The following is a 229,176-nucleotide window of genomic DNA, read 5'->3' as shown; positions in this document are numbered from 1 at the left end:
ACCGCTGTACGACATGTAATTTTACTTCTAATGATACTGGACTTCTTTTAGACATTAGAAAAACTCCCATCATTGTAGCAGTAGAAGTTTTGTTTTTCCTACTGTCTACTATGATGGGAGCATATCATGATGCAGCGGCTCTTTTCGTTGTTTATTTTATTTCTTGCGTTCACGCAATTGTTTAATTGCGTTGTTCATAATGACCTGATCTGAGATGTGAAGTCGGTTCTGCGCTTCTGCCGCGAATGGCTGGCACGCAGCTACATCAGTTGGCTGGCGTGTCCCATAATCATAGCAGGTACCGTGTTCGAGCAGTCCGTCAGCAGACGGTACATAATATATATTGCCGTTTGTGAATGAGCCATTACGGAAGACGACTAAGCGATTTGCTGAGTTCAGCAGATTTTGCCCCATGAGGTGCTTATCGCTTGCATCGATTCCGAGCCAATGCAAGAGCGTCGGCTCAACATCTAGCTGACCGCTCACGGTATCATAGGTACCTGCATTTGCTCCATCAGGCAAGTGCACGATAAGTGGCACTTGGTTTTTCATTTCAAGCATATCGAAATCACTGATCTCATGTCCAAGCATGCGAGCAAGCGGTTCGCGATCTTCAATCGAATTATCATGATCCCCGTACATCATCCAAATTGTCTTATCCCATAGACCGCGCTGCTTCAAATCTTCAATCATTTCGCCCAGTGCTGCATCTACGTAATGGATAGCCTGCAAATAGTCGCCAAAGATCGTGTCCTGATATGGCTCGACATTCAGCTCCTGTTTATCTGCTGGCAGCTTGTACGGATGATGGCTGGTCAGCGTAATAAGGAAGCTATAGAATGGAGATTTGCCGTCAGCCATGTGCGCTACGGATTGGTGCAGGAATGACTTATCACCAAGTGACCACCCAAGCGGCTCGTCTATCTTATAATCGGTACGGCTCATAAAGGTGTCGTACCCCATATTGCTGTACATAATATATCGATTCCAGAACCCCGCATCATAGGCATGATACGCACCAGTGGAATATCCTGACGATTTCAGAATAGATGGCAGCGAATCATACGTTTGATCTGGATAACGGATAAAGACAGACCCGGTTGGCAATGGGTGAAGGCTTGCGTTCACTCCAAAGTCTGCATCTGATGTCCGTCCTTGTCCGGTTTGATGGGAGAAACGATTGAAGTACATGCTTTCCTTCAGCAGCTTGTTCAAATTCGGTGTAATCTCTTGTCCGTTGAAGGACTTGCCGATGACAAAATTCTCAAAAGCTTCTGCCTGCACAATAATGACATTGCTGCCCTTATATTTGCCGAAGGAGGCAGGAGGCCCTTGCAGCTTCGCACGGTGGTCGTCGAACCACATCTGAGCCTTATTCAATTCTTCTTCGCTTAGCTTATTTCCGCCGAACCATTTCAGTTCAGCATAGCGGTATATATCATAGCCGTGAAATCCGAACAGCCCGGTAATGTTGTAAATGGAGGCATTCCACCAATTGCTCGAGAAGACGCCGGATGCCCATGTAGTCGTTGCTTGATGTATCGGCACAGCCATCATTAATGCGCCTATGACAAGGCTAAGAATATAGGTGATTAAGCGACTCACCCATGCCGGTCGACGGCGTCGTTCACTGCTAAGCGAGTATCCACTCCGATGTTCCCGGCGTTCCTTGGACAGTACTCTGAAATACATGATCGTCAATGGGATAACGATGATCCAATCGATGAATAGCCAGATGTCCCCGATATGGATCAAGGATGCGATACTGTCGCCAAGTGAACTAACTTGTCCAGCTTGCAGCAGCACAGGTACTGTGATGAAGTCTTGAAAATAACGAAAGTATACCAAGTCCGAAAAGATAAGAATTGTAAGTAGTACATTGAGCACAAGCAGTACCATTGTACGCCAGCGCTTCGACAGCCAGAACGTCCATCCGGCGATAAGGATAACAGCGCCTAGTGCGACGAAAAAGTCGGGTGTGGTCATCGTCATATAGGGAATCGATAGCGTTCGATCGAACCAAAACAGCTTCCACATCATGAAGATAATGAACCATACCATATCGAATCGTCCGAATATGGACGAGAAAGAAAGACGACGGCTTGAGTTGTGATACGAGCCATACATAGACGAATTCATACTTCCATCCTTTCTGTACTTTTACTTATTCAAACAATCTTCATCATACCAGATTTTACGATAATGTAATAATTGAAAAAGAAGGTACCTGTTACAGTAGTGGACTTCGTTTATATGTTTACCAATTATTTAAAAATGGAGGTATTTCCGTCAACGTTTTCTATCCGATGGATTCGATAAAAAACCAGCTAATGTTTGTCAAGCTATCCCTTGGTTATTTAATGAATTACTGATATACTGGTTTTTAAGCATGGCAAAAAAACTCCATTGCCGTGGAGTTTTTTAGAATTGAATAAGTTTTATGTTTGGTAAGGCTGGCCTCTATTCAAGATAGCGTAAATGTGATGCAATAGCTTGTTGGCGCAAGCGATCACTGTTACCTTATAGGGCTTGCCTTCTTTCTTTTTCGCTCATAGTACGATGCTAACCGTCTGTTATTTCCTTGCCGAAGTCCACACTGCACCGCTAGATATAACGATCTACGCAGACGTTTTGACCCGCGCTTCGTTATTCGGTTACTGCTAGCTGTAAATTTTCCTGAACTATGCACACTCGGATCTAGTCCCGCATAAGCTACCAGCTGCTTAGCATGTCTAAACTGCTTTATATCTCCTATCTCCGCCACTATAGCCGCTGCAAGCTTTTCTCCAATCCCAGGAATGGATTTCAATAAATCCACTTCTGGTAGCTGAACAGATATCTCCTCCATTTGCTGTTCTAACTGCTTCAATTGGGCTTGAAGTGTTAGAAGCAGCGTAATCATCCCTTTCAGCGCTTCCGTTTGAGAAGGACTTGTCCTCTCTTCCTTCCACTTGCCTAATATCTCTTCTATTCGTATCGACTTCTCTCTTATCCAGCTTTGACTGCGAGATCTTCCAGCATATTTTATTAGGACTTTCTCTATAATCTCCGCCTTATCCATTTGTCCTTGCAGACAGCTCTGCAACACTTGTAGTGATGTAGCCGAGTACAGGTCACTAAACACTCCTTCATAAGCTGGAATTACTTGATCTAACAGTGCCCTAGTGTTGAGTTTGGCTTGCACATATAACGATGTAACAAACTCATGCTGGCGGGTAGCGTGTTGAAGTTCCATGTATGACTCATCCCAGATTCGGTGTGGCAAAGCATCTCCTCTGTAAAACATTTCGGCCAAGCTCCATGCATCTGCCTCATCGGTCTTTACCTTACGAAGCCCCATTCCTTTTGCTCGCTTGGACTGTAGCGGATTAAGAATAATATGACGAATGTCCTTCTGAATCAGGTAACAAACGACCCCTCGGTGATAATGCCCCGTAGCCTCCATAATAACTACCGGCTCCGCTCCTGTCCTTGTTTTTAATTCTGCACACAAAACGCTAAGCCACTCAAACCCTTGCTCGTTATGATAAATCTGTTTCGCTTTTCCATAGGGTTCATTTCTCCCTAAAAAGGCTTGAATGACACTGCTTCCTTTTGATACATCCATTCCTATTACCGGTTCCATAATACCCTCCTTAATGATACTCGCCGGCACTCCCACGATGGCTCCAAACCCATAGCTTCGCATGTGATACGGGATCTTCAATGTCCCAACCAGCTCAAACATGGTCATTGGGGGTGGTGGGAGAACAGTTTTTATTCCGGGGTTTTCCCCCTAAAAGCCGCACGTTCTCCCGGCTACCGCCATCTTAATACACCTACAAAAATAGGCCAACCAGAAATTCTGGCTGACCTAATAATACGAAAAGCCGCCCCATCCTAATCGAGTGATGTACAACTCGATTGGATAGAGGCGGCCTCCGATTAAAATTAAGACTGTTGCTCCGGACGCGGCTTGCGTGGTGGGAGCGGGCCCATGTATTGATAAAACTGGCATTCGATATTGCCGTTGAACAGCTTGCGGCGCTTCGTTGCTGGATCGCCGATTCGATGTTCGAACTGGCGGTTTGGACTGATGACGAACATCGACCATGTCGGAAGCGTCTTATAGACGAAGCCGAGCTGGCGGATCATGCGGTCGACTTCCTCCTGCTCACTTAATCGTTCCCCGTACGGCGGGTTCGTCAATATGACGCCGTAATCTCCGGTAGGCTTAGCCTGTGCAACTGGTGCAACACGGAACTGGATCTCACGACCGAAGCCTGCGCTCTTCGCTGCTGCTTCAGCTAGGCGAATCGCTTCTGGATCAATGTCAGAGCCCATGATCTGCAGTTCAATATCGTCCCGTACAGCATCGAATGCTTCATCTCGTGCTTCTTCCCAGTATGATTCGCCGATGACGGACCATGCTTCACTGGAGAAGGAGCGGCGAAGTCCGGGAGCTACATTCCACCCAATCATAGCTGCCTCGATGAGCAGTGTGCCGGAGCCGCAGAATGGGTCATACAGCGGCCGCTCTGGATTCCAGCGGCTAAGCTGAACAAGTGCAGCGGCCATTGTTTCTTTGAGCGGGGCTTTCCCAGTCAGCTGCTTGCGATACCCACGCTTATGGAGTCCAGCCCCTGTTGTGTCTAATGTAATGGTAGCGATATCGTTAAGCAGGGATACCTCAATCCGGTATAACGGCCCTGTTTCCTCAAACCACTCAATATGGTACTGTTGCTTTAATTTATCAACAACCGCCTTCTTCACGATGCCTTGGCAGGCAGGCACACTGGACAGCTGGGATTTGTGTGAGCGTCCATCAACCGGGAATTCGCCGTGAGCCGGAATCCAATCATGCCAGTCAATGGCCTTGGTTCCTTCAAATAGCTCATCGAAGGTGCGGGCAGGGAATTGTCCCATCTTAATTAGTATGCGATCCGCGGAGCGCAGCCATAAATTGGCGCGGCACACATCCAGCGGGCCGCCAGTGAAATTGACGCGTCCGTTCTCGGTTTGGGTTTCATATCCTAGTTGCTGCAATTCGCGTGCGACGACGGATTCAAGCCCCATCGGCGTAGTTGCGATTAACGACCAAGGTCGATTCATTGTTCTCATTCAACTCCGTTTTCTCGTCTGACTTGTACTCATATGGCATTCATCATATCATAAAAAGCAGGAGGTTGTGAAAATGTCTAATGAAGCGGTTGAAACGTATTTGGAACAGCTCTATAAGAAGGATCATGAATTAGAGAAGATTAAGGAAAATATTCGGCAACATGGCTTGCCTGATATATCCGTACACGAAGGGTACGGAAGATTGCTGACCATGCTTGTAAGTATGTCAGGGGGCAAGGATGTACTGGAGATTGGAGCCCTAGGCGGTTATAGCGGCTGCTGTCTGCTTCGCGGAATGCCGTCAGACGGCAAGCTGGTATCGCTTGAATTGCGTCAGGATTATGCGGATATTGCCAAGAACAACTTGACAGAAGCGGGATATGGAAGTCAAGTGGAATATAGAGTCGGTGAAGCGATGAACGCCTTGGCTGAGCTAGAGAAGGAGCAGGCAAGATTTGACTTCTTCTTTATTGATGCGGACAAAGGGAACTACCCGAACTACTTGGAGTATGCGATACGGCTGGCTAGACCGGGCGCCATTATTGCAGGAGATAACTTGATGCTGCGTGGACGCACCCTCGATGAATCCAAGCAAGGGCCAGCTGTACAGGCTATGCGTCTCTTCAATGAGAGAATTGCTCAGGATGAACGCCTGATCAGCACGCTGCTACCTGCCTATGACGGCTTGGCGCTCGCGATTGTTCGATAACCGTAATTTGGTGTATGAATTCCGCAGCCGAAGCCCTAAAATCATGCGTGAAGCCGTTCCTTCTTATGTTATAATATGTGACGGCAACTCGACAATGAAGGATGGATCATGATATGAAATCGGGAGAACAATGGACGTCCAAGCTTGGATTCATACTGGCTTCTGCTGGAGCCGCTATTGGTCTCGGGGCAATATGGAAGTTTCCAAATGTAGTCGCAACGAGCGGCGGCGGAGCCTTCTTTCTTGTATTTATCTTGTTTACATTCGGTATCGGTCTTCCGCTGCTCCTTGCCGAATTTTTTATCGGTCGAGGAACAGGCAAGGAAGCCGTGTCCGCTTATCGGGATCTGGCGCCGAACAGCCGTTGGCACTGGATCGGATATCTCGGGATGGCAACATGCTCGCTGCTGCTCTCCTTTTATAGTGTAGTAGGCGGGTGGATTGTACTTTATTTTCTTCGTTCAATTAGCGGGACATTGCTGGAGAACGGACGTGATTATGGGCAGTTATTCTCGCAAACCTCAGCAAATCCTTGGTTTGCGGTGCTGTCACAGGGCGCCTTTATGCTGTTGACGATAATCGTCGTGTCCAAAGGGGTTACGGCGGGCATCGAGCGTGCAAGCCGTATATTAATGCCAGGATTGTTCGTGTTGTTCCTGGTGCTGATAGTGCGTTCCTTGACGCTGCCAGGAATGTATGAAGGTATTGTATACTTTTTGAAGCCTGACTTTAGCAAGCTGTCCTCGGAAGCGCTGCTGAATGCACTGGGGCAGTCGTTCTTCTGCTTGAGCGTAGGCGGCTCTTGTATGGTGACCTACAGCTCCTATTTGAAGAAGGGGGAATCGCTTGGCAAGCCTGCACTGTCTGTCGTTGGCTTAAATGTGATGACCTCATTCATGGCGGGAATCGCCATCTTCCCTGCATTGTTCGCGTTGGGGATGAAGCCAGTGGACGGGCCTGGGTTGCTGTTCGTGACTTTGCCAAATGTATTTGAGCAGCTTCCGTACGGCAGTGTATTTATAGCGGTTTTCCTCGCTCTGTTCCTGTTCGCAACACTAACATCAGCGTTCTCGCTGCTTGAGATCGTTGTCGCTGCCTTCTCGCATCATGATGCGGTACGTAGAAAGCGAATGTGCTGGTTGTTTGGCATGATTATTTTCGTGCTCGGCGTGCCATCCGCACTGTCGTTCGGAATAGGCAGCGAGCTGACATGGTTGAACAAGAATGTATTCGAGTGGGCAGACTTTGCGGTAACGAATGTGATGCTTCCACTAGGGGTACTGCTTATTTCCTTATTTGTCGGCTTCCGATACCCTCGGGAGCGATTGAAGGAAGAATGGAGCACAATGCCATCAATGTGGCATAAGGGTCTAATGTTATATGTAGTGCTGCTGCGCTACGTTCTGCCAATTATCGTAGGTATTGTGTTTTTGCACGGAATGAATTGGCTTCCGTTCTAAGGTTCAACAATCACAGATTAGGCAACAAGCAAGTTGAGATGATGACAACGAGAAAGAACGGTTGCAGGAGGAATTCATGAAGGGTAATGAGCAATGGACTTCGAAGATTGGATTTATATTGGCCTCGGCGGGATCGGCCATTGGCCTCGGAGCGATATGGAAGTTCCCGAATGTCGTCGCCACTAGCGGTGGCGGGGCATTTTTACTTCTGTTTCTTATTTTTACATTAGGCATTGGCTTGCCGCTGCTCATTGCAGAATTTGTGATCGGTCGTGGAACAGGCAAGGAAGCAATCGGTGCATATAAAGAAATTGCGCCGGGCACGCGTTGGCATTGGACAGGATATTTAGGGATGGGAACTTGTTTCCTGCTGCTCTCCTTCTACAGTGTGGTAGGAGGCTGGATTCTACTGTATTTGGCCCGTGGTATTGTAGGGGGACTGCTCGTAGAAGGCAGAAATTATGATGAGCTGTTTGCGCAGACAGTCTCCAATCCATGGACTGCAGTCATGGCGCAGCTATCCTTCATGCTGATTACGATTGTCGTCGTCGGTCAAGGGATTAAGTCAGGCATTGAGCGAGCAAGCCGCATCTTGATGCCAGGACTGTTCATTCTATTTCTTGTCCTTATTCTTCGATCGCTGACACTTCCGGGTATGACTGAAGGGCTTGAGTACTTCCTTATGCCAGACTTCAGCAAGCTGACCGGACAAGCTATTCTGAATGCGCTCGGACAGTCCTTCTTCTGCCTCAGTGTCGGTGTATCTGTTATGGTCACATACAGCTCTTACCTGAACAAGAAGGAGTCGTTGGTGAAATCTGCGACGTCTGTCGTTAGCTTGAACGTGTTGACTTCGATTATGGCGGGAATCGCGATTTTCCCAGCGTTGTTCGCATTGGGTATGAAGCCGCAGGAAGGTCCAGGTTTGCTGTTTGGCACGCTTCCAGCACTGTTCGAGCAAATGCCTTACGGCGGAATTTTTATTACGTTATTCTTGGCGCTATTCTTATTCGCGGCATTGACTTCCGCATTTTCGATGTTGGAAATCTTGGTGTCGGGCTTCTCGCGCGGGAATAAAATCAATCGGAAACGGCTAAGTGTGCTGTTCGGTATCTTGATCTTTTTGGCTGGTGTACCTTCTGCGTTGTCCTTCGGCGTACTATCCGAAGTTCAGCTATTCGGCTTGACGATCTTCGAAGCTGCTGACTACGCAGTAACGAATATCTTGATGCCGCTCGGCGTACTGCTAATCGCATTATTCGTCGGCTATCGATTCCCTAAGGATCGGTTGAAGGAGGAGTTCCGTACAGAAGCAGCATGGTGGCAGAAGGGGCTTGCCCTATATGTGATGCTGCTGCGTTATGTCATTCCGATAGTCATTCTGCTCGTATTCTTGAACCTGCTGAACATTATATAAGAAATCATAGTAACGTAAGAACAGAACGAACAACCCTCCAGCATGCAGGCCGGAGGGTTGTTCGTTCATATATGTGCTAAATGAGACCAATTGCTTGCAGACCATTCCGAATTCCGTCTTCATTATTTGAGGATGTCACATAATTAGCATGCATCTGAATATCATCGGATGCGTTCCCCATCGCCACACCAGTGCCAACGAATTGTAGCATTTCAATATCGTTCGTGCCGTCGCCAAAAGCATAGCAATGCTCCCGAGAAAATCCGGCATGCTCGATCATCTTTTGCAGCCCAACAGCTTTTGTTGTATCGGCATGTAGAAAGTCTACTGCGTTGGTGCCCCAGCGATGCTGCTGATAATCAGGGAAGTGTGCGGCGTATTCCATTCCATCCTGCTCATTGCAGAATAGTAAGATTTGATAAACGGGCTTATTCGAATCACTGACCTGCCGAACTGGCAGTCGCTCAATTTGGAACTGCTTCAGTGCCTCGATAAATGTATTCTGCATCATGGACTTCTGCATGGCATCTGCCTGCAAGTAGACGAGAGGATGGTTGCGCTCGTCAGCCATTGTGGTTAAGCGGTCAACTTCAGCAGCTGGAATCGGATTATCATGGATAACCTGTCCTTCAAAGACGACATACTGTCCGTTCATGGACACGAAGGATTGGATATTGAGCTCCTCGCATACCCACTTGAAGGATGCAGGACAGCGGCCGGTTGCAATCGCTGTATATATGCCGGACTGCTGGAGCTGCGTGATAGCCTGCTTCGTAGAAGGATCGATCCGCTTCTGTTCATTCAATAATGTTCCGTCTATGTCAAAAAATACGATACTTCTTGTCATCATTTATCTCTCCTTCTTCATGCTGCTCGGCTGCGAGCCGTTCTGCCGTAACGCCCTCTTCCATGAGACGAAGCAATGCTGTACGTGCTTCATCACACGCATCGGTTACGCCAGCAGATAACGGCTACAGCTATAACGTAACAGATGAAATGCATTTCATAGCAAGCTTTTTTTACTTTTTTTCAGACAACGGTTACCATGCGTTATAATAAAGAGTGCGATGGATGAATGAGGGGGATTACGTATATGGCGAATATTAAGCAGATTGCGGAGCTATCGGGGGTATCCGTCACCACGGTATCCCGTGTATTGAACAATCATCCCTATGTGAGTCAGGAGAAGCGTGAGGCCGTCATGCAGGTGGTCGAGCAGCTTGATTACAGTCAAAATTTCAATGCGGTTCATCTAGTCAAAGGGAGAACACAGATGATTGGCATCCTGCTTCCGTGCATGGATATGCCTTTTTTCTCCAGTTTCATGACGGGATTGGCAGATGAAGCGCTGAAACATAAATATAACCTCGTATTTTTTCAAACGGATTATAACGAGGAAGAAGAGCTGCGCGCGCTTCATATGTTGAAGCGTAGACAAATTGACGGACTGATTATTGTATCGAAGGATTTATCATGGGATACGATTGAGGAGTACGCACACTATGGGCCGATTGTGTCGTTAGAGCATGCTGGCAATCGCCCGATCACCTCGATCAGCTTCGATTACTATGGAAGCTACAGCTATGCCATGCGCTATCTAATCGATAAAGGTCATCGACATATCGGGATATCAGTCTGTAGGGAGTATAGCTACAATAGTTCAATCCGCTTGCAGGCCTATATGGATGCCCTGCGGGATGTTGGTGTAACACCTGATGAGGATTGGATGTTCTATCGAAGCAGTAATATACAGCATGGGGCTGAGGTACTGCAGAGGTGGATTGCCATGGATAATCGTCCGACCGCTATTATTGCTTCTGGCGATGAAGTTGCGGCTGGGATTATATTGGAGGGAAGGAAGCGGGACATCTATGTACCGGAACATCTGTCCCTGATAAGCTGTGAGAACTTCCCTATGGCGGCAGTAATCGGCGTAACTTCGATTGATTATCGCAACGAAGAGGCTGGTGCTGCCATGTTCAAGGCTTGCTATACCCGCATAATGCAGCCAGAAGCGATGCCAGAGCAGCATATTATGCGTTTTGAGTTCGTAGAGCGAAGCTCGGTGGCGAGTCTAATATAGAACAAGACCCAGGGCATCCCTGGGTCTTGTTGGCGATATTCTCGTTATGTCTGAAGCCTATTGAGGTAACTGGCATGCTGCTGTGACCTATTCTTGAACTGCTTATGAACTACTACTCAAATGGAACAACGTGCTTCGCTAACACTACGGACGGACTTGTGCACGTGTACTGCTGTACAACGAGAAGCGAGTCCACACAGTATTGATAAGCAATAACGCTCCCGACATAATAAAGATTCCCTCTATCCCGATCACGCCGGAGACCAATCCTCCGACGATTGGCCCAACCATATTGCCTAGTGCTAGTGTACTGCTGTTGAAGCTGTAAGCTCGGCTTTCCATTCCGTCTGGCGTATATTTGCGAATAAGCGAGTTGACGGAAGGGAGAAGACCTCCCATAAATATGCCAAGCACGAATCGTACGGCAGCAAGCTGCCATACTTGATTGACGAATGCCTGAGGGATTAAGGAGCAGGCTGCACCAATAAGACAGACGGTCAAGATGCGATGCGACCCAATCCTATCACTAAGCTTCCCGATTATCGGCGAGCATATCATATTGGATAGCCCGGTAACCGCACTGACTATGCCCGCAAGCAGCGCAAGATCTTTCTGTGACCCATGCAGCTCTTGTACATAGAGCGGAAGCAGCGACATCGGGCTGAGCATTGCAAATTGAAGTAGGAAGGTTACAGCCAATAACGACTTCAATTGCGGGATGCGAGCCAATTCCTTGAAGCCCTCGAGTACAGACTTTTCGGCTGCGTCGGTCGCCTTCTCGCGGTCGAATGATTCCTTCACCATGAACATCGTCAGCAAGGTCGCGAGGAAGAGCAAGGTGCCTGTAATGTAGAAGATAGGGCGATATCCGACCCAATCGGCTAGAACGCCGCCAATCAGTGGACCCAAGATAGATCCGGCAACGACGCCGGATTGAAGCACACCCATCGCGAAGCCCATTCGTTCCTTCGGTGTCGTTGACGATACGAGGGCAACGGCGGCAGGGTTGAACCCGGAAATGGTTCCGTTCAGCATGCGCAGCAGCAGGAGGTGCCAAGGTGTCTGCGCTAGCCCCATTAACGCGGTTATTGCCGCCATTCCGAATCCAGAGCGGAGCAGCATTACTTTACGACCGTACTTGTCGGCAAATTTCCCCCAGATTGGCTGGAAGATGAATGAAGTGAAGAAGTTCGCAGCAAATATAAAACCCGACCAGAGTGCGATTTGATGGGTATCGGTTAGCCCGATATCATGCTGCAAATATAGAGCGAGAAACGGTGTTACCATGGTCATTCCCGCCATGGCAAGAAATGAACCGAACCATAAAATGATGAGATTTAGTTTCCATTGCTGCATATATCCTGTTCACCACTTTCTTAGGTCACGGTCCGTCCGATGTGCCAGCAACTGGTATCAGTATACCATATTGTACTATAACAATGTTGTCATATTGAAAGGTGTCGTGCCGATAAATCTTACACCTCGTTAATTTTCGTGAAACTCACTGTGCACCGTATGTTGGATTTCGCAAATCGCTCCGGCCATTCTTCCCCTTTATAAGCGGGGTACCCGATTTTATTGCGCACATGCATGCCTACTCCGAGGCAATCTGTCCGATTCTCCTGCAGAAAGTGAATGACTTGCTCATACTTGCGCTGAAGCTCTTTGGCAATGTTTGTTGAAGTGCCGACTTTATTGTTGCCGAGCTCGTTCAATGAAGAGGTGGTGGCTCCTTTGATGGTAAGCACGATTTTCACCTCTGGATGGGGATCTGTTCGAAGGACTCGAATTTCCCTTCTGACTTGAGCGTTCTCAATAATGAGCGGCTGGGTAGTGTTGAGATGCTTCTCAGCGATATACAGTGGGGCAGTCATCCGGTTATGACGCATAGTGAGCATGAAGTTGACATCCTCCTCAGGTATGGTTGCGACCCAATTTCCATTACGGAATAATGCCATTCCATGAATAGATACATTATTATTATCGAACCTCGCAATCGAACAGATAGGCTCAATTCCGTCATCCAGATCATCTCGGATAAAGTTGAAGAGCGAGGACAAGGTTAAATTTTTGTTTTTGTGAAGCTTCATCAGCAATTGATATAGTGGCAGGTTCAGCTCTTCCTTCGGTGCTTGGAGGATAGAGTTCGCCTTGCCCCGTACCATGAGCAGGTTAGAAGTGAGCGGGAACTTCGAATCATAGACGAGATGTCGAATGGCATTCCATATAGATGAGAATACCTACTCCCCAGGCTTTGCATGTTGGTGACAAGGCTGCACCTCCGATATCATCTCATGTTTACTTCCGTCACCCGCCACAACATCAGTTGCTGGGTGCGCCACAGATTGCGGCATTAGGGATCGGGTCAAGAACATATAGAAGGGCACTCCATTTAAGCAGATATACTCCCGATTGATACTGCGCAGATGGCATAGGTGCACAATGAAGACGATGAAGAACACCATCAGCCCGAAGTAGCCAAGAAAGCCGGCTAACAGAATCGCAACAAAGCGCAGCAGGCGCAGTGAGGTCTCCATGGTATAATTCGGCACGATGAAGGAGGACAACGCTCCGGCCGCAACAGAGACGATAAGTACATTCCCGACTAGTCCAGTTTGAACAACGGCTTGTCCAATAACGAGACCGCCTACGATACCGATAGTCTGTCCAATCTTCGTCGGCAGCCGAACTCCTGCCTCTCGAAGCAGCTCGATGACAAATTCCATCAGCAGTGCCTCAATCATCGGGTCAAAGGGAACAGACGAGCGTGAACTAACAATGGTCTTCAGCAACGTAGCCGGAATGAATTGATAGTGATAGGTTGTAACCGCCACATAAAAAGCACTAAACATAATAGAAAGCATGAAGGCAGCTAAACGCAGAAAGCGAATAAAAACGCTGAAATGCCATCTCTCATATGCGTCCCCTGTTGATGCGAAAAATTCCAAGAAACGTGCAGGAGCCGCCAGCACGGAAGGCTGTTATCAGTAATTAGCGCGATTTTGCCAAGCGATAGACAACTAGCAATTGCATCAGGCCGTTCTGTATCGTACCACTGCGGGAAAAATGAGTACGGCGAATTCTCCAAATGTTTAGCAACTGTATTTCCATCCATCAAGTAGGTGGTCAAAGTAATATAGCGTTACTTCTCCGTCACCATAAGAACGCACGGTTAAGTCATCGCAATCATGAAATGCGTCATTCAACTGCTGAAGCAAGTCCATAAGTGCTGTCCCTCCTATGTGTCCCTAATCCATGAGCATATGATGTGCAACATTATAAATTTTATGAAGGTAAGGTTGTCTCGAATGTGTCCATGTTCAAATTTGAATACGCAGAATGAATGCAGAGAAGTGGTGGAATATCGGCAAAGGAGGGGCATGTATGATAAAATGTCAAAGTCTGTTCATTTCCGGACGTCGATTGTCAACAGATTGTCATAGCTTCGAGAGATGGTCTGGTTGTGGTCGTTCTGGAAAACGGGCATAATGGAAGCGTCAGGTTGTAACAATTTGCACAATACCGTTCGTTCGGAGGGTATCTATGACTTATAATGATCGTTTTATCCGCGCATGCCGCAAACAATCCGTAGATCGCTTGCCAGTATGGTATATGCGCCAGGCGGGTCGCTATGATCCGGAGTATCGCAAGATTAAGGAGAAGTACAGCTTACTTGAAATATGCCGCCAGCCAGACTTGGCTGCGGAAGTGACGATGATGCCAGTGAAGAAGCTTGGTGTCGACGCCGCTATCCTCTATTCAGACATCATGAATCCAGTCGCATCGATGGGAATTGATTTCGATATTGTAGCGCAGGTTGGTCCAGTTATTCATAATCCGATCCGCACTGCTAAGGATGTTGAGCGCTTGAAGCCAGTTGATCCAGAAGGAGATCTTGGGCATATTCTGGAGACAATTCGGATACTGGACGCGGAGCTGAACGTACCGTTGATTACATTTACGGGAGCACCGTTCACGATTGCGAGCTATCTCATTGAGGGACGGCCATCGAAGTCCTATATTCGGACGAAGACGATGATGTATGAAGCGCCGGAAGTATGGTTCGCTCTTATGGACAAGCTGGGCGATATGGTTATTCGCTATATTCGTGCACAGATTGCGAATGGGGGCAAGGCATTCCAGTTATTTGACAGCTGGGTGGGTTCCTTGTCGCCACGTGATTACGTGAGATATGTCCTCCCTGTTATGGAACGGATATATTCTGAATTATCTGATTTGGGTGTGCCAAGCATCTACTTCCCAGGCGTTAGCTCAGGTGAGCTGCTGCCGTATTTGCATGAGCTGAAGGCTGATGTGATCGGATTGGATTGGCGTGTGTCGATTGCAGAAGGTCGCAAGCGCTTGGCTGGCAAATATGCGGTGCAAGGCAATCTTGATCCTTATCTGCTGACCGGTCCGATGGACATTATTCAACGTGAAGCGGCTCATATTATAGACGAAGGCGTGAAGGAGCCAGGTTATATATTCAACCTTGGACACGGACTATTCCCAGAGGCATCGTTAGACAAGCTGAAGCAATTAACGGAATTTGTTCACTCGTACTCGGCTGAAGCCATTGCTTCTCGTAAATAGAACTTGGCAGTAAATCACGATGGAGGTGGCGCATGAGTAAGAGAAGAGTAGGGGTCCTCGTCATGTCTTACGGGACACCACGCAGCATGGAAGAAATCGAACCCTATTACACGCACATCCGGAGGGGAAATCCGCCTTCTGCCGAGCAGCTAACTGAACTGCAAGAGCGCTATGAAGCAATTGTAGGCGGTGTATTTCCACTTCGTGAGCATACGGACCGCCAAGTCGCTGGCTTGCAGCTTGCCTTGGATCGACTCACGGAAGATACAAATGTACAGTATATGTGCTATCAAGGGTTGAAGCATGTTCAGCCTTATATAGAAGACGGCGTAGCGGCAATGGCGCACGACGGTATTACGGAGGCCGTAAGTATTGTTCTGGCTCCGCATTACTCCGTGATGAGTGTCGGCGGCTACAATAAACGTGCTCAGGAAGAGGCGGAAAAGCACGGTATCCGGATGAAATGTGTGAATAGCTATCATCTGCATCCGGAACTTATTGATGCACTTGTGAAGCGAGTGAATGAGCAGCTGGATGCATTCGTACAGGAAGGAGCGGATCGTGAAGCGGTTGAGGTGCTGTTCAGCGCCCATAGCTTACCGGCACGAATACTGGAGATGAACGATCCGTATCCAGATGAATTGAATGCAACAGCTGCAGCTATAGCCAAGCAGTGTGGCTTGAAGGATAGCCAATGGCGCTTTACATGGCAAAGTGCAGGCCAGACTGCAACACCATGGCTTGGCCCTGATATATTAGACACGCTGTCCACTGTTGCGGACGAGGGAACCAAGTGGGTGCTGTCTGCACCGATCGGATTCGTATCCGATCATTTGGAAGTCCTGTATGATTTGGACATTGAAGCGATTCAGAATGCACAGAACTTGCAGCTTGGCTTCAAGCGCATTCGCATGTTGAACGACGATCCACAATTCATGTCGGTATTGGCCGACACGATTATGAAATTGGATCAATAGGGAGCTAGAGAAAGAAGGGGCGTAACATGAACTGTTCGCGGGATCTGGTCATCATCGGCGGGGGAATAACGGGGTTGTCCGCTGCCTACTACGCGGCAAAGAAGGCGGAAGAGAACGGACGAACTCTGAATATAACTATCATTGAGCAAGCAACACGACTTGGAGGCAAGATCGAGACCTTGCGCAAGGATGGATGTGTTATCGAGAAGGGACCGGATTCCTTTCTCGCCCGTAAGATGCCGATGATCGATTTAGCACGCGATCTCGGACTGGAGACGGAGCTTGTAGCTACGAATCCACATGCCAAGAAGACATACATTGTAAGGCGGGGGGTTATGCATCGCATGCCGCCAGGCCTTATTCTTGGAATTCCTACTGAGCTTACTCCATTCGCGAAGACAGGCCTTATTTCTGTCATAGGCAAACTGCGAGCGTTGATGGATTTGTTCAAGAAGCCGCGTATGTCGACTGAGGATGAGTCGCTAGGCTCATTCTTGGAGCGGCGATTAGGTCATGAAGTGATGGAGCACATTGCAGAGCCGCTGCTTGCCGGTATTTATGCAGGTGATATGAGCAAGTTGAGCTTGCAGCAGACGTTCCCGCAATTTGCTGAAGTAGAACGGAAGTATGGTAGTCTTATCAAGGGAATGATGGCAAGCCGGAAGGCTGGACAGAATCTCCCTGGATTGCCGGATGTGGCAAGAGGCTCCACCTTCTTAACGTTCCGCAGCGGACTAACCTCACTTGTTGAGCGCTTGGAGGATGTGCTGCGAGAATTGAAGGTGAATGTTCAATTGGGCGTGAGTGCTGACCGATTCGAGAAGATGGAAGATGGCCGCTATCGCATCCATCTCCATGATGGGAGCCAGATAGAGACGTCCTCAATCGTGGTCACAACACCATCGTACCATGCTTCGACCTTCTTAGAGGGACATGTGGATACATCTGCACTACGGGCGATTGAACATGTATCGGTTGCCAATGTTGTCAGTGTATTCGAACGCAGTGTGGTGAACAAGCCGATGGATGGAACTGGCTTCCTCATCTCACGCAAAGAGAAGCGAGCCATAACGGCTTGCACGTGGACATCGATCAAGTGGCCCCATACTTCAAGAGGGGATAAGCTTATCGTTCGCTGCTACATTGGGCGAGCGGGAGATGAGGAGCGTGTCGACTGGCCGGATGAAGCGCTGAAGCGCACGGTTCGCAATGAATTGCGAGACCTTATGGGAATTACATCCGAGCCGGAGTTCGTAGAGGTTACGAGACTGAAGCACTCGATGCCGCAATATCCGGTAGGACATGTGCAGGCGATTCAGAAGCTGCGCGCGTCAGTTGGAACTCAATTGCCAGGTGTATTTCTTGCGGGTCAACCCTATGAAGGGGTTGGAATGCCAGACTGTATTCACAGCGGGCGAATGGCGGGCGAACAGTCCGTTGCAATCTTAGCTGAGACTGCTTCAGAGAACGGCATGCCGACAGCATGTGCGAGCAGCATGGCCTGAACGCTTGCAGAAGCTTGCAGTTCCTGACATACTGCCATGATAAAATGAGTGCGATATCGTACGTATATAAATAGATCGTGATAATTAGGAGGTCGTGTATGAACACGGCCTCTTTTTTTGTATTGTTCATGCGGTGCAAATTGGTGCAAAAAGATAGATGTCTGCCTATGAGTCTGACTAACATCTGCTGGAACTAGAACTAGAACTAGAACTAGAACTAGAACTAGAACTAGAACTAGAACTGGAACTGGAACTGGAACTGGAACTGGTTGGACTTAGAATGTAGTTCATTCGTTCCTCGTTTGGGTATAGGCAGAGTAGAGGGAGTTGAAAATGCTTCTTTGCCGAGGCTATCGTACCCTTGTTATAATAGAATTAGCATGTATTGGATCTAACCATACAAAAAAATGAACATACGAAGGAGGGCTTATGGAGCTATCAAGAACGGAACGACACAAGCAGCAGCGAGAGCAGCGTCAGAACAGGAAGCGGAAAGCTGTATGGGGATACAGTGTTCTAGGTATTATCATCATTGCAGCGGCGCTGTTTGCATGGCAGGGGAAGTTGTTCGATTTGGGTGGGACGGAAGCGCAGGATGGAATAACAGCTCCTGTCGGAGATAAGTCAGGGACAGGCGGACAAGATCAGACCGCAGAAGGTGCGGATGACTCGAAGGATTCTAAGGACGCCAATGCGGATGATGGAACAGCAGTGCCGGATGATAAGAAGGAGCCGACAGTTCGTCTAGCCTTCGTAGGTGACATGATGATGTCAGGTCGTGTTGAGGATGTTGTGAAGGAGAAGGGCTATGACTTCCCTTATTATTATGCGAAGTCACTGCTGCAGGATGCGGATCTTGCGATTGGAAATTTGGAGACGCCGCTAACGACTGGTGGTTCTCCAGCAGACAACAAACTGTTTGTATACAAATCCTCTCCGAAGATGGCACAGGCAATGGCTGAGGCGGGAATCGACATTGTCAACTTGGCCAATAATCATTCGATGGATCAAGGTGAAGAAGGGCTGCTTGATACATTTAAAGCATTGAAATCTGCTAACGTTGCTTACATAGGAGCTGGAAGCAATTCCAAAGAAGCCTATACGCCGCATATCGTAGAGCGCAATGGCATTAAATTGGCATTTTTGGGACTTAGTCGAGTCATTCCGGACGATACCTGGTATGCATGGAAGAACAAGCCTGGAGTAGCGACAACCTATGAAGGGACGAAGGAGCGGGCGGCAGAAGCAATCAAGTCCGCCAAGAAGGAAGCGGATATTGTTGTCGTGATTGCGCATTGGGGAGAAGAACGGACAGACGAGCCGAATGCGAAGCAGAAGGAGCTGGCGAAGCTGTTCGTGGATTCCGGAGCAGACCTCATCGTTGGCGGCCATCCCCATGTCGTGCAGGGCTTCGAGCAGCAAAAAAACAGCTGGATTGCATACTCAATGGGCAACTTTATTTTTACGCAAGCAGAAAACCCAAAAACCTGGGAAACGATGGCGCTTCAAGCGGAATGCAAGAAGGATGGGAAGTGCGAGCTTAAGATGACCCCGTTCTTTACAAACGTAGGGCAAGCTATTCCACTCGAAGGTGAACGAGGGCAGAAGCTAATGAAGCGGGTGCAGGAAATATCCCCGGGCGTCCAGATCGATCAGGGCGGGAACATACGAAAAAAGCAATAATTCATAATTATTCAAATTTAAATTAATACTGACAGGAAAACGCCGAACATTTATGGGGGAGAAAAGCATGAATCCGAATTTAAGTACGCAAAGCTTGGACAAAAGTAATCATTCCTACATTCGAAATGTATATTGCATAGGCCGCAATTACCGCCTTCACGCTGCCGAGCTTGGCAATGAGGTTCCTCAGGAGCCTATGGTATTTATGAAGCCCTCTCACGCGGTTACGGATATTTCAGAGATGACCGATCTGCCGCTGCCCCTACATCTTGGAGCCGTTCATCATGAAATAGAGCTTGTACTTCGAATCGGGAAGCCTGTAGAGAAGGGAATGACTGCCGACGAGGTTGTTGATGCCTACGCACTTGGAATCGATTTTACGCTGCGCGATGTTCAGGATGCGCTCAAGCGCAAGGGGCATCCATGGATGGCGGCAAAAGGAGTCTTGAACTCCGCGCCGATTACGTCTTTCCGTCCTTTTCCGGGAACAGAGGCATTGTTGCATTCCCCATTTAGCCTGCTTAACAATGGTACGGAAGTGCAATCAGGTTCGGTGGGTGATATGATCTTCTCGTTTGATGCCCTTATTACCTATATTGCCGATCATTATGGCCTTGGGGTAGGAGATCTGGTGTTTACTGGAACGCCTGCAGGTGTGGGATCAGTACAGGCTAATGACGAGCTGTCGCTCATAATGGATGGTGAAATGCTTGGCAGATGCCGCATATGCGCTATGGATCAGGCCATTTAAACGATTTGGATGATAACTCGATTTATTGAAAATAGCATGGATAAAAACCATAAATAGTTTCACTTTTTTAAAGCCCGTTTTCGGGCTTTTTATTATGTTTAGGAGAACAGAATGATATTTTTATACAATCAGAAGCAGGAATTGACAATATCTTGGATAATATGTATTTGAACTTAAGAAAAATAGGGAAAGGAGGAGATTGCATGAATGTTTTTAAGATTGAAGAGCATTGACTACATAAAGATGTAGTTACATTTACTACGTCTCGAGTAATTTTCAGCACCGACTCCGCAGAATGATATCAACAAACTTCAAATGAGCTCTCCTACAAACTAGACATCATGCGTGTTGAGTTACCGATTTCGCAGTAGAACGTTTTATTCTGTGTCCTTCATTTTGATACAAATACTGTCATGATTCATATTGTTGTGAGGGGACTAAAAATGAAATGGTATGCATTAAGTGTTGAAACGGGTTGTGAAGAGCTTGTTCGAGCAATTATATGTCGTGATTTTGATCCGTCCATATTACATGCGATTGTTCCTAAGAGAAGATTATGTGAAAAAAAACAAGGCCATATTCATTATGTTGTCAAAACGATGTTTCCCGGTTATCTTCTCATACGAACTACGATGAATACAAAAACCTACTATAAGCTTCAAGAGATACCGAAGGTCTACAGTATTCTAAATAACTTTCAAACACAACATAAGATATATAATAGTGATGATATTGTTTCCATTTCCAACATTCCTGAAGAAGAGGTCTCTATTTTATTTCAATTGCTTGATCGAAATCATATTATCAATTTATCGGGCGCAATCGTCATAAATTCACGAGTTCAAGTAAAATGTGGTCCGCTAAAGGGAATGGAAGGAATTATTCGGAAATTGGACAAACGGAAAAATCGAGCTAAAATCTCATTAAGCTTTCTTGGAAGTGAAAGGCTTATCGATGTAGGACTAGAAATACTTCATCAATAGGCAGAGTTTTAAGCTAAGGGCATGTCGCTTCTGTTCTTCTAGAAAAAAATGATATGGTTAATATCGTAAATTTATAGACATCGTCGAAATTTGCAAAATGTCATTCCTCTTTTAATTGGGGAATGACATTTTATAGTGTTGAAGAACAGTAAGGCAATGGTATATTTTACATAAGAAAAATGTTCCATTTTCAAAAAAGCTGTGATATACTGTTGTATAAGATGGTATTTTGTATATATTTGTCAATGAGTGTAAAAAATTTGCTGAAAATCAACCGTTGTTTCGGCACGTTGATAGGTAGGCAAATAATATAAGGAACCTCAAAATCTTGTTTAATGGTGGCTGATGCTATGAGCTATGCATCATTTGGACAACGGATTGATTTACGTAGAGACATGGTTAAGTTAAATGCTGCGTTAAGTGTTGTCCACATTGGAAACAGTGAGGGTGAGATTGAACTTGCAGAACGTGTTCTTCATCCAAATGAAAGCGCTTACTTATGGGGGATGCGCTTTGAACGCCGTAAGAAAAGCTACATTTTGGGGAGATATAGCGCAAAGCGGGCCGTAACAGAACTGATGCCTACCTTAAAATATCAAAGTATTTTTGTCGAATCGGGTGTATTTGGGCAGCCTTTTCTAGTGTTGGAGCAAGCATCTAATTTGCAAGTAAGCATCACGCATAGCGGATGCGTTGGAGCGGCAATTGCTTTTCCAGAGTCTCACCCAATGGGGATCGATCTAGAGATTATCAATGACGACGACAAGCTCGGAATCATGGAAAGGCATATGACGGCACTAGAGAGAGGATTCGTTGACAGGGTAAACTGCTCATATCCATTACTGGTTACTCTGCTTTGGACGTCGAAGGAAGCATTGTCCAAAGTGTTGAGGACTGGCCTGACTGTGTCTATGGAACTGTTAGAGATACAAGAGGTCATGGAATGTAACGGCATTATTCGCTGTACATATTCCCAATTTCCACAATATGCTTCAAATTCCTATGTGTTAGGGCATTATGTGTGTACGATTGTGTCGCCGAGAAATACAGAATTTGATGTAAATCTGGCTTCGTTGCAGGGAATTGACTCTATTTTATCCTGCTCCTGCCATACAAAGGGAATGAATACTTAGTGGGGAATCGATATCAGGTTTATCAGTTTAAGGTTCGCAGGTATCCGTTCATCAATTATTGCTATTTGGTGGTTGATGTGGCAACGAAGAAATGCTTGCTAATTGATCCTGCTTGGGAGCCTGCAACGATAGAACGGGCTATTGCAAATTTGGGTGTCGATTTGGTCTATGTTCTACTCACTCATTCCCATAAGGATCATGTTGATTTGGCTGAGTGGTTTGCGGTTGGCCATCAAGCGGAAGTGTGCATGCTTCATGAAGAGATTTGCTATTATCGGTTTTCTTGCACGAACTTAAAATCATTGCTAGACGAAGAGCGATTGTGGTTGGGCGAGACGGAAATTAGAACACTCCATACCCCTGGTCACACAATAGGAAGTGCATGCTATCTGCTAGAAGATTGCCTATTTACTGGTGATACGATTTTTATTGAAGGCTGCGGTACTTGTGATACGGATGGAGGAGATGCATCCGCTATGTACGACAGCATACAACGCATCAAACGCGAAGTCCCGCCACGGGCGCGCATTTATCCAGGGCATTCCTATGGGAAGGAACCCGGTTATCCTCTCAGTTATTTATTGCAGAACAATATCTATTTTCAAATTTCAAACAAAGAGCAGCTCGTGAAATTCAGGATGAGAAGAAATCAAGATCATTTGTTACATTTCAAATAAGCTCTATATATCTAAAAGTCTGAAATGTCGAAAACCGATTTGAGGGTGATATCCGGTGGCTTCAAAAAAAGTAGTGTTTATGTTTTCAGGGCAGGGGTCCCAATATTACCAGATGGGGAAGCAACTGTATCATGAATACGGGGTGTTCCGAAGATGGCTCGACCATTTTAATGAATTTGCAATCAAATTTAGCGGAATTTCAATTTTGGCTGAGTGGTTTGCAAATGACAAAAAGATAAGCGATTCATTTGACCGGACGATTTATACGCATCCGGCCATTTTTATGTTTCAGCTTGCTTTATCAAAATTGCTGCAATCTTTCACAATCCATCCAGATGAAGTTATTGGAAGCAGCCTGGGAGAGTTCGTAGCTGCAGCCGCCACGGGGACGTGCGACGAGGATATGGCATTCGAAATGGTGCTTAGACAAGCTCATTGCCTGGAATCCAAATGTGCACAAGGTGGAATGATGGCGGTGATCTCAAATGAACAGGATGCTTTTGATCCTGTTATTCGGTACAATTCCGAGCTTGTTTCCTTGAATGGAAATCATTTTGTTATCTCCGGCGATAGAAGGGGGCTAGCGGAAATTGAACGGAAGTTGAAACAGCGAAATATTTCATGTCAGATGCTTCCGGTTAGCTATGGCTTTCACTCGAAGCATATAGATGAAGCGGCATCCGATTATCTAGCCTATCTGAGGACATTGGACTTTACCTTCCCAAGAGTTGATTTTATTTCTGGTTGTGAAGGAGGAAGAAAAAAGCGATTCGAACGTGATTACTTTTGGAGGGTAGTCCGTGATCCTATTTTATTTCCAGATGCCATTCGTAACTTGGAACAAGAAGGAGAGCATCTTTATTTAGATCTAAGTCCCTCGGGAACGCTCGTTAATGTCGTGAAGCAGTGCCTATCAAGTTTATCCCGTTCGGAATGTATAGCAGTGTGGACGCCTTATCATCGAATCGAATCGTTTCCAGAACAATTGGATTCGCTCTCTTTCAAGCTGTCTCAATTTAAATGATTATTGAAAAGGTGGGGTATAATGGCGGTTTATTTATTTCCAGGTCAAGGTTCTCAACATATAGGGATGGGTAAAGATCTTTTTGACCAGTTTCCTGACATTACTTCCTGCACAGACGATATATTGGGTTATTCCATTCGAACGTTATGTTTAGAGGATCCTGACCGGCAATTAGGACAAACACAATTTACGCAGCCAGCTTTATATACAGTAAACGCATTAAGCTATCTCTGTCGGTTGCAAGAGTCGGAACAAGAACCGCGTTATTTGGCAGGACATAGTTTAGGGGAATACAACGCACTCTTTGCTTCTGGGGCCATTGATTTTGCTACAGGTCTTCGTCTAGTTAAGAAAAGAGGCGAGCTTATGAGCCAGGTTTCCGGTGGAGGCATGCTTGCCGTAATCGGGCTCAATGCTGATCAAGTCGAAGCGGTAATCAAGGAGAACCGCCTGTATTCCATTGAAATATCGAATTATAATGCTGATTCCCAAATCGTCGTAGGAGGACCGCAGGACGAGATAGAGCGTGCGCTCCCGCTATTTGAAGCGCGTGCCAAAATGTGCATTCGGTTAAAGGTTAGTGGAGCATTCCACACCAGCTATATGAATGGAGCAAAAGAGCAATTCAAGCGCTATATGGAATCTTTCGAGTTTGGTCAGATACGAATTCCCGTCATATCCAATCTGACTGCAAAACCGTATGGACAGGGTGAAATCAAAACGAATCTAGCCGAGCAAATTACGGCTTCGGTAAGATGGAATGACAGTATTCGATATCTTATGAGGCTTGGAGAAACTGAATTTACGGAAGTTGGACCGGGAAATGTGCTCACGAAGTTAATCGGAAAAATTCGTGAGGAAGAAAAGACTGCATATACAGCGGAGGAGATCGGGAAATCATTCTCAGCAGAAACTGTTACCGTTCAACCGAGCGAATGGGAGCGGGGATCCAAGCCTTCTTATGCTGCGTTGCCACAAACTCACCGAATAACGGCAGAAATGTTAGGGAGCAGCGAATTCAAGCAAGACTATAAATTGAAATATGCGTATTTGTCCGGAGCCATGTATAAAGGGATCGCTTCTCCTGAAATGGTCATAAAAATGGGCAAGTCCGGAATGATGGGTTTTCTCGGTACAGGCGGGATGACGCTAACGGAAATCGAGGCCGCAATCCGGCAAATCCAAAGCGAATTAACAGAAGGGCAATCATATGGGGTAAATTTGCTGCATAATCCGGCGAACCCGGATGCAGAAGAAGAGGTATGCAGACTATACATGAATTGCGGCGTAAAGACAATTGATGCATCAGCTTTTATGAGCATCACGCCGGCTTTGGTATTATTCAAAGCACGCGGATTTTATTATGCCCCCACGGGAGAACTGGTCAGCAGCAGCAAAATAATAGCCAAAATATCTAGGCCGGAGGTTGCCGAAGCGTTTCTTAGTCCGGCTCCTGAGCGAATCGTCAGAAAGCTGCTTCAGGAAGGTAAAATCAGTCCGGAGCAAGCAGAGAAAGTAAGCATGCTGCCGATGGCGGATGATATATGCGTGGAAGCGGATTCCGGTGGACATACCGATCAAGGAGTCGCCTATGCGCTGATGCCTGCAATTATCAAACTTAGAGATCGGATGATGGATAAGTTTCAATACCGAAAAAAAGTCAGGGTTGGTGCAGCAGGAGGAATCGGTACACCGGAAGCCGCAGCCGCAGCTTTTATCTTAGGAGCGGACTTTATCTTGACGGGTTCCATTAATCAATGCACGGTAGAAGCGAAGACTAGTTCCTCTGTTAAGGAACTGCTGAGCAGTATTAACGTTCAGGATACGGATTATGCTCCAGCCGGGGACATGTTCGAGATAGGCGCGAAGGTGCAAGTGCTGAAGCGGGGTGTGCTTTTTCCAGCCCGAGCGAATAAGTTGTACGACTTGTATCAAAAGTATTCATCTTTGGATGATATTGACGATAAAACAAGGAATCAAATTCAAGAAAAGTATTTCAAAAGGTCTTTCGATCAAGCTTATAACGATTGCAAGCAGTATTATCCTCCACAAGAGATTGAAAGGGCAGAGCGAAATCCTAAGTATAAAATGGCCATGGTTTTTAAGTGGTACTTTGCATATTCCACACGATTGGCACTGCAAGGGATAGAGGAGATGAAGGTTGATTACCAGGTACATTGCGGTCCTGCGCTAGGTTCCTTCAACCAATGGGTCAAGGGAACTTCGTTAGAGAATTGGCGGAATCGCCATGTCGATGAGATCGGCCATATGATGATGAAGGAGACAGCACAGTTGCTGCAGTCCCGATTCAATCAATTAACAAATGTTCTGTAACGATGGAATGAGGAGGGGTTATGGTTGACACGAGAGTCGATATTTCAAATTATTGTGGAGCATATCCGCGAAGTGTTACCTGAATTAGCCGGGGAACAAATTACTCTGGAAGACTCGCTGCGGGAACTAGGAGCGAATTCCGTGGACCGAATGGAAATCCTGGTGTCTGTCATGCAATCCTTGGGTGTTAAAATCCCTATGGTCAATTTCGGCAAAGCATCGAATATTGGAGATTTGGTGCGTATCTTCCAGGAAGGCAATTAAACTGAATGAAGCAGATCGTAATCACCGGGATGGGGGTTGTAAGCTCTATCGGTCATCAAGCGGACGACTTTAGAGCCGGGTTATTTGAAGGTAAATGCGGTATTGATTTTATGGATGAGATTATGGATTTTTCCAGTATCGGAGCAATGATTCGAAATTTCGATTTTCATGCTCATTTCGATAAATATGAATCTTGTTTGCCGCAAGATATGATTCAACGGGTCAAACTTGCCGTAAGAAGAACCCCGCTTGCCATGCAGACGGTCGTTCTCAGCTCTATAGAAGCATGGTATGGTGCGCAGCTTCATGCATCACAGAATGATCCTCTCCGTAGAGGACTGATTGTAGCGGGCAGTAATCTTACTCAGCAGATTCCTTATTCGTTGTATGACTTGTATCAAAGAGAACCCGATTATATATCACCGACGTATGCATTACGGTTCATGGATACGAATTATGTTGGTGTATTGAGTGAAATATTCCAAATCTACGGTGAGGGATTTTCATTAGGAGCGGCTTCCGCGAGCGGTAATGCTGCGATTATTAAAGGCTGCCAGCTCGTTAAATCGGGAGAAGTGGATGCATGCCTAATCGCGGCTCCGTTCGCGGATCTATCTCCTATGGAGATGAGAGCCTTTTTCAATATTGGAGCGTTAGGTGGAAGGACATTTCGAAGTACGCCGAATCTTGCTTGCCGGCCATTCGACTCCGAGCATGAGGGATTTATTTACGGCCAAGCTTCGGCGGCACTTATCGTGGAGAGCTTGGAGTCTGCTATATCACGCAATGCCCCTATCTATGGCTATATTCTAGGAGGGGCTTTTCATTTGGATGGCAATCGTCTGTCAAACCCTAGCGTCGAGGGGGAAGCACAGGTCATGGAACAGGCAATAAAGCGAGCAGGTGTTTCGCTGTACGACATTGATTACATTAATACGCACGGAACATCGTCTCCGCTTGGAGATGCAACGGAACTGTCGGCGATACGAACTACCTTTGGGGATCGTGTATCTGACATATGGCTTAATGCTACCAAGTCGCTAACAGGTCATTGTTTATTCAGTTCTGGTGTTGTGGAGGCAATCGCGACAGTAATTCAAATGAACGAAAACTTTGTTCATCCGACTTTGAACTTGAGCAGCCCAATCGAGTCCGGTTTTCGATTCTGCGTCGAAGCTTCTGCAACAGCGAAGCTGGATACCGTTATGAGTAATTCGTTTGGGTTTGGTGGAATTAACACGAGTATTATTTTTGGAAAGAGGCGGGAGCAATGAAAGTCGGAATCGAGGCAATCAACTTTTTTGGAGGGTCAGCCTGCATAGATGTCCGCTCTATTTTCGAAAAGAGGGGACTGGATTCGGGGCGTTACGACAATCTGATGTTAGATGTGAAGTCTGTTGCAATCCCCTGCGAAGATCCCGTTACAAATGCAGTGAATGCCGCCAAACCATTAGTGGATCGGCTGTCAGATAAAGAAAAGGAAAGCATCGATTTACTAATTACGACTACCGAATCCGGAATCGATTTTGGCAAATCCATAAGTACATATGTACACGACTATTTGTCGTTAAGCCGTAATTGTCGGGTATTCGAACTCAAGCAAGCCTGTTATGGCGGAACAGCCGCGCTGCAAATGGCGGCTAGCTATATTGTGGCTAGCTGTTTGCCAGGAAGAAAAGCGTTAGTCATTGCGACGGATATGGCGAAGATGTCGGAAGATATGGATTATTTTGAAGCATCGCAAGGTGTCGGAGCAGTAGCGATGCTCATTAGCGATCGGCCGGACATCATGGAGCTGGATTTAGGAGCTTCAGGATATTATAGCTTCGAAGTCATGGATACGTGCAGACCGCTGCCGGATATGGAAACCGGAGATTCGGATCTTTCGCTCCTGTCTTACTTGGACTGCTTTGAACAATGTTTTCGAGATTATGAAGCTAAAGTGGAGGAAGTTGATTTTCTGACTACCTTCGATAGCTTGGCGTTTCATTCGCCATTCGGAGGGATGGTTAAAGGAGCCCATCGGAAATTAATGAGAGAACTGTACCGCGCGACTTCTGAGGAAATCGAGTGTGATTTCCAAACGCGCGTTATGCCTTCCCTAACTTATTGCTCAAAGGTTGGCAATGTCTATTCAGCAAGCTTGTATTTGTCATTATGCAGCTTAATCGAATACACGGCAATCCATGAAGAGAAGCGGATAGGGTTGTTCTCTTACGGTTCGGGCTGCTCGTCCGAATTTTTCAGCGGGCTTGTAGGATCAGGTTCCAAGCAAAAGTTGATGGAGATGAATATCGAGCAGCTTTTATCGAAAAGGCATAAATTATCAATAGACGAGTATGAGCGTTTATTGCTTCTAAACAAGGAGATTCCATTTGGAACGAGAAACCATCGCGTTGCTTTTGATGATTTTAATACAATTTACAGTCATTTTTATAAGGGAAGCGGACTTTTGGTTCTTCACGAAATTAATGAGTACCACAGAGAGTATAGATGGAGCTGAGCATGGAAAAAGGAAAATCCTACACAACCATTTCTTTACGTTCATTAGCAGGTTGGCTTAAGGTAACTTTGGATCGACCCTTGCAAAACAATAGTCTGAATGCAACAGTACTCCATGAATTGCATTCAATGATGGATGATGCGGAGCAAGATCCAAGTTGTCGGATTATCCTCATCGAAGGACATGAAGGGGTTTTTTGTACCGGAATGGATTTGAAATCGATCGTGGACGAGTCGGGAGCGGGCACGGATGCGGGAAAAGAGTTCTGCGAGTTGTTCATGCATTTACTAAAACGGATTTCTGCCAGTCCCAAAATTGTGGTAGCGTTTATTGATGGTGTGGTTATGGCGGGCGGCGTCGGCGTTGCTGCGGCATGCGACTTCGTGCTGGCTACTTCTCGCGCCAAGTTTAATTTGTCGGAATTATTATGGGGACTTTTGCCATCCATGGTTATCCCTTATTTGATAAGGAGAATCGGCTACCAGCGCGCATACACAATGACTTTGTCAACGCTGCCAGTCAGTGCCGAACAAGCATACGGCTGGGGCTTGGTGGATGAAGTAACGGAACGGCCGGAGGAATACATCCATAAATTGTCCCAAAGAGTTGTAAAAATGGATGAAGGATCGATTAAGAACGCAAAAGAATACTTTAGGAAGATGTGGTTGATATCGGATTCAATGGAACGAATAGCCATTGCTGCTACTAGTGGCCTATTGCAGCAGGACAACGTTATGCAGGCACTTTACAATTATGTGCGGCATGATCGATTTCCGTGGGAAAAGCACGATCATTAATAAAAAGGGTGATGAGATGAAAACAGTATCCTCCGTTAAGCATGCGCAGCAAGCAAAACGGCAAATTGCTGTAATCGGAATGTCATGCAGGTTCCCTTCCGCTCGCAATAAGGATGAATATTGGAGCAATTTGGTTCGCGGTGTGAACAGTATACAAGAGGTTCCATCTGATCGCTGGAATATCAGCGATGTTTATTCAACTGATATCGATGTTCCCAACAAGACCGTGAGCAAATGGTGCGGTGTTGTCGACGATATATTTGACTTCGATAATTCGTTTTTTAACATCTCACCCCGTGAAGCCCGCAACATGGATCCACAGCAGAGGCTTCTGCTTGAAGAAGCATGGCGATGCATAGAAGACTCAGGGATTCCTCTTCATGAGCTTCAACAGAAGAAGACTGGCGTATATGTCGGGATAATGACGACCGATTATCGCCACGAAACCTTTCAACGATCTGAAGGGATTGAGCCATACGCTTGCTTAGGCAATTATGAAGCTATCGCGGCGAATCGATTATCGTACGCGTTTGACTTGAACGGCCCAAGCCACACGATAAATGTGGCATGTGCGTCTTCACTTGTCGCTATTCATGAAGCGAAGCGATCCTTGCTGTCGGGGGATTGCGATTATGCGATTGTCGGCGGCGTAAACGCAAATCTCCATCCAGCAAAATATATTGCTTTCTCTCAATCCAGAATGCTGAGTCCTAACGGGCAATGCAAGACATTCGACCTTGATGCCAACGGTTATGTTCCCGGGGACGGAGTGGGAGTCATCCTGCTTCAACGTTTTGATCGGGCCATACAATGCGGCAGTCATATATATGGTGTTATCAAGGGATCGAGCGTCAATCACGGAGGTACAGCTTTATCGATAACAGCGCCGCAAGTTCGGGCACAAAGAGAAGTTATAGAATCAGCTTTACGTGAAGCTAACGTAGATCCGTCAACTGTTACATACATGGAAGCGCATGGTACGGGTACGTCACTCGGCGATCCGATCGAAATGGAGGCATTGACACAGGCTTTCCGATCATGGACAGATAAGAAAGAATTTTGTGGGATAGCTTCGGTTAAAACCAATATAGGACACCTTGAAGCAGCTGCAGGAATTGCCGGTATTATCAAAATTTTAATGATGATGCAGCACCGACAAATTCCGCCCCATATCAATTTGAAAACAATAAATCCTTTAATTCGCATGAGCGGATCTCCCTTTTTCATTCCGGAGCGAACTATAGATTGGACAGCAGGCGGGGCGTCTCTACCGTTAAGAGCTGGAATTAGTTCATTTGGCTTTGGTGGAGTGAACTCTCATATTATTGTCGAAGCGTATGAAGAAAGAAAGAGAAAGTCAAATAGCAAGGAATGGTCAGGTCTGTTTACTCTTTCTGCAAAATCGAAACAAAGCTTAGAGGGCTTGATCGCAAAATGGAAGGCTTTTGTTCAGACAGATTCATTCAACCTTCTGCATGTGCGCGACATTTGCTTAACACTTCTTGGCGGGCGATCATCGCTCCCGTTCCGATGCGGAGTCCAGGTTAGATCATGCAGTGACATAGAGGCCTACTTATCTTCACCTGTCATCGTCGAAGCATCAAGCCAGCATAATCCGATTGGACTATACGCGGGTACAGTAACTATTCAGGGATACAGTGAATTTGATCTTTTTGCGGAGTTGTGTCCGTCGGCAAAAGAAAAGGTAATGACGGTATTGGCGGAGGCGGAGGAGGTATTGGGACAGTCCAGAATAAAAACGGGATTTCTCCAAAAAAAGTGGCCGGTGAAGCACCTGAAATTATACCAATTTGCCGTAGGATATGTATTGGCATCGACTCTTGACGAATTAGGCTGCACAATTAGTGTGTCTGCCGGCGAAAGAGAAGGGGTATGGGTAGCACTTGCGCTGTCGGGGATTGTGTCGTTAACCGATGTTGTAAGCATGTTGTACGGCATAAAAGCGGTCGGTGGCATTCAACTGAAACGTCCCAAACTCCCATTCTATGACCATGAAGCGAAAAAATTAAGGAAACCGTTTACGATAGATGAAGAATACATGAAGTTGCTGATGAATCTGGAATATCCTGATTCTGCAACATTGCAATATTATGCGCAGCAGGCAGCAATGCTGCTTGATAAACAGTTTACTTTTAAAAAAGTGTGGCGCGAGTGGGGCCAGGTAATCGAGGATGCTGTCGGATTAGACATTACGGCGATTCTTCATGACTATATTAGAACCGGCGCAGAGGAACGTGACACGACAAACGACAGCCTTTTATTTGTAGTTTTGCTGGATTGCTTCCGCCATCTTAACCGTAAATGGGATTTGACGGAACGGGAATCGATTCGTCAATCTTCGTATAGTGAGATTACGGAGCTGCTTGCGGATGGCATTTTTGACAAGCAACAGGTCGTTTATCTAATCTGTGCCCCGGAATCCAAAGAGAAAGAATTGCTTAACGCATTGCTGCGGGCAAAGGTTGAAACCCTAACAACAGGAAACTTCAATCTACTGAAGAACTGTGGAAATCCATTCTTGGACATTGCCAACTCTCATGAGTGGTTAACCAAGCTGACAGGGGTGCAGCAATCGTTTGATTTAGAAGGACACGATATGATCTTGCTGGGGAGCTCGGAATTTTTGCCTTCTGGCTCATTCCGTCATACATTGCAGACTGTGGACTTGCAGCAGGATTTCACTGATCTGCTGCTTACTTTATGGCTGGAGGGCAAGTCCATTGATTGGCGAATGATTGCCGAGGAAGGGCAGTACGATAAACTGCCGCTGCCAACCACTGTTTATGAGCGTACCAGATTCAGGATTGATGAAAGTGCTGCGGGAAGTCGGAGTCAAATATCCAACGGGTCGGAGTCTATGAACGCATTGAATACAGACAAGAGCTTTCGTCAGGTTCGAAATTCGAATGATGAGGAGTATAACATGGGAATGTCTGACAAGACTGTTTCGTTGCAGAAAGTTGATACCCATATTGCGCTGATTGTGATGCAGGACAAACTACATAGAAATATGTTCTCCGAAGAGCTTTTAACGGGTTTAGCCGAAGCTTTTGACGCCGTTCGGGAAGATAAAGGAATCAAGGTTGTGATTTTGACCGGTTATGAAAATGTATTTTCGATGGGGGGCACACAGGGGCAACTGACTGATATTGCTAATCGTGTGAATGAATTCACAAAATTATCAGTCGTATACAAAAGCGCGTTGTCTTGTCCAGTGCCTGTTATTTCAGCTATTCAGGGACACGCGATCGGTGGTGGACTAACGCTTGGCCTCTACGGAGATTTGATTATTATGGCTAATGAAGGAGTCTACACGGCGAACTATGTGAACTATGGTTTTACACCAGGTCTTGGTTCTACCTATATTCTTCGGGAGAAGCTTGGTACGGTGTTGGCGACCGAGATGATGCTAACTGCCGGTGAGTATCGCGGCGAAGAGTTGAAGCAGCGCGGCTGCCCCATAATTTTCAAGGATCAACGAGAAGTGCTCCCGGAAGCTGTTAGGCTGGCACGAACGATAGCTTCAAAACCTATGCAAGCAGTTCGGACCCTGAAAGAAGAATTGGCGGGACGCTCATTAACCGAGTTGTTGCCGATTATCGATCGCGAAGTGAAGATGCATGGAGTTGTATTTAGTCATCCAGAAGTCCAAGATGTTAAAGATCGCATTCAATATTATTTCAGCAAATCGGATAATCATCGTGCAGAATCTCTGCCGAATCATTCTGCTTCGTCAGACTCGAGTAAACCGATAGGCATTCCTCAAGAGTTACTGCGGGAGGAACGGGAACATGTTGCGCGCACCGTTATCAGCACGATATGCAGAACACTTCATTTACCTGCAGATGAGGTTACTCCAGAGGATACGCTTAAAGAATTGGGCGTGGATTCTATTGCAAGCGTTGAAATCATCAGGGATATCAATAAAGCGTTCAACATTCGATTAGAGGCAGTCACCATTTATGATCATCCACTGGTCGGATCGTTAATCAATTACGTAGAGCGCGAATGCCACAAGGAACTGGCATCCATCCAGCCACATAATAGGCTTGAATCCGAGAGAAGAGGGAATGCAGGGAAGGAAGAGTTGCTCGAAGAAGGAGTTCGTCCAAAGATTCAATTGCGCAGTCCGTCAAAAAACAATGCGGCTAGCTGCTCGCCGATTCTCAATTCTACTCAGAAAGGGTGCATCGGCACGGATGAAAATTCCGACGGGCTTAATGAGATAAAGAATAACCTAGTACATTTATTGAGCCGCATTTTGATGATGCCTTCTTCCAATATTCGGATGGATCAGGATTTACGTTCAATGGGGGTCGATTCGATCGGTGGCGTTGAATTTATTCGGGACATTAATATACATTATGAATTGAATCTTGAAACAGTTTCCATATATGATTTTACGACAATTAACGAATTGGCGGCATTGATAGTGTCGCAGCTTCGAATCGGCGTTAATAACGGCAAAAAGCAATTTTTACGGAAACAAGAACCTGCCCGTGTCGCTTCACCGACACAGTTCGAATCTTCGCCAGTGAAACCTGAAGAGGCTATGTATTTGCTGCGGCAATTAAGTAAAGGACATATAGATGTGGATGAAATATTGAAGCTGACGGGGGATTGAATATGGACGCTCGGCACAATAAAAAGGTTATTCTGGAGAAGATCCGGATGGGACAAATCACACCTGAGGAAGGATACCAGCTTCTGTACTCCTCTTTCGAAGCTGCTGCTGTCGAAAATGCAAAAGGAAAAAAACGTCAGCTTTCAGAAATCCGTTCGACCGATATAGCGGTAATCGGTATAAGTGGGCGATTTGCCGGGGCAGAGAATATCGTTCAATTATGGGATAACCTTGCAGCAGGCACAGACAGCATAACGGAAATTCCAAATTACCGATGGAATATGGAAAAGTATTATCATCCGTCTTCCGCTCCGAATAAGTCATATTCTAAATGGGCCGGATTATTATCAGATATCGAGCACTTTGATCCTTTATTTTTCAAGATCGCTCCGAAGGAAGCTGAATGGATGGATCCACAGCATAAATTGTTTCTCGAAGAGTCCTGGAGGGCTCTGGAAGATGCGGGTTATCCTCCTTCTACGCTATCAAGTAAGCGATTTGGCGTATTTGTGGGAGTATTGCCGAACGGATATGAACTCAATTTAAAGGCTAGCGGTAAGGAACTTGATTCTAATATGCTGACAGGCATGGGATGTGCCTATTTGCCGGGAAGAGTTTCTTATTGCTTCAATTTGACCGGTCCGTGCATGGCTATTGATACGGCCTGCTCCTCCTCGCTAGTTGCCGTGCATCAAGCTTGCCAAAGCCTTCGCAGTGGGGAGAGCGAAATGGCTTTGGCAGGAGGAGTTAACATTCTCGCATCTCCTGAAATTCATATTATGACTAGTCAAGGTGGTATGCTGGCCAAAGACGGGAAGTGCAAAACGTTCGATGATTCTGCAGATGGGTTTGTTCCAGGAGAGGCAGTATGCGCCGTCGTCCTGAAGCCAATGGAAAAGGCTGTGCATGATGGTGATTATATATACGGCGTTATTAAAGGTTCCGGCATTAATCAGGATGGCAAAACGAATGGGTTAACTGCGCCAAGCAGGCAGGCTCAATGTAATTTGGAAACGTACGTATATGATATGTACGGCATCGATCCGGCTGTCATTACCTATGTAGAGGCTCACGGCACAGGGACAAAACTGGGAGATCCAATCGAGGTATCGGCTTTAACAGAAGCATTTAGAAAATATACGGTTAAGCGTCAATATTGTGCCATAGGCTCAGTAAAAACGAATATTGGGCACACGCTGGCAGCAGCAGGAATTGCCGGATTGATTAAAGTATTGCTGTGTATGAAGTACAAGACGCTCGTACCATCATTGCATTTTAATCGAGAGAATGAACATCTGAATCTTAAAGAAAGCCCTTTCTTCGTAAATACAGAGAAAAGGCAATGGAACACTGCGGGAGAAGAACGGAGAACTGCCGCCTTGAGCTCCTTCGGTTTAAGCGGAACAAATTGTCATATGGTGATACAGGAGTGGTGCAACGAATAAACAGCAGGTAGGAGATTTTGCGAAATTATGTAGGGAGGCATCAGTCATGGCGCAGGAGAAGGAATTATATCTTATTCCTCTTTCGGCACGAACGAAAGACGCGTTAAACCGGAGACTTTCAGATTTGCTAGATTGGCTGGGCAGAAATGAAGAACAGGCGAGCATCGGGGATATCGCCTATACGTTGGCGGTTGGAAGAGAGCATTTTGCTGAGCGCTGTATATTGGCTGCAAGCGATACCGAGGATTTGAAGACCAAGCTTCAACAAATGGTCAGCACAGGACGGGCGCCGGGACACATCGTTCCATGGACGAAAGAAGGTGCAGGCGAGTTGCCCCTTATGAAGCTTGGGCGACTGTATATCGAAGGCCGTGATCTGGATTGGCCGCGCTTGTATGCGAACGCCGGATTCCGCAAAATTCCACTCCCGGTTTATTCTTTTGCCAGAGAAAAAGTTCCTGTCGCAACTCCGGTACAGGTTCCGCTTGGCCTGCATGAATCGGAGGAATCGGCTAATTCGACAGCAGCTTTATTTTATGTTCCGAATTGGGTTCCAGCGGATTTGAAATCATGTGAAGGGCAGAAGCCGACCGAAGGAAATACCGCGATTGTTTTCCATGTCGGCACTCCTTTGGCAACAGAGTTGGCGAATTTGCTGGGCACCGGGAATAGATGCATTCTTGTCAAGGCTGGCGACGGCTTTCAATGTGTAGGGGATGAAGAATATAAGCTGGTTCCCGGCAATTTCGATCATTGCAGTCAACTGCTGCTTATGCTTAATGATAAAGGCATCTTCCCTAATCAGGCGGTCTTTATGGAATCGTCGCATGATGATATGGAGGATGGTAAGCCACGAATAGCGTGGGGAGGCAGTTCCGTCTTTGCGTTCAGCAAGGCATTGATGCAGCACGGACAGAGACACGGTATTCGTTTGTTGTATGTATATATGAATAACAAAAACAACGCTCCCCTGCACGCGGCAGTGGGAGCTTTTTGTAGGACAATACATCAAGAGAACCCTCATTATCGTTATAGTTCGGTTGGAATTGATCCGACATCCACGGCAGCAGAGGCTTCTAGACTAATTCGCAATGAGTTGGTAGGGGATTACGCTGAGTTGGAGATTAAGTTCGCCTTACAGCAGAGATTGGTGAAGCGTTATCGAGAAATAGATGCGTCCAATTCTGGGCTTCCATACAGAGAACATGGGGTCTATTTGATCAGCGGTGGTCTTGGTGGCCTAGGCATTATTATATCGCGTTTTTTGGCGGAGAAGTTTCGGGCGAAGCTCATTCTTATCGGGCGCTCAGAGCTGGATGACAAGCGGATGAATATCATTCGGGCACTTGAAGAAGCGGGTTCGGAAGTTTTCTACCTCCGTGCGGATATGTCCGATTATAAACAGGTTAATGAGGGAGTAACAAATGCTAAACGCCGTTTCGGTCGAATAGACGGTGTTTTTCATGCGGCTGGAATTTACCGAAACGGATTTATTTTACACAAATCGGAAGAGGATTTCTTGGATGTGCTGTCACCTAAATTAAATGGCGCGATTCACTTGGATCGCGTGCTTATTGACGAGCCTTTGCAATTTTTTGCACTGTTTTCCTCTACCGCATCCGTATTCGGAAAGGTAGGACAATCCGATTATGCTTATGCCAACAGTTTCCTGGATCATTTTGCTGTTTGGCGGCAAGAAATGGTACAAGAAGGAAAACGCTTCGGCAATACCGTTTCGGTAAACTGGCCGTTATGGGAAGATGGCGGCATGCAGATATCTGCTCTGGAAAGGACGAGTCTTATCGAGCAAGGGGGCATTTATCCTTTGCCAAGTGATAAAGGAATTGAGGCACTGTCCGCTGGTCTGCTGCAAAATAAGGGGCAACTGATGGTGCTGTACGGTACCAAGACCCAGACGAATACTTATGTGCAAAGGAAAATAATCCCCGACGCTAGGGGTGGTGAGTATTCCAGCACAAATAGTGATGTCAATTGGGGGATACAGGAGCCACCTAAACCGGTAAAGGAAACCTGCATGGAATCTCGGGAAGATTTGCTGAATAAGGTGGAGCAATGGTTGGCTGCCATTATTGCTGAAGAGATTGGACTTGCCCCTGAAAGGGTCGAAGCTCAGATTACCTTCGAAGATTACGGCATAGATTCAATCATCATCAATCGCTTTAATGCAGTAATGGAGGAGAAATTTGTTGCGCTGCCCAAAACGCTTCTCTTCGAATATCGCAATATTCGTGAGGTAGCCAATTATTTGTTAGCCTCTTATCGTCAACGATTGCTGGAAGTATTGAATATGGCTGACATGGATCAAGCTCGGCAGCACCGGCAAGGGGAATACTCTCAAGGAATGAAAATGCCAAGCATACCTCGGGATGTCGACATCCCGCAGACTGTCTCCATGAATCCTTCCGATTCTGAAGACCAGATTGCCATTATCGGGGTTGTTGGCCGTTATCCTCAAGCCAAAAACTTGGATGAATTCTGGAGGAACCTGAAGGAAGGTAGGGACTGCATTACAGAAATACCTCCCGAGCGGTGGGATTGTTCTGGTATATACGATCCGAATCCTGAAATGGCGAGATTAGGGAAAATATATTGCAAATGGGGAGGATTTATCGATGACATTGATCGATTCGATCCTCTATTTTTTAATATTTCGCCGAAGGAAGCTGAAACCATGGATCCTCAGGAACGAATGTTTCTGGAGACCGTGTGGGCATTGTTTGAAGATGCCGGTTATACAAAAGAGCGGCTAATGGAATATATTCGTCATGAGAGTAGTCCGGATATTGGCGTTTTTGTAGGTACGACTACAAGCTCTTACAATATGCTGGGTCAAGCAGTGAATGAGGATGGAGAAGTGGTCATCCCGAATGCAATGCCATGGTCGATAGCCAATCGCGTCTCCTATGTATTCAACTTCTGCGGGCCTAGCATGCCAGTGGATACAGCTTGTTCTTCATCGCTGACGGCAGTTCATTTAGCCTGTGAAAGCTTAAAGAAAAGGGAATGCCGAATGGCTGTAGCAGGTGGAGTCAATATCTATTTGCATCCCTCTAAATATGCAACCATGTGTCAGCTTCGCATGTTGAGCACAGACGGAAAATGCCGCAGCTTTGGACTCGGAGGGAGTGGGTTTGTTCCCGGCGAAGGGGTAGGGGCGATTCTGCTGAAACCGTTAAGCCAAGCGATTAGGGACGGCGATCATATTTATGCGGTTATTAAATCCAGCTCGATAAATCATGGCGGTCGAACGAACGGGTATACAGTACCGAATCCGAACGCTCAAGCTGCTTTAGTCACAGATGCGATCAGGAAGGCCGGCATTGATCCTAGAACGCTCGGCTACATTGAGGCACACGGAACAGGGACGGCGTTAGGCGATCCGATTGAAATTTCTGGATTAACAAAGGCGTTTCGATCATTTACTGATGAAAGGCAATTCTGTTCCATTGGCTCTGTTAAATCGAACATTGGCCATTTGGAATCTGCGGCGGGCATTGCCGGAATAACAAAGGTATTGCTGCAAATGAAGCATCGGTATCTAGTTCCTTCGCTGCATGCACAGCAAGGAAATCCGAATATTGAATTTGAAGACACGCCATTTTATGTTCAAAAAGAAGCAGCAGAGTGGAAATCGAGTATTTTTGGAAATGAAGGAGAGAATTATCCCGAACCTAGAAGAGCGGCCGTCAGCTCGTTTGGAGCAGGGGGCGTCAATGTACATATCATTTTAGAGGAGTATGCAGCGAGCGTCGCTATGCCAACGGACGTTGCGAATGACAGGGAGCAGTTGGCCGTTTTTTCTGCACGAAATCAGGATCGGTTGCAGCAATATGCTGGCACATGGCTGCGTTACTTAGATTCTGTCATAGAGGAATCCAATTCGAAGACAGCAATGGACGGTTCAGAACAGTCGCAATGGTTGAGATCCGTATTCAACAAAATCAAGGACGATCCATCTGGCGCACGTGGCCTTTCTGCCACAGCAATGAAGCATTTCGTGGAAGGACGGGCTGAGCTTATCGCCGAAGTTAGGCTTCATTTACTGAGCCAACTTCAACTGAAGGGCCTGTTTACAGTGGAAGGTGAACAGGCGCACGCAGATCGAGTTTATAACGTACTGGGTGCTTTGCCCGGGTACCGCAAGTTGATTGTCGGTATGCTTGAACTTTTGACGCAAGGAGGATTCCTGCAGAAGGAAGAGCAGTTATTTACGGCTACTCATGCAGTTACAGATTGGAACGTTCATTCATTTCGGGAAAATGGACACTATTCCTACTTGCCAAGCTTTTGCAGCCGGTATCCGGAGCTTGAGTCATGGGCTCGTTTGGCACATGATTGCATAGGTGCTTTTCCTCAGGTTATTTCGGGAAAGGAGAAGTATACGGATATTCTATTTCCGAATAGCTCTATGGAGAAGGTTGAACCTGTTTATCGAGGAAACGCGATTACGGATTATTACAATAGGCTGGTAGCCATATGTGTGCTCCAATATGTGGAGGAAATGCTTCGCAAATGCCCGGATACCAAAATCCGGATATTGGAAATCGGTGCCGGCACTGGGGGAACCAGCAGGCATGTAATGGAATCGCTTGCTCGGGTTAAGGAGCATGTCCATTATTTTTACACGGATGTTTCAGCGGGTTTTACCCAATATGGAAAGAGAACCTATCATTCCTTGGGGCTCCCTTATGTAGAGTATCAAGTATTAAACATTGAGAAATCGCCTGAATATCAAGGTTTCGACTTGAACAGTATGGACATTGTTTTTGCAACCAATGCGCTTCATGCAACAAGAAATATGGGGAGGACGCTTAAGCATGCTAAGTCATTGCTGAAGCCGAGCGGCTTGTTCATTGTAAATGAAGTGACCAGAAGATTGGATTATGCCACATTATCTTTCGGCCTTTCAGACGGTTGGTGGCTGTACGAAGAAGAGGAGGGTAGAATTGATCATTCTCCTTTGCTAACTGTCGCACGGTGGAAGGATTTATTGATGGATGTTGGGTTTGGCGCGGCTTATGCCTTCGGCTTGCCAGAACCTTATTTGCACGAGTCTGATCAGCATGTGATTGTGTCTGGAGCTGTTCTTCGTACACAGAATGATGATGCTCATGCGGTTCCTTGTATACGGGATATTGCATTTACACTGCAGACTGGTCGGGAGGCAATGGAGGAACGACTAGCCGTAGTTGTTTCTGACATAAGACATTTGCGGGACAAGCTGCAGGCATTTATTGCGGGGAAGCGCGAAGAAGAAGACATTTATGCGGGAAATGCAAGGCGGTCACGAGAACTGGCAGACCCTTTTTTAAAAGGAAAAGAGGGAGAGGGATTTATTCACACTGCTATCCAAGACAAGCGGTTGGACACATTAGCGCGCCTATGGGTGATGGGAGCGGAAGTGGATTGGGCTCTATTGTGGAACGGAGAGGCAAAACGCATTTCACTGCCTACCTATCCTTTCGAACGCGGGCGATATTGGATTCCCCAATCAAATCCGGGTACGATTCCATCCGAAGTAGTGCGCGAAGACAGTTGCATTTCCCAAAAGTCGCCTATGCATTCCGCAAATCAATCGGGAAAGAACGAGACCTTGTTCTATTACTGGGATTGGATCAAAGACGGGGAATCTCCAGAGAATACAGTTGCAGGGCTGCAAGGAGATTTGCTTGTTTTTTGCAATCAACTGGAGGATGGTTTGATAGTCCGCCATATGGTTGATGCAGGATCCGGGAATGCAAGGGTGTTTATCGTGATTCGGCATAACGATTTTAATCGGATTGACGACAAACATTATGAAATGAATATCGAACGGGAGCATGATTTTACACGATTGTTCGAACAATTGAGTCTTAGCGGTTTCCGTCCTGGGAATGTGCTGCATTTATTATCTTTTGGTAGCAGCATACGTTGTAGTGATGGATACCAAGCAGACTTGGAAACCGGATTTTATTCAGTGTTTTCCCTTTGCCGACAATGGTACACATCATTTCCTGAGCATAGCTTGAACATGGCCTACGCTTATCCGGGGGATTTGATGACGTCTCACCCTGAATTTTCAGCTATTGCCGGATTTGCAAGAAGCCTAACTATGGAACAACATCGATTTTCCTGTGTGATAGCTGGGTTTACGTCTCAAAATGTTGATCTTGCTGCTCGTTGTCTATTAAGTGAACTTGGACGAAGCTTACCAGATGTGAGGGAACTTTTGTATGCGCAAGGAGTGCGCTATACAAGAAAAAGACTTGAATATGCGCTTCTAGATGTAGAGACCTCTACAACATGCTCTATAAAATCAGACGGGATATATTTAATCACCGGAGGCGCGGGTGGTTTAGGGCTTATGATGGCACGTTACTTTGCCCAGCAAGGGGTACGCCAGCTCCTATTGACGGGGCGTTCGAAGTTGCAGCAGGAGCAGCGGGAGCAGATTCAAGAGATTGCCAAGTTGGGGTGCAGAGTAGAATATTGGATGGCAGATGTTGGATGCAGGTCAGAAGTCGAACGCCTAATTACGAACATGAAGGAACGCTTCGGAGCTATCAATGGAATCATTCATGCAGCCGGTGTTGTACGGGATTGCGCGTTGATCAACAAAGACAGAAAGCAGGCGGAGCAAGTCATCCATCCAAAAGTCTATGGAACGATTTTTCTTGATGAGGTGACAAGAAACGAGACGCTGGATTTCTTCGTCATGTTTTCATCTTTAGCCTCCGTTCTCGGGAATTCCGGTCAGACAGATTACGCTTTCGCTAATTCGTTCATGGATTTTTATGCGGAATACCGTCATACAATGGAACGGAAGGGAGAACGAAGTGGCAAAACTTTAGCCATACAATGGCCGTACTGGCAGCATGGAGGCATGAGGATGAATCCCGAGGCAGAGCAATGGTTTACAAATGCGATGGGATTTCGTCCCATGCCGTCCGAGTGCGGGTGGCAGTCGTTTCTGCTCGGATTGCAGGCACCTAGCTCACAATTGGCGGTCATGCACGGGGATGCGCAAGCGATAAGACAAAGAATCGAGCTGCCCCAACAAACGGCATCGTTCATAACGGGAAGCGTCGACGTGAATGGCATGTCAGAATATGTGCATCAAACCATTACCGATATGGCAGGGAAAATTGTGAAAATTCGTTCAGATTCTCTCGATCCTGATGCGGAGTTCGGGCATTACGGCTTTGATTCCAATTCACTCATGCGGCTAATCAATTCGTTGAATGCTGAGTTCAAACTGCAATTAATGCCATCTTTCTTGTACGAGTACACAACGATTCGTCTTGTCTCCGATTACGTTGTTGCCCACTATGGGGAAAATGTTCAGCAGTCGATGAACAAATCAACGGATTATCAGCAGATTCTCATGCCATTTCCGCATATTCAGAAAGACTGCGAGTCTGAATCAGCGGAAAAAACTAGTGACCCGAACGATACGAACGATGCTAGTAAGAATGAAAAATCAAAGCCGATTGCCATCATCGGAGTAAGTGGCGTATTTCCTCATGCGGAAAATACGGAAGTTTTTTGGAACAACTTGATCAAAGGAATTGATTGCATCGAAGAAGTGCCGAACCGTAGATGGGATTGGGAAGCTTATTATGGCGATCCTTTAACGGAATCCAATAAAACGAATATCAAATGGGGCGGATTTATCGAGGATGAGGATAAATTCGATTCTTTATTTTTTCGCATTTCACCGCGCGAAGCGGCATGGATGGATCCACAGCAGCGTCTCTTTTTAGAAACGGTGTGGAAGACCATTGAGGATGCTGGTTATCGGGCTGATCGATTATCCGGCTCGCGAACCGGGCTGTTTGTTGGCGTTTCCGGAAGCGACTATCATGATTTGATCAAAAAATCGGGAATCGAGACAGTTTCCCATTCTGCTACTGGGACGGCACATTCGATTTTGGCGAATCGCATATCCTATCTCCTGGATTGGCGAGGACCCAGCGAACCGATTGATACGGCCTGCTCCAGTTCGCTGGTGGCGATAAAGCGGGCAGTCGATGCGATCCGCCACGATGAGTGCGACATGGCGATCGCTGGCGGGGTAAATTTGCTGCTTGATCCGGAATTATATGTTTCTTTGAGCAAAGCGGGGATGCTCTCTGGAACGGGGAGATGCAGAACCTTCGACGAAGGAGCAAACGGATATGCACGCAGTGAGGGTGCAGCGGCGATTCTCTTGAAACCATTGGATCGGGCGGTGGCGGACGGAGATCAGATCTATGCTGTTATTAGAGGAATTGACGTCAATCATGGGGGAAGTGCCCATTCCTTGACAGCGCCCAATCCTGCAGCGCAAGCGGAGGTCATTGAGAGAGCTTGGATACAATCGGGCATTGATCCAAGCACAGTGTCCTATATCGAAACTCATGGCACGGGAACCAAGCTCGGAGATCCTGTTGAGATTGAAGGATTGAAACTGGCGTTCAAGCATCTTTATGAACGTTGGCGGAAAGTCTACCCAGGGAACACCGCATGTGGATTGGGTTCAGTAAAAACAAGCATTGGACATTTGGAACCGGCGGCCGGAATTGCCAGTGTTGTAAAGGTAATGATGGCGATGAAGCACGGCAAGCTTCCAGGAAATATTCATTTTCAAAAATTGAACCCTTATATTGAGCTTGGTGGTTCTCCGTTCTATATCGTAGCGAAGAACAAGGATTGGATATCCGCAACAGACCAGGATGGAAACCATGTGCCACGCCGAGCAGGCATCAGTTCTTTCGGATTTGGCGGCGTTAATGCTCATTTAGTATTGGAGGAGCATGTTAAATCTTCGATCGTTCCTATGCAACCGGTTGCTCAAGAGCAGATTGTCGTGCTGTCAGCAAAAGATGAAGAGCGGCTCAAGGACTATGCAGAGCAATTGCAAATACATCTTAACGGCTTATTCAGTCCGTTATCAGACAAATGCATAGTGATGGACCGCATTCAGGAGGAACTGTTGACGATGTGCGCCACCACGCTTGACATGGACAGAGCTTACATCGGGGCAGACGAGGGAATTGATCATCTGGGAGCTGAGCCTATTCATTTGTTACGACTTATGGAAAAAATTAATGAGAAGTATCAATTGAATTTGAATCATATGCAGTTGGATGGATACCCTTCTGTTGCCCAATTGTCTAAGCGAATAGTTGAGCAGAATACATCCAATGGTTCCCTTTCTCGTGAAATCTCCCCACAGGAGCGGGAAAAAGAGAAAAATGCGATTCCATCCCTTGCTTCTCTTGCGTACACACTGCAGGTTGGCAGGGTTCCAATGGAGGAGAGGGTCGCGTTCGTTGTTTCCTCCGTAGAGGATCTGTGTCATAAATTGCAGCAATTCATAATTGGAGGAGCGGTAACGGGCATATACAGAGGGAAGCAAAGCAAGGCAGGGCATGCTTCAGCAGCTTCAGCAACCCGGAATCACTTCTCCCAACTTGAAACTGAGGATCCTCGCCTTTTGGCAGAACAATGGGCAGCGGGGGCAGAGATAGATTGGAAGAATTTTTATGGTGAGATCAGCCCAGCCAAAGTATCGTTGCCAACGTATCCTTTTATGCGCCAGTCCCATTGGATTTTACCCCGGAAATCATCTGAGAAAGCGCAGAGTTCCGATACAGAGAAGAGGGATCGGCTCTTATTAAGCAAAGTGTGGAAACGATGCCGGGTAGAGAGTATCGAAGAAAGTCCTCTGCTGTCACCAATTCTGATTATAGCCAACAAAGATACCGAAAAACTAGCAGAATGGATAGCGAAAAGGACAGAAGTTGTTCTGGTGTCGGATGGAAATATATACAGTGAGATTGGCAATGATCGGTTCTCAGCTAATCTGCAGGAAGAAAGTCATGCCTTACAAATTATGGAGAAATTAGAGTCTGCAGGACATGTCTTTTCTTCATTTGTAGATATGTCTGATCTTTACCGAACTAAGCGTCACGTTCCAGCGATTAACTGGGGAAAAATCTCCTTGTTGCAATGGTTTGTTAAACGATCAATGAGTGCAGGAGCCCAGGTTCTGCAATTTACGCAAAATTTGCAGGCATTTGCTTCGACTCGACATACGTTAGCCGGAGCTAACTTTGCTGGAATCGTTAAGATGTTAAGCTCGGAATATCGAAAATTAACAAGTAAAACGATCGACCTCGATCGTTATCCGATCAATGGGAATGCAATGCTGGAACTTATTCGGCGTGAGTTGAAAGTGGAGGACAACGTAAGTGAGATTTGCTATCGAGACGGAGAACGATATTACCCAGAAATGATGGAAGTGGGTAAAGCGGACACAGGAGAAAAGTTGGAATTCTCTTCCGATCAGGTTTATGTCATTACGGGTGGAACTAGAGGCATCGGAGCTGAGTTGGCACGACATTTTGTCAAATTAGGCGTAACTAAGCTCGTTATCATGGGAAAGAGTTATCTTCCAGATCGAAGCGAGTGGGAAATGCTAATGCAGCAATCCGATAATGTCGGAATCCGAGAACGCGAGTCCATCAGACTGATCTTAGAGTTGGAGGGTAAGGGGGCCTCGATCCGTTACTATTGCGGATCGCTTACAGACAAAACCGGATTGCGCTCGTTTTTTGATGGGATTCGGAGCAGCTTCGGGGAGATTGCCGGCGTGGTTCATTGTGCCGGAGCACGCGATGATACGAATGTAGCTTTCGTTCATAAACAGGTGGGCGACATGCAGAAGGTGTTCGAACCGAAAATTGACGGCTTGCAGCTTCTTCATGAAATTTTGAGCTCATGTCCCTTGCAATTTTTCGTATTATTCTCCTCGGTTGCCGGGACGGTTCCTACCTTAGCAGCGGCATCCAGCGATTATGCCAATGCGAATGCCTTTATGGACTATTTTGCTGAATACCAGCATAAGCGGGGAAATACCTATTATCTTTCGCTGGCATGGCCTAGTTGGAAGGAAACGGGGATGGGGGAAGTACGTACACCTGCTTATACACAGATGGGGTTCAATTCCCTTTCTACTGCAGAAGGTCTTCGCCTGTTTGAATGGGCGCTGAGAAATAGAGAAGCTTATTCCCTGCTCTTGCCGTGTACGGTACAGCGACAATTCGATCAAGCGTCCTTGTTACGGATTTCTACGTCTTTGACAAATACGACGGCTAGCAATGCTGTACATGATAGCTCAACGCAAGAGAAACGAAAAGAGCGGAGCGATTGCATTGTTAGGAGCGAGCCGGAATCGGACATAAAAGGGAAACTTAAACGACTGTTCGCAGCAGAATTGAATTTGGAAGAAGAGCAGATCGATGATGATGTTCATTTTAGCGAATATGGAGTAGATTCAATTTTGTTGTCCGAATTGGTTAAGAAAGCGGAGATGCTCGTCGGCGGAAAGCTTGAACCATCGTTAATATTGGAATATCCAACGATTGCAGCGCTAAGCGAGCAGCTTGCCGTACAGAATGCGAGGAACGGTTTTGCCAGAAGAAACGAGTTGGTACAAGAGGGAAAAGCACCACTTAAGCTGTCAATGGAAAAGAGCAATGAAAGTCAAAAGGAAGACAGCACTGGACACAAAATTGCAGTGATTGGCATGGCGTGTCAGTTTCCCCAATCACCTGACCTGGAAACATTTTGGCAGCGACTAATTGAGGGTGCCGACTGTATAACCGAGGTTCCGAAGGAACGATGGGATACGGCAAAATTGTACTCCAAGGATGTGCGTAGCGGTAAGAGTATCAGCAAATGGGGAGGATTTTTGCAGGATATTGAGAGCTTCGATCCTCGCTATTTTAAAATTCGCGAGGAGCTTGCAGCCCAAATCGATCCTGGAATCAGGAAGTTTTTAGAGGTTTGCGATCAAGCGCTCAGAGATGCAGGCTATCTGCAGCAAGAACTATCCGGCCGCAACGTCGGTGTATATGCAGGAGCCAGAATGAGTTCATATTGCGGAAGGATTAAGGAGCCGCTGGCCGATACAGTTACAGGAAGCGGTCAAAACTTCATTGCTGGTCATGTGTCTCACTTTTTTAATTTCAAGGGTCCGAACGTTGTTGTGGATTCGGCCTGTTCCTCTTCACTAGTTAGTCTACATTTGGCATGTCAAAGTCTGTTGGCCGGGGAATCGGAGATGGCTTTGGCCGGGGGAGTCGATATATTGTTGGACGAGCAACCTTATCTCATGTTGAGTCAAGGCAGGGCGCTGTCTCCGGATGGAAGATGCCGCACTTTTGATGAGGGAGCGAACGGATTTGTGCCTGGGGAGGGCTGCGGCGCAGTTTTGTTGAAGCCACTCCGGCAAGCCGTATCAGACGGCGACAGAATCTATGCCGTTATTGAAGCTACGGCAGTTAATAATGACGGACATACAATGGGAATAACGACACCTAATCCGGAAGCGCAAATGGAAGTTATCGAAAAGGCTCTTGATGTGGCTGGAGTATCACCGGAATCCATTACTTATATAGAAACACACGGCACAGGAACGATGATTGGCGATCCAATTGAGCTGCGTGCTTTAACCAATACCTTTCGTAAATATACGAATGCCTTGCAATATTGCGGTGTTGGCAGCGTCAAAACCAATATGGGTCATTTATTAAGCGCTGCGGGAATTGCCAGCTTCATCAAAACGGCTTTGGCGATCCACAACGGGCATCTTCCGCCAACGCTTCATTGTTCTACGCCGAATCCAAGGTTCCAGTTTAGTAGTTCTCCATTCTATCCCGTTACCGAAGCGAAGGAGTGGATGCCACCGCATGGTGTCCGAATGGCTGGAATTAGTTCCTTTGGATTCGGGGGTACTAATGCCCATGTCATACTAAGTTCATGGAATAACGAGGGCATTTGCGTACGCTCCCCGCTTCCGAAAGCGAGTTTCAATAAGGGACGCTACTGGATCGAGGCTGAAATACAGACAGACGGGCATTTCAGATCGGTCGAAGCGAAAGAGAATACATGCGAGCTGCCTTTATTTTTGCAAATCATCGACGAGTCTGGTGAAAACTCCGATACAGAACGGCTGGAAGAAAAAAGTGTTGTCATCTAGCCGGCAGTTAGAAAGGAGCGGCGAAATTGAACGTTTATAAATGCAGCCTGTTCGTCAGAAACGACGATTTCATAGTCAAGGATCATCGGGTTCATCAAATTCCCATCATGCCAGGCGTCACGTTTTTGGACATACTGTACCGTTTTCTCATATCCAAAGGCTATAATCCCGAGCAGTTGGAAGTTCGCAACATTTTGTTTATGGAGCCGATTGCGACGAGTGATCATTTCGATAAAAAGATAGAAATAACGTTGGAACCGCAGGGAGAGTATTGGAAAGTGGTTGCTAAGAGCAAAAAGGTGGTCGGTGACAAGGTTATTGATTCGGAGGTATCTGATAACTTGCAGTGCGAAATTCATCTGCGGACTGACCCAGTTGAAGCGCAAGGAGCGGCATCGGTTGACATAGATGCTCTGAAGCATCGAGCCGAGTCGGTGAGAGACTTGGAAAGCGTCTATGAAGTGATTCGGAATTCGGATATTCACCATGATGACTTTATGAAGCTGCGCGGACAAGTATATGAATCGAAGGCTTATATTTTGGCTGAAGTGGAATTGGGGGATACGGCTCGACCGTATCTCCATTTTTTTCATTTTCATCCTGCTTATTTGGATGGAGCTACATGTATGCTTGGCGTTCTTATGTCCTCTTACATGAATGAAACTCCAGACGGCGCAAAGCCGTTTATTCCTTTGCATATGGCATCATTTAAGACGCAAGGCCAAATGGGAGAGAAGGGATACTTTCTTGTCCGCAAGGACTCATTTACGATTTCAGCCACTGGTGATATTACATACGTTGATATCGAAGTGCTTAATAAGGAAGGCTTGCCAATAGCTTTCTATAACAGGCTGGGTACAAAAAGGGTCCGTTCCGATAACTTGCTGCAGAGCTTGCTTCGGACGACAGATGCCAAGCCGGAAGAATTGTCATGGAATTCATCAAAGGACTCTTTTCTACAGAACGCTCAAAATGAACTGGCTACTGCCGCCGGAGAAAAGCAAACTACGCCTACTGAACAGAGGCTTCGGACAATCGTGGCCCAGTTCCTGCAGCAGCCGGAATCATCACTCGACCTGAACCGAGGCTTCTATGATCAAGGACTAAACTCAAGAGATCTCTTGGATATTGTAGCTCTGCTTGAGCAGAGGTTTGATTGTTCTCTTTACCCTACGCTTTTGTTTGAATATGCGAATATAAAAGATTTGGCACAGTACATGGATCATAACCACGGCGATCTGATGGAACGGGTGGAGTGCAGCGAATTGGGAAGTGGAATGATGGAAATCGAGGATAGTGGGGAACTTTCTGAATCCGAAACAGTTTTTTATAGACCGATATGGAAGGCAGAAGAAGCCCCTGCAAACAGAGGACGAAACATTCGTCGAATATTGGTATTCGATATTGATAATGTCCATGCAGATGCGCTCATAAGGGAACATTACGATGTTGTCTTGGTTAAACAAGGAGATGTGTTCGAACAAACGTGCAGCGATAGGTTTGCGATTTCTCCTAGGAATGCTGCTGATTATTTCGCTTTGATTGAGAATTTGAAACATGCAGGCTGGTATCCCGAAGCAGTTCTTCATTTCTGGTCTCGGATAGGGATCGACAAACAAGTTAAGGGAAATCCTTCTGAAATAGAACTTTTCGCTTATTCCGTGTTGCAGCTCACTTTAGCTTTGTCATACTTGAGACTCGAACAGCCAATTTCTTTTATTTGCGGGTTGAACGCGGTGACGGATTGGACAGAGCCGCAACAGCTGGCAGTAAGCGGCATGACTCGAGTGCTGCAGAAGGAACATCCGAAGCTGCGGTTCACCATAGCGCATATTTCTGAATCAGCCAAGACTGGATCTTGGATTAGACTTCTATCTAAAGAATGGACGGCAATCAAGGAGAGGCATGAAGAAGTACTTTTTATGGATAATCGAAGGCATCTAAAAGTCTTGCAAAGAGTCGATATGTCCAAAAGGGAATCAACGGATCCGTTTGTAAAGAACGGAGTTTATTTAATTACTGGAGGAATGGGTGGTCTCGGCTATTTATTTGCTCGAAAATTAGCGGCGAAATATCAGGCGAAACTTATTTTAACGGGCAGAAGCGCTTTATCTGAGGAAAGAATGGAGCAACTGCAGCAATTAGAGGAGATGGGAGCGGAAGCTTGCTACATCCAGAGCGATGTTTCTGTGCGGAGTGCTGTGGCTCAACTGGTACGCACGGCTAAGGCGCGTTTTGGTCATATTGACGGCGTTCTTCATGCGGCCGGGGTGCTCAGGGATGGGATTTCCGCGGATAAGCGTATCGATGAATTCGAGGAGGTATGTGCTCCAAAAATCCTTGGCAGCGTGTATTTGGATGAAGAACTGCAGGAAGAGCATTTGCATTTTTTTGCTGTATTTTCTTCAGTCACATCGCTGATCGGCAATATTGGACAGGTTGATTATGCGTATGCCAATCATTTCATGGATCATTATGTCGGAATACGTGAACGCTTGCGGCTACAAAAGAAAAGGCATGGCAGAAGTTTAGCTGTTAGTTGGCCGCTATGGGAGCAGGGCAGCATGCAAACGACTTTGCGCAACAAGAAGGTGATGGCCGACAAGGGGATGGCGGCTCTTGGCATTGATGCTGGGTTTTCCGCTTTTCAGAAGGCTCTACAAATGTCGGAGACTCATATATTGGCGCTTGAGGGTGATAAGCACCGATTCGAACAGCATCTCGATTATTGGATCGCGCCCGAAGAAGAGGAAGGTATTCAATTGGATACCAGTCCAATTACGATTGGCTTTGAAGGGGAGACAGATCAGGATATAGCAATTATCGGTCTCGCGGGAAGATATCCAATGGCGGATGACATTTCGGAATTTTGGGCTCATTTGGCTAATGGACAGGATTGCATCACAGAAATTCCTGAGGAACGCTGGAACTACACGAAACATTACCACCCAGATCGAAACCAAGCGGGAACGAGTTATGGCAAATGGGGCGGATTTATAAGCGATGTTGATAAATTTGACGCTCTCTTTTTTAATATTAGCCCCAAAGAAGCCGAACTTATGGATCCCCAAGAACGAATTTTTATGGAGACGGCCTGGCATGCCCTGGAAGATGCGGGGTACACGAGAAAGCGGATCGATGGAAAGCGGGTGGGCGTATTCGTCGGAGCAATGTGGGGACAGTACCAGCATTACGAGGGGATGGATCGTGGCGCTGCTACGTATCCGACGTCGGTGTTTGCTTCGATTGCGAACCGGGTATCGTATTTTTTAAATCTTACCGGTCCTAGCATGGCAGTTGATACAATGTGTTCTTCATCGCTCACGGCAATTCACTTAGCCTGCGTTAGTTTGCTGTATGGAGAGAGCGAGCTGGCTATTGCGGGGGGAGTAAATCTCACTTTACACCCGAGAAAATACAAGGTACTTAGCCAAGGGCAGTTTTTGTCAAGCGATGGACGATGTCGGAGCTTTGGAGAAGGCGGAGATGGGTATGTTCCCGGTGAGGGAGTAGGTGCGATTCTGCTAAAGCCTTTGAACAAGGCAATTGCTGATAACGATCTTATTTACGGGATTATCAGGGGAACTTCGCTAAATCATACTGGAAAAAGCAGTGGTTATCATGTGCCCAGTCCCCAATCCCAATGCAGCGTAATTTCTGACGCAATCCGTAAGGCCCAAATTCACCCGGAAACGGTTAGCTACATTGAAGCACATGGTACGGGGACGTCACTAGGGGATCCGATTGAGCTTGCAGGGTTGGTTAAGGCATTTCGGCAATATACGGATAAGCGTCAATTTTGTGCAATAGGGTCGGTTAAGTCCAATATTGGACATTTGGAATCGGCCGCGGGAATTGCCGGAATTACGAAAATACTGCTCCAGCTAAAGCATAATAAGTTGGCTCCTTCCCTCCTTCATTCAGATAAAGAAAATGCAAAAATTAATTTTGCTGATTCTCCTTTTTATGTACAGAAGGAACTTGCTGATTGGCATTTATCCAAGGTGTCTGAGGGAACGAATGTGCGAAGAGCCGGTATCAGCTCATTTGGTGCCGGAGGAGCGAACGCACATGTCCTTATCGAACAGTTTACCGCCGGAGCTCTGCCACGGAAAAACAAAAGTCCTAGAACATTTTTGTTCGTGCTGTCAGCCAAAAATAGAGACCGGTTAATAGCCTATGCGAAAAAAGTAAGGAAATTTTTATTAGAAGAGCCGCTAACCGATGAGCAAATTTCGGATATTGCTTATACGTTCCAAACGGGCCGGGAGGAAATGCCGGAACGACTGGCTATCGTAGCATCGGACAAAGAAGGAATCCTCAAAGGACTGCTGGATTACGAACAGGGTCACAGCGAAGGAGAAAATCTCTTTAGCGGCAATATCATGAATAGTTCCGACTTGAGTGAAGATGAAGCTTTAATGATGGACGACCCTTGCCGAAAAAGCGAGCAGCTATTGGAATGGGCGAAAGTGTGGGTTCGAGGCTATGAGCTGCCTTGGGAAAAATTATACACCTACGATATCCCTCAACGTGTGTCGGTACCCGGTTATCCGTTTGCAAGAGAGCGTTATTGGGTGGAGGCAAAAGGAAATGAAGGCAATGACCCTGTGTTGGTTATTCATCCTTTTGTTCACTACAATGTGTCCACATTGAAGGAACATAAATACCGTTCAATCTTTAATGGCTCCGAATTTTATTTTGATCATCACCGGGTAGGGGGCAAAAAGATTCTACCAGGCACGGCATTTATTGAAATGGCACGCGCAGCTGGAGAAGCTGCTTCGGAGCAGACTATCATTACGATGAAAAACATCATCTGGGAAAATAAGCTCGAGATCGCAAATTGTCCAAAACGGGTCGAAACGGTTATCTATCCGAAAGCGGACGGCATCCGATTTGAAATCCGTGCCGAGCGAGACGGAAGTGATGAAGAAGATTGTATCTTTGCTTCTGGGGAAATGCATACGGAAAAGGGCTCGCGAGCGCCTGCAAGAAAATTCGACATAGGAAACATCATGGAGCGCTGTCCATTCACATTTACACGGACTGAAATTTATCCGTATTTCACGGAAATCGGCATCGACTATGGCGAGAAGTTTACCGCGATTGACAGTATGCACATTGGTGACGGTGAAGTCGTTTCGCGTTTAATCATCGAATCAGATGGTCGAGACAAATATATGCTGCATCCATCCTTGCTTGACGGAGCGATGCAGTCTGTAGCGGGACTTATCGGAATTAAGGACGGAAAAAAAGGACGACCATTGCTGCCATACGGGGTGGGATTGATAGAGATTTATAAGCCTTTACCCTCTCTTTGCTATACGTTGGTTCAGCAGCGGGGGGATTATGATCAGCAGGCGTCCGGTCTAATGAAATGCGATATCACAGTGCTTAATAAGGACGGAGAAACGCTAATCGCCCTGAAGGACGTATCCTTCAGAAATGATCTTCGGTATCTCACGCAACTTGAAGATCCATCTAGTTCTGATTTCAAGGACGAAGCGTTGCGAGAGTTGCTTATAAAACTCGAAAATAAAGAATATACGCCAGATGAAGTTGATCGATTAATGGAGGAGTTGTATGGATCGCCTAAATAGAAGAGAGATTCTCTCGTTGTTGGCATCAGGGCGCATCAATTCGGAGGAAGCGTATCAGCGGCTGCGGACGACGGAGCTTTCTGCGCCGCAAGAGATGAAATCTTTACCCGCAACTGATGAGGATCATTCAGTCTCCCTGCTACAGCATATCGAGCGTTTTCTAATTCGCATATTTGCCGAGGAAATCAAGCTTGATGACAAGCGAATCGATGTAAGGGTACCGTTTGAACAATACGGAATCGATTCTCTAATGGTGACACGGCTAAATAAAATGCTGGAAAATCAGTTTGGCGAACTTCCCAAAACTTTATTTTTTGAATATTCGAATATAAGCAGGTTAGCGGAATACCTCGTCAACAATCATGGGGCTGCCTGCGCTCAATGGTTTTATTCTTGCGAAGAATGCATACCAAACACTTCCTCGAATCTTTCTGTTTCCGATTCTGCGCAGTCTCTTGAGGATATGCAGACGGAAAGGGAAACGGACCATCATGTTTCTGCAAAATTGGTAGAACGATCGGGTGAGATTGCGATTGTCGGGGTGGACGGAAGATACCCTATGGCAGACAATCTGCTTGAATTTTGGGATAACCTTAGTAACGGGAGAAATTGCGTGGAAGAGGTTCCGCCAGAACGGTGGGAAATCGAAAGATACTTTGATCCAAATAAAGAAACCAAAGGTAAGAGCTATATTAGGCATGGCGGCTTTATTCGTGAACCTGAAAGCTTCGATTCCATATTTTTTAATATTTCTTCGAGAGAAGCAGATCTCATGGATCCTCAGGAACGGATTTTTTTGGAGACTGCTTGGAATACGCTAGAGGATGCAGGCTATACGAGGCAAAGTCTACAGAAGGACATAGTTGGAGTCTTTGTTGGAGTTATGTATGGGCAATATCAGCTGTATGGCATGGAACAGGCCGAACGCGGATTCCAGCTCCCGAATTCCGTATTTGCATCAATTGCTAATCGCGTTTCCTATTTTTTTGATTTTCACGGTCCCAGCATGGCAATAGATACGATGTGTTCTTCTTCTTTGACTGCTCTCCATTTAGCCTGTGACAGCATACGAAAAGGGGAATGCACGGTAGCCCTTGCAGGGGGCGTCAACTTGACGCTTCACCCGAATAAATACATTCTATTGAGCCAAGGCAGGTTCGCTTCCTCAGAGGGGAAATGCCGCAGTTTTGGTGAGCAGGGAGACGGATTCGTTCCAGGCGAGGGTGTTGGTGCAGTTCTTTTGAAGCCGCTGGAGCAAGCGGTAGCAGATGGAGATCAAATTTATGCTGTAATCAAGGCAACAGCGATCAACCATGGCGGTAGGACGAACGGATATTCTGTTCCAAGTCTCAACGCTCAAGCGGAATTAATCAAACACGCCATACAAAAAGCAGACATACCGGTGGATAGCATTAGTTACATCGAGGCTCACGGTACAGGAACGTCCTTGGGTGACCCTATCGAAATTGCGGCTCTGCGCAAGGCTTTTCAGGAAATCGGAGGCAGTACAGCGTGCCGCATAGGCTCGGTAAAATCAAACATCGGGCATACGGAATCGGCGGCAGGTATTGCGGGAGTTACCAAAGTGCTGCTGCAAATGAAATATAAAAAAATGATTCCCTCTCTTCATGCGGAAGTAGTGAATCCGAATATTGATTTTCATGGATCCGGCTTGCAGGTGCAGACCAAGTTTGAAAATTGGAACCGGGGCGACTATCCGCGCCGGGCTGGGATTAGTGCTTTTGGAGCGGGCGGTTCCAATGCACATGTCATCTTGGAAGAGTATTCGCCACCGCATAGCCCAGAGATGCAGCACACGAACGAAGGAGAAGCGCAGCTCATTGTGATCTCAGCCAAGAGCGAGAACGCTTTGCGTGCCTACATTAAAATATTTATTTCGTTATTGCAACGCCAAGACTGTCCGTCATTGCGTCGCCTTGCTTATGTGCAGCAAACCGGAAGGCAGGCAATGGAGCACCGTGCCGCCTTTATTGCGTCGAAGAAAGACATGTTAGTTGCACAAATGCAATCATTTTTGACTGGCGAGCAAGTTAAAGACGTATATGCAGGCAGCGTAACGACTTATGCTGCTGATTCTCGGGAAGCGGATACGAAGGCTATGATGGCTCAGCAACGAATCATGCAGGCTATCGAGCAAAGAAATTACAGCCTTATCGCTTCTGCTTGGATAGAAGGCAAGGAAATTCCGTGGGGAAAATTGTACGAGGACAGTGGGCGAATTGTAAAAGTTTCATTGCCCACCTATCCTTTTGAGAGAAAGAGACACTGGATAAAACGGGGGAAAGGAACTGAGCAGCTCATTGAAAAGGCTTCCGAAGCTGAGTCTGTGCCTGCGTTAGCGCCAATCTATTGCGTTCCCAAATGGGAGCCCTTCTATCTGAATGAAGCGTTCGGCAGAGAAGCTAGAGGGAGCACAATTCTTTGTATATTCCCTTCCGGACAGGAAAATTGGGCAGAGGCAATAGATCAGCAATACCTCCGGCACAATGAAGTTTTGCGAATTCGTCTCGGGGTGCTGGATGCTCGAGTAAGCCAAAGGGAGTGGGAAATTCCACTTGCATCTACAGACTCCTTTAAGGAAGTGCTGAAATCGATAAAGCGTCCCGATATTGTATTTCATTTCGGTGGAGTGAGCGGAGAAGACGACGCTGTGCTGGACAATGTCCGTCTTGCAGAGGCTCAACAGCTAGGGCTTTTGTCCGTTTTCCGATTCGTTCAGTCAGCCAGCGAGCTTCGATGGAGCAATGCTCCGCTTCAGTTGTGCATCGTCACGGCAGGAGCCCAGTCGCTGCGCCCAGAAGACCCGATATATCCCGTACATGCAGGGCTGTTCGGATTTTCGAGATCATTAGCTAAAGAATTCGGGCAATGGACCATAAGGGCTGTGGATCTTCCATTTCAGGCTTTGTCTGATAGCGAGCTTGTCAAAGTGAGTCATTTGGTAGAGCTAGTCGCGGGGGTGTCTAATCAAGCCGACTGCGGGGAAATCGCGGTTCGCGGAGGCAGGTGTTACGCAAAGAAATTAACACCAGCGGCTGACCAGATGAGCAATCAACAACATGCGCCGATGTTCCGACAAAACGGGGTGTACCTCATAGTTGGCGGAGCAGGGGGCATTGGATTTGAATTAAGCAAGCATTTAGCCAGAGAATATCGAGCCAATATCGCTTGGATCGGGCGGAGTCCGCTGGATGCACGGATAACGCGGCAAATTGAAGCTATCAGGGATCAGGGGGGACAAGCTCTGTATTTCCAAGCCGATATTTCCAACTATGCCGAAATGAACAGAGCCCTGCACGCAACCAAGGAGCGGTTTGGTCGTATCAATGGTGCGATTCATTCAGCAATTGTGCTGAAGGATCGGCTGATTGAGTTTATGGATGAAACCGAAATGCAGGCGGTTTTGGCGCCTAAAATGTCTGGAGCAGTTACGTTGTATCATGTGCTTCGAAACGAAGATCTGGATCTAGTGCTGTTTTTTTCGTCGGCGCAGTCATTTTCGGGGAATGCTGGCCAAAGCAACTATGCCGCTGCCTGCACGTTTAAAGACGCCTTTGCCCATTATTGGCGCCAACGCGGATCTACTCCAGTAAAAATTATCAATTGGGGTTATTGGGGAAGCGTGGGGATTGTAGCGACTCCAGATTACAATAGGAAGCTAGCAGAAGCTGGACTATATTCGCTTTCTCCTAGAGAAGGGATGGAAGCGATCACCTATATTTGCGGCATCAACAGGGCGGATCAGATGATGGTAATCAAAGCAGAGTCGAGTTTGCTGCAAGAAATGGGTATTCGCATTGATGACAAACTGCCTTCCTTAGATCTGGATTATACGCGCCATATTCGCAATGGGACTGATCGGCTTAATCAGTTGAGCGCATTCGTACTTGCTGAAGCGTTTCAAACTATGGGCATTTTTTCTGGCGGCAAAGGCCGGTATACGAAAAAGCAGCTAAAAGACAAGCTCTGTATCGTTCCCGGCTATGATCGATTGTTCGACGAACTAATCGACATTTTGTTGGAGCATGATATCATCCACGGCAATGGTTATATGTACGATTGGAATGAGTCTGCATTCGTCAGTAATGAATTAAGAAATCTGGATCGATCGATCCTTCAATTTATTGAAAATTATCCGGAGCTTGAAGATTATATCCGACTAGTGTCTGTATGCGCGAAGCACTATGCCGGCATACTCTCCGGGAAAACGCCAGCAACGGATATTTTGTTTCCAGGCGGGTCACTCGATCGAATCAAAGGCATCTATCGCGGGAATCAGGCAGCCGATTATTTCAATGATTTGGTATTGAATAGAGTGATTGCTTGGATTGAAGCCAGAAAAGACAGTTTGCCCCCTGGTAAACAGTTGAAAATCTTGGAGATCGGAGCTGGTACGGGGGGCACGAGCGCATCTATTCTCAAAGGATTGTCTTTATATAAAGAGATGATCCGATACACCTATACGGATATTTCTATTGCGTTTGTCAATCACGGAAAAAAGGAATTTGGCGCCGATTATCCATTTGTGAATTTCAAAATTCTCAATATAGAGGAAGATCCGGTGAAGCAAGGTTATCATCTGGAAGATTACGATTTGATTTTGGCGACTAACGTGCTTCACGCGACGAAAAACATGACGGTTACGTTAAGACATGTGCAGCAGCTGTTGTCCGAGCAGGGAGTGCTTATTGTCAATGAAGGAACGGAGCGGCAAAATTTCTTAACGCTTACGTTCGGGTTGCTTGATGGCTGGTGGCTTTATGAAGATGAAAACATTCGCCTGAAGAGCTCTCCTCTGCTTTCGGCTGATATGTGGTGCTCGCTGCTTAATCATTTGGGATTTGCCGATGTTGCAGTGCTGGGGACTAACAATTCGGAGCAGCGTGGTACTGGACAGCATGTCATCGTAGCCAAGTCTTTTTTACGTAAACATCAAGAGCTGACTATTGAGAGCCATGTCACTCAGAATCCCGACATGAAGCTGGAATCGCTAAAGCACGCAAAAGATGAAATAAATCTTGTATCCGCAACAGAGTGCATGGAGGCGGCCATTATGGACAGCCTGTCCGAAGTGCTTGAGGTCGAGAGGGAACGCTTTGATATCGATGCTCCATTTACTGACTTCGGGGTAGATTCGATTTTAGCGGTGGAAATCATTGAACTAATTAATGCAAGACTCCAAATGTCGCTGAGGTCGACGGACTTGTTTAATTATGCAACGATTCGCCAGCTAACCGAGTACCTTTGCAAGCAGTGTGAGGATTACCGGTTGTTCGAAGAGGCAGCCAACAGCCGACCTTCCCCGCCAGAGGCTATGTTAATTGAAGATGTTGCGCAAGCCGGAAAGAGAATGGACATTGCAGTTATAGGCATGTCCGCACAAATGCCCGGGACTCGAAATATAAGGGAATTTTGGAGGAATATTTGCAGCGGAATTTCCAGTGTGAAGGAAATCGATCGATGGTCTATGGATTCGTTTTATGACCCCGACCCGGAAGCTGTAGGCAAAAGTTACAGCAAACATGCGGGGCTTATGGAAGATGCGGATAAATTCGATCCAGCATTTTTCAATATTTCTCCAGCTGAGGCGGAATTCATGGATCCACGGCAGCGCTTATTTTTACAAGAAGCATGGAAAGCAGTAGAAGATGCCGGATACAGCATGAGGCAAATGGAGGGAACAAAATGCGGTGTTTATGTCGGTGCTGGTTCCGGTGATTACCATAAATTAATGGAGGGTTATCCCGAATGTCAGGATAGTCATGCGTTTATGGGGAATAGCGATGCTATTCTTGCTTCTAGAATTTCATATTACTTGAATTTAAGAGGACCCAGCATGGCAATTGATACAGCTTGCTCTTCCTCTTTGACGGCCGTTCATTTAGCCTGCGAAAGTATTCGAAACGGGTCGTGCGAGATGGCGATTGCTGGAGGCGTGGAAGTGTTGGCCACACCTCAATTTCATGTGCTGGCTAGCAAAACGGGCATGATTTCTGCCGATGGGGCGTGCATGACATTCGATCGGCGAGCCAATGGATTTGTACCGGGTGAAGGAGTAGGCGCAATTCTGTTAAAGCCACTTGCCACTGCGCTGAAGGATGGAGATCATGTATATGCCGTAATAGCTGGTTCAGCCATGAACCAAGACGGAAAAACCAATGGCATTACAGCGCCGAGTGCTCCTTCTCAAGCAGCATTGGTATGCGAAGTATACGATACTTACGGAATCGATCCTGAGAGCATCGGCTATGTGGAGGCGCACGGAACGGGGACGAAACTGGGGGATCCGATTGAAATCGATGCTTTATCGGATGCTTATAAACGATATACATCGAAGACATCGTTCTGCGCAATCGGCTCTGTAAAGACGAACATAGGCCACACACTGGCAGCGGCTGGTATCGCAGGGCTGATTAAAATAATACTTTGCATTGAGCAGAAGCATCTTGTGCCATCGCTTAATTATAAAGAAGCCAACGAATTTATTCATTTTGAGGACAGTGCCTTTTATGTCAATACGGAACTGCGCCCATGGAAAGTCTCAGAGGGGAGTCCAAGGAGGGCGGCAGTCAGTGCATTTGGTTTCAGCGGCACGAATGTGCATATGGTTGTGGAAGAGCCTCCTTTGATACCAAAAAGGCCGCAGAAGCCGGTAGGTCCTCAGTTGATATTCATATCGGCGAAAACGGATGCCGCATTGCGGCAAAAAGCGGCGGATTTGCAGGCGTGGATGGAGCGGGAAGGACATCATTATGATTTGGATGATATTGGCTTTACCTTAAACACAGGAAGAGACCATTTCCCGATTCGCTGCTGCATGCTGGTACAAGATGGGGCCGGTTTAATTGACAATTTAGAAAAAGTAATCCGCGGTGAGAATTCGCAACACATTTATCGCCTTAATCCGGCTGAACGGAAGGTTAAAATGGAGCCATCCACGATTCGGGAAGGGGAGCGCTTTTTGAAGGTTTTGACCCAGTCAACGGATCTGTCTAGTCGATACGAGATACTTCGTACCTTAGCGGAGATGTATATTCACGGTTGCGATTTGCGTTGGGAGGAGCTGTATCCGGGAGAGCGGCCTTTAAAAATTTCGCTTCCCGCATATCCTTTTGCCAAAGAACGCTATTGGTTTGATCCTAATGCGCATCATGCTGCGCATTCTATGAAGTCGGCGGAGAGCCTGCATCCTTTAATCGACAGCAACATTTCCTCTTTGTACGAGCATAGGTATGAGAAGATATTCACTGGCCACGAATTTTATTTAGCTGATCATGTTGTATTTGGGCATAACATACTGCCTGGTGTGGCGTACTTGGAAATGATGCGAGCCGCGGCCGAATTGGCATCTGACCAGAGGATCTTGCAGTTGAGAAGTGCGGTTTGGGCTAGTCCCATTCAAATGGGCTCCCAACCTCGCAGCGTTTATGTCGGATTGCGTGAGGGAGATGAGGGCTTATTGGATTGCGCGGTATACTCCGTTCGGAAAGACGGCAGCAAGGACATGCATTTTCAGGGAAAATTGAGCATCGGCAAGAGCGGAAGCGGTGCGCAAAGGGAGCTATCGGTTGATTTAGGGGTCATACGCCAGCGCTGTACGATGAATTATTTTACTGGTAGGGAGTTGTACTCCCTCATAAGCGCCAAGGGATTAGAACTTGGTTCCCGCTTCCACGCCATTCAACAAGTGTGGGGCAGCCCGATGGAAGCTCTTGCGAAGCTGCAATTGCCTGATGAACTGTGCCAGCAATTTGACCAATATGTCCTTCATCCGATCCTGATGGATGCTGCGCTGCTATCCATTGCCGGGATTAAGACCGAAGAGGGAAGAAATCAGCTATATATACCATTTTCACTGGGGACGCTCGAAATTATAAGGCCAATGTCTACCTCCTGTTATGTTCATGTCACGTTAGCGGATAGGAGCTCGGAAATTGATTTTCGTGCGACCAAGTTCAATATTGTCATTGCAGATGAACAGGGACGAGTAGCTATCCAGATTCGTGATTTTCTTGGCAGGATTGTGGACAAGCAGAGGATGCAGCTGCAAACCGAGGATATGCGTGATAAAGAACTGTTGAATGTATTCCGCAAAATATATAGCGGAGAACTTGATGTTCATGCAGTTGAGTCTATTACGGGAGTGAGCAAGGTATGAGCAGACAATACGAGTTAAGCGCCATTGCTGACATGCTGAAAAGCCGGAAAATTACTCCTGAACAAGGCTTGGCGCTCTATAAAAAGCTTGACTTGACTAATTCGGAAGCAAATGGGGGGATCAGGAAAGAACCTTCCATTCTTCTTTATCGGCAGCATTGGGCGGAAAGTCGACTGGATGTGGAAGTGGAGACAGCGTCTCCGCTTCTGCTGATTGGTCACGATTCGCAACGATTGCGTCGTATCAATGCCTCAATTGAACATGTAGAAGGTATGATTAATAAGGTTGTTTCCGCTTGTTTCGGAGAAAGATTCGAGGAGCTTGACGGACAAGGCTTCGTTATTGCCCGAAACAATGAAGCTGATCTTCATTCGCTGTTTTCCATTTTGGAAAACCGTTTAGAAATATTACCTTCGAGGATCGTATATATCGCGCCGCAATGGGACGGAGAATTAGCAGAAGCTGCAGCTGCTTCTTGGGCCTATGAAATGATGTCGCTTTTTTCTTTCGTGAAAACGGCTATACGACGACAGCCTTCGCGACAAATACAATTTCTATATGTATTTTCAGATACGCAACAGGGAGCAGCGTTTCATCAGGGGATGAACGGGTTCCTGAAATCAGTGAAGGCCGAGCATCATTCATTTTTAGGTCGTACGATTTCTTTTGCAGCTTCCGATGATACGATGCTGGCTAGTATTATTATGGGTGAGCTGGCGTGTTCAGATCGAAATCAAACAGAAATTCGTTATATAGAAGGCACTAGGTGGATTAAAGAGCTGCGCGAAGTCACCGGACAGCCGATGGAGGTAACAACTACGGCCTGTCCTAAGCTACGAGAGAATGGTGTATATGTTATAACTGGCGGTGCAAAAGGTATTGGTTACCTTGTTGCTCGGCATTTAGCAAAAAAGTATAGGGCCAAGCTCGTATTGGCTGGCAGATCTCGCAGCACGGAAGTAGAGGGAAGCATAGCAGAACTTCAATCCTATGGCTCGGAGGTTATTTATGTCGAGGCGGATGTAGCAACTAGGGAAGATGCTTATCGACTCATTGCCACAGCCCGAAGCAAGTTCGGGGCTTTGCATGGCATCATTCATAGCGCGGGCTCAAATAATGATTCGCTTTTGATTAATAAGAAAATAGAAGAGAGCCTAAACATTTTCGGCTCTAAAATACGGGGAACTATTTATTTGGATGAAGCGTCAAAGGACGAATCTCTCGACTTTTTTATGTTGTTTTCTTCACTTGCATCCATATTTGGCAACCGCGGGCAGAGCGATTATGCATTTGCTAACGGATTTATGGATGAATATGCGCGTTGGCGTGATAGCCTGCAGCGCGCAGGGAAGACAGTATCAGTTAATTGGCCTTTCTGGGAAAATGGCGGAATGAAGCTCGAACAGGACACAAAAGATTATTTATCGAATGTGCTTGGTTTGCATTCATTGAGCGATCAGGACGGAATGTTGATTTTTGAATGGCTGCTGACGCAATCTGATTGTCAAGCGGTTGTATTGACAGGCAATCGAGACAAAATCACAACACAAATTAAAGGCGGGAAAGGGCAGCAGCATTCAAGGGGGAATATTGCGGAAGTGCTACGCCAAAAGGATGACTTCTCACCTTCCGATAAAGAACTGCAGGGAAAAGTGAATCGAGATCTGACTAATTGTGTTCATGAACTGTTAAAAACCGACTTGAAGCGCATTGATCTTGATTCAGAACTCAGCTCCTTCGGATTCGATTCTATCACTTTGACAAGGTTCAGCAACCGTTTGAACGGACTGTACCGCTTGGATATTATGCCCTCGATATTTTTCGAGTTTCCTACTCTGCGGGCGCTTTCTGGATATTTCATATCTGAACATAAGGAACATTTGTGCAGATATTATGGTCTGTCTTCCTTCCCTCCTGAGATGGAGGCGCATGCATCTGTTGCCGAGGCGCCGCCAGTAAATCGAATCGAAGCAGAACAAGTAGAATCGTTAATCCCGGATACGGAAGAGAAGGACGTGAACACATTCGAACCGATTGCCATCATCGGAATGAGCGGCATGATGCCGCAATCGGACAATCTGGACGAGTTTTGGGAACATTTGCGCGACGGACACGATTTGATTACGGAGATCCCCCCCGACCGTTGGGATTGGCGCGAATACTATGGAGATCCAAAAGAGGAAGGCAACCAAACTTATGCAAAGCATGGTGGATTCATGAGAGAAGTCGATAAGTTTGATCCGCTTTTCTTCGGCATTTCGCCGAAAGAGGCGGAACTCATGGATCCGCAGCAAAGACTCTTTATGAACGCAGTTTGGCACGCTATCGAAGATGCGGGATATCGGGCTTCTGATCTGGCTGGATCCAGAACTTCGCTTTTCGTGGGCGCAGCTACGCAGGATTATAATGAAATATTAAAAATGAGTGTACCTAACTTGGAGCCCCAATCCCTGACCGGCATGACGCATTCAGTCCTGGCCAACCGCATTTCGTATCTACTTAATTTGCGCGGGCCGAGCCAACCTGTAGATACAGCTTGCTCCAGCTCCTTGATCGCGATCTATCAAGCGGTGGAATCGATTCAACATGGAGGCTGCGTGATGGCGATAGCGGGTGGAGTAAATGTGATGCTTACTCCAACGCTTCATATTTCTGAAAGCAAAGCGGGGATGCTGAGTCCTGATGGCAGGTGCAAAACATTTGATGACCGAGCCGATGGTTACGTGCGAGGTGAAGGGGTTGCAGTTGTATTGCTAAAACCTTTGCGTAATGCCGTGAGCGATGGCGATCATATCTATGCCGTCATTAGAGGCAGCGCGGTAAATCATGGAGGACGCGGGAATTCCTTAACAGCCCCAAATCCAAATGCACAGGCTGAATTGCTCGTAGAGGCTTACGAGAAGGCAGGCTTCGCTCCAAATACCGTCAGTTACATAGAAGCGCATGGGACTGGAACGAGTCTTGGTGATCCAGTTGAAATAAACGGGCTCAAGAAGGCATTTGCAATACTGCAGAAAAAACATGGGCGGATGCCGGCAACTAAACAGCATTGCTGGATCGGTTCTGTGAAAACGAATATCGGGCATCTGGAAACCGCGGCTGGGATTGCGGGAATAGTTAAGGTTCTGCTTGCCATGAAGCATGCAACGATTCCAGCCAGTCTTCATATGAACAAGTTGAACCCATATATTCGATTGGACGATGGTCCGTTCAAGATCGCTACCCAAACGATACCATGGGATCCGATAAAAGATGATCGTGAACGGGCTATACCAAGGAGAGCTGGTGTCAGCTCATTTGGATTTGGCGGCGCCAATGCCCATATCGTTCTGGAGGAATATGTTTCGGCCAAGAAGCGCGTGCATGATAATATCGATGGGCAAGCTCAAATTATATTACTATCGGCTAAAAATGCAAACAGACTACGCGCGTACGCCCACAGCTTGGGGGTGTACGTAGATCGGTTGCTGGAAGCCCGCTCAGCCGCATGCAATGACTTCACAGAGCCGTTGCTGGCCTTTTTGGCCGAAGCTACGGCCGAAATTTTAGGTATTCGTCAGCAAGATATTTCTTCCAATGAACAATTTACGGATTTGGGACTCGATCCCGTGCATATAAGTCGCTTGGCTGGCATGATTAGCGAGCGATTCGAATTGGAGATGCAAGCATCCATATTGGCGAATTGTGCAACATTGCATGAGTCAGCCGTTTATTTGCAGCATCATTATGGACGGAGCCTACAAAAACATTTTACAGGGGCTGGTCGGCCTACTCGATTTGATGAACCCTCTATCGGAGATATTGCATATACACTTCAAGTTGGAAGAGAAGCTATGGAAGAGCGCTTGGCATTTGTTGCATCCGATCTTTCCCAAATGAGAGAGGCGCTTTTTGCCTATGCATCAGCCGAAGCTTGTCATGATACTGTTTATGTGGGGAACTCGAAAAAAGGAAATCTCCTTTGTGATCTTCTACTGGAGGGCAGTGAAGGAGAACAATATTTACACAGGTTAATCAAGGATAAAAAATATGCGAAGCTGGCACAGCTTTGGGTGGTGGGTGTGTCTGTCGATTGGAAAATGGTTCATATGGGAAGGGAGTCCCGAAGGGTTTCACTTCCTGTGTACCCTTTTGCCGCAGAAAGATATTGGATTCCGCAAGTGAAGCACAAAGAGAAACCGACCGTGGTAACAAAATTGCACCCGATGGTTGGGGAAAATATATCGACGTTGGATGAGTTTAAGTTCTCTACCAAGTTTAGCAGTTCGGATTTCTTTATTCGAGATCATATTGTAAATGGTGCCCCAATGTTTCCTGGTGTAGCGTATTTGGAGTTGGCTAGAGCAGCAGGAGACTTGGCTTCCGGGCGTACTGTATATGGATTGCGAAATGTTGTTTGGGCCAAGCCTATCATCATGGAAGGTAGAGATTGCCCGATCCATACACGCCTAAGCATAAAATTGCCACAGTCGGGTTCAGTGGAATTTGCGATATCCACGGAGAATGAAATACATGCTCAGGGCAAACTGGTATTTGAGCCCGTTACACAAAGCGACGAGATTATAGATATCGAATCCATTAAACGTCGCTGCACGGTTTCTATTACTGGCAGAGAGTGCTATGAAGCTTTTTCCTTGATCGGATTTCGCTATGGAAATGCAATGCGGTCGATTCAGCGTATTTCAGGAAACGAAACAGAGGCAATTGCGGTTCTATCGCTGCCTAAAGAACTGCGCGGAAGCTTTCTGGATTATGTGCTGCATCCGGCATTAATGGACGGAGCGCTGCAAACCGTGGAAGGATTGATGAACGAAGGTTCTGAGTCGAACGTATCAACGTATTTGCCGTTTTCTGTGGGTGCTGTCGATATATTGCATTCCTTATCTGAGACATGCTATGTACACGTTCTGATGAAGACAGCATCTTCCGCTAGCGGCACTAAGAAGTTTACTATCGTTATCGCGAATGAATCGGGACAAGTGGCAGTAAAAATAGATGATTTCGCGGTGCGGGCTGTACGCGACGACGTGCGATCGCCCTCGGTTGTTTATTTAAAACGACAGTGGGAAAAAAGCGATAGAGACGATTCAGAAACAGCTATGACCCGACTTAACGAAGATGTTCTCGTATTGGCGCCAAATCGGGAATTTATTGAGGCATCTAAATGGACGCACAATGCGAAGAGGGTTGTCTATTTGCTGCCTGGCCAATCTTTTGGACATATTGGAAAGAGCATATATGAAGTTAATCCGGGCTCTGAAGCGGACTATGATCAATTATTTCAAGTCCTGCGGGATGATGGGATTACTCCCCGCAAAATCATACATCTGTGGATGCTGAATAGAGACGGCGATGAACGTGCAGACCTTCTGATGGAGCTGAAGAAAAGCTTCTACTCCGTATTGTATGTGTATCGATGTTTGTTCAGAAAAAGGCAGCCAATCAGCTCGGATATGATTTATGTTACAGGCAATGATCATGCCACGGGTACTACGTCTCCTGTTGCAGCAGCGACTTATGGATTATTGAAAACGCTTTCCATTGAGAGTTCAAAGCTTTCCTTTAAATCAATAGAAATAGGAGCATCTGAGTTGCAGGGCGACGAACTATCTATAGCGATGCGGGAACTTCTATACAGTGAAGATGCAGGTAAGGCTATCCGATATGCGGACAGTAGAAGGTATGTCCAAAAATTGCAGCCGGAGAAAGAACAGTCGTTAGTTCCTCGTAATGTCGTCTTTAAGCATCATGGAGTATACGTCATTACAGGAGGTGCCGGAGGCATTGGTCAACACATTTCTGAATACTTAGCCGAACAATATCAAGCGAAGCTAGTACTGGTAGGCAGATCCGATCTTAGCGCCGATCAAAGAAGGAAGATTGATCGCATAGCGCGACAATATGGCACCATAGTTGAGTACAGGAAGGCAGATCTTGCGCAATCTGCTGAAGTTCGCAAGTTGATTCACGAAATAAAATCGGGATTTGGTCAAATTAATGGCGTGATTCATGGGGCTGGAGTAATACAAGACAGCCTTGCGTTGATGAAATCGCCTGAGCAGATCGACAGCGTGCTTGCTCCAAAAGTATACGGCACGATGAATTTGGATAAGTCCTTGGCTGACGAGCCATTGGACTTTTTCGCCCTGTTCTCTTCGGTATCGGCCGTGACTGGAAACCGTGGACAATGCGATTATGCTTTTGGAAATGCATTTATGGATCATTTCATGCTGCGGCGCGAGCAGTTGAGACAGCTCGGCCAAAGGCAAGGCCGAACGGTCACTATTAATTGGCCACTATGGGAAAGCGGCGGCATGCGTGTTGAGGAACATCTGTTGCGCATTATGGAAGAAGAAGCGGGACTTGTGCCCTTACCGACTAAAGAAGGAATCGCCGTATTGGAAGAAGCGCTCGCCTCAGACAGAACGCAGACGATTGCATTGTTCGGACAGAGGAGGAAGATTGTAGCAGCATTATCTCGCAGCGTATCGCCTCGGTCTAACGAAAGTGAAAATTTCGTTGCATCACCAGCGCATTCGGAGAAAGACTTCGAACGGGATATCACTCAAATATGCGCAGAAGCCCTGAAATTAAACATTACAGATTTTCAGCCTGAAGACGATTTAAGCGAATACGGTGTGGATTCGGTGACGATGATGGCGCTTTTGAATCGGTTAGAGCATCATTATGGGGAAACGATCGATCCGAGCGTGATTGCCGAACATCGATCAATCCGTGGAATTGCCCGTTACTTAACGGAAGAATCGAAAAGTTGGAATGTAATGCGGAATCATGAAACAGTATCAAACGTTGTCATGCCTGAGTCTGTACTTGGTGTGTGGGAATCGGCTGTTACGGTTCCTCGTGGTAATGAAGAGGAAGAACGTCGGAAGGCCCAACAGGAGGACGGTCGTAAGCACGGAAGCTCTGGTGTACAGGATCGCAGGATCGCCGTTATCGGGATGGCGTGCCGCTTCCCTGGATCGGACAATCCCGAGCAGTACTGGGATAATCTTCGCCAAGGGAAAGATTTGGTGACCGAGGTTCCCGGTGAACGCTGGGATGCCGAGCTCTATTATGACAAGAACAAAGCCGAACCGGGGAAGTCGTACTCGAAGTGGGGAGGCTTTATCCGTCATGTGTTCGACTTTGATGCCGAGCATTTCGGGATTGAATCGAATGATGCTTTGATTATGGATCCACAGCATCGAATCATACTCGAGCTGGCTGAAGAGTTGTGGTCTAGAGCGGGCTACCAGAGGGATGAAGCCGCCAACACGAGTACCGGGGTGTTTTTAGGTGGCGGAGCCAGCTCATATGTGAAAATTTCAGATCCGGGGCTTGCTGACGAGTATTATAAGCGCTTAGTGGTCAATTCCATTCCTAATATGATGGCCGCTCGAATTTCCGACTATTTTAACCTGAAGGGAATATCTCAAGTTATAGATACGGCATGTTCCTCATCGTTGGTCGCTATTCACCAGGCTTGCCAATCTATTGCTAACGGAGAAATAGACATGGCTATCGCTGGAGGTATTGAACTGTTGCTTGATCCTTCTGTCTTTATTGCTTACAGCAAAGCGGGAGTGCTTTCTGACGACGGAAAATGTTACGTCTTTGATGAACAGGCAAAAGGATTCGTCTTGGGAGAAGGTGCTGGACTTATTCTGCTGAAACATTATGAAACAGCATTGGAGGATGGCGACCCCATTATTGGGGTTATCGCTGGTTCGGCTGTAAATAATGACGGGAAAACGATGGGGCTTACCGTACCTAACATGGAAGGGCAGAAGCAAGTGATTCAGATGGCGTTGGATAATAGTGGAGTCCGACCAAATGAGATCGGGTACTTGGAGGCGCACGGCACTGGTACGCTCTTGGGTGATCCTATTGAGATTCGGGCAGCCACGCAGGTTTTTCGTTCTTATACGAATGAGACCCAGTTCTGCGCGGTCGGTTCAGTTAAGTCGAATATCGGACATTTGGCAAGGGCTGCGGGAGCCGCCAGCATAATTAAGGTTTTATTGGCTCTTCAACATAAAGAACTCCCTCCAACAATCCATTGCCATAGTCCGCATCCGAGGTTCAAGTTCGAAGAATCACCGTTCTACCCGAACCGTTCCCTGCAAAAGTGGGGCGAGAATGGCTGCACTAGAACAGCAGCAATTTCTTCGTTTGGATTCGGGGGAACCAATTGCCATATTATTGTTCAGGAGGCTCCGGACAGGGAGAGACAAGCTGAGAGATCTCCGCTTGCCGTGCACTCGTTCAACCGGAGAACTTACCGATTGAAGACTTCTCCATCTCGAAACTATCATGTGGATGAAACCCCTAACAATCAATCGATTGAACCGAATACCGATCTAGACGCGATAGCTAAAGTACTGGATGAATTGGAAAAAGGGAAGCTTGATATTGAACGGGCGACACAAATTATTGAGAGCCGTCAAATGAACCGGGGGTGAGTTGGTGAGGTTGGACGTGAAAACGGTTTTGGAACGTTTCGAACATAAAGCATTCACGAAAGAGGAGGCTCAATTGCGGATTTCTTCATTGAATAAGGGAGAATTCTGGTTAACTTTTGAATACGGTGAGCCCTATCTGCAAGACCATACTGTCTTTGGCGAGCAAGTTCTTCTTGGCGTTACCCATTGCTCTTTGGCAATAGAGGCAGTTAATCATGTTCGGCACACTTTTCCGCTTCAATTCAGCCGACTATTGTTCCAAAGAACAGCGACGGTCAAATCAGGAGAATCAATTGATATCAGATCCAGATTGACGATGGGGGACGACAAGAAACAAAAATTTACAAGTTTGTACAAAAAATCGTCCGAAAATACTTGGACGGAAGCGGCTGTCGCAGAAATCGAGAGGATGGAAAAGATTGAGCCGATTCAAAAAAATATCCCAGGTGTATTGGACGAACCGGATCGGATTATGCAAGGTCGGGAAATTTACGAGAAGTTATCGAAGTCGCCTGTCTGTCATGGGGAGTCGCTCAGAACCGTTGAGCATGTTTATATCCGCGATCATGTCGTGCTCGGGAGATTATGCCTTTCGGAAGAATTCGCAAGCTCGGAAGGAAATTATATTGCACATCCCGCCCTTCTGGACGGAGCCATCGTCAGCAGCATGTGCGGTATCCGTGAAGCACGGGACGGGGCGTTTATACCGCTGTTCATCAAACGAGTTACCGTATTTGCGCCTCTGTTGCAGCGGTGCTTTTCATGGTCAGAAGTCATAAAAATGAATTCCGAATTAATTGAAACCAATATTTATGTATGTGACGAAGAAGGGAATTGCCTGTTAATGCTGGAGGGTGTAACCTGCAAGCGGGCAGAGTCCTCCGCGCTTTTGGATAGTTCGGAAAAGGAAGCTAATGTAGCTGGAATTCACCGCATGATCAATAAAACGGAGTCTACAATCGTCAGGTCGAATGCTAGTGCTGAGGGGGATTATCACGATCCGCTCAGAAGCAACATTGAGAAGTATTTGACAGAACGGGTTTCGTGCTTGATCTCGGAAGGAAAAACAATTGGCGATAAGAGCAAAAATTTTATGGATATGGGAATTGACTCTACGAGATTGATCGAATTGGCTCGTGAGCTCGAGGTCGAGTTAGGTATAGAATTATACCCAACTTTGTTTTTTGAATATCAAAATATTCTCGATTTATCGACTTATTTCGCTAAGCAATATCCTGAGGTTATGCGATCAAAATTGCATGTTCCGGAATCGGCAGCCAGTCAGATACCGGAGATGGGGCAAAAGGATCGGGCAGCAGAACTGCCGTTCTCAGAACCGATGTTGTCTACGGGTCCCCAAACTAGTAGCGACGAATTTGAAAGAACGTATGGAGCAAAGGAGCTTCGGAAGCAGAGCAGTGAACGGGATATAGCAGTAATCGGAGTGTCAGGCATGTTCGCTGGTTCTCCGGATCTACCTTCATTCTGGAACAACATTCGCGAGGGCGTAGATTTAATGCAAGAAATTCCGCACGAACATTTTGATTATCGGCCATGGTACGACCCGACACCGTATGCAACCGACAAAATGTATTGCAAGTGGGGGAGCTTCATTGATGATGTGGATAAATTCGATGCGGAATTTTTTAATATCTCCCCACGTGAGGCGCAAATGATGGATCCGCAACTTAGACTGCTCTTGCAGGTGCTTTATGGAACGATGGAGGATGCCGGATATGCGGGACGCATAAGAGGAACGCATACGGGGATGTATGTTGGAGCCTGCTTCCAGGATTATAAAGATAGGCTCCCGCAAACGGTTGATCCGCACTCTGGGACAGGGAATGCGTCCACCATGCTGGCTAATCGCCCCTCATTTTATTTTAATTTATTGGGCCCGAGTGTGTTTATCGATACTGCTTGCTCCTCTTCTTTGGTTGCCTTGCATTTAGCGTGCCGGGCATTGCGCAATCAGGAATGTGAAATGGCATTTGTCGCGGGAACCAATTTATTGTTAAGTTCGCATCATTATCGCTATTTCTGCAGCATTGGAGCATTATCCGCTACGGGAAGATGCCATACATTCGATGCCGCGGCAGACGGATATGTTCCAGGAGAGGGAGTAGGGGCAGTTTTATTGAAGCCGTTGCAGCAAGCTTTGCGGGATGGGGATCGCGTTCATGCGGTTATAAAAGGGACGGCGATTAATCATGGTGGATACACTCCATCGATTACGGCTCCAAGCATGTTGCAGGAGGCCAAGGTCATCATGGACGCATGGAAAGATGCCGAAATTAATCCGACATCGATCGGTTATATCGAAGCCCATGGGACAGGAACGAAATTGGGTGATCCTGTAGAAATAAATGCGTTAAAGGAGGCGTTCAAGCCGTACGCCGGGCAAGGCGCAGCATTTTGCGCTGTAGGTTCCGCGAAGGCGCATATCGGACATGCAGAGGGTGCTGCAGGCATAGCGGGCTTGCTTAAGGCGATTTTGTCTTTGCAGCATAAGGAAATTCCTGCAATGCCTCGGTTTCATGAGTTGAATCCGTATATTAAGCTGGAAAGCTCGCCGTTATACATTAATCGTGAAGTCATTCCATGGGAATCGGTCAATGGAGAGCCAAGAAGAGCTGGCGTGAGCTCCTTCGGATTCGGCGGCGCTTACGCGCATGTCGTCGTGGAAGAGTATGTCTCCCCCTCTGTTGACGAGAGCCAGTTGCATACGCTGGCGCCGCACGTAATTGTAATGTCTGCCCTAAATCGGGACAGATTGATAGAGCAAGCGGCACGATTTATTGCTTATGTCGAGAAGTATAATGCAAGTCTGTGCATAGACGATATTGCCTTTACTTTGCAAACCGGGCGGAAGCATATGGAAGAAAGGCTCGCTTTCGTTGCAGCTGATCTTACATCCGTAGTAAGTCGATTGCAGGCCTTTATCAATGGTGGAGGCGTTGAGCAAGGGATCCATTCCGGCAATGTGAAACAAAGTGGATCCTCGTTGGAGCTTATGTTAGGCGGTGCTTCAGGAAAAGACTTCATTCGCTCTATCCAATCTCATGACGAAACATATAAGCTTGCCCAATTGTGGGTATGGGGAGCACAGATCGACTGGTATTCCCTTTGGCCTGAGCGAATAGGCAAAGTCGTATCATTGCCTACTTACCCATTCGCCAAGAAGCGGCATTGGGCTGCAGAGGATCAGCCGCAGCCGCACTCTTCTGGAAGTCTTCTATCGATTGGGAACCTACATGTCGAACGTTCTATGAAAGAGTCCGGTCTCGTGTTCGAAACCGTCGTCGCTCCGGAAGACTCAATTATGTCAGACCATTTAGTTCACGGTTTGCCGACGATGCCAGCCGCAGTATTTTTGGATATGGCGTCTCAAGCGGCAGCGTTGATTGCTAAAGGAAAAGAGTTTCATCTGATGGATGTAGTGCTTGCACGAGCATTGACGGCAGATACCGTGCCCAAAAAAATTGAATTTGTAATGAAAACATCAAATGCTGGAACACAGTTCGAAGTGCGCAGTCCAGGCAAACATTCAGAAATACATGTTCAGGGTCTTATTGGAATGCAGCCCTCGTTAAAATTGCGGAATTCCGTAAATCTGCAGGAGCGAATGGAGATTGCCGATAGCACGATTGAAGCAGAACAATTATATGATGCGTTCCGCAATCTGGGCATTCAGTATGGCCCCTTCTTCGAATCTGTGCGGAAAATATGGATTAAGGGCGATCAAGCGCTCTGTTATCTCGAAGCACCAGAAGGCGGTGCAGGCAGTTTTCATCAAATCCATCCGTCGCTCTTGGACGGAGCATTGCAGGGCATCATTGGCATTTTCGCTGCAAAAGGCATAATAGAGCCATATCTGCCATTCAGTATCGATGAGTTGATATGGTCACACTCAATACAAGGAAGTGCATATGCGTTAGTAACGACTGCAGGGAATGACAAATTCGATATTGAGCTGACGGATGCCCAAGGAAAAGTGGGCGTTCATATAAGCGGCTTGCGCATCAGAAAAGCTAGGGATCCGCTTGCGTCCCTACTGTATGTTCCAAAATGGGAGCGGGATCCAAATGAAATCCGTGAACATGCTGCGACTTCTAGAGGGAAACGGATATTGATTGCCGCTGCTCCGGGGTGGGAAAGGTTCTCTGAGGCTCTATGCCAATATCATCTGGACGATAGGGTGGTCGGATTTCCATTAACTCATGCATCTCTATCGGAACAGCAGGCAGGTGCACATCCTTTTTTCTCGGGAGAGGATGCACCGGAAATTATTTATATCTTGGTGGGCTTCAGCGATACACAGGAACGTGTAGATGCAATCGGCCTGGAGCAAAGCCAAGAATATGGAATTATCGCGCTTTATCGCCTGTTCCGTGCATGGAGCAAACTCGGTTATTTGCATCAATCCGTTCAATTAAAGGTAGTTACAAATCGTGCCTTTGCTGTTGAGGGAGATGAAGCAAGTCCCTTTACCGGAGGCATCTTTGGGTTTGTCAAATCGATTGCTCGAGAATATTTGAACTGGAATATTCATTGCTTGGATGTTAGCCTCGATTTGCAAAATGGGAACGAGGGAGAAAGACGAAGCACTGCTGAAGCGATTGTTAGGGAAAACGAGAGATACCACGGAGAAATTGCATTTAGGAATGGGAAACGGTATAAGCGCCTGTTATATCCGATTGTACTTCCACGGGCCGAGAAGTCTGCCTTCAAACAAGAAGGGGTGTATTTTATCGCTGGCGGAGCTGGAGGAATCGGTATAGAGTTATGCCGCTTTTTATCGCGCCATTACGGGGCGAAACTCGTCTTGATTGGGCGTCGCTCTATTAAAGAATTGACTGCTAGCACACAGTCAATGATTAATGAAATTGGTGCTGATTTGCTGTATTTGACAGCGGATTTAGCGAATCAGGAGGAAATGGAAGAGGCTGCAGCCACAGCTAAACGGCGTTTCGGAAAAATAGACGGGGTCATTCATTCTGCTTTGGTGCTGAAGGACTGCTCGTTAGAAGCGCTCGAGGAGGAAACGCTGCTCGAAGTTATGCGACCGAAGGCCGCGGGCAGCATTGAGCTCTATGAAGTATTTAAAAACGAGCCGCTTGATTTCATGCTCTTTTTCTCATCAGTGCAGTCGTTTTCCGGCAATGCGGGTCAAAGTAATTATGCTGCCGCCTGTTCCTTTAAAGACGCGATTGCAAATTACATTCGTGAAAAGGTCAGTTACCCGGTTCATATCGTGAACTGGGGCTATTGGGGGAGTGTTGGTGTAGTAGCGAATGACAGCTACCAAAAGCGGCTAGCCGCACAAGGATTATATTCCATCGATCCAATGGTAGGGATGGAGGCAATCGTTCGTACTCTCGCTTGGAACATCCCGCAATTAATTGCTATAAATGCGGATGTCAACGTTATTAAGGGAATCGGTGGGAAGCTTGATGCGACCGTTGTCGTTCCCGCAGAACAGTCTGCTTCTATTCCGCATGCAAGACTAAATATCTCGGAACGCCCTAAAATGGGTACGAAGCATGTTAGAAAGTCCCTACATGCACGGGGCATTATCAACGAATTCGGGCAGCAGATGCTGATGAATGCTTTCCAACGCATGGGCGTTTTTTTACCAGATGGAGAGGCTGTCAGAGCAGATGAGTTGCAGAAAAAGCTAGGGATTATTCCGCAATACTCCAGGTTGTTGGAAGGATTGTTGCAAATTGCTGCAACAGCGGGACATTTAGAGGAGCAAGGGACGTATTTGTCTGGCACTTGCACTGCTACCTCACTGGATGAGCTTGCAGAACGCAAGAAGCAGTGGTGTGACTTGCATCCAGACATTAGGCCGCAGCTGGAACTAATATGGGAGTGCGTGCGTCACTATCCGGAAATCTTGACTGGGCAAGTGCCGGCGGAGAACATATTGTTCCCGGAAGGTTCAATGGAACTGGTTGGATCCGTCTATCAAGGAAACGCCGATTCCGATTATTACAATGGCGTAGCGGCTTGGGCATTGCAGCGCTATATCGAATTAAGACTGCCCGATTTGAAGCAAGGCAGCATCATTAAAATATTGGAAATTGGTGCTGGAACCGGTGGAACGAGTTCTCGAATCTTGCCAGCGCTTCAAAAACACAGAGACAACTTATCTTATACGTATTCAGATATTTCAAAAGCTTTTCTCAAATATGGTCAGGAAACGTTCGGAAAGGGATTTCCTTTTGTAGAATTCAAACTGCTTAATATTGAAAAAGAAGTATTGCAGCAGGGATTCGCAACTGGAGAATATGATGTCGTAATTGCGGCAAATGTACTTCATGCTACGCAAAATATTGAGCGCACATTAAGGCATGTTAAAACATTGTTGAAACCGAATGGGTGGCTCGTCATCAATGAAGTGACGTCGAGAATGGATTTCTTGACGATGACATTCGGATTGCTCGAAGGCTGGTGGCTGTTCAAGGATGACTTGCGAATTCCGCACTCGCCACTGTTGTCGCCAGCGTGTTGGAAAAAGCAATTGTCGGTGCAAGGCTTCCGCGGTGTTACGTTATTGGCGGATGCTGAGGAGAAAATGGAGCATAGTCAGCAAGTCATAATAGGTGAGAGCGATGGTCTCTATGTTGTGAATAATCCGGAAGCCATAGAAATATCGGCAACTGGCGCCGCACTAGAAAATGTAGCACCGTCTACTTCTAGGATTGAGCCCCCTTTCCATACGCCCGGTCAAATTGAGCGTTTGGAACAGCCGACGCAAGATACTGGCAGATTGTCGCAAGCGGAATTACAGCGTTATGTAGCCAATAGGCTGGTTTTATTTTTGCGGATGACGTTAAAGCTTACAGACGACGATATAAAGTCGGAAAAGCAATTTACTGATTATGGTGTTGATTCCATAATGGGGCTGGAATTTGTGAAGCACATAAATGAGGAATTCGGCATTACGATGCGGACTACCGCATTGTTTGATTATGGAAATGTTCGTGATTTATCCGCATATCTCTGCAAGGAATATGGCAAGCTCATTGCTCCGCAATCGAAGGAGGGCAGGCATGAAGGTCCTCCGAAGTCGACCAATTCGCTCGTTGAAGAAGTGGGGGAGAGAACGCAATTCGAATTGCTTCAAAATCTGGCGGATGGGAAGATGAGTGGTACCGAAGTGTTAAAGCTACTGGGAGGTATCTGATGGACAACGTTGAAAAAGTGAAGCAGATCATTTCCATGATTGAAAGCCATCAAATGACGCCTGAGGAGGGATATCGGCACATCCAACAGATCAGGCAAGGCATCGAGACCTTCATTGATAAATGCTCAGAATGGTACAAGGTATACTTGACGAAGCCGGGAGCCATTGAAGACATTGTCTTGGATGCTGTTCAACCCAGCGTTCCGTCCAATAGCGAAGTGCAAGTGCTGGTTAAAGCATTTTCGATAAATTTTGGTGATATTTTATGTATTAAGGGGCTTTATCCAACCCAACCGGATTATCCATTTACACCAGGATTTGAATTTTCCGGCATTGTGATGAATACGGGGAGCCGTGTTACACGAGTAAAAATCGGGGATGAGGTCATCGGGCTGACAGGTGCACGCATGGGGGCGCATAGCTGCGTTGTCAACACGGATGAGCATTTCCTCGTTAAGAAACCGAAGCATATTACATTTGAACAAGGCTGTAGTTTTCCCGTCGTTGCCTTGACGTTGCAATCCGTATTTGACAAAGCCAACCTTCGGCCTGGGGAGAAAATATTGATTCAAACCGCGGCGGGAGGAACAGGTCTAGTCGCTGTGCAGATGGCGCAGAAAATAGGTGCTGAAATATTTGCAACCGCCGGATCAAAGGAGAAGCTGGAATATTTAAAGCAGTTAGGCGTGCCACACCTGATTCATTATAAAGAAGAGGATTTTGCAGATAAGATCATACAGTGGACGAATAACTACGGAGTTGACGTTGTCATCAATACGCTGTCTGGAGAGGCAGTGCAAAAAGGCTTGAACTTGTTGGCCCCCAATGGCAGATACATTGAAATTGCCGTCGCTGGCTTAAAGGCCTCCGGTGCAATAAGCTTGTCCCATCTTGTTGACAATCAAAGCTTTCACAGTATAAATATCCGCAAATTACTGACGGGGAGTCCTGACAAGTTATCGCTTTATTTGGAACGAATGGCCAATATGCTGGAAACAGGTGAGGTACAACCTAGTGTGGGCCGCGTTTTTACTTTTACTGAGATTAAAGAAGCATATAAGTATTTGGAAAGCGGTAGCAATATTGGGAAAGTAGTCGTGTCTACGGAAGCTTCCTTACCGACAGCATTCTCTACCAGTTGGATGAAGCCGAAGCAGACAGACTTGTCAGAAGAGGTTCGACCGTTACGGAAGTGTTCGGATATAGCTATTATTGGCGCTGCCGGTAAGTTTCCCGGAGCCAAAAATTTGGATGAGTTCTGGGACAATTTGAAGAACGGGCGCTGCACAATCGGTGAAATCCCTAAAGAACGCTGGGATACCGAGCAATATTATGATCCGGATCCGAAGAAGCTTGACAAGACGTATTGCAAATGGGGCGGCATACTCGAAGATATCGATCAATTCGATGCGGTGTTCTTCAACATGTCAGGGAAGGAAGCTGAGGTCACCGATCCACAGCAGCGTATTTTTTTGGAAGTATGCTGGAATGCCTTGGAAGATGCTGGATATGCGATCGAGTCCATGGATAAAAAGAAGTGCGGTGTATTCGTTGGCGCCAGCGGAGGAGACTATCTCGCCAAAATGCAAGAGGACGGGGTACCGATGGAACCCCAGTCGTTCTGGGGCAATTCCGCTTCGGTTCTTGCTGCCAGAATATCGTACTTTCTGAATTTGAAGGGTCCAAGCCTCACTATCGATACGGCTTGCTCATCATCACTGGTGGCGATTCATTTGGGATGCCGCAGCATACTTGCAGGAGAAAGTGAGATGGCTATTGCGGGGGGCGTTTTTATTTCCTTGACACCCGCCTTCATTATTTTATCCAGTAATGCAGGAATGCTGTCTCCCGTCGGTCGATGCAAAGCATTCGACGATGGGGCAGACGGCTTCGTACCTGGTGAAGGGGCAGGCGCCGTTGTACTTAAGTCGCTAGATGCAGCCCTGCGAGACGGAGATCATATTTACGGCGTTATTAAAGGTTCGGCTATCAATCAGGATGGAAAAACGAATGGCATGACGGCTCCTAGCACACTATCCCAGACGGAGGTCGAGCTTACCGTTTATCGCGAGGCCAATATTCATCCTCGTACCATTCAGTTGGTGGAAGCTCACGGAACTGGAACGAAGCTGGGGGATCCGATTGAAGTGGAAGCATTGACAAATGCATTTCGCAAGTATACGCACGAAACCCAATTTTGCAAAATCGGTTCAGTCAAAACCAATATCGGGCATGCTGCTGCTGCTGCCGGAGTCGCCAGTGTCATTAAAGTGTTATTAGCCTTAAAGTATAAGCAAATTCCTCCTAATATACATTTCAGGCAGCAAAATCGGCACATTCAATTTGAAGAGACGCCGTTCCGGGTCGCTGCCGAATTAGAACAATGGACGGCTTCGGACGTTCCTAGGAGGGCAGCCGTCAGTTCTTTCGGCTTTAGCGGCACGAATGCTCACATGGTAATTGAGGAAGCGCCGCGTGCAGATGCATGTTTATCTCCGGAGCTTCCTTATTATGTAGTACCGATCTCGGCCAAAAACAAACAAGCCTATGATAGTGCATTGAAGAAAATGCTGAAGTGGCTGGAAATAGAAGCAGTTGATTGTTCAATTTCAGATATTTCCTATTCATTGCAGATTTCACGTATGCATTTCTCATACCGTTCGATGCTCCTTGTTCAAACTAAACAAGAATTAATCGAAAAGCTTAAACGATACTTGAACGGTGAACAGATTGAAAACTTCTTCCTCTGCAATCTGAAGGATCACAGAAGTATTGAGACAAAGGTATTTCCGGAGGAATCACAAGAAGTCTTATTTGAGGCCGCGATGCTCTCGACGGATTATGGCAACAAAGTTAAGACAGCGATCGAAATGTATTGCCAAGGTAATGAAGTTCCTTGGCATGAGTTGTGGCCGCTTGGAACGGTTCGTAAAATACCGCTCCCGACTTACTCGTTTAACCGGCAACGGTATTGGTATAGACAAGGGAGAAGGCAAAGCGTAAATAAGGCTTCGAGACGATCAGGGGTAAAGCTGCATCCTCTTGTGGAACAAAATGTGTCGACAATCGAAGAAACTAAATTTTCGTTAACCTTAACGGGTGATGAATTTTATATTCAGGATCATGTAGTGGGCGCAGCTCCGTTAATGCCGGGTGCTGCTTATATTGAAATGGCTGTCGCTTCGGCGGAGCTTGCTTTTCAAGCGCAGATTTCTAGTCTGAGGAATGTCATATGGGCAAGCCCGTTGTCAGTAGAGAATGAGCCTTGCCGTCTTGAAATTCGGTACCGGAAGGAAAAAGCGGGAGCATCTTATGAAATTTATTCAATCCAGCCGGGAAGTGGGGAAATCATCCATTCCAGAGGAAACATCGGGACAGTGACGGTTGATAAGCCTGCAAGTAAATTGGATATTCAAGAAATTGTAAACAGGAGCAGCTCTTCTTACTCTAAAGAGCATTGTTACAACATGTTCCGAACGGCGGGATTTCAATACGGTTCGACCTTTCAATCCATTCAGCATTTATGGGTGAATCGTCAGGAGGCGATAGCGCGCCTAGAACTCGCTGCCGAATGTGATGAGAATGATTCCATTTTCAATCTGCATCCAGCTATGTTGGACGGTGCGCTGCAGACGGTCATGGGAAATTTATTGTTCGGCGATGCATCTGTAGATGAGCGATATCTTCCCTTCTCAGTAGGAACGATAGACATCTATGATCGCATACCGAGAAGCGGTTATGCATATGTTCGGGATAGGACGGATTCCCAGCGGATCGCGGACATGAAATGCTTTGATGTGTATGTTACTGACGACGAGGGACGCCTGATTGTTCATTTAAAGGAGTTCTTGAGTCGTGCAGTGTCTGCAGCGCCATTGTTGCAAGTCAAGCAAAATCATACCGCGAGTCCAGAATGGCTGCGCTTCAGACCTATTTGGAAGCCAGAGGAGCGTGTGTCGATTCCTGAGAATCGGCTCGAGGGCTCCGTTCTTGTATGGAGCCATTCAGAGGGATTTTTCAGAAAAATAAGGGGACAATGCGTTAATCCCGAGCGGGCTGTATGGGTTAAGCCGGGGAACTGCTTCCTTACAACGGATTCCGGCCATTATACCGTTGCGCTGGAGAGTGAGGAAGATATGCGCCTTCTCATCCGTGCGACAGAGCAAAATGAAGTGGAACCAAGCCATATCATCGTTCATTCGCGATCTGCGGAAAAAAAGCCTGATTTGCTTCAGGTGGACGAGCAATTGGAGCAAGTCCTTTATCCAGTATTCATGCTGATTAGAGAGCTTGTGGCAGCCAAGTCCAAGCGCCAATTGAATGTGCTCTATGCTTTCCAGAATGGTGGAGGCCAGCCGTTTCCTTATGCCGCGGCCATTGCGTCCTTTTTGAAGTCAGTTTCCTTAGAACATCCGAATGTACAAACCAAGAGCGTGGAATGGGGAATGCCCGTCGAGGATGATTCTGACTTAATGGTAGAAACGCTGATAACCGAATTGGTTCGTATATTGCCATCAGAGAGGGAGATTCGCTACCAAAACGGTAAAAGAGAAGTTGCGGCGATAGAGGAAATCTATTCGCCAAGTGAGTATTCGGCGTATTCTTTGAAAGATAAAGGCATTTATGCGATAACAGGCGGGATGGGAGGAATCGGCTTTGGAATTGCGGAGCATCTTGCCCGAACGCATCAAGCCGGTCTTGCTCTATTGGGAAGAAGCCCGTTTAATCCGTGTATCGAGGAGAAAATAGCCAAGCTTCGCGCTTACGGTTCCGAAGTGATTTATCTCGAAGCTGACTTGGCAATTTATTCAGACACCGAACGAGCTGTAGAACGTATATGCAGCCACTTTGGTCGACTGCATGGCATTTTCCACTGTGCCGGCTTAACTCGCGACTCCTTATTAGTTAAGAAAACGCTTACAGATTTGAAGGGTGTTCTGGCTGCGAAAGTGTGGGGAACGGTTCATTTAGATTGCGCGTCGCAGCGCCATGTTCCTAATCTTGATTTTTTGATGTTGTTTTCATCGGTGTCTGGAATGCATGGAAATGTGGGACAAACCGATTATGCGTATGCCAACCGCTTTATGGATCGTTATGCGGAATACAGGAGTGTCCGTGAAGGCGGAGGAAGAACCATTTCTATCAGTTGGCCTTTATGGAAGGAAGGCGGCATGAAAATCGATCCACATACGGAGCGCTTATTCATGACGGCGGTAGGCATGTCGGGCATCTCGACTGAGACTGGACTTGCAATTATTAAGGAAGGGTTGCTTTTGAACCATGCCCATATAGCTGTCATCGCCGGAAACGGAGAGAAAATCAGAAAATGGGCAGGCGTGACTGTGACGGAAAACAACCCAGGAAGAACTAAGCAAGGTCACATACGCGAGAAGGATATATCAATTTCGTCCGAAAGCGATGAAACCAGGTGGCATGAACAATATCGTTCAGACGTTGTACAGATCATTTCGTCCGTTCTTCGTATCGATCGCGAGGCAATTGATTATTACGGGGAGCTTGCCGAATATGGGTTCGACTCACTGACATTGACTGAGTTTGCGGCGCAATTGGGAGGGGCTTATCAACTGGAGCTCACTCCGGCTTCTTTTTTCGGACACTCCACGATTGAAGGAATTGCAGAAGCGATATTCGAAGAATTCAAGGATAATATTTTCATTGCACTCCGTGAAAAAGGGAATTCAGTGCATCCTGAAAAACGTGCAAGCTTGGCGAATAAAAAGGAGCCTCCCGCTGACTTAAGCGAGGATTCGGATCATATGATTCACTCTTCTAAGGTGGATAATGAACTTGGCGCAGCGCAGGATGGAACGGTGGCTTCTGATGAAATACGATCTTATGAGCCCATCGCTATTATCGGGATGAGTGGGAAAATGCCAAGTTCGGACGATTTGGACGAGTTTTGGAGGAACCTCGAGCAGGGAACGAATATGATTTCCATTATTCCGCAAGATCGCTGGGACTGGGCGGAATATTACGGGGATCCGAATTCAGAGATAAATAAAACCGATATCAAGTGGGGCGGTTTTATGAAGGAAGTGGACAAGTTTGATCCGCTTTTCTTCGGAATATCTCCCCGCGAGGCGGAACTAATGGATCCGCAGCAACGAATTTTTCTAGAAAGCGTGTGGTCGGCCATCGAGGATGCAGGCTACAGGGCTTCGGATTTATCTGGTTCTGACACCGGACTGTTCGTTGGCGTGGCAAGTAGTGACTATAATGAAATTTTGCAGCATACAACGGCAGAAGTGGAGGCACAGACGTCAACCGGCATGTCGCATGCCGTGCTTCCAAATCGAATTTCATATTTGCTCAATCTACACGGACCTAGCGAACCGGTAAACACTGCATGCTCCAGTTCGTTGGTGGCGATTCATCGGGCCGTAGAGGCTATCCAGAACGGGCACTGCGAAATGGCGATTGCGGGAGGCATTAACGTGATACTTACTCCGACTCTTCACATTTCGTTTAGCAAGGCGGGCATGCTGGCTCGGGACGGAAATTGCAAAACCTTTGACAGCAGTGCAGACGGGTACGTGCGGGGAGAAGGCACAGGCGTTGTCATTCTAAAGTCATTAAAGAGAGCGGTTGAGGACGGAGATCATATTTATGCGGTAATCAAGGGCTCTGCCGTCAATCATGGGGGAAAAACGAATTCATTGACCGCTCCGAATCCTTATGCACAAGCGAATCTTATCGTAAAAGCATTCGGAAAAGCACATATTGATCCTGCGACCGTAACCTATATTGAGGCGCATGGTACAGGCACTCATTTGGGGGATCCAGTTGAAATAAACGGATTGAAAGCAGCATTTTCGCAACTTTATCAAAAATGGGGAAAGTCCACTCCGATCGTTCCTCATTGCGGCGTCGGCTCGGTTAAGACGAGCATAGGGCACTTGGAGGCAGCGGCAGGAATCGCAGGTATTTTCAAGATTGCCTTGTCCATGAAGCATGGAACTATTCCTGGAAATTTACACTTTGAAAGGATGAATCCGTATATACAGCTTGACGGTTCGCCGTTTTACATCGTCAATAAGACGATTCCGTGGGCTAGGCTGACAGATTGCGAGGGGAGGGAGCTTCCGAGAAGGGCAGGCATTAGCTCCTTTGGTTTCGGAGGGGCCAATTGCCATATCGTATTAGAGGAATTCTGCGATGTGGGGTCAGTCGACTCATGCATTGATCCGCAAATTATCGTGATATCAGCTAAGCAGAAGAGCGCGTTGAAAGAATATTGTAAAAAGCTTTATCAATTTCTAACTATTGGACAAACTGGGGAGCCAGCTGGTCATGAGCTGACCCTTTCGCCTACGGCTCATGAGAGTATCCTAAGTGAGCTAATTCGATATAGTTCGGAAATATTGAACGTGGGCAGAGAAGAGATTGATCCGTGGGATCATTTGCTGCACTTGGGCTTCACACAAGTTGAATTGGTATCCTTGGCCGAACAAATTTCGAAAGCCTATCAAATCGACTTTCCTGCTTCTCTATTAGCCGTATACTCTACACTGGAAGCAGTAACGGGATATTTGCTGGAGAGCGTACCTTATTGCGGTGGATCCGGTAAGTCTGCCGGAATTGATTTGCAGCGGCTTGCCCGTACTTTGCAATCAGGACGAGAAGAATTTGGTTGGAGGCTTGCGATCATTGCAGCCGACGAAGCCGAATTGTCCAATAAATTAATGGAGCTTCTGAAGGCAGAGGATATGAAATTGCCGTCTGTCTTCTACGGCAAAGTAGAACGTAAAATTCGAGGGAAAACGGATATTGAATTCGATGAAGCTTCTGATGAAATTACTGAGGCAATAAGAAAACGTGATCTAACAGCTTTAGCCCAACTATGGGTCAACGGAAGCCAGATTCCATGGGAGCAGGTGCATCGAGGCCGTAAGCAGCTTCGCATGCCATTACCGTCTTATCCGTTTGCCCGGGAAAGATACTGGATACCTGAAGCACAGGCCCCGAGTGTGGAGATCGAGGATGAACAGCTCTTGCAGCTGCTTCGCCAATTGGAGAATGGGACATCGTCGATCGAACGTGTGCGGCAGGCCATGGGAGTGATGGAATGAAAGAGCAGAAGATGTTGGATAAAGTGCTTGAACTGGTAAAATCTAATCAGCTCAGTGCTGAACAAGGCATGGAAATGATTAAGACTTTGCGCAAGAAGAAGCAGGGCGATGCAATAGAGAGGACTCCGGATATGGAGCTCCTCTTTTTTGATGATGAATGGGTAGCATCGGATTTGCCAAATACAACTGTGAGCAAAAATACTGTTCTTCTATTTGACAACAATCAGGATTTGAGTACCGTTCTTAAAGAGTACTGGAAGCAACAGGAGATTGAGATTGTTCGAGTCGTACGAGGAATGAAGGCTGAAAGGCGGGGTGATGGGTATTATGCAATGAATCCCGAGAATGATGGTGACTATGAATGGCTGTTGAATGATTTATATCAGTGTGGCAGACATCCGGATATTATCATTCATGCGTGGTCAGATAGTCAGTTCCAGCCGAATATTCATAACCTTTCCGAGCAGTTGGCAAGCAGCTTCCACTCCTTGTTTACTTTATGCCAATCCATGATGGTACGGAAACTAACGCATCCGGTGAAACTGCTTTACGTATTCGAATCCAATGGCAGCGTTCAACCACAGTATGCTGCGATGGCTGGTTTTCTGAAATCGGTGCGCCAGGAAAATCCAGTGCTGGACGTGTGTTGTCTTGAGTTGTGCGATGCAAGCATGAACGAATCAGCAGAGATCATTGCGAAGGAAGCACTCAATCAAGATGGAGAAGTAGATGTTCAGATTCTAAGAGGAGATAGGCATGTTAAACGCCAAATTGTCTGTCCGCTCGAAACAGATTCAGTCCCGTCAGTTCCGTTGAGACAGCGTGGAGTGTACATCATTACCGGTGGATTGGGCGGAGTAGGGTATCTATTTGCCCGCTATTTAGCCGCTACAGTGCAGGCTCGGCTCGTATTATGTGGAAGATCAGCTCTTACTACCGCGCTGGAGAACAAAATAACGGAATTGGAATCGCTAGGTGCGGAAGTGCTTTACATTCAAGGGGACGTATCTGTACCGGATGATACAGAACGTACGATCACCGAGGCCAAACGTCGATTTTCGTGTATTAATGGGGTCATTCATAGTGCCGGTGCCATTTTCGACTCTTTTCTGATCAATAAAGAAAGAGAACACATGGAAGCGGTTGTGAAGCCAAAACTGTTTGGGACATTATTGTTGGATGAGGCGACTCGTAATGAGAAGCTAGACTGGTTTGTCGTCTTCTCCTCCTTGAGCTCGGTATGGGGGAATCCCGGACAATGCGATTATGCATATGCGAATCTGTTCTTGAATCATTTCTGCTCTGCGCGCAGCAAGCTGAGGGAAGAGGGGAGCAGGGAAGGGCTTTCATTGGCTATAAATTGGCCGCTCTGGAAGGAGGGCGGTATGAAGATCGCTGAAGCCTTGCAAACAGAAGATATACCGCTCCTGTCTTTGCCAACAGATGAAGGAATCAAATCCTGGGAGTTAGCCCTCGCTAGCGGGAAATCTCAAATATCTGTTCTTTATGGAAAAAAAGGCAGGCTGGCGGACTGGCTTCAGCGCATGGAGGAGAGGTCACGAAGAATTGGACATCGGAGCCCAACTGGCTTGCAGAACAGCGAGGTGCCTATTCAAGCACTACATCAGTATATTAAGACTTCAATGGGTAACGTGCTAAAGCTGTCTCCAGATAAAATAGACAATTCGACGCCTTTTCAAGAGTATGGGCTTGATTCGATTGCGATCAAGCTGTTCAATTCAAAAGTGGAATCCGATTTCGGGGAAATGTCCAAAACACTGCTCTATGAGTACCAAACAGTTGACGAACTGGTTGACTTTTTCGCAGTGCATTATGCAGATCGGCTTGGAAATGTGCTTGGCCTGGGGAAGGTAAGCACACCGGTGCATCGATCGGAAAGCATTCAAGAATCAAAGCGGAGCGTGCATGAGACAAGTTGTCCTCAAGCAGCTTTTCCTGAGCGTGGAGCCGTTGCGATTGTGGGTATCGGAGGGCAATATCCTGGAGCACGTACAATCGAAGATTTCTGGGATATTCTGAAATCGGGAACATCGTGCTTTACGGAAATACCTCAGACCCGTTGGAAACATGGGGATTATGGACATGATAACTCGCTGCCGCTTGCAGAAGGGGACATTTATTGCAAATATGGGGCTTTTCTCGATGGCGTGGATGAATTTGACCCAATGCTATTCAAGATGAATCCTCTTGAGGCAAAAATGATAAATCCGGAAGAACGCAAATTTTTAGAAACGGTATGGTCTGCCTTAGAAGACGCCGGATATGCCAAAGAGGCTTGGAGCGGAAAAAAGGTAGGGGTATTCGTGGGTGTGACTTCCATGACATACCCATTGTTGGGGGCCAATCAATGGAATTCTCCCGATCGAACGCCTATTCATTCTACATACTTCAGCTTGCCAAACCGGATATCGTATTTTTTCAATTTTACTGGTCCGAGCTTGGCATTAGATACGGCTTGTTCTTCGTCATTAGCAGCGATTCATTTGGCATGCCGAAGCATTCTGAATGGCGAAAGCGAGGCTGCAATCGCGGGCGGTGTCAATCTATACTTGCATCCTTCGAGATATCTGGGCATGTGCCAGAGCAAAATGCTCTCCACGAAAGAACAAACCAGCATGTTCGATGCCGCTGGAAACGGCTTTATACCAGGGGAGGGCGTCGGAGCAGTATTGATGAAATCGTTGGAGCGAGCTATTGAAGATGGCGATTATGTTTACGGAATCATTCGCGGATCTGGGATCTGTCACAAGGGATATTCTTCGGGATTCTTTTTACCCGATCCGCAGTCACAGACGGGATTGATCGAAGAAGTCATGAACAGCAGCGGAATTCATCCAGAAACGATAGGGTACGTTGAGCTTCAAGCTTTGGGCAGCGATATGACGGATACGATTGAATGGACTGGGGTTCGGCGTGCTTACGAGGCAAGGACACCGTTGCGGCAATATTGTGCTGTTGGCTCGGTAAAGCCGATAATCGGACATTTGGAGGCGGCAGCCGGTATTTCACAGCTTACAAAAGTGCTGCTGCAGATGAAACATAAAGCTTTCGTTCCTAATAAAGTGGCTGATTCAATAAACCCGTCGATCTGCTTGGAAGCATCGCCATTCTATATTCCGGCGGAACTGACAGACTGGCCTGCACTGACTATCCATGACGGAGATACGTACAAAGAGCTTCCACGCCGCGCTGCCATCAGCTCTTTTGGAGCAGGTGGCTTAGAAGCGCATCTAATTGTAGAAGAATACCAATCAATTGAGTTGCCGCCATATGCCGAGACGCTTATACCGGGCGAATGCATCGTTCCACTATCCGCTCGCTCCTCAGCACAATTGCGGCGCTATGCCGAGCGATTGTTGCAGCATTTGGAGCGACATGACTATCCTACGGCAAAAATGCCGGACATTGCGTACACTTTGCAGTTCGGAAGAGAAGCCTTTGCGGAGAGGACGGCCTTTGTTTGCCGAACCCCAGAGGAGCTGAAGGAGCAAATTGGTCGATATTTAGCTGTTTCGGCAATGGGAGATAGAGCGGACTGGAAGATCGAATATTCTACTTTACTCGCTTCTCAGATCGAGAATGAACAAATCGTAAAGCTGCTGGAGCGGTGGATGGCTGGCGAACAAATGGATTGGCCGCTTGTGAATGATATCCAACGGAGGAGGGTACCTTTGCCTACTTATCCTTTTGAACAAAGGAAATGCTGGTTGTACAGTGCGAATGATGAATCGGTTCCGAATTACGATGGCAGATTGAAACCGGCGTTGAATGATCAGGATGCCGTAGTAGCCGACTACTATGATGCATCAGTTCGATTATATGAGGAAAGCACCGAAAAGGAAGGTTATTTGACATTCGCCCCGTTTTCGGAGAAGATAACAGGATTTTCATGGCTGAACGTATTTTCCGAGCCTCAGCAATATCCGGCTATGGCCCAATTCGCCTTGGCTAAACAAAAAGAAATGAGAGATATGCTGTATCGGCATGTAGATTTTAGCAAAGTACATCATTTGTTGGATATCGGCTGCGGTTTTTCAACTGATTTGCTCCATCTCGCAAGAGCCCATGAGCATATACATTGCGATGGATATACCATATCAGCCAATCAGGCCGAATTTGGACAACGGCGAGTTGGCCGAGAAGGTTTGGTGGATCGGATTACTATTCATTGCAAAGACAGTGCAAAAGAGGATTTCCCCGGCATGTATGATCTTATCATTGGACTAGAAGTGACAGTGCATATCGCGGATAAACACGGGGTATTCGGGAACATCGCTAGGCATTTAAAGCGGAAGGGAACTGTTGTATTGGCGGATTGCCTCGCTAACACAGTGAATGAAGTACATTTGCCCCATGTCGGACAGTATACGAATACACAGGGGCAGTACAGCCGAATTCTTGCAGAGAATCGTCTGCGAGTAATTGATTGCATCGATTGCAGTCAAGAGATATCCAACTTTTTGCATGATCCGGAATTTGAGCAGAACTTGTCCATACTTAAGGAGAAATATCCCCACTTAGCTGACATGGAAACGGAACACCGTGCTTGGAACAATTTCGGAAAGGCATTGTCTTTGAACCTCTTTCGCTATGTGCTGCTAACCTTGGAAAAAGCAGACGATCTGCTGACTCAAGAACAATTGTTGATGATGAACGAATCGGCTTTTAAGCATGCAGCGAGCTATACGGATGCAGTCGGAAAGTGGCTTGGAAACAGTCTTCATTATAAAGAAGACGTTGTATACAAACGGGCTGAGGAAGCCGCTTTGCCGCATCATGTCGGCGGGATAAACGGGGATACGATTAGAAAGATGGAGGATAAGCTGGCGCAATGGTTCGCGGACACTCTCGAAATGAAGCCGACTGAAATCGATCGTCGCGCAAGTTTTTCCGATTACGGAATCGATTCGCTGATAGGTCTCAAAATATTGGATGACTTGAACCGGAAGCTGGAATTGAATCTGCAAGTTCAAACGATGTTCGATCATTCAAATCTTCGGGATTTAACTCAATATTTGGCGAAAACCCATCCAGAGGTTATCGAGCGCATTATCGGCGTACAAAAGCCTATGGATTGCTCCTTAAAGCGCGATGATCAAAAATCGGTCGTGCTGGAACGATTCGCTAAGAGGGAGCAGGAGAATAAGAATGAATGTCCTACACCAACAGAAACTGCAATTAAAAAGGAACGCACGGGACTATCCGGTGCATCTTCGGATGTTGCTGTAATCGGCATATCGGGGCGTTTTCCAGGAGCGGAAAATGTTCGCGAGCTTTGGGAGAATCTCCGACAAGGAGTCGATTCAGTGCGCGAAGTGCAGGCTGACAGATGGAACCCGAATATGTTTTATGATCCCGATCCGCTAGCTCCCAACAAAACGTATGGAAAATGGGGTGGCTTCGTCGCGGACATGGATAAGTTCGATCCGATCTTCTTCCAAATATCCCCTGCTGAGGTGGAAATGATGGATCCACAGCAGCGGTTATTTCTTCAAGAAAGCTACCGTGCGCTGGAGGATGCCGGTTACGCACCTGAAAAGCTGAATCACGTCAAATGCGGGGTTATCGCAGGGGTATTCGGCAACGAGTATAGTGCAATCGCGGAGGGAACAGCCGCGGGTTATAATGCACAGCTGATGCTCGGCAACACGAACTCAATATTGGCCTCACGCATCTCTTATTTTCTGAACTTAAAAGGGCCTGCCATCAGCGTGGACACAGCTTGTTCAAGTTCTTTGGTAGCCGTTCATTTAGCATGCAAGAGCTTGTTGAACGGGGAAACGGATATGATGCTCGCCGGAGGGGTTACATTGTATTTAACCGAAAAGCCCTTCATTTCCATGAGCAAAGCGGGCATGCTTTCCAGAGACGGAAAATGCAAAACATTTGCGGACGATGCCGATGGAATTGTTCCTGCGGAAGCTGCCGCAGCCGTCGTATTGAAGCGCTTGGATCGAGCTGTTGCTGACGGGGATTATATTTACGGCGTGATTAAAGGGTCGGAAATCAATCAGGATGGACGCACCAACGGAATTACTGCACCGAGTGCCAAGTCGCAAACGGAGATAGAGTTGGAAGTTTACCGAAAGTACGGTATTCATCCTGAAACAATCACTTATTTGGAGGCGCACGGTACGGGAACCAAATTGGGCGACCCGATTGAAATAGCGGCATTGACCCAAGCTTTTGCCACATACACCGACAGGAAACAATTCTGTGCGATTGGCTCGGCAAAGAGCAATTTAGGACATACATCTGCTGCATCAGGGGTAGTGGGACTAATCAAAATATTGCTATCTATGAAATATAAACTACTTCCTCCCACGCTGCACGCCGCGAAGGAAAATGAGCACATCGACTTCAAGGCTACTCCGTTCTTTGTGAACCGAGAATTGCAGGAATGGGCATCGGACGGAGCACCGCGGCGAGCGGCAATTAATTCTTTCGGCTTTAGTGGAACAAATTGTCACATGATCGTCGAAGAAGCGCCGCAATCATTAGATGTCGAACCATTACATGCAGTGGAATCGAATGCGGCTGATTTGTATATCTTTCCTCTTTCGGCAAAAAACAAAGAGCGCTTGCAGGATTATGCCCTGCAAATTGTACGCTTTATAAGCGGAAATGACGGCAGTGAACAACCTAACATTGCGAATCTATGCTATACCTTCCAAATCGGCAGGAGAATGCTGGAGGAGAGAGTTGGATTTGTTATCGGTTCCATATCGGAATTACAGGAGAAGCTTTTGGCTTACGGCAAGGGCGAGCACAATATCGAAGGTATGTTTACCGGAACGAGCAAACAGACGGATGAAAAATATGGCTTATTGCTCGAAGGTGAAGAAGGGCGGCAGTTCGTAGAGGCAATAATACGAAACCGGAAGTTGCATAAGCTGGCACAGATATGGGTATCCGGAGTTGATTTGAACTGGGAGTTCCTTTATGGATGCCAGGCTCCACATCGGATCCCAGCTCCCACGTATCCGTTTGCTAAAGAACGATATTGGCCAGAGGATCGGGCAAAGATCAGTGCAGCACTGCCTCAACGGATGGAATCCTTGTTCCAGACCGGTTCCAAAGAGGTTGCGGACGGAGAGGAAGACTCCAGAGGCACGGACTATACTTACGTACCAAGATGGAAGCAGGCGCCCACACCATCGGCAGAGGGGCAAAAATTCCAAATTGGCAGTAAACAGGTGCTTATCATGACTTCCGATAGTTCCGACCCGCTTGTGGCTGCAATTCGTTCCCTGCATTCGGCGGATGAAGTCTCAGTAACAGTTCTGGGAAGAGATACAGCAGAGATTTATCCATCCCAAACAATTATTGACGCTAGTAATCCGTTAGCGATTCATCAGCATATCAGTCAATATTCGAGACTGAATACGGTATACTTTTTGGCGAATTTTAGATGCAGCGCTGGAGAACAGATAAGCATGCTTGAGGATAGTCAAGAACAGGGGACGCTATCTTTATTTCGCTTGGTAAAAGCATTGATGGCTGCTCAGCTTGATCTTGGCTTGGAATTGAGAATCGTAACTTATAATCATTACGACGTACTGCCGGATGATATCGTGACTCCATTTGGGGCAGGGGTGCATGGACTGGCACGTACATTGGCAAAGGAGCTTCCGCAACTGCGCTTGACTCAACTAGACTTGAGTTGGAGCGACGTAGTGCAGAATTCAAATGGGAACGCAATAATGAGCCTTGCCAAAGCTATTGCGTACGAGCCTGCTCAGGCGCGTGGAGAAACAATAGCCATTCGTGGATTCCAAAAATTCAAACGAATTCTGGTTCCCGAAAAGATAACCGTTTCAACTACGCCAACGCGTTTTAGACATCAGGGCGCTTACGTTATTGTCGGCGGTTTGGGAACGGTTGGCTATATATTTGCTGAGTATATGGCGAAAACGTCAAATGCTTCTCTCGCTTTAATTGGAAGAAGTGAAATGAATACTGATATGCAGAAGAAGATAGAGCATTTGGAATCACTCGGGGGTAAAGTAATTTACTTGCAAGCGAATGTTGCTGATTATGATGCGATGAGAATAGCAATAGAACGGACAAAGTCGCAATTCGGAACGATTCACGGCATTATTCATTCAGCTTTAGATGTTCAACCCCAAGCGGTGCAAGACATGTCAGAAACGGATTTGCGAACAGCCTTGGAGTCGAAGGCAAAAGGAAGCGTGGTGCTGTATACTCTGGTTCAGCATGAACCACTGGACTTTTTCCTCTTCTTTTCCTCGGCTCAGTCATTTATCGGAACGACTGGATGGGCCCATTACGCGGCAAGCTGTGAGTTTAAAGATGCTTACGTTTCTTATCTTCAAACAGAATCCCACTTCCCTGTGTATATGGTTAACTGGGGGTATTGGGCCAAGCGCCGCGGGGAGTCTAATGAAGAATTAACTCGATACATTGAGCGACAAGGGGCTTATCCGTTAAGCGAAACCGAAGGCTTACAGTTGATCGAAAGTCTGTTGGGCACTAATATCCGTCAAGTTGCAGCCATTAAGGCTCAACCATACGTATTGGAGTTAATGAATGTAGATCACAGTCATTCCGTTACATTTGAGCTTGAAAAAGATAACATGTCACCAGGACATGATGACTCTATGAAGATTGCGGGCAAAGGAGCGGGAAAAGAAGAGGTTACGGAACTGATTACCCGCAGTGTGGCAGAAGTGCTGCATATGGATTCAGCAAGTATCAATCTTGAATTATCTTTTATGGAGCTTGGCGTGGATTCGATTTTGGCATTATCAATTGTAAAAATAGTAAATGATGCCTTGCAGACTGATTTGACGCCAAAGGATATATTCGATCATGCAACAATTGGACGATTAGCTGATTATATTGTGGGTGTAGGTTCCGAAGAGGATGAAGATGAAAGGCTTTTCCAGCTTTTTAAAAGCTTGGAACGCAAAGAACTGGATGTGGATGCGGCAGGCCATCTGCTGAGGGGAGCATCGTCATGATTGACATTGACGCGTACAAGAAGCAAATTCTTCAAATGGTGCGAAATCAAGAACTAACGGCAGAAGCCGGGTTGAAGCTCTATAAAATTTTGCAAGCGGATGAATTCTTGACGCAATCGCGTATAAGCGATGAAGGTATTGCCGTGATTGGTATTTCTGGAAGATTTCCAGAAGCTGATAACGTTCATGAATATTGGACGAATCTTGCGTCAGGAAGGGATTCGGTAAAAGAAATAACACGCTGGGATGTGAATGGTTTTTACGATGCAGATCGGAAGTCAAAAGACAAGAGCTACTGTAAAGACGGCGGTTTTTTGTCGAATATAGACAAGTTCGATCCGCTGTTTTTCAATATTTCACCTAGACAAGCCGAATTGATGGATCCCAGACAGCGCTTATTTCTGCAAGAAGCGTGGAAGGTTTTTGAAGACGCAGGCTATTCCAAACGAGATGTGGCGGGCAAGAAGATAGGAGTCTATGTCGGCTGTGAAGGCGATACCGATTATTTTGCATCATGCGAAACAGGAAGCGAGATTGGTTCCGAATTATTTCTGGGAAACTCCAACTCAATTTTGGCTTCGCGCATTTCCTATTTTTTAGATTTAAAGGGACCCAGCATAACGCTCGATACAGCATGTTCATCGTCATTAGTTGCAATTCATTTGGCCTCGGAAAGCATCCGTTCCGGAGAGTGTGAGATGGCGATTTGCGGTGGAGTTGCGCTATATACAACCTCTCAAGGTTATGTGCTGGCCAGTCGTATGGGAATGCTGTCTCCGGATGGTAGATGCAAAGCTTTTGATGATCGGGCCAACGGTTTCGTTCCTGGCGAAGCAGTCGGAGCTGTACTGCTTAAGTCCGCAGCGAAGGCAATTCGTGATCGAGATCATATATATGGCATTATCCGAGCCTCTGGAATAAATCAGGATGGCAAAACGAACGGCATAACAGCTCCGAGTTCAATGTCACAAACGGCACTGGAAACGGAAATTTATCGGAGATTTGGAATCGATCCCGCTACGATTACTTATGTGGAAGCTCATGGGACAGGGACGAAATTGGGAGATCCGATAGAATTCCATGCGTTGCAGGAATCGTTCAAATTGTTTACTTCCGACAAGCAATTTTGCGGACTGGGATCTGTCAAAACGAATATAGGGCATACAGGGGCGGCTTCCGGATTAGCCGGTTTCATCAAAATTTTACTGGCGATGAAGCATCGTCAGCTTCCGCCTACCTTGCATTTTGAAAAAGAAAATAGCCAGATCTGTTTGCGGGAAAGTCCATTCTATATGGTTACTGAGCTGACCTCGTGGTCAGCAGACCCGGGGAACCCGCGCAGGGCCGCCATCAGTTCATTTGGACATAGCGGAACGAACTGTCATATGGTGCTTGAAGAGTATGATATACAAGTCGAGGAGCCGGATGAATATCCGGCTTCAATGCAGCTTTTCCCGATTTCGGCTAAATCCAAGGACAGCCTTCGCCGAAAAATTTCTGACCTTCTTGCTTGGTGCCAAGAGAACGGGCGCTCGACATCTGTCAAGGAAATTGCTTATAGCTTGCAAACAGGCCGCAGTCACTTCGATTATCGCATTGCTTTGCTCGCCAATAGTATGGAAGATTTTGTTGAACGGTTGAATAATGCTGCGGCAGGGCACAGTCATCAGCATATTTTCTGTGGTATGGACAAATCAGCAAGAAATAAAGAGGATATCTCTTCAGATGAAAAAAAAGAATCAATGCGGCTCGTGCAGGCTTTGCGACAATCCGATCCTGTCGGTTCTGAGAGAGAGAACCTGCTGCAGCGATTAGGACAATTATATTGCGACCGAGTATATATTGACTGGAACGGCGCTTATGGCGATACAGAAGTACGAAAAGTTCCTTTGCCGTCATATCCGTTTGCTATGAAGAAGTATTGGCTTAGTGAAACTGCTGCAGTCAAATCAGAGGCGGTAAATCTCGGGCATTTGCACCCGCTGCTTGATTCCAATGAATCCGTATTCGGTTTGCAAAGATACAAAAAAACATTTCATCTATCCGAGTCAATCATCAAGGATCATGTCATTGGAGGAAACGTAGTGGTGCCGGGCGCTGTTTATTTGGAGATGGCAAGGGCCGCGGGTCAATTGTCCTATCCCGAAAAAAAAGTAACCGCGATTTCAAATATATTTTGGTTAAAGCCACTGCAAGTTTCAACTCCAACGGAAGCGTGGCTGCGATTGGAGCCGACGGGAGAACAGACGGCCGAATTCCAAATTGCAGCAGGTGCCGATGATAGAGAGCATATTCACGCACGCGGTAAAGTACGCTACGCGTCGAAGGGAGAAAGTGAACCCGACTTGGGTGAACTCCCAGTGGATGCTATTCGTGCTAGGTGCGTGGAAAGGTTGAGTGGACTCGATTGTTATGGAATATTCCGCAGCATGGGATTCCATTATGGAGTTTCCTTTCAAACGATAGAAAGTGTAAGTGCGAGTGAGCATGAGGTTCTTTCCCGGTATTGTCTTCCCAATCATTTAAAAAACTCATCGAAGTCTTATCTACTGCATCCGGTGCTACTCGACGGTGCCTTTCAATCATTGATCGGTTTTGGCGGAGCAGAGGAAGATGGAGAAGAGATGTTCTTGCCGTTTTCAATCGGTGAAGTGAAGTGGAGCGGAAGCGTATGCGATGTCGGCTATGTCTATGTGCAATATCGAGATGTCCAACTTCCAGGTGGGGAACAAGCGAAGCGATATCGTTTATGTATAACAGATATAGAGGGTAAAGTTCGGGTATTAGTAACGGATTACTTGGTTCGCAAGGTACCGGTGTCGAAAAAGAGTGCTGCCATGAGCGATGCGGAACTGCTGGAAATGTTGAATAGTGTGAAAAAGGGAACCGCCAGTTCTTTGGAAATTGTTCAACTACTGGGAGGGAACAGAATATGACGAAGTTCTCGTCTTTGCAGGAAGTTATCGAGGGCATTAAATCAGGCATTGTAAGCCCGGAAGAAGGGCTGATTTATGTAAAACGTTTCAAAGAGAAGCAGCTTGCAAGCTATCGTTCGGATAATCTTTCACTTGAGACAGAAGAACTGATTTATTACAGCAGTAAATGGGAGCCGAGACCGATTGGCGACTTTGAGAAAACACAAAACAAGCGAAACATTGTTATTTTCGATCTCACTCCGCAACTATATCGCAATTTTTTGGCGATTCTGAGAGAGGAATACAGCGAGTCGCAATTATACTGGGTCAAGGATGGAGACATGTTTGACCAAATAGATAGTCAGGAATTTGGATTGAATGTAAGGAATCCGGAGCATATGGATCGACTGCTGGAGCTAATGTCAAATGAGCGGCATACCGAGTGGGTGTGGATAGTCAATTGGGACTGGCAGGATTGGGAAACGGAAATGTATGAGAAGGAGAACAGGCTGGATGAATATATCCTGAATTTATTTCATCTAACAAAAGCCTGGATGAGAAGCGGGAAGCCTCAGGCTCTTCGGATTATGTGCATGTATGAAAGTGAGAGCGATGTCCCAAATCCTTTTTTTACGGCAGTCGGTGGTTATGCGAGATCGGTTCGTAAGGAATTTCCGAGCATTATCATTCAAACCTGCCACATTCAAGATTCGAAGCGGCGCGGCTGGGAGCAAAGGATCAAACTATTCCAGCAAATCCTGCGAGAGTTTGATGGTGAAGCAGATGAAGTAGAAATAGCATGCTCGATTCATGGACGACAGGTACTAACCTTGCATGAAGTGAAGGATTCTCCATCTGTCGTAATCAATACTGTCCCTCCACAGAAGAACGGCGCTGTCATTATAACGGGAGGAGTCGGAGGCATCGGATTTATTGTCGCACAATTTTTGGCGAGAACGCGGAAGACTAGCCTCGTCCTCGCTGGTCGATCTGAGGAGGATGTACGGATTGCTGATAAACTTAGTCACCTTCGCTCGCTTGGATCAGAGGTGCTTTACGTTCAGACTGATGTAACCTCACCGGATGAAGTAGATAGGTTAATTGAACGAACCAAGAATAATTTTGGATTCGTTCAAGGAGTTATTCATGGTGCCGGCATCGCAGAGGACAGCGTAATCATAAATAAGACAAGCGCTCAGTTCTGCAGAGTGCTGGCAGCAAAAGTTGCCGGAACGGTGCTGCTGGATCGGGCGACTTGGAATGAACCACTGCAATATTTCGTGTTGTTCTCTTCAATTACGGGGAAGCTGGGCAATGTGGGACAAGCCGATTATGCTTATGCTAACCGCTTTTTAGATGGTTATGCTCAGTATCGTAATCAAGTTGGTCGCTCTGGACACAGCATATCCATCAATTGGCCTCTCTGGACAGAGGGAGGAATGTCTGTAGATTCGCAGATGGAAGAATACATTTATAAAACTTCCGGAATACGAGCAATCAGTGCCGATACCGGGTGCCGAATTTTTGAAAATGCTCTCTATTTGAGTCAGGTGGAAATTATGGCGCTCGCAGGTAATCATTCAAAAATAAAAAGTTGGCTGGCGGCCAAAAAAGAAGAGGAGCAACCGGAGAGAATGCCGGTGCAGCAAATTGCCTCCTATTTGTCATCATCCCAGCCTGTCGGCAATAAAACGGATATAAACGCGCAGACAATCGATGCATCGCTTAATCTTGACCGATTGAGGAATGAACTCTCGATTTTTGCAGCTGCGATCATTAAAATCGACCGCAATGAATTAGATGATGAGACGAGCCTGGCGGAGTATGGATTCGATTCGATTACGTTCGTGGAACTGGCCAATCAGATTAATGATCGTTTCGGAATTGAAATGAGTCCCACCGTGTTTTATGGGTCACCTACGATTCATAGGATTGCCCAAAATATAGCTGAAGAGCACGGAGACACAGTTCAACGCAATTATTATTCGGCTGGTGAGAGCCGTAGTTCATCGGAGTTTGTTCAGGAACTACAGTCTGGTGAGGGGAATATATCCTGTACAGTTCACCACGAACAATCGGATTTATTGAACGGTGCTTTATTGGATGCTTTAGAGAAAGACGTTAAGACGATTATTTCCGAAATCATTCGATTGGAATTCAGTGAAATTGAGATGGATATCAGCTTAAGTGAGTATGGGTTTGATTCCATTACTTTTGTCGAGCTGGCTAACCGAATAAACGAAAAATATACGATAGAATTGACACCAACCGTATTCTATGGAAGTCCTACTGCATATTCTATCGTTCAATATTTGTCTGATCATCACCGGGGGGAAATCAGAAATGTTTATTCTTGTATGGCGGAGGAGCGATACCAGTTGCATTCCGATAACTTGAGCCCTTCGGAGGAAACGGAACAACCTTACATGTCACCGATGGAGTATGACGTATCAAGGGAAACTGAAATACCAGCGATGATTAGCGAATATGAACAACAGTCCACACAAGCAGTTGATGGAGCCACCATCCCTGTTGCCATCATTGGAGCAAGTGGGGCATTTCCTCAATCCGCAAATGTGGATGAGCTGTGGGGAAATCTTGTTGCTGGCCGGGATTTGATTAGTGAAATTCCAGAGGATCGTTGGGATTGGAAAGCTTATTTCGGAGATCCGCGGGTTGAACATAATAAAACGAATATTAAGTGGGGCGGATTCATGCATGAGATCGATAAATTTGATCCCCACTTTTTTGGGATATCCGGCAGAGATGCCGAGATGATGGATCCGCAAGAACGCCTCGTTTTAGAGCATGTATGGAAAGCGATAGAAGATGCAGGTTATCGGGCCAAGCAATTGTCAGGAACGAGTACGGGCGTATTTTTAGGAGTCTGTACCGCGGATTATAAGGAGTTGCAGCTTCAGGCAGGGATTCCTGCAGCGATGTGTCAATGGGGGCTCACCAATCGGATTTCTTATATGTTTAATTTCAGTGGTCCGAGTGAACCTATCGATACTGCGTGCTCCAGTTCCTTGGTAGCTATACATCGTGCAGTTGAGGCGATTCGTTCAGGCCAATGCGATATGGTTCTGGCGGGAGGCGTGAACGTGATTGCGAGTCCGAACCCTTATTTGATGCAGAGTAAAGCAGGAATGCTGAGCGAGGATGGCAGCTGTAAAACCTTTGATGAGAGAGCAGACGGTTATGTCCGTGGAGAAGGCGTTGGTATCCTGCTGTTGAAGCGATTAGATCTAGCTAAAGCGGACGGGGATCACGTTTATGCCGTAATTAGGAGTTCTGCTGTTAATCATGGAGGACGGGCCAGCTCATTCACAGCTCCCAACCCGAACGCTCAAGCGGAGGTACTTGTGAAAGCTTACGAACGCGCGGGAATCGATCCGCAGACGGTATCGTATATTGAGACGCATGGCACCGGAACCAAGTTGGGAGATCCGATTGAAATTGACGCTCTGAAGAAAGCGTTCAGAATGTTATACAAAAAGTGGAATAAGCCTGTGCCCGAAATACCTAATTGTAGGCTGGGTTCTCTTAAAACGAATCTTGGACATCTTGAGGCGGCCGCAGGAGTTGCTGGCGTAATAAAAGTTATGTTGGCGATGAAGCATTGCAAGCTACCCGGCCTTGTCCATTTTAATAGTCTTAATCCATATATTCAGTTGACTGGATCGCCTTTTGTGTTGGGAAGGGATGTATCGGACTGGTGCTCTGAGGTTGGAAATGGTGGAAATCCGCGAAGAGCTGGGATCAGTTCATTTGGCATAGGTGGAGTGAACGCCCATGTCGTACTAGAAGAGTATATTGAGGAAGCCTATTCACAAGAGCAAGAAGAAAATGCATACATCGTTGTTCTTTCGGCAAAGGAAGAGGATAGGCTGCCCGAATATGCGAGACTCCTTGCAAATTATGTATCTAGTTGCGAAAGAGATTGCAACAGTTCCGTTCTTAAGCGACTTGCCTATACGATGCAGTTGGGCAGGGAGGCTCTTGATCACAGAGTGGCTTTTATTGTGTCTGATGTGATGGAATTACACGGTAAGCTTACTTTATTCGCTGACGGAAACACAGAAATTGATAACGTTTACAAGGGATACTCAAAGAGTGGTGGCGCCAATCTTACGCAATTGATTGCCGGACCGGAAGGAAGCGAATTCATACGTTTGTTAATTCAAAATCGTAATTTAGGAAAGCTCTCTCAACTGTGGGTATCGGGTGTGGATTTGGAGTGGGGACTATTCTATGATCGGCAGCGGCCGAAACGATTGTCATTGCCTACCTACCCATTTGCTAAAGAGAGATATTGGATACCAAAAGAAGCGGACATTGTGCTTCAAGCGGCGAATAACAAAGACGAAATTCTGAGAAAAGCCGACAGTCCGAGTCCCGAGGAAAGCCTGCTTCTCCTAGAGGAAGAAATTATTCATATGATGGCAGATACATTGAAGGAACCGATATCGAGAATTCGTCTTGATGCCGAAGTGGCCGAGTTGGGATTCGATTCAATCTCACTCACGGAATTGACGGCACGAATCAATCGAAAATACGGGCTGGAGCTGAAAATAGATCTGTTTTTTAAATATACGCCCATTTCCCGCTTCATTTCCTATTTGTTAGAAGAGTTCGGGGGGCAGATTACCCAACATAACCAAGTGTTCACCTCCAGCCCGAAGAGTATTGACATTGATAAGGATGAAACGTCAGCAGGAAATGAAGGCAATGGAAATGCTGAGGGTGGCATACCTAAGCTCCCTGGAAATTTGGAAATTTTGGAGATGGGTCCTTATTCGGACAAATCATTTCTTTTGAAATGGTACCAGATGAGAGAACGGGGCGGCATCCAATTGCGAAGCTTTAATTTTATTGAGGAGTATATGCAGCCTAGTCGGAAGCGGAGCCCGAAAATGCTGCATATGTTGGCGAAGGATTCCATTGAAGAGCAGACGGAAGTCATTGTGATTGGTAAAGGCAAACCGTTGCTGCTCATAACCGGATTTGCGCTTACAGCTCCACAATTCATTTATCAAATTAACGAGTGGTCATCCCAGTATCAGTTGATCATTATTCATCTTCCGGGATGCGGCTTGTCAACCGGACGCCACGATTTATCCGTCGGGGGACTCAGCAGGAGATTTGTTCGAGTGTTGGAACGACTTGGTATACAGGAACCAGTCCATATTATTACTACCTCATGGGGTGGTTTAGTTGGACAGAAGCTAGCACAGGAGAATTTTCAATTGGTGGCCTCTCTTGTATTGACTGGAGGATTCTTTCACGTAAAGCAAGATTTAGACATAAAAGAAAAGCTGCAGATGGATTTTGAAAGAGTTGGTCATGGACAAGCTTTTGAGATTATCGAAAAAAGCCATCAGATCAATCCCTCCATTTCCAAATACTTTGATTTCTTCAATGAAGAAGCCTCTACGGAAGAGGTGCTGTCAGATGTTCTCGTACCTGCGCTGATCGTTAGCGGTGATATGGATTCGATCGTATCCCCAGAGCATGCCATTGCATTGAGGAAGAGACTTCCACACGCTGAATATCATGAAATAAAAGGGGCCGGACATGCTCCATTTATTACGCATTACAAAGAGTTTAATCGTTGTATCAGCGACTTTATTGCTCGTGTTCAAATAGAAGGAGAGAAAAAGGATGGCACGCAGAACATTTGATGATTTGAAATCTACTTATTACGAAGCGTATGATCGAACCTTGACTCTTTGGAATACTCCATTCACTTCGGTCGAACTGGAGACACATTTTGGAAGAACTCACGTGATTGCAAGCGGCAGTGAGGATGCCCCGCCGCTTGTGTTGCTTCACGCTCATGAATTCAGCTCAACGATGTGGTACCGCAATAGCTTGGAGTTATCAAAGCACTTTCGAATATACGCGGTAGACATTATCGGCGATAAGAATAAAACCTTGGTGACGCGTTTTCCGAATAGTCGGGAAGAGTATGCACAATGGCTCTGTGAAGTATTGGACGCATTACATATTGAACGAGCGGATATTGTTGGAATCTCTTTTGGAGCATTGCTGGCATTAAATCTCGCAATTCATTTCCCTGAACGCGTTGGCCGAGCGATAATAATGAGCCCTTCATCAGGACTAGTGGGCTTAAGCGGCAAATTCATTGCCAAAATCATCTGTAATTCCCTTATATCCACCCGGAGACAATTCGTATCGAAGCTGTTTCGCTGGAACCAGCATGAATCCCATACCCATTTCTTCGAACAGGTAGTTGCCGGAGCATTGTGGAGGAAGCCTCATCCGAATGTAAAGGCAGGAAAAAGAGTATGGCCGCATGTTTTTAAAGACGAAGAACTGAACACTATTACATGTCCGCTTTTGATCATGTTGGGAGAACAGGATATTACCCAGAATCCGCAAGCTGCGATGGCTAAAGCGAGATCGTGCTTACCTAGCGCCGTCATGGAAATGTTGCCGGGGGTGGGACATTTTTTTAATCTCCAAATTCCTGAAATTGTAAATGAAAGAGTTATATCCTTTATGAAGGATGATAACCCTGCGTCAAAGGGGGATGTAAGACATTGAAAAAAATCGTACTGGCCAGTGAAGGTTCGAACGGAGACCTGTTTCCGATGCTTGCCCTCGCAAACGAATTAATGCGATTAGGTCATGACGTTGTCGTATGCGCTCCGCCCAACAATGATTCTTTCGTGCGCAAATGCGGTTTTCAGTTTATTCCTATAGGCGTCGACTTTCAAGCCCTGCTTCAAGAGCATGCTGATAAAGTCATGGGGAAAAACCCGATGCGAATCATGAAACTCACGGTAAAGTTATTAAGGGAGCAGGTGCAAAGACATATTAGCCAGTTAAAAGAGGCTGCTATTGATGCGGATATCATGATCGCATCAGGTGTTATGTATGCGGCGAGGTCTGTAGCAGAATATTACCGGATCCCATTTCGATTATCCGTGGCTATCCCGCAAGTTTTGCCTTCTCGGAGTTATCCGCCATTGCTTATCAACGCTCTTGACTGCCCACAGTGGGTCAATCGCTTTTTGTGGTGGGGAGACAGCAAATTTCAAAATCGAATGATATTGAAAACGTTAAATGAGGAAAGGGATAAGCTGGGATTACCCCCGGTTCGCGATATTCAACACTATTTGTTAAACGATATTATCATTCCGGCCGATCCGGTACTGGAGCCTGTACGGGCCAATCCTGCATTTCGCTTTACTCAAACTGCATATTGGCATTTTGAAGACGGGGCTGATCTTGATCCAAGCATATCCCAATTTATCGAGGAAGGGGATCCTCCCGTCTTCATTGGATTTGGCAGCAGCACGGATCCAGATCCTTTGCGTACAAGAAATATACTAAATGAAGTAATTGAGAAAAGCGGGCAGCGATTTATCATCCTAAAAGGCTGGGCTGAATTGGGAACAGGCTTGAATCATGCCAATGTTCGTACGATAGATTTTGCCCCTTACTTGAAGCTGTTTCCTAAGATGGGAGCCATCATCCATCATGGCGGTTCGGGAACGACGCATTGCGCAGCGCGTTCAGGGGTTCCGCAAATTATTATTCCGCATGCGATGGATCAATATCGATGGGGGAGTACGATCGCAGCTAAAAAGCTGGGGCCCGATCCGATCAATCGTTCTAAGTTAACTGCCGACAAGCTGTTGCACGCCATTAAAGAGGCCGTGACCAACTCCGAATTCAAGAAACAGGCTAGCCAGGTGGGACACTTAATGCGACAAAAGAATGGGGTCGAGGAGTTCATTCGTCAATTCCCATTGTAGCAAGTACGATCCTGAAACACCAAAAACCGAGCACATAATCGTCCCCAAAAACGGGGGGAGGTCATTGGATGAGAGTATTAATTACCGGAGCGCACGGCCAACTAAGCAGCGAATTAATTCGAAAATTGAGCAGCGAACATGACGTATTTGCCTATTCAAGCAAGGACTTAGATATTATTTCATGGTCCAATACCAGTTCTGTTGTGAGGGATGTATCTCCGGATGTGGTAATTCACTCTGCCGCAATCACAAATATCGACAAAGCGGAAGGCGACCCAAAGAATGCTTACTTGGTAAATAGCTACGGAACCCGCAATGTGGCGGTTGCTGCTGAGCAGTGTGGTTCCTCGCTGCTCTACTTAAGTTCGGCTTATGTGTTTGACGGTACCAAAGCTGAGCACGGTGAGTATGATAATCCTCGGCCTTTAAATGTTTATGGCGAGTCGAAATTAGGAGGGGAGTTGTTCGTGCGCTCTTTCCACACTAAATACTGGATCGTACGCACCTCTTGGCTTTATGGGGAGAATTTCATTCGATCGATTATAGATGTGTTGAATCGTCAGCAGTCCTTGAAGGTAAGTCCGAAACAAATCGGATCTCCGACTTCCGTTATTGATTTGGCAGCCTTCATACAAGGACTGATCCGAACCGAATCCTATGGAATTTATCATGTTACAAATAGTGGGAGATGCAATAAATTCGAATATTACAGGGAAATTCTCCGACTGTTGAATGTCCAAAACATAGATAAACGCTTGATCGCATCGGAGTCCTTGTCGAGCGTTCCTCGTCCTCCGTCGTGCTCATTGGGTCAGTTGTCAATTATGTTCCAAGGCTTCGAGATGCTGCGACCATGGGATGAGGCGTTAGAGCATTTTATGAGCACTAGGCAGTTTGTTGACTTGAATGTGATATGAGTTATGCAGTGTTTCGGATGTTCGATGACCGCCCCATTCTTTAAAAGGAGATGAAAATCGTGAATCAATTGAAAGACGCAGGATCATTAATCCATTCTGGGAACTCCACGCGATATCCATTCGTGGCACAGGATAGAGTAAATTCATTATTTGGGCATCAAATTCATTGTGTTCTTCGCTTAGTTGGTTTTGTAGATATGGAACTCCTTGTTCAGGCCTATCGCGTGACGTTGGATATCGAGCCTGTACTAGGCTGTCGGTTAGCGGAAGAAAATCAAGAATGGTTTTGGGAAAGAAGAGCCGATTTGGACATGTTAAATGGCGTCTCTATCCATGAAACGGATGATGTGGAGACTCAGCTTAAAGCTTTCATTTGTGCACCTAGTGATGCGCGAGTTGATCCCTTAATAAGCATTCGTGTATTCAGATCTACTTATGATTTAATATGCGTCAAATGCAATCATGCTTGCTGCGATGCTGGAGGAGTGAAGGATTATATTTCATTGTTGTCATCCACGTACAATCATTTAAGTTCGAGTCCGAACAGCCCACCAACAGTCCCAAATAAGGGAAGACGTGATCAAGGGATCGTGTTCGATCAGCTCGGATATCATAATCTTTTAGAGGCATGGGATGCGTCAGAGGCACAGCCTATTGCCAAGTGGGCATTTCCTTTTGATCCGAGCACAGAGCAGAAGCTTTGGACGTCTGCATATCGTTTTCAACCGGAATGTTACCGTTCATTTCAAACATTTAACCGTCTACACGGAGTATCGTTTAATGATTTGCTTTTGACAGCTTATTATAGGGCTTTATTCAGCATCACCCGTTCGTATGGCGCGGGATCTATGCCTTTACCTGTTACTATGGACTTGCGGCAGCACTTACCGAACGGCAAGGCTAAAGCCATATGCAATTTGTCGAGCTCGATGAATATCGAAATAGAAGTACTTGAGCATGAACCGTTTCTCGATACCTTAATGAAAGTAAACAGGCAGACAAAGAAAGCGAAAAATCCAAGGCTTGGTGTCAATGGGATGGTTACGTTAGAAACACTTGCAGCACTTAACTACGAGGAGTTGAAGAAAACATTTCACATGTCAATGGAAGAAGGGATAAAATCGAAAAAGTCGAACCCGATTTTATCGAATGTCGGCATAATTAGCGACCAGCCCATTTTCTTCAGTGATGTGGAAGTGATTGATGCCTATATTGCAGGTCCGATTATGATGCCGCCAGGTTTCCTTTTGTTAATTAGCAGCTACAACCAGAACCTTACATTATCGACAGGATACGATGCTTCTTCGGTAAAAGAGGAACATGTAGAATTGTTGTTGCGGACAATGGCTTCAGAGCTAATCCTTGCAGTGAGTTGATCGCGTTAGTGAAAGGGAGGCGTCTACAGACGCCTCCCTCAGGCTGTCGAGAAAGTCTCGACAGCTATTTTTATATTCATTTATTTCAACACGACACCGCGTTAATGTTGTATAATTACGGTAATAAATGAGATCGGGAAGGTGTTCAAGAATGCTTCGTTCAAATCGGGATAAACAACAGGCTTATGAATTTGTGTCGATTGAGGAACTTGTTCCTCAAGATCATCTACTACGCAAAGTAGATAAATATATCGATTTCTCATTCATTGATAAAAAGGTACGTCCTCTTTATTGTGCAGACAATGGACGACCTGCTATTGACCCTGTTGTGCTGTTTAAAATGATCTTTCTTGGTTATTTTTATGGCATTCGTTCGGAACGTCAGCTTGAACGTGAAATTCAGACTAATTTGGCCTACCGTTGGTTTTTAGGCCTTGGTCTAACGGATAAAGTACCAGACCATTCCACCATCAGTTGGAATCGTCGCACTCGTTTTAAAGACACAAATATTTTTCAAGATATCTTTGATGAGATTGTGCTTCAAGCCATTCAGCATCGTATGGTTGGTGGCCGTGTACTAGTCTCAGATTCCACGCATGTAAAGGCTAACGCTAACAAACATAAGTTTACGAAAGAGCAGGTTTTACAAAATACCCGTGACTATGTGGACGAACTGAACGCAGCAGTGGACCAAGACCGAAAAACTCACGAAAAAAAGCACTAAAACCTAGAGAGGACGTGGTAGAGGAAAAAGAAATTAAGGTAAGTAAGACCGATCCAGATAGCGGTTATATGATCCGAGACGGTAAGCCGGAGGGATTCTTTTATTTAGACCACCGCACAGTAGATCTGAAATACAACATGATTACGGATGTTCATGTCACGGCAGGGAATGTACATGACTCGATTCCCTACTTATCTCGATTAGATCGTCAGCAAAAACGATTTGGCTTTGAAGTGGAAGCAGTTGCACTTGATTCTGGGTATTTAACTTCACCGATCTGTAAAGGGCTGCAAGAGCGTGGGATTTTTGCAGTTATTGCTCACCGAAGATTCCATCCGACGCAAGGATTATTTCCAAAGTGGAAATTCACTTATGACGCTGAACAAAATCGTTATATTTGTCCTGCAAAAAACGAGCTTATTTACCGAACTACAAATCGCGAAGGATATCGGCAGTATGCATCTGATCCAAAGCATTGCAAAAACTGCCCGATGCTGAGCGAATGTACCCGATCTCGCAACCACCGGAAAGTAGTGACCCGACATGTCTGGGAAGACAGTAAAGAATGGGTACGTGCAAACCGGCTAAGTAGATCCGGCAAATATTTATACCGAAAACGGAAAGAAACGATTGAGCGAAGCTTCGCGGATGCCAAAGAGCTCCATGGGTTTCGCTATTGCCGTTTGCGCGGATTACAGAATGTCAGGGAACAAGCTTTGATGACAGCGGCTGTACAGAACATGAAGAAGATGGCGATCCACCTGGATCGCCTAGAAAGACGAGGATAACCACCAGCGGTTCTCTTTTCATCCCTAGATTGCAAAACAAAAGAAACCCTTGCCTTTAAAAAGACAGGGTTTCTCAACAATCTGAGGGAGGCGTCTACAGACGCCTCCCTTTTTGTGTATTAAGCAGTTGTGATATGTAATTTCTGCAATCCATATACATATGGGCTTTCGATAGGGAGCAATGGCTTTGAAAGATCTAATCTCATATGAGGGTACTTCTCAATTAACGCATTTACTGCCACCTTTGCTTCTAAACGGGCTAAAGGAGCTCCAAGACAGAAATTTTCTCCCTTACCGAATGTTAAATGCTGATTAGGTCTTCGATTTGGGATGAATCTGTCAGGATCATAAAAATGCAATTCATCACGATTGGCGGAACCGATCCAGACGACGATGAAGTCACCTTCCTTCAGGAAAGTCCCTCGCAATATCGTATCCTTTCGAACGACTCGATTCATGGCCTGCACGGGTGAGCGGAAACGAAGAGTTTCTTCCAGAACGGATGGTAGCAGTGATGAATTGCTCTTTACGTTATCCACTATCTCTTCGTTGTCTAGCAAGCAATAGATAGTGTTACTAATGAAATGAGATGTAGTTTCGCTGCCCGCGAATATCAGCAGAATGCAGAAGTTTAATATATCATGGGAAGTAAGATTATCGTAGGTGGATTGGGCTTGAACTAAAGCGGAAATGACGTCTTCACACGGATTACGTTTTTTTTCTTCAATAATAGCGGAAAAGTAATGGTACAGCTTACGGGTTGTTTGGTGTTTATGAAATATTTTAGTTTTCATTTCTTCAGGCGAAGAGCTTGAAGGGCTGGATGCAATGATTTGGGCCGATTCTCTAAACATAAGCTGATCCTCTGTTGGAATTCCTAACAACTCAGCCATTACAATAGCAGGGAGAGGTGCCGATATCAAATTTACCACATCGACTGTAGAATTGTTATTATTGTCTTGTTCCAAGAGATTGTCGACGATTTTTTTAATTTTCGCCTCCCATTTATTCGTAGCGGATGGATTGAAAAAATTGCTCACGATTGATCGCATCTGGGCATGCTTCTCTAAGCTAGCGGGATTACCGTTGTTCTCGACACGGTGAAGTGAAAAATACTCTCTATTTTCTAATATCATTTTAACATCTTCGTATAAGAAAATATCCCATGACTTGCGCTCCTCGTCATATTTGACCGGGGAACGGCTTCTCATTTCCTGGTACCAGAGGAAAGGTTCAAAACTATTATCGAGCTGCTTCGCTTTCTTTAAATAGGTCTCCCAAGCATTGTTCATTGGCATGCACTCTCCTAACTTATACTTTATTCACTTATGGTACTACTATATACTATTTCTACATAGATTTATTACCTACCTTCTAGTTTATCTATGATTTTCACAATAAGGGATATTATTCAATTCGTGTGGCAGAATTGGGCACAGACGAAAGGGGGGAAACCACAATGCTTGCAAGGTGGATAGAAATGATAGATAGCTTAAATCCGTGGCTTATCGGCTTTGCAGGAAGTGTTGTCGTTGCGGGAGCTGCACTATGGAAGTGTGCCTTGACGCGATCCGGGGCAGCAGCCGCTGTGGTCATGGGGACCATCTATTATGGGTGCGGCGACCTGGTTTGGTTTGGATTGCTGCTCACCTTTTTCACCACATCGACATTCTGGTCAAAATGGAAAAAACGAAAGAAATCTCATCTGGATCATATTTACGAAAAAACGGGAGAACGCGATGCTGGCCAGGTATTCGCAAATGGCGGGATAGGCATGCTGCTATGTATGGCGAATGCGGTATGGCCAAGTCCTATATGGCTGTGGCTGTTCATCGGGGTAATGGCCACAGTGAATGCTGACACATGGGCAACAGAAATCGGCAGTTTAAGCAAGCGTTTGCCCTGCTCGCTTCTGAAGGGCAAGCAGGTTGCTGCTGGCACGTCAGGGGCAATATCGCTGCTTGGTACGTTTGCTTCTGTGGCGGGGGCACTTACGATAGGCCTAGCGGCAGCCGGTTTGATGGTGCTGCAGGGTTTGTTGGGAACTCTTCCGGCAGGTGACGGATTGGGCTGGATCACGCTTCTTATCGTGATCGCTGCTGCGGCAATTGGCGGGACAGTTGGAGCATTGTTCGATTCCCTGCTGGGCGCCACTGTGCAAGCTGGGTATCAATGCACAATTTGTGGAGTATCCACAGAGCGATTATCACACTGCGAAGAAGCGACGAATCATATACGTGGTCTTGTTTGGTTAAATAATGATCGTGTGAACTTGCTGGCTTCATGTACCGGCGCGATTGTTTCACTTTTTGTCGCTTTGCTTTTGTAGTCCAAAAGAGATCTACAATTGTCATGCAAATGAAATCGACAACATTCCTGTCTCATGTTATAGTCGAAGCAGAATGTAAGTAACCATGGCAGCAGCGTACAAGGAGGTGAACCGAGTGAGTTATGGACAGGGTGACAAGCTGCAGTTGATTATGGACGCGGCTTATGAACTCTTCGGTTCGAATGGTTTTTATGAAACGAAAATGTCGGATATAGCTGACAAGGCAGGTATTGCCAAAGGAACGCTATATTTATATTTCGAGAGCAAAGAGCAGCTGTTTACCGTAATGATGATGCAAGGCTTTGAGCAATTTCTGCAAGAGTTGGATCAGGGGCTTCTTGAGCGGGACTCCTTGGAGGGAAGTCTAGGGTTCGTTGCCGAGCATCATTTGGAATATTATTATAATCGCAGGGAGTATACGAAGTTGTTCTTCAAGGCGCCAAATAAGGATCCGGAAATGATGGAGGCGCTGTGCAACTTCATGAAGAGTTATGTACAGCGAATCGCAAGCTCGATGGAGGATTTCAATTTGCCAGATCCTCTCCTTCATGCCAAATCATTTATCGGTATGCTCGATATGCTCAAGATGGATATATTATTTAATCCGACTTTCTCTAACCAGGATTTGCGGCAGCGGATTCAGTTCGCATCTGAGTTGTTTGTGAATGGCTGTAAGCAGGGCATACCGCTATAGCAGCTTCATACCTGATCGCGTGCAAGGGGGGAACCGAAGGTTCTCCTCTTTCGATGATGGGAGCGGAGATAGGCGGATATACCCGAGCGGTCATCTCGGCTGTTTCAGCCTGAATACGATCATGGTCAGCTCGTGTCCGCTATGTTCTGTTTACATATATTAACAATTTAAGTGGACAGGGTGTATGCAGGGGGCTAGTCCATTGCAAGGGAACGGATAGCGGTTCACCAGAGGATGAGTAGGGGCACGAATATAGCCCCTTCGTTTTTTGTATCGTTGTAAGCGTTCATTTCTAGTACAATGATTGTCTGCAATAACTGATACGAACTGTCGTCGCTGGCAAATGAAATATTATGATAACATAGAGGATAAAGAAGGTTATAAGGGGATGAAGTAAGCTTAGTTCGCTTGCAGCTTCACCTTCGTTATAGATGGCCGATGCTTGATTGGAGGAACGGAATTCATGCATGTAATGACGATTGAACAACTAAGTAAAAGTTACGGGGACAAAACTCTATTTAAAGACGTTACATTCGGAATCGAAGAAGGGGATCGATTCGGAATTGTGGGGGTAAATGGGACGGGTAAATCCACATTCCTTCGTACGATTATGGGATTAGAGCCCATCGAGGAAGGCAAGATCATGGTTGGCAGCCGCGTTCGGGTTCAATTTGTGCCGCAGGAGCCGGAATATGATCCTCACGCAACTGTATTGGATCAGGTAATGGGCGGGGATGCTCCAGAAATGGTTGCAATCCGGACGTATACCGCGTGCTTGGAAGCAGCATCTTCCCAACCGAATGATGAGCAAGTACAGCAGCGCTTGGTGCGCGCGAGTGACGACATGGATCGCCTCCAGGCATGGCAGCTTGAGAGCGATGCGAAGTCGATCCTGTCCCGTCTGGGAATTCAGCGCTTCGATGCCCGAATGGGCGATCTCTCAGGTGGTCAGCGTAAGCGTGTGGCGCTTGCGTCAGCACTTATTCATCCTTCGGATCTTCTCCTGCTGGACGAACCTACGAACCATATTGATAATGAGACCGTAGCGTGGTTGGAATCATTGCTTCAGAAGCGCAGCGGTGCATTGATTATGATTACGCATGATCGCTACTTCCTCGATCGCGTCGCGAATCGCATGATTGAATTGGATCAAGGACGCGCGTATTTCTATGAAGCGAATTATACGCGTTTCCTAGAGTTGAAGGCAGATCGTGAGGCGCGTGAAGCGGCCTCGGAGGATAAGCGTCAGAATTTGCTCCGTAATGAGCTGGCATGGATTCGGCGCGGGGCACAGGCTCGGTCGACGAAGCAGAAAGCGCGTATTCAGCGCTTCGAGGAATTGCAGGCCGATAACCCTGCCGCGAAGAACGGTCAAGTGGAGATATCTGCGATGTCTGCACGTCTAGGGAAGAAGATCATGGAGATTGAGTCTCTAGGATGTTCGATTGATGGACGGGAGCTGTTCAAGGATCTCAGCTACATCGCAGTTCCAGAGGATCGCATAGGTATCATAGGGCCAAACGGAAGCGGAAAGTCGACATTGCTTCGTGTCATTGCAGGCAAGCGCGAACCGCAGCATGGGACAATTGTGCTCGGCCCTACTGTTCGGATTGGATTCTTCACACAAGAACATGAAGAGATGGATGAATCCCTTCGTGTCATCGAATATATACGTGAGGGAGCAGAGACCGTGCAAACCGCCGAGGGGTACACTGTAACGGCTGCACAAATGCTCGAACGGTTCATGTTCAGCCCTACAATGCAATGGACATTGATTGGCAAGCTGTCCGGTGGTGAGAAGCGACGCCTTCAACTGCTTCGTATCTTGATGGAAGCGCCGAATGTGCTGCTCCTTGACGAGCCTACGAATGACTTGGATGTACAGACACTTGCTGTGCTGGAACAGTATTTGGATGACTTCCCTGGCGTTGTTATTACGGTATCTCATGATCGTTATTTCTTAGATCGAGTGGCAGAACGTATTTGGTCGTTTGAGAACGGTCGTGTCTCCCAGCATGTTGGCAATTACTCCGAATATATGGAATGGAGAGCTAAGCATGCACATGCGGCGAATACAGAAGGCGGCATGCCGTCAGTGAAGACAGCAACTGCTGCAGATCCTGCGGGCCGGTCGGAGCGCAAGCCTAAGCTCAAGATGTCGTACAAGGAAGAGCGGGAGTATGAACAGATTGAGGAACGAATCATGGAAGCGGAAAGCAATATTGAACGTATCCAGCAAGATATGGAACAAGCGTTCAATGATTCGGTACGCTTGCAGGAGCTGATGAAGGAAGATGCGGAGGCTCAGAAGCTTTTAGAGCATTTAATGGAGCGATGGACCTATTTAAGCGAGCTAGCGGAGCAAATCGAGGCCGAGAAGTCGAAATAATGCCGCCGGTTCGAGTGAACGTAAATACACCATAGTTCATCGATGAATACAGCGATTGAACAACTACGATGGAATATCAGCGGAGTGAAGGGAAGCGTTCGTATGATGGGGAAGTATGAACCAGAGCCACATGATATAGTGATATATCCTAGCAAGCGCAAGTTAGTCGTCATGTTCTTATGTTCCATAGTGTTTATTGCGATTGGAATGGTCATGCTCATGCAAGATCAAGGTGGAGTCGTGCTTCTAGGGGGAGTAAGTGTCGTATTTTTCGGTATGTGCGGTGTATATTGCGCATACCGCATGTTAGTCCCCAAGCCAGCTGTCATCCTGACAGCGGATGCCTTCTATGATCAAGCCTCGCTTGGGGCAGCAGGGAGAGTATTGTGGTCAGAGGTAGAAGAAATTAAAGTGTACGATATGATGGGCCAATCCTTCCTGGGAGTGAAGATGGCCAATCCGGAAGAATTTCTTGCTCGGTGTCCAGGCTGGAAACGTTCGCTCATGTCAGCGAACCGAGCATTCGTTGATACACAGATCAACATCCCTAAGGTTGGCATTCGAGGCTCCCTGGAGCAAGTGGCCCAGGAGATGCTCGGGCACTGGGAGCGTGCCAAATCCCAGCATAATTAAGCGCATAAGAGAAGAGCAGGTAACCTCAGTGGGGAGTCCCCATGTGAGGTTCCTGCTCTTTTTTTCGTATGGCAAACCGTTCAGCAAGTATGCAGATCAATCGCAATTCATCTTGTTATTCATCTTTGCCAATCTTGACGACGGCTCGCCCAGATGATTGGCCCTGGAGCAACTGGTTGAGATAGGCAGGGACATCAGTCAGTTGCAATTCATGAATCCAGTTCGGGGTGTGGGTGAAAGACTTCCACTCCGCGGCGATTCGTGACCAGAGGCGGACACGATCTGTACTCGGTACGAATACAGAATCGATGCCATATAAGGCTGTCCCTCTCAGGATAAATGGGAAGACAGAAGCCGGCAAAGTTCCACCAGCCGTCATTCCTGTTGCAGCCACAGCCCCGCCGTAATGGAGAGACGCTAGGACAGAGGCAAGAATCGCGCCGCCACAGACGTCAATCGCCCCTGCCCAGCGCTGCTTATCGAGAGCCCGAGGCCGCTCTGGAAGAAGTTCCTCACGTGCAACAATCTGCTTGGCACCTAGAGAACGAAGTAACTCTTCATACTGGGCTTTACCTGTAGAAGCGGCAACCTCATATCCGAGTTGTGCCAGCATAGAGACTGCGATGGAGCCGACTCCGCCTGTCGCACCAGTAACAAGGATAGGGCCTTTATCAGTTGTAATACCATGGCGTTCTATCCGTTCGACAGCGAGAGCAGCAGTGAGACCCGCTGTACCGAATATCATCGCTTCCCTTAGGCTAAGCGAATCGGGGAGTGGAACGATCCAATCGCCTGGTACGCGCACAATCTCACTGAGACCGCCTGTATGGGTCACGCCTAGCCCATATCCAGTTACCAGTACACGCTGTCCTGCCGAATATCGTTCATCCTCTGATTCAATGATGACCCCAGATACATCAATTCCGGGGATGAAGGGGTATGATTTTACGATATTCCCTGTCGGAGAGCAGGCCAGCGCGTCTTTGTAGTTCAATCCAGAATACGCGGTACGAATCGTTACGGTTCCCGCTGACAATTGCTCGGTGGTACATTGTTGAACACTTACATCCAGTGTCCCATCCGTTTGCTGGTTAATCCATAACGCTGCAAATTGCTGTTGCATCTTACCTCGAACCTCCCTTTCATTCCATACTGCTTATGTGTAATTAATGTTGAAGACAGACTGATATCACTCGCTTCAGAGTTGGCATTTAGACAGCATTTATTATAAGGGATCAGGTTCTTATTCCTCTGTGATGTATGCAGCAATCAAGCGTGCTGTATTGATTACTGCACGCTGATGAGTGCGTTCCATCGCATGTGAAGCATGAACGCCTGGCCCAATTAAGGCAGCACGGATGTTGTTGCCACCGCGAAGCGCAGCTGAAGCATCGGAACCATAGTGAGGGTAAATATCAACTGCATGTTCGATGCCCTCTCGTTCTGCCAGAGCAATAAGAGTGCCCGTCATCATATAATCGTAAGGCCCGGATGAATCTTTCGCACAGATGGACACGTCCGTCTCCTTGCAAGACAGATCATCGCCCATAGCTCCCATATCAACAGCAAGCATCTCCGTTATTTCCTGGGGAATGTAGGATGCGCCATGTCCGATTTCTTCGTAATTCGTAATGAAAATGACAATATCGTGCTTTGGCTGCCAAGCGTGGCGCTTCATGCTCTCCAGCAATCCGAATAAGGCAGCAGCACTAGCTTTGTCATCCAGATGGCGCGACTTAATAAATCCATTTGGCAAGTGTACAGGACGTGCGTCAAATGAAACGTAATCACCTGTGCGAATGCCAAGTTCCTCGGTATCTTTCTTGGTATGTACAAGCTCATCGATGCGCACAATCATGTTCTTCTCTTCACGTGCGTATTCGCGTGCGTCGCTGTATACATGCACGGAAGGGTGGTTCGTCATAATTGTACCTGTGTATGTACGACCGTCACGAGTATGTATGTGGCAATATTCATTCTCCATGGAACTAGACATATATCCGCCTAGGGAAGTTAAGCGAAGTGTGCCATCAGCATGGATGGATCGTACCATAGCACCCAGCGTGTCGACATGGGCAGACAATCCGATGACTTTGTTCGAATCGTGCTTCTCTCCTGCTACCTTAATGACGCCACAGCCTTTTTGAGTCTGCTCGAATGGGTATCCGAGTTGTTCCGCTTCACGGCCAATGCGGGCCATAATATGGTGGGTATAGCCTGTTGGACTCGGTGTATTAAGCAATTCGAGCAGGAAGGAAGTTACGTATTTTTCGTCAATTATCGCTTGGAAGGGTTGTGATGAAATAGTTGAATGATCGGGTGCAGTCATGACTGTATTCCTCCTTGATATGATAAATGGGTACGATTTAATCGCTAAACGCTAAATATCAGTGTTAATCAGTGTTAATGCAAATACTAGTTCTGAGACTAGTACTAATGTAAGTACTAATGCAAGTACTGATGCAAGTACTGATGCAAGTACTGGTGCTAGTGATCAATCTTGTCCGAATTGGCTGTGCTTGATGTGAGTCCTGTTAAATCCTCATTTGTCGTGCTGTCGCCATGAGGATGCAATTCTTCGAGGTTGTTTGTCGATTCATGATTCTCGAACAAGCTAGTGTCAGCGTCGCCTGTATATTGAGCAAGCTGATGCTCCAATTGCTTAATCTTCTTCTGGGAGCGGAACTGCAGGTAAATGCTGTATGAACCGACAATTACAGCTCCAAGCAGGGTGCAGCCCAAAATGAGAAGAATGAGCGGTACATCGAATGTGCCGAACAAGAGATTCACTTGTACTGGATTCACGTTAATGACTGCAAATATCGCCGTAATGAGCGCAAATATAAGTCCTGCTAGCAGGGACCATTGAATACGCATTGCAGGTAGCCTCCTTACCATTATGTTTATGTATCTATTCTCAGTATAATGTTCGACTTCATTCGCCACAAGTTGAATGGTTGCTCCAATCAAATATTTTCATTATGGATCAAGGATTCAAAATACAGACCTGTCATGATATGATCATGGGGAGGAATGATCTGGAAGTGAATGGGGAGGGACATTCATGAATACGAGGAAGGCAGACGTTGTCATTATTGGTGGAGGGCTTGGGGGAACACTGGCAGCATGGACACTGGCGAATCGGGGCCTAGAAGTGATCATGACAGAAGAGACGGACTGGATTGGCGGCCAGCTTACCAGCCAAGCAGTTCCACCAGATGAACACCCATGGATTGAACAAACAGGATGTACTGCTGCTTATCGAGCATTCCGCAATCAGATTCGGAGTTATTATGCTGCACTTGTGAAGCCGCAGCTGCTGAAGGATCGAGATGCATACGACAATACTTTCAATCCGGGAAATGGATGGGTAAGCCGACTGTGTCACGAGCCGAATGTTGCGCATGATCTGCTGCAAGCTTGGCTTTGCCCTCACGTTGAGGAAGGGCGTCTGCACATTTTGTATCATACGGTTCCGCTTGAAGCGCACACGCAGGGCGATGCTGTACAAGACATCACCGTGCTCAATCGAATTACAGGAGAGAAGACAGTACTCACTGGACAATATTACGTAGATGCAACAGAATGTGGTGACGTGCTGCCGCTCGCAGGTGTTGAATATATCGTTGGTGCTGAATCACAGCAGATGACAGGGGAGCCTCATGCGTTAACAGAAGCAGACCCAGCTGATTTGCAAGCGTTTACAGTAGTGATGTCGCTGGAGAAGCTGGATGCCAACGCTGCTGAACGCAATGAGCCGATTGCCAAGCCGGCAAGTTATGATTGGTGGAGGAGCTTTCACCATGAAGGATCGCCTTATCCTTTGTTAAGTTGGTGGGATACAAAGCCGAATGCGACTCATAAATTGCGCAAGTTCATTTGCTTGCCCGACGGTATAGACCCGCTGCCTCTGTGGACGTATCGCCGTACTGTGGACGCATCGCAGTTTCGGGACGGCCATTATGAGGGAGATCTGTCCTTAATTAATTGGCCGCAAAATGATTATTCCATTGCATCTCCTGTTGAGATGAGTTATGAAGAGCGGGATGCGATTGTTGAGGAGGCTAAGCAGTTAAGCTTGTCTCTGTTATACTGGCTTCAGACAGAAGCGCCACGTGAAGATGGTGGAGTAGGGTACCCCGAATTCCGCTTGTATCGTCCATCTGTCGGCACTGACGATGGCCTTGCTAAGTCGGCTTACATTCGTGAATCGAGAAGAATTCATGCCTTATATACGATAACGGAACTTGATGTGAGCAAGGAGCTTCGCAAGGGGCAGGGACTAGGTATTCGTCGATATGAGGATAGTGTAGGAGTAGGGCATTATTCTATGGATTTGCATACAACAACCAAGACTGGACGAAGCTGCTATATTCCGACCTTGCCTTATGAAATTCCACTTGGATCTCTCATTCCGAAGCGGGTCACGAATGTTCTGCCTGCTTGCAAAAATATCGGTACGACTCAGCTCACTAACGGGTGCTATCGCTTGCATCCAACCGAATGGAATATTGGAGAATCCGTCGGTCACTTGATCGCTTATTCGATTGAGCAAGGGATCATTCCGCGCAAGGTCTATGAGGATAAGCAGCATCTCAGCGCTTATCAAGCGGAGCTGGATGGGGCAGGCGTACAGCGAAGCTGGCCGTTCGATGGAACCGAAATCGCATAGCGCAGCTATATCAACTTCTTCGCTTCTTACCTATTAGCACGCATCGTGTCCCTAGGTTTACTCAATTTGATACAAGAGTGAATGTGACAGGATAGCTGACAAAAAAGAGACGCCCAGACAGCAGTTAGTTAGGCTGTCTAGCGTCTCTTTTACATTTATTTTGCTGCGAGCTGTTCCATCTCTTTGATAAGGGATTCAAGCAAGCTCATGCCTTCTTCGATTGGCTTCGGAGTGGACATATCTACGCCGGCCTTCTTCAGAATGTTGATCGAGAAGTCGCTGCCGCCGCTCTTCAAGAAGCCTGTGTAACGATCGACTGCCGGTTGACCTTCTTCGAGAATTTGCTTCGCGAAGCTTTGTGCAGCCGAGAAGCCTGTAGCGTATTTGAACACGTAGAAGCTTGTATAGAAGTGAGGAATACGTGCCCATTCCATCTCGATATCTTTGTCGATGACCATGTCATCTCCGTAGTACTTCTTATTCAAGTCATAGTACACGTCACAGAGGAGCTGCGGTGTCAGTGCTTCACCTTTCTCAGCGTGATCATGGATAATCATCTCGAATTCAGCGAACATCGTCTGACGGAATACAGTTGTACGGAATTGATCGATGTAGTATGCAAGCAGATACATCTTTTCTTTCTTATCCGTTGTCTTCTTCAGCATATAATCCATGAGCAGCGCTTCATTCAATGTGGAAGCAACCTCTGCCAAGAAGATGGTATACTGCGCGTCACGATATGGCAGGTTGTTGTCCGAATGGTACGAATGCAGTGCATGACCCATTTCATGTGTCAATGTGAACATGCTGTTCAAATTGTCTTTATGGTTCAACAGCACGTAAGGGTGCGTGCCGTATGCGCCCCAGCTGTATGCGCCAGTACGCTTGCCTTCATTTTCATAAACGTCAATCCATCCGTTGTCGAAACCATCTTGAAGCACATTCAGATACGATTCACCAAGCGGCTTCAAGCTTTCCTTAACAGTTGCCTTCGCTTCTTCGAATGTAATATTCATGTCGAACTCATCGACAACCGGAGCGAATAGGTCGTACATATGTAGTTCCTTCACACCCAGAAGCTGCTTGCGAAGCTTCATGTAGCGGTGCATAAGCGGCAAGTGCTTGTGGATCGTGTCAATCAGATTCGTATATACTTCCTTCGGAATGTTGTCGCCGTACAGATACATTTCCAATGTGGAAGGGTATTTGCGTGCGCGAGAATAGAACAGGTTCTTCTGTACGTTCGCATTGAGTGTAGAAGCAACTGTATTGCGAAGCTTGCGATATGTACCGTATACGCCTTCAAAAGCAGCCTTGCGAACTTCGCTGTTGCGGCTTTCAAGGAATTGAATGTAGCGGCCATGTGTCAGCTCTACATCCTTGCCGTTCTCGTCCTTAATCGTTGGGAACTTCATGTCGGCATTGTTCAGCATGCTGTAAATGGTCTCGGGCGACTTGGACATGCTTCCAACTTGCGCGAGCAGGGCTTCTTCTTGTTTGGACAGAATATGTGCCTTTTGGCGCAGCATTTCAGTCAACGTGAAGCGATAAGCAGCCAGCTTCGGTTCTTGAATAAAGGCATTCAATTGCTCATCAGACAAGGACAGAACTTCAGGCGTAATGAAAGAGAGTGCCTCCCCAACTGTTACGCTTAATTGCTTGGCCTTCTCGGACAATGCCTGATATCCAGGTTCCGCTGTGTCTTCATGATGGCGCATGCTCGCATATACGTACAGGCGCTCGGTATGTAGGGAAATATCGTCTTCCAGCTCAAAGCAATTCTTCAGTGCTTCCGCATCATTCAACTTGCCTTGATATTGCTTCATCTTATCCAACAGCTGGTTAACCAGCGAGAATTCTTTGTCCCATTCTGCTTGTGATCCGAATAAGTCCTCCAATTTCCAGCGGACATCCTGTGGGACTTCTGAACGTTTCCATACTTGTTCCATATGTACCCTCCTCATATATTGATATTGCGATAATGGCTTCGCTGTCGCTTGCTTATAACTAGCGGCTGTTGAAGCGGACAGTAGGCTGGTCACCATGATGGCAGAGGTGACCAGCCCGATAACCAATTGGCGTGTCGTGGCCATATATCCCCCTCCGGTAGCGTTGCCGTGCGGCAATGGTGCTGTGTGCACTCACCGATTAATCTGTAGGGTAGTATGACCAGAGAACGCCAAACTATTTGTTGCGGACGGCTGTGCTTGTTCCGTTGAAGAAGCTAACTGCCGAGCGCAAAGAAAGAGTAGACAATTAGGAAGAAGGCGAATGTAATCAAGCATAATGCAGTAATCGCCAACGGCCTGCGCAGCTTCTCCGGCAGCGTGTCTCTCTTCCAGACTAGGATCACTCCAAGTGAAAATGCAAGCAAAATAAAAATAAGGTTCGTTGATGAATTCATAAGCATCCTGCCTTTATACTTGCTTGAATTTGTCCATGATCTCGTTCCATTCTTCTTCCTTGCCTACGTAATCTTCTTTAGGAAAGCGTTGTTCAGCCCAATGCATCAAGGCCGGACGGCTCAAGAAGTTATGGCATTCTTCTCCCCATTGTTCGGATATTTCACGTAATACGATATAACGGCCCTGTACTTCAACCGTAAGCATATTCCAGTTATCCTTTTTATAAATAACATGTTTCTTCATCATAATTTGGTTCCCTCGTTTCTTGGTGCAGGGCACTGTCACTCTAAGTTGTAAGCGGTATTGCCAAGCAGTTTGTCTTACCGATCATGATACCTTAGCCATTAAATGAAATCAAATCTGATTTCACTGGAAAGCCGCAATATAGACCACATTATTTGCAATTTTTTTAGAAATCTTTTTTGTGGGAAAAGTTGCGTTTGACTTTTTGCTTAAGTATAATATTACTATTCGCCTGTCAGGGCGAAGAAGTGAGGAGGTTTTGACTTTGAAAGGTACTGTAAAATGGTTTAACGCAGAAAAAGGCTACGGATTTATCCAAGTGGAAAACGGCGAAGACGTATTCGTTCATTTCTCCGCAATCCAAGGCGACGGTTTCAAAACACTTGACGAAGGCCAAGAAGTAGAGTTCGATATTACTGAAGGCAATCGCGGTGCGCAAGCAGCTAATGTCATTAAATTATAATGAATTGTCCCGTTAAGGGCTGTCATTTATAAATAGTGCACTAGCAACGCCAAGCAGCCATGTTCATGTTGAGCATGGCTGCTTTTTTATGTTCTCATTTGATCGCAGTAGCCTGAACCCATTATTTTGTTATTCTGTGCCCTGTTTGTTCATCAGGCTTGTTCTTAAAGATATTTGCTCGATCCGAGAGTCTTGGATTTGATTAAGATAGAATACCGCTGTTCACGAGCCGCGCAAGTTGCCTCGGAGACAGTGTCTCACAGTTGAATGGGATCACTTGTTGGCTGAATGACATGTCCTTGCACTTCAATTCATGCTCAGGGAGCGCTCTCGGGCCGCAGCTGTTGCTACCAAGACCATTCTGTGCTTTGTCCAGATGGAGAACAATATCGCTTCGAGGCACTAGATCAGCATGATGGGCGGCATTCTCCAAGTCCATGACCGAGTAGCGATGGGCGCTAAAGTCAAAGGTGTCCACTCCAGAACTGCTTGTAAAGAATAGTCCCGTGCCTTGAGCGTTCACAAAAGATACCCATCTTGTATCTGTACGATTGCCATTCTCCTGCGGCTTCTCGTATGCCACCATAAGATCATCGACCTTCGCTTCGTACCAGCCAATTGCAGCTGCTTCCTTGCTGTCGACATAGCTTTCGCCTGGACCGCGTCCATACCAGCTGCAGGAATTCAAGCCGGCAGGGATGCCAAGCTCGTAGCCAAAACGAGGGAGAACCTCTGGATGGCATCCTTCAGGCCGTACGTCAATGTGCAGCTGTATGATCCCATTTCCTTGTATGGTCATGATCTGCTCACAGGCCAATCCCCACATAAAGGCGGGTGCTCCTAACCGGAAGCAGGTCGTTACGGTAATCATCCCCTCTGCTGCGCGTGATGAATCGATGGTCACCTGTTTTATCCGTTTCTTCAATTGATGTAGTCGAGCATTCCGCCAATCCGTCACTAGATAGCGATCATTATCGATAACGGCACGCCATAATTGAAGGCGGGGACTGCCAGTTAGCAAATCTGTGTTATGGAAACGCCAAGAGAGAAGGCTTCCGTCTGACCGATTGATCTCCATTATAAAGCTGCTGCCTGTAAGGATGAGGCTAGCTCCTTGGTCATGGATCGAAATGGGCTTCAGCGACATCATGCCTGCAGGGGCAGTATTAATACCGAAGCCGGATGTCAGGCTGCTCTTAGACGATGATATGGTAGAGGAAGCTGCTGTCTCCTGTATGCAATCGGTATGCTGTAGCTTAAGAACCTGCGAAGGCTCAAGCTCAAATTGAGCCCATGCCACTTCATGACCCACAGGAAGCCAGGGGATTGTGCCATAAGTGCCGCTACCCGAACGGAAGGAGAACCGAAGCCACATATGCTGAAATGCCGGTTCAGATATCGTATGGCCGAACGCGGCTCGAATCGCTGTCCGCGCATCCCACCGCCATGCAGCGCGCTCACGTGGAGGTACTTCGGGCACCTCGAATGTCCCTTCGGCAATTAGTTCACCATCGGCAATGATGGAATAGTGACCGCGCAAGCATGATAATGGAAGGAAGTCGTACCGGTTCTCGATGATATATTCTCCTGGTTCACTGCTGGCATAGACTTTGACAGGCTCGATCGCTTTTTTGTATTCATGCAGAGCGGGCCACGGCTTACGGTCTCCGTCGATGAGTCCATTCAAGCAGAAGTTTCCGTCATGAATAAGCTCGCCGAAGTCACCGCCATACGCCATTTCTTGGCGGCCATCCTCTCGCTCACGCCGAATGCCTTGATCGACCCAATCCCAGACGAACGCACCTTGCAGCTTCGGGTAGCGATAGAACATTTCCACGTAGTCCTTAAGCGCTCCCGGGCCGTTGCCCATTGCATGCGCGAATTCACATAAAATATACGGACGATCGTCATCAGACTGGACAACCTTCTCAATGGCTTCGAGTGTTGGGTACATCGTTGAGCGGATGCCGAGTTCAAGCATGTTGCTCCAATCGCCTTCGTAATGAACGGGGCGAGTCGGATCATATTGCTGTGCCCACTCAGCCATGGCTGCATGATTGGGCCCACAGCCGGATTCATTGCCAAGCGACCACATGATGACGCTCGGCGCATTTTTGTCACGGATTACCATCCGCTGCATTCGCTCCACATAGGCCTGTTTCCACGTCTCATCCTCACTGAGCAGTGACCAACACCCAGCAGCTTGAAATCCATGTGTTTCTAAGTCCGCTTCGTCGATTACGTATAGCCCTGCCTCATCACATAAGGCGTAGAAGCGCGGATCATTCGGGTAGTGTGAGGTCCGCACAGCATTCAAGTTGAACTGCTTCATTAAGCGCACATCTTCGACCATTGTGGCATAGGGAACCGCACGTCCATGATCCGGATGGAATTCATGCCGATTGACGCCCTTGAACATGATGGCCTTCCCGTTTACGAGAAGATTCTTACCGGTAAGCTTCACTTCTCTGAATCCGATTCGCTGCGAGATTACTTGAATGACCTCTTGGTCCTTGTCTCGAAGTTCCAGAACAAGATGATACAAATAAGGGGTCTCCGCTGACCATAGTGTAGGGGCTTCCACGGTAGTGCTTACCCGGATGAACGGGTCTGATTGCTGGCATTGATCACTTACCAAGATCGTGTTAGTCGGCGAAATTGGCTGGCGGGCAGCATTCAATAATGTCCATGCAAATGTATGTGACTGCGCAGCCTCCTCGCTGATGCAGAGCTCGACATCAACGTCCAGTTGAGCACGCTCACCATTGTCGAGCAGGTGTGTGCGAACCGTAAAGTCCCACATATGCTCCGTCGGGAAGGCTAGCAAATACACATCGCGGAAAATACCGCTTAACCACCACATATCCTGATCTTCCAGATAGGAGCCGTCGCACCATTGGTATACCTGAACGGTAATTTGATTCAAACCTTGCTGCAGCGTGGGACGGATGTCGAATTCAGCAGGAATGCGGCTTCCTTGACTGTAGCCAATATAGTGCCCGTTCACCCATACTCGAAATGCACTGTCCACACCTTCGAATCGAAGGACGACTCGTTGCTCCATCCAGCTTGGTTCAATCCAGAATGTCCTGCGGTACGTTCCAGTAGGATTCTCATGGGGAACAAAGGGAGGTTCAACTGGGAACGGATAGAGGATATTCGTATATTCTGGTTTTCCGTAACCGTGCATTTGCCAATTTGAAGGTACCGGAATCTCGTCCCAATCGGAATCATTGTACTGGGGCATCCAGCACGCTGCCGGCGCTTGCTCGGGACTCGCTGCGTAGCTGAATTTCCAGGTGCCGCTCAGCTGCTGAAAATAGGTCGATGCACCGCGCTCGTACGTTAGTGCTTCGGAGGCGCTTGCACAAGGAATGAAGTAGGCACGGTCATGGAGGCGTTGTTGATGCAATACAGTAGGTGACTGCAATAATTCATTCAGTGTTAATGCAGCTTGTTCATTGTGCGGATTTACCAGGTTCATTCGTTCTACTGACATTCTCATCTTCCCTTCAAATGCTATTGACTCAATATCACGATATGAATGTAAAAGGCTGTTGATTGTATATATGATAAAATGAAAAAAGACGCGCAATCAATCTAACGATTTTATTTGAAATAACAATATATGAAACTCGAAACAGGTGAAGTCAATGCAGCATTTTCATTTTCCAATGATCAGCGAGCGTGAGCGGTCGTTGCCACTCGTTGTAACCACGGTAGGAAGCTGGGTAAGCCAACAGGAAATTGTACGACTGAGCGGATATCCTGATTACCAGTGGCTGCAATGCACGTCCGGCCGCGGCGAGTTCTGGTGGAAGGGGATGAGCGAGCCTATCGTTGTAGAGACTGGGCAGGGTGTTATCTTATATCCTCATATACCGCATGAATATAGGCCAATTGAGGAGCCATGGGGAATCTATTGGTTTGGATTTCAAGGAAGCTTATCGCAGGAGCTGCTGACTGCGACTCAATTGTATCAATCGACAAGGATTACTCCAATGAACCCTGAGCTCACGCTAGAGCCAATCAAGAGGGCGATTGCTCTATTGAACCGATCCTCGTTCAATGAAGGACACGGCACAATGCTGTCAGGACTTGCCTATGAGCTGATTATGGCGTGGACTCAATCCGGATGGGAGACTCTTGTCAGGGAAGGGCGGCACGTGGATAATGATCCGTTAACGCCGTTGTTGGAGTGGATTCAAGAACATGTTCATCAGGAGCTTACACTTCAGCAGATGGCCGACCAGATAGGTGTTACTCCGCAGTATGTATGCAAGCTGTTTCGAAGAACACTTGATATGCGGCCGCTTCAATATGTGATACGTCTGCGGATTCGTAAGTCGAAGCAGCTTCTGCTCGCTTACCCGAGGCTGTCTGTCCAGCAGGTGGGACTGGAGGTTGGCTTCATGCACACGAGTTATTTCATTCATCGATTCAAGCAGCAAGAGGGAATGACGCCTGTCCAGTTCCGTCTCCTTCATGCGGGGAAACAGATGGGTGATCATCGTGTATTTGATGCTACAGAAGTGAATGGAACATAGATCCGGCAGTAATATCAGATCTTTATAGTAGGAATAATACGAATCTCCCAAAAGAGAAGCCCCTTGCTCCGCCACAGTTATTGTGGGGAGCTAAGGGGCTTCATGTGCTATTGGTACGTGGACATGCCCTGTTATTCAATGATGCGCAGTATCTCTTCGACCGGCTTGCGTGGGAGCTTGGCCGGTGATTCCAGCGGATAGCCGAGTGCAAGCACCATGTTGACCTGGCGGTCTTCTGGAATGTCAAGCAGTGACTTGATTGCTTCAGCAGCCAGTAGGACAGGGCCAGTCATTGGACAGGTAGCCAAGCCCTGCGCATGAGCGGCTAGCATCAGATTTTGAATGGCCAAGCAGCTGCTCTTAACGCCCTCTTCATCCCATACCGCAGTCGGCACCAATTGAATCGGATCGAAGATGCGCTCACGGAATTTCGAAGTGTAAGGCGTCGCTAAGCATACAATGAGTGCTGGTGCGTCTGAGAAGGCTGTTGCATAGGGCCCGAAGGACTTGAGCAGCATTCTCGCTTCCTTGTTTAATCCTTGCTCTTCCGCTATTTGAGCCTTGGCATGCAGTGCATCCCATGTAAGCTGCTCGATTTGCTTGATCATCGAACGATTCACAACGGCGATGAACTCCCATGTTTGGGAGTTTGTGTCGCTTGGCGCGTAACGCGCACAATCCACAAGCTCTTTAATGTCGTCGACAGACACGGGACGTTCATCGTAGCGACGAACGCTGCGGCGCCCATGAATGACTTCCTTTATTGTTTCATACGTTGTTGTCATATTGGTGACCCTCCACCGAACGAGTAGTATGATTGCTTTAAGACCTTGTATTAAGACCTACTACTATTATACGGTACAGTTGAAAAAATGCAATTAGCTCTGTCTGCTGGACGCTCGAATTGTCGCTGTTTCACTACGACTGGCAATAATGGACATTGTTATGAAGCCGAGGCAGGCTATGAATGAGAAGCCTGCTGCAACCTCATATAGCACATCCTTGCCGAAGGATTGCATTAAGATTCCACCGAAAGTTCCGCTTATGAGCCCTGCGATGCTGGACCAGACGATCGTATACAGTGCAAGCCCTGTTGAACGATATTCGTCAGGAATGACACGGCTTATATAGCGAACGGCAACGAAATAAAAGATCCCGAATGACACGCTGTGCAGCAGTTGCGTAGATACAATCCATGTTGGATCTTGCAGCACTGCAATAAGCAGAAGCCGAATGGTATAGGTTAACCCGGAGAATGCTAATAGCGGCAGTTCCTTGAATTTCTCCCCATAGGCATTCAATAAGAAGAAGATCGGGATTTCACTAAGCGCTGAGAGCATCCAAGCCCATCCAACCAAAGATTCATCTGCCCCAATCTGGGACAATGATAATCCGAGGAAGGCTTCATTCAGACGATGTCCAATGGCAAGCAGCAGCACGAACAAGAAGAACAGCAGTACTTCTCGCTGCCGCAGGACAACCCACAATCCAGACAGCTCCATCTTCTTCATCGTGGCGCGCTTATCGGTAAGGGGGAAGGCAAGCCCCAGCGACAGTATGCCAAGCAGAACAATGACCCATATGCTGTACGAGGCACCTACCGAACGTAATATGAATCCGAATACAAGCGCAGATACAGCGAAACCGATCGAGCCAAAAACACGAATGCCGATGAAGCTCTTGCCTTGAGCCTGTGCAGTCATAATCGCGAAGCTGTCGTTCAGTGGATATATCGGAAAGTAAAAGAAATAAAAGCAAACGAGAAGCAGAGCAACCAACCCGTACGAGGATACTTGAGCAAGTGCCACAGATAATACGATTTGTGCGACCAACAACGTGATGAGCACTTTTTTCAACGTACCGAGTTTATCGCTGGTTACGCCCCAGAATAGGTTGGAAATGATAGAGATGAGCGGTCCAATGGAATAGAGAAGCCCGATCTGGACACTTGTAAACTGCAATGATTTGTAGTAGAGCGGCAAATACGATACAACGACCGAAGAGGTCATAAAAATCATAAATGTAAAGGCGCGCAGCCAATGCGCTTCTGTGTTCCGGGGTGCCGGATACGCCATGTGTGTTCCCTCCATGAAGTAATTGAATGTGTATAAATCGGAGTTGTCAACTCAGCAAGTAAAAATGGAATAATCCCTAGTATAGCATGCTTCCTGTGGATTGGGGCGGTTTCGTCATTTACATCCTCGCAAGCGGCATGGTACATTAACAGCATTAATGATGCATCCTAATTTACCGGAGGTACGGCAGCATGGTGAATGATTGGTTCGAATTCGATGAACGGCTTGGTATTGAAGTGCCCATAGTTGAGGATTCTTGGGATGGAATGAGCTGGGACGAACAAGTGCTCATTATGGACAAGTGGGAACACACTCGCGGCAGAATTCCCGACCGTATTAAAGAGCTGGAACGTACGATTGTTTTGAAGCAGAATGCGCTGAATGAGGAGGAGCAATTTGAGGCTTCCTGCCGGCTGAATAGCGAGATCGCAGAGCTTGCTTCGCAAATTATTGATTTGAATTTGTGGTACCGGGTTCATCAGGACGTAGATGCCAAAAATCACCACTAGTGATTATCGCATGCAATCGTTTGTGCAATTAGTCACTTCGTAATATAATAGGTGTGATTAAAATGGGTACGCAATAAATGTGAATCACATCATCTCGTAGAAGTTGACCTACACAGAGGACGGAGGATTTTCTTGAATCAGGTGAGGCAACGCCGTACGCGAGCTCCGAAAGAGCCGCTCGGACTCATGTACCGCGTATATAAGTATATATTGCCGGGGGTTCGTCAATCGTTGGCAAGCTGGCAGACGCGGGCTGAACGAATTCCGAACGAGGAGCTGCGCAAGCAGGCGCTCGCGAGCATCGCTAGCAAGCAATTTCATTGTGAGGGCGGTGCGGTATACGCTGCGGCTAGATTAGATGTACGCCATATATTGATCCCGCTCATTGTTGCTTTTCAGACGATCAGTGACTATTTGGACAACCTGTGCGACCGAAGCACCTCGATGGATGCGGATGATTTCCGCTTGCTCCATCAGGCTATGCTGGATGCGGTCCAACCGGACGAACCGCTCAAAGACTATTATGCGCTCCGTGATGATCAAGAGGACGGAGGCTATTTGCGTGATCTAGTACAGACGTGCAGAGATAGTATTGCTTCACTGCCGGCGTATGGAATCGCACAGCCGCATATTGTTCGTCTCGTCGGACTGTATACAGACCTTCAGGTGTACAAGCATATTCACCCGGATTCCCGGGAGCAGGCGCTGCTGGATTGGTGGAGTCTGCATGAATCGGCTTATATGGAGCTGGGCTGGAATGAATTCGCTGCGGCGACCGGCTCCACACTAGGTGTGTTCCAGTTATTTTTGGCTGCGGCGGACGAGAGTCTGACGCAAGCAGATGCAGACCGCATTCTAGAGGCATATTTTCCATATGTATGTGGACTGCATATTATGTTAGATTATTTAATTGACCAAGAAGAAGATCGTGCCGGCGGAGACTTGAATTTCTGCAATTATTACGACGATCAGAGCTTGGTCGTGAACCGGATTGGCCACTTTGCAGACCTTGCAACGGTGCGAGTTAGCTCACTGCCGGATGGACGATTTCATCGTATGATTATAGAAGGGCTGCTAGCTCTATATTTATCAGATCCGAAAGTAAGGGAACAGGCCGCGGTTCAACAAGTATCCAAGCGCCTCATGAAGAATAGTCCGCTTATGCGATTATTTTTCTGGTTGAACAGCCTCTGGATACGTAAACATATGTATTGAGGATTATGAGGGAGGAAACGAATCATGACTGCTGTAAAAAAGATTGCCGTATTGACAAGCGGCGGAGACTCACAAGGTATGAACGCTGCAATCCGATCAGTAGTGCGTGCAGCTATATTCAATGGAATTGAGGTTTATGGAGTTCAGCGCGGTTATCAAGGGTTATTGAATGAAGATATTCGCCCAATGGATATTCGCAGTGTAGGTGACATCATTCAACGTGGCGGAACGATTCTGCAATCCGCTCGCTGCCAAGAGTTCAGAACTCCAGAAGGCCAGCAAAAGGGTGCAGACATTTTGCGTAAGCACGGCATCGATGGCTTGATTGTTATCGGTGGCGACGGTTCTTATCAAGGTGCGAACAAGTTGAGCAAGCTTGGCATCAAGACAATGGGTCTGCCTGGAACAATTGATAATGATATTTCCTTTACAGATTATACAATTGGCTTCGACACAGCTGTCAGCATCGTAGTTGACGCAGTGAACAAGCTTCGCGATACGATGAGCTCCCACGAGCGTTCTTCCGTCGTAGAAGTGATGGGTCGCCATTGTGGAGATATAGCGCTGTATGCAGGTCTTGCTAGTGGTGCGGAATCGATTCTTGTACCTGAAGTTGACCATAACATCGATGAAGTTGCAGGTCGTATGCGTGAGAACTTCGAATGCGGCAAGCGTCACAGCATCGTTATCGTAGCGGAAGGTGTTGGACGCGGTGAAGATGTCGCGAACGCCATCATTGAACGCTGCCCAACTGTTGAGCCGCGCGTTACGGTTCTCGGTCATATTCAGCGCGGTGGTTCCCCAACAGCGTTCGACCGTATCTTGGCAAGCCGTCTAGGCGACTTTGCAGTTCGCAAGCTGATGGAAGGCGAATCCGGCAAGGCTTGCGGTATGATTAAGGGTGAGCTGGTCGCTACAGACATCGATCTCGTTGTGAACACGAAGAAGGAATTCAATATGGAGCTGTACGAATTGGCTTCGCGTCTGTGTCAATAAGACGCTGCTGGTTCACGCAGCTTTGGATAAGCCCGGCGAAGCCGCATCATGCGGTTGGCCGGGTTTTCTTGTATATTTGCTAGATGGGCGGAGAGGGATAGAGGTTATCAATTGTTGTGACATCTTGACGCATGATTCTGGTTTTATGTATGATGTGCGATAGGGAAGGGGATGGAAAAATGTACATATATCGGTTGGAAGCGTCCTCGACGCAAGGAACGTTCGTATGTGTGCTGACAGCAGATACAGAAGAACAAGCATTTCTGCAAGCAGAAGCACATTTCGAGCGGGAGATCCCAGGTGTTACTTGGGAGGGCTTGACTTTGCTAGAGAAGAAACGCTGCGTGAATGGCAGCGGATATATCATCCCCGTTCGAGATTAACAGACGTAATAGACGCTTGTCAGCCGAATGATGATGGAAGGGGAGTGCGATCATGCGTATCGTATGTATTTCAGGCAGCAATCGTAAAGAAGCAACAAGCACGAAGCTCGTTCGTTATCTAGCAGCAAGTATTCAGGAGAAAGGCCATGAGGCTCAAGTCATTGACCTCAATGAACTGCAGCTTCCTCTTTACAGCCCAGACGATGCAGAACAGCATACGAATGTGAAGCTGTTAAGAGAGTCGGTTCTCGCAGCGGATGCCATTGTGTTGGCTACACCTGAGTATCACGGGAGTATATCCGGCGTATTGAAGAACGCGCTCGATTATTTGAGCTTTGACTATTTCAACAATAAGGTCGTTTTGTCGGTCAGCTCTGCTGGTGGTGCGGTTGGTATCAGTTCGTTGACGCATTTACAGACAATCGTTCGCAATGTGCACGGAATTAACTGTCCAGAATGGATTTCCATCGGCGGTGATGCAAGACAATTCACAGCAGAAGGGCAGCCTGTTCAGGAGCAAGTGATTCAACGAGTTCAGAAGACGTTGATCTATTTCTTGAATCTGTCTGCGAGCACTCGTGAGCTTGCATAAGCAATTGATGTAGTTGGAAGCACCTCAGGCATGCACAAGGATACGCTTGTGCAGGGAGGCACGTGAGGATGTCAATGGGATACCCCGCCTCACGGCTTCCCGATAAGGTGTTCGTATTTGTGTGAACGCTACAATAACTCCCAGCATACCCCCTCGGTTACCGATTATCATTTCTTCTACTCCATATGGTTACAATCTAGTCTTTCGTCTCAATGAGCTTAATCTGCTTTTATATTTTCACATTTGTGTCAAGTTTGATTGGTCTATTACGTAGTAATAGATATACATCAGTTGGATGGCAACAAGAGGGACAAGCCCTAACAATCAGAGAAGCGGGGGATGCCTTTGATGTGATGCGAGAAACATTGGTCAAGACTTGCGCGTCAATAACATGTCAGCGTGGCAACAAATACGAATGATGAGAAGGAGACGCGTATATGAGAGTAAAGACAAGTTTCTTTTCCGTTAGCGCCATACTTTTAGTTGTAGTGTTTGTATTGATTGGTTGTTCAGGTTCACCTTCAAAGGGTGAGGGTTGGGTTAGCACTAATTTCTCGCAGCAAGAAGCAGATAATTTGCAAAAACAGGTGGATGAAGGCCATAAGCCTGGACTAACAGACTGGCAGCAAGTATCAAGAGAGTATCTCAATACACAAGAAGGCCTCGTTGTTAATGAAGACATTGATGTGAAGCTTATTGTAGATGAGAAAGCCAAGAAAGTTGTCCAATACACACTCAAAGACGGGAGAAGCATTCAGCTAGAGCTCATCCAACCGAGTAAAGAAGGTCCTTCTGGCATATTTGTCGTAAGCCGGTATCGTTTTGCGAGTAATGAATAAGCACGGATTACATGCCATGAAATATGGAGGCGAAGCTTATGTTAAAAAGGAATATGACCATCATGTTGCTTTTTACTCTCATTTTGTCTCTCTTTGCTTCGACGGGATCTGCTTATGGAAATGCAATTGATGAACAATCGAACCCACTGCTGGACAGCAAGGAAGTATTGAATTATTTATTTTGGACCAAGGACGACAAGCTGAAGGCGGATGTAGCCTCACTTCAGTCGGCTCTGGGATTGTCCGATCAGCAAATGACACAACTAAAGGATATGGGGCTCAAAGAACGTGATTCAGCCAGAGCACTGCAGCTGCAGGCGCAGTCGCTAACGGTGGACAGCTATAACGCGAAGGCAGACACCTTATTTCAAGTACGGAATGCTGCCTTACAGAGTCTGCTCCAAGATAAGCACATTGCCTTCGAAGAATGGGTGACGAAGTGGTGGGCAGACGAGAAAGAATATAGAAATACATGGTTGAAGACAAAATACGGTGCAAATGCTGACGTACCGCGAATCTCTGGAATTTTTGCAACTCAATATGATCCAGATATAAGCGGCTCCTATGAGGTCGCACTGCCTGATAAATATATTAAATTTGCGAATAAAGGCTGGATTAGTAATATCCCAGTCCAATTGCGAGGGACGTATGGCAATCCGAAGTATGTAGTCAATGTTTATAATCCAAATACGGTTAAGTCTGCCCTTGGTGTAGAAGTGAAGGATGTTGGTCCTTGGAATGTCGATGATAATTACTGGGATACTGCCAACGGAAGCAATCCTAGACGATTCGGCTCTGGATTAGCATTGGGTACTCCTGCTTCAACAGCTGCCTATTATAACAATTGGAACAATGGCAAGGATGCACAGGGTCGCAAGGTGCTCAATCCTGCCGGGATCGATTTGTCGCCAGGCGTTGCTGCAACGTTAGGTCTTGCCACAAACGAAAATGCTTGGGTTGACGTAAGATATGAATATTTGCCTTAAGAAACGAGAGGAAGAGTCATGATTACAAGTAACAGATAACATATACGTTGGGGAGAGTGATATCGAATGTTCGCAATAAGGGAGTGAATCATCTTAAAACCAGTGTGGAAATAACTTGTGTAATTAGAGATTAGAGGGTAATAACTAGAATGTTGTTATACATGGAATTAACCTTTTCTTGTTATATATTATACCAAAAATAATTTCAATAAAAGAGTTGACATTAGTATAAAATGGAATTATCCTGAACTTGCAAGTGGCAAACAAACCAAATTATGGAGGTGAATCAAATGGCATTTTCAGTTGAAAAAGAAGGCGAAGAAGGCGGATCCAAGACAATCAACATTTTCTGTTAAGCACTCATCCCAAACGATTACAAAATAGGCTCCAGCCTATTTTGTAATCGTTTACATTTATTTGAACCGAGGATATCCTACTGAATCGCTTGCACTAATGAGCAGGACAGTTATCCATATAGCAACAGCAACAGCAATGATGAGCGAGTACTTATTTCTCAATTTGGTAGGTATTTTAAATAGCTGCGGAGGGATTCAATTGGTATTAAGAGGAGAAATAACGATCCAGGACAGCAGCACGCTCAAGGCATCTCGTTTCAATGTACGTGTCGCAGACGGCGAATATTTGCGACTATATAATTCATATACCGGGAAAATAAGTAGGTTCACTGGTGAAGAGGCAGAGATCGTAGAAGAGCTGTTGAAAGTCAGGGAGCTTGAGGCTGTAGAGTCGCAAGATGAGATCCGCAGTGGGTTAATTCAACATTTACAAAACAAAGGTTTTTTAGTTAAGAATCGAGTGAATGAATTTCAGCTGGCAACTGCGCAAAAGTACAATATGTTAGCTGAGAACCGTATGCTTCAATTGATTATACTGCCAAATGAGGATTGCAACTTCCGTTGTACATACTGTTATGAAGACTTTCTGAAGTCCGAAATGAAGGAATCAGTGCAGCAAGGAATATTGAATTTTTTGGAGAGGAACGTTAAAAATTATAGCCGGCTGCTCATTAGCTGGTTTGGCGGGGAGCCGCTCAAATCATTCGATGTCATTAAGCGCATGTCTGCTCCAATCAAAGAGATTTGCGCCAAATACAACGTGCAATATCACGCCAATATCACAACAAATGGCTATTTGCTTAATAGTGAGACTTTCGAGGAACTGCTAGAGATGAATGTGAGAAGCTTTCAAATCACATTGGATGGGACTGCGGAAACGCATGACAGCTATCGAGTTGGCCGATTCGGAGAGAAGACATTTGATACGATCTTCTCGAATTTATTGAAGATGAAGCAAAGCGATAAACCATTCAATGTTGTACTGCGTTCCAATATCAATCAAGAAGTGTCGACTGTGATGGATAACTATATTTCGTTAGTCAGCAGTGCATTTGTTGACGATCCCCGTTTCATGCTGCATTTCGTGCCGATACAGAATTTGAAAGGGGAACAGACAGCTGACATCCATTTATGCGATACGAAAATGCTGTTTCCGTTCTATAAGAAAGCGAAAGAAAAAGGATTTAATTTCGATTTCTACAAGCAATACTTGCGTCCAGGAGGTTCTGAATGCTATGCCTCCAGTCCATCCTCATGTGTAATCGGGTCTGACGGGATGATCTACAAATGCACAGTTGCATTCAATAATCCAATGAATCATGTAGGCGATATTCTTGAAAATGGGGATATGGTCATTGATCAAGAGAAATGGAGCTTGTGGGTTACAGGCGGAGTCAATGAGGATGCTTCTTGCACCAAATGCTTCTTCAGACCATCATGCCAGGGTAATGCATGCCCGCTCGAACGAATTGAGACTGGCGCAACACCGTGTCCTCCAGTCAAGAAGAGTATTAAGAAGTACATTACACTAGTAAATGAGGATTATGCTTATGAGCCGAGCGTATAACAAAATCTTAATAGGGATAACAGGTACAATTGGCGCCTTGAACGTACATAACTATATTTTCGCGCTTAAAGGCCGATTTCAGTGTCAATTGGATATTGTGGTTACCGATAATGCCAAGCAGTTCGTGTCTACGCTTGCACTAGCCAATTTGTGCGACCATGTCTATGATGACTTATTTACGACAAATCTCAAAGCTCCGCATGTCAACGCTGTTCAGGATGCCGACATATTCCTCATACTTCCCGCATCTGCGGACTTCTTGGCCAAGATGGCGCACGGGATGGCAGACGATCTGTTAAGCTGCTGCGTGTTGAACTATACGAACTCGATATACATTGCCCCGAATATGAATAACACCATGTGGAATCAGCCGAGCGTGCAGCGGAACGTGGAAATCCTCAAGAAGGATGGACATTTGTTCGTTAATGTACAGGCAGAGGGCTATAAGGCTTCAAGCGGTACCTATACCGGTTCAGATGCCGCTCTTCCGCAACCTGAAGAATTGATTCAGTTGATCTTGCTTGAAGAATCCAGAATGAATGAGCCTGCCTATGAATACAACAACTAATCTCCGTAGCAACAGGAACTACATGCTGCTGCTGACCGCCGCAATTCTAGTTAGTCCTGGGTATTATATTTACATTGTTGCTGTCGAATGGCTGACAGTGACCTTATTTGACTCGCGCAGTTATTTGGGTTTAATCCTTTTCTCCTCTTCCGGTGCGAGACTGCTGTTCATGATATACGGCGGAGTAATCGCAGATCGCGTCAATCGAAAGATCATTATCCTCTCATCGCAATGGATGAAGGTGCTCTCGATTGGGGTATTGCTGACGATGTACTGGCTGGATATGATCACCCCGTTATTCCTTATCATCGTCTCCTTCTTGTTCGGTGTCCTGGATGCATTTGCTGGCCCGGCGTATGACTCTGTTATAACGTCTATCATTGATAAAAAGGCTTACCAAAGAGGCAACGCGCTGCTTCGTATGGCTAATCAGTACAGTTTAATCATAGGTCCCTTAATCAGCAGCACGTTTATTATCACAATAGGCTTTTCCGGTGTCTTTCTATTTAGTCTTATTTCTATCATTATTTCGACTACGCTTATATCCTTTATTCGGATTCAATCGCATGATTCCAGTACACCAAGGAAATCAAAGTGGAGGGAATTGACTTCCTCCTTCGAATATATTCGAACGCATCGCGCATTGCCCACGTTAATGGCAATTGGATTTATTATGAATTTTTTTGTGACTGGTCCAATGGGGGTAATGCTTCCGATTTTGGCTAAGGATATTTTCAAGGGTAACGCAGTTGTGTTAGCCATATTAGAGGTCTCACTGGGAGTTGGATTTATATTGGGATCCGTTATTGTATCACTGCGAAAGTCTTTCGCAAGACCGGGAATCGTTATTTTATGCTCGTTGTTTCTGATCGTTATTGCTTATACGTCTCTCGGATATGTGCATCATTTAGTCGTTTCTATGCTTGTGCTGTTTTCGATTGGAGTATTGATTCAGGTTATGAATATCCCATTGTTCACTTACATTCATTCAAGTACTCCCCATCATATGATAGGGAAAGTAATGAGTATTTTCATATCGATTGTAACCGGATTAACACCGCTTTCTTACGCATTCGTTGCTTATTTGCTGCATGCTGGGATAGGTATCCAGTTTGTTGTGCGTATTTTTGGGATATTTTTGTTAGTCATTGTATTTGGTGCCATGACGCGGCCAGCATTGCGTCAATTAAGCTATACAGATTCAGAGTCAAGCGAGCAGGAACATGTACAACAGCAGACCTTGTCCAATTAGTCAAAAAGAGATGAAAGATTAGACCCGTCCTTGCTGGACGGGTTATTACTGTGTGATTACATGGAAATGAACGTTTTAAACATTGAATAGCGTCTGATTAATCCCCGTTCTGTTATGGAATGGGGTTGTTATGCTGCGAGTACCGCCAGTATACAGGAGCACAACAGCAGCGGAATCGAGTACAAATATAATATTTTGTTGGACCATTGGTTTGTGCGAATCAATTCAGCATATTGATGCAGGGTCATTCTCTTTCTGGGCTGCTCAGACGACGAAATGTTACTGGAATCGTAATGAAGTGCCTGTTCTTTTTCCTTCTCCTTGCGATGGAGATGATAGCTCAATGATTTAAAGAAGCCGATGTTCCTCACGTAAGCAAGCAAGGCGACCAATAAGTAGATAAGACCGATGATGAAGAAGGAATTCGATATGTTTATAAGCAGGGAATTATGACCGTTTAAGATGGAATAACCAGCTGTAAATAAGAGGGTTACAACAAGCAGCAATCGTTTCATGCCGAAACTCCTTTCTCAGTAAACTCGTTCGATGTCTAGCTGTATGGGAGGATTCTGATGTGACGAGTAAGAAGATATTTTGATCTGACGACTAGGAATGATTCGGCATAATCCATCATTTATCCTCCTATTTCTGCATTTCCTTGAGTATTCTAAGGAATATTCTGTGATTTAACTGTTGACTATGGGTATTTAGTTTGATAGATTTATAAAAAAACTATACCATAATTTACCTCACAAGTATGCATTTGATCGTTGTCGATTCGTGGTATATACGCATTTATAGCAACCGACAAGTAATGATCTTCCTCAATGAATCGGCTCTCAGTCTAGTATCAAACCTACAACAATGTGAACGCATCCATCCAATCCAAAGGCACATTATTTCACAAGGTGTCAATTTTGTTGGCATAATCGACCCAACATTCTATTTCCTTTGTTACCCACATATTTTACATAATGAATGAAAAAAATGAGAAAATCAGGAGGGGATTGTATGAAGCTGCCAAAAAAACCGTTCTTGGTTGTTTTGGCTATCATGATGATGCTTACGTTCGCGGGTTGCACGAGCGGGAGTGGGAATGCCGGACAAGAGGGACAAGGGAACAAAGAGAATGATGGGAAGGCTGCAAGCGAACAGAAGGAGACTGCAAGCGATAAGCCGAAAGTCTTGCGGATTGCAACTTTGGGTGCGGATACGTTCAACCAGCATACATCCGAAAATGCCACTAACTCGGATATGATGGAGTATATTTACGGAAATTTATTGGAGCTTATCTATGACGAAGCAATTGACAATATTAAATTTGTTGGCAATCATGCGGTTGATCTGCCAACGACAACGGATCATAAAGTATGGACGTTCAAGTTAAAAGAAGGAATGAAGTGGACAGACGGCACGCCGATTACTGCGAAAACTTATGAATACTCCTATAAAATGCTGCTCGATCCGAAGCTAGCCAATAGGAACGCTTTCGTATTGTTTAACAATATACCTGTTGTAAGCGCTAACAAGTACTTTAAGGGCGAGGCAAAGTGGGAAGATGTTGGAATTAAGGCCAAAGACGATACCACGCTGGAAATCACATTGGAATCCGAAATGCCGGACATCGATATCTTAACCCTCTTTGCGGGCGGTGGATCGACATCCCCCGTTCACGAGAAATTGTACGAGGGCGGCATGAAGCCTGATCACAGCGGGACGACATATGGAACGACGCTGGAGCAGGTTCCTTCTTCTGGGACGTATCGCTTGACGGAGTGGGTTCGCGACCAGCATCATACGTTTGAAAAGAACCCAGATTCGCCATTGGCGACTGTCTACAAGCCAGACCGCATCGAAACACGCGTTGTATCGGAAGTCTCGACCCGCGTTCAATTGTGGGAAAAAGGCGAAATCGATTCGGTTACGATTAGCGGCGACCAATTCGACAAATACGGCGAGGATCCGCGAGTCGTCTATACAGAAGCTGAAGGAGTATGGGGCTTCTTTGTGAACTCTACATCGGACAGCAACCCAATTTTGAAAAATAACGATTTCCGCAAAGCGCTGTACTATGGAATCGATCGCGATAAAATTACTAAGGGCATATTTAAAACGTATAAATCGGCACCATATTATGTCTCCTCGATATGTATGGTTGGGGACTATACAGAGGGCAAGCGCTATCGCGACAGCGAGGAAGCGAAGTTAGCCGTACCTCCAGGGTCGGGCTATGAGCCGGATAAAGCGAAGGAATTTTTCGAAAAGGCGTATAAAGCGAACGGCAACAAAAAAATCACGGTCGAAATCACATACTTCGATTCTCAGGAAACGATGAAGCGCACAGCCGAAGTTACGCAAGAAATATACGAGAACCTGTTCGGCAAGGATAAGCTCACCATTAAGCTCAGAGCGATGCCGCCGATGTCTGCTTACGATGCTTACAAAGAAGGTAAGTTTGATTTAGGCATTGGCTCCATGACCCAAAATGCGTTCAATCCGTGGAGCAGCATGAAGGTATGGAGGAAGGACTTCCCGAATCGCTCTAATCGCTTTGACAGCGACGCATTCGAAGCATTGCAGGAGCGGACTTCGATAGGGGATTTGCTGTTGAAACCGGAGGAGCGATTGAAGGCATTAGGGGAGATGGAGAAGATGCTGGCCGATTACGTGCCGCAAATTCCGATCTTCCAAAACAATAATGCGGTGATCTATCAAGATCGAATTCATTTGGCTACAAAAGGAAAATACTTCCCAGGAGTCAAGTTTGCCATCCTGCAAGCTGACATTGTGGACTAATACCAGAACTAAGGAGACCTTGTGGTAGCACAAGGTCTCCTACCTTGCGGAAAAGGAGTCCCAGGCTTATGTTACGATACATATCGCAAAGACTGATTGCCATGGCTATTACTTTATTTCTTATCATTAGCCTGCTGTTTTTCCTGATTCATTCCATGCCCGGCAGCATCGTAGACGATCCCATGCTGCCTAAGGACGTACGAGAACGGATCGAAGCCAAATATCATTTGGACAAGCCGCTCATTGTCCAATATGGATATTTCATAGGGGATTTCCTTACATTTGAATTCGGGGATTCGCTTAAAGTGCAGCCGAAGGTTCCGGTGTTCAATATTATTAAGGATAAGCTTCCAATCACGATCCAGTTAAATGTCATGGCTCTAATATTTACGATCCCGATCGGTATTATATGCGGAATTATAGCGGCATTAAAAAAGAATACGATGACTGATCATGGGATCAACATGATGGTCGTGCTGTTCATTTCGGTGCCCTCCTTCGTATTTGCGGCATTATTGCAATATATGGTGGCTTACAAGTGGGAGCTGCTGCCGATCTTGCTATCAACGGATCAAGGAATGACTTGGGATAAAATAAAATCAATGATCATGCCGGTGCTGGCGTTATCATTTGGTGAGATCGCGATCATTACCCGGTATTTGCGGGCCGAATTGTGCGAAACGATTAATTCGGATTATATGCTGTTGGCAAGAATGAAGGGCCTAACGCATATGCAGGCCACCGTGCGCCACGCGATTCGCAATTCGTTCATTCCGCTCACCAATATTCTTGTTCCGATGATTTTCTCCATATTGTCGGGAGCGATCGTAATCGAGAACATTTTTGGCGTGCCGGGTCTCGGCTCCTTGTCCGTAAACTCAATCAATTCATTGGATCATCCACTTACGATTGCCGTCATGTTCTTCTATTCCTTAATCGGTTTAATCAGCATCCTGGTTGTAGATTTATCATACGGAATTATTGACCCGCGAATTCGAATGGGAGGGAAGAAGTAATGAAGACGAGCAAGAATACAGAGCCCAACATAGAACGGAACCCATTCGAATTCGTTCAACGGGACAAGCCTATCGCGGACGAGAAATTCGAAGGCAAGGCAATTGGATTTCTACAAGATGCGTTATTGCGATTCCGCAGGAATAAAGCTTCTACCATCGCGGCGATCGTGATTGGCATTATCATTCTGCTTGCGATCATTGCTCCGTTGATCAGTTCATACACTTACCGGGAACAGAATCTTGAATGGAGCTTGCTGCCCCCGCGCGTCCCGGTGCTGGAGAAGCTGGGGATTTGGGATGGAACGAAAGTGATGGACGTGAAAAAAGCGAGCTTGGAAGAAAAATATAAAGGCTCGATCGTGAAAGTGCTTAAAGAGTATGAAGTCGACTACCGCGGCAACAAAATTCCAATGGTGCAAGCGAAAGTTGATATTTATCAGTTAAAAGAGGCGAAAGATAAATATTTTTGGATGGGCACTGATGCATTGGGGCGCGATCAATGGACGCGATTATGGAAGGGTACCCGCATTTCGTTGATTATCGGCTTTATGGCCGTGACCATCAATATGCTGATCGGTCTTACATATGGTTCGATTTCCGGGTATTATGGCGGTGCGGTCGATATGATTATGCAGCGGATTATTGAGATTTTGAGTGGAATACCTGGCTTAGTCGTCGTAATTCTATTTGTCATGCTCATGGGTGCAGGTATAACTCCGCTAATATTAGCGATGGTGATTACGGGCTGGATTGGCATGAGCCGCATGATTCGGGCGCAGTTTTATAAATATAAAGGTCAGGAATATGTATTGGCATCTCGCACGATGGGTGCGCGAGATCGTCTATTGATTTTCCGGCACATTATGCCTAACGCAATCGGTCCGATCATTACACAAGCGACGCTCGCGATTCCAGGGGCTATTTTTACAGAGGCATTTCTCTCCTATTTGGGACTCGGTATCGCTGCTCCCGAACCTTCCATTGGCGGCTTGCTGTCAGAAGGTCAGAAGGTGCTGCTCGATCATCCTCACTTGACGCTATTTCCTGCAATTATCATTTCGATCTTAATGTTGTCGTTCAATATGTTCGGCAATGGCTTGCGGGATGCATTCGATCCGACTTTGAGAGGCCAAGAATAATAGCGAATAGCGGGGGGAGCTAGGATGACGACACAGAACGATATGATTCTTCAAGTAAATGATCTGCATATCTCGTTCAAAACGTTCGCGGGAAAGGTGCAGGCCGTGCGCGGGGTTGACTTTGAATTACGCAAAGGCGAGACGCTGGCTATCGTCGGTGAATCTGGCTCGGGGAAATCCGTAACGAACAAGGCGATTGTCGGGATATTATCGAAAAATGCCGTCATTGAACGCGGCAGTATCCTATATCATGGACAAGATGTGACGAAATATACGGAGAAACAGTTTACCGAAATTCGTGGTTCTAAAATTGCAATGATCTTTCAGGATCCGCTCTCTTCTCTCAATCCGGTAATGAAGATCGGCAAACAGATTATGGAGGCGCTCCGTGCACAGCAGCTAAGCAAAGCGGAGGCCAAAGCCAAAGCACTGGAGTTGATGGAGGCTGTAGGCATTCCAAATGCGGAGAAGCGATTCCATCAATATCCGTTTCAGTTCTCTGGCGGAATGCGGCAGCGTATCGTCATTGCGATAGCCCTGGCATGCGACCCAGAAATACTGATATGCGACGAGCCTACAACGGCGCTCGATGTCACAATTCAGGCGCAAATACTCGATCTGATCAAGAAAATTCAGCAGGAACGGCAATTGTCCGTTGTATTCATCACGCACGATCTTGGTGTGGTGGCTAACGTGGCGGATCGCGTTGGCGTGATGTATGCTGGCAAAGTTGTGGAGCATGGAACGGTAGATGAGATTTTTTACAATCCAAAGCATCCGTATACATGGAGCCTGCTCGTATCCATGCCTGATCTGGACACGGGTGCATCTGACGAATTGCTTGTTATACCGGGGACGCCACCCAACATGCTCTATCCGCCGAAAGGAGATGCCTTTGCTCCACGCAACCGATATGCGATGCATATTGACTTTGAAGAAGAACCGCCGATGTACAGAGTAAGCGACACGCATTATGCCGCGACCTGGCTTCTCCATCCGAATGCGCCAAAGGTGGAGCTTCCGGATGTATTGAAGAGACGGATAGAGCAGCAAACGGGAAGGCTGGTGCGATAAGATGACGAATGTAATCACTCGCGAACCTGTGCTGGAAGTTAAACATTTGAAGCAATATTTCAGCAGCGGTTTTGGTAGGAAAAAAACAGTGGTCAAAGCGGTCGATGACATTAGCTTTACGGTGTATCGTGGTGAAACGTTTGGGCTTGTCGGTGAATCCGGCTGTGGCAAGACGACAACGGGAAGAACGATTATCCGGCTGTATGAGCCAACAGACGGAGAAATTTATTTTAATGGAACGCTCATTTCAGGAGCTTTGACTAAGGAAATTAAAAAAGAAGTAACGCGCGGCATGCAGATGATCTTTCAGGACCCGATTGCTTCATTAAATCCTCGGATGACCGTGAAGGAAATCATCGCAGAGGGATTGAAAATCAATAAGCTGTGCAGCAGTGAGCAGGAAAGAATAGATATGGTCTATGACATCTTGGAGACAGTAGGATTGACCCGGGAACACGCGAGTCGTTATCCGCATGAGTTCTCAGGAGGACAGCGGCAGCGCATCGGAATTGCGAGAGCGTTAATTACGAGTCCCGATCTTGTTATTGCGGATGAACCGATATCTGCGCTCGATGTATCGATTCAGGCGCAGGTATTGAATTTGCTCAATCGGCTTCGGAAGAAGCTTGGGCTTACCATTTTGTTTATTGCCCATGACTTGTCTGTCGTTAAATACTTCTCAGATCGGATTGGCGTTATGTATAATGGAAAGATTGTGGAATTAGCCAAGGCGGATGATCTATATCGGCAACCAATTCACCCGTATACGAAATCCCTGCTGTCAGCCATTCCTCATCCAGATCCGCACTACGAGCGGAATCGCCAACGCATATATTATAGTCCGAGTATTCATAACTATGATGTCGAGAGTCCAAGCTTAGTTGAAATAAAGCCGGAGCATTATGTGTTTGCTTCTCCATCCGAAGTCGGGAAGTATCAGCAAGAGATGACTCTATAATTAATAAACGATGCATATTCGCATAGCATGTCCACATCCAGCGTAGAGCATCCGAGTCATTCCGATGTAATTATAAATTTTATTCGCATAAGAAAGCCCGTCCAAGTAAATGGACGGGCTTTCTTATATCGCTGACAACGATTCATATGTACGTCTGGCAACCGAGCGGCTTACCTATTTTTCGGCCTTCGGAAATTCCCGATGACACCAGCAGTCTCCACAATATTTACAAAAGCCTTAGGGTCATTTTCACGAATAACACGTTTTAACTCGGTCAATTCATAACGTGTAGTAACGGTCATCAACATGTCTTTCTCAATATCGGTAAATGCACCTGTGGTTTTTATAACGGTAACTCCATGCGGCAAGACCAGCAGCTTGTTAATAAGTGCTTCCTTGTTCCGCGTAATAATGAACACCGTTACTTTGTAGTGGTTAATATAGATGGTGCCGATTACTTTGCCGGTCGTGAAAATGGAAACCATGGAGTAAAGCGCCAGTTCCCACTCATTCGATAAATATCCATGGGTTACAATAACAGCTGCGTTCATTCCAACCAGAATGTTCGAGATTGAGAAATCGCGATATCTGGTTACAATCGAACCGATAATGTCAAATCCGCCTGATGAGCCGCCTACTCGTAGGGAAATCCCGCTTCCGATACCTACTAGTGTGCCCCCAAATACAGCAGATAAAAGCGGTTCGTTGGCAACAGCTTTAACTGGGAAGACGGATATGAAGTAAGTTGTCGCGACGACGCTTAGCAAACTATATCCAATAAAGCGTTTGCCAAGCACGAACCAGCCCCATATGATTAGCGGTAAATTATAGGCGAAATATAAAAAGCTCGGATTCCAATGAGTCAAGTAATTCGTTACGAGCGATAATCCAGATACGCCGCCACTAAGCAAATGGTGGGGCATTAAGAACAAATTAAATGATGCAGCGATGAGCGCTGCCCCGGCAATTAACATGATGAAATCAAAAATTCGTTTCAAGCAATGTCACCTCAAAACGTAGTATTAGTTAGTTCGGATCTGGTATTCTTCAATATTTTTGTGTTATAATATTCTGGATATTCTTGAGTAGGCTTTAGTTACCAACGATGTACATGAATTTGACGCGGAGTTCACGCTACACAATAAGAGTGTCCCTCCGCATTGTATATGAGAAGACGGTTGACTGAAAGTGCCATTCGTCACCATTGTCGCGCTACTTAAGAATACAGATAAGGCTGTGGATTGTCCACAATGAAGGAGTATGAATATTTTGAAGACATTTGCAGAATTTGGCTTGGAGCCGAAAGTGCTTCAGGCGATTACGGAATTAGGGTTCGAAGAATCGACTCCAATCCAAGAGAAAGCGATACCTGTAGCGATGACCGGACGAGACCTTATCGGACAAGCGCAGACGGGTACGGGGAAGACGGCGGCTTTCGGTATCCCGTTGATCTCGAAGATTGACCCAACTGAAGAACGTGTAAAGGCTCTGATTATGACACCAACGCGCGAATTGGCGATCCAAGTTGCTGAAGAAATCGGCAAACTGACTCGTTTCAAAGGCGTCCGTTCATTGCCGATTTATGGCGGACAAGATATTGGCCGACAAATTCGTGCTTTGAAAAAGCACCCACAAATTATTATCGGTACACCAGGTCGTTTGCTTGACCACATCAACCGCAAGACGATTCGTCTTGATGATGTTGCAACAGTTGTATTGGATGAAGCAGATGAAATGCTGGATATGGGCTTCATGGAAGATATCACTTCCATCTTGAGCCTAGTACCTGAACAACGCCAGACAATGCTTTTCTCCGCTACGATGCCACCGAACATCCAAAAGCTTGCTAATCAATTCCTTCGCGAGCCAGAACATGTATCGGTTATGCCTAAGCATGTAAGTGCTCCACTCATTGAACAAGCATACATTGAAGTCCCTGAACGTGTGAAGTTCGATGCATTGAGCCGCTTGCTCGATATGGAATCTCCAGAGCTTGCGATCGTATTCGGCCGTACGAAGCGCCGTGTAGACGAATTGTCTGAAGCATTGCAGAAGCGTGGTTATTCTGCAGATGGTTTGCATGGCGATTTGTCCCAAAACCAACGTGATACGGTTATGCGCAAGTTCCGCGATGGCAGCATTGATGTTCTCGTTGCGACTGACGTAGCTGCACGTGGTTTGGACGTTTCTGGTGTAACACATGTAATTAACTTTGACTTGCCGCAAGATCCGGAATCTTATGTACACCGTATCGGCCGTACGGGTCGTGCTGGTAAAGAAGGCAGCGCATGGTCTTTCGTAACGCCTCGTGAAATTGACCATTTGCACTTCATCGAGCGTGTAACTCGTCATCGTATTCCACGCAAGCCGATTCCTAGCCTTGCAGAAGCAATCGAAGGGAAGCAACGTATCATTGCAGATCGTATTCTTGACGTTCTCAAGGATGGCGAGCTAAATGAATACAAAGGAATTTCCATTGAATTATTGGAGCAATACGACTCCGTACAATTGTTGTCTGCTGCATTCAAGATGCTGACAGGGGATAAGAAGGATGTTTCTATCAACTTGACTCCTGAAGATCCAATCCGTGCGAAGCGTCGCAAGCCAGACCTTCGCTCTAGCGGACGCAAGATGTCTGCACCTTACAACCGCAATGGTCGTTCCGGTGGCGGACGAGACTATCGTGGAGGGCGCGATGGTGGTCGTGATGGTGGACGTGATGGCAACCGTGGCGGGTACAACCGCGACGGACGTAGCGAGCGTTATGGCCGCAGCGATTCCCGCGACCGCAACAACAATGGTGGTGGTGGCGATCGCCGCCCAAGACGTTTTAACAACGACGAGAACCGTAATAAGCGCGACGAGTAGGACGAGGCACATTCGAATGATGAATGTCTTCCGTTGATCATAGAGACCGCCCCAGTTGGAGCGGTCTCTTTTGCATGTCAAGGATGATTAGCGTGAATCTGAATTGCTGCAACAGTTCATTATATAAAAGAGCGACTTATAATAACTAACAAAATAAACAAGACAAGAATTACCCCTGTGGAAGTAAAACCAAAACCTCCACAGCTACCACAGCTACCTCCAAAACCTAATTGCCCCATACGGGAACCTCCTTTAACACTGCGATGTTTGGTGTTGTCACTTAATATCCTATGCGGAATCCCATTTCTCGTGTGGACACGAACCTAATTGGATACAAAATAGGCACTGGCACTAAGGTAGCAATTTGTATTATAGTAGTAGAGACAGGATGATGAGGGGGAATGACCTTTGGAATTTCGAGGGATTATGGGCGGCTTTTACCGCATTTCAGAATGGATCATGCGTTTTTCGGTCACGAACATATTGTGGCTTATCTGTTCGTCACCTTTTTTTATCTTTTTATTCATGAAGCTGATGGTTGATCAGCAGAACTTTATCAATGAATCCATTACGATGAATTGGGCGATGGGACTTGTGGCACCGTTTACATTGTTCCCAGCGACAGCTGCGATGTTCTCCGTTGCGCGGAAGTGGATCATGGGGGACACGGATGTAAAGCTCCTGCGTACCTTCTTCAAATCATACAAAGATAATTATAAGCAGGCGATGGTAGGCGGTATCTTCTATACGCTGCTGTTCGTTATTATGTATATCGACTATTACGTGTATATGACTGAGTTGAAGTCTATGCAGTTTATCGGGTATGCAATGCTAGGTTTGCTGATATTGCTGTTCGTTTCACTGTTTAACTTCTTCTCGATGGTTGCACATTTACAAGCAAAAACAACACATATTATGAAGAACAGTGTGCTGTTAACGATTTTCACTCCTGTTAGCAGTATCGTAACGATTGTATTGAGCTGCATCATTTTATACTTTAGCTTGACGAAATGGCCAGTTCTATTGTTCTTCTTCACAGGTTCACTTATTGCATACTTATCTTACTTCAACTTCAATAACGCCTTCACGAAGATTCAGGACAAGTACCAGCGCATGGTGGCTGCTCAGGAAGGTGAAGGTGAAGAAGCGGCTGATACAGAGAACGGCGAGACATCAGAGGCTGCGCAATTGGATGGAGAACAAGCGGGTAACACGACTAACAAGCAGTAAGAGAACTAGGACTTGCATTGCTTTGAAGAAATGTGATATGATGTTGATCCTAACGGATGAACTAGAATGTTTGGGTAGCTTTTTAAGAGTTTATCCGCTACTGAATGGTAAGAAATACGCAAGGCGCAAGGTTTACAATACGTGAACAACACAGTATAATAAACAATACATCCTGCGATGTACGTGTAGGCTTACGTTGTTTTGAACCAATGTTTGTTTCTAGGGAGTTCAACATCTAAGTATCGCTGGCAAGCCCTCTCCGAAGGGAAGTCAAACGTACTTATGCGAGCACCCACCTGCGAGAGCGGGTTCAGAAGCATAGGAGCTGAACGGCATAGGCGGGTTTTCTTTCTAACGAATCACCTTCTTTCGTGAATGACTTCATGGGAGGAGGTGTTTTCTTTTTCTATGTAAATCCTCTTTCGTATCCTTACGAACAATGTTACACTATAGATAAGTGAGCATCGGCTGTCTAGAAAAAGGAGGAACACACTCTTGTCACTCAAACGTGTACTGGTCGGTATCGTTCGCAGTTTTGAATCGAGCGGCGATCGTGCAAAGGACCCTAAATTGAAAACGCATTATTATCAAATGTCCCGAGAGAAAGCTTGGGGAGAAGCTACATCCACGCTAAAGAAAATTCAAGGGTACAAAGTGTTGCATGAGGTGTCTTCTGTAGGCGAGATTACGCTAGAGAAGAGAACAATGACGGGGCGGACGATGGATATAACCGTATCTGTCATTAACGTAGGACCAAACAAGACCGCAATAGATATCTATTCCGCGTCTCGCGGTGGACTTGGTGATTTTGGAGCTAACTATCGTGTTATTCTTGATTTGTATGCCATATTGGACAAGAAGTTGGCATCTTACAAAATGAATAGCTAATGAGCGGAAGTGAAGGTAGTAGCGGGCTCCGTAGGGTGATATATGAATACTCGTTGATAGGATCATGAAGCGAGAGAGGAGCCTTCACTCTTCTCTCGCTTTTACTCTAGTTGATTTGTGTTGCGGTGTTACAGAAGAGCTTGGACAGCTGACAATGCTTGCTCATAACTAGGGTGCTCTGTCATCTCGCTAACATATTCAACATAACGGATCGTATTATCGGCATCCACTACGAAGATGGAGCGCATATCGAGGTGTAATTCCTTAATCAGCACACCGTAAGATTTGCCGAAGTTGTTGTCCTTGTAGTCAGACAGCATGACGACATTGTCTACACCGGCAGCTCCACACCAGCGAGCTTGTGCCATTGGTAGGTCAACACTAACGGTAATAATTGCGGCTTTGTCGCCAAGCTTGGAAGCTTCCTCGTTAAAGCGGCGCGTCTGCGCATCGCATACACCTGTATCGATGGATGGGATTACACTGATCAATTTTACTTTACCAGCGAATTGTTCAAGCCCAACTACATCAACAAGCGATTTATTCAATTGGAATTCAGGCGCTTTATCGCCTACTTTAAGTTCAGGGCCGATCAATGTGATAGGATTTCCTTTTAATGTTGCCACACCTGTACGTTCTGCGGACATGGTTGGTAGCCTCCTTCTTACATATCATGCACATAATTGGTAAACCTATTGTCCATTATACGGTTTGCACATAAGGTTGTCCAATGTCGCTTCGTGATGAATTCGCTACACGATTGAGAATGATTCCGAGTAGCCGAGATTACATGGTTGGGGCAAGTACGCCTATGAATGTGAACTGGCAGGTGAAAGTGAGGAGAAACTCGATGATTTTTATTCGGTACGAGAATTGGCGCACCTATGTCAAAAGCTACCCGATTACAACGCTGCTTATCATCGCCAATATCGTGATGTTTATCGTGCTGATGGCTAGTGGTGGTACAAATGGTGAAAATCTATTTCGACATGGGGCAATCTGGAAGGTAGAGCCGTTCAATAAGGAGACATGGCGCATTGCCGCTGCCATGTTCCTGCATGGTGGGTTTGAGCATTTACTGTTTAATATGTTCGCCTTATTTGTCTTTGCACCGCCGCTCGAACAGATGATGGGATCGTTCAAGTATGCCGTCCTGTATGTCATAAGTGGATTGCTAGGGAATGCGACTGCACTGTGGCTATCGGAATGGGGGACGCTTGCGGTTGGAGCATCAGGTGCAATATACGGCATTTACGGAGCCTATTTGTTTATTGCCCTGTTCCGGCGTCAGACACTTGATGAGGCATCCCGTCGAACATTGCTTATAATATTAGGGATTGGTATTGTTCAATCCTTTGTCATTCAAGGCATCAGCTGGAGTGCCCATTTGGGTGGCTTAGCCGCTGGATTTTTCGTATATGGTGTATTAAGGCTTATCCGGTGAGCAGAGCTTGCATATCATGCAGCTCTTGTTCAGAGGGTGATGCACTCCTCTTGAATTGCAGGTAGAAAATGATATTGATGAAATAGCATAATTGACAGAACGGAGCGAGAAGTCGTGGAACTTAGGCAATTGCACTACTTTGTGAAAGTGGCGCAAAAAGAGCATGTCACGCAAGCTGCTGAAGAACTGCATGTGGCGCAATCCGCCGTCAGCCGGCAAATCCATCAACTAGAGGAAGAGCTAGGTGTTAAGTTGTTCCTTCAGAAGGGACGGAACCTTCAGTTAACACCTGTTGGTCAATTGTTCTGCAAGCGGGCGGAGGAAATCTTGAAGGATCTTGAGCGATCGATTCAAGAAGTGCAAGAGTTTATGGATCCAGAGTTGGGGGAAGTTCGGATTGGGTTCCCGCATAGTCTAGGTGTGCATCTCATTCCTAGCATCGTAGCAGAATTCCGCAAGCGTCATCCGAATGTAAAGTTTCGTTTCAAGCAAGGCATGTATCCGTCACTAATCCGGGATATCGTATCCGGCGAAGTGGATCTCGCGTTCATTTCTCCTTTCCCGAAGGAGTGTGAGCATGTAACCGGAGAGATTGTGTTGACCGAGGAATTGTTTGCAATCTTGCCGCCAAATCACCCGTTGTCGAATGAACAAGAAATCACATTGCCGCAGTTGAAAGAAGATACTTTTGTTCTGTTTAGTCCAGGGTATTCCCTACGTCCCATTGTATGGGATGCTTGCATCGAAGCGGGCTTTACGCCGCGTATTGGCTTCGAAGGTGAGGAGACTGAAACCATAAGGGGACTTGTCGCTGCTGGTATGGGAGTGAGTTTATTGCCGGACATGGCGCTTCAACATACTTCTGAGCTTCAGCCTGCCAGAGTACGGGTTGTAAAGCCGGAAGTTACGAGAACAATAGGCATCATACGCCGAGCAGGGGAGAAATTGCCTCTTGTCGCGCATACATTCCATGCCTTTTTACTTCAATATTTTGCTCAGCACGACTTACAGCAACTAGCTAAAACAGCGGCGGCTTCATCTTCTGCTAGCTCATCATAAATAGGCTTGTCATGATACAGAAGAGCCCCATTCCATGCGTAACCGCATAGGAATGGGGCTCTTCGATTCTTGGATCATTGGCTCACGTTCGAGATTAGTCGTTGCGATTTGTAAAGATCATAATGTACTTCAATAGCTCCAGTACAGAAATGGCAGCTGCTGCAACGTAGGTTAATGCTGCTGCGTTAAGAACCTTCGCTACGCCACGCTCTTCTTCGTTCGTTACGAATCCTTCAGCGATCATCAGATCGCGTGCGCGTCTGCTTGCATCGAACTCAACTGGCAAGGTAACAAGCTGGAACAATACCGCAGCAGAGAAGAAAATAATCCCTAACAGAATCAAATTGCTCCATTGGAAGAGGAAGCCTGCGATCAACATGAAAGGCGCAATACCAGATGAGAAATTAACTAATGGGAACATGCGATGGCGCAAAACAAGCATCGGATAGGACTGCTGGTGCTGAATCGCATGGCCGATCTCATGGCATGCCACTGAGATTGCAGAGATTGAGTTCTCATAATATACGGGCTCGGACAAACGTACAACACGGTTAATCGGGTCGTAATGGTCAGTAAGCGCACCTTGAATCGGCTCGATTGGAACATCATGCAGGCCATTCGCGTCCAGCATGCGGCGCGCTGCCTCGTAACCGGTTAGACCACTCATTGCTCTTACTTGAGCAAAGCGTTGAAAGGTTCCTTTAACGCGGAACTGCGCCCAAATTGAGAGCCCAAAAGCGATTAGAATCAAGAAATCCATCGGGTGAAAAAATAGCATGTACAAACCTCCTAAACATCAAGAGTACGGTCAAGCAGCAATCTAACTTACATCATAAAGTGATTGTTGCCCTTATCGATCAATGTGAGCAGTACTTCTACACAAGCCGCGCTTTGAGCTGCTAGACGATTGAACAATGACTGCGCTTGTGTTGGTTTGAGCTTATCCAGCATTGGGCTGAGCTCTTTTGCTTCACGTTCGAGCTTTTGCAAATGGATTTGCAATTCGGTAAGTCGTTCTTCCAATTCACGTTCTGCAGTCACGCTGTTCAATTGCGAGAAGTAAAGCTTGATTTCATCGAGACTATACTTTTCTTGTTTTAATTGATTAATACGTTCGATTCGTTCAATCGTTTCATGACTGTACAGACGATAGTTTGTATTTGTGCGCTTCACCGGTTCAATCAGGCCTATCGTCGTGTAATAGTCAATCGTTCGTTGACTTACATTCGCGGCGCGTGCCAGCTCTCCGATTCGTATTAACTTGTTAGTAGCCCCCATCGTCATCACCTCACTTATTCATTCTATGATACAAGATTGCAAACCATACAGTCAAACGTTATGGTTCTGAAATTCCTGCTTGAACATGGCATTTATATGACAATTTACATTCTTTCCTGGAGCAGGGTTCAACTTAGCGAGAAATGGAAGAAAGGAGCGGCCATAGAATGGTGTCCGCTCCGAGGCTTCGCTTATCTTATTTAGGGGATGATGGGAATGATCATTGAACCTTCGCATCCGGCTTAATAAAGAGACAGACGAGTACAAGGGCAATGATGGATAGAGCTGTCACCGAAATAAAAATGATCTGATGCGACTTGCTCATCATCCAAGTGAATAGGGGAGGACCCAGGGCTACGCCGAAAAATCGCAGGCTGCTGTATAGCGATGTAATCATTCCGCGCTCAGCCTTCTCCACGCTGCCCGTAATCATCGTATTGAGACAAGGCAGCAGCATGCCAGTACCTATACTACTTATTGTAATTAACGCAATAAACCAATAGACCTGCTTATGGAACATAATGGTGAGTCCCAATGACAGAGACATAAGAACAAGCCCGATGATCATCATTCTCCGGATAAGTATGCCGTTCTTCTTGATTACGCTGCCTGTGATAAATGCAGTCGTTACGATGCCAAGCAAAGGGATTGCTAGTACAAGACCCTTCACAACGCCTTGGATGGAATACGGCTTTTCCTCTAATATATCGGATAGATAAATCAAAATGCCAAACAAAATGAATAAGGCGAGCGACCCTGCAAAAAATGCGGGGATGAGCCATCGTCCCATTTTCTTAAATATGGAGCCGACATTATGCAAATAAGTTTTGAGTGGGGTTGGCTCCTTTTGGCGTTTGGGCTCTTTAATGAGCCAGATAATGGCCACAAGCGAGAGCGCGCAAAAACATGGGAATGCAAAAAAAGGAGCGGTCCATGTCCAGAGAGCAAGCGCAGCGCCAAGAATCGGACTAATAACTTTGCCAGCTCCGTTCGATGCTTCAATTAAGCCCATGGCTTTGCTCTCTTCGGCATCCTTATACAAATCCCCTACGAGAGCCATGGCGATAGGTGCAGTTCCTGCTGCACCCAAGCCTTGAACTGCTCGTGAACTAATGAGCAGTGGATAGGAGTTCCACAACGCGCCAAGGCCAGTGAACACCCCGGCAATCCCATAGATGAGAAGACCAGGTATGATAATCTTCTTGCGGCCATAGCGATCGGATAAGTATCCAGCGACCGGGATAATAATGGCGGCAGACAGTGAGAACAAGGTGATGATGAAGCTTGTCTGCAGAGAAGTTAATCCGAGATTGCGCTTCACCTCGGGCAGAATGGGCACGAGCATGGAATTGCCCAATACCATAACAAGCGGGACAGTTGCTAACGCTGCATATTCAATCCATAATGGCCTTGATTGTTGGGATGCCATATATCATCTTTCCTTCGCGAGTAGTCATATTTCAATTCGTCGTTACTGTGCCCGCATAATTAGGTTGGCATACGTAAGTTTGCTCAGAAAGCTATTGTGGGGAATCGTATTTTTGCTGGAAAAAGGGTACAATATGAACACGGAACAAGACGCGAACAAGGAGAATCAAAAATGAAAAAAAGTCTAATATTGCTTGTAGTGAGTGTTGCGCTCATTGGAATCGCGATATGGAACAATTACGATAAGTCAGACACTACCGCCTCCATGAATGACACACCGACTAAGATTGGCGGACAAGTAGGGCAGTTAGCACCGTCCATATCACTGGATGTGCTTGGCGGTCAGAATCCGATTACAGTTGGTGGCAAGCAGGATAAGCCGATTTTTGTAAACTTCTGGGCTTCATGGTGCGATCCATGCAAGGCAGAGGCACCTGATTTAGTGAAGCTGCATGATAAATACAAGGATAAGCTGTTGATGGTATCGATCAATGTGACCGCTCATGATACGGAGGAAGGAGCCAAAGAATTCGTGTCTGCCTTTGGATTGACGAATCCAGTGCTCTTGGATACCGCGGGGAAAGCTTTCAAGGCGTATAACGGAATTGGATTTCCTACCAATGTATTGCTGGATAAGAATGGGGTAATCCGGCAACGTTACGATGGCATAAGACCTCCAGCTGAATTAGAAAAAGCGATTCAACAAGTCATAGAGGAATAAAAAAACGAAAAACGAAAAATGAAAACAGCCGTAACCTCTTCATTAAAGTGGTTATGGCTGTTTTCGTATTCCGGATATATCGCATTTTATTAGTGATTGACGAGTCCAACTTGTTCTTTGCGTTCAGCGGATGTAGCGACTTTCTCTTGACCGATGAGTGCATAACGAATACTGTCAATAAGTGCTTCCCAGCTCGCTTCGATGACGTTGCTGGAGACGCCAACCGTACTCCACGTATTGCGCGAGTCTGTTGATTCGATAAGCACGCGTACCTTGGCAGCCGTCGTATTATTCTCATCAAGCACCCTTACCTTGTAATCGGTGAGGTGCATGTCGGCGATGGAAGGGTAGTGACGGCTCAGTGCTTTGCGCAATGCGCTGTCGAGAGCGTTCACAGGACCGTTGCCTTCTGCAGCCATGTAGATCGACTCGTCATCAATTTGCAGCTTCACAATCGCTTCCGATACAACGGAGCGTAATGAAGATTTTTCAACTAGTATTTTGAAAGACTCGAATGTAAATGGATCTTCGGCTTGACCTGTGGCCTGGCGCAACAACAGCTCCAACGAGGCGTCAGCACCTTCGAATTGATATCCCTGATGCTCAAGCTCCTTGATTTTCTCCATGATGGCCCTCGTTTCAGGCTTCGTTGGGTCAAGCTCATAGCCCAATTGTTGTGCTTTGGATAGTACATTGCTCTGGCCTGCTAGTTCTGAGACGAGAATTCGCTGCTTGTTGCCAACCAGCTCAGGCACGATATGCTCGTAGGTACGGGCATCCTTCATAATCGCGGACACGTGGATTCCACCCTTGTGGGCGAAGGCTGCATTGCCGACATAAGGCTGATTCACAGGCATCGTGACGTTGGCAATTTCACTGATATAGCGTGCAGCAGGCGTCAACGATTGTAGTTGCTCTGCGTCAACACAAGAATAGCCCATCTTCAATTGAAGTGTTGGGATGATCGAGCACAAGTTGGCATTGCCGCATCTCTCGCCATATCCGTTAATGGTGCCCTGCACTTGGGTAACACCCGCCTCTACCGCAGCAAGTGTGTTCGCTACAGCAAGCTCACAATCATTATGAGTATGAATGCCGAGCTTCACTTGGACGTGATTGTGTACGTCACGAATAATACTGCCGATCTCGCCAGGAAGCGTTCCGCCATTCGTATCGCACATAACGACCCAATTAACTCCGGCTTCTTGCGCCTTGCGTAGTACAGCAAGCGCATATTCTGTATTGTTCTTGTATCCGTCGAAGAAGTGCTCAGCATCCAACATGACTTCAAGCCCTGCTCGCTTCAGATAGGCGATGGAATCATAGATCATAGCTAGGTTCTCATCCAGCGTAGTTTGCAGCGCAGTGTGTACGTGGAAGTCCCATGACTTCCCGACAAGCGTTGCGGCAGGAACGTTTGCTTCGATTATCCGATTAAGGTTCGAATCCTGTTCGGCCATTGAGTCTTTGCGGCGAGTGCTGCCGAATGCTGTTAGCTTCGCATTCCATGAATATGCCGCTACTCGTTTGAAAAATTCTATATCCTTGCCATTGCTGCCTGGAATGCCGCCTTCAATGTATGTGACGCCAAGCGCATCAAGTTTGCGCGCGATCTTGATCTTATCGTCTGCAGACAAGCTAATCCCTTCGCCTTGGGTGCCGTCGCGAAGTGTAGTGTCAAAAATAGAAATGACTTTCGACATTCTCGGAACCTCCTTCAGTTTTGCAAGGATGAATATGGAAATAACTATTTCCCTATTATAGCACTGCTTTTTTGCTTGTATAGACGTATTTTCATAAATGAATCACTGTTTTTTTTTCAACGGGAGTCTTGAATGAGGCTTGCAACCGATCAGAGATATCGGTAAGCTTAGGAATAAGGAAGAACAATTGTTCGAATAGATGAATTGATCGATTAACGAAGCTGTATATATTTTACAATTAAATTATGGATGAGAGGTATCATTAATATGTTAGGAAGGAGGACAGTGTATGAACGAGAACGAAACCTCGCGTGATAACATACAACAATATTATCCGACCAAGGGTCGCGTCATTCTGCATCTCGATATGAATGCCTTCTATTGCTCTGTACATGCCGCAGAGGAGCCGGAGAAGTATCAGGGGAAGCCAACAGCGGTTGCAGGAAGTATGGAATTGCGCAAGGGGATCATTGTTACTTGTTCTTATGCAGCTCGTAAGCTTGGTATTCGAACAGGAATGCATGTGAAGCAGGCGATGCGGCTATGTCCTCACTTGATTGTCATTCGTCCAGATTTTTATTTATATCGGAAGTACTCGAGAGCCTTTATAGACATTGCACGCAGCTATACCCCACTGGTGGAAGTGGTATCGATTGATGAGTGTTATATGGATATTACTGGATCCAAAATATTCGGAACACCGCTCGATATCGCGAACGAACTTCAGACACGAATCCGGGAAGAATTAAGTTTGCCTTGCTCTATAGGTGTCGCGCCTAATAAGCTGCTGGCGAAGATGGCCTCTGATATGAAGAAGCCAAACGGCATAACTATCCTTCGAATCCGAGATGTACCTCAGCAATTGTGGCATAGGCCATGCGGGGAGTTGTTCGGCATTGGGCGGAAGACTGCAGATAAGCTGTCACGGGCAGGAATACGAACCATCGGAGAGCTTGCTCATGCTGATGAGGGGCGACTTGTTTCTCTATTTGGCACACAGGGACATTGGATGAAGCAGGCGGCACATGGTTTGGACGACGGGCAGGTGAAGGCGGAACGCGAACAGAGCAAATCGATCGGTCATACGACCACTTTGCCTAGGGATGTGGAATCGAAGGAAGAAGTAAGAAGGGTTCTGCTGAACTTGGCTGATCAAGTTGCTCGTCGGATCAGGAAGCAGAAGTTGATGGCGCAAACGGTGCAGCTTACGATTCGTAACCCGGAAATGAAGACGATTACGAGGTCGAGCACGCTTCAAGGGCCGACAGATGATGCGGACATCTTACTGGATGAAGCATGGAAGCTCTATGAACGACATTGGACTTCAGGCAGCCCTATTCGACTGCTGGGGATTACGGGTCAAAATCTAGTAGCGAAGCAAGAGGCAGCCGTTCAGTTGGATCTGTTCGATTTTGAGCGGCAGCCGAAGCGGGAGCAATTGATAGAGACGATGGATCGGATTCGAGATAAATATGGAGAGAATGCGATTGTTACGTTAGGAATGATAGGGGATGATCCATCCTCGTTGCTTCGCAACCATCGTGTACGAGGGACTTCACTCCAGACGGATACGCTGCATGAATCAGGCGGCGAATAATAATTTCCAAATCATTTAAAAAAGTTGGAAATCGTTTGAATTCCAAGCTTGTTTGTATTATATTGATAACGGAGGAACCAAGAAGATCTGTAACATTACAGGAGGGAACTAACCAATGGCAAAATATACTTGGGTTGATAAAGACACATGCATCGCTTGTGGCGCATGTGGAGCTACTGCACCTGACATTTACGACTACGACGATGAAGGTATCGCAGAAGTTATTTATGAAGGTGACAACAACCAAGGGGTGACCGCTATCCCTGACGATCTGTTCGACGATTTGCAAGATGCTGCAGATGGCTGCCCAACAGATTCTATTAAGATTGCGGACGCACCATTTAACTAACCTACTGCAAGCAGTATACTCACATAGAGAGAGAATACCTACACGATCCCCGCGCCTCCCGCGGGGATTTTATTATATCTGCTCACCCCATCTAATTACTGCGTCAAAGCAAAAAAAATTCGCAAAATTCGACAAAATTCAACTTGAAATTGCCCATGTCATCGTATACGCTCATACAATATGATAGATTAAATATAGCAGAGTATATCAAACTGTAATTTTCAATATATGGGTACATGCCTTCAAATGAAGCAGGTGATATCGAAATGAATAAATTTGCCGTCCCGTCATTGGTCGTTATGATACTGACGATGGTTACGGTATATGGGTATAGTAATGGAACAGGCGGCGTGTTTCATATGGCAGAGCAGGCATTTCGTGATGCCTTGCGTACGAAGAGTATTGAAGAACGCCAACCAGATGATCGAATTAAGATGATTACGATTGATGAGCCTTCCTTGGCACAGATGGGCTCTTTCCCATGGCCACGATCCCATTATGCTGAATTAAGCGCGAAGCTGATGAAGGCTGGAGCTAGGGCGGTCATCATCGATATACTTATGCTAGATCCTTCCCAGAATGAGAGGGACGACCGAACCTTATCTGAGCAATTGAATACATACCCAACCATTTATTTACCCGTGCAAGTATCTCTTCTTCCCTTACAGGAACATGCGGATTCCCTTCGGGCGGAAAGTGTGGAACGGCCTCCATCCTCCATTCAAGTTGGTGAAAGTCAGCTTGGACATGTGAATGTACTGCCTGATGGAGATGGTGTTATCCGCAAAATCTGTCTTGGCATTCCGGATGAGCGGGGAAATATGATTCCCTCGATTGATATTTTAGCGGCGAATCAGCTTCTGCCGGAAAATGAACAGATTTCATGGGATGAGACAAGTGGAACATGGTATAGAGGAGCAAAGCGAATTCCAACTGATGATCGTGGGCAAGCTGCTTTTGATTATTTCTCTTCTATATATGGAAGCAGTGAGGAGGACGTGGACGGATATGACCGTCAGTCATTCGCTGATGTATGGAATGGCACGGTTGATCCTTCTTATTATAAGGATTCTGTCGTGCTAATAGGTCCATATGCTGCGTCTTTGAGCGACCGGCATATGACACCGCTTAGTCGATCCATGACATTGTATGGTGTTGAGATTCACGCGAATATGGTTCAATCCCTGGTAGAAGGCCGCTTCTATAAGGAAGCGCCAATTGCATGGAACGTTCTTGCCTTGTCCATTGGCATTGGTGCCGTAGTCTGGAGTGCATCGCGAATTCGGGGAATTCAAGGGGCGGCAGCTGCTATAGGCATCGTCTTGGTATTTACGCTGATATGGATTGGGATTTACGAGAGCGGCTCCGTCTTCATTCCTTACTTTACCGAATTGTGTGGAATGGGGGCTTCTTATATTCTCATTGTAGCTTACCGTGGTCGGGAGGAACGGAGAGCAAGACAGCATGTTGAAGATCTATTCGGCAGATATGTATCACCCTCCGTGGTAACGAAGCTGTTGGAATCACATGAGCCCGTTAAGGCAGGTGGGGTACGCACGGATATTACAGTGATGTTCATTGATGTTAGAGGATTTACCCCACTGTCAGAACGATTGGCACCAGAGTCAACGCTTCAGCTCTTGAATCAATATTTGCATCTGTGTGCTGACACGATATTTAAGCACAATGGGACATTAGATAAATTTATGGGTGATGGCGTTATGGCGATCTTCGGAGCTCCATATCACCTTGATAATCATGCGGATCATGCAGTGCGTGCCGCATTAGAGCTTCAGCGCTGTGCTGAGGAATTGCGTGCACGGCTAGCGGAAGGCATTGAGCTTAGTGATCGATTTGGGATCGGCATTGGCATTCAGAGTGGGGAAGCGATTGTGGGCAATGTTGGTTCAGAGAAGCTGCGCTTGGACTACACGGCGATTGGAGATAGCGTCAATGTGGCTTCTCGCTTAGAATCAAGGGCTTTGCCAGGGCAAATCGTGGTTGGGGAAGGTACGTACGTGCGAATATGCAATCGCTTCGACCTGGCAAAGATTGGACCCCTCCAATTAAAGGGGAAGTCCGAAGAAGTAATGGCATATGAAGTGTTATCAGAACGAGAATGAGTCAGAACGAAGGGGATCCGTCAGTATGTTCATGCTGACGTTGTCTGACACCTGAATTATATGTGATGTAAGGAGAGCATGGAGGAATGCAAATGAAACGCTTGTTGCAAAGCAGCCTCGCCTGTATGGTTGTATTTTTCACTCTATTTGGAACTGGATCATGGGGAACCGTGTACGGTGCAGAGGCTCCTGCCAAAGCTGTACGAGTAGGTGTTGTGAAGGAATGGAAGGGCAGTGTATACGTAACGAAGGCAGGAGGGGACAAGGCGATCCAAGTGTTCAAGAAGATGAGCATAAATCAAGGTGATCGTCTTCTCACGGGAGATAAATCACGGATTGTTATTCAATTGGCCGGTGGGGATAAAGATGATGAGCTGACCATCGGGGCGAGTGCAGATGTTAGTTTTACAGAACTAAAAAAGGACGGCGGTGTAAAAACACGCATCGGTGTATGGGCTGGCTCTGTATTTGCCAAGGTGAAGTCGATTGCGGGAACCGATGATCGGTTCGTCCTTGAGACGCCGACGACTGTTATGGCGGTGCGCGGAACACAATTTGGGGTTAAAGTGCATCCGTTCAATGGACTGACCCAGTTGTATGTTACAGCCGGTACGGTACGTACCGAGTACCCAATCAAGATAAGCAGCGATGCTGGTTCTCTTGACAATCGGCAAGGGACGAAGCTGGATTCAACATTCGGCAGAAGCAAGGTCGTAACGATAGGCCATCATGATGTATTTCCGGCACAGACTGCGGCGTTCTCGGAATCTGAGCAGGGCATTGGAATGAAATATGGATACGCGGATGCGATAACATTGCTGGATCAATGGGACATGGCCATTGTTCAGGCGATGATTGCGGGTGCGTCAGATGCAGAAGATGAGAATAAAGCGATGAGGACTCATTGGTTAGCGGAAAAGTGTGAAGCGGAACAAAAGCAGTTGCGCTCTTGTGATGCACTTCGATCGTATGGCTTGCTGCAGGGCATATACGGTGGGATTCTGCCGATTGGATCCATTCAGATGATCGGTGATATTTTGAACAGCGGCAAGAGTGAATCGATTCTGTTTGAGACTCGAGCAGCCCATAATGTGAGTGATTTTATTGCATATGTGGTCCGTACTGCGGTTGAACATGGCAAGCTGACCGAACAGGAGGCAAATCGGACTGGGCTGCCATGGAAAACAGCCAAGCTCATGTTGACAAAGGAGGAAGGTCAGCAGCAGTCTCTTATACGTAAGCATGTTGAAGAACAGGTTAAGCTGGGAGTGCTCCAAGACAATGTGTCTCTTCCTAAGGAAGGAAGCAATCACTCGCTAGAAGAGCAGCGGATGGCTGCGGAGTTTGAAGAGCTGGCCAAAATAGAAAAGAACTACGAGGACTCTCTTGGTACGGAGCATGCAAAACAGCAATTTAAAGAAAATCTGCAAAATGCCCGCTTGGAAGTATGCCAGAATGCGTACGAAAATCGAGTTTGCCAGGAAGCGGACAAAAATAAAGGCGATACCCAGGGTGGAAAAATGAATCCTGATCCGAATACGCCAGATCCAAGTAAGCCGGATCCAACCAAACCAGATCCGAAGCCAGATCCAAAACCGGATCCGAAGCCAGACCCAGGCCCAGATCCAAAACCAGATCCAAAACCACAGGAGCATGTTCTCGAACTGGCTGCCAATATAGATCAAGTCAAGCCAAATGAGGATTTCGTTGTGTCGGCAGTACTGAAGCGACTTACATCACCGATTCCTGCGGCAACACTGCAATTTACAATCAAGGTAGCTGGAGCTGAGATAGACAAAGCTCAATTGCTGAGTCAACCAGATACATATCGTGATGGCGGGGGCAAATTTCGAATTGCACACCTCCCTGGTGATTATCAGTCGAGCAATAGTGTGGATTCGGTAGTGACGGCAGGCAACCTGATTACGTACCGTATTATGATGACTAAAACTGGACATGTGACGCTAAGCAGTGACGACACGCTCATTAAGCTGCCTTATAAAAAGGATGGCAGCAAAGACCCAGTTACATTGGAACTATCCAATGTTCGTTTCTATGATGAGAAAGGTGCGCTGCTGCAAGTCAATAAAATGGAGAAACCACTTGAGATTAAGGTTACTCCGTAAAGATTGAAGGAGATAGTGGAGATGAAAGTAGGACTAGTAACAGGGAAATTCCGCCTTGCCGTCACCTTTATGCTGATAGCGAGCACTGCATCAGTGGCATCATCTGCCGAGGTTTATGCAGCAGCCTCATCGTTGAACAAGAATTCTGATAAGACGCAAGCATTTGAACGCTTTACTTCCCCAGCAATCGAGATGGGCGCATGGAAGACTGCATCACATTGGTACGAAACGGTTTACTTATCAGGCAGCGCGCTGGCCAAAAAACAAGAAGAGAGCCTGCAATTCCCTTCTGGAATTGTATCCGAAGGGAAATCGGTTTTTGTTGCAGACACACGTAATCAGGTCATCCGACGACTGGACGTGAATGGGCGGATATTGGCGACAATAGGCATGAGGAATACGAAGGGATGGAAAGACGGGAACGATATTCAAGCTCAATTCGATCAGCCGATTGGAATGGCAGCGGATAAGAAGGGGAATCTGTACGTAGCTGATGCAGGCAATCATATTATTCGTAAAATTGATCGGAATGGGAATGTAACAACTGTAGCCGGCGATGGCATTCCTGGATGGAGGGATGGCGAAGCGGGGCAGTCGCGCTTCTATTCGCCGCGTGCAATTGCAGTAGCGGATGACGGGTCTATCTATGTGGCTGATGCATTAAATCATGTCATTCGACGGATTGATGCCAATGGTACGGTCACGACATTGACGGCCCGTTCTTCTCGAATCGTCGAATATTCCCCCGGAGCTGTAACTGGAGCTGGAGATTATAAGGATGGTAAGCTCGCTGAGGCAAAGTTCAATGAACCAAGTGGGATTGCAATGATGCGTGATGGCAAGTTAGCCGTTGCGGATACTGGAAATCAGCGTATTCGTGTGATTGATTTGAAGCAGGGGAATGTATCCACCATTGCTGGGAGCAGCTCAACTGCAGCTTATACAGCACCGAACGTCCAGCAAGTGTTGTATGCATCTGGTGGATATCGCGACGGCGCTGCTACAGGATCGTTGTTCAACAATCCTTCAGGAATTGCAATTACGGAGGAAAATGGGATTGTAGTCGCTGATAGATGGAACCATGTTGTCCGATATATATATAAGGGAGAGGTCGTTACACTAAGCGGACAAGCTGGCAAGAGCGGCGACGTAGACGGGATTACCTCGTACGCCAAGCTACACGAGCCTACAGCAGTTGCTGTACTTGCGAACGGGTCAATCGCTGTGACGGATGCGTTTAACAATGCAATTCGTCTCATTCGCCGTTATGAACTCCCAGAGGGAATTATGGGATCTTCGGGGCAGTCGCGGGCATCCCAGGTACAGCTTGTCTATAATCGCTTGCGTCTGGACTCGGATACAGCGCCGATGATTAAAGATGATAGAACCTACTTGCCTCTGAGGGTTCTATCTGAAACCTTGGGGTATAAGACGGTATGGCGTGCAGACAAGCGTGTGATTCTTCAGCTTGGAGATAGCAGTTTCGATCTGCGTCCGGGGAGCAGTCAAGTCAATGTTACAGACAATGGCACATCATCCGTCTCGAAGCTGCCAGCAGCTCCATTTATCCAAAATGGCAGGATTCTAGTACCTGTCCGATTCGTAGCTGAACAATTCGGCTTCGATGTACAGTGGGTTGCACAAGCTCGAGCAGTTGTAGTAAGAGACCGAATCTTCCTGCGCTATGCGGCAACAGGCTCGTATTTGCCGCCACAGCGAATTACAGCTAAGTAAGTTGCTGAAGGGAGGAATGTGATTGACGTCTTCATCAGATGGAAATCATCCACTCGGATCGAAGAAAGACCAAGCTTACATGAAAGAATATATTGAGGCGCATCCAGATAATCGGATGGCCTGGTACTTGCTCGGGAAACAGTATGAGCGAAATGGCGAACAAGGCAAGGCGAAATACTGCTTTAAGCAAGCAGGGGATATTTATCATGCATTCGAGAATGTACCACGTCCTTCTGAACAAATAGAGGAACTGCTGGCGCAAACGCAAATGCAGCAGACCGTGTCGTCCTCGCCGCGGAAGGTGAGAAACCAGGTGGGGGCAGCAATTTTGGTATTCCTTCTACTCGGCTCGATAGCGGGAGAGGTGAATGCGCCTTCCCGATTGCACCCAGCCATTACTGATGAGGGAATAGAAGCAGCGGGTGATGATACGTCTTCTTCGAGAGCCGGGAATCATCACCTAGTTGGTACCCCTGCTCTCTCTACTCAGATAGGCATTCTTGTTCCTGAACATGACAATGCAGCCTTCGGTCAAGCCCTGAGGCATACAGAGCATTTCGCCTCTGCGACTGGTCATGTTCACTATTTGCTGAATATTCGTGTTCAGCAGAATTGGTGGATGTGGGAGCCGCCCTTGCGTGCCGACAATCGGTTGACATCCGATTCGGATGGCAGACGGATCGTGATTACTCCGCTGCAGGGCAAGCAGTGCAAATGTGAGGCAGAGCGCTCCCAGGCACAATCCTTTGTTCAGCAATGGATGCCTAGGAGTGTAGAACGGCTAGTGGCGAAGTCAGCACTGACGGCGGCCTTGCATACGAAGGATCAACCGCCGAAGCAATTGGCTGCTCTAGCAGGCAAATACCCGAACAATATCGTGTCCGGTATTACGCCGCAGATTGCAAGTGCATATGAAGAAGTATCTGCTTCATTTATAGCTCGGATGAAGAACGCCAAGCAGGCAGCCCCGAAAAATGCTAAGCAGCAGGCGCTGAATCAGATATGGAGCGATGAGTTAGATCCGTTCAGAGAGCCCCTGCGTATTCTGGTAGATAAGAAGCGACATCGGCTTGCGGTTGTAAGCGGGAATATAATGGTTAGAAACTATAAAGTTGGCCTCGGCGGCAAACGAACCCCGTTAGGGACCTTCCGGATTTCTGAAAAGGTAGTCGATCCAAACGGGTCATCTACTGGAGATTTTGGCAGCAGGGGAATGACCTTATCGGATACCTTATATGCGATCCATGGCACGAACGAGCCGGAGAGCATTGGGAGAGATAAGTCGCTTGGCTGTGTACGGATGGGGAAGGAAGATGTTGAAGAATTATTCGATATGGTGCCGATGGGGACAGAGGTCGTAATCGGCTCTGATATATTGCCCGATGAACTGCTTGTACCGGACAAGGAGGGCCGCTACCGGCTCAAATTGAGCCCAAATCAGGACAATCCGAACAAGAAATATCGCTGGCTGTAATCGAACATCCTTGCGCACCTGTGAAGAAAAAGAAGAGCCGGAATTCACAAGCATAGCTTGGAATCCGGCTCTTTCCCATAAATTACTATGATTACATGCTCATCCATTCGCGATAAGCAGCGTTGAGACAATTATGACAAATAGCAAGATAACCCCGCCGATCCAATAGATCGCCTTCTTGTTTACTTCTTCAGTATGTTTGGCTGGCATAGATGGGGATTTGCGTTTCACTGCCATAGGTCATCACCTTTCTTACGATTCTAGCTTCTATATGCCTATTGTAATCGTTTTCGTAAGGTTTGACCAGTCAAGATTGGATGACATATGTACTTTTCTTTTGCACGAGAAACCTTTAAACTAGGACATGGAGCCTTTTTATGCCCGCCAAGAATTCTCCAACGCATTGTCTTGTGATTGAGAGAATAAGACTTGCGTGGTACGGTAACTATACGATGTTGTCAGTAACCATGGCTTACATGTATGGCACAATGAACGGAGTGGAACCTTTGTTATATCGCAACATAGCTAAACCGGTATTTTTCAAATTAGATCCTGAAAAAGCTCATCACCTGGTTATAGGTGGCATGGCGAAAGCGACGAAGGTGCCAGGTGCACTTGCCATGATGCGTGGGATGTATGGTGTGAAGGCAGATCCAGCCCTGACGACCTCTTTGTTCGGTCTCACATTCCACAGTCCAATTGGACTAGCAGCAGGACTTGATAAAAATGCGGAGGCCGTCCGCGGATTCTCATCCATTGGCTTCGGATTTATGGAAGTGGGCACTGTCACGCCGAAGGGACAGCCTGGCAATGAGAAACCACGTATGTTCCGGCTTCCTCCCGATGAAGCGTTAATCAATCGAATGGGCTTCAATAATGAAGGAACAGAAGCAATGCGCGAGCGATTGGCTGCGATTAAGGATCGACCAATTCCGGTATGGGTCAATATCGGTAAAAATAAAGCAACACCAAATGATAAGGCGCATGAAGACTACTTGAAGTGCATACAAACGATGTATAATGTTGCAGATTTGTTCGTCGTCAATATCAGCTCGCCGAACACGCCTGACTTGCGGAATCTGCAGCATGGCGATGAGCTGAAGGCACTGCTCAGTCTGGTCGTTGATGAGATGAATCGTCAGAATGCTGCACATGGTCAGAACAAATCCATTCTCGTCAAAATTGCACCGGACGTATCTGATAGTGAATTGGAGAGCATGACCGAGACGATTGTGCAGAGTGGAGTGTCAGGAATAATTGCCACCAATACTACCTTGTCACGGATGGGGGCAACCCATGTCCATCGATTGGAGAACGGGGGATTGAGCGGTAAGCCGTTGACGGAACGCTCGACAGAGGTCGTATCGCAAATCTATCGAATGACCAAGGGAGCCATCCCAATCGTAGGGTCGGGTGGCGTATTCACTGCCGAAGATGCGTACCGGAAAATACGTGCCGGAGCCAGTCTGGTGGAAATATATACGGGTCTCATTTACAAGGGGCCAGGAATTAACCGTGAGCTAGCTTCGGGCTTGAAGCGACTGATGAAGCAGGACGGATTCAAGCATATCTCAGAAGCTATCGGGGCTGATCATCGATAAGAATGGTCGTATAGTGAAGCGGCATAGGTTCACTGAACGAATGGTTGGAATGGACAGGAGGCGTACAAATGGACGGAAGAGATTGGGGAAATTTTTTGCTGCCTTATGCACAGGCCGTCGAAGAGCTGAAGGTCAAGTTCAAAACGTTGCGAACTGAATTGAAGAAGCGAGAAGAATATTCACCTATCGAGTTCGTAACGGGTCGGGTGAAGAGAATTTCTAGCATCCTTGAGAAAGCGAAGCGCCTCGAGGTGCCTCTTAATCAATTGGAGCAGGGAATTGAAGATATCGCTGGGATTCGAATTATGTGCCAGTTCGTTGATGATATTCATCGCGTGGCTCAATTGATTCGGAATCGACAAGACATGAAGGTCGTATATGAAAAGGACTACATTACCAATTATAAGGAAAGCGGCTATCGCAGCTTCCATATGATTATCGAATATCCGGTTCAAACGGCGCTCGGCCAGAAAATGATTTTGGGTGAGATTCAAATCCGTACATTGGCCATGAATTTCTGGGCAACGATTGAACATTCATTGAATTATAAATATAAGGACAGCTTGCCTGAGGAGGTCCGTCTGCGTCTGAAGACAGCGGCTGAGGCGGCGTTCGTATTAGACAACGAAATGTCCAGCATCCGTCAGGAAATTCTCGTAGCGCAGCAGAGCTTCGAGGACAAGTCGAAGATTGTACAGAAATGCTTGTCCTTTATCCAAGAGTTGTATTATTCCCACCGTATTTCTGAGGCGATTCAATTCCAGAACCGCTTCAATGAAGTATGGGAGAAGGATGATATTACAGAGTTGAAGCAATTAGAGGAAGAGATCACGAATGCACTGGAGAGAGCGAAGAAGAACGGAAATATTCAGCTATGAATATCGAGTCGGCTCTCCCTTATGACAGGCTGTATATTCAGTTCATCAAGCTGTTCAATGAAGAACGGGATTATTATCAATGCCATGATGTCATGGAAGAGTTATGGCTTGAAGAGGGGCGCAAGCCGCTTCTTCAAGGGCTGCTTCAGGTAGCAGTGGGGCTGCATCATTTCCAGAATGGCAATCGTCCTGGAGCGATTAAGCTGCTGACCGCAGCACTTCAGAAGCTGGATGCCTATCCAGATATCATAATGGGGATCGATTTGCAGCAGCTTCGTAACGATTCTGAAGAGACCTTGGACAAATTATGCAATTGCGATGGGAGTTTGCCTCCATTTCAAGATCTTACAATTCGAATCGTGGATAAGGAGCTCGATGCGCTCATTGAGTGCTGCGAGCTGCCTTCCTTACATGAATAAGACAAGTTGAATATCGAGACATATTTAGAAGAAGAGGAGAACACCATTTCATGACGAAGTCAGAAATGGTGTTCTGCTGTAATATCCACAAATTTTACGAATTAGGCAATGACAAGGGTTCCAAGACTGTTAGTTGGAGCGATCAGCAGAGTGTCACCTGGCAAAAACGTTCTCGTAAATGTCAATGTCAGTAAGAAGATACTGTTTAGTGTTCCAAAAGGAACGCATTGTTTGCTATTAAAGAGAGTCAGAAAGTTTACATCAAGTGATATTACAGGCGGGCTCAATACCAATGTTTGTGCTTCGAATGTTGTCTGCACTTTCAATGAAGCGAGCTGTGGAGGGATGCCAAGGTTATTCTTAGTAGCAATGTGAAGGTCGCATAGACTTTGGTTTATACCATTTTGAAGCACAAGCTCAAACGTATTTCTACCTATGAGCAATTCATCCAGATTATCGAATACCAGTGTTCTATTAAACAAAATAGCCATCTCTTCACCCCCAATCTTGCCGGTCTGCAAAATTAATATATGAGGAACTGCATGTGCTGGCTTGTATGGATACACCGTATGCGAGAGTTTCATGTAAAATTGGTTCTACAGCTTACAGGAGAGCATGCGCTCGTGTAATGACGCGTGCCGATGTTATTTTACTGGAGGACTGGAATAACAATAACGATAGAAGTCGATTTCCGACTGTAGAGACTTTTGTTTTCCGTTCTGCTAACCTGTATAATATGTGGAAATAAGCTTTATATTTTGGTTCATAAAGGAGACAAATAATGGATTTGCCCCCGAGTATCAGCTTTATTCTAGTAGCAATACTGATTATCCTTACCGGCTTTTTTGTAGCCACAGAGTTTGCAATTATTAAAATCCGATCCAGCCGTGTAGATCAACTGGTTCTGGAAGGGCGCAAGAATGCACTTGCGGTCAAGCAAGTGACGAGCAATCTGGATGGATATCTGTCCGCCTGTCAGCTGGGAATTACGATTACGGCGCTTGGACTTGGTTGGCTCGGTGAACCTTCGATTGAGAAGGTGCTTCATCCGGTATTTGAGTGGTTGTCTGTTCCACAGCAAGCTGCTTCGATCCTTTCCTTTTTGATTGCATTCATCGTCATTACATTTCTACATGTTGTGGTTGGTGAGCTTGCGCCGAAGACGCTTGCGATCCAGAAGTCGGAGAAGATCAGCTTGTTGTTCGCTAGACCGATCATTTGGTTCCACAAGGTGATGTACCCGTTCATTTGGTTGTTGAACAGTTCTGCGAATGGATTTATCCGCATGTTCGGTCTGAAGCCTGCGAAGGAGCAAGAAGAGGCTCACTCTGAAGAAGAACTGCAGATTATTCTGAATGAAAGCTATGAAAGCGGTAAAATCAATAAAACGGAATTCGGTTATGTGAGCCGCATATTTGCATTTGACGAATTGCTGGCCAAGGAAATTATGGTTCCGCGAACGGACATGATTTGCTTGCAGGAGGAACTGCCTGTAGAGGAGAGCATTCCAGTCATGAAGCGGGAACAGTATACCCGATACCCGATTATTCGTGGAAGCAAGGATTTCATTGTGGGCATGATCAACACGAAGCAGTTGTTCCTGCAATATGATGAAGCGGCTAATAAGAAGCTATCTGACATCATGCTGCCCGTTCTCACCGTTTCGGAGTCTACTCCGATCAATCAGCTCCTTAAGCGAATGCAGAAAGAAAGCACGCATATGGCGATCCTAATTGATGAATATGGTGGAACATCCGGTATGATCACGATTGAAGATATATTGGAAGAAATCGTTGGCGATATCCGTGATGAATTTGACAAGGAAGAACGCCCTGAAATTGAACAATTGGATGAGCATACCTATATATTTGATGGGAAAGTGCTGCTTACGGATGTAAATAGCTTGCTCTCCACTGAGCTTGAGCACGAGGATATCGATACTATCGGAGGATGGCTGTACGATCGGATGCCGGATTGCAAGAAGGGCTCTAAGCTCGAATGGAACGGTATTCAATTCACTGTGCTGGAGAGAGAGAAGCATCGAATCCGCAAAGTCCAGATCGCATCAGGACAATGGAATCAGTTATTTGAACAAGAAGATGTGCAAGCGGAGCAATCTTCACTGTAATAGAGAAGAAGCACCCTTCGGAACCTTTCTTTGCGGTTCTGCAGGGTGCTTCCTTTATTTTATCGAACTCATATTGAATGATCTCATTGTGAATTACAAACTTGTAGGTTTAGTGGCATCGATTATTGCAGCACGACCGTATCGCCTTCCTTCAATCCTTCCAACACCTCTGTTTTCTCACTTGTTTCGAGACCAACTTTTATCTCTTTTCGTTCGATTTGGCCATTGCCTTTATCGATATTAACAAAGACGCTCTCTTTTTCCCGCATAACGGCAACAGTTGGCACGACGATCGCATTTTCTTTCCGTTGTGTCTCAATTTGTCCAGTAAGGCTGAGACCGGCGATCAGGTTCTCATTGGCATCGAGTCCGATGATGACTTCAAATTGAGCGGGCTGATTGTTATTGCGTTGTTCCTCGGATACCGCCTTTGCGAATTTGGACACTTTCAGCACTTTCCCTTTGAGCTTGACGTTCTTCATGGCGTTCATTTTTACTTCAACGGCCATGTCAGGCTTAATGCGGAATACATCCTGTTCGCCAACTAGCGTAACGAGCTGCAATTTCTTCAGTTCTACGATTTTGCCGACACGTTCATTCTCTTTCAGTGCTTGTGGAATTTTGTTCGGATCATCGTACAGGAATATCCCTGGCGAAGGGGCGATATAATTGGCTACATCTACCTTCTTCTGCTTCTGAGCGATTTCCTTTCGTTGAATATCAATGGTTACATTGTTCAGCTCTTGCTGAAGCTTCGCCGTTTCTTTCTCGACGAATTTCTTCTTCACTTCGGCTTCCGTGGAAGGGAGCGCTTGATCTTCTTCGCTTAGCACGGATTGATATTGTGCGAGCTGCGTTTCAAGCTTCTGCTTTTGAATTACAGCTTCAGCTTGTGCAATTTCATTCAACAGTGCACTTGGATCGAGACGGAAGATAGTTTCGCCCTTCTTCACCTGCTGCCCATCCTTTACAGCCCATTGCTTCACTTCTGCACCGAATGGCGCATACACGATCGTTTCCTTTTCATATGTGGATTTACCCTTTACTTCAATATGATTCACAAGTGTTTCCTTCGTAACCGGGAAGGTGATCGCACCCGCATTGTCCATCGGAAGCTCTGGCTGTGGCGGGTTAGCGAAACGATACAATCCAAAGCTGATGCCGCCTAAAATAAGTATGATAATTGACCATTTCAATATCGGTTTTATTTTCGATTTCATTTGGTAAATGTCCTCCTCTATGTGGAACTGCTCTACAGACAACGCAAAAATGATGGCTGTTAGTCGCGCTTAATGGCGGTAAGAGCATCGGTACGAGAGGCGCTGACGGCTGGATAAATGCCCGACAGAATGCCTGTTACGATTGCAAATGTAATTCCGATCGGAATATTAGAGTAGGAGATGAAGATAATCGCATCCCCCGTACTTTCGGACATTGTACTTGCGGTAACCCCGTTAATGCCCCATACGATCCAGTAGGACAGCATAACGCCAATCAATCCACCAACCAATCCGAGCAGTGCCGCCTCAATGATGAACATGTTGCGAATCTGTCTTAGATTCGCACCGAGCACCTTCATAATGCCGATTTGGCGGCGGCGTTGATACGTGGACATTGTCATTGCCACCACAATTGAGATGGAGGCGATGAACAGAACGAAAATGCCGATTCCAAGTGCAATCGTCTTGACGATTGCAAAGTTCTCCTGCAGTCGATCCTTTTGATGGAGGTTTGTCTGCGTGTTTAACGTTAACTTTTTAATTTGCTTCTCAACTTGTTCTACATTCGCTTGGTCGTCTACTTTTACGATGACATTGTTGTATGTACCTTGTTCTGCACTGCCGTCATTCATGTGCAGCTCCTGCATCAGCATTTTGCCGGTTTCAAGAGATACGTACAGCTTCTTATCGTAAGCTACCTGATTCTCACTTACACCGTTTGGCTTCTTCAATACAGCAGACACGCGAAGCGGGGAGCTCATATAGGTCTTGCTATCCCCGTTCATCAGCATCGTCTTGAGACGAAGTTGACGTTGATACATCGCTGTAGGAATACGGTTTAGGTTATTATACTGCTCCATCAAGGAGTCGTCGTACGGATTGTTCGACAGTTGCTCCATCAGGTTATCCATCGTCTCTTGGTCAATAAGTCCGAGAGTGGCTCCATAGCTCAATACGACGGTACCATCAAGGTCTGAAGGGGATCCCTGCATAAATTTATTGTCAAATTCAGTTAACGAATTGAGCTCTGTCGCAAATACCTCAATTCCAGTCCGACGATCATCCATCGTATACATTTCCAAATATCCGAATTGCTGGAATGGCGCAACTGCCTTGACATGAGGGATGTTGCGAATGACCTCAATTTTCTGGGCTGTAATCTTTCCGCGCTCAATACTCTCGTCATCCGCACCTTTTGCCTGCTGTCCGCTGTTTTTTCCTTGATTTCCACCTTGGCTGACCCCGGTATTTGGTGTTACCGTAATCTCGTCCATTTTCAAGTACGTGTTTAACTGTTTCTCTGCAAACGTCTGTGCAGATTCTCCGACACTCATCGCAATAATAATAGCGGCACAGCCAATTGATATTCCCGCTGCACATAATCCGGTTACGACCTTCCGTCTCTTCAACTGATCCCATGAAAGATGGAGGTAGTCTCGTACTCTCACGACTGCTCACCTCCAACGGGCTGAAGGATTTTTTCCTCCGGAACAGCTTCTTCTGCTGTTATCGAACTCACGCGTGTGCGCGATCCATCTTCGATCAGTACGCCGTCCTTCAACGTAATAATCCGCTTCGTTTGTTCAGCCACTTCCATTTCGTGGGTAACGATGATGAAGGTGGTGTCAACGGTTTCGTTCAAGTTTTTCAGGATTGCAATGATTTCTTCTTCTGTACGTGTATCCAAATTACCGGTAGGCTCGTCTGCAAAAATAACCGATGGCTCGGTAATAAGAGAGCGTGCAATACTGACACGCTGCTGCTGTCCACCAGATAATTGGGAAGGGAACAGCTCAGCCTTGTCAGGAATACCGACTTGTTCAAGCAGGCGCAGCGATTTTTGTTTCCGCTCCGATGGACGAATTCCTTGAAAAATAAGCGGGAGCTCTACATTTTCACGAACGGTTAAATTGGCTATTAGCTCATACGCTTGAAATATGAATCCGATGTGCTTGCGTCGAAATTCAGCGAGTGAGTTCTCGTTTAGTTTCACAATGTCCTGATCTGCAATATAGATGCTTCCTTCAGTTGGCTTCATTAAGCCTGCCATTAAGTTAAGCAATGTTGACTTACCAGAACCTGAGCTGCCGAGCAGTGCAACCATCTCGCCGCGCTTCACTTCGAAATTGATGGAATGCAGTACTTGGGTGGTTTCGGGGCCGTTCTTAAATGAGTGTGATAGGCCTTCGACACGTAACATTCGGCTCCTCCTTTCTATCTACTTCTTCGATTAAATATGTATCGAGCCAGCGCATAACAGTGTTCCATACGATGATTATAAGGGAAAGTTTCTCTCTTGACTGCATTGTGACAATAATGTAAGGGGGAGGGAGAATGCTGTCACCTAAATCGATGACATGTCGATTCGTTGTGATAAGCGCAGCTGGCATGGTATGCTGTAAGAGCACGGCTCAGAACAGGCTTGTGCACATTGCAATACGAGAGGAATAGGAACGAAGAATGAACACGAGCACACCGTGCAGCATGGAGGTGAGCATGCGGTGGCAAAAAAGATAAGGCTGGACAAACTATTAGGGCATATGGGCTGCGGCAGTCGCTCAGAGATTAAAAAATGGGCGAAGATTGGCCTAATTCAAGTCAATGGACGGGTAATTAAGGACAGCGGCTTGCAGGTGGATCCCGATGCAGATGAAGTGCTGCTGGATGGCGAACAGATTCGCTATCGTGAATTTGTATATATTATGTTGAATAAGCCGCAAGGCGTAATATCTGCTACGGAAGATATACGGGAACGGACGGTGGTTGATCTGCTCCCTGAAGAGCTGCGGCACTTCGAGCCTTTCCCAGTAGGTCGGCTGGACAAAGATACAGAGGGCTTGCTGCTGCTTACAAATGACGGCAAGCTGGCGCATGAGCTGCTGTCTCCGAAGAAGCACGTCCCGAAGACCTATGTGGCTACCGTTAGAGGACGGGTTGACAACAAGGATGGAGAAGCATTTCAACAAGGAGTAGAGCTGGATGATGGATATGTGACGAAGCCAGCTCATCTTGTCATACGTGGCCATGAGGAGCAATCCGATGGAACCGTGCACTCCTTCATCGAACTGACGATTACGGAAGGGAAGTTTCATCAGGTGAAACGAATGTTCGAGTCGGTCGGCAAGCAAGTCATTTATTTGAAGCGAATTCGAATGGGCGAACTGGAATTGGATTCGGCTCTTAAGCTCGGTCAGTGGAGAGAGTGTACGGAAGAAGAGCTTACCTTGCTCCAACGACAGCAGTAATAGCAACAATATCAGCAATACTAACCATAGCAACAACTGGATAGGACTGCTTTACACTTACGAATATCATACTGTTCATACGATACAGAAGATAGAGATGAGAGGGAGAAAACAGTGATGAATTATCGCATCGTGGCTTTAGATATGGATGGAACTCTGCTTCATGACGATCATACGCTGTCCAGCGCGAATGCGGAGGCGATTCGCAAGGCTGCGGCACAAGGTATGGAGATTGTGCTGTGTACGGGAAGAAGTCCGATCAGTACGCTTCCTTATTTAGAGCAAATCGGACTAGAGGGTGTTGTCATTACCCATAATGGTGCAGCTACCATTGCTTCAGAAGGGCGCAGAGTGCTCCACCGCTTCGATATCCCGAGCGCTGGCTTGGAGCCTTATATTCAATATTGCCGTGAGAACGGAGTTCACTTCGATATCAATACAGCTTTTGATCTCTATGTGGACAAGCTGAACGAGTTGACCCCGGAGATGCTGGATCTATACCGTCAATTCCTGATTGAGCCGAAGCAGTTCCCAGGTTGGACGGGCTTGACTGATGCTCCTGTGAAGCTGACGATGAGCGGGCATAAGGAAGAGATAGATCGAGTAGAACATGAATTGAATCAATGGACACATGAGCACAACTTTATTCGCTCAGGAGACTACTTTATCGATATTATGCACAAGGATGCAACGAAGGGAAATGCACTCAAGCAGCTTGCTGCTATGCGCGGCGTACCTCGTGAGCAGGTATTGGCCATCGGCAACTATTATAATGATATGACGATGATTCAATTCGCTGGCTTGGGCGTGGCTATGGACAATTCTCCGCTTGAAGTGAAGGCAGCTGCACAGGAAGTTACACTGTCGAACAACGAGGATGGAGTGGCGGCAACTTTGCTTAAGTATTGTAAATAGCTGCACCCAGCCCTAGAGGAAATTGTACTGGAGCTATGCTGGAATTGGTTCCATGCAAGTACCCATGCAATGATTCACTCATGTGAACCACTGTCCTTGCACAATCGAAGCTTCTCTCAGGAGCATTCTATTGTGCAAGATCAGTGGTCTTTAATTTGCATGATGCTGTTCTTGTAAGGTAGTCTACTTTATTTGCGTAATCCTTTTGGATAATGGTTCTTTAACTGGCCGCCTGATGCTTTGCCGAAGCCAATTGGCAATCCGTCTATTGCGACAAGTGTCCATCCCTTCAGATTCGCATTTTCTCCTTCAAGAAGCAGAGCTTCACCTCGCAAATAGGCTTCCGCGGCCGGATCTTCCACATCATATGAGATGGATTGAGCAGCTACCTTTGAAGAACTGCAGAACATCGCGAGTGCATGGGCGGGCTCAATACGATTCTTGCGTATATGAGCGAGATGCAGACCGGCACGAGGGATGCGGAGCCCTTGGAGTGTCTCTCCACTTCGTAGTGCTTGAACAGCTGATTCATTGCCCTGCGGCAGCCAATAGAGTTCTTCCCCGAACAGCAAGGGCATTCCTTGCGGCAAGTGAATCCCAGGTAGGAACTCTTTCATCCAAGCCTCAAACTGTGTAAATGCCGTCTGCGCTTCGTTGGAGCGGGTTCCACGTCCCTTGCGGGCAGTCTTGCCGCGACGGCTAGTAGAGCTAGTGGAAGCAATTGATTCCGAGTCGCCCTCCTGTAGCTGCAACACGGCTACAAAATGTCCTTCTCCTTCAGAGTGATGAGGCCAAATTCGCTCCATGCGAATCAACTTGAACTGGTCGTAATGCTGAAGCCATTTTTCAATGATTCCTTCATTTTCCTGATGGTTGAAAGTGCAGGTGGAATAGGCAATCGTCCCGCCGGGCTTCAACATCGTTACTGCTGCCTGAATAATATCCCATTGCCGTGCTGCGCACATGGCAACATGCTCAGGAGACCACTCCTTGATGGCATCGTTATCTTTACGAAACATGCCTTCACCCGAGCATGGGGCATCGAGCATAATCCGATCGAAGGCTTGCGGGAACTTAGCGGCTAACGCATGTGGATCGGATTGGGTGACGATCGTGTTGGGGATCCCCATTCGCTCGATATTTTCGGCTAATATTTTGGCGCGCTGTGGATGAATCTCATTGGAGATGAGGACACCTTCACCTCGCATCCGTCCTGCAATGTGGGTAGATTTCCCTCCAGGCGCAGCGGCCAAATCCAAGATGAATTCGCCTGGCTGTGGATCAAGCAGGCTTACTGCAGACATTGCAGAGGGCTCTTGAATATAATAGAAGCCTGCTGCATGATACGGGTGCTTGCCAGGACGCGAGCTCTCTTCGTAATAGTATCCTTCCTCGCACCAAGGCACGGGGCGCAGCTGGAATAGCTTCTCTGAGCGCGATCGAGCGTCAGGATGTGTCAGCCACTTCACGGGATTGGCACGCAGTCCGAAGGTGCGCGGCTCTGTATAGCTTTGCAAAAATGCATCCCCATCCTTAGGGAGCATCTGCTTCATTTGCTCAATATAAGCTTGAGGCAATGAGTAGTTTGTTTTTTCTAGGGACATGTTACAGCTCCTTTCCGAATGGGTATAAGTAATCAGCATTGTATAGTTTACCGGACTGCTGGCCTTCGATGCAACGTTGAATCTTTAGGGAATAACCGCATGAAATCTCTTATTCATCATTGTGATTTTCTAGTAGTGATTGGAGGTACAGGTTACAATAATGTAAGACACTTTTGCGAAACGTCATAGTAAGCTTGTACGTATGGAGTATGTGGTAGGATTCGGGGTTGGAAAGATCAACTCATGGATACAATTTGACTAGGGGAAGCTAGAGATACGCATCTACGAGAACAACCAGGTAAGACAGGAGAAAGGAGCGGATGAATGGTGAATGATGTCGTTGTTGAACTACAAAACGTCACGAAAAAGATAAAAGGAAAAACGATTATCGATGATTTGTCATTCAGTGTGCGTCGCGGTGAAGTATATGGATTCCTTGGCCCGAACGGAGCAGGGAAGACGACGACGATCCGGATGATGGTCGGCCTGATGTCGATGACTTCTGGAAATATTGTAATAGAGGGGCATAATATTCGAACCGACCGCGCGAAGGCGATGGCTCATGTTGGCGCGATTGTCGAAAACCCAGAGCTTTACAAATTTATGACCGGACGCAAAAATTTGCAGCACTTCGTACGTATGAGCGGGAAGCCGATTACGGAGGAGCGCATTAAGGAAATTGTGAAGTTGGTAGATTTGGAAAATGCGCTGGACAAGAAAGTTAAGACGTACTCCCTAGGGATGCGCCAAAGGCTGGGTGTTGCGCAGGCTCTGCTTCATAACCCATCCATTTTGATATTGGATGAACCTACGAATGGTCTAGATCCAGCCGGTATACGTGAACTGCGTGATTATTTGCGCCATCTCGCGAAGAAGGAAAATATCTCGATTCTCGTATCCAGTCACTTATTGTCTGAGATTGAACTCATGTGTGATCGAGTGCTCATCATTCAGAACGGTAAGTTTGTCGGGGAACGATCGCTTGATCCGAATGAAGAGGGCGAACAATCTCAAGCAATGGCAATTCGCTTCGTGGTCGACGATGCCGCGAAAGCGATGGAAGTGCTGGCATCTACAGCTTGGAAGGCAAGTGTAGAGGAAGACAGTGCAGTTAAAGTTGAACTGATGCATGACGAGGTTCCTACAGCCGTACAGAAGTTCGTTCAAGCGGGTGTTCTCATTTATGAGGTGCGCACAGTGGCGCCTACATTAGAGGAGACGTTCTTGTCCATGACGAAAGGGGGACGTATTGAATGAGATACTTCGTATCCCTTGTGCAAAATGAATGGATGAAGGCGAACAGCAAGCGCCAAGTGCCTTATTTTTACGCGTTTATCGCGGTTATTACGTTAATTGTAGCTGCTGCAATGCGGTTCTTTATTTTCAAAAGTGATCCATATCCATATATGGCTTTTGTGAGCGACGTCAACTTCTTGTTCAGCTCCCTCATTGGCATCTTTATCATGGTCGTCGCTGCACAAATCGTTACCGACGAGTATCGAGATGGAACGATTAAGCAGTTGTTGATAAGACCGGCAAGCCGCACAACGGTACTTACCTCTAAGATGGTTACTGTAGTACTCATCTTGTTGTCGGTGTATGTATTCACGGTCATTTGCAGTGTTGTGATCGGAATGATCTTCTTCAGCTTCATGTCAGCAGATGTTACACTGGCGTCCATATTGAAAGATATCGTCTTCCGAATTCCAGATGTACTGTTCTATGCACTGCTTGCGATGACAGCAGCTGTGCTGACACGCAGCTTGGGTCTGGCAATTACCGTGCCGATTGTGATGAAGTCTGTCGTTGGAGCGGGGATATACTTCTTCTCTGGCAAGCCGTGGTACAAGTATTTAATTTTCCCGAATTTGAACTGGCAGCCGTATTTCAACGGTGGAGACAATCTTCCATTTAAAGAAGCGAGCTTCGGTTTCAGTGTTACGATTTTTGCCGTGTATATGATCGTGCTTCTTGGCTTGTCCCTCATCATTTTCAACAAAAGGGACGTACAATAGAATAGCGCTCAATCTGGAACAACGGACAACGCCTTCCCTTGCATGGAGATGCAGGAGAAGGCGTTGTTTATTGTTAGGACATATTGCCCGAGGCTTTCTGGATATGGAGATAATTTGTGACTAGATTTTTGCCATGAGTTTTGGAATAGTACATCGCCTGATCCGCTTCTCGTACAATATCATCTGAAGTCATATATTTGCGCAGCGTACTATGACCGATGCTAAGGGTTACCGTTGTCTCCTGTTCTACGCGATGCCGGATTGACTCAGCGATTTGCTCGGTACGGGCATTGCGATGCGTAATCAACGCCACTAGTTCCTCGCCTCCGAATCGGCCAGGTACGCCATAGTCCTCCACCTCTTCCCGAATAATCAGAGACACTTGCTTCAAGATTTCGTCTGCTTGATCATGACCATATGTATCGTTGACTTTTTTGAAATTGTCGATATCGCAAAAAATAAATGAAATTTTGTACTCGTTGTGGATATATTGCTGCATCACTTTCATAATATGTCTTCGATTGAATAGACCTGTCAACCCATCCGTAATGGAAGTGCGATAAGTCATATGAAGCAGTTCGACCACGCGCTCGAACAAGATGAAGAACAATAGGGAGTAATAGGCGAGTGGGAGTAGCCGTTCCAACAGGAACAGCTGATTGTTGTTGTATGTAAACAGCAAGGCATTCATAGATGTAAGCAAAATCGTGGCAAAGTAAGCTGCTAAGCTGCATATATAAGTGATACGCTGTCCAATTCTGGGTGCTACCCACACATAACAAAACAGCGTTGCGAACATAAGATATAGAAGCAGCGGCCATGCGTTAGCGATGGTAGGTGTGATATTCGTGTCAAAAGGAATAGACAGCATCGTCGCAATTGGGATGACCAGCAGCATTGCTGAGAAGCGAACCCGATATCCGCGAGTAGGCCTCTTGTAGAGCCGGTATATCGCCATGTTCATGAGAACAAAGGAAAACGCTTGCAAGGTCGCGCCACCGACAAACCAGTTATAAATATGAGGGTTCCACTCCAGCAATGGCAGACGAACCACATCAGTCAGACGTTCCACCGCCATAAGGAATAAGGAGATAACGAGCAAAATATATGCTGGTGATCGCTGACGGATATAAAGACGAATCGCCATCAGAATCATAATAAATGTAATGTAAAGGATACAGGAAGACACTGATCCCATCACATTGTTCACTTCAGAAAGGGAATTAGCCAAATGAGTCATGAATGACAGCTCCATTGGGAAGGTTCTTTACTGAAACATATGTTCTAATATATCATAAAGGTTGAATGGCGAAAAGCGCGAACAAGAAGGAGGCGCTCGCATGAATATTTTGCAAGCATTGTTTTTTCCGCCTGAACAGCCTGGAGGGGTATCCTCTATGATTCCATATATACTTGATCGATTTCAATCGCCCCACTGGGAGATGGAGATCTTTTCGCTGCCGAAGCGAATACGGGGCAAAGGGCAGGAAGAAGTCCATTTTCATACTTTCGATTGGAAGCAGTACGGGGATAGTTCGATTGTGCAGAAATATGTTCAAACGTATCGCGACTATGTCTGGTGGTCGAAGCTGCGACTTACGAATCGCTATGATCTGATACATGCACATCATCCCATTGTAGGACTTGTAATGAAGCAGTTGTACCCGGATACACCTGTAATTATGACCGTTCACTCTAGCTTTGAACAAGAGCTTATCTTAAATGGAAAGATTGAACCCAATGGACCGGAGCATCAATTTCTAACATCCTTATACCGTGAGCTGGAGTCTCAAGTGGATGAGATGATGACGGTGTCCGATTCTTTCCGGACGTATCTGAAGGCTTATGTTCATGATGCGGATCGAATAGAGGTTCTGCCGAATGGATTTGATGAGAAGCGATTCAAGCCGATCGCCCATGATAATGCAGTGCCTCAACTCATCACGATGTGCCGCTTAGTCCCTGCCAAAGGGCTCGATGTACTGCTGCAGGCATGTGCAGAGCTAAAGCGGCGGGGTCATGCTTATGTACTTCATATTATCGGCGATGGGCCGATTCGGGAGGATCTTGAGCATCTCGCACAGGAGCTGTCTATATATGATGAGACGATATTTTACGGCTATATGCTTCATCCCGAGGAGTTTATGCCGTTCTTCGATATTTTTGTGCTGCCTTCACGGGCGGAAGCGTTCGGTTCTGTATTTGCGGAGGCGGCGCTCTGCTGGTTATCGCTCATCGGAACGAATGTTGGCGGGATAGCAGAGCAGATTGAAGACGGGGTGAATGGACTGCTTGTACCGCCTGATGATCCGATTGCGCTCTGTAATGCGCTGGAGAGAGCAATGATGGATGGCTCATTCCGCTATGAACTTGCGCGGGCAGCATGGGCAAAGGCGAAGCAAACCTATTCGCTAACACGTATCGTGAATGAATTGAAGCGCAAATATTTACATTATCAATTGAAGCGGGGGTGAGGCATTGATTCCGTTTCGTTTTCTACATGCGGCGGATTTGCATGTTGATAGCCCCTTCCGCGGTCTACAAGCTCTGCCGGATAAGCTGAAGGAAGAAGTTCACGAATCAACGTTCGCTGCCTGGGACAATCTCGTACGGTTAGCAATTCGTGCGAAGGTAGACTTTGTTGTCATTAGCGGTGATTTATACGATGGCAGAGATCGCTCGCTTAAGGCGCAGTGGAGGCTTCAGCGGGGGATGGAGCAGCTTCAGGATCATCGGATTCCCGTGTATATCATTCATGGGAATCACGATCCACTTCATCGTGAGGTGAAGTGGGAGTGGCCAAGCAATGTGACCGTTTTCCCTACGGATAAACCACAAGCCGTTATTGTTCCGAATAAGAATGCCTCGCCGGTAGCAGTTGTATGCGGGATGTCTTATGGAGACATGGCGGTATACGAGAATTTGGCAGCGATGTATCCCAATTGTCCAGAAAGGAATGCTGTGCAAGCGAGGAATGTCCTTTTCCCTGATGAGGAATGTACGTTGCATGCAGATAGCGTAGAGGAGACCACACATAGGAGTCAGCAGACAGTTGCAGCTAATCAACTGTTCCGCATTGGTCTGCTTCATGGAACGGTTGATGGAAGTGCGGAACACGATCCCTACGCACCATGCTCCAAGAGAGAGCTTGTGGAAAAGGGATATGATTATTGGGCGCTAGGCCATATTCATAAGAGAGAAGTGCTGCATGAGTCCCCTTATATTGTATATCCCGGCAATACACAAGGCAGGCATGTAAAAGAAACAGGTGCGAAAGGCTGCTACCTGGTTAATGTGAATGAGCTTGGTGATGTCAGCCTGCAATTCGAAACATTGGATACGGTTCGGTGGCGTCAGGAGCAGATCGATGTTAGTGGGATAAGTTCACTTCAATCTATCATGCAGCTGCTTGATGAGAAGATGGCAGCTTGGAAAGGTGAAGAAGGGGAACGATTAACGCTGATTCGTGTGGAACTGACTGGACGAACGCCCTTGTATGCCTCGCTGCAGCAGGAATCCTTCCCCGAACAATGGAGGGAAGCATGGCAAGCACAAGAGCTTGACCATGCTTCTTATAAAGAGGTGTCAGGGATTCTGTGGCCAATCGCACTTCGCATCAGCTGTACACCTGATATTGATGTTGAGCAGTGGGAGGCGACTGATAGCTTCCCAGGAGACTTGATCCGAATAGCGAGTCAGGCACAACAGCATGATACGGCTAGAGAAGCGCTGATTCAGGAAGCATTGGAGACACTTCTGCAGCAGCCACGCTTGCGGAATTGGCTTGCCTCCCAATCCAGCGAGACACAGGAGGAATGGGTGCGGGAAGCGATGCTGTTAGCCGTGGAGTGGCTCCAGAGCGGGGTGAAGCGTTCATGAAAATATTACAGATTCACCTTATGGGGTATGGAGGATTTCGTGATGCGGTAATCCCGCTTGCGGAACGCGGTTCGAATATGGGGATTACGCTGCTCTATGGACCTAATGAGGCAGGGAAGAGTACGATTACCTATTTTATTCGGGACATGCTGTATGGATTGTCGAAACGGAGAAGCAGCCATTCCCGATATGTGCCGAGCGAAGGGGCTGTATATGGGGGACGGATGAGCGTGCTCGATCGAAGCGGTGCCGAATGGACGATTGAGCGGTGGGAGCGGGATGGCTCGCTCCATACGAGTATCCGTAAGGTGTCTGCAACAGGAGTTCTGACAGATGTCAGCCAATCTCAATTGGAGGATGAACTGTTAGGGGGATTGAATGCGGGACTCTTCTGCCGCTTATTTGGCATAACACTCGATGAGCTGCAGGAGCTGCAAACGCTCCAGGATGACGAGGTTGGGGCCTATTTATATGATACAGGGCTGTATGGCGGCAGAGGGATAACTGAGGCGGAGCGTTGGCTGCAGCAATCGATGGATGGACTGTTTCGGCCGAGGGGCCGCAATCAGTTGATCAACCAGACCCTTCATACGATGGACAAGCTAGAACGAGTGCAGCGAGAAGCGCATCGTCATGCGGGAAAGCTAAGTGAGTTAGAAGAGCAGTTGACTCGAATAGAGCTAGAACTGAATCAGTGTGTAGAGCAGCGGATTGTACAACGGGAGGAACTGGCTAAGGCTGAACGCGCAAGCGGTGTGGCCGATACGTGGATTCGCTATATAGCCGCCAAGCAAGAGCTGGATGAACAGCCGACAGATCTGTCAATAAGGCTGCCTGAGCTTGCTGCCCAGTGGCGGGAGCTTGACCGGAAGCTTGCTGATACGGAAGCTGCTTGCAGAGAAATGGAAGAGAAGCGGCAAGCAGCAGCTGACCGTAAGAAAGGGAAGGAGCCGTTCAAACAGCTGCTAGATCTGGAGTCGGAGACAAGACGGCTGGCACAGTTGACGGATACTGTCCAACATTGGCGAGAAGCAGCGGGAGAGGCTGAAGTGGAATGCAATGCTGCCGAAGCTGAATTATGGCGGCTCTCTCGTCAGACGGATTCATCATGGACACCGGAGATGCTGCTGGCGAGCAAGACTTCCTCCTACTTGGAGCAGGCGCAGTTGGCAGAGAGACGTGCGGATGCGTGTCGTCTCGCAATCGCGCAATCAGAAGCCGGGATGGAGCATGCAGTCCGTGAGGCAGAGATTGCGGCCAAAGAGTACGATGATGCCAAGAGGCAGCTCGAACGCTGTGAGACGGCTGGAGTGAATGGCAGTGGCTTTGCCCCAAACGAGGGAAGCGCAGCAGATATCGCACGCGCAGAGCAATCATTAGCAGATGCGGTGCGTGTGTGGAATGCTTCAAGTGACGGCAAGGAGCGTGTTCCTACAGCGGAACGAGTACATAACGAATCCTATTCTCGAAGGAACCGCAAAGCACCGCGTCCGCAGAAGTTTGCGCACTCCCGCATTATCTATGGATTTGGATTAGGTGTAGTCCTGCTGGCTGCCGGGCTCGGGTGGATGGCACAGCAATGGCTAATGGCTCTCGTCATTGCCTTGGTAGGCCTAGCAGCTACCGCTGTAATGGCATATGTATCTTCACAATCTCCACCGCATTCTTCAGACAAAGCGGATGTGATGGCGCGTAGCGAGAGTGCGCAAGATGGATTGGAACATGCAATCCGTGTGCATGCTGAGGCGCTCCGTCAATTATTGCAGCCCTATCTCTCTAGCACAGCACGCAGTATACCCGATGCTGGCATCGATGAACTAAGAAGGACTGCGCAAGAGGTTGGAGCCTGGCATCGTGAACGATTACATGTACAAGAACGCTGTCGTTCTCTGTATGAGACGGTGATTGTGACTGAACGACGCTGTCGACTGCTTACAGCGGAACTGGATGCTGCGCATAAGAAAGAAGAAGGGCGCTTACGCGATTGGCATGCATGGCTCGATCAAGAGTCTCTTCCGGAACGGCTCACCCCTGAGGGGGTAAAGGAACATTGCAGAAGGTGGGAACAAGCCGAAGAAGTGGAGCAGCAGCGTCATCGCGCGGCTGTGAAGCATGCGCGCCTTCTTGGCCAGCTGGAATTGTTCGAGCAGGATTGCAACAGCTTGCTGCATACCGCACAGCATCTGATCACAACTCGAGCTCAACAAGCGATGAAGGCGAATGACACTGGTTCGAAGGAAGAAGGGACTGAAGCTGTATTCCATTACGGAGTCGCTGCTCATGATGAGGGCGTGGAGCTTCTGTCAGGATCAATGATAGGTGGATTATTCCGGCTGCTGGAGCGAATCGAGCGTGAACAGGCTACCGAGCAGGAATATCAGCAATTGTTGCTTCACAGCAGTTCCTTAGATGATGAGTGGAAGGAGAAGCATATTCATGCCAGTCAGATGCAGGAGACGATGAATAAGCTTCTTCTGGAAGCCGGCGTGAACACCGGTTTTGAATTGCTGCATCGTGCTGATGCGTACAACTATAAGCTTGAGCTGGAGCGGCAGGTTCGGGAGCTGGAAGCAGTGCTGTATCGCGGAGGAGAACGCACGGCATTTCGACCAATGGAGGAACTGTTGATTCGGTATGATGGACGTGAGCTCGAGCAGCGATGCATTTCCATAGCACATCAAATGGAACAGCTGGATACACGGATTCGAGAGCTGGAAGGACGCAAGGGAAGATTGGAGCAGGAGCGGGAGAGGTTGAAGCAAGAGGTGGAGGGGGCTTCCCATCACCAGGAAATTGCGCTGCAGGAATCGAAGCTGGACGAGCAAGCGTCTCGTTATGCAGTTCTGGCGCTTGCCAAGACACTCATGCAGCGTACTCGCAGATTGTATGAGGAGGAGAAGCAGCCTGCTGTACTGAAACGTGCTGCCCATTATATGGAGCAGATGAGTGCTGGGCGCTATACTCGCGTGCTGATTCCCTTTGGCGAGAAGACGATCGCGCTGGCAAGGCAGGATGGTCAGATAGTATGGAGTCACCATTTCAGTAGAGGAACTGCAGAGCAGGTATATCTGGCTATTCGATTTGCGCTTGCAGAAGCGCTAACGAACCGGGCATCCGTGCCATTCGTGCTGGATGATATTCTAGTCAACTTCGACCAGGAACGGCTAGGATTGGCAGCGAAGGCGCTTATTGCGCTCTCCGATTCGCATCATGTCATGATGACGACTTGCCATCCTCATGTCGTGGATTTGATAAAGCGTGAATTGCCGGAAGTGCGGTTGATAGAAATGCAACGATTGGCATATAGCTCTTAAGCATAGGCGCGGTTCCCTTCAGTAGAGGGACTGCGCCTTATTTGCACAAGATATAAGGTTCACTGTTGTTAGCTCTCAGGTGGAGAAGTTGGATGTTTCTGACGTGCAGGCTGCAGTGGCAGCGATGCAGGAAATGGAGTGTCGGTCGGCGGACGATGAGTATGAGTCGGACGCTGTCCAGATGAACGAATTAACAGGTATATCCAAGCAAGGCTGAACACACCAAAGATTGGATACAGGTGAGATACCAGCGGCTTGAAGCCAAATTGACTGAACAGAAAGCAAAATAGCATGATCATGATAATAAGGAGTTTCGGATGAATTCCTGTACGTTGATGCATCTGCAGGGTAATCCCATACACATCGGCAACGTAGGTTGTAAAGATCTCGGAAAAAATAAGCATGACATAAATCAATTGAATGAATACGCCTAGTCCGGATGAAATATGGCCCATGGGAATATCGAATTGCGTAATACCGGGCATGTACACAGCCAACGCAAAATGTCCGGAAAGCAGCATTAATCCAATTAGTACGCCTCCGATAATGCCCCCAAGTTGAATCACTCTTTTGTTCGGCATCGAAGCTCCAAGCGGGACGAGAACAGCTTGTGCCATTGCTAAATTAAAGGCGCCATACAAGAGCGGCGCACTCCATGCTGCATAGAAGGCCTTGTCTGTGCTCAGCGTTAGTGCTTGAGCAGCATTTGGCATTTGGATGGTATGAATGATGATGAACAAGGTAAACGTAAGCATTGTAGGTGCAACGATGGAGTTCAGCTTCAAGATGGCGCCCATGCCCCGGCTGACGAACCAATAGGAACTAACCAATGTAAGCAGCAGACCAATCTGGTAATTCAAATGCAAATACTCCACGAACACGGATCCTGCTCCTGCCAGCATTACACTATTGACGCAAATAATAATGACCATCGTGAATAGACTGACTGCTCCGCCAATCCGATCTCCGAACAGCATGCGGTTAATGTCCTCATATGATCGAGCCTTGATGTCATGAGACAGGAGCATCAGCTTCGTGCCCAGCCAGATGAACAGCACTGTCGACAACGCGATGGTAAGGGGAGCCCACCACCCATAAGCTGTGAAAAATTGCAATATTTCCTGTCCGGTCGCAAACCCTGCCCCCACGACGGTTCCAATATACGTGAATGCAATTTGCATAACTAACACTGCTTTTCTCAACGTTAAGACGCCTCCTTGCCAGCCAAGCTTGTACGCATTACTATAAAATATGAGCAAGTAGGTTCGGACATGACTGCATGGTTATGATAAAATAGATATCGAATTACGGGAGGGGGGCTTACGGTGCAGACAGTTATGTGGGCGCTGTCCCATTACGGATACATAGCTTTATTTATGTTGCTTGCTCTAGGCATCATCGGCATCCCTGTACCGGATGAGACGCTGATGGTCTTTGTAGGCAGCTTGACGGTAAATGGACCATTTCAATACGCACCTGCCTTCGCTGTCTGTCTTGCGGGGAGTATGACCGGGATGTTCATCAGTTATATAGTTGGTCGTCGGGTGGGCAAACCCTTGCTGGATCGGTACGGGAAGAAGTTGAAGTTGACGCCGAAGCGAGTTGAACGGACAGAGCGCTGGTTTCAGAAATATGGAAGTTGGAGTATTGTGTTCGGCTATTTCGTGCCGGGACTTCGTCATTTGACTTGTTATTTGGCGGGGATGTCCAGAATGAAATGGACAACTTATCTTTTTGCGGCCGGATCAGGTGCATTATTGTGGGTGGCTACATTTCTAACGATTGGACATATTGTGGGAAATCATTGGCGTGAGGCGGTGCGATGGCTTCACTCGAAGGGGAACCCGATTCTGTTCGGTGGTCTTGTAGTGCTTGCGGTAGGAGGCACCATCACATACTTTATCATTCGTTATCGGATGCGAACCAATAAAACGCCTTGACTCCACGTGGAATCAAGGCGTTTCATTTATTATAGTGTCCATTATACGCGCTCGTTGGAAAATAGCTTAACTGCTTGGATCTTGTTTGTCGTCGGATCCAAATCAAGTCTCAACAGGCAGTTCTTTAATTCATAGCTCCACACATAATCTGTATCATGATCTGGACGTCCGAGCACCTTGGAGGCGGTAGCTTCACTGTCTCCAATCGTTAAACCCTGAATTCCTGTCGAGGTATCCTCGCCAGATACTTCAACAAATATGATTCTCCCATCCTGCTTGCATCCGTAAGAGAAGCCTTCGTATTGATACACGTCAATTGGATCGGTATCATCCATGACATAATGCTCCTCAGGTTCTCCCCATAGCTCCTTAACCGCGTCATTGTTCGAAGCAAGCATAATGCCTTTCAATTGAGGGTGTGCACGATCAAAGGCTTGATCCGTATATGTAGAATCACCGTTATGAGAGGATTGGTTCTTTGGTGATGCAATTTCGGTTTTCTCGTTTTGTTTTCCTACAGGCTTGCGTTCATCTGGCTTCACCTGAGAATCTTTTTGGTGCGAATAAGGTGTATCCGTTTCAATTGGGGGGATGCTATGCTCCTGTGAAGTGCATCCTTGAAGCAGCCACATCATCATGACTGCAGCCAGTACAATGGTTATACTGCGTTGCCGAGTAGATCGCCGCATCGTAAATCCTCCTCTACCGCCTCGCGACGGGCCTAGAACATATTACCCTATATACGGAATTTGAATCAATTGCCAATTTGGACGTTATGAACTAGTTATCAACAGTAAATAATAAGAAATAAGCTAAAATAACCCTCTTATATAGTTAGACGCTTCAAAGCTCCATTTAGTTTCAGTTGATGAAAAGAATTGTCTGCTTTTCTCCATTCACCACTTTGGCATATAATAAAAGATAAGATGGTGAGAGGGGGCAACGCAGATGGTGGATGAACGAACGGCTCGCTTTTTGGAAGAAAAAGTGACGGAGGCTAAAAACCATTTTGAACGGGCACTAGCATGCAAACACACGGAATTCGATGATTTGTACCCGTATATGATCGAACACCCTCAATTTTTCTGGTACAAAAGGTATGTCGCTTGGTCAGAACTGCTGACGATCGTAAAGCTGTGCGATCAGCTGCAGGTGAGCTGGACAGGGAAATTTACTGCGCAACAAGTTGCGTATATTAACAAGCGTGTCATGTCTGCCAAGGTATTGGACTACTGGTTTGAAACGAACGATACGAAGGAACATGTGGGCTATTGAGATGAAGCATGCGTATGTGTGGGGCCTGCTGAAGATGGCAGGCCTTGCATGTTGTACATAGCGGAGGTGTGAATTACACGATGATGGAGGAATCGGAGCTTGATCGTTATCGAGTGGAAGGAACATTTGTCAGAGTCATTAGGGACATACTGGAGATGAACGATGTTCGGGGATTCGTGGTTGCATGGGATGATGAGTATGTCATGATTCGCAAGCGGAATCGGCGTGTTGTAAAGCTGAGTCGCAGCTATATGATTCAACCTGCAGATGAGCCAAGAACAGTCCCTGAGACTTGACCGGATATACTGGAATACTGCATGGCAGCGGGGAGGGAAACCTGCCAACTGCCTTGCAGCAGAAATAAGAAGGTATAATTTCAAAAAGTTTATAAAAGTGTTGACGATACCTATAATGACGTGATATTATATTCCTTGTCGCCGGGAAAACAACTTAGCGACTCAATTGGAAGTAATCAAATATGCGGTCGTGGCGGAATTGGCAGACGCGCTAGATTCAGGTTCTAGTGGTAGCAATATCGTGGAGGTTCGAGTCCTCTCGACCGCACCATACTTTCATCAGTGAATCCTCATGCTTATGAGGTTTTTTTATTTTATATCCTTGCAAATGGAAGCACCCAGTCGTCGAGTTTCTCGACAGACTAGGTGCTTTTTGTTCCTCATTTTCCAAGATAAAAATCTGGAGGTTTGAGTCTTGATTTATGCTATTCGCGGTTTTTTAGTACTTCGGCCAATGAGACTTTTTTCAAATGCTGTCCGAGCAAGAAATTAGCTGCGAAGTAAGAGCAAAAAATAATGGCTAGCACAGCAGCATACTGCGGATATTCAAAGGTGGTATTGAATCCCATTGGCACGTGAGACACCATATAAGGAAAGAGTTTATCGATCACGATTTTACAGACTGGCGTTGCAATTATTGCTGTAAGCAGTACGATATAAAAATTGGAGCCCAGGTACAACTTATTCACTTCTTTTTCAGTATATCCAAAGGTTTTCATTAAAGAGATGCTGAAGGCTGACTTATCAATCGTCATTTTCAGCAGCAGGAACATCACAATGACAAACAGGATTATGCCGATGACGACTACGAGCGCGATCATGCCAAGCATCCGATCAATAAAAATGTCTCCGCTACGCTGAATATCGTTTATGGTCGTTACTGATTCGAGTCTACCTTTATCAATAGGGAGCTCCTTGGATGACAGTACAGTATTGTAATATGTCTCATTCTGTCCAAATCGTTCTCGCATGCGGTCAATATTCATAAATAGGTATAATCCATTACCGTATTGCACGATATCTTTGATTTTGAAGGTGTAGGTTTTATTTTCCGTATGATTCGATAGTGTGACGGTATCTCCCTTGCTCCAGCCGAACTTGATTGCAGCTGAGCTCGAAGCGTAAATTTCGTCAGTTGCAGCATCCTTATTCACCTTGAAAGGATAATAGGGAGAATTGTCCTTGATTCCTTGTATCGCTAGCTTTAATTCCCCATTGCTATATTTGGACTTGGCATACAGGGAAGTCGTAAGGGCTTCTTCACCGCCCGGTGGCACCTCTGCTGTTGGATATTTCATGAAGTACATGGTATTGAACTTTACTTCCTTCGTTATATCACTAGAAAGATGGGAGATGCTGGTGTACACCAACAGACCGAATACCATAATTAAAATGGCAAGGGACAGGCCAACGAAAAGAGAAATATTGATGCGTGCCTCTCGAATAACCTGACGGAGTCTGAAACGATTCAAAAATGCCATTTTTCCAAGGTCTATATGGCTAATTTTCGATGCCTTTTTCTCTTTACGTAGCAGCGAAAGAGGGTTTTGAGATAGCTTTTTGTTAATGACGAACAGATTTACGATAATACTGATGATGATAGGAATCATAATGCCATAGCCCACAATATACGGAGAAATGACAATCTGCAAATCGGGATAAGAATACTTCTGGATACTATCGGCGCTTAACACTTTCGCTAGGCTTAACCCGCAAGCTGTTCCTGCGATCCCTCCAGCTGCAATGATAATAACCGGGAGAATGAGGAAGTGGCGCAAGACATCCTTCTTTTGGTAACCCAGCGCATACAATGCGCCAATAACCGTGCTTTCACTATCAATATTGTGAACGACAAACACGGAGATGATATAAGATATTAAAATCGAATATATGATGCCGAAGACCATAGCAGACTTTTTACTCGTTTGCGCATCATTAATGCTTCCTTTAATTCGTGGATTATCTTCTGCTTGAATGAACGATGTCAGGTTGTGAAGCTGGAGAGAGTCGTCATCCTTGACAAGCTTCTTCGTTGTGGCATTTGATTGATTGGAACTCCCGGATGCCTGGCCGTTAGTCGGAGCGAATACACGTAAGCTGTCCGGTGACTCTATTTTTGCAAGATGAATGAGTTCAAGAATATATGGATTCGTTACACTAGCCGCATCAAAATCCATTTTTGTTAAATATTCTTTCAAGTTTTGTGCATGGAATTCCTTTGTCAATTGGTAGCTGTAGGAAAGTTCTTCGCTTGAGCTGGCAAGATTACTTGTCTTTAACGAATCATATGCAGCATCGGATACAAATGCAATGCTAAAGCTGGAGGGGTCTGGATTAACATCCGCGATACTGGCCGTCACACTGTCATAGTCAGGAACGGAGCCAATTCCGGTAATGGTATAAGAACCATCAGCAAACGTAATGGCGTTGCCAACAGCGTATCCGTGCAGCTTCGCATAGTGCTTGTCAAGAACAATTTCATTTTTCGCAGTGGCTTGTTTTCCTTGATCCAGCTCAATTAAATTCATCTGCTGCCGATTCTTGAATACGCGTAAAACGGATTGATCCGCTAACGTAAAGGTGAGGTAGGAGCTGTCTTCAATACGTACGCCTTTCGCTTCAAGCTCTTGTTCATTTGCCTTAGTAAGGGGAAGCAGCAAGGAGAAATTCCCGTCTTCCACCTTGGTCTTTGTTGCATGCTGCTGAACAGTCTCCGTTATAGAGTCCGTTGAAGCTGATAGACCAATAATTAGAGTTAATCCCATGAACATTAAGAAGAAGAGCGCAGCATATCGCAATAGATTTGATTTTAAATCTCTTATAATTCGTCTATTGAGTATCATTTAGTTGTTCTCCTATCACCATTCCAATTCATTTGCAGCAATCCGTGTTGCATTGTCATACTCATTCCAAATTTGACCGTCCTTCATCTGGATCACCTTATGGACCATATCCTTAATTGCTGTATTGTGAGTCACGATGAGCATAGTTGTCCCATACTTTCTGTTGATCTCCTCAAGCAGCATCAGCATTTCTTTGGATGTGCTGTAATCCAAGGCTCCTGTAGGTTCATCGCAAAGCAACAGCTTCGGATTTTTGACGAGCGCTCTACCAATGGCGCAGCGTTGCTGCTGCCCGCCGGAGAGCTGGGAAGGGAACTTTTTGCTATGTTCCGTCAATCCTAATGTTTCAATGATCTCATCCACATTAAGAGGGTGTTTTGTCAAGTACTCACATACTTGAATGTTTTCTTTAACTGTTAAATTAGGTACTAAATTGTAAAACTGAAATATAAACCCTAATTTAATTCTTCGATAGGAAGCGAGCTCCTTGCTTTTTAAGTTCACAATATTTTGTCCGTCTACAACAATGTTTCCATTATCAACTTTGTCGAGCCCTCCGATTACATTTAAAAAAGTAGACTTGCCGGAGCCGCTCGGCCCTAATATCACGCACATTTTTCCTTCCTCGATTTTCGTGCTTACTCCTTTTAGAACCTGAACATAACTGCTGTCTTTGCCATAGCTCTTTGTAATGTTGTCTACTGATAAATACACCTTTTAACCTCCCCAAAACGGAATAAAGTGTTATTAACTCATGTATTAAAATGGACAGGAATACGACCGGACAAAAGTTGGTCTAATACAACTTTTGTGGCAGGGGATGCCGAAGTACGATTTATTGCATATTCAATTGGTATTATATTGACCAGAAATTGGATTGTCAACTGGGTGTTATTCGTGCTAAATCTCCATAATCTAACGAAATCTATGATAAATTTATCGGAAATTAGTAAATATTGACTACTCATGCGGGCTGTGATATATATTTATTCAATCGCTGGTATTATAAGGGATTTAATCAATACAAATGTTTACAAACATAATTAATGAACTGGAATGGCGGTGAAATGAATGATCAATCAAAACGGGACAGCTATCATATTTGATGGGTTGAGTGAACGGAGATTTGAGCTTAGCAGATACTTGAATTCAATCCCGAACAGGCGGGTTACGATTGTCGAGGCACTAAGCGAGAAGTATGATGATGATCTTTCTCTTGAGTTAAACCTTAATGAGCAAAGGATTCGAAATGCAGCGATTGAAGCAGAGGCTTTACAATCTTGTACAGTTAAGCTGCGCAAGGATTATGAAGGATTGCACGAAATGCTGGATAAGGTCTGTTTGAGCTGCGCGGCCTCCTTTTTTAGCGATAAGCTGGATTCGTTTTCTAAAAAAACAATTACTGTTCATGAGTTAATGGCGGCTTTTGCAATTAAAGAGGAGTTTAGTTCTTTCGTACTACGTCTTCTTATGATTTTAGAGGAACATGCGTATATCACAAATGAAGATGGAATCATCACGGTTACGAAATCCCTTCATGATATTCCTGAAATAGATGTAATCCTGCAGCAATTTTCGGATGAGCAGAGAACATTTATGCCGTATGTAGAGCTGCTTCTGCATTGCTCCTCCGAGTATGGCAGAATATTTCAAGGTGATATCCCAGCGAATGAAGTGTTGTACCCTAATGGTGAATTTTCGATGGTCGATGACGTCGACAAACGGCTTCCACAGGCATCAAAAAGATCAATCTATGGCGAGATTCTGGCTCGGATCATCAAGGATATGGTGCATACGAAAAAGAAGAAAGTACGGATTCTCGAAATTGGCGCAGGTACTGGCGAGCTGACCTATAAAATCATGAAGCAACTTACAATCTCTGATCATGTTGAATACTATTTCACCGACATTGGACAATCATTCGTCGCAACCGCAAAATTTGAAGCGCAAAAAAGCGGGAATAAAATGATGAAGTTTGCCAAACTGGATATTTCTGTAGATATCGAGAGACAAGGCTTTCATGCGAACAGTTTCGATATCATTATCGGCTATGATGTCCTGCAGGCGACCGAAAGTGTTGAACGTTCCCTGCTGCATGTTAAGAAATTGCTCGTTCCGGGTGGAATCTTGGCGCAAATTCAAAGCTATGGGGATCAGCATGTTGACAATTTGATCTACGGCTTGTCTCCCGGTTGGTGGAACTTCACGAAGGATCCGCTCAGAGGGAGCAGAATCACGATGCTTCCGAGTGAATGGAGAGAAGCGCTGAACAGTACGGGATTTCATTGTATACAGAGCCTACCTGACAACTCTGATTCGTCGGATTGCGTAATTCTCTTATCTCAAAATGCTGAACTAGGATCAAATGAAGAAAAAGGCATATTGTATGATCGTTTGAAAAATGAGCGCTTCATGATATTAAAATCGTTACATGAGCAGTGCAGTATCGAATTTGTTCCATCCTTTGCAGAAGAAGATGTACAAGAGTATATGAGACAGGCGAAGCAGCGGGATGGATCTGTTGAAATCTTATTCCAGGACAGACCTCAAGATCATAGCATAGGGGAATATCACTACGGATTGGATGCTGACGAATTAAAATTGATTCAAATTCTAGAAACTGTGGTGGGAGCCAAGCAGATTCGTTTGGAGGATGAACTGCATGATATCGGACTGGATTCCCTATCAGGCTTACTTTTCATTTCGAAATTAAAAGAAGCATTTCTAACGGAAATAACGATAAAGGATTTCTACCGATTCAAATTTGTTGGGGATCTTGCCGAACACATTAAGCATGCCGATCGCAACGATTGTATGGAGCAAAAGGAAGAGGAGCAGCAGATAAACGCAAAGGATATGGATGAATTATTTGATTTTTTATAACCAAAAAGTTGCATTAGGGAAAAATTATTGGGAGGGGAAAAGATGAAAAAGATATTGTATGAAATTGGTGAAATTCCACCAGTCGGGCATGTACCAGAGAAAATGTATGCTTGGACATTGCGCAACGACCGATTAGGCGAGCCGATTGAGGCGTTTCAACAGGAAGTTGTTGATATTCCGCACCTAAAAGACAATGAAATGCTTGTACTCAATATGGCCTGCGGCATTAATTACAACGGAGTGTGGGCATCGCTAGGGCTGCCTAGAAATGTGGTTCATGCCCATCACAAATATGAAGACCCACAAGATTTCTTGATTTGCGGAAGTGAATCCAGTGGGATTGTGTATGCGGTAGGGGACAAGGTTACCAAATATAAAGTCGGCGATGAGGTTATATGCACGGGCATTCAATATGACGAGCATTGTGAGATGTATATGAAAAGCGAAGATCCGCGTATTAGTCCATCATTCCGAATTTGGGGATATGAAGGTAATTGGGGAGCGTTCTCCCAATTCTCAAAAGTTCAAGAAGCTCAATGCATTGCCAAGCCCAAGGAGCTGTCCTGGGTAGAGGCTGCTTCGGTTACGGCTACAGGCGGTACAGTATACAACATGCTTAAGCATTGGAAGGGCAATGAGATTCAATCTGGCGATATCGTCCTCGTATGGGGAGGATATGGAGGAGTCGGCAGTATTGCGATCCCACTTATTCAAGCGTTTGGCGGCATTCCGATTGCGGTTGTCTCTGATGATGCAAGAGGAGAATATTGCATGGGGCTTGGTGCGAAGGGGTATATCAATCGAAAAAAATATAATCATTGGGGAATCATCAATGAACAATTGCATAACGATGCTGCGCTGTACGGAAAATGGTTGAAGAGTGTCGTTAGAATTAGACGGGAAATTTGGAAGATCGCAGGAGAAAGGAAAGATCCGAAGATTGTAATCGAACATCCAGGTGCAGACACGCTTCCTACCTCCATGTTCTTGTGTGATTTGAAAGGCATGGTTGTCATTTGCGGTGCAACTACGGGATATGTCGGTTCACTGGATTTGCGGTACCTATGGCTGGGGATGAAAAGACTGCAAGGTTCTCATGCAGGGACAATCGAGGACGGAAAGACTTATCTGGATTTGATCGTAAAAGAAAACATTAGTTTCCCTGAGCCTACTACATGCAGCTTCGCAGATATCCCTCTCATCCATCAGAACATGTATACGAACTCGGCTAAAGGCGGCAACACCGTAGCGTTAATCGGGGCGAGTTAATGCGGGGAGCATTCAGAACAATAATCATCCAGGACAGGTTAGGTAGGGAGATCATAAATTCAAAGCGGGTGAGGGAAAAGGATGATCCAGAAGGAGCGGGGAGTAAGCAGCATAATGGCGAACGAGGATAAGGACAATTACTGGCAGGAGTATCTGGCTGGTTATGAATGCTGCGCATCTGTTTCAATCCGTTGTCCTGACAGCATTCCGAGCGAAACTGATGCAGAGTCAGAATACATTCTCGTATTCGATAAAATCATTTACGGACAAATGAAAGATTTTGCGAAAACCAATAGTATGGAGCTTTCTGTCCTTTTTAATGCAATGTGGGGCTTTTTGAGTGAACGGTATCACAACAAAAAAGATATCGTATTTGGCAATCGGTTCATCAATGATAGCACTTCGCACCTCAAGCCCATGACTAAAATTGTTCCGGTGCGTGTAAATTCCACGCAGGATGAAAGTGTAATCCATGTTCTTGAGCAAGTCGCACGGATACACCAGCAGCATATCGATTCCCCAGCATTATCAGATTCGCAGCTTTCTTGGTTGAATGGCGGGCTTATTACGCATTGCCCAGCAGGAGATGTCTGCTTGCAAGATCGTGAATACAGCTATGCGACAGGCTGTGGTATCGAATTGACGGTTTTTTATGATGATGAGTTAACTCTTGCTTTTCGCTATCGGGAGTCAATATATAGCCGCAGCATTATCGAAGGGATGGTCAACCATCTTGAACGAATTGCTGTGCAGATGATTCAAAATCCGCTGCAAAAGCTAAGTCAAATCGAGCTGCTTACAGAGGAAGAGAAGCTGGAATTGGTACGAGAATATCGTGCGGAAGGCGTTGCCCCAAACGAAAGTATAATCGCGATCTTTAGAAAAGCAGTGCGGCAGCATCCCGATCACCCGGCCATCAAGATGGGCAAGAGAGTGGTGACGTACAGTCAGCTTGATAAGCTATCGGATGTAATTGCCGCTGTTCTCCGTACAAGAGGAATTCCGAAGCAGAGCATCATAGCGATAATGGCTGACCGTAAAATAGAAACCATTATCGGCATCATAGGGATTCTAAAGGCAGATTGCGCCTATCTTCCTATAGATCCCGAATGTCCTCGCGAGCGGAAGGAGCATATTCTGCAAGACGCGCAGGTGAACACGATGCTAACTGCAAATACGTCATACGAGAATATCCCTTCACACATAACGATCATAGATTTGTGTGAACCATATTGCGACATCCAAGATGAAGAGCGTAGAGAGGAGACGGGTTCGTCGGATTCGCTTGCTTATGTCATGTATACATCGGGTACGACAGGAATGCCGAAGGGTGTCATGATAGAGCACCAAAGCGTAATTCGTCTTGTACGGAACACCAATTTCATTACGTTTTACGAGCAGGATCGAGTTCTGCAAACGAGCTCAATCGTATTTGACGCCTCAACGCTTGAAATATGGGGAGCACTGCTGAATGGCAGCACTCTTCACCTGATTCACAAGCCGGATCTACTGAACATCCAGAAGCTGAAATCGATCATTCAACATGAAAAAATTTCAGTGATGTTTCTTGCTTCAGCACTGTTTCAGCAAATAAGTGAAGCAGATATAACGGTGCTCAAGCCTTTGCGGGTATTGGTCGTAGGCGGAGATGCAATGTCAAGCAAGCAGGCCGAACGAGTCATTCATACCTATCCCGAATTGCAATTGATTAACGGTTACGGACCAACGGAAAACACCACATTTTCAACCACCTTTTTAGTGGACAAGCCATACTGTTCGGACATCCCGATCGGGAAGCCGATCGCGAATTCGTCCGCTTATATTATAGATTGCTTTGGGAACTTGCAGGCATGCGGACTTCCAGGTGAATTATATGTGGGGGGCGCTGGTGTTGCCAAGGGATACTTGAACAAGGATGAACTCACCGATGAGAAATTTGTTGAATTGCCGTCAATTGTTGCAGGTCGATTATACAAAACAGGGGACATTGTGAGATTAGATTCTGATGGCAATATTCGATTCATGGGCAGGCGGGATGGACAGGTCAAGATCCGCGGATTTCGAGTTGAGCTCAGTGAAATCAAGAATAGATTGCTAGCCCATACGCATGTCAACGACGCCTTCATCATGATCAATCAACACCAGTCTAACGATAAATGCTTATGTACTTACTTCACAGCTGACAAGCTGCTTGACAGCAGCGAGGTTCGAGACTATCTCGGGCAATTTTTACCTGACTACATGATTCCAACCTACATTTTCCAACTACATTCATTCCCACTTACGGTAAACGGAAAAATCGACAAAGAAGCACTGCCTGCACCAACTGGTGGGCAGGAGAATATGGTTGAAGCACCTGCGAACCTAGCCGAGCAATCGTTGCTTGAGCTGTGGAAAACCATTCTGCATCGTGACGGGATAGGGGTTAACGACAATTTTTTTCATATCGGTGGAGATTCGCTTAAGGCCATGTCCTTCATTGCAGCGGCAGAGAAAATTGGATTTGCCTATTCGATAAGCGATGTGTATTCGCATCCTTCGATACGGGAGCTGTTGATAAGAGGCAGTACGAGCAATAAAATACCTTCCATTTCAATTAGTGAACCGGTACGGCTTTCTTTCGCACAGGAGGGAATATGGTTCAACAGCAAAATTGAGCCGATTTACAATGTCGTCCTCAGTGTCTCCATACGCAATCCAGTGGACTTTCATCTGCTCAGACAGGCCATACATTGGGTTGTGTCCGATAATCAAGAACTGAGAACGATTATTGTAGAGCAAGACTATGTTCCTTATCAAAAAATCTATGAAGAAGTGATGGTAGATCTTACTTATGAGAAGCATGAGGATAAGTCGGAAGCGGAACTAAGGCGATGGTTCGAACATGAAGAAACCTACCGAGTTTATGAGCTGGATCAGGCTCCACTGTTTCATTTCCGATTAGGGGAGAGCATGGAGGGCATCAATATCTTTACGATAGGAACCCACCATGTTCTGGCGGATGCATACACGATCAATATCCTCCTTGCTGAAATTGATGAGAAGTATAACATGCTGCTGACGGGAACCGTTCTCCCTCTGTACCAGCCGAAGACGACATGTGCGGATTATGCAGTGTGGCAAAGACAGCAATATGAAAACGAAGCATATGAAGCAGATATTCCATATTGGATACGCTTGTTGAATGAAGACATTGTCAAGATTGAATTCCCGGAACATCCGAGTTCTTCCTATGGCAAATATGAGGGCGGGGGTGCAAGCATTTCGATCCCGCACGATACGATGACCAGATTTGAAGCGCTGTGCAGCGCTAATAACCTATCAAGGTTTGCAGGTTATACGACCATCTTTTATATGTTCTTGAACTATATTTTTGACATTGAAGATATTGCGATTGGAACCGCTTCGGCGGGTAGGGACAGAGGCGAGATTCAACATACGATGGGTAATTTCGCTTATGCTTCCTTGCTGCGGGCGAGAATCTCCAACGAAGATAGTTTTGTAGAAACAGCAGATAAGGTTCGGGCGTCCATTCACGAGGTGAATCGGCACCAGACATTGCCTTATGAAATGTGGCTGAAACAGCTTAATGCGGACAGCTGCTTATATAAGCTGCCATACCGCATCCTGATTGAATATATCAGTAACGATAAAAAAGCCGATACGCTAGGTTTCAGTGTCGCCGATTATTCGAATGAACTTACTCCGGCCGAGTTTACTTTCTTTATTCAATCTGAAGCGGATAGGGATTATCTTCACTTCTATTATCGAAAGAACATGTTCGATGCCGAGGAAATACAAGACTTTGTGTATTTGCTGGAGGATATTTTCACAGAGGCGGTTCTCGATCCGAATAAACCATTCACAAGCTATCAGTTGTAAGGTATCGAATAACAAAGGGGCGTATACGACCATGATTCCAATCCACACATGTAAGACAGACTCGATTACTGATGTGCGATTCGCAGAATTGATAGGTAAATTCGAATGTTTGTTGCAGGATCAGGAGATTGCCCATAAGGTCATTGCCGTCAAAATCGAGGATGTTATTCATTTTATGGCGGCTTGTTGTGCTGTGTTTCAGTTACAAGGGATAGTGCTTCCTCTGGACAGCGTGCATACTCCTGCTGCTCCAATCGATTTGCTAATTACGGATGATGCGTGTGATGGCGAACGTTTTGCTATACCGAATGTGGTGATTGCGGATGTACGTGTGATCGCTGGACGGCAAGTGACTTCGGACAGTAGATCAATCGGAGATATTATGCTTTCTGACTATGTGTCCACTACGTTGATTCCGAAGGCGAAGATGAATAATTGGGTTGCCTTCCATCAAGACGTATGGAAGACAGACTGCTCCAATACCCTCTTTTTTTATGAAAACAACAAGGATTTCTTCAGCTTTATCTGGGCATTGCCTGTATGTATGCGCGGGAATCTGTCGATTGCTCATATTGATGCGGATATCGATCTCAAGGATATAACGACCGTAATCATGCCATTAGCAGAAGTAGATAAAATGTTGGGGAAAAGAAATCATCATAATAAAACCTTGATTACGTATGGAAATGAATTGATGGAGTATGCGAGCAGGAAAGAGACGTTCTCAGATCGCTCCATTCAATGGTTAAACTATTATGGCTTTCCGTACGTGACATGGCTGTCCGCCGCGAAACCTTTTATCGTGAACGGGAAAAGAAGTCTGCATCATGAAATTAAGCCGATCAAAAATATCCAAGTTAGCGTTATCAACGAAGCGGGACAGTACCAGCCCTACCATGCGATCGGTTCTCTTGCCGAAACTACCGATGGGAGCACTGTTGCCACACCTTTCCGCGGGGTTATGGAGCCTGATGGAACGATCATATCGATTGGCTGTGCCTGGCCGATTTTGTATAAAAACCGAGCCTATCTGCATACAGCAATCGTAGAAAAAGAATTGACTGCGATTGAATTTATCAAGGACTATTACGTCGATTCGGAGCACATCTACTATGTGGCGAATTCTGATAAATCCGCGTACGAACTGGATGCAATGTTGTGCGCGTCGCTCCCGGGGATATGGTCCGGCTGGGAATATACGGAGGTTCCTTATCTTCCTAGGGATGGGCGAGGTCAAGTGAATACTGCTAAGCTCACAAAGATGAATGGTATTTCTTATTCCAAGCTGAACGCTGTTCGAAGTGAAATTCATGAATTGGGAATTGATAATGCGATACAGTTAGCTTTTCAAAATGCGGAACCATGCTTAGTACTGCCATCCCTGGATCGGGTCATAGACTCCATAGAGACGACTGACGAACAGGGCTCACCTTGTTCGCCAGTCGATGCTTACATCCATGCCGGGGCATTGGATTACAAGAAGCAGCATACTGCGAATTTGACAGAATTGCTTGCAAAGCGAGCGGCAGGAACTCAGCAAATTGTGTATATCGAGCAGGAAGGCAGGCTCGCGCAATCTTATCGGGAGATGTACGAGGAGGCTCGCCGCTTGGCCGGAGGTCTTCGCGCCATGGGTGTTAGAGAGAATGACAAAGTCATTCTTCAGCTTTCGAGCAATAAGGATTATTTAGAGATTTTCTGGGCCTGTATCTGGATTGGCGCCGTTGTTGCGCCGTTAGCCGTCTTGGATGACTATGGCGCGGAAAACGTAAACACTCAAAAATTGAAGGACATTTATGGACTTCTGGGAGATCCGTTCATCGTATCCGCACCGGAATTGGTGGAGCCCATTTCGAGGATGAATGACGGTGCCGGCAGGTCTCCTATGAAAATTATTGACTTTGCATCTATTCCACGCGATGTGTATAAGTGCGAGCCGTATGAGTGGGAAATGGAGGCGCCCTGCATGCTTATGTTCACGTCCGGCAGCACGGGAGTGCCTAAGGGTGTCATGCTTAGTCAACGAAATATTTTCGCCAGAACCTTGGCCGAAATTGAAATGTATGGATTCAATGACAATGATGTGGATTTGAACTGGATGACCTTAACGCATGCCGCGGGCCTTGTATGGACGCATATTCGAGATATGTATCTCGATATGCTTCAAATTCAAGTGAAATCCGAGCTTATACTTCGGAATCCGCTGTTATGGATTTCCCTGATGAATGAGTATCAAGCCACGATCACGTGGGCACCGAACTTCGCGTATGCGCTCGTGACCAATGAGCTTGAGGATGCGAAGGATTATGGGTGGGATTTATCCCGACTGAAATCCATTTTTGCTACGGCTGAAGCCAATGTGAGCAAAACGTTGCGGAAGTTTGTGAGCAGGCTTCAAAAATATCAACTTCCGGAAGATGCTGTTAAGCCGGCTTTCGGTATGACGGAGACGACCTCAGTCATGATTTACAACAATCATTTCGCACTTAGCAGTACAAGCGATGACGACAAATTTGTACCGATCGGAACACCTGCTCCAGGCCATGAGTTCAGAGTCGTGAATGATGCAGGTGAGTTCGTAAAGGAAGGCGTAGTCGGTCACATAGAAGGGCGCGGAGAGGCAGTAACACAAGGATATTTCAATAACGAGAAGGCGAATGAGGATGCATTTACGGCAGATGGATTTTTTAGGACAGGCGATCTGGGATACATCCTCGATAATCGTATCATCCTGACGGGGCGGGCCAAAGACGTCATTATTATCAATGGATTGAACTACTACGTTCAGGACATTGAGACTGCGGTGGACGAACTTGAAGACGTGCATGCCTCTTTTACCGTAGCGACCTCGGTTACGAACAAGGACGGCCAAGAGGAGATCCTGATTATTTTTAGCCCGAAGGATGAAAGCGTATTGGAGAATGTAGCTGCACTAAGAGAGATCGTTTCCAACATAAAAAAAGAAGTTAGAGCAAAGTGCATGGTGAACCCGACTTATGTGGTACCCGTTTCGCACCAAAAATCGATTCGGACAGAGCTCGGGAAAAAACAGAGAAATAAGTATCGAAAAGCGTTCTGGAACGGCGAATATCTGCCTATGTTGCAGCGAATCGAAGGGAGCTCTTGGCAAGAACGATATATCGTCGAAGAGCATTGGCAGCGGAAGAATCGTACAGGGGCGAGAACGCGAAACACATCGGAAACTATTGCAGTCATAGCGGATCAAGTGGAATTCGCGATTCGCCTCTTCAAGCATTCCGGGTTGAATGTGAACATTTATCGTGAACAGGATATACCGGATATTGTGGAACGGCTCATTATTGACCTAGCAGCACTGGAATACAGTGAAGAAGACCCTATCGAATTTGCATGCAGTATGCTGGCACACTTGGCCGGATTGTCTAAACGCAGCGGAAATTTGAAATTGATCATCCCTTCAACCCATGCATTGATTAGGAAGGGAGATACTTTCTTTTCCTCGACGAATAGCATGTTAAGGGGATTCGTGAAAAGCTTCAATATTGAGCATTACGATAAATCATGCAGATTGATCGACTTTGATGTCTTTGATCCAGCGACATTTATAGAAGAAGTACGATCCGCCAGCAAAGAAGAAGAAGTATCGTATCGAGATGGGCAAAGGTATACATCCATTCTCAAAAGCATCAAGAAAACGGATTTCTCAACTCCTCTTATCCCAAGCGGCAGCGTCATCTTGCTGCTGGGCGGACTTGGGGGCATCGGCAGAGTGCTTGCCAAGCATCTTGTAGCCAATTATAACGCGAAGCTCATTATGTTTGGCAGCAGTGGGCTGGAGCCAGAAAAGCAGCTGATACTGGAAGAGCTGCGCAGCATGTCTACAAATGTGCTATACAGGCCAGTCGATATTGAAAATGTAGATGAGATGGAATCTGTGCTGTTGGAATGTGAACAGATATTTGGGCAGAAGACAAGCTTTTTCATAAACCTAGCGGGTAAAATCTCTGCTTCCGAGAAGGGCGATCCCCATTGGAGCGCTATGGAGAGCCATCGTATCGAGCAGGAAACACCGTTCAGCATACGAGAGGTCTTGACCTCTAAAGTAACCAGCAGTCTTGCGATAGAGAAATTGCGGGAGAGCAGGCAGAATGCGGTTGTTATTATGTTCGGTTCGGTAAATGGATATTTTGGCGGGACATCCTTATCGGCTTATTCAGCAGCCAACAGCTTTCAGGATATGTACTGCAGGCACTTAAACAATTGGGGAAAAGAGACCTATTGCATCAGTTGGAGCACTTGGGCAGATATCGGGATGAGCAAAGACATTCCGGAGGGAATTCGCAGAGTCTCGTCTACGAGCGGCTTTTTCTCAATACCTGGTGAGGACAATCTTCGTTACCTCGAGTACATCCTGAATCATCATATTCACAATGCGATGGTTGGGATTGATCGACACGCGAAAAAGAATCATTATCTGCTTCATGATAAATACGAACCCAAGCTTAAGGTGTATTACACAGGCGATCAGCTAGAAAGCGTAAAGAGGATTATCGGAACAAGAATAGGGGGAGCAATGCCTGTCAAGTACAGCAAGGTGGTTGAGATTCCGAGAAACTCACCTCATCTACAGGATATCCAATATCACGTGCTGCAGCATGCAGCTGCAAGCTCGGCAGGAATCAAGGAAGAGCAGGAGCATCTATCGGAAAATTCTATTCGCATGATGGAAATATGGAAAGACGTATTGAAGCTATCATCTGTAGGCATACATGATGATTTCTTTGATCTGGGCGGAAATTCGATCTTGATATCAAGGCTGCTATTTTCCATTCTGGATCAATTCGGTGCGGTGGTTACATTCCAGGATGTGATCAATAACAGCACGATAGAAAAGCTTATCAAGCTGATCCAGCGTTGTGATGAACAGGTGGCAGAGCAGGAATCGCATCATGCGGACGAACTGGAGGAAATGCTGCGGCGTGATGCAGAGCTGCAATTTCCAATTGAAGCCTATTTGCAAGCTGCGAAACGGGGAAGTGAGAACAAGAATCTGCTATTAACAGGGGCAAGCGGCTTTCTGGGCGCTTATTTATTAACTCAGCTGCTCAAAAATACGACCTGCCATATTTACTGTCTTGTACGAGCGAAAAGCCAAGCAGATGCAGAGGAACGAATTCGGCACAATCTCAACACATACGGGCTGCAGGATGAGTTCATTGCGGAGCGGGTCACTTGTCTAAAGGGGGATATTTCAAGCCTTCATCTTGGATGGACGGAAAAAGAGTATAACCACATGTCTGAAACGATTGACGTCATTATGCATGCCGCAGCAGACGTTCATTTTGTATCCCCCTATGAGAAGGTAAGAGACATCAATGTTGAGGGGACGAGGAAAGTGATTCGGTTTGCCTGCCATAGAAAAGTAAAGCCACTGCATTATATTTCGTCATACACCGTTTACGATAGTCTTCCCTATCATCAAGAAGTGATTGCAAATGAGCGAACAAAGCCTGAGCTGAAGGCTGCTGCTCACTTGAACGGTTACACGCTTACGAAAATCGTTGCGGATCGCCTTGTTGGTCATGCTAACGAGCAAGGGCTCCCTTGCAGGATATACCGCATCGGAACGGTGACGGGGGACACCCAGCGGGGAAGATGCCAAGTGAAGGACTTTTTCTGGCTGTTAATCAGCGCCAGTCTGAAGTTAAAGAAGCTGCCTGCAGTAGAGAAGATAGGCTTTCACCTTGTGCCTGCCGATACATTGGCTGCGGTTATTATTGATCTTGCCCAGCGGCCGTACCATCAAGAGGGGCAGGTATATAATCTGGCATACGATAAAATTTGTGTACCCCAAATCCTGGCCTGGCTTCAACAAATTGAGCCTGATTTGCAAACAACTGCGTATGACTGCTGGCTTGTGGAGTTAATAGAGTATGCCAGCCATCACAAAGACATGGCTTTATTGTCTATTCTGGGCGCATTTCCAGCGGCACAGCAACTAGAAAATGCGAGCATAGTCGAAGTGAGTTCAGCGTTTACCAGCAATCTTCTCAAAGCTCGGAATGTGAACTCTGAGGGAATGACCTTCGAGACATTTCGTAAAACATATGACTATTTGAATGAGATTGGTTTCTTTTCATGAATGGGGGAGCACAAATGGAATTGAGAGAGAAATTGCTGCTTTTATGCCAGGAGAACCTTGGGAATGACGATATTTCGGAACAAGCGAATTTTTTTGACATCGGATGCTCGTCCTTAATGATCTATAAAATTTCGGAACAGGCCAGAGAACGGTATGGACTGAATATTAGCCCGATCGATATGATGACCTATCCAACCATAGAGAAGTTGATTGCCTACCTTCAAGAAGGAGAACAAGCGCCGAAGGGCGATAATTTAGGGGATACAGCTATTACGGCACGGAAAAATCTCAGAAATAGACGCCAGAGAGGATAAAGCCGATGAATGAACACGCTGAAAATAGCTTGGATGTCGCCGTGATCGGCATGTCGGCAAGATTCGCCATGTCGGCAAATGTGGAGCAATTATGGGATAACCTCGTGCAAGGCAAAGACTGCATTACACGAGATCAGAGCAAGTATAAAGCGAACTATGTGGCTGCGTATGGCAAGGTGGACAATATTGCAGACTTTGATGCTGATTTCTTTGGCTTCAATAAAAGAGAGGCCATGAATGCCGATCCGCAGCAACGATTTTTGATGGAGGGCGTGTACGAGGCGCTAGAGGACGCAGGTTATAACAGCCATAAATACGCAGGGAAGATCGGCTTGTATTCAACGACGGATGAGCACTTATATGTATGGAATTATTTAATGAGAGAACAAGGGGACTGGTATTTAAATTTTCACCTGAACGAATTTCATTTTGACGGAACGTTCAGCACGCTGATCGCTTATAAGCTGAATTTGCAAGGGCCCTGCGTATTGACCAAATATGCCTGTGCTTCGTCGCTGGCGGCGATTCATTATGCGTACCAAGGACTTCTCAATTATGAATGCGATATGGCGGTAGCAGGGGGCGTATGTCTGGAGCCGGAGCAGGAGGGCTGCAATTGCTTTGACAATACGGTTTCGAGAAGCGGCTATGTGAAGGCCTTCGATGCGGATGCAGATGGATTAGTTAAAGCGGCGGGTCAAGGGCTTGTCGTATTGAAGCGGCTGGAAGACGCCTTGAGCGACCGCGACCGCATCATTTGTGTCCTTAAGGGAACAAATTTGAATAATGATGGCAACCGCAAAGTCGGGTTTGCAGCACCCAGTGTTCAAGGGCAAGAGGAGGCTATCCGCGATGCGCTGCTGATATCGAATGTGAAGCCAGTAGAGGTCGGTTACTTCGAGACCCACGGAACGGGAACAGTGCTCGGGGATACGGTTGAACTAAGAGCGCTGAAAAATGTCTTCAAACCTAATTCGGCGGATCAAAAGGTCTATATTGGTTCGATGAAATCCAATATTGGACATACGAGCTCGGCATCGGGGGTTGCTAATTTTATAAAAGCAAGTTTGATGCTGAACAAGAAGATAATGCCGCCTAGCATTCATTTTCATCATCCGAATGCGGAGCTCCTGGATAAAGATTGTCCCGTCGTGGTCAATGACCAGCTTCGAGCTTGGGAAGGAGAAAGTCCGAAAATTGCGGGAGTCAGCTCATTTGGAATGGGCGGCGCCAATGCGATTGCGATCTTGAGCGAGCATGAACAGGAGGAGCATCATTATACCGCCGAAGAAGAACTGTTCGTCATTAGCGGCAGGACGGATACCTCGCTCCTGAACAATTGCATGAAGCTTGCAGATCACCTCAAGCATCATGACGTGCATCTCAAGGATGCCGCATATACGCTGCAGGCAGGACGGGGAAGCTTTGAGCATAAATTTTATGCGGTATGCAGAGATAAGGCAGCCTTGATCGAGAAGCTGGAACAAGCGCATAAAAGTAAAAAAACGTCGCCTGTGAAAGCTGGCAAGATCGTCTTCGCTTTCTCCGGTTCGGGCAGCCATGGTGATTCCATGGGCAGAGAATTATACGAAAGCAATGTCATTTTCCGGCGAGAAATGGATCGATGCTTCCACATCGTACATGCGATAGCTGGCAAGGATTACAAGCCCTATTATCTTGCTAGCGGGACTGACAATCAGGCAGAAGACCATCAGTTGGCGATGATGTTCATTACCTTTGCTTCCGGATACTCGCTGGCGAAATTGTGGATAGAGCTGGGCATTCAACCTGATCTTCTGCTTGGCCATAGCCTTGGGGAATATATCGCGGCTTGCATTTCCGGCATATTTACCCTTGAAATCGTGCTTGAGGTTCTATGGAAGAGGGCAGGTTTGTTCCATACCCTTCCTGAGGGGACGATGCTGGGAGTTGCCTTGACGAAGGACAAGCTTGAAGCTCTATTAACGGATGGCGTAACGATTGGGGCCGAAAATGGTGAAAAAAGATTCCTAGTATCCGGACTCGATCAGGATATGGAACGTTTCATTGAGGCGCTGGAGCAAAATCGCATTAGATTCACCAGATTGCCTGTAAATCGAGCCGGACATTGTCCTGCCATTCAACGAATCGAGAATGCATATAGAGAGGTGCTTCAGAGCGTCCATTTCGCAGAAGGCAGCATTCCGATCGTATCGACCTATACAGGGAAATTGATAGAGAAGCAGGAAATGGCCACGACTGATTATTGGATAGACCAGATGATCAATCCGGTTACGTTTCATTCAGCCGTGAAGGAGATTGCTTCTAAGCATAACGCTATCTTTATCGAGATGGGACTATCCGATCAGTTGACAGATCTCATTCGCAAAACGATTGCGAATGACTCCGCGCAATATGCTGTCTCTTCTTTGAAGGAATCGAAGGCCAAAAATGCGAGAGAAGGACTCCTGCATGCTGTAGGAAAACTGTACTGCAGAGATGTGGAAATTATGTGGGACAAACTATATAACGAAAAACCATATCGAGTATCCCTTCCGACCTATCAATTTGACAGAAAACCATATTGGAAATACAAAAAACATGTAGTTGGAGACAATCAAAACGTCGTCTATTCGGACACGGAGCAGGAAGGCAGTAAGGAGCCGGAGGTACAAGCGGAGGAAGCTGCTTCCGATTGCAGAGATGCAACAGACATAGCGTTAGTGGATATCTTCAAGGAAGTGCTGGGGATCGAAAAAATAGGAATCTATGATGATCTGTATGAGTATGGCTTCGATTCTTTATCTGTCGTGATGGTTACCTCGAAAGTTGAAACGGTTCTGGGCAAGACGCTGTCCATCAAGGATATATACACGGTTACAACGATAGCGGATTTGTCAGATCTTCTGGCAACCAAGACTGCGGAGGAGAAGGTTCCTGAGGAGAAAGAAGTGCAGCTTGCTTCACGAAGCATCGATGATATGTTCAAAGAAATGTAATGGGGATTCAATAGGAGATTAAGGATATGAGGATAGTACAGGAGCTGCAAAAGCTAGATTTCATCCGAGATTATCAGCTAGAAGCAGATAGATGCTATTTCAGTACGAATAAAGAAGTGCCGTTGGAGCATGTGATGGCATGTGATCCGATGTATGAATACATCCCGCTCCCATTTATCCCTAGGAATGAATCGGGCTGCTTGGATGCTGCGAAGCTCGAAGGGATGGGTTATATCTCTTCCCGGACTTATACCGAGCTTCAGCAGCGATTTATTGAGGCTGGAATACAGGCAGAGATGGCTATTGCCTATGACAATATGGAACAGGGCATTGCTTTTGATGAACGTATCCCAGCAAAGCCGATTAGGGCTGAGGAAGAACAGACGAAAGGCGAGAGACCGGCAATTGCTTCAAATGGCCTACTGGTTCAGGATCATGCGATTGGAAATCTGATTGACTTGTTCCAACAGCGGGCTTCCAGTACCCAGAACATCATTTACGTCGACAAAGATGGAGTAGAGGAACAAAGCTATCGGGAGCTGTACAAGGAGGCAGCCGATCTCGCCAATGGGTTGCAGGAGTATGGTCTTACGCAAGGGGATGTCGTCATTTTTCAGCTACCTGACAATAAAGCCTTCATCGAATGTTTTTGGGCATGCTTGCTCTTGGGGGTCATTCCTGCCCCCTTGAGCGTGTTGGACAGTTACGGGGCGAATAATGTGCACACCGAGAAGTTTAAGCATATTTGGCGGCATCTGAGCAAGCCATATGTGATAACCACGAACCGGCTGCATGATGAAATCCTCCGGATGGATGTGGACGATTCTGAACAGGTCAAGGCGATCTCCATCGAACAGTTGAAAAGGAAGCGAGAGGCTCCATTCGAACCCTATTCCTGGCATCGTGATGAGATCAGCTTAATTTTGTTTACGTCGGGAAGTACCGGAGTGCCGAAGGGCGTTACGCTAAGCCAGAAAAATATGCTCGGCAGAACCTTGGGCGAAATCCAGTTGAACGGACTTGACAGGCGCGAAGTTGACTTGAACTGGATGACATTGACGCATGCCGCAGGTCTGATCTGGTCGCACATCAGAGATGTATATCTGGATATTCAACAAGTGCAAGTCCATACAGAGCTGATTTTGAACGAACCGTTGCTGTGGCTTGAGCTCGCTCATACCTACAAAGCTACCATTACGTGGGCGCCTAACTTTGCTTATGCGCTTGTCAACAACTACTTGAAGGATGACGTCGATTACGGGTGGGATCTATCTAGACTCAAGTATATGTTCGCTGGCGGAGAATCCAATAATAGCAAAAATTTACGAAAGTTCCTGAAGCGATTGGAAAAGTACGCCTTGCCTGAAGAGGCAGTGAAGCCGGCCTTCGGGATGACGGAAACCTCCTCTTGCATTACGTATTATCAAGACTTTTCGTATCGCGGGAGCAGCGACGAAGACAACTTGCTGCCTGTCGGCACACCGATGCCAGGGGCGGAGATTCGGATTGTCAATGAGCAGGGTGATCTTTTGCAAGAGGGGGAAATCGGCTATGTGCAAGGAAAAGGCGAGTCGATTACGGGCGGATACTATCAGAACGAGCTTGCGAATCGCGAGTCCTTTACCGCCGACGGCTATCTCATTACCGGAGACATGGGCTATATACGCAATAATAATTTGATCCTGACCGGCAGACAAAAGGACATTATTATTCTCAATGGCCTGAATTATTTTGTTCAAGACATTGAAGCGGCCGTGGATGACCTCCCAGAAGTGAACGCATCGTTTACAGCAGCGACCTCCGTTAAAAATAGGCTGGACGGCAGCGAGCTGGTGCTGGTGTTCTTCTCACCGCAGGATGAAAGCCTGCTGACACAGGAGACGAAATGCGAACAATTGAAGGAGCTTGTGCTCCTGATAAAAAATCAAATTCGAGAAAAGTGCCTGCTCAATCCGGACTATGTCATCCCCATTTCAAGCCAAAGCGCAGAGAGAACGGATATCGGGAAAAAGCAAAGGAAGCAGTATCAAGCCAAATTTCTCAATGGTGACTTCAATGATATTCTGCAAAAAATTGCAGTCAACAATACAGGAGTGATTGTGAAGAAAGAATGGCTCAGAAAAGAACTTGGGCATAAGCCAATGGGGAAGATCTATGTGGCAAATGCCACAGCATATATCTGTTCCGTGCTGGAAAAGAAAAGTGTCCATTATTGCACGGTTGAGGAAGCTGACGATGGAAGCGAACAGGATGTTCTAGTGGACTTCTATTTCTATGAGGAAGAAGCTGTTGCGGAGATTTCGCAGCAAAGCATCCAGTCTTCATTGGCGAAGGCACATCGATATATGAAGGGGCTAATGGGAACGACCAAGAGACGGACGGTGCTATTTCCTGTCAAGCAATCTATGGTCAGCCGATTCGATCAAGTATTCCGCGTGAATCACAGCTATTTGGCAGGAATGCTGAAGACGGCTTCTTTAGAGAATCCGCTGCTATGCTGCCGGCTTGTGGATGCTGATGAACTGGATGCAGCTTCGATTCAAGCAGAAGCAGATGTATCGATTAAAGATGAAATCGTCTTATATCGCGAGGGAAAACGCTACGTTCCAGCCATGAAAACACTCAAGGTGAATGAGCGTAAAGAACCGGAACCGATAATTCCGCAAAACGGGCTAATTGTTGTTGCCGGAGGGCTTGGCGGGGTCGGCCTGCATGTGTGCAATTATTTAATTCAAACATACAATTCCAAGCTGCTCATTATCGGTTCATCAGATGTAGAGGCGGCAGAGAATAGCAATGGTTATGCGGAGCTTGCAAACCAGTCCCCATCCATCATGTATGTCAAGGCTGATGTGACCGAATATGAAGAAGTATTGGCAGCTATAGCGAAGGCGGAGGCGGCATGGAATATGGAACTGGCGGCCATATTCAATCTTACTGGGAAATTGTCGGCAGTGGGGCAGGGAGAATTCTTTGGCAATATGTCCGTACATGCGTTAGAAAACGAAACCCTCGAAAATCTCATGGCTGCTTCCGCTGTGAAACTGTTAGGGACGCATAATCTGGAGAAGATCAGACGTCAGAAAAAGCATGCGGTCATGATCGTATTCAGTTCGCTTACAGCTCAGTTTGGAGGGCGAGGGATGGGGGCGTATGCGTTGGCGAATACGTTCCAGGACAATTACTGCGAATATCTGAGGAATTGTGGAGAAGCAGTATGGTGCACAAGCTGGAGCATGTGGCGTCAGACCGGACTGAACGCATATGGAGAATCTGGTTCGGCAGTGTTTGGCGGCTTTCAAGAGCTCCAAGCAGCGCATGGAATTTATTATCTCGATTATATACTCCAACATCATATTCATTCCTCTTATGTGGGAATCAACAGGGATTCTATGAAGATGAAGTGCAGGATTGTTGACCCCTACTATATGAAGCTGCTCATTCTGGTACAGGATGAGGGAGATAGGAACAAGGTACGAAATATCGTGTACGAACTCGATCCACAGCTTGCTGCACGTCTCGTTTGTTCCATCCGAAAGGGGAGCTTTGTCTCGAATACGAACCTGACCGTTCAACAGCAGAAATTGATCGCGATATGGGAACGAGTGCTGAACATTACAGGAGTAAGTATGACGGACAATATTTTTGATGTGGGAGGCAATTCACTAACCATTTTCCAACTCGTACAGCATATTGCTGACGAATTTCAGGTTGATATCAAACCGATCGATCTTATGACATATCCGAATATATACGAATTATCTGCTTATTTATCAGGGCATTGTACTCCGAATGATATTACTGAAATCAATGATAGAACGAGCAAAAATCGAGACAGATTGCAGCAAAAACATGCTCTGCGCAAAAATCGGAGAGGCTGAGAGGAGAAGAGCGGTCATGAATCTGATCGAAAGAATGAATCGTTTGCCGGAGGATAAACAGCAAAAATTTATAGAAACGATCAAGGAACGCGGTGCGGAATACGGCATTTTTCCGTTGGCAAATAATCAAAAAGGCATGTGGTATGTATATTGCGCCGACTTCGAAAAGGAAAATCCGTATTACAATCCAACATTTAAAATCGAGTTCAAGTACAACGCCGATCGTACCAACCCTGAGAAGATCAAGGCCGCTATTCAACAGCTTTGGGAAACGCAAGATATTTTTTTATTTAAATATGCGGAAATTGGGGGTACCCCTTATCAGTATATGGATAAAGACAGCCGGCCTGCTATCGATGAGGTTGACCTCTCTCACTTGCCGGAACAAGAGGTAGATAAAGTGATAAGAGAACAGGAAAGAGAGTTTTGCCTGCGCAACTTCAATCTATTAGAAGAGAATCCGATAAGATTCCAGATGATTAGGGTGAATCAACATGTAGAGCTGCTGCTGATCGCCGTCCATCATTTAATTAGTGACGGGTGGTCAGATGGGCTCGTATGCAAGCTGATCATTGAAGCGTATTCGGGGAGGAAGCTGGAGAAAAGCGCCTATCAATATGCTAATTACATTATGCATGAGCACGCGCCGCGAATGCAGCAGAAGCTGCAGAACAACTTGATTTATTGGAAGGAAAAGCTGGAACAGTCGGACTCTTATTTAGATCTGCCAACCGTATATGACAGATGCTCGCAGGAAGAGGCAAGGTCTTCGATTTCGGTGTTCTCACTGGACACTGCGACGACGCACAGTATTAAAAAGATCGCAAAGGAAACAATGGGCAACCTTCATACCGTTCTGCTTAGCCTGTTCACCATCGTGCTGGGCCGATATGCGAACAAATCAATGATGAATATTGGTACAACTTTAGCGAACAGAGACGATTCCAGATATGTAAATTTGGTAGGAGATTTTGCGTCCGTGATTGTCATGCCTGTTGCTTACGAGGAGCAAGCAACGATCAAGGAAGCGATGGAACAAGTAAAAGACATAATGTTCGAGAGCATGGAACATTCGAATGTGATTCTAAGCGATGTCATCGAAAATGTAGCTTTTCAAAGAAGGGAACATGTTCATCCTTTATACCAGATTATTTTTGCTGTTCACAGCAAAAAACTGTTCAGCGGCATTGCGGAAGGGGAGTCCATTCAGATTGATGGCAGCGATGTCATCATCCATACCCTTAGCCGCGATAACACGAATGATTTCAAGCTTGATCTATGCGCGGTTGTGGCCGATAACGGCGAGGGCTTGGACATTCAATTCGAATATTCGACGAAGCTGTTTTCCCCAGAACGGATCGAAAGTATTGCTCACGCCTATATCCATTTCATCCGGGAAGCAGTGTTTGACATCAATCAGCCGATCAACTGCTGTGGGCTGGCTAATGTGGAGGAATTACGGGCAAAGCTTGAAACGTATGAAATTACCTACTGTCCTAAGAAATTATTGAATGAAGTCAATATTCGCGAAGAGCAGGTAGCGGTTATGCATGCAGAGCTGGCTTTGCTCGACGAGTCTTACCACTCCGTTCCGCTCGGATTTGAAGGCGATATTTATTTCAAAAGCGGGAATGCATGGTATGCCACAGGGGAGAAAGGCTGCATCGATGAGAATGGCCGCTTTGATATTATCCCGCATAAGTCAAGGGTCGTATTGTTCAATCATGCCGTTATCGATCTGAAGCAGTCGCAAGAAGCCATTCGAACCAAATACCAGCTAGACTTTTGCGAACTAAAATTGACAAAGGAGAATCACCTGATTCTTTTTTATGACGGCGATTTGATGCTATATCCAACTGAGCTGCTGGATATTCTTCCGGTACCTCCTACATTGACCTATCGAACGAAAGACATCCATGGGAGTCGAATAAACAAGAATATCAAGCAGCTGGTATCAGCGGTTAAGGAGCTTCAAGTACAACCCGATGTGAAAGATGTCGTCATCGTTCAACCAAGAGATGGAGACATGTTCCATCTCCTATTCAGCACACATAGCAGGCAAAAGCTTAGCAAGGAAACAATTGAGCGGATAGATCGCAATAACAGCAGCGAGCATATCCTTTTCAAGTTTGTTGAACCATTTCCGATGGCGAACGGAACCATCGATTGTCATCATACGACATTCCATGATCAATATACGTATCCCAAGCTGAACAAAACGGAAACCGAAGAAAAAGTTACTGCGATATGGCGACAAATCCTGGGGGATGACAGCACGTTCGGCTTACATGAGAAATTTTTTGAGGCCGGGGGAAGCTCGATCAAAATTATTCAAATGCTCCATATGCTGAACAAGGAATTCAATACGAATGTGAACATTGCTGAATTGTTCGTGTGCAATACGATTCATGAAATCGCTGCACATTTGGATCATCATGAGCAAGCTGTATCGGAAAATAGATGCGAGATAGAAAGCTGCAAATTTTAATAAAATGAAGGGAGGAATAGACTGCATGTCAAGTTTCAAAGAAATCGCAATCATCGGAATGAGCGGACGATTCCCCAGCATTCAGCATCTGGACGAGCTGGACTCCATCTTTGTCAACAAGAACGATTGCGTTAAGCCTTTTAGTGATACAAGACGCGACTTGCTCGGATTAGATCCGGACAAAAAGTATTTTGAGGTTGCTTATATCGACGGCGTGGAATATTTCGATTATGACTTTTTCCATCTTTCCAAGCAGGAAGCTGCCTACATGGATCCGCAACAGAAAATGATATTGGAATTAGCATGTGAAGCGATTGAAAACGCTGGATACAGCTTGGAGGCAGCAAGAGGCAGCAACACCTCTGTCGTGCTTGGAGCACACAACAGCCATTTTTATGATGATTACGTGGAGGATGCATCAGGTGTCGCGATGATCGGCAACTTTCTCGATTCGATGGCAGGGCGAATCTCGTACAGCTTAGACCTGCACGGTCAATCGGCCATCGTTCAGACGGCATGCTCATCCTCGTTGTATGCGATATATGAAGCGTGCATCCGGCTGAATGCCAGGGAAACGGAGATGGCCCTTGCTGGAGGGATTACGCTGGAATTCCGTGTGAAGTATGACGACTATGCGGAGACGGATGTACTGGGTCTCATTTCTCCTCATGGAAGATGCAGCACCTTCGATGAGCGTGCGAATGGAATTAATCTTGGAGAAGGCGCCGGCTTTGTCTTGCTCAAGCGATATGAAGACGCCGTCCGCGATAAGGATCCGATTCATGCGGTCATTCGTTCTGTTGCCGCCAATCAAGACGGCGGGCGATCGAACAGCCTAGCGGCACCAAGTGCTGCGGCACAAACTGAAGTTATCCTGAAGGCGTGGGAGAAAGCGAATATTCACCCTGAGGATATTGGCTATATCGAAGCACATGGCACAGGGACTAAAATCGGCGATCCGATTGAAATCTTGGGGATTACTGAGGCGTTCAGGAAATACACGGATAAAACGAAAATTTGTCCGATTGGCAGCTTGAAGACGAACTTCTCGCATCTTGGATCAGCGGCAGGAATTGCTAGTGTGATTAAAGGGATCATCTCGATGAAGCACAATAAAAAATATCCGCTGCGCGAGCTTAAAAAGATCAATAGCTTGATCGATTTCGAGTATGCTCCGGTGTACCCGATTACGGAGGTCGAGCATTGGGATGAGCATAAGCCGAAAATGATGGGAATAAGTGGCTTTGGTGTTAGCGGCACCAATGTCCATCTTGTGTTGGAGGAGAACAAAACCAACTTTTGTACAATAGATTCTGAGAAGGAATACTTCATTACGATTAGCGCGAAAACAAAAGACGCTGTAGAAGATTATAAGAAGAAGCTAAAGGCGGGGATTGCGCATTATTCCCTTGGAGATATAGGGTTCACATTAAATGCAGGCAGAAACGACTATGAGTATCGCGTATCCGCAAAAGTAAAAAATAAGATGGAGCTTATGGATTTCCTAGATAGCCCGGTCTCTACAACGGAAGCGGGAGCATCGAAAATGGTATTTTTACTGTCAGGAGATGCTTCGTTCGATGAACATGCCTTGCAGGAATTGAACGAAAAATATACTGTATTCCGCACCGTCTATCAGGATCTGCTAGGCAAAATCACGTTAGAGCATGAAGATATGTTGAAATTGATTGGCTATATTGCGCTGTACCATCAGTTCGAAGTATGGGGAATCACTCCTCATAAGCTCTTAGGTACGGGCATTGGGAATATAGCTATCGATTTCATCATGAACAAGATTTCCCTGCATCAAGCCGAGCAAGAAATTGCTAGGAGCAGCAATGGAGCCTTTAATCACCAAGGATTTGAAGCATACATTACGAAATTGCTTGAAACGGAACATGAAGCGCTTATTTTTGTAGAAATGGGCGATAGGGGGAAGCTGAGCGAATGCTTACAATCCCGGCATGACCATCATGCGCTGAACGTCGTGAGAGCAATTAGCGATGACTATTCACTTTTGGATGCATTATCGGCCTTGTATAACATTGGTGTCAATATCGATTGGGAGAAATACTACTCGACTAAGGAGCAGGTGAAGGTGCATTTGCCGACCTATCCGTTCCGAAAAACCTTGGCATGGCCGAAAAAGCTGCGGAGCAAGGTGGCTGTTCGCAACGTTGAGTCTGAGGCTGCAATAGATGAAGGCCAGGAGCTGAAGCGATTTTTGAAAGATATCTGGTGCAATGAACTTGATATGGAGGAAATTGGCGAGTCCGATGACTTCTTTGATTTAGGCGCCAATTCGTTAATGACGATTAGTGTAACGAACTTAATTAAGCAGAAAACAGGCGTGGAACTGGATTTTGATGATTTTTATACGTATGCGACGATTCAATTGCTGGAGGAGCACATCAAAAACCAGATGAATCATTCTGGTGCCGCCTCATCTGCTAGTTCAACGGACGATAAGCAAATGGAACGAGCCGTACGTAAAGAGCTAATGAACGTCTCCTATAATCAGAGACGGATGCTTTATTTTTTGGAAAACGTGGATCAGGGATCGCTGTATAACATGCCTTTTATCTTTAAAATTGAAGGTGCGTTTCATATGGATGCTTTCCAATATAGTTTGGAAAAGGTCATTGAACGGCATGAAATCATGCGCACGATTTATGTGAAAAAGGATGGAGTATATTATCAAAAGGTTTTGGATGAGTATTCGTTTACATCCGAATACGAAGCTCGAAGAGGCGAAGCTGCCGATGACATCATCAAGGAAATGAAATCCGCTTGGAATCAGGAATTCGACCTGTTCCGCGAAATCCCTATACGCAGCAAATTGATTCAAGCAGATAATAATTTGCACCTGTGGTTTGTTACGATGCATCATATTGCAGCAGACGGCTCTTCTATGGCGATCTTTGGACGGGACATGGCGGCTTTTTATTCCCAATATAGTCAAGGAATAACGAGTGCAGTTCTACCGGAACTGAGCTTGCAGGTTGTGGATTTTGCTGAATGGGAGAACCGTTTCCTAAGCAGTGAGTTGGCGCAAAGACAGGCGGCATTTTGGAAAAAAGAACTGAAGGACATCAATGGCCTTTTGTCATTTCCAGTGGATAAGGAACGTCCGCAGATGCAGACCTTTAACGGAAGCTCGATTGAATTTGAACTGACATCTGACACGGTTGAAAAATGCAAAGCGTACTGCAAAGGCAATAACCTGACTTTGTTTATGCTTTTAGAAACCGTGTTCGCCCTAGCGCTGTATCGCTACAGCAATGATCCTGACATTTGTGTGGCAGTCCCCGTATCCAATCGATTCGACGAGCGACTGAAGCAAACGGTAGGCTTCTTTGCAAATACCGTTGCCATGCGAACTGTGATTCAGCCAGAGAGCTCCTGCAAAGCCGTCCTGTCCAAAAATAAAGAAATGATAGCGAACGTATACGCCAATGTCGAGCTGCCTTTTGAAGAGGTGATCAGCAGCATCGAATTCCAGCGCGATGCCGCATATTCGCCGCTTGTGCAATATATGTTCGTCTTCCAGAACTTTGCGATGAAGGAAATGGGCTTCGATGAGGCGCGAATGACTCTGATGGAGCTAGAATCCAGCTCTGCCAAGTTCGAAATGACATTGATGCTGTATGAGAAGGACAGCGGCATAGCTGGGCTCGTGGAATATAATACTGATCTCTTTTATGCGTCAACCGTTCAGAAGTTTATCGAAGCTTATCAATATATGCTAAATTATGTGATTGAGCATGATGATATCTCCGTGAATCAGCTTCCGTTGGAGCAGGCTGCTGCTCTGGTTGGTGAGGGGAGAAATCGAGCAGAAGATTATAGCTTTTAATCGTAAATCGCTAACACGTAACACCAGTTTGCTTGCTTGTTAAAAATATCGAACATCTTCCACAACGTTTGCTTGACACAATTGGATCGACCGTGTATAGTAATGATTACTGACTCCGTATTAACGGATTTGGCAGTTACATACTATAATATGCGGTCATGGCGGAATTGGCAGACGCGCTAGATTCAGGTTCTAGTGTCAGCAATGACGTGGAGGTTCGAGTCCTCTTGACCGCACCACCTTTTCAATTACAGGTTTCTATTCTGTTGTTATCAGCAGAATAGGAGCCTTTTTTTGTTTTCGGATTAAAGAGCGGGAATATGACAAGGCTGCCTGTATATGTTTTTGCTCCTTTTGCAAGGAAAAATCCTCCCTCAATAGGTAGAGTTATAGCGCCTATATCCCTAATAATGATTATTATTGATAATGATTATCAATAGATGAAGGAGGAATATTATGTGTAATAAAAGTACGCTTATTCTAGTCGTAGTAATCCTATGCACTGTCATGCTGACAGCTTGCTCTCATCAAGCACAAGAGAACAAGGAAACATCCGGCAAAAAATAAGGGGCTCCTTAATCCGAGCTTGAGGAATGTAACGGCGATTAAGAATAAGCATGTCATGGTCGCTGATTATACGAATGCCATCCGCGGCAGTCTTGAACTTGTAGATTTGTACGAGGATGTTGCCAAGTTTGTTCATCCCGAACTATATAAAGGAGAATAGGCGTGACACCCATAACCCATATGACACATAAGAGAGAACCACAAAGCAATTCACTATCTGTTGAAAATATAGTAAAAAAACGAGCCGTATTTTCTGCGATGGTATTCACGCATATTGTTGCAGTTGCTTTATCTGTGGTCATTGCAGTATCGATTGGACAAGTCTCCATTCCATTTCGACAGTCTTTTTGGATACTGGTGGATCACATGAGCGGAATGCAAATCGATTCCATCGATGGGAGCACAAACGGAATGTTTACGGATGTCATTTGGCAAATCCGATTCCCAAGAGTGCTGGTAGCCATGGTTGTTGGTGCGGGACTGGCGCTCTGTGGAACAGTCATGCAGGCATCTGTACAGAATCCGTTGGCCGATCCCTTTATATTGGGAATTTCATCTGGCGCATCGTTAGGAGCGACGTTTTCGATAATGGTTGGTTTTGGCATAGGGGGGATTCTCGGAGAATTTGGAGTCGCCACCTGGGCATTCCTTGGTGCATTGATTGCAGCGGTTCTGGTGCTAGGGCTTGCCAGCATCGGAGGAAAAACATCCTCTGTGAAATTGATTTTAGCTGGAACTGTAATTAACGCGCTATGCGGTGCTTTTTCTAACTTTATTATTTATTTTGCAAAAAATGCAGAGGGTATACGTTCTGTAACCTTCTGGACTGCTCGCGTGATCTCGAAGGATATGGGGGTCGGTGTTCTCGCAGCTCTGCACGATCTTTCTCTAGCTTCTGATATTGTGATTTTCTTTACGTCATGAAGGAAGGACGGATCATAGCTTCGGGAAATCCTAAGGAGATACTAACCAAAGAGCTTATAGGGCAGGTATACGAAGTTGAATGTGAGGTTTATTCCAATCCTATTAACGGGGATCTGGCAATCGCATATCTAACGTAGATTGTAAACTGTCAAAGACAAGCCTATGAGAATAATGAAAACGAAAACTTGTATGGTTTTGTTGTCAATTTGGGGTGCCCTAACAAGCACCCCTTGAAAAATCTGTGGACTCATGATTTGAAAAATCGATTATAGCAGCAGCATCAGTGTCCCACCAATGAGCAAAATAAGACCTATAAAAGCTTTCATAGACAATTTTTCCTTGAATACAAAATATGCAAAGATAATCGTCACAAGTATGCTCAATTTATCGATAGGTACTACGATGCTCGCTTGTCCTTCTTGCAATGCTTTGAAATAGAGCAGCCAGGACATACCGGTAGCCAAGCCGGACAGGGATATGAAAATCCAACTCTTTTTGTCGATTGTTTTGATTCCGCCTTGCTTGTTCGTGGCGAATACGATCAACCATGCCATAAGCAACACGACGATCGTTCGAATAGCGGTACCTAAATTGGAATCAACATTCTCGATCCCGGCTTTTCCTAAAATTGCCGTGATTGCTGCAAAAAAAGCAGAGAGTCCTGCGTACCAAATCCATATCCTGTTTTTGTCTGCGGACTCCTTCGCATCTTGTCTTTGTATCATCATATACGTTCCGATACCAATTAACGCCATGCTGATGATTTTGAGCACGGTGACTGGTTCACCCAGCAAGATGATTGCAAAGAACATGGTGATAATCGTGCTTGATTTATCAATGGGAACGACAACGTTCACATTTCCTAATTGCAGCGCTCGGAAATAGAAAATCCAGGACGCGCCGGTTGTTAGTCCTGATAAAATAAGGTAGAAAAGAGATTTTGAGCTGATGTCAAATAGAGCATGATGCAAGTTTCCCGCAAATACAATTACCCATGCAAAAATGACAACGATCCCCGTTCTAAGGGCAGTAGCCAGATTGGAATCCATGTTCTGAATTCCGATTTTCGCAAGTATGGACGTTAAACCTGCAAACAGAGCCGCGCCAAAAGCATAGATGATCCACATTTAAAAATCCTCCAAACCATAAATAACAATATGTATTCTATGAAACAAATCTCATTAGCAACAGATCACAAAGCTATCTCCGTCAAGGAGGTAAGCACTTATTGCTTGCTTTTGCCCAAATGTGCCCTAGCCTTTGCCCATTGTTGCTCATACGCTGCAAAGTCATACAATGCCGAATTGAGAGAATAATCGCCAAACTAGATCTCTGCGGCTGGATGTTCCCGTTTTCGCAAAAATAGATTTGATATGATCCTGCACCGTATAGGCTGAAATATGTAAGGAGAGCGCAAGTTCCTTGGTGGACATGCCTCGGACGATCGCATTAAGTATTTGTTTCTCCCGCTCGCTCAGTTCATAGGCTTCAGACATCAGCCGCAGCGTGTCCGCTGGCCCAGTTGGCTCGAATGATACGGCGAGTCTGGGGCTCCTATCGGTATTATTCAATGCGTGCAGCTTACTCACGCGAATGGTCAAATACGGATAGCCGGGGAGATGGACACAGCACTTTGCCGCTGACGTAGCTGCTGGTAAATCGGACAAGGCTCGGAAGCAGGCTGTTCGCACAGGTCTAGGAAGCACATCGTCGTCAATCCATTCCCATGCACGCAGCCGAGACAACCAGTGGTCTGCAGCTTCGTTCGTGGATAATACGCCAAGTCTCTCATCCAGAATGATGATACCAGGTTCCATCTCTGGCTCGACTTTACCCTCAGTTGGTATTACAAAGTTAGATTTGCGCAAACGCATAGCAATTGCTGGCGCGAGAGAAGCAAGAAAAGCACGCTCATTTTCTGTAAATAACGGGTGCTCGAATCGGCGAAACAATGTTAAGTACCCCGAACAAGTTCCTTTATACATCAATGCTGCTCTCAATTCGTCACTGAAGCCAGCAGGAGACAGCACATTGCTGTACCGCGCGCTTCTCGTCAGGATTCCTTCCGTTGCGTGGCTTAATGCTGCAACCGGAACGTCAGCCTTCACTAATTGATGATAAGGAATGTAGTCGGAACGGACATAATCATACTCGAACAAGCTGTTGTGGATGAGCTCTACTGCTTCATCTGTTACAGAACCCGTACACAGCAGTGTATCGGGATCTACGGTAGTGCAGCATGCGGCATCGAAGGGGACAACCTTCTGCAGCAGTTTCAAGAGTTTTTTCCGATACGTACGAGAACAGCCTATGCCCTCGGATAACTTCAACAGCTCGATTTTGTTGGACTCCATGTTCATGTGCAAATTTGGCCTCCTCAAGCCTCAAGTTTAACAGGTTGCATGAATAAATCCCAGATTTCTGGGATGAGAGGTTCGATTGATACTCTTTATAATTGATAATGATTATCATTATAGTAGGAAAACTGGAAGTTGGGAAGAGGATGCGGGGGGCTTTTGGTTGTTTTCAATGGATGAAATGATCGAATAACGGACAATTAATATCCGGCAAGGAAAACACAATAATGAGGACCACATGGTTGGTCAAATAAAGGAGATGGATGAGATGAATCGCATGAACGAACGTCAGCCGCTTGATTGGGAGAATCCGGCCGTATACCAATATGAGCAGACGATACCGCTGAAAATTCCAGGTTATGCAAGCTTGTACGAGATTACGAATCGCTTGCTGAGTGCACAAGGAAAAGTTGGAGAGAGCAGCGATATTCTGATTGTTGGCGCTGGCGGCGGTCAGGAGTGCGTAACGCTCGGCGCGGAACATGAGGACAGGACGTTTACGGGAATTGATCTTTCCGAACGTATGCTGGAGATTGCAGCACGTCGGGTAGAGGCAGCTGGATTAAAACAGAGAGTGACGCTCATTCAGGGCACGATCGAGAACCTGCCGCCCGGCCGCCTTTACGATGCAGCAACTTGCATGCTTGTGCTGCATTTCATACAAGGACTATCTGCTAAGTTACAGCTGCTGCGCGGGATTGCAGAGCGGCTGAAACCGGGAGCGCCGTTGTTCCTTTCCTCGATTAACGGGGAGCCTGGCACGACTGCTTTTGACCTTCAAATGCGAACTTGGGTGAGGCATATGCAGGACAACGGCGTATCCCGGGAGGAGACTGCAAAGTTTGCGGAATCTATTGGTACTACGTACGATCCGATCCCTGCGATACAGGTTCAAGAACTGTTGAAAGGGGCGGGCTTCGAGCAGGTTTCTTCTTATTTTGGCGTTTATCTGATTGATGCTTGGGTGTCAATCCAGGCCAAGCAATCATTATCCATGTGATGGTTCTTATACCACGCAACCGTCGTCTTAATCCATCATCCACATCACTGCACAAAAAGATTTGGACGATCATCGCTGCCACGATGCTCAGCCAAGTAGGCCAACAGATGAAGCTTTTCGTTATGGACATGATAGCGTAAATAGCTTCCCGGTTCCTTTGTGTAACCAAGCAGTTCGCGCTCCGTTAACTTCATGCCGACACGGGAGAAGTTTTC

Annotated in this window: 132 protein-coding genes, 2 tRNA genes, 1 other RNA gene and 6 pseudogenes (1 of these 141 cut by a window edge); 102 read left to right on the top strand and 39 right to left on the bottom strand. The window is 46.4% G+C overall.

Annotated features, from left to right (window positions below):
* Nucleotides 1-185 (top strand): hypothetical protein (locus M3661_RS15570; RefSeq protein WP_251486566.1); only part of this gene is annotated, 185 nt, incomplete at its 5' end.
* Here the strand turns inward: M3661_RS15570 and M3661_RS15565 are convergent.
* The 3 genes and pseudogenes from M3661_RS15565 to M3661_RS15555 all read right to left on the bottom strand — a co-directional run bounded on the left by M3661_RS15565 (nucleotide 157) and on the right by M3661_RS15555 (nucleotide 5,091).
* On the bottom strand, nucleotides 157-2,139 hold the full coding sequence (locus tag M3661_RS15565; RefSeq protein ID WP_251486563.1) for an LTA synthase family protein: 1,983 nt from the start codon (nucleotides 2,137-2,139) through the stop codon (nucleotides 157-159). The genes M3661_RS15570 and M3661_RS15565 overlap by 29 nt on opposite strands.
* Before the next feature lie 299 nt (nucleotides 2,140-2,438).
* Nucleotides 2,439-3,625: pseudogene (locus M3661_RS15560) on the bottom strand (IS110 family RNA-guided transposase).
* A 305-nt stretch (nucleotides 3,626-3,930) separates the two neighbouring features.
* Nucleotides 3,931-5,091, bottom strand: a complete 1,161-nt coding sequence (locus tag M3661_RS15555) for a THUMP domain-containing class I SAM-dependent RNA methyltransferase (protein WP_251486558.1) — start codon at nucleotides 5,089-5,091, stop codon at nucleotides 3,931-3,933.
* A gap of 82 nt (nucleotides 5,092-5,173) precedes the next feature.
* On the opposite strand from M3661_RS15555, the gene M3661_RS15550 reads away from it, so the two are divergent.
* From M3661_RS15550 to M3661_RS15540, 3 genes are all read left to right on the top strand, one after another.
* Nucleotides 5,174-5,809, top strand: a complete 636-nt coding sequence (locus M3661_RS15550; RefSeq protein ID WP_065293626.1) for an O-methyltransferase — start codon at nucleotides 5,174-5,176, stop codon at nucleotides 5,807-5,809.
* A gap of 113 nt (nucleotides 5,810-5,922) precedes the next feature.
* Nucleotides 5,923-7,269 (top strand): sodium-dependent transporter, encoded by a 1,347-nt coding sequence (locus tag M3661_RS15545; RefSeq protein WP_251486541.1) that lies wholly within the window; start codon nucleotides 5,923-5,925, stop codon nucleotides 7,267-7,269.
* Nucleotides 7,270-7,345: 76 nt separating this feature from the next.
* Nucleotides 7,346-8,686 carry a sodium-dependent transporter gene (locus M3661_RS15540; RefSeq protein ID WP_021253272.1) on the top strand — a complete coding sequence of 447 codons (1,341 nt, stop codon included), beginning with the start codon at nucleotides 7,346-7,348 and terminating at the stop codon, nucleotides 8,684-8,686.
* Nucleotides 8,687-8,762: 76 nt separating this feature from the next.
* Here M3661_RS15540 and M3661_RS15535 read toward each other — a convergent pair whose 3' ends face one another.
* Nucleotides 8,763-9,536, bottom strand: coding sequence for a Cof-type HAD-IIB family hydrolase (locus M3661_RS15535; RefSeq protein WP_251486532.1), 774 nt, complete (start codon nucleotides 9,534-9,536; stop codon nucleotides 8,763-8,765).
* Between the two features lie 243 nt (nucleotides 9,537-9,779).
* On the opposite strand from M3661_RS15535, the gene M3661_RS15530 reads away from it, so the two are divergent.
* Complete coding sequence (locus tag M3661_RS15530; protein WP_251486516.1) at nucleotides 9,780-10,769, top strand: LacI family DNA-binding transcriptional regulator; 990 nt, start codon at nucleotides 9,780-9,782, stop codon at nucleotides 10,767-10,769.
* Between the two features lie 144 nt (nucleotides 10,770-10,913).
* Here M3661_RS15530 and M3661_RS15525 read toward each other — a convergent pair whose 3' ends face one another.
* The 3 genes and pseudogenes from M3661_RS15525 to M3661_RS15515 all read right to left on the bottom strand — a co-directional run bounded on the left by M3661_RS15525 (nucleotide 10,914) and on the right by M3661_RS15515 (nucleotide 13,884).
* A complete protein-coding gene (locus tag M3661_RS15525; protein ID WP_251486513.1) occupies nucleotides 10,914-12,125 on the bottom strand; it encodes an MFS transporter in 1,212 nt (403 codons plus the stop codon).
* 119 nt (nucleotides 12,126-12,244) lie between these two features.
* Complete coding sequence (locus tag M3661_RS15520; protein ID WP_251486512.1) at nucleotides 12,245-12,934, bottom strand: Ger(x)C family spore germination C-terminal domain-containing protein; 690 nt, start codon at nucleotides 12,932-12,934, stop codon at nucleotides 12,245-12,247.
* A gap of 75 nt (nucleotides 12,935-13,009) precedes the next feature.
* A pseudogene (locus M3661_RS15515) lies at nucleotides 13,010-13,884 on the bottom strand (spore germination protein).
* Between the two features lie 428 nt (nucleotides 13,885-14,312).
* Here M3661_RS15515 and hemE point away from each other — a divergent pair.
* The 34 genes and pseudogenes from hemE (at nucleotide 14,313) to M3661_RS15365 (ending at nucleotide 110,151) form a co-directional block, all read left to right on the top strand.
* Nucleotides 14,313-15,362 (top strand): uroporphyrinogen decarboxylase, encoded by a 1,050-nt coding sequence (hemE, locus tag M3661_RS15510; RefSeq protein ID WP_021253265.1) that lies wholly within the window; start codon nucleotides 14,313-14,315, stop codon nucleotides 15,360-15,362.
* A 32-nt stretch (nucleotides 15,363-15,394) separates the two neighbouring features.
* Nucleotides 15,395-16,339 (top strand): ferrochelatase, encoded by a 945-nt coding sequence (gene hemH / locus M3661_RS15505; RefSeq protein WP_251486509.1) that lies wholly within the window; start codon nucleotides 15,395-15,397, stop codon nucleotides 16,337-16,339.
* 26 nt (nucleotides 16,340-16,365) lie between these two features.
* Nucleotides 16,366-17,844, top strand: coding sequence for a protoporphyrinogen oxidase (gene hemG, locus M3661_RS15500; RefSeq protein WP_065294214.1), 1,479 nt, complete (start codon nucleotides 16,366-16,368; stop codon nucleotides 17,842-17,844).
* Between the two features lie 429 nt (nucleotides 17,845-18,273).
* Nucleotides 18,274-19,527 carry a CapA family protein gene (locus tag M3661_RS15495; protein WP_251486506.1) on the top strand — a complete coding sequence of 418 codons (1,254 nt, stop codon included), beginning with the start codon at nucleotides 18,274-18,276 and terminating at the stop codon, nucleotides 19,525-19,527.
* Nucleotides 19,528-19,594: 67 nt separating this feature from the next.
* On the top strand, nucleotides 19,595-20,278 hold the full coding sequence (locus tag M3661_RS15490) for a fumarylacetoacetate hydrolase family protein (RefSeq protein WP_065290808.1): 684 nt from the start codon (nucleotides 19,595-19,597) through the stop codon (nucleotides 20,276-20,278).
* Between the two features lie 443 nt (nucleotides 20,279-20,721).
* A complete protein-coding gene (loaP, locus tag M3661_RS15485; RefSeq protein ID WP_065290807.1) occupies nucleotides 20,722-21,261 on the top strand; it encodes an antiterminator LoaP in 540 nt (179 codons plus the stop codon).
* 350 nt (nucleotides 21,262-21,611) lie between these two features.
* Entirely contained in the window at nucleotides 21,612-22,394 is a 783-nt protein-coding gene (locus tag M3661_RS15480) for a 4'-phosphopantetheinyl transferase family protein (RefSeq protein WP_251486503.1), read from the top strand.
* A complete protein-coding gene (locus M3661_RS15475; RefSeq protein ID WP_311279580.1) occupies nucleotides 22,394-23,071 on the top strand; it encodes an MBL fold metallo-hydrolase in 678 nt (225 codons plus the stop codon). The genes M3661_RS15480 and M3661_RS15475 overlap by 1 nt, the downstream gene beginning before the upstream one ends.
* Before the next feature lie 79 nt (nucleotides 23,072-23,150).
* A complete protein-coding gene (locus M3661_RS15470; protein ID WP_285853053.1) occupies nucleotides 23,151-24,095 on the top strand; it encodes an acyltransferase domain-containing protein in 945 nt (314 codons plus the stop codon).
* A gap of 21 nt (nucleotides 24,096-24,116) precedes the next feature.
* Entirely contained in the window at nucleotides 24,117-26,429 is a 2,313-nt protein-coding gene (fabD, locus tag M3661_RS15465) for an ACP S-malonyltransferase (RefSeq protein WP_065290804.1), read from the top strand.
* A gap of 24 nt (nucleotides 26,430-26,453) precedes the next feature.
* Nucleotides 26,454-26,693 (top strand): acyl carrier protein, encoded by a 240-nt coding sequence (locus M3661_RS15460; protein WP_065290803.1) that lies wholly within the window; start codon nucleotides 26,454-26,456, stop codon nucleotides 26,691-26,693.
* Nucleotides 26,694-26,698: 5 nt separating this feature from the next.
* Nucleotides 26,699-27,967 carry a beta-ketoacyl synthase N-terminal-like domain-containing protein gene (locus tag M3661_RS15455; RefSeq protein ID WP_065290802.1) on the top strand — a complete coding sequence of 423 codons (1,269 nt, stop codon included), beginning with the start codon at nucleotides 26,699-26,701 and terminating at the stop codon, nucleotides 27,965-27,967.
* The gene (locus M3661_RS15450; RefSeq protein ID WP_251486495.1) at nucleotides 27,964-29,196 is read left to right on the top strand and encodes a hydroxymethylglutaryl-CoA synthase family protein; all 1,233 of its coding nucleotides are present in this window, start codon (nucleotides 27,964-27,966) and stop codon (nucleotides 29,194-29,196) included. The genes M3661_RS15455 and M3661_RS15450 overlap by 4 nt, the downstream gene beginning before the upstream one ends.
* A gap of 2 nt (nucleotides 29,197-29,198) precedes the next feature.
* Nucleotides 29,199-29,993, top strand: coding sequence for an enoyl-CoA hydratase-related protein (locus M3661_RS15445; RefSeq protein ID WP_251486492.1), 795 nt, complete (start codon nucleotides 29,199-29,201; stop codon nucleotides 29,991-29,993).
* Nucleotides 29,994-30,009: 16 nt separating this feature from the next.
* A complete protein-coding gene (locus tag M3661_RS15440) occupies nucleotides 30,010-34,638 on the top strand; it encodes a beta-ketoacyl synthase N-terminal-like domain-containing protein (protein ID WP_251486490.1) in 4,629 nt (1,542 codons plus the stop codon).
* 2 nt (nucleotides 34,639-34,640) lie between these two features.
* Complete coding sequence (locus M3661_RS15435; protein ID WP_065290798.1) at nucleotides 34,641-36,083, top strand: type I polyketide synthase; 1,443 nt, start codon at nucleotides 34,641-34,643, stop codon at nucleotides 36,081-36,083.
* 46 nt (nucleotides 36,084-36,129) lie between these two features.
* Nucleotides 36,130-49,110, top strand: a complete 12,981-nt coding sequence (locus M3661_RS15430) for an SDR family NAD(P)-dependent oxidoreductase (protein WP_251486488.1) — start codon at nucleotides 36,130-36,132, stop codon at nucleotides 49,108-49,110.
* Between the two features lie 26 nt (nucleotides 49,111-49,136).
* Entirely contained in the window at nucleotides 49,137-54,713 is a 5,577-nt protein-coding gene (locus M3661_RS15425) for an SDR family NAD(P)-dependent oxidoreductase (protein ID WP_251486486.1), read from the top strand.
* On the top strand, nucleotides 54,697-62,892 hold the full coding sequence (locus M3661_RS15420) for an SDR family NAD(P)-dependent oxidoreductase (protein ID WP_251486484.1): 8,196 nt from the start codon (nucleotides 54,697-54,699) through the stop codon (nucleotides 62,890-62,892). The genes M3661_RS15425 and M3661_RS15420 overlap by 17 nt, the downstream gene beginning before the upstream one ends.
* A complete protein-coding gene (locus M3661_RS15415; RefSeq protein ID WP_251486481.1) occupies nucleotides 62,889-71,357 on the top strand; it encodes an SDR family NAD(P)-dependent oxidoreductase in 8,469 nt (2,822 codons plus the stop codon). Before M3661_RS15420 ends, M3661_RS15415 begins: the two co-directional genes overlap by 4 nt.
* 16 nt (nucleotides 71,358-71,373) lie before the next feature.
* Nucleotides 71,374-78,549 (top strand): SDR family NAD(P)-dependent oxidoreductase, encoded by a 7,176-nt coding sequence (locus tag M3661_RS15410; RefSeq protein ID WP_251486478.1) that lies wholly within the window; start codon nucleotides 71,374-71,376, stop codon nucleotides 78,547-78,549.
* Nucleotides 78,549-84,185, top strand: a pseudogene (locus M3661_RS15405) (SDR family NAD(P)-dependent oxidoreductase); the annotation flags it as partial. The gene M3661_RS15410 and the pseudogene M3661_RS15405, both read left to right, overlap by 1 nt.
* Nucleotides 84,186-84,407: 222 nt before the next feature.
* Nucleotides 84,408-85,811 (top strand): annotated as a pseudogene (locus tag M3661_RS31065) (type I polyketide synthase); the annotation flags it as partial.
* On the top strand, nucleotides 85,794-86,639 hold the full coding sequence (locus tag M3661_RS31060; RefSeq protein WP_483874661.1) for an acyl carrier protein: 846 nt from the start codon (nucleotides 85,794-85,796) through the stop codon (nucleotides 86,637-86,639). The pseudogene M3661_RS31065 and the gene M3661_RS31060, both read left to right, overlap by 18 nt.
* Nucleotides 86,636-95,644, top strand: coding sequence for an SDR family NAD(P)-dependent oxidoreductase (locus tag M3661_RS15400; RefSeq protein WP_251486472.1), 9,009 nt, complete (start codon nucleotides 86,636-86,638; stop codon nucleotides 95,642-95,644). Before M3661_RS31060 ends, M3661_RS15400 begins: the two co-directional genes overlap by 4 nt.
* On the top strand, nucleotides 95,641-98,580 hold the full coding sequence (locus M3661_RS15395; protein WP_251486469.1) for a type I polyketide synthase: 2,940 nt from the start codon (nucleotides 95,641-95,643) through the stop codon (nucleotides 98,578-98,580). The genes M3661_RS15400 and M3661_RS15395 overlap by 4 nt, the downstream gene beginning before the upstream one ends.
* Nucleotides 98,577-100,814, top strand: a pseudogene (locus M3661_RS31055) (SDR family NAD(P)-dependent oxidoreductase); the annotation flags it as partial. The gene M3661_RS15395 and the pseudogene M3661_RS31055, both read left to right, overlap by 4 nt.
* 273 nt (nucleotides 100,815-101,087) lie before the next feature.
* A pseudogene (locus M3661_RS31050) lies at nucleotides 101,088-102,197 on the top strand (beta-ketoacyl synthase N-terminal-like domain-containing protein); the annotation flags it as partial.
* The gene (locus M3661_RS31045; protein WP_483874660.1) at nucleotides 102,174-104,243 is read left to right on the top strand and encodes an alpha/beta fold hydrolase; all 2,070 of its coding nucleotides are present in this window, start codon (nucleotides 102,174-102,176) and stop codon (nucleotides 104,241-104,243) included. The pseudogene M3661_RS31050 and the gene M3661_RS31045, both read left to right, overlap by 24 nt.
* On the top strand, nucleotides 104,224-105,129 hold the full coding sequence (locus tag M3661_RS15385; RefSeq protein ID WP_251486463.1) for an alpha/beta fold hydrolase: 906 nt from the start codon (nucleotides 104,224-104,226) through the stop codon (nucleotides 105,127-105,129). Before M3661_RS31045 ends, M3661_RS15385 begins: the two co-directional genes overlap by 20 nt.
* Nucleotides 105,126-106,346, top strand: a complete 1,221-nt coding sequence (locus M3661_RS15380) for a glycosyltransferase (protein WP_065290785.1) — start codon at nucleotides 105,126-105,128, stop codon at nucleotides 106,344-106,346. Before M3661_RS15385 ends, M3661_RS15380 begins: the two co-directional genes overlap by 4 nt.
* A gap of 68 nt (nucleotides 106,347-106,414) precedes the next feature.
* Nucleotides 106,415-107,263: a dTDP-4-dehydrorhamnose reductase gene (gene rfbD, locus M3661_RS15375; protein WP_251486460.1), complete on the top strand. Its 849-nt coding sequence runs from the start codon at nucleotides 106,415-106,417 to the stop codon at nucleotides 107,261-107,263.
* Nucleotides 107,264-107,322: 59 nt separating this feature from the next.
* Nucleotides 107,323-108,639 carry a hypothetical protein gene (locus tag M3661_RS15370; RefSeq protein ID WP_251486457.1) on the top strand — a complete coding sequence of 439 codons (1,317 nt, stop codon included), beginning with the start codon at nucleotides 107,323-107,325 and terminating at the stop codon, nucleotides 108,637-108,639.
* Between the two features lie 151 nt (nucleotides 108,640-108,790).
* A protein-coding gene (locus M3661_RS15365) for an IS1182 family transposase (protein WP_251486455.1) occupies nucleotides 108,791-110,151 on the top strand; the annotation gives its coding sequence in 2 pieces (ribosomal slippage) (nucleotides 108,791-109,349 and nucleotides 109,349-110,151; 1,362 coding nt in all).
* Between the two features lie 119 nt (nucleotides 110,152-110,270).
* Here the strand turns inward: M3661_RS15365 and M3661_RS15360 are convergent.
* The gene (locus M3661_RS15360; RefSeq protein ID WP_251486451.1) at nucleotides 110,271-111,443 is read right to left on the bottom strand and encodes a cytochrome P450; all 1,173 of its coding nucleotides are present in this window, start codon (nucleotides 111,441-111,443) and stop codon (nucleotides 110,271-110,273) included.
* A gap of 188 nt (nucleotides 111,444-111,631) precedes the next feature.
* On the opposite strand from M3661_RS15360, the gene M3661_RS15355 reads away from it, so the two are divergent.
* The 4 genes from M3661_RS15355 to M3661_RS15340 all read left to right on the top strand — a co-directional run bounded on the left by M3661_RS15355 (nucleotide 111,632) and on the right by M3661_RS15340 (nucleotide 116,196).
* Entirely contained in the window at nucleotides 111,632-112,480 is an 849-nt protein-coding gene (locus M3661_RS15355; RefSeq protein WP_251486448.1) for a DUF92 domain-containing protein, read from the top strand.
* 115 nt (nucleotides 112,481-112,595) lie between these two features.
* Complete coding sequence (locus M3661_RS15350) at nucleotides 112,596-113,174, top strand: TetR/AcrR family transcriptional regulator (RefSeq protein WP_028533850.1); 579 nt, start codon at nucleotides 112,596-112,598, stop codon at nucleotides 113,172-113,174.
* Between the two features lie 463 nt (nucleotides 113,175-113,637).
* On the top strand, nucleotides 113,638-115,563 hold the full coding sequence (locus M3661_RS15345) for an ABC-F family ATP-binding cassette domain-containing protein (RefSeq protein WP_251486445.1): 1,926 nt from the start codon (nucleotides 113,638-113,640) through the stop codon (nucleotides 115,561-115,563).
* A 102-nt stretch (nucleotides 115,564-115,665) separates the two neighbouring features.
* On the top strand, nucleotides 115,666-116,196 hold the full coding sequence (locus M3661_RS15340) for an STM3941 family protein (protein WP_251486442.1): 531 nt from the start codon (nucleotides 115,666-115,668) through the stop codon (nucleotides 116,194-116,196).
* Nucleotides 116,197-116,311: 115 nt separating this feature from the next.
* Here M3661_RS15340 and M3661_RS15335 read toward each other — a convergent pair whose 3' ends face one another.
* The 3 genes from M3661_RS15335 to M3661_RS15325 form a co-directional block, all read right to left on the bottom strand.
* Nucleotides 116,312-117,319 carry an oxidoreductase gene (locus M3661_RS15335; RefSeq protein ID WP_251486438.1) on the bottom strand — a complete coding sequence of 336 codons (1,008 nt, stop codon included), beginning with the start codon at nucleotides 117,317-117,319 and terminating at the stop codon, nucleotides 116,312-116,314.
* Nucleotides 117,320-117,439: 120 nt separating this feature from the next.
* Nucleotides 117,440-118,525, bottom strand: a complete 1,086-nt coding sequence (locus M3661_RS15330; protein ID WP_251486435.1) for a M42 family metallopeptidase — start codon at nucleotides 118,523-118,525, stop codon at nucleotides 117,440-117,442.
* Between the two features lie 158 nt (nucleotides 118,526-118,683).
* On the bottom strand, nucleotides 118,684-119,073 hold the full coding sequence (locus tag M3661_RS15325; RefSeq protein ID WP_251486432.1) for a LapA family protein: 390 nt from the start codon (nucleotides 119,071-119,073) through the stop codon (nucleotides 118,684-118,686).
* A gap of 187 nt (nucleotides 119,074-119,260) precedes the next feature.
* Here M3661_RS15325 and M3661_RS15320 point away from each other — a divergent pair, with 187 nt between their 5' ends.
* Nucleotides 119,261-120,868, top strand: a complete 1,608-nt coding sequence (locus M3661_RS15320) for an FAD-dependent oxidoreductase (RefSeq protein ID WP_065293996.1) — start codon at nucleotides 119,261-119,263, stop codon at nucleotides 120,866-120,868.
* A gap of 155 nt (nucleotides 120,869-121,023) precedes the next feature.
* On the opposite strand, the gene pepF is transcribed toward M3661_RS15320, so the two are convergent.
* From pepF to M3661_RS15305, 3 genes are all read right to left on the bottom strand, one after another.
* Complete coding sequence (gene pepF, locus M3661_RS15315) at nucleotides 121,024-122,817, bottom strand: oligoendopeptidase F (RefSeq protein ID WP_175400632.1); 1,794 nt, start codon at nucleotides 122,815-122,817, stop codon at nucleotides 121,024-121,026.
* Between the two features lie 275 nt (nucleotides 122,818-123,092).
* Nucleotides 123,093-123,272: a hypothetical protein gene (locus M3661_RS15310; RefSeq protein ID WP_021260126.1), complete on the bottom strand. Its 180-nt coding sequence runs from the start codon at nucleotides 123,270-123,272 to the stop codon at nucleotides 123,093-123,095.
* Between the two features lie 13 nt (nucleotides 123,273-123,285).
* Complete coding sequence (locus tag M3661_RS15305) at nucleotides 123,286-123,519, bottom strand: hypothetical protein (RefSeq protein WP_021253250.1); 234 nt, start codon at nucleotides 123,517-123,519, stop codon at nucleotides 123,286-123,288.
* 262 nt (nucleotides 123,520-123,781) lie between these two features.
* Here M3661_RS15305 and M3661_RS15300 point away from each other — a divergent pair, with 262 nt between their 5' ends.
* A complete protein-coding gene (locus M3661_RS15300) occupies nucleotides 123,782-123,979 on the top strand; it encodes a cold shock domain-containing protein (protein ID WP_005546053.1) in 198 nt (65 codons plus the stop codon).
* 202 nt (nucleotides 123,980-124,181) lie between these two features.
* Here the strand turns inward: M3661_RS15300 and M3661_RS15295 are convergent, their stop codons facing one another.
* Nucleotides 124,182-127,478 carry a glycoside hydrolase family 2 TIM barrel-domain containing protein gene (locus M3661_RS15295; RefSeq protein WP_251486429.1) on the bottom strand — a complete coding sequence of 1,099 codons (3,297 nt, stop codon included), beginning with the start codon at nucleotides 127,476-127,478 and terminating at the stop codon, nucleotides 124,182-124,184.
* Between the two features lie 154 nt (nucleotides 127,479-127,632).
* Between M3661_RS15295 and M3661_RS15290 the strand changes: the two genes are divergently transcribed.
* Nucleotides 127,633-128,526 (top strand): helix-turn-helix transcriptional regulator, encoded by an 894-nt coding sequence (locus tag M3661_RS15290; protein ID WP_065293995.1) that lies wholly within the window; start codon nucleotides 127,633-127,635, stop codon nucleotides 128,524-128,526.
* A 131-nt stretch (nucleotides 128,527-128,657) separates the two neighbouring features.
* Here the strand turns inward: M3661_RS15290 and M3661_RS15285 are convergent, their stop codons facing one another.
* Both M3661_RS15285 and M3661_RS15280 read right to left on the bottom strand, forming a co-directional pair.
* Nucleotides 128,658-129,311 carry a nitroreductase family protein gene (locus M3661_RS15285; RefSeq protein ID WP_251486426.1) on the bottom strand — a complete coding sequence of 218 codons (654 nt, stop codon included), beginning with the start codon at nucleotides 129,309-129,311 and terminating at the stop codon, nucleotides 128,658-128,660.
* 93 nt (nucleotides 129,312-129,404) lie between these two features.
* Nucleotides 129,405-130,601 (bottom strand): MFS transporter, encoded by a 1,197-nt coding sequence (locus M3661_RS15280; protein WP_065293993.1) that lies wholly within the window; start codon nucleotides 130,599-130,601, stop codon nucleotides 129,405-129,407.
* Nucleotides 130,602-130,792: 191 nt separating this feature from the next.
* Here M3661_RS15280 and M3661_RS15275 point away from each other — a divergent pair, with 191 nt between their 5' ends.
* The 10 genes from M3661_RS15275 (at nucleotide 130,793) to M3661_RS15230 (ending at nucleotide 139,864) form a co-directional block, all read left to right on the top strand.
* Nucleotides 130,793-131,110 carry a hypothetical protein gene (locus tag M3661_RS15275; RefSeq protein ID WP_021253244.1) on the top strand — a complete coding sequence of 106 codons (318 nt, stop codon included), beginning with the start codon at nucleotides 130,793-130,795 and terminating at the stop codon, nucleotides 131,108-131,110.
* Nucleotides 131,111-131,242: 132 nt separating this feature from the next.
* Entirely contained in the window at nucleotides 131,243-132,325 is a 1,083-nt protein-coding gene (locus M3661_RS15270; RefSeq protein ID WP_175400631.1) for a tetraprenyl-beta-curcumene synthase family protein, read from the top strand.
* Nucleotides 132,326-132,349: 24 nt separating this feature from the next.
* Nucleotides 132,350-133,321 carry a 6-phosphofructokinase gene (gene pfkA, locus M3661_RS15265; RefSeq protein WP_065293992.1) on the top strand — a complete coding sequence of 324 codons (972 nt, stop codon included), beginning with the start codon at nucleotides 132,350-132,352 and terminating at the stop codon, nucleotides 133,319-133,321.
* A gap of 179 nt (nucleotides 133,322-133,500) precedes the next feature.
* Nucleotides 133,501-133,704: a DUF3906 family protein gene (locus M3661_RS15260; protein WP_044354322.1), complete on the top strand. Its 204-nt coding sequence runs from the start codon at nucleotides 133,501-133,503 to the stop codon at nucleotides 133,702-133,704.
* Nucleotides 133,705-133,756: 52 nt separating this feature from the next.
* Nucleotides 133,757-134,296, top strand: a complete 540-nt coding sequence (locus M3661_RS15255; RefSeq protein ID WP_065293991.1) for an NADPH-dependent FMN reductase — start codon at nucleotides 133,757-133,759, stop codon at nucleotides 134,294-134,296.
* Between the two features lie 437 nt (nucleotides 134,297-134,733).
* Nucleotides 134,734-135,135, top strand: a complete 402-nt coding sequence (locus M3661_RS15250; RefSeq protein WP_065293990.1) for a hypothetical protein — start codon at nucleotides 134,734-134,736, stop codon at nucleotides 135,133-135,135.
* A 38-nt stretch (nucleotides 135,136-135,173) separates the two neighbouring features.
* Entirely contained in the window at nucleotides 135,174-136,121 is a 948-nt protein-coding gene (locus M3661_RS15245; protein WP_065293989.1) for a hypothetical protein, read from the top strand.
* Nucleotides 136,122-136,676: 555 nt separating this feature from the next.
* Nucleotides 136,677-138,044 carry a radical SAM/SPASM domain-containing protein gene (locus tag M3661_RS15240; RefSeq protein ID WP_065293539.1) on the top strand — a complete coding sequence of 456 codons (1,368 nt, stop codon included), beginning with the start codon at nucleotides 136,677-136,679 and terminating at the stop codon, nucleotides 138,042-138,044.
* Complete coding sequence (locus tag M3661_RS15235; protein ID WP_065293540.1) at nucleotides 138,028-138,612, top strand: flavoprotein; 585 nt, start codon at nucleotides 138,028-138,030, stop codon at nucleotides 138,610-138,612. Before M3661_RS15240 ends, M3661_RS15235 begins: the two co-directional genes overlap by 17 nt.
* Complete coding sequence (locus M3661_RS15230; RefSeq protein ID WP_065293541.1) at nucleotides 138,596-139,864, top strand: MFS transporter; 1,269 nt, start codon at nucleotides 138,596-138,598, stop codon at nucleotides 139,862-139,864. Before M3661_RS15235 ends, M3661_RS15230 begins: the two co-directional genes overlap by 17 nt.
* A 128-nt stretch (nucleotides 139,865-139,992) precedes the next feature.
* On the opposite strand, the gene M3661_RS15225 is transcribed toward M3661_RS15230, so the two are convergent.
* Complete coding sequence (locus M3661_RS15225; protein WP_065293542.1) at nucleotides 139,993-140,379, bottom strand: DUF3899 domain-containing protein; 387 nt, start codon at nucleotides 140,377-140,379, stop codon at nucleotides 139,993-139,995.
* 496 nt (nucleotides 140,380-140,875) lie between these two features.
* Here M3661_RS15225 and M3661_RS15220 point away from each other — a divergent pair, with 496 nt between their 5' ends.
* The 5 genes from M3661_RS15220 (at nucleotide 140,876) to M3661_RS15200 (ending at nucleotide 146,847) form a co-directional block, all read left to right on the top strand.
* Nucleotides 140,876-142,660, top strand: coding sequence for a peptide ABC transporter substrate-binding protein (locus tag M3661_RS15220; RefSeq protein WP_065293543.1), 1,785 nt, complete (start codon nucleotides 140,876-140,878; stop codon nucleotides 142,658-142,660).
* Nucleotides 142,661-142,728: 68 nt separating this feature from the next.
* Entirely contained in the window at nucleotides 142,729-143,676 is a 948-nt protein-coding gene (locus M3661_RS15215; RefSeq protein WP_065293544.1) for an ABC transporter permease, read from the top strand.
* Nucleotides 143,676-144,815 carry an ABC transporter permease gene (locus M3661_RS15210; protein WP_065293545.1) on the top strand — a complete coding sequence of 380 codons (1,140 nt, stop codon included), beginning with the start codon at nucleotides 143,676-143,678 and terminating at the stop codon, nucleotides 144,813-144,815. Before M3661_RS15215 ends, M3661_RS15210 begins: the two co-directional genes overlap by 1 nt.
* Nucleotides 144,816-144,839: 24 nt before the next feature.
* Nucleotides 144,840-145,889, top strand: coding sequence for an ABC transporter ATP-binding protein (locus tag M3661_RS15205; RefSeq protein WP_065293546.1), 1,050 nt, complete (start codon nucleotides 144,840-144,842; stop codon nucleotides 145,887-145,889).
* Between the two features lies 1 nt (nucleotide 145,890).
* Complete coding sequence (locus M3661_RS15200) at nucleotides 145,891-146,847, top strand: ABC transporter ATP-binding protein (RefSeq protein ID WP_065293547.1); 957 nt, start codon at nucleotides 145,891-145,893, stop codon at nucleotides 146,845-146,847.
* 170 nt (nucleotides 146,848-147,017) lie between these two features.
* Here the strand turns inward: M3661_RS15200 and M3661_RS15195 are convergent, their stop codons facing one another.
* Entirely contained in the window at nucleotides 147,018-147,821 is an 804-nt protein-coding gene (locus tag M3661_RS15195) for a YitT family protein (protein WP_065293557.1), read from the bottom strand.
* A 295-nt stretch (nucleotides 147,822-148,116) separates the two neighbouring features.
* Here M3661_RS15195 and cshA point away from each other — a divergent pair, with 295 nt between their 5' ends.
* Nucleotides 148,117-149,715, top strand: a complete 1,599-nt coding sequence (gene cshA / locus M3661_RS15190) for a degradosome RNA helicase CshA (RefSeq protein WP_251486423.1) — start codon at nucleotides 148,117-148,119, stop codon at nucleotides 149,713-149,715.
* Nucleotides 149,716-149,834: 119 nt separating this feature from the next.
* On the opposite strand, the gene M3661_RS15185 is transcribed toward cshA, so the two are convergent.
* Complete coding sequence (locus M3661_RS15185; RefSeq protein WP_251486421.1) at nucleotides 149,835-149,954, bottom strand: sporulation protein YjcZ; 120 nt, start codon at nucleotides 149,952-149,954, stop codon at nucleotides 149,835-149,837.
* Between the two features lie 169 nt (nucleotides 149,955-150,123).
* On the opposite strand from M3661_RS15185, the gene M3661_RS15180 reads away from it, so the two are divergent.
* The 3 genes from M3661_RS15180 to M3661_RS15170 all read left to right on the top strand — a co-directional run bounded on the left by M3661_RS15180 (nucleotide 150,124) and on the right by M3661_RS15170 (nucleotide 151,833).
* Nucleotides 150,124-150,945 (top strand): YesL family protein, encoded by an 822-nt coding sequence (locus tag M3661_RS15180; protein WP_051614221.1) that lies wholly within the window; start codon nucleotides 150,124-150,126, stop codon nucleotides 150,943-150,945.
* 166 nt (nucleotides 150,946-151,111) lie between these two features.
* Nucleotides 151,112-151,294: non-coding RNA, 6S RNA (gene ssrS / locus M3661_RS15175), on the top strand.
* Between the two features lie 146 nt (nucleotides 151,295-151,440).
* Complete coding sequence (locus M3661_RS15170) at nucleotides 151,441-151,833, top strand: DUF1499 domain-containing protein (RefSeq protein ID WP_065293549.1); 393 nt, start codon at nucleotides 151,441-151,443, stop codon at nucleotides 151,831-151,833.
* A 128-nt stretch (nucleotides 151,834-151,961) separates the two neighbouring features.
* On the opposite strand, the gene tpx is transcribed toward M3661_RS15170, so the two are convergent.
* Nucleotides 151,962-152,480 carry a thiol peroxidase gene (tpx, locus tag M3661_RS15165; RefSeq protein WP_065293550.1) on the bottom strand — a complete coding sequence of 173 codons (519 nt, stop codon included), beginning with the start codon at nucleotides 152,478-152,480 and terminating at the stop codon, nucleotides 151,962-151,964.
* Nucleotides 152,481-152,683: 203 nt separating this feature from the next.
* Between tpx and M3661_RS15160 the strand changes: the two genes are divergently transcribed.
* Nucleotides 152,684-153,277, top strand: a complete 594-nt coding sequence (locus tag M3661_RS15160) for a rhomboid family intramembrane serine protease (protein ID WP_065293551.1) — start codon at nucleotides 152,684-152,686, stop codon at nucleotides 153,275-153,277.
* 114 nt (nucleotides 153,278-153,391) lie between these two features.
* Nucleotides 153,392-154,336, top strand: coding sequence for a glutamate biosynthesis transcriptional regulator GltC (gene gltC / locus M3661_RS15155; protein ID WP_065293552.1), 945 nt, complete (start codon nucleotides 153,392-153,394; stop codon nucleotides 154,334-154,336).
* 94 nt (nucleotides 154,337-154,430) lie between these two features.
* Here gltC and M3661_RS15150 read toward each other — a convergent pair whose 3' ends face one another.
* The 3 genes from M3661_RS15150 to M3661_RS15140 form a co-directional block, all read right to left on the bottom strand.
* On the bottom strand, nucleotides 154,431-155,114 hold the full coding sequence (locus M3661_RS15150; RefSeq protein ID WP_021253222.1) for a zinc metallopeptidase: 684 nt from the start codon (nucleotides 155,112-155,114) through the stop codon (nucleotides 154,431-154,433).
* A gap of 47 nt (nucleotides 155,115-155,161) precedes the next feature.
* Nucleotides 155,162-155,614, bottom strand: coding sequence for a helix-turn-helix domain-containing protein (locus M3661_RS15145; protein WP_021253221.1), 453 nt, complete (start codon nucleotides 155,612-155,614; stop codon nucleotides 155,162-155,164).
* Nucleotides 155,615-155,834: 220 nt separating this feature from the next.
* Nucleotides 155,835-157,043 carry an MFS transporter gene (locus tag M3661_RS15140; protein ID WP_021253220.1) on the bottom strand — a complete coding sequence of 403 codons (1,209 nt, stop codon included), beginning with the start codon at nucleotides 157,041-157,043 and terminating at the stop codon, nucleotides 155,835-155,837.
* Between the two features lie 171 nt (nucleotides 157,044-157,214).
* Here M3661_RS15140 and M3661_RS15135 point away from each other — a divergent pair, with 171 nt between their 5' ends.
* Nucleotides 157,215-157,763 carry a TlpA family protein disulfide reductase gene (locus tag M3661_RS15135; protein WP_072729753.1) on the top strand — a complete coding sequence of 183 codons (549 nt, stop codon included), beginning with the start codon at nucleotides 157,215-157,217 and terminating at the stop codon, nucleotides 157,761-157,763.
* Nucleotides 157,764-157,852: 89 nt separating this feature from the next.
* Here the strand turns inward: M3661_RS15135 and cimA are convergent, their stop codons facing one another.
* Complete coding sequence (gene cimA / locus M3661_RS15130) at nucleotides 157,853-159,466, bottom strand: citramalate synthase (protein WP_251486418.1); 1,614 nt, start codon at nucleotides 159,464-159,466, stop codon at nucleotides 157,853-157,855.
* Between the two features lie 289 nt (nucleotides 159,467-159,755).
* Here cimA and M3661_RS15125 point away from each other — a divergent pair, with 289 nt between their 5' ends.
* The 6 genes from M3661_RS15125 (at nucleotide 159,756) to M3661_RS15100 (ending at nucleotide 168,869) form a co-directional block, all read left to right on the top strand.
* Complete coding sequence (locus M3661_RS15125) at nucleotides 159,756-161,063, top strand: DNA polymerase IV (RefSeq protein WP_251486415.1); 1,308 nt, start codon at nucleotides 159,756-159,758, stop codon at nucleotides 161,061-161,063.
* Nucleotides 161,064-161,178: 115 nt separating this feature from the next.
* On the top strand, nucleotides 161,179-161,412 hold the full coding sequence (locus M3661_RS15120) for a ferredoxin (RefSeq protein WP_021253216.1): 234 nt from the start codon (nucleotides 161,179-161,181) through the stop codon (nucleotides 161,410-161,412).
* A gap of 266 nt (nucleotides 161,413-161,678) precedes the next feature.
* On the top strand, nucleotides 161,679-163,535 hold the full coding sequence (locus M3661_RS15115; protein WP_251486414.1) for a CHASE2 domain-containing protein: 1,857 nt from the start codon (nucleotides 161,679-161,681) through the stop codon (nucleotides 163,533-163,535).
* A gap of 92 nt (nucleotides 163,536-163,627) precedes the next feature.
* Nucleotides 163,628-165,661: a FecR family protein gene (locus M3661_RS15110; protein WP_251486412.1), complete on the top strand. Its 2,034-nt coding sequence runs from the start codon at nucleotides 163,628-163,630 to the stop codon at nucleotides 165,659-165,661.
* Nucleotides 165,662-165,682: 21 nt separating this feature from the next.
* A complete protein-coding gene (locus M3661_RS15105; RefSeq protein ID WP_251486409.1) occupies nucleotides 165,683-167,395 on the top strand; it encodes a stalk domain-containing protein in 1,713 nt (570 codons plus the stop codon).
* A 22-nt stretch (nucleotides 167,396-167,417) separates the two neighbouring features.
* Nucleotides 167,418-168,869, top strand: a complete 1,452-nt coding sequence (locus tag M3661_RS15100; protein WP_251486407.1) for a L,D-transpeptidase — start codon at nucleotides 167,418-167,420, stop codon at nucleotides 168,867-168,869.
* Between the two features lie 99 nt (nucleotides 168,870-168,968).
* Here the strand turns inward: M3661_RS15100 and M3661_RS15095 are convergent, their stop codons facing one another.
* A complete protein-coding gene (locus tag M3661_RS15095) occupies nucleotides 168,969-169,106 on the bottom strand; it encodes a hypothetical protein (RefSeq protein ID WP_172619537.1) in 138 nt (45 codons plus the stop codon).
* Between the two features lie 269 nt (nucleotides 169,107-169,375).
* On the opposite strand from M3661_RS15095, the gene M3661_RS15090 reads away from it, so the two are divergent.
* From M3661_RS15090 to M3661_RS15080, 3 genes are all read left to right on the top strand, one after another.
* Nucleotides 169,376-170,470, top strand: coding sequence for a quinone-dependent dihydroorotate dehydrogenase (locus M3661_RS15090; RefSeq protein ID WP_175400615.1), 1,095 nt, complete (start codon nucleotides 169,376-169,378; stop codon nucleotides 170,468-170,470).
* Nucleotides 170,471-170,538: 68 nt separating this feature from the next.
* A complete protein-coding gene (gene yjbM, locus M3661_RS15085) occupies nucleotides 170,539-171,348 on the top strand; it encodes a GTP diphosphokinase (RefSeq protein WP_021253210.1) in 810 nt (269 codons plus the stop codon).
* A complete protein-coding gene (locus M3661_RS15080) occupies nucleotides 171,345-171,767 on the top strand; it encodes a DUF309 domain-containing protein (RefSeq protein WP_065293569.1) in 423 nt (140 codons plus the stop codon). Before yjbM ends, M3661_RS15080 begins: the two co-directional genes overlap by 4 nt.
* A gap of 101 nt (nucleotides 171,768-171,868) precedes the next feature.
* On the opposite strand, the gene M3661_RS15075 is transcribed toward M3661_RS15080, so the two are convergent.
* Nucleotides 171,869-172,258, bottom strand: coding sequence for a hypothetical protein (locus M3661_RS15075; protein WP_065293568.1), 390 nt, complete (start codon nucleotides 172,256-172,258; stop codon nucleotides 171,869-171,871).
* 290 nt (nucleotides 172,259-172,548) lie between these two features.
* On the opposite strand from M3661_RS15075, the gene M3661_RS15070 reads away from it, so the two are divergent.
* On the top strand, nucleotides 172,549-173,895 hold the full coding sequence (locus M3661_RS15070; protein ID WP_021253207.1) for a hemolysin family protein: 1,347 nt from the start codon (nucleotides 172,549-172,551) through the stop codon (nucleotides 173,893-173,895).
* Between the two features lie 122 nt (nucleotides 173,896-174,017).
* On the opposite strand, the gene M3661_RS15065 is transcribed toward M3661_RS15070, so the two are convergent.
* The 3 genes from M3661_RS15065 to M3661_RS15055 all read right to left on the bottom strand — a co-directional run bounded on the left by M3661_RS15065 (nucleotide 174,018) and on the right by M3661_RS15055 (nucleotide 177,315).
* Nucleotides 174,018-175,103 carry an efflux RND transporter periplasmic adaptor subunit gene (locus tag M3661_RS15065; RefSeq protein ID WP_397376526.1) on the bottom strand — a complete coding sequence of 362 codons (1,086 nt, stop codon included), beginning with the start codon at nucleotides 175,101-175,103 and terminating at the stop codon, nucleotides 174,018-174,020.
* Nucleotides 175,104-175,174: 71 nt separating this feature from the next.
* Nucleotides 175,175-176,563 carry an ABC transporter permease gene (locus M3661_RS15060; RefSeq protein WP_065293566.1) on the bottom strand — a complete coding sequence of 463 codons (1,389 nt, stop codon included), beginning with the start codon at nucleotides 176,561-176,563 and terminating at the stop codon, nucleotides 175,175-175,177.
* Nucleotides 176,560-177,315, bottom strand: coding sequence for an ABC transporter ATP-binding protein (locus M3661_RS15055; RefSeq protein WP_051614223.1), 756 nt, complete (start codon nucleotides 177,313-177,315; stop codon nucleotides 176,560-176,562). The genes M3661_RS15060 and M3661_RS15055 overlap by 4 nt, the downstream gene beginning before the upstream one ends.
* 301 nt (nucleotides 177,316-177,616) lie before the next feature.
* Between M3661_RS15055 and M3661_RS15050 the strand changes: the two genes are divergently transcribed.
* Entirely contained in the window at nucleotides 177,617-178,360 is a 744-nt protein-coding gene (locus M3661_RS15050) for a pseudouridine synthase (protein WP_251486403.1), read from the top strand.
* A 117-nt stretch (nucleotides 178,361-178,477) separates the two neighbouring features.
* Nucleotides 178,478-179,275 carry a Cof-type HAD-IIB family hydrolase gene (locus tag M3661_RS15045; protein ID WP_065293565.1) on the top strand — a complete coding sequence of 266 codons (798 nt, stop codon included), beginning with the start codon at nucleotides 178,478-178,480 and terminating at the stop codon, nucleotides 179,273-179,275.
* 188 nt (nucleotides 179,276-179,463) lie between these two features.
* Here M3661_RS15045 and M3661_RS15040 read toward each other — a convergent pair whose 3' ends face one another.
* Entirely contained in the window at nucleotides 179,464-180,879 is a 1,416-nt protein-coding gene (locus tag M3661_RS15040) for an RsmB/NOP family class I SAM-dependent RNA methyltransferase (RefSeq protein WP_251486400.1), read from the bottom strand.
* A 327-nt stretch (nucleotides 180,880-181,206) separates the two neighbouring features.
* Between M3661_RS15040 and M3661_RS15035 the strand changes: the two genes are divergently transcribed.
* A complete protein-coding gene (locus M3661_RS15035; RefSeq protein ID WP_036590707.1) occupies nucleotides 181,207-182,136 on the top strand; it encodes an ABC transporter ATP-binding protein in 930 nt (309 codons plus the stop codon).
* Nucleotides 182,133-182,894 carry an ABC transporter permease gene (locus M3661_RS15030; RefSeq protein ID WP_021253199.1) on the top strand — a complete coding sequence of 254 codons (762 nt, stop codon included), beginning with the start codon at nucleotides 182,133-182,135 and terminating at the stop codon, nucleotides 182,892-182,894. Before M3661_RS15035 ends, M3661_RS15030 begins: the two co-directional genes overlap by 4 nt.
* Nucleotides 182,895-182,967: 73 nt before the next feature.
* Here M3661_RS15030 and M3661_RS15025 read toward each other — a convergent pair whose 3' ends face one another.
* Nucleotides 182,968-184,134 (bottom strand): GGDEF domain-containing protein, encoded by a 1,167-nt coding sequence (locus tag M3661_RS15025; RefSeq protein WP_065293563.1) that lies wholly within the window; start codon nucleotides 184,132-184,134, stop codon nucleotides 182,968-182,970.
* A gap of 100 nt (nucleotides 184,135-184,234) precedes the next feature.
* Here M3661_RS15025 and M3661_RS15020 point away from each other — a divergent pair, with 100 nt between their 5' ends.
* From M3661_RS15020 to M3661_RS15010, 3 genes are read left to right on the top strand one after another with little or no spacing between them, the layout of a single operon-like run.
* Nucleotides 184,235-185,368, top strand: coding sequence for a glycosyltransferase family 4 protein (locus tag M3661_RS15020; protein WP_065293562.1), 1,134 nt, complete (start codon nucleotides 184,235-184,237; stop codon nucleotides 185,366-185,368).
* Nucleotides 185,369-185,372: 4 nt separating this feature from the next.
* Nucleotides 185,373-186,773, top strand: coding sequence for a metallophosphoesterase family protein (locus M3661_RS15015; RefSeq protein WP_065293561.1), 1,401 nt, complete (start codon nucleotides 185,373-185,375; stop codon nucleotides 186,771-186,773).
* The gene (locus tag M3661_RS15010) at nucleotides 186,710-190,087 is read left to right on the top strand and encodes an AAA family ATPase (protein WP_251486398.1); all 3,378 of its coding nucleotides are present in this window, start codon (nucleotides 186,710-186,712) and stop codon (nucleotides 190,085-190,087) included. Before M3661_RS15015 ends, M3661_RS15010 begins: the two co-directional genes overlap by 64 nt.
* A 68-nt stretch (nucleotides 190,088-190,155) precedes the next feature.
* Here the strand turns inward: M3661_RS15010 and M3661_RS15005 are convergent, their stop codons facing one another.
* Nucleotides 190,156-191,289 (bottom strand): YkvI family membrane protein, encoded by a 1,134-nt coding sequence (locus tag M3661_RS15005; protein WP_251486397.1) that lies wholly within the window; start codon nucleotides 191,287-191,289, stop codon nucleotides 190,156-190,158.
* A 123-nt stretch (nucleotides 191,290-191,412) separates the two neighbouring features.
* On the opposite strand from M3661_RS15005, the gene M3661_RS15000 reads away from it, so the two are divergent.
* On the top strand, nucleotides 191,413-192,027 hold the full coding sequence (locus M3661_RS15000) for a DedA family protein (RefSeq protein ID WP_021260075.1): 615 nt from the start codon (nucleotides 191,413-191,415) through the stop codon (nucleotides 192,025-192,027).
* 41 nt (nucleotides 192,028-192,068) lie between these two features.
* On the opposite strand, the gene M3661_RS14995 is transcribed toward M3661_RS15000, so the two are convergent.
* Nucleotides 192,069-192,716: a DNA uptake lipoprotein gene (locus tag M3661_RS14995; RefSeq protein WP_065293559.1), complete on the bottom strand. Its 648-nt coding sequence runs from the start codon at nucleotides 192,714-192,716 to the stop codon at nucleotides 192,069-192,071.
* A gap of 259 nt (nucleotides 192,717-192,975) precedes the next feature.
* On the opposite strand from M3661_RS14995, the gene M3661_RS14990 reads away from it, so the two are divergent.
* From M3661_RS14990 to M3661_RS14980, 3 genes are all read left to right on the top strand, one after another.
* Nucleotides 192,976-193,302, top strand: a complete 327-nt coding sequence (locus M3661_RS14990) for a hypothetical protein (RefSeq protein WP_021260073.1) — start codon at nucleotides 192,976-192,978, stop codon at nucleotides 193,300-193,302.
* Nucleotides 193,303-193,382: 80 nt separating this feature from the next.
* Nucleotides 193,383-193,598: a hypothetical protein gene (locus tag M3661_RS14985; RefSeq protein WP_065293558.1), complete on the top strand. Its 216-nt coding sequence runs from the start codon at nucleotides 193,383-193,385 to the stop codon at nucleotides 193,596-193,598.
* A 184-nt stretch (nucleotides 193,599-193,782) separates the two neighbouring features.
* A tRNA-Leu gene (locus tag M3661_RS14980) sits at nucleotides 193,783-193,869 on the top strand.
* 154 nt (nucleotides 193,870-194,023) lie between these two features.
* Here M3661_RS14980 and M3661_RS14975 read toward each other — a convergent pair.
* Both M3661_RS14975 and M3661_RS14970 read right to left on the bottom strand, forming a co-directional pair.
* A complete protein-coding gene (locus tag M3661_RS14975; RefSeq protein WP_065293370.1) occupies nucleotides 194,024-196,441 on the bottom strand; it encodes an ABC transporter permease in 2,418 nt (805 codons plus the stop codon).
* Nucleotides 196,442-196,456: 15 nt separating this feature from the next.
* Nucleotides 196,457-197,155 carry an ABC transporter ATP-binding protein gene (locus M3661_RS14970; protein ID WP_065293371.1) on the bottom strand — a complete coding sequence of 233 codons (699 nt, stop codon included), beginning with the start codon at nucleotides 197,153-197,155 and terminating at the stop codon, nucleotides 196,457-196,459.
* 357 nt (nucleotides 197,156-197,512) lie between these two features.
* Between M3661_RS14970 and M3661_RS14965 the strand changes: the two genes are divergently transcribed.
* From M3661_RS14965 to M3661_RS14910, 12 genes are all read left to right on the top strand, one after another.
* Entirely contained in the window at nucleotides 197,513-199,324 is a 1,812-nt protein-coding gene (locus M3661_RS14965; protein WP_065293372.1) for a methyltransferase, read from the top strand.
* A 42-nt stretch (nucleotides 199,325-199,366) separates the two neighbouring features.
* A complete protein-coding gene (ccrA, locus tag M3661_RS14960; RefSeq protein WP_065293373.1) occupies nucleotides 199,367-200,593 on the top strand; it encodes a crotonyl-CoA carboxylase/reductase in 1,227 nt (408 codons plus the stop codon).
* 81 nt (nucleotides 200,594-200,674) lie between these two features.
* Entirely contained in the window at nucleotides 200,675-204,475 is a 3,801-nt protein-coding gene (locus M3661_RS14955; RefSeq protein WP_251486396.1) for an amino acid adenylation domain-containing protein, read from the top strand.
* Nucleotides 204,476-204,506: 31 nt separating this feature from the next.
* On the top strand, nucleotides 204,507-210,596 hold the full coding sequence (locus M3661_RS14950) for a thioester reductase domain-containing protein (protein WP_251486395.1): 6,090 nt from the start codon (nucleotides 204,507-204,509) through the stop codon (nucleotides 210,594-210,596).
* A 14-nt stretch (nucleotides 210,597-210,610) separates the two neighbouring features.
* Nucleotides 210,611-210,910, top strand: a complete 300-nt coding sequence (locus tag M3661_RS14945; protein ID WP_065293376.1) for an acyl carrier protein — start codon at nucleotides 210,611-210,613, stop codon at nucleotides 210,908-210,910.
* A gap of 5 nt (nucleotides 210,911-210,915) precedes the next feature.
* Complete coding sequence (locus M3661_RS14940; protein WP_251486394.1) at nucleotides 210,916-213,888, top strand: type I polyketide synthase; 2,973 nt, start codon at nucleotides 210,916-210,918, stop codon at nucleotides 213,886-213,888.
* 26 nt (nucleotides 213,889-213,914) lie between these two features.
* Nucleotides 213,915-217,769, top strand: a complete 3,855-nt coding sequence (locus M3661_RS14935) for an SDR family NAD(P)-dependent oxidoreductase (protein WP_251486393.1) — start codon at nucleotides 213,915-213,917, stop codon at nucleotides 217,767-217,769.
* A 16-nt stretch (nucleotides 217,770-217,785) separates the two neighbouring features.
* Nucleotides 217,786-220,257 (top strand): condensation domain-containing protein, encoded by a 2,472-nt coding sequence (locus M3661_RS14930; protein WP_251486391.1) that lies wholly within the window; start codon nucleotides 217,786-217,788, stop codon nucleotides 220,255-220,257.
* Nucleotides 220,258-220,282: 25 nt separating this feature from the next.
* A complete protein-coding gene (locus M3661_RS14925; RefSeq protein WP_251486389.1) occupies nucleotides 220,283-224,113 on the top strand; it encodes a condensation domain-containing protein in 3,831 nt (1,276 codons plus the stop codon).
* A gap of 152 nt (nucleotides 224,114-224,265) precedes the next feature.
* A tRNA-Leu gene (locus M3661_RS14920) sits at nucleotides 224,266-224,352 on the top strand.
* 347 nt (nucleotides 224,353-224,699) lie between these two features.
* A complete protein-coding gene (locus M3661_RS14915; RefSeq protein ID WP_251486388.1) occupies nucleotides 224,700-224,840 on the top strand; it encodes a hypothetical protein in 141 nt (46 codons plus the stop codon).
* 2 nt (nucleotides 224,841-224,842) lie between these two features.
* Nucleotides 224,843-225,604 (top strand): FecCD family ABC transporter permease, encoded by a 762-nt coding sequence (locus M3661_RS14910; protein WP_251486386.1) that lies wholly within the window; start codon nucleotides 224,843-224,845, stop codon nucleotides 225,602-225,604.
* 266 nt (nucleotides 225,605-225,870) lie between these two features.
* Here M3661_RS14910 and M3661_RS31040 read toward each other — a convergent pair whose 3' ends face one another.
* Nucleotides 225,871-226,731 (bottom strand): EamA family transporter, encoded by an 861-nt coding sequence (locus M3661_RS31040; RefSeq protein ID WP_251486385.1) that lies wholly within the window; start codon nucleotides 226,729-226,731, stop codon nucleotides 225,871-225,873.
* Between the two features lie 162 nt (nucleotides 226,732-226,893).
* Nucleotides 226,894-227,964 carry a LuxR C-terminal-related transcriptional regulator gene (locus M3661_RS31035; RefSeq protein WP_311279577.1) on the bottom strand — a complete coding sequence of 357 codons (1,071 nt, stop codon included), beginning with the start codon at nucleotides 227,962-227,964 and terminating at the stop codon, nucleotides 226,894-226,896.
* Nucleotides 227,965-228,229: 265 nt separating this feature from the next.
* On the opposite strand from M3661_RS31035, the gene M3661_RS14895 reads away from it, so the two are divergent.
* Nucleotides 228,230-228,961, top strand: coding sequence for a class I SAM-dependent methyltransferase (locus tag M3661_RS14895; protein ID WP_251486380.1), 732 nt, complete (start codon nucleotides 228,230-228,232; stop codon nucleotides 228,959-228,961).
* 44 nt (nucleotides 228,962-229,005) lie between these two features.
* On the opposite strand, the gene M3661_RS14890 is transcribed toward M3661_RS14895, so the two are convergent.
* Nucleotides 229,006-229,176: the 3' end of a MerR family transcriptional regulator gene (locus M3661_RS14890; RefSeq protein ID WP_251486377.1), read on the bottom strand. The gene runs 1,098 nt beyond the window's last position; only the last 171 of its 1,269 coding nucleotides appear in the window; its start codon lies beyond the right edge, outside the window — the gene reads right to left on this strand; its stop codon occupies nucleotides 229,006-229,008.

It is taken from the genome of Paenibacillus sp. MER 180 (assembly GCF_023713665.1).
GTDB lineage: Bacteria > Bacillota > Bacilli > Paenibacillales > Paenibacillaceae > Paenibacillus_B > Paenibacillus_B suaedae.
Note: the sequence above shows the minus strand (reverse complement) of the source record. Positions and strands in the feature narration are given on the sequence as shown.

Excerpts from the sequence above, each read along its gene's own strand:
- M3661_RS15565 (WP_251486563.1), bottom strand. The coding sequence starts at position 2,139 with ATGAATTCGTCTATGTATGGCTCGTATCACAACTCAAGCCGTCGTCTT.
- M3661_RS15555 (WP_251486558.1), bottom strand. The coding sequence starts at position 5,091 with ATGAATCGACCTTGGTCGTTAATCGCAACTACGCCGATGGGGCTTGAA.
- M3661_RS15550 (WP_065293626.1), top strand. The coding sequence starts at position 5,174 with ATGTCTAATGAAGCGGTTGAAACGTATTTGGAACAGCTCTATAAGAAG.
- M3661_RS15545 (WP_251486541.1), top strand. The coding sequence starts at position 5,923 with ATGAAATCGGGAGAACAATGGACGTCCAAGCTTGGATTCATACTGGCT.
- M3661_RS15540 (WP_021253272.1), top strand. The coding sequence starts at position 7,346 with ATGAAGGGTAATGAGCAATGGACTTCGAAGATTGGATTTATATTGGCC.
- M3661_RS15535 (WP_251486532.1), bottom strand. The coding sequence starts at position 9,536 with ATGATGACAAGAAGTATCGTATTTTTTGACATAGACGGAACATTATTG.
- M3661_RS15530 (WP_251486516.1), top strand. The coding sequence starts at position 9,780 with ATGGCGAATATTAAGCAGATTGCGGAGCTATCGGGGGTATCCGTCACC.
- M3661_RS15525 (WP_251486513.1), bottom strand. The coding sequence starts at position 12,125 with ATGCAGCAATGGAAACTAAATCTCATCATTTTATGGTTCGGTTCATTT.
- M3661_RS15520 (WP_251486512.1), bottom strand. The coding sequence starts at position 12,934 with ATGGTACGGGGCAAGGCGAACTCTATCCTCCAAGCACCGAAGGAAGAG.
- hemE (WP_021253265.1), top strand. The coding sequence starts at position 14,313 with ATGACTTATAATGATCGTTTTATCCGCGCATGCCGCAAACAATCCGTA.
- hemH (WP_251486509.1), top strand. The coding sequence starts at position 15,395 with ATGAGTAAGAGAAGAGTAGGGGTCCTCGTCATGTCTTACGGGACACCA.
- hemG (WP_065294214.1), top strand. The coding sequence starts at position 16,366 with ATGAACTGTTCGCGGGATCTGGTCATCATCGGCGGGGGAATAACGGGG.
- M3661_RS15495 (WP_251486506.1), top strand. The coding sequence starts at position 18,274 with ATGGAGCTATCAAGAACGGAACGACACAAGCAGCAGCGAGAGCAGCGT.
- M3661_RS15490 (WP_065290808.1), top strand. The coding sequence starts at position 19,595 with ATGAATCCGAATTTAAGTACGCAAAGCTTGGACAAAAGTAATCATTCC.
- loaP (WP_065290807.1), top strand. The coding sequence starts at position 20,722 with ATGAAATGGTATGCATTAAGTGTTGAAACGGGTTGTGAAGAGCTTGTT.
- M3661_RS15480 (WP_251486503.1), top strand. The coding sequence starts at position 21,612 with ATGAGCTATGCATCATTTGGACAACGGATTGATTTACGTAGAGACATG.
- M3661_RS15470 (WP_285853053.1), top strand. The coding sequence starts at position 23,151 with ATGTTTTCAGGGCAGGGGTCCCAATATTACCAGATGGGGAAGCAACTG.
- fabD (WP_065290804.1), top strand. The coding sequence starts at position 24,117 with ATGGCGGTTTATTTATTTCCAGGTCAAGGTTCTCAACATATAGGGATG.
- M3661_RS15455 (WP_065290802.1), top strand. The coding sequence starts at position 26,699 with ATGAAGCAGATCGTAATCACCGGGATGGGGGTTGTAAGCTCTATCGGT.
- M3661_RS15450 (WP_251486495.1), top strand. The coding sequence starts at position 27,964 with ATGAAAGTCGGAATCGAGGCAATCAACTTTTTTGGAGGGTCAGCCTGC.
- M3661_RS15445 (WP_251486492.1), top strand. The coding sequence starts at position 29,199 with ATGGAAAAAGGAAAATCCTACACAACCATTTCTTTACGTTCATTAGCA.
- M3661_RS15440 (WP_251486490.1), top strand. The coding sequence starts at position 30,010 with ATGAAAACAGTATCCTCCGTTAAGCATGCGCAGCAAGCAAAACGGCAA.
- M3661_RS15435 (WP_065290798.1), top strand. The coding sequence starts at position 34,641 with ATGGACGCTCGGCACAATAAAAAGGTTATTCTGGAGAAGATCCGGATG.
- M3661_RS15430 (WP_251486488.1), top strand. The coding sequence starts at position 36,130 with ATGGCGCAGGAGAAGGAATTATATCTTATTCCTCTTTCGGCACGAACG.
- M3661_RS15420 (WP_251486484.1), top strand. The coding sequence starts at position 54,697 with ATGGATCGCCTAAATAGAAGAGAGATTCTCTCGTTGTTGGCATCAGGG.
- M3661_RS15415 (WP_251486481.1), top strand. The coding sequence starts at position 62,889 with ATGAGCAGACAATACGAGTTAAGCGCCATTGCTGACATGCTGAAAAGC.
- M3661_RS15400 (WP_251486472.1), top strand. The coding sequence starts at position 86,636 with ATGAAAGAGCAGAAGATGTTGGATAAAGTGCTTGAACTGGTAAAATCT.
- M3661_RS15395 (WP_251486469.1), top strand. The coding sequence starts at position 95,641 with ATGATTGACATTGACGCGTACAAGAAGCAAATTCTTCAAATGGTGCGA.
- M3661_RS31045 (WP_483874660.1), top strand. The coding sequence starts at position 102,174 with ATGAAGCATTGCAAGCTACCCGGCCTTGTCCATTTTAATAGTCTTAAT.
- M3661_RS15385 (WP_251486463.1), top strand. The coding sequence starts at position 104,224 with ATGGCACGCAGAACATTTGATGATTTGAAATCTACTTATTACGAAGCG.
- rfbD (WP_251486460.1), top strand. The coding sequence starts at position 106,415 with ATGAGAGTATTAATTACCGGAGCGCACGGCCAACTAAGCAGCGAATTA.
- M3661_RS15360 (WP_251486451.1), bottom strand. The coding sequence starts at position 111,443 with ATGAACAATGCTTGGGAGACCTATTTAAAGAAAGCGAAGCAGCTCGAT.
- M3661_RS15355 (WP_251486448.1), top strand. The coding sequence starts at position 111,632 with ATGATAGATAGCTTAAATCCGTGGCTTATCGGCTTTGCAGGAAGTGTT.
- M3661_RS15345 (WP_251486445.1), top strand. The coding sequence starts at position 113,638 with ATGCATGTAATGACGATTGAACAACTAAGTAAAAGTTACGGGGACAAA.
- M3661_RS15340 (WP_251486442.1), top strand. The coding sequence starts at position 115,666 with ATGATGGGGAAGTATGAACCAGAGCCACATGATATAGTGATATATCCT.
- M3661_RS15335 (WP_251486438.1), bottom strand. The coding sequence starts at position 117,319 with ATGCAACAGCAATTTGCAGCGTTATGGATTAACCAGCAAACGGATGGG.
- M3661_RS15330 (WP_251486435.1), bottom strand. The coding sequence starts at position 118,525 with ATGACTGCACCCGATCATTCAACTATTTCATCACAACCCTTCCAAGCG.
- M3661_RS15325 (WP_251486432.1), bottom strand. The coding sequence starts at position 119,073 with ATGCGTATTCAATGGTCCCTGCTAGCAGGACTTATATTTGCGCTCATT.
- M3661_RS15320 (WP_065293996.1), top strand. The coding sequence starts at position 119,261 with ATGAATACGAGGAAGGCAGACGTTGTCATTATTGGTGGAGGGCTTGGG.
- pepF (WP_175400632.1), bottom strand. The coding sequence starts at position 122,817 with ATGGAACAAGTATGGAAACGTTCAGAAGTCCCACAGGATGTCCGCTGG.
- M3661_RS15310 (WP_021260126.1), bottom strand. The coding sequence starts at position 123,272 with ATGAATTCATCAACGAACCTTATTTTTATTTTGCTTGCATTTTCACTT.
- M3661_RS15305 (WP_021253250.1), bottom strand. The coding sequence starts at position 123,519 with ATGATGAAGAAACATGTTATTTATAAAAAGGATAACTGGAATATGCTT.
- M3661_RS15295 (WP_251486429.1), bottom strand. The coding sequence starts at position 127,478 with ATGTCAGTAGAACGAATGAACCTGGTAAATCCGCACAATGAACAAGCT.
- M3661_RS15290 (WP_065293995.1), top strand. The coding sequence starts at position 127,633 with ATGCAGCATTTTCATTTTCCAATGATCAGCGAGCGTGAGCGGTCGTTG.
- M3661_RS15285 (WP_251486426.1), bottom strand. The coding sequence starts at position 129,311 with ATGACAACAACGTATGAAACAATAAAGGAAGTCATTCATGGGCGCCGC.
- M3661_RS15280 (WP_065293993.1), bottom strand. The coding sequence starts at position 130,601 with ATGGCGTATCCGGCACCCCGGAACACAGAAGCGCATTGGCTGCGCGCC.
- M3661_RS15275 (WP_021253244.1), top strand. The coding sequence starts at position 130,793 with ATGGTGAATGATTGGTTCGAATTCGATGAACGGCTTGGTATTGAAGTG.
- pfkA (WP_065293992.1), top strand. The coding sequence starts at position 132,350 with ATGACTGCTGTAAAAAAGATTGCCGTATTGACAAGCGGCGGAGACTCA.
- M3661_RS15260 (WP_044354322.1), top strand. The coding sequence starts at position 133,501 with ATGTACATATATCGGTTGGAAGCGTCCTCGACGCAAGGAACGTTCGTA.
- M3661_RS15255 (WP_065293991.1), top strand. The coding sequence starts at position 133,757 with ATGCGTATCGTATGTATTTCAGGCAGCAATCGTAAAGAAGCAACAAGC.
- M3661_RS15250 (WP_065293990.1), top strand. The coding sequence starts at position 134,734 with ATGAGAGTAAAGACAAGTTTCTTTTCCGTTAGCGCCATACTTTTAGTT.
- M3661_RS15245 (WP_065293989.1), top strand. The coding sequence starts at position 135,174 with ATGTTAAAAAGGAATATGACCATCATGTTGCTTTTTACTCTCATTTTG.
- M3661_RS15235 (WP_065293540.1), top strand. The coding sequence starts at position 138,028 with ATGAGCCGAGCGTATAACAAAATCTTAATAGGGATAACAGGTACAATT.
- M3661_RS15230 (WP_065293541.1), top strand. The coding sequence starts at position 138,596 with ATGAATACAACAACTAATCTCCGTAGCAACAGGAACTACATGCTGCTG.
- M3661_RS15225 (WP_065293542.1), bottom strand. The coding sequence starts at position 140,379 with ATGAAACGATTGCTGCTTGTTGTAACCCTCTTATTTACAGCTGGTTAT.
- M3661_RS15220 (WP_065293543.1), top strand. The coding sequence starts at position 140,876 with ATGAAGCTGCCAAAAAAACCGTTCTTGGTTGTTTTGGCTATCATGATG.
- M3661_RS15215 (WP_065293544.1), top strand. The coding sequence starts at position 142,729 with ATGTTACGATACATATCGCAAAGACTGATTGCCATGGCTATTACTTTA.
- M3661_RS15210 (WP_065293545.1), top strand. The coding sequence starts at position 143,676 with ATGAAGACGAGCAAGAATACAGAGCCCAACATAGAACGGAACCCATTC.
- M3661_RS15205 (WP_065293546.1), top strand. The coding sequence starts at position 144,840 with ATGACGACACAGAACGATATGATTCTTCAAGTAAATGATCTGCATATC.
- M3661_RS15200 (WP_065293547.1), top strand. The coding sequence starts at position 145,891 with ATGACGAATGTAATCACTCGCGAACCTGTGCTGGAAGTTAAACATTTG.
- M3661_RS15195 (WP_065293557.1), bottom strand. The coding sequence starts at position 147,821 with ATGTTAATTGCCGGGGCAGCGCTCATCGCTGCATCATTTAATTTGTTC.
- M3661_RS15185 (WP_251486421.1), bottom strand. The coding sequence starts at position 149,954 with ATGGGGCAATTAGGTTTTGGAGGTAGCTGTGGTAGCTGTGGAGGTTTT.
- tpx (WP_065293550.1), bottom strand. The coding sequence starts at position 152,480 with ATGTCCGCAGAACGTACAGGTGTGGCAACATTAAAAGGAAATCCTATC.
- M3661_RS15160 (WP_065293551.1), top strand. The coding sequence starts at position 152,684 with ATGATTTTTATTCGGTACGAGAATTGGCGCACCTATGTCAAAAGCTAC.
- M3661_RS15150 (WP_021253222.1), bottom strand. The coding sequence starts at position 155,114 with ATGCTATTTTTTCACCCGATGGATTTCTTGATTCTAATCGCTTTTGGG.
- M3661_RS15145 (WP_021253221.1), bottom strand. The coding sequence starts at position 155,614 with ATGGGGGCTACTAACAAGTTAATACGAATCGGAGAGCTGGCACGCGCC.
- M3661_RS15140 (WP_021253220.1), bottom strand. The coding sequence starts at position 157,043 with ATGGCATCCCAACAATCAAGGCCATTATGGATTGAATATGCAGCGTTA.
- M3661_RS15135 (WP_072729753.1), top strand. The coding sequence starts at position 157,215 with ATGAAAAAAAGTCTAATATTGCTTGTAGTGAGTGTTGCGCTCATTGGA.
- cimA (WP_251486418.1), bottom strand. The coding sequence starts at position 159,466 with ATGTCGAAAGTCATTTCTATTTTTGACACTACACTTCGCGACGGCACC.
- M3661_RS15125 (WP_251486415.1), top strand. The coding sequence starts at position 159,756 with ATGAACGAGAACGAAACCTCGCGTGATAACATACAACAATATTATCCG.
- M3661_RS15120 (WP_021253216.1), top strand. The coding sequence starts at position 161,179 with ATGGCAAAATATACTTGGGTTGATAAAGACACATGCATCGCTTGTGGC.
- M3661_RS15115 (WP_251486414.1), top strand. The coding sequence starts at position 161,679 with ATGAATAAATTTGCCGTCCCGTCATTGGTCGTTATGATACTGACGATG.
- M3661_RS15110 (WP_251486412.1), top strand. The coding sequence starts at position 163,628 with ATGAAACGCTTGTTGCAAAGCAGCCTCGCCTGTATGGTTGTATTTTTC.
- M3661_RS15105 (WP_251486409.1), top strand. The coding sequence starts at position 165,683 with ATGAAAGTAGGACTAGTAACAGGGAAATTCCGCCTTGCCGTCACCTTT.
- M3661_RS15095 (WP_172619537.1), bottom strand. The coding sequence starts at position 169,106 with ATGGCAGTGAAACGCAAATCCCCATCTATGCCAGCCAAACATACTGAA.
- yjbM (WP_021253210.1), top strand. The coding sequence starts at position 170,539 with ATGGACGGAAGAGATTGGGGAAATTTTTTGCTGCCTTATGCACAGGCC.
- M3661_RS15080 (WP_065293569.1), top strand. The coding sequence starts at position 171,345 with ATGAATATCGAGTCGGCTCTCCCTTATGACAGGCTGTATATTCAGTTC.
- M3661_RS15075 (WP_065293568.1), bottom strand. The coding sequence starts at position 172,258 with ATGGCTATTTTGTTTAATAGAACACTGGTATTCGATAATCTGGATGAA.
- M3661_RS15070 (WP_021253207.1), top strand. The coding sequence starts at position 172,549 with ATGGATTTGCCCCCGAGTATCAGCTTTATTCTAGTAGCAATACTGATT.
- M3661_RS15055 (WP_051614223.1), bottom strand. The coding sequence starts at position 177,315 with ATGTTACGTGTCGAAGGCCTATCACACTCATTTAAGAACGGCCCCGAA.
- M3661_RS15045 (WP_065293565.1), top strand. The coding sequence starts at position 178,478 with ATGAATTATCGCATCGTGGCTTTAGATATGGATGGAACTCTGCTTCAT.
- M3661_RS15040 (WP_251486400.1), bottom strand. The coding sequence starts at position 180,879 with ATGTCCCTAGAAAAAACAAACTACTCATTGCCTCAAGCTTATATTGAG.
- M3661_RS15030 (WP_021253199.1), top strand. The coding sequence starts at position 182,133 with ATGAGATACTTCGTATCCCTTGTGCAAAATGAATGGATGAAGGCGAAC.
- M3661_RS15025 (WP_065293563.1), bottom strand. The coding sequence starts at position 184,134 with ATGACTCATTTGGCTAATTCCCTTTCTGAAGTGAACAATGTGATGGGA.
- M3661_RS15020 (WP_065293562.1), top strand. The coding sequence starts at position 184,235 with ATGAATATTTTGCAAGCATTGTTTTTTCCGCCTGAACAGCCTGGAGGG.
- M3661_RS15010 (WP_251486398.1), top strand. The coding sequence starts at position 186,710 with ATGGGTGCGGGAAGCGATGCTGTTAGCCGTGGAGTGGCTCCAGAGCGG.
- M3661_RS14995 (WP_065293559.1), bottom strand. The coding sequence starts at position 192,716 with ATGCGGCGATCTACTCGGCAACGCAGTATAACCATTGTACTGGCTGCA.
- M3661_RS14990 (WP_021260073.1), top strand. The coding sequence starts at position 192,976 with ATGGTGGATGAACGAACGGCTCGCTTTTTGGAAGAAAAAGTGACGGAG.
- M3661_RS14985 (WP_065293558.1), top strand. The coding sequence starts at position 193,383 with ATGATGGAGGAATCGGAGCTTGATCGTTATCGAGTGGAAGGAACATTT.
- M3661_RS14975 (WP_065293370.1), bottom strand. The coding sequence starts at position 196,441 with ATGATACTCAATAGACGAATTATAAGAGATTTAAAATCAAATCTATTG.
- M3661_RS14965 (WP_065293372.1), top strand. The coding sequence starts at position 197,513 with ATGATCAATCAAAACGGGACAGCTATCATATTTGATGGGTTGAGTGAA.
- ccrA (WP_065293373.1), top strand. The coding sequence starts at position 199,367 with ATGAAAAAGATATTGTATGAAATTGGTGAAATTCCACCAGTCGGGCAT.
- M3661_RS14955 (WP_251486396.1), top strand. The coding sequence starts at position 200,675 with ATGATCCAGAAGGAGCGGGGAGTAAGCAGCATAATGGCGAACGAGGAT.
- M3661_RS14950 (WP_251486395.1), top strand. The coding sequence starts at position 204,507 with ATGATTCCAATCCACACATGTAAGACAGACTCGATTACTGATGTGCGA.
- M3661_RS14945 (WP_065293376.1), top strand. The coding sequence starts at position 210,611 with ATGGAATTGAGAGAGAAATTGCTGCTTTTATGCCAGGAGAACCTTGGG.
- M3661_RS14940 (WP_251486394.1), top strand. The coding sequence starts at position 210,916 with ATGAATGAACACGCTGAAAATAGCTTGGATGTCGCCGTGATCGGCATG.
- M3661_RS14935 (WP_251486393.1), top strand. The coding sequence starts at position 213,915 with ATGAGGATAGTACAGGAGCTGCAAAAGCTAGATTTCATCCGAGATTAT.
- M3661_RS14930 (WP_251486391.1), top strand. The coding sequence starts at position 217,786 with ATGAATCTGATCGAAAGAATGAATCGTTTGCCGGAGGATAAACAGCAA.
- M3661_RS14925 (WP_251486389.1), top strand. The coding sequence starts at position 220,283 with ATGTCAAGTTTCAAAGAAATCGCAATCATCGGAATGAGCGGACGATTC.
- M3661_RS31040 (WP_251486385.1), bottom strand. The coding sequence starts at position 226,731 with ATGTGGATCATCTATGCTTTTGGCGCGGCTCTGTTTGCAGGTTTAACG.
- M3661_RS31035 (WP_311279577.1), bottom strand. The coding sequence starts at position 227,964 with ATGAACATGGAGTCCAACAAAATCGAGCTGTTGAAGTTATCCGAGGGC.
- M3661_RS14895 (WP_251486380.1), top strand. The coding sequence starts at position 228,230 with ATGAATCGCATGAACGAACGTCAGCCGCTTGATTGGGAGAATCCGGCC.